This window comes from Allorhizobium borbori (assembly GCF_014196535.1).
Lineage (GTDB): Bacteria > Pseudomonadota > Alphaproteobacteria > Rhizobiales > Rhizobiaceae > Ectorhizobium > Ectorhizobium borbori.
Genome location: NZ_JACIDU010000007.1, coordinates 53871 through 237049 on the forward strand (window position 1 = coordinate 53871; position 183179 = coordinate 237049).

Annotated in this window: 184 protein-coding genes, 6 tRNA genes and 1 riboswitch (1 of these 191 only partly in view); of the genes, 118 read left to right on the forward strand and 72 right to left on the reverse strand. The window is 60.2% G+C overall.

Going from position 1 to position 183179, the window contains the following annotated elements; translation table 11 throughout:
* From GGQ66_RS09950 to gnd, 4 genes are all read left to right on the forward strand, one after another.
* Positions 1–87 carry the end of a FixH family protein gene (locus GGQ66_RS09950; RefSeq protein ID WP_183792012.1) on the forward strand. 414 nt of this gene lie to the left of the window's left edge, so only the last 87 of its 501 coding nucleotides appear in the window; the start codon falls outside the window, past its left edge; it ends in the stop codon at positions 85–87.
* A complete protein-coding gene (locus tag GGQ66_RS09955; protein WP_183792014.1) occupies positions 84–2393 on the forward strand; it encodes a cation-translocating P-type ATPase in 2310 nt (769 codons plus the stop codon). Before GGQ66_RS09950 ends, GGQ66_RS09955 begins: the two co-directional genes overlap by 4 nt.
* Positions 2390–2545 carry a cbb3-type cytochrome oxidase assembly protein CcoS gene (ccoS, locus tag GGQ66_RS09960; protein ID WP_183792016.1) on the forward strand — a complete coding sequence of 52 codons (156 nt, stop codon included), beginning with the start codon at positions 2390–2392 and terminating at the stop codon, positions 2543–2545. Before GGQ66_RS09955 ends, ccoS begins: the two co-directional genes overlap by 4 nt.
* 87 nt (positions 2546–2632) lie before the next feature.
* Positions 2633–4063, forward strand: a complete 1431-nt coding sequence (gene gnd / locus GGQ66_RS09965) for an NADP-dependent phosphogluconate dehydrogenase (protein ID WP_183792018.1) — start codon at positions 2633–2635, stop codon at positions 4061–4063.
* Between the two features lie 13 nt (positions 4064–4076).
* Here the strand turns inward: gnd and GGQ66_RS09970 are convergent, their stop codons facing one another.
* The gene (locus GGQ66_RS09970; protein ID WP_183792347.1) at positions 4077–5111 is read right to left on the reverse strand and encodes a LacI family transcriptional regulator; all 1035 of its coding nucleotides are present in this window, start codon (positions 5109–5111) and stop codon (positions 4077–4079) included.
* A 174-nt stretch (positions 5112–5285) separates the two neighbouring features.
* Here GGQ66_RS09970 and GGQ66_RS09975 point away from each other — a divergent pair, with 174 nt between their 5' ends.
* Complete coding sequence (locus GGQ66_RS09975) at positions 5286–5597, forward strand: RcnB family protein (RefSeq protein ID WP_183792020.1); 312 nt, start codon at positions 5286–5288, stop codon at positions 5595–5597.
* A 69-nt stretch (positions 5598–5666) separates the two neighbouring features.
* Here the strand turns inward: GGQ66_RS09975 and GGQ66_RS09980 are convergent, their stop codons facing one another.
* The gene (locus GGQ66_RS09980; protein WP_183792022.1) at positions 5667–6677 is read right to left on the reverse strand and encodes a zinc ABC transporter substrate-binding protein; all 1011 of its coding nucleotides are present in this window, start codon (positions 6675–6677) and stop codon (positions 5667–5669) included.
* Positions 6678–6774: 97 nt separating this feature from the next.
* Between GGQ66_RS09980 and GGQ66_RS09985 the strand changes: the two genes are divergently transcribed.
* The 3 genes from GGQ66_RS09985 to GGQ66_RS09995 are packed head-to-tail and all read left to right on the forward strand — an operon-like array spanning position 6775 to position 8874.
* Positions 6775–7671, forward strand: a complete 897-nt coding sequence (locus GGQ66_RS09985; protein WP_183792024.1) for an ATP-binding cassette domain-containing protein — start codon at positions 6775–6777, stop codon at positions 7669–7671.
* Entirely contained in the window at positions 7664–8476 is an 813-nt protein-coding gene (gene znuB, locus GGQ66_RS09990) for a zinc ABC transporter permease subunit ZnuB (RefSeq protein ID WP_183792026.1), read from the forward strand. Before GGQ66_RS09985 ends, znuB begins: the two co-directional genes overlap by 8 nt.
* A complete protein-coding gene (locus GGQ66_RS09995; protein ID WP_183792029.1) occupies positions 8473–8874 on the forward strand; it encodes a Fur family transcriptional regulator in 402 nt (133 codons plus the stop codon). The genes znuB and GGQ66_RS09995 overlap by 4 nt, the downstream gene beginning before the upstream one ends.
* Before the next feature lie 31 nt (positions 8875–8905).
* On the opposite strand, the gene GGQ66_RS10000 is transcribed toward GGQ66_RS09995, so the two are convergent.
* From GGQ66_RS10000 to GGQ66_RS10015, 4 genes are all read right to left on the reverse strand, one after another.
* Complete coding sequence (locus GGQ66_RS10000; protein ID WP_183792031.1) at positions 8906–9433, reverse strand: gamma carbonic anhydrase family protein; 528 nt, start codon at positions 9431–9433, stop codon at positions 8906–8908.
* Between the two features lie 27 nt (positions 9434–9460).
* Positions 9461–10153: a fumarylacetoacetate hydrolase family protein gene (locus tag GGQ66_RS10005; RefSeq protein ID WP_183792033.1), complete on the reverse strand. Its 693-nt coding sequence runs from the start codon at positions 10151–10153 to the stop codon at positions 9461–9463.
* A 169-nt stretch (positions 10154–10322) separates the two neighbouring features.
* Complete coding sequence (locus GGQ66_RS10010) at positions 10323–11273, reverse strand: SH3 domain-containing protein (RefSeq protein ID WP_183792035.1); 951 nt, start codon at positions 11271–11273, stop codon at positions 10323–10325.
* A gap of 196 nt (positions 11274–11469) precedes the next feature.
* Positions 11470–12045, reverse strand: coding sequence for a KTSC domain-containing protein (locus tag GGQ66_RS10015; protein WP_183792036.1), 576 nt, complete (start codon positions 12043–12045; stop codon positions 11470–11472).
* A 439-nt stretch (positions 12046–12484) separates the two neighbouring features.
* Between GGQ66_RS10015 and GGQ66_RS10020 the strand changes: the two genes are divergently transcribed.
* Positions 12485–14437, forward strand: coding sequence for a methyl-accepting chemotaxis protein (locus GGQ66_RS10020; RefSeq protein WP_183792038.1), 1953 nt, complete (start codon positions 12485–12487; stop codon positions 14435–14437).
* 214 nt (positions 14438–14651) lie between these two features.
* Positions 14652–15650: a tRNA dihydrouridine(20/20a) synthase DusA gene (gene dusA, locus GGQ66_RS10025; protein WP_370686332.1), complete on the forward strand. Its 999-nt coding sequence runs from the start codon at positions 14652–14654 to the stop codon at positions 15648–15650.
* A gap of 65 nt (positions 15651–15715) precedes the next feature.
* Here dusA and GGQ66_RS10030 read toward each other — a convergent pair whose 3' ends face one another.
* Positions 15716–15928: a cold-shock protein gene (locus tag GGQ66_RS10030; protein ID WP_183792040.1), complete on the reverse strand. Its 213-nt coding sequence runs from the start codon at positions 15926–15928 to the stop codon at positions 15716–15718.
* A gap of 442 nt (positions 15929–16370) precedes the next feature.
* Here GGQ66_RS10030 and GGQ66_RS10035 point away from each other — a divergent pair, with 442 nt between their 5' ends.
* Complete coding sequence (locus tag GGQ66_RS10035) at positions 16371–16988, forward strand: J domain-containing protein (RefSeq protein WP_183792350.1); 618 nt, start codon at positions 16371–16373, stop codon at positions 16986–16988.
* Between the two features lie 81 nt (positions 16989–17069).
* On the opposite strand, the gene GGQ66_RS10040 is transcribed toward GGQ66_RS10035, so the two are convergent.
* From GGQ66_RS10040 to GGQ66_RS10050, 3 genes are all read right to left on the reverse strand, one after another.
* Complete coding sequence (locus tag GGQ66_RS10040; protein ID WP_183792042.1) at positions 17070–17567, reverse strand: histidine kinase; 498 nt, start codon at positions 17565–17567, stop codon at positions 17070–17072.
* A 148-nt stretch (positions 17568–17715) separates the two neighbouring features.
* On the reverse strand, positions 17716–20562 hold the full coding sequence (gene uvrB / locus GGQ66_RS10045; protein WP_183792044.1) for an excinuclease ABC subunit UvrB: 2847 nt from the start codon (positions 20560–20562) through the stop codon (positions 17716–17718).
* Positions 20563–20671: 109 nt separating this feature from the next.
* Positions 20672–21061: an acyl-CoA thioesterase gene (locus GGQ66_RS10050; protein ID WP_183792046.1), complete on the reverse strand. Its 390-nt coding sequence runs from the start codon at positions 21059–21061 to the stop codon at positions 20672–20674.
* 318 nt (positions 21062–21379) lie between these two features.
* Here GGQ66_RS10050 and GGQ66_RS10055 point away from each other — a divergent pair, with 318 nt between their 5' ends.
* A complete protein-coding gene (locus tag GGQ66_RS10055) occupies positions 21380–23206 on the forward strand; it encodes a methyl-accepting chemotaxis protein (protein WP_183792048.1) in 1827 nt (608 codons plus the stop codon).
* 169 nt (positions 23207–23375) lie between these two features.
* A complete protein-coding gene (locus GGQ66_RS10060) occupies positions 23376–24500 on the forward strand; it encodes an extensin-like domain-containing protein (protein WP_183792050.1) in 1125 nt (374 codons plus the stop codon).
* A 9-nt stretch (positions 24501–24509) separates the two neighbouring features.
* Here the strand turns inward: GGQ66_RS10060 and GGQ66_RS10065 are convergent, their stop codons facing one another.
* From GGQ66_RS10065 to GGQ66_RS10075, 3 genes are read right to left on the reverse strand one after another with little or no spacing between them, the layout of a single operon-like run.
* A complete protein-coding gene (locus tag GGQ66_RS10065; protein WP_183792052.1) occupies positions 24510–25214 on the reverse strand; it encodes a TIGR02281 family clan AA aspartic protease in 705 nt (234 codons plus the stop codon).
* Complete coding sequence (locus GGQ66_RS10070) at positions 25211–25408, reverse strand: DUF1289 domain-containing protein (RefSeq protein WP_183792054.1); 198 nt, start codon at positions 25406–25408, stop codon at positions 25211–25213. Before GGQ66_RS10070 ends, GGQ66_RS10065 begins: the two co-directional genes overlap by 4 nt.
* 24 nt (positions 25409–25432) lie before the next feature.
* Positions 25433–26215, reverse strand: a complete 783-nt coding sequence (locus tag GGQ66_RS10075) for an adenosylcobinamide-GDP ribazoletransferase (RefSeq protein WP_183792056.1) — start codon at positions 26213–26215, stop codon at positions 25433–25435.
* Between the two features lie 184 nt (positions 26216–26399).
* On the opposite strand from GGQ66_RS10075, the gene cobT reads away from it, so the two are divergent.
* Entirely contained in the window at positions 26400–27416 is a 1017-nt protein-coding gene (gene cobT / locus GGQ66_RS10080) for a nicotinate-nucleotide--dimethylbenzimidazole phosphoribosyltransferase (RefSeq protein ID WP_183792058.1), read from the forward strand.
* 17 nt (positions 27417–27433) lie between these two features.
* Positions 27434–27805 (forward strand): diacylglycerol kinase, encoded by a 372-nt coding sequence (locus GGQ66_RS10085; RefSeq protein ID WP_183792060.1) that lies wholly within the window; start codon positions 27434–27436, stop codon positions 27803–27805.
* On the opposite strand, the gene GGQ66_RS10090 is transcribed toward GGQ66_RS10085, so the two are convergent.
* Positions 27806–29341: a sensor histidine kinase gene (locus GGQ66_RS10090; RefSeq protein ID WP_183792062.1), complete on the reverse strand. Its 1536-nt coding sequence runs from the start codon at positions 29339–29341 to the stop codon at positions 27806–27808.
* A gap of 197 nt (positions 29342–29538) precedes the next feature.
* On the opposite strand from GGQ66_RS10090, the gene GGQ66_RS10095 reads away from it, so the two are divergent.
* From GGQ66_RS10095 to GGQ66_RS10110, 4 genes are all read left to right on the forward strand, one after another.
* A complete protein-coding gene (locus GGQ66_RS10095; RefSeq protein ID WP_183792064.1) occupies positions 29539–30120 on the forward strand; it encodes a thermonuclease family protein in 582 nt (193 codons plus the stop codon).
* A 3-nt stretch (positions 30121–30123) separates the two neighbouring features.
* Positions 30124–30735, forward strand: a complete 612-nt coding sequence (locus GGQ66_RS10100) for a glutathione S-transferase family protein (protein ID WP_183792066.1) — start codon at positions 30124–30126, stop codon at positions 30733–30735.
* On the forward strand, positions 30735–31394 hold the full coding sequence (locus tag GGQ66_RS10105) for a uracil-DNA glycosylase family protein (RefSeq protein WP_183792352.1): 660 nt from the start codon (positions 30735–30737) through the stop codon (positions 31392–31394). Before GGQ66_RS10100 ends, GGQ66_RS10105 begins: the two co-directional genes overlap by 1 nt.
* A gap of 66 nt (positions 31395–31460) precedes the next feature.
* Positions 31461–31949 (forward strand): Lrp/AsnC family transcriptional regulator, encoded by a 489-nt coding sequence (locus GGQ66_RS10110; RefSeq protein ID WP_183792067.1) that lies wholly within the window; start codon positions 31461–31463, stop codon positions 31947–31949.
* 64 nt (positions 31950–32013) lie between these two features.
* Here the strand turns inward: GGQ66_RS10110 and GGQ66_RS10115 are convergent, their stop codons facing one another.
* The 8 genes from GGQ66_RS10115 to moaA all read right to left on the reverse strand — a co-directional run bounded on the left by GGQ66_RS10115 (position 32014) and on the right by moaA (position 39466).
* Complete coding sequence (locus tag GGQ66_RS10115) at positions 32014–32832, reverse strand: class I SAM-dependent methyltransferase (RefSeq protein WP_183792069.1); 819 nt, start codon at positions 32830–32832, stop codon at positions 32014–32016.
* Between the two features lie 69 nt (positions 32833–32901).
* A complete protein-coding gene (locus GGQ66_RS10120; protein ID WP_183792071.1) occupies positions 32902–33168 on the reverse strand; it encodes an usg protein in 267 nt (88 codons plus the stop codon).
* Between the two features lie 221 nt (positions 33169–33389).
* Positions 33390–34220 carry an ABC transporter permease gene (locus tag GGQ66_RS10125; RefSeq protein ID WP_183792073.1) on the reverse strand — a complete coding sequence of 277 codons (831 nt, stop codon included), beginning with the start codon at positions 34218–34220 and terminating at the stop codon, positions 33390–33392.
* Positions 34217–35017 carry an ABC transporter permease gene (locus tag GGQ66_RS10130; RefSeq protein ID WP_183792075.1) on the reverse strand — a complete coding sequence of 267 codons (801 nt, stop codon included), beginning with the start codon at positions 35015–35017 and terminating at the stop codon, positions 34217–34219. The genes GGQ66_RS10125 and GGQ66_RS10130 overlap by 4 nt, the downstream gene beginning before the upstream one ends.
* Positions 35018–35105: 88 nt before the next feature.
* Positions 35106–35879: an ABC transporter substrate-binding protein gene (locus GGQ66_RS10135; RefSeq protein ID WP_183792077.1), complete on the reverse strand. Its 774-nt coding sequence runs from the start codon at positions 35877–35879 to the stop codon at positions 35106–35108.
* A gap of 302 nt (positions 35880–36181) precedes the next feature.
* A complete protein-coding gene (locus GGQ66_RS10140) occupies positions 36182–37420 on the reverse strand; it encodes a multidrug effflux MFS transporter (RefSeq protein ID WP_370686326.1) in 1239 nt (412 codons plus the stop codon).
* 9 nt (positions 37421–37429) lie between these two features.
* Positions 37430–38320 (reverse strand): DMT family transporter, encoded by an 891-nt coding sequence (locus GGQ66_RS10145; protein ID WP_183792079.1) that lies wholly within the window; start codon positions 38318–38320, stop codon positions 37430–37432.
* Between the two features lie 93 nt (positions 38321–38413).
* Entirely contained in the window at positions 38414–39466 is a 1053-nt protein-coding gene (gene moaA, locus GGQ66_RS10150; RefSeq protein ID WP_237358865.1) for a GTP 3',8-cyclase MoaA, read from the reverse strand.
* A gap of 119 nt (positions 39467–39585) precedes the next feature.
* On the opposite strand from moaA, the gene GGQ66_RS10155 reads away from it, so the two are divergent.
* Positions 39586–39960 (forward strand): gamma-butyrobetaine hydroxylase family protein, encoded by a 375-nt coding sequence (locus tag GGQ66_RS10155; protein WP_183792083.1) that lies wholly within the window; start codon positions 39586–39588, stop codon positions 39958–39960.
* Between the two features lie 10 nt (positions 39961–39970).
* Here GGQ66_RS10155 and GGQ66_RS10160 read toward each other — a convergent pair whose 3' ends face one another.
* Entirely contained in the window at positions 39971–40435 is a 465-nt protein-coding gene (locus GGQ66_RS10160; RefSeq protein WP_183792085.1) for a MarR family winged helix-turn-helix transcriptional regulator, read from the reverse strand.
* A 46-nt stretch (positions 40436–40481) separates the two neighbouring features.
* On the opposite strand from GGQ66_RS10160, the gene GGQ66_RS10165 reads away from it, so the two are divergent.
* Entirely contained in the window at positions 40482–41387 is a 906-nt protein-coding gene (locus GGQ66_RS10165; protein WP_183792096.1) for an alpha/beta fold hydrolase, read from the forward strand.
* 52 nt (positions 41388–41439) lie between these two features.
* Positions 41440–42048 carry a pyridoxamine 5'-phosphate oxidase family protein gene (locus GGQ66_RS10170; RefSeq protein WP_183792098.1) on the forward strand — a complete coding sequence of 203 codons (609 nt, stop codon included), beginning with the start codon at positions 41440–41442 and terminating at the stop codon, positions 42046–42048.
* 15 nt (positions 42049–42063) lie between these two features.
* Here GGQ66_RS10170 and GGQ66_RS10175 read toward each other — a convergent pair whose 3' ends face one another.
* The gene (locus tag GGQ66_RS10175) at positions 42064–43128 is read right to left on the reverse strand and encodes a GGDEF domain-containing protein (protein WP_183792100.1); all 1065 of its coding nucleotides are present in this window, start codon (positions 43126–43128) and stop codon (positions 42064–42066) included.
* A 202-nt stretch (positions 43129–43330) separates the two neighbouring features.
* Positions 43331–44719, reverse strand: coding sequence for a class II fumarate hydratase (gene fumC / locus GGQ66_RS10180; protein WP_183792102.1), 1389 nt, complete (start codon positions 44717–44719; stop codon positions 43331–43333).
* A 377-nt stretch (positions 44720–45096) separates the two neighbouring features.
* Between fumC and GGQ66_RS10185 the strand changes: the two genes are divergently transcribed.
* Positions 45097–46974, forward strand: coding sequence for a L,D-transpeptidase family protein (locus GGQ66_RS10185; protein WP_183792104.1), 1878 nt, complete (start codon positions 45097–45099; stop codon positions 46972–46974).
* A 59-nt stretch (positions 46975–47033) separates the two neighbouring features.
* On the opposite strand, the gene GGQ66_RS10190 is transcribed toward GGQ66_RS10185, so the two are convergent.
* Positions 47034–47738, reverse strand: coding sequence for an HAD family hydrolase (locus tag GGQ66_RS10190; RefSeq protein WP_237358866.1), 705 nt, complete (start codon positions 47736–47738; stop codon positions 47034–47036).
* 142 nt (positions 47739–47880) lie between these two features.
* Here GGQ66_RS10190 and rpiA point away from each other — a divergent pair, with 142 nt between their 5' ends.
* From rpiA to gor, 3 genes are all read left to right on the forward strand, one after another.
* Positions 47881–48579: a ribose-5-phosphate isomerase RpiA gene (gene rpiA, locus GGQ66_RS10195; RefSeq protein ID WP_183792106.1), complete on the forward strand. Its 699-nt coding sequence runs from the start codon at positions 47881–47883 to the stop codon at positions 48577–48579.
* Between the two features lie 176 nt (positions 48580–48755).
* Positions 48756–49313 (forward strand): DUF2059 domain-containing protein, encoded by a 558-nt coding sequence (locus GGQ66_RS10200; RefSeq protein ID WP_183792108.1) that lies wholly within the window; start codon positions 48756–48758, stop codon positions 49311–49313.
* Positions 49314–49466: 153 nt separating this feature from the next.
* Positions 49467–50861 (forward strand): glutathione-disulfide reductase, encoded by a 1395-nt coding sequence (gene gor / locus GGQ66_RS10205; protein WP_183792110.1) that lies wholly within the window; start codon positions 49467–49469, stop codon positions 50859–50861.
* 6 nt (positions 50862–50867) lie between these two features.
* Here the strand turns inward: gor and GGQ66_RS10210 are convergent, their stop codons facing one another.
* Together GGQ66_RS10210 and GGQ66_RS10215 are read right to left on the reverse strand one after the other, a co-directional pair.
* Positions 50868–52157 carry a pilus assembly protein TadG-related protein gene (locus GGQ66_RS10210; protein WP_183792112.1) on the reverse strand — a complete coding sequence of 430 codons (1290 nt, stop codon included), beginning with the start codon at positions 52155–52157 and terminating at the stop codon, positions 50868–50870.
* A 160-nt stretch (positions 52158–52317) separates the two neighbouring features.
* Positions 52318–53244 (reverse strand): LysR family transcriptional regulator, encoded by a 927-nt coding sequence (locus GGQ66_RS10215; RefSeq protein WP_183792114.1) that lies wholly within the window; start codon positions 53242–53244, stop codon positions 52318–52320.
* A 157-nt stretch (positions 53245–53401) separates the two neighbouring features.
* On the opposite strand from GGQ66_RS10215, the gene GGQ66_RS10220 reads away from it, so the two are divergent.
* Positions 53402–53623, forward strand: a complete 222-nt coding sequence (locus tag GGQ66_RS10220) for a hypothetical protein (protein ID WP_183792116.1) — start codon at positions 53402–53404, stop codon at positions 53621–53623.
* 152 nt (positions 53624–53775) lie between these two features.
* Complete coding sequence (locus GGQ66_RS10225) at positions 53776–55149, forward strand: class II 3-deoxy-7-phosphoheptulonate synthase (protein ID WP_183792118.1); 1374 nt, start codon at positions 53776–53778, stop codon at positions 55147–55149.
* Between the two features lie 72 nt (positions 55150–55221).
* Here the strand turns inward: GGQ66_RS10225 and GGQ66_RS10230 are convergent, their stop codons facing one another.
* On the reverse strand, positions 55222–57150 hold the full coding sequence (locus GGQ66_RS10230) for an LTA synthase family protein (protein WP_237358867.1): 1929 nt from the start codon (positions 57148–57150) through the stop codon (positions 55222–55224).
* A gap of 183 nt (positions 57151–57333) precedes the next feature.
* Between GGQ66_RS10230 and GGQ66_RS10235 the strand changes: the two genes are divergently transcribed.
* From GGQ66_RS10235 to bluB, 3 genes are all read left to right on the forward strand, one after another.
* Positions 57334–59013: an NAD+ synthase gene (locus tag GGQ66_RS10235; RefSeq protein WP_183792120.1), complete on the forward strand. Its 1680-nt coding sequence runs from the start codon at positions 57334–57336 to the stop codon at positions 59011–59013.
* Positions 59014–59167: 154 nt separating this feature from the next.
* A complete protein-coding gene (locus tag GGQ66_RS10240; protein WP_183792122.1) occupies positions 59168–59938 on the forward strand; it encodes an NYN domain-containing protein in 771 nt (256 codons plus the stop codon).
* Positions 59939–59974: 36 nt separating this feature from the next.
* A riboswitch (cobalamin riboswitch) is annotated at positions 59975–60175 on the forward strand.
* A gap of 42 nt (positions 60176–60217) precedes the next feature.
* The gene (bluB, locus tag GGQ66_RS10245) at positions 60218–60901 is read left to right on the forward strand and encodes a 5,6-dimethylbenzimidazole synthase (RefSeq protein ID WP_183792124.1); all 684 of its coding nucleotides are present in this window, start codon (positions 60218–60220) and stop codon (positions 60899–60901) included.
* A gap of 8 nt (positions 60902–60909) precedes the next feature.
* Here bluB and GGQ66_RS10250 read toward each other — a convergent pair whose 3' ends face one another.
* Together GGQ66_RS10250 and GGQ66_RS10255 are read right to left on the reverse strand one after the other, a co-directional pair.
* Positions 60910–62019 carry a DUF2865 domain-containing protein gene (locus tag GGQ66_RS10250; protein WP_183792126.1) on the reverse strand — a complete coding sequence of 370 codons (1110 nt, stop codon included), beginning with the start codon at positions 62017–62019 and terminating at the stop codon, positions 60910–60912.
* 47 nt (positions 62020–62066) lie between these two features.
* Entirely contained in the window at positions 62067–64382 is a 2316-nt protein-coding gene (locus GGQ66_RS10255; protein ID WP_183792127.1) for an NADP-dependent malic enzyme, read from the reverse strand.
* A 210-nt stretch (positions 64383–64592) separates the two neighbouring features.
* Here GGQ66_RS10255 and GGQ66_RS10260 point away from each other — a divergent pair, with 210 nt between their 5' ends.
* Positions 64593–65408 carry a UDP-2,3-diacylglucosamine diphosphatase gene (locus tag GGQ66_RS10260; protein ID WP_370686327.1) on the forward strand — a complete coding sequence of 272 codons (816 nt, stop codon included), beginning with the start codon at positions 64593–64595 and terminating at the stop codon, positions 65406–65408.
* 16 nt (positions 65409–65424) lie between these two features.
* On the opposite strand, the gene dgcA is transcribed toward GGQ66_RS10260, so the two are convergent.
* Positions 65425–66408 (reverse strand): N-acetyl-D-Glu racemase DgcA, encoded by a 984-nt coding sequence (dgcA, locus tag GGQ66_RS10265; protein ID WP_183792131.1) that lies wholly within the window; start codon positions 66406–66408, stop codon positions 65425–65427.
* Positions 66409–66504: 96 nt separating this feature from the next.
* On the opposite strand from dgcA, the gene GGQ66_RS10270 reads away from it, so the two are divergent.
* From GGQ66_RS10270 to sugE, 5 genes are all read left to right on the forward strand, one after another.
* Positions 66505–67701, forward strand: a complete 1197-nt coding sequence (locus GGQ66_RS10270) for an ABC transporter permease (protein WP_183792133.1) — start codon at positions 66505–66507, stop codon at positions 67699–67701.
* An 11-nt stretch (positions 67702–67712) separates the two neighbouring features.
* Entirely contained in the window at positions 67713–68522 is an 810-nt protein-coding gene (locus GGQ66_RS10275) for an ABC transporter ATP-binding protein (protein WP_183792135.1), read from the forward strand.
* 16 nt (positions 68523–68538) lie between these two features.
* Positions 68539–69912, forward strand: coding sequence for an MlaD family protein (locus GGQ66_RS10280; protein ID WP_183792136.1), 1374 nt, complete (start codon positions 68539–68541; stop codon positions 69910–69912).
* 18 nt (positions 69913–69930) lie between these two features.
* Positions 69931–70536 carry an ABC-type transport auxiliary lipoprotein family protein gene (locus GGQ66_RS10285; protein WP_183792138.1) on the forward strand — a complete coding sequence of 202 codons (606 nt, stop codon included), beginning with the start codon at positions 69931–69933 and terminating at the stop codon, positions 70534–70536.
* Between the two features lie 147 nt (positions 70537–70683).
* Positions 70684–71004 carry a quaternary ammonium compound efflux SMR transporter SugE gene (gene sugE, locus GGQ66_RS10290; RefSeq protein ID WP_183792140.1) on the forward strand — a complete coding sequence of 107 codons (321 nt, stop codon included), beginning with the start codon at positions 70684–70686 and terminating at the stop codon, positions 71002–71004.
* Between the two features lie 81 nt (positions 71005–71085).
* On the opposite strand, the gene GGQ66_RS10295 is transcribed toward sugE, so the two are convergent.
* The gene (locus GGQ66_RS10295) at positions 71086–77223 is read right to left on the reverse strand and encodes an apolipoprotein A-IV repeat region-like domain-containing protein (protein ID WP_183792142.1); all 6138 of its coding nucleotides are present in this window, start codon (positions 77221–77223) and stop codon (positions 71086–71088) included.
* A gap of 498 nt (positions 77224–77721) precedes the next feature.
* On the opposite strand from GGQ66_RS10295, the gene GGQ66_RS10300 reads away from it, so the two are divergent.
* Both GGQ66_RS10300 and GGQ66_RS10305 read left to right on the forward strand, forming a co-directional pair.
* Positions 77722–78090 (forward strand): Hpt domain-containing protein, encoded by a 369-nt coding sequence (locus GGQ66_RS10300; protein ID WP_183792144.1) that lies wholly within the window; start codon positions 77722–77724, stop codon positions 78088–78090.
* A 176-nt stretch (positions 78091–78266) separates the two neighbouring features.
* Positions 78267–78587 carry a 2Fe-2S iron-sulfur cluster-binding protein gene (locus GGQ66_RS10305; RefSeq protein WP_183792146.1) on the forward strand — a complete coding sequence of 107 codons (321 nt, stop codon included), beginning with the start codon at positions 78267–78269 and terminating at the stop codon, positions 78585–78587.
* A 72-nt stretch (positions 78588–78659) separates the two neighbouring features.
* On the opposite strand, the gene GGQ66_RS10310 is transcribed toward GGQ66_RS10305, so the two are convergent.
* A complete protein-coding gene (locus GGQ66_RS10310) occupies positions 78660–79280 on the reverse strand; it encodes a DUF922 domain-containing Zn-dependent protease (RefSeq protein ID WP_183792148.1) in 621 nt (206 codons plus the stop codon).
* Positions 79281–79369: 89 nt separating this feature from the next.
* Here GGQ66_RS10310 and folP point away from each other — a divergent pair, with 89 nt between their 5' ends.
* Positions 79370–80236 carry a dihydropteroate synthase gene (gene folP, locus GGQ66_RS10315; protein WP_441397121.1) on the forward strand — a complete coding sequence of 289 codons (867 nt, stop codon included), beginning with the start codon at positions 79370–79372 and terminating at the stop codon, positions 80234–80236.
* 63 nt (positions 80237–80299) lie between these two features.
* Here the strand turns inward: folP and GGQ66_RS10320 are convergent, their stop codons facing one another.
* The 4 genes from GGQ66_RS10320 to GGQ66_RS10335 all read right to left on the reverse strand — a co-directional run bounded on the left by GGQ66_RS10320 (position 80300) and on the right by GGQ66_RS10335 (position 84046).
* Positions 80300–80851 (reverse strand): hypothetical protein, encoded by a 552-nt coding sequence (locus GGQ66_RS10320; protein WP_183792149.1) that lies wholly within the window; start codon positions 80849–80851, stop codon positions 80300–80302.
* A 121-nt stretch (positions 80852–80972) separates the two neighbouring features.
* Entirely contained in the window at positions 80973–82016 is a 1044-nt protein-coding gene (locus tag GGQ66_RS10325) for a YcjF family protein (protein ID WP_183792151.1), read from the reverse strand.
* The gene (locus tag GGQ66_RS10330; RefSeq protein ID WP_183792153.1) at positions 82013–83473 is read right to left on the reverse strand and encodes a YcjX family GTP-binding protein; all 1461 of its coding nucleotides are present in this window, start codon (positions 83471–83473) and stop codon (positions 82013–82015) included. Before GGQ66_RS10330 ends, GGQ66_RS10325 begins: the two co-directional genes overlap by 4 nt.
* Positions 83474–83545: 72 nt before the next feature.
* The gene (locus GGQ66_RS10335) at positions 83546–84046 is read right to left on the reverse strand and encodes a SixA phosphatase family protein (RefSeq protein ID WP_183792155.1); all 501 of its coding nucleotides are present in this window, start codon (positions 84044–84046) and stop codon (positions 83546–83548) included.
* 349 nt (positions 84047–84395) lie between these two features.
* On the opposite strand from GGQ66_RS10335, the gene dksA reads away from it, so the two are divergent.
* Positions 84396–84761 carry an RNA polymerase-binding protein DksA gene (dksA, locus tag GGQ66_RS10340; protein WP_370686333.1) on the forward strand — a complete coding sequence of 122 codons (366 nt, stop codon included), beginning with the start codon at positions 84396–84398 and terminating at the stop codon, positions 84759–84761.
* A gap of 103 nt (positions 84762–84864) precedes the next feature.
* Here dksA and GGQ66_RS10345 read toward each other — a convergent pair whose 3' ends face one another.
* Positions 84865–85839 carry a flagellar biosynthetic protein FliO gene (locus GGQ66_RS10345; RefSeq protein ID WP_183792159.1) on the reverse strand — a complete coding sequence of 325 codons (975 nt, stop codon included), beginning with the start codon at positions 85837–85839 and terminating at the stop codon, positions 84865–84867.
* A gap of 317 nt (positions 85840–86156) precedes the next feature.
* Between GGQ66_RS10345 and cckA the strand changes: the two genes are divergently transcribed.
* Positions 86157–88784, forward strand: a complete 2628-nt coding sequence (gene cckA, locus GGQ66_RS10350; protein WP_370686334.1) for a cell cycle histidine kinase CckA — start codon at positions 86157–86159, stop codon at positions 88782–88784.
* 44 nt (positions 88785–88828) lie between these two features.
* Here cckA and GGQ66_RS10355 read toward each other — a convergent pair whose 3' ends face one another.
* From GGQ66_RS10355 to GGQ66_RS10390, 8 genes are all read right to left on the reverse strand, one after another.
* Entirely contained in the window at positions 88829–89173 is a 345-nt protein-coding gene (locus GGQ66_RS10355) for a PilZ domain-containing protein (RefSeq protein WP_237358869.1), read from the reverse strand.
* A gap of 103 nt (positions 89174–89276) precedes the next feature.
* The gene (locus tag GGQ66_RS10360; RefSeq protein WP_183792163.1) at positions 89277–89747 is read right to left on the reverse strand and encodes a DUF1203 domain-containing protein; all 471 of its coding nucleotides are present in this window, start codon (positions 89745–89747) and stop codon (positions 89277–89279) included.
* 75 nt (positions 89748–89822) lie between these two features.
* The gene (locus GGQ66_RS10365) at positions 89823–90377 is read right to left on the reverse strand and encodes an OmpA family protein (RefSeq protein WP_183792365.1); all 555 of its coding nucleotides are present in this window, start codon (positions 90375–90377) and stop codon (positions 89823–89825) included.
* A 124-nt stretch (positions 90378–90501) separates the two neighbouring features.
* Complete coding sequence (sseA, locus tag GGQ66_RS10370; RefSeq protein WP_183792165.1) at positions 90502–91932, reverse strand: 3-mercaptopyruvate sulfurtransferase; 1431 nt, start codon at positions 91930–91932, stop codon at positions 90502–90504.
* A gap of 26 nt (positions 91933–91958) precedes the next feature.
* A complete protein-coding gene (locus tag GGQ66_RS10375) occupies positions 91959–92687 on the reverse strand; it encodes an alanyl-tRNA editing protein (RefSeq protein ID WP_183792167.1) in 729 nt (242 codons plus the stop codon).
* A gap of 7 nt (positions 92688–92694) precedes the next feature.
* Positions 92695–93732, reverse strand: coding sequence for a cysteine synthase A (locus GGQ66_RS10380; protein ID WP_183792169.1), 1038 nt, complete (start codon positions 93730–93732; stop codon positions 92695–92697).
* Between the two features lie 136 nt (positions 93733–93868).
* Positions 93869–95347 (reverse strand): cryptochrome/photolyase family protein, encoded by a 1479-nt coding sequence (locus GGQ66_RS10385; RefSeq protein WP_183792171.1) that lies wholly within the window; start codon positions 95345–95347, stop codon positions 93869–93871.
* Between the two features lie 45 nt (positions 95348–95392).
* A tRNA-Asn gene (locus GGQ66_RS10390) sits at positions 95393–95467 on the reverse strand.
* A 158-nt stretch (positions 95468–95625) separates the two neighbouring features.
* On the opposite strand from GGQ66_RS10390, the gene GGQ66_RS10395 reads away from it, so the two are divergent.
* The 3 genes from GGQ66_RS10395 to GGQ66_RS10405 all read left to right on the forward strand — a co-directional run bounded on the left by GGQ66_RS10395 (position 95626) and on the right by GGQ66_RS10405 (position 96708).
* Positions 95626–95904, forward strand: coding sequence for a hypothetical protein (locus tag GGQ66_RS10395; protein WP_183792367.1), 279 nt, complete (start codon positions 95626–95628; stop codon positions 95902–95904).
* A 200-nt stretch (positions 95905–96104) separates the two neighbouring features.
* Positions 96105–96178, forward strand: a tRNA-Cys gene (locus GGQ66_RS10400).
* 299 nt (positions 96179–96477) lie between these two features.
* Positions 96478–96708, forward strand: coding sequence for a hypothetical protein (locus GGQ66_RS10405; protein ID WP_183792173.1), 231 nt, complete (start codon positions 96478–96480; stop codon positions 96706–96708).
* Between the two features lie 156 nt (positions 96709–96864).
* On the opposite strand, the gene GGQ66_RS10410 is transcribed toward GGQ66_RS10405, so the two are convergent.
* Positions 96865–97053, reverse strand: coding sequence for a hypothetical protein (locus GGQ66_RS10410; RefSeq protein ID WP_183792175.1), 189 nt, complete (start codon positions 97051–97053; stop codon positions 96865–96867).
* Between the two features lie 552 nt (positions 97054–97605).
* Between GGQ66_RS10410 and GGQ66_RS10415 the strand changes: the two genes are divergently transcribed.
* Positions 97606–98529: a BstA C-terminal domain-containing protein gene (locus GGQ66_RS10415; protein ID WP_183792176.1), complete on the forward strand. Its 924-nt coding sequence runs from the start codon at positions 97606–97608 to the stop codon at positions 98527–98529.
* A 213-nt stretch (positions 98530–98742) separates the two neighbouring features.
* Here GGQ66_RS10415 and GGQ66_RS10420 read toward each other — a convergent pair whose 3' ends face one another.
* The 6 genes from GGQ66_RS10420 to GGQ66_RS10445 all read right to left on the reverse strand — a co-directional run bounded on the left by GGQ66_RS10420 (position 98743) and on the right by GGQ66_RS10445 (position 102343).
* Complete coding sequence (locus GGQ66_RS10420) at positions 98743–99312, reverse strand: hypothetical protein (protein ID WP_183792178.1); 570 nt, start codon at positions 99310–99312, stop codon at positions 98743–98745.
* A 44-nt stretch (positions 99313–99356) separates the two neighbouring features.
* Positions 99357–99596 carry a C1orf50 family protein gene (locus GGQ66_RS10425; protein WP_183792180.1) on the reverse strand — a complete coding sequence of 80 codons (240 nt, stop codon included), beginning with the start codon at positions 99594–99596 and terminating at the stop codon, positions 99357–99359.
* Between the two features lie 440 nt (positions 99597–100036).
* Positions 100037–100843 (reverse strand): BRO-N domain-containing protein, encoded by an 807-nt coding sequence (locus tag GGQ66_RS10430; protein ID WP_183792182.1) that lies wholly within the window; start codon positions 100841–100843, stop codon positions 100037–100039.
* Complete coding sequence (locus tag GGQ66_RS10435; RefSeq protein ID WP_183792184.1) at positions 100840–101103, reverse strand: hypothetical protein; 264 nt, start codon at positions 101101–101103, stop codon at positions 100840–100842. Before GGQ66_RS10435 ends, GGQ66_RS10430 begins: the two co-directional genes overlap by 4 nt.
* A complete protein-coding gene (locus GGQ66_RS10440) occupies positions 101100–101456 on the reverse strand; it encodes a hypothetical protein (protein ID WP_183792186.1) in 357 nt (118 codons plus the stop codon). Before GGQ66_RS10440 ends, GGQ66_RS10435 begins: the two co-directional genes overlap by 4 nt.
* Before the next feature lie 77 nt (positions 101457–101533).
* Complete coding sequence (locus GGQ66_RS10445) at positions 101534–102343, reverse strand: helix-turn-helix domain-containing protein (protein WP_183792188.1); 810 nt, start codon at positions 102341–102343, stop codon at positions 101534–101536.
* A 306-nt stretch (positions 102344–102649) separates the two neighbouring features.
* Here GGQ66_RS10445 and GGQ66_RS10450 point away from each other — a divergent pair, with 306 nt between their 5' ends.
* The 9 genes from GGQ66_RS10450 to GGQ66_RS10490 all read left to right on the forward strand — a co-directional run bounded on the left by GGQ66_RS10450 (position 102650) and on the right by GGQ66_RS10490 (position 107929).
* Positions 102650–102859 (forward strand): hypothetical protein, encoded by a 210-nt coding sequence (locus GGQ66_RS10450; protein WP_183792190.1) that lies wholly within the window; start codon positions 102650–102652, stop codon positions 102857–102859.
* Positions 102856–103686, forward strand: coding sequence for a hypothetical protein (locus tag GGQ66_RS10455; RefSeq protein ID WP_183792192.1), 831 nt, complete (start codon positions 102856–102858; stop codon positions 103684–103686). Before GGQ66_RS10450 ends, GGQ66_RS10455 begins: the two co-directional genes overlap by 4 nt.
* A complete protein-coding gene (locus GGQ66_RS10460; RefSeq protein ID WP_183792194.1) occupies positions 103683–103952 on the forward strand; it encodes a DUF6074 family protein in 270 nt (89 codons plus the stop codon). The genes GGQ66_RS10455 and GGQ66_RS10460 overlap by 4 nt, the downstream gene beginning before the upstream one ends.
* Complete coding sequence (locus GGQ66_RS10465) at positions 103949–104386, forward strand: hypothetical protein (protein WP_183792196.1); 438 nt, start codon at positions 103949–103951, stop codon at positions 104384–104386. The genes GGQ66_RS10460 and GGQ66_RS10465 overlap by 4 nt, the downstream gene beginning before the upstream one ends.
* Positions 104383–105288 (forward strand): ribonuclease H family protein, encoded by a 906-nt coding sequence (locus GGQ66_RS10470; protein ID WP_237358871.1) that lies wholly within the window; start codon positions 104383–104385, stop codon positions 105286–105288. Before GGQ66_RS10465 ends, GGQ66_RS10470 begins: the two co-directional genes overlap by 4 nt.
* Positions 105285–106385 (forward strand): winged helix-turn-helix domain-containing protein, encoded by a 1101-nt coding sequence (locus GGQ66_RS10475; protein ID WP_237358872.1) that lies wholly within the window; start codon positions 105285–105287, stop codon positions 106383–106385. The genes GGQ66_RS10470 and GGQ66_RS10475 overlap by 4 nt, the downstream gene beginning before the upstream one ends.
* Positions 106382–106825, forward strand: a complete 444-nt coding sequence (locus tag GGQ66_RS10480) for a hypothetical protein (RefSeq protein ID WP_183792198.1) — start codon at positions 106382–106384, stop codon at positions 106823–106825. The genes GGQ66_RS10475 and GGQ66_RS10480 overlap by 4 nt, the downstream gene beginning before the upstream one ends.
* Positions 106822–107439 (forward strand): hypothetical protein, encoded by a 618-nt coding sequence (locus tag GGQ66_RS10485; RefSeq protein ID WP_183792200.1) that lies wholly within the window; start codon positions 106822–106824, stop codon positions 107437–107439. The genes GGQ66_RS10480 and GGQ66_RS10485 overlap by 4 nt, the downstream gene beginning before the upstream one ends.
* Positions 107440–107855: 416 nt before the next feature.
* A tRNA-Gly gene (locus GGQ66_RS10490) sits at positions 107856–107929 on the forward strand.
* 76 nt (positions 107930–108005) lie between these two features.
* Here GGQ66_RS10490 and GGQ66_RS10495 read toward each other — a convergent pair.
* A complete protein-coding gene (locus GGQ66_RS10495) occupies positions 108006–108341 on the reverse strand; it encodes a helix-turn-helix domain-containing protein (protein ID WP_183792202.1) in 336 nt (111 codons plus the stop codon).
* Positions 108342–108574: 233 nt separating this feature from the next.
* On the opposite strand from GGQ66_RS10495, the gene GGQ66_RS10500 reads away from it, so the two are divergent.
* The 14 genes from GGQ66_RS10500 (at position 108575) to GGQ66_RS10565 (ending at position 122237) form a co-directional block, all read left to right on the forward strand.
* Positions 108575–108724: a hypothetical protein gene (locus tag GGQ66_RS10500; protein WP_183792204.1), complete on the forward strand. Its 150-nt coding sequence runs from the start codon at positions 108575–108577 to the stop codon at positions 108722–108724.
* Between the two features lie 156 nt (positions 108725–108880).
* A complete protein-coding gene (locus GGQ66_RS10505; protein ID WP_183792206.1) occupies positions 108881–109147 on the forward strand; it encodes a spike base protein, RCAP_Rcc01079 family in 267 nt (88 codons plus the stop codon).
* Positions 109148–109186: 39 nt separating this feature from the next.
* Positions 109187–109483 (forward strand): hypothetical protein, encoded by a 297-nt coding sequence (locus GGQ66_RS10510; protein WP_183792208.1) that lies wholly within the window; start codon positions 109187–109189, stop codon positions 109481–109483.
* Positions 109464–110771, forward strand: coding sequence for a PBSX family phage terminase large subunit (locus GGQ66_RS10515; RefSeq protein ID WP_183792210.1), 1308 nt, complete (start codon positions 109464–109466; stop codon positions 110769–110771). Before GGQ66_RS10510 ends, GGQ66_RS10515 begins: the two co-directional genes overlap by 20 nt.
* Positions 110771–112822, forward strand: coding sequence for a portal protein (locus GGQ66_RS10520; RefSeq protein WP_183792212.1), 2052 nt, complete (start codon positions 110771–110773; stop codon positions 112820–112822). Before GGQ66_RS10515 ends, GGQ66_RS10520 begins: the two co-directional genes overlap by 1 nt.
* A gap of 37 nt (positions 112823–112859) precedes the next feature.
* Positions 112860–113783 carry a hypothetical protein gene (locus GGQ66_RS10525; RefSeq protein WP_183792214.1) on the forward strand — a complete coding sequence of 308 codons (924 nt, stop codon included), beginning with the start codon at positions 112860–112862 and terminating at the stop codon, positions 113781–113783.
* 26 nt (positions 113784–113809) lie between these two features.
* Positions 113810–115051: a P22 phage major capsid protein family protein gene (locus GGQ66_RS10530; RefSeq protein WP_183792216.1), complete on the forward strand. Its 1242-nt coding sequence runs from the start codon at positions 113810–113812 to the stop codon at positions 115049–115051.
* Positions 115052–115096: 45 nt separating this feature from the next.
* Complete coding sequence (locus GGQ66_RS10535; RefSeq protein ID WP_183792218.1) at positions 115097–115753, forward strand: phage adaptor protein; 657 nt, start codon at positions 115097–115099, stop codon at positions 115751–115753.
* A gap of 101 nt (positions 115754–115854) precedes the next feature.
* On the forward strand, positions 115855–117189 hold the full coding sequence (locus GGQ66_RS10540) for a hypothetical protein (RefSeq protein WP_237358873.1): 1335 nt from the start codon (positions 115855–115857) through the stop codon (positions 117187–117189).
* Between the two features lie 80 nt (positions 117190–117269).
* Entirely contained in the window at positions 117270–117524 is a 255-nt protein-coding gene (locus tag GGQ66_RS10545) for a hypothetical protein (RefSeq protein ID WP_183792222.1), read from the forward strand.
* A complete protein-coding gene (locus GGQ66_RS10550) occupies positions 117521–117916 on the forward strand; it encodes a hypothetical protein (protein WP_183792223.1) in 396 nt (131 codons plus the stop codon). Before GGQ66_RS10545 ends, GGQ66_RS10550 begins: the two co-directional genes overlap by 4 nt.
* The gene (locus GGQ66_RS10555; protein WP_183792225.1) at positions 117917–118993 is read left to right on the forward strand and encodes a hypothetical protein; all 1077 of its coding nucleotides are present in this window, start codon (positions 117917–117919) and stop codon (positions 118991–118993) included. It begins immediately after the preceding gene.
* Positions 118994–119003: 10 nt separating this feature from the next.
* Positions 119004–120104: a hypothetical protein gene (locus GGQ66_RS10560; RefSeq protein ID WP_183792227.1), complete on the forward strand. Its 1101-nt coding sequence runs from the start codon at positions 119004–119006 to the stop codon at positions 120102–120104.
* Between the two features lie 12 nt (positions 120105–120116).
* A complete protein-coding gene (locus tag GGQ66_RS10565; protein WP_183792229.1) occupies positions 120117–122237 on the forward strand; it encodes a hypothetical protein in 2121 nt (706 codons plus the stop codon).
* Here the strand turns inward: GGQ66_RS10565 and GGQ66_RS10570 are convergent, their stop codons facing one another.
* Both GGQ66_RS10570 and GGQ66_RS10575 read right to left on the reverse strand, forming a co-directional pair.
* On the reverse strand, positions 122238–122474 hold the full coding sequence (locus GGQ66_RS10570) for a hypothetical protein (RefSeq protein WP_183792230.1): 237 nt from the start codon (positions 122472–122474) through the stop codon (positions 122238–122240).
* 148 nt (positions 122475–122622) lie between these two features.
* Positions 122623–122880: a hypothetical protein gene (locus GGQ66_RS10575; RefSeq protein ID WP_183792232.1), complete on the reverse strand. Its 258-nt coding sequence runs from the start codon at positions 122878–122880 to the stop codon at positions 122623–122625.
* Positions 122881–124076: 1196 nt separating this feature from the next.
* Between GGQ66_RS10575 and GGQ66_RS10580 the strand changes: the two genes are divergently transcribed.
* The 16 genes from GGQ66_RS10580 to GGQ66_RS10655 all read left to right on the forward strand — a co-directional run bounded on the left by GGQ66_RS10580 (position 124077) and on the right by GGQ66_RS10655 (position 133334).
* Positions 124077–124571: a Panacea domain-containing protein gene (locus GGQ66_RS10580; protein WP_183792234.1), complete on the forward strand. Its 495-nt coding sequence runs from the start codon at positions 124077–124079 to the stop codon at positions 124569–124571.
* Complete coding sequence (locus GGQ66_RS10585; RefSeq protein WP_183792236.1) at positions 124572–124907, forward strand: hypothetical protein; 336 nt, start codon at positions 124572–124574, stop codon at positions 124905–124907.
* Between the two features lie 163 nt (positions 124908–125070).
* The gene (locus GGQ66_RS10590) at positions 125071–125871 is read left to right on the forward strand and encodes a hypothetical protein (protein WP_183792238.1); all 801 of its coding nucleotides are present in this window, start codon (positions 125071–125073) and stop codon (positions 125869–125871) included.
* Entirely contained in the window at positions 125871–126794 is a 924-nt protein-coding gene (locus tag GGQ66_RS10595) for a hypothetical protein (RefSeq protein WP_183792240.1), read from the forward strand. Before GGQ66_RS10590 ends, GGQ66_RS10595 begins: the two co-directional genes overlap by 1 nt.
* Entirely contained in the window at positions 126794–127270 is a 477-nt protein-coding gene (locus tag GGQ66_RS10600) for a hypothetical protein (protein ID WP_183792242.1), read from the forward strand. The genes GGQ66_RS10595 and GGQ66_RS10600 overlap by 1 nt, the downstream gene beginning before the upstream one ends.
* A 22-nt stretch (positions 127271–127292) precedes the next feature.
* The gene (locus tag GGQ66_RS10605) at positions 127293–127946 is read left to right on the forward strand and encodes a lysozyme (protein WP_183792244.1); all 654 of its coding nucleotides are present in this window, start codon (positions 127293–127295) and stop codon (positions 127944–127946) included.
* Entirely contained in the window at positions 127943–128230 is a 288-nt protein-coding gene (locus tag GGQ66_RS10610; protein ID WP_183792246.1) for a hypothetical protein, read from the forward strand. Before GGQ66_RS10605 ends, GGQ66_RS10610 begins: the two co-directional genes overlap by 4 nt.
* 90 nt (positions 128231–128320) lie before the next feature.
* Complete coding sequence (locus GGQ66_RS10615) at positions 128321–128647, forward strand: hypothetical protein (protein WP_183792248.1); 327 nt, start codon at positions 128321–128323, stop codon at positions 128645–128647.
* A gap of 95 nt (positions 128648–128742) precedes the next feature.
* Positions 128743–129177 (forward strand): hypothetical protein, encoded by a 435-nt coding sequence (locus GGQ66_RS10620; protein WP_183792250.1) that lies wholly within the window; start codon positions 128743–128745, stop codon positions 129175–129177.
* Complete coding sequence (locus tag GGQ66_RS10625; protein ID WP_183792252.1) at positions 129174–129467, forward strand: hypothetical protein; 294 nt, start codon at positions 129174–129176, stop codon at positions 129465–129467. The genes GGQ66_RS10620 and GGQ66_RS10625 overlap by 4 nt, the downstream gene beginning before the upstream one ends.
* A complete protein-coding gene (locus tag GGQ66_RS10630; protein WP_183792254.1) occupies positions 129464–129619 on the forward strand; it encodes a hypothetical protein in 156 nt (51 codons plus the stop codon). The genes GGQ66_RS10625 and GGQ66_RS10630 overlap by 4 nt, the downstream gene beginning before the upstream one ends.
* Entirely contained in the window at positions 129612–130814 is a 1203-nt protein-coding gene (locus GGQ66_RS10635; protein ID WP_183792256.1) for an SGNH/GDSL hydrolase family protein, read from the forward strand. The genes GGQ66_RS10630 and GGQ66_RS10635 overlap by 8 nt, the downstream gene beginning before the upstream one ends.
* A gap of 240 nt (positions 130815–131054) precedes the next feature.
* On the forward strand, positions 131055–131234 hold the full coding sequence (locus tag GGQ66_RS10640) for a hypothetical protein (protein ID WP_183792258.1): 180 nt from the start codon (positions 131055–131057) through the stop codon (positions 131232–131234).
* A gap of 329 nt (positions 131235–131563) precedes the next feature.
* Complete coding sequence (locus tag GGQ66_RS10645; RefSeq protein ID WP_183792373.1) at positions 131564–131845, forward strand: type II toxin-antitoxin system RelE/ParE family toxin; 282 nt, start codon at positions 131564–131566, stop codon at positions 131843–131845.
* 11 nt (positions 131846–131856) lie between these two features.
* Positions 131857–132147, forward strand: a complete 291-nt coding sequence (locus tag GGQ66_RS10650) for a HigA family addiction module antitoxin (protein WP_183792260.1) — start codon at positions 131857–131859, stop codon at positions 132145–132147.
* Positions 132144–133334, forward strand: a complete 1191-nt coding sequence (locus GGQ66_RS10655) for a tyrosine-type recombinase/integrase (RefSeq protein ID WP_183792262.1) — start codon at positions 132144–132146, stop codon at positions 133332–133334. The genes GGQ66_RS10650 and GGQ66_RS10655 overlap by 4 nt, the downstream gene beginning before the upstream one ends.
* A gap of 162 nt (positions 133335–133496) precedes the next feature.
* Here GGQ66_RS10655 and GGQ66_RS10660 read toward each other — a convergent pair whose 3' ends face one another.
* Entirely contained in the window at positions 133497–134468 is a 972-nt protein-coding gene (locus GGQ66_RS10660) for a type VI secretion system-associated protein TagO (RefSeq protein WP_183792264.1), read from the reverse strand.
* 259 nt (positions 134469–134727) lie between these two features.
* On the opposite strand from GGQ66_RS10660, the gene GGQ66_RS10665 reads away from it, so the two are divergent.
* From GGQ66_RS10665 to exoR, 5 genes are all read left to right on the forward strand, one after another.
* The gene (locus GGQ66_RS10665) at positions 134728–135399 is read left to right on the forward strand and encodes a protein-L-isoaspartate O-methyltransferase family protein (protein WP_183792266.1); all 672 of its coding nucleotides are present in this window, start codon (positions 134728–134730) and stop codon (positions 135397–135399) included.
* Between the two features lie 241 nt (positions 135400–135640).
* Complete coding sequence (locus GGQ66_RS10670; RefSeq protein ID WP_183792268.1) at positions 135641–136651, forward strand: PopZ family protein; 1011 nt, start codon at positions 135641–135643, stop codon at positions 136649–136651.
* A gap of 144 nt (positions 136652–136795) precedes the next feature.
* Positions 136796–139639, forward strand: a complete 2844-nt coding sequence (locus GGQ66_RS10675) for a valine--tRNA ligase (RefSeq protein WP_183792269.1) — start codon at positions 136796–136798, stop codon at positions 139637–139639.
* Positions 139640–140051: 412 nt separating this feature from the next.
* Positions 140052–141320, forward strand: a complete 1269-nt coding sequence (locus tag GGQ66_RS10680; RefSeq protein ID WP_183792271.1) for an outer membrane protein transport protein — start codon at positions 140052–140054, stop codon at positions 141318–141320.
* A gap of 497 nt (positions 141321–141817) precedes the next feature.
* Positions 141818–142624, forward strand: coding sequence for an exopolysaccharide production regulator ExoR (gene exoR / locus GGQ66_RS10685; protein ID WP_370686329.1), 807 nt, complete (start codon positions 141818–141820; stop codon positions 142622–142624).
* Positions 142625–142638: 14 nt separating this feature from the next.
* Here exoR and xth read toward each other — a convergent pair whose 3' ends face one another.
* Complete coding sequence (gene xth, locus GGQ66_RS10690; protein WP_183792276.1) at positions 142639–143430, reverse strand: exodeoxyribonuclease III; 792 nt, start codon at positions 143428–143430, stop codon at positions 142639–142641.
* Between the two features lie 24 nt (positions 143431–143454).
* Positions 143455–143784 carry an iron-sulfur cluster insertion protein ErpA gene (gene erpA, locus GGQ66_RS10695; protein ID WP_183792278.1) on the reverse strand — a complete coding sequence of 110 codons (330 nt, stop codon included), beginning with the start codon at positions 143782–143784 and terminating at the stop codon, positions 143455–143457.
* A gap of 199 nt (positions 143785–143983) precedes the next feature.
* Between erpA and GGQ66_RS10700 the strand changes: the two genes are divergently transcribed.
* The 14 genes from GGQ66_RS10700 (at position 143984) to GGQ66_RS10765 (ending at position 158996) form a co-directional block, all read left to right on the forward strand.
* On the forward strand, positions 143984–145201 hold the full coding sequence (locus GGQ66_RS10700; protein WP_183792280.1) for a deoxyguanosinetriphosphate triphosphohydrolase: 1218 nt from the start codon (positions 143984–143986) through the stop codon (positions 145199–145201).
* A gap of 117 nt (positions 145202–145318) precedes the next feature.
* Positions 145319–147076 carry an arginine--tRNA ligase gene (gene argS / locus GGQ66_RS10705; RefSeq protein ID WP_183792282.1) on the forward strand — a complete coding sequence of 586 codons (1758 nt, stop codon included), beginning with the start codon at positions 145319–145321 and terminating at the stop codon, positions 147074–147076.
* 62 nt (positions 147077–147138) lie between these two features.
* Positions 147139–149604, forward strand: coding sequence for an SPOR domain-containing protein (locus GGQ66_RS10710; protein WP_183792284.1), 2466 nt, complete (start codon positions 147139–147141; stop codon positions 149602–149604).
* Positions 149605–149615: 11 nt separating this feature from the next.
* A complete protein-coding gene (locus GGQ66_RS10715; RefSeq protein WP_183792286.1) occupies positions 149616–149825 on the forward strand; it encodes a SlyX family protein in 210 nt (69 codons plus the stop codon).
* A 50-nt stretch (positions 149826–149875) separates the two neighbouring features.
* A complete protein-coding gene (nagZ, locus tag GGQ66_RS10720) occupies positions 149876–150892 on the forward strand; it encodes a beta-N-acetylhexosaminidase (RefSeq protein ID WP_183792287.1) in 1017 nt (338 codons plus the stop codon).
* A gap of 34 nt (positions 150893–150926) precedes the next feature.
* Positions 150927–151772 (forward strand): segregation and condensation protein A, encoded by an 846-nt coding sequence (locus GGQ66_RS10725; RefSeq protein ID WP_237358874.1) that lies wholly within the window; start codon positions 150927–150929, stop codon positions 151770–151772.
* 1 nt (position 151773) lies between these two features.
* Positions 151774–152460 carry an SMC-Scp complex subunit ScpB gene (gene scpB, locus GGQ66_RS10730; RefSeq protein WP_237358875.1) on the forward strand — a complete coding sequence of 229 codons (687 nt, stop codon included), beginning with the start codon at positions 151774–151776 and terminating at the stop codon, positions 152458–152460.
* A 203-nt stretch (positions 152461–152663) separates the two neighbouring features.
* Positions 152664–152858 carry a twin-arginine translocase TatA/TatE family subunit gene (locus GGQ66_RS10735; protein ID WP_183792291.1) on the forward strand — a complete coding sequence of 65 codons (195 nt, stop codon included), beginning with the start codon at positions 152664–152666 and terminating at the stop codon, positions 152856–152858.
* A gap of 79 nt (positions 152859–152937) precedes the next feature.
* Positions 152938–153582, forward strand: coding sequence for a Sec-independent protein translocase protein TatB (tatB, locus tag GGQ66_RS10740; RefSeq protein ID WP_183792293.1), 645 nt, complete (start codon positions 152938–152940; stop codon positions 153580–153582).
* A complete protein-coding gene (gene tatC, locus GGQ66_RS10745; RefSeq protein ID WP_183792295.1) occupies positions 153579–154409 on the forward strand; it encodes a twin-arginine translocase subunit TatC in 831 nt (276 codons plus the stop codon). Before tatB ends, tatC begins: the two co-directional genes overlap by 4 nt.
* Before the next feature lie 88 nt (positions 154410–154497).
* Positions 154498–155781: a serine--tRNA ligase gene (gene serS, locus GGQ66_RS10750; RefSeq protein ID WP_183792297.1), complete on the forward strand. Its 1284-nt coding sequence runs from the start codon at positions 154498–154500 to the stop codon at positions 155779–155781.
* Between the two features lie 3 nt (positions 155782–155784).
* Positions 155785–156558 carry a 5'/3'-nucleotidase SurE gene (gene surE / locus GGQ66_RS10755; protein ID WP_183792299.1) on the forward strand — a complete coding sequence of 258 codons (774 nt, stop codon included), beginning with the start codon at positions 155785–155787 and terminating at the stop codon, positions 156556–156558.
* An 8-nt stretch (positions 156559–156566) separates the two neighbouring features.
* Positions 156567–157208: a protein-L-isoaspartate(D-aspartate) O-methyltransferase gene (locus GGQ66_RS10760; RefSeq protein ID WP_370686330.1), complete on the forward strand. Its 642-nt coding sequence runs from the start codon at positions 156567–156569 to the stop codon at positions 157206–157208.
* A gap of 147 nt (positions 157209–157355) precedes the next feature.
* Complete coding sequence (locus tag GGQ66_RS10765; RefSeq protein WP_183792303.1) at positions 157356–158996, forward strand: peptidoglycan DD-metalloendopeptidase family protein; 1641 nt, start codon at positions 157356–157358, stop codon at positions 158994–158996.
* A gap of 72 nt (positions 158997–159068) precedes the next feature.
* Here the strand turns inward: GGQ66_RS10765 and GGQ66_RS10770 are convergent, their stop codons facing one another.
* The gene (locus tag GGQ66_RS10770; RefSeq protein WP_183792305.1) at positions 159069–159941 is read right to left on the reverse strand and encodes an ATP-binding protein; all 873 of its coding nucleotides are present in this window, start codon (positions 159939–159941) and stop codon (positions 159069–159071) included.
* Between the two features lie 267 nt (positions 159942–160208).
* Here GGQ66_RS10770 and yajC point away from each other — a divergent pair, with 267 nt between their 5' ends.
* The 5 genes from yajC to GGQ66_RS10795 all read left to right on the forward strand — a co-directional run bounded on the left by yajC (position 160209) and on the right by GGQ66_RS10795 (position 165088).
* Positions 160209–160559: a preprotein translocase subunit YajC gene (gene yajC / locus GGQ66_RS10775; protein ID WP_183792307.1), complete on the forward strand. Its 351-nt coding sequence runs from the start codon at positions 160209–160211 to the stop codon at positions 160557–160559.
* A gap of 133 nt (positions 160560–160692) precedes the next feature.
* Positions 160693–163254 (forward strand): protein translocase subunit SecDF, encoded by a 2562-nt coding sequence (gene secDF, locus GGQ66_RS10780; protein WP_183792309.1) that lies wholly within the window; start codon positions 160693–160695, stop codon positions 163252–163254.
* 16 nt (positions 163255–163270) lie between these two features.
* Entirely contained in the window at positions 163271–163648 is a 378-nt protein-coding gene (locus GGQ66_RS10785) for an Mth938-like domain-containing protein (protein WP_183792311.1), read from the forward strand.
* A 24-nt stretch (positions 163649–163672) separates the two neighbouring features.
* Positions 163673–164536 carry a phytoene/squalene synthase family protein gene (locus GGQ66_RS10790; protein WP_183792313.1) on the forward strand — a complete coding sequence of 288 codons (864 nt, stop codon included), beginning with the start codon at positions 163673–163675 and terminating at the stop codon, positions 164534–164536.
* A gap of 96 nt (positions 164537–164632) precedes the next feature.
* Positions 164633–165088 (forward strand): hypothetical protein, encoded by a 456-nt coding sequence (locus GGQ66_RS10795; protein WP_183792315.1) that lies wholly within the window; start codon positions 164633–164635, stop codon positions 165086–165088.
* Between the two features lie 11 nt (positions 165089–165099).
* Here GGQ66_RS10795 and trmFO read toward each other — a convergent pair whose 3' ends face one another.
* The 3 genes from trmFO to GGQ66_RS10810 all read right to left on the reverse strand — a co-directional run bounded on the left by trmFO (position 165100) and on the right by GGQ66_RS10810 (position 167222).
* Positions 165100–166512 (reverse strand): methylenetetrahydrofolate--tRNA-(uracil(54)-C(5))-methyltransferase (FADH(2)-oxidizing) TrmFO, encoded by a 1413-nt coding sequence (gene trmFO, locus GGQ66_RS10800; RefSeq protein WP_183792317.1) that lies wholly within the window; start codon positions 166510–166512, stop codon positions 165100–165102.
* Positions 166513–166647: 135 nt separating this feature from the next.
* The gene (locus GGQ66_RS10805; RefSeq protein WP_183792319.1) at positions 166648–166791 is read right to left on the reverse strand and encodes a DUF1127 domain-containing protein; all 144 of its coding nucleotides are present in this window, start codon (positions 166789–166791) and stop codon (positions 166648–166650) included.
* Between the two features lie 284 nt (positions 166792–167075).
* Complete coding sequence (locus GGQ66_RS10810; RefSeq protein WP_183792321.1) at positions 167076–167222, reverse strand: DUF1127 domain-containing protein; 147 nt, start codon at positions 167220–167222, stop codon at positions 167076–167078.
* Positions 167223–168140: 918 nt separating this feature from the next.
* Here GGQ66_RS10810 and GGQ66_RS10815 point away from each other — a divergent pair.
* The 4 genes from GGQ66_RS10815 (at position 168141) to tig (ending at position 171694) form a co-directional block, all read left to right on the forward strand.
* Entirely contained in the window at positions 168141–169235 is a 1095-nt protein-coding gene (locus GGQ66_RS10815) for a DUF2157 domain-containing protein (RefSeq protein ID WP_183792323.1), read from the forward strand.
* Positions 169235–169816 carry a GDYXXLXY domain-containing protein gene (locus GGQ66_RS10820; RefSeq protein ID WP_237358876.1) on the forward strand — a complete coding sequence of 194 codons (582 nt, stop codon included), beginning with the start codon at positions 169235–169237 and terminating at the stop codon, positions 169814–169816. The genes GGQ66_RS10815 and GGQ66_RS10820 overlap by 1 nt, the downstream gene beginning before the upstream one ends.
* A 126-nt stretch (positions 169817–169942) precedes the next feature.
* Positions 169943–170027: transfer RNA gene (locus tag GGQ66_RS10825), tRNA-Leu, on the forward strand.
* 179 nt (positions 170028–170206) lie between these two features.
* Complete coding sequence (gene tig / locus GGQ66_RS10830) at positions 170207–171694, forward strand: trigger factor (protein ID WP_183792325.1); 1488 nt, start codon at positions 170207–170209, stop codon at positions 171692–171694.
* Between the two features lie 86 nt (positions 171695–171780).
* Here tig and sthA read toward each other — a convergent pair whose 3' ends face one another.
* The 4 genes from sthA to sfsA all read right to left on the reverse strand — a co-directional run bounded on the left by sthA (position 171781) and on the right by sfsA (position 175733).
* Positions 171781–173193: a Si-specific NAD(P)(+) transhydrogenase gene (gene sthA / locus GGQ66_RS10835; RefSeq protein WP_183792327.1), complete on the reverse strand. Its 1413-nt coding sequence runs from the start codon at positions 173191–173193 to the stop codon at positions 171781–171783.
* 114 nt (positions 173194–173307) lie between these two features.
* Positions 173308–174135 (reverse strand): RadC family protein, encoded by an 828-nt coding sequence (gene radC, locus GGQ66_RS10840; RefSeq protein WP_183792329.1) that lies wholly within the window; start codon positions 174133–174135, stop codon positions 173308–173310.
* Between the two features lie 4 nt (positions 174136–174139).
* Positions 174140–174979, reverse strand: a complete 840-nt coding sequence (map, locus tag GGQ66_RS10845) for a type I methionyl aminopeptidase (RefSeq protein ID WP_183792331.1) — start codon at positions 174977–174979, stop codon at positions 174140–174142.
* A gap of 34 nt (positions 174980–175013) precedes the next feature.
* The gene (gene sfsA, locus GGQ66_RS10850; protein ID WP_183792379.1) at positions 175014–175733 is read right to left on the reverse strand and encodes a DNA/RNA nuclease SfsA; all 720 of its coding nucleotides are present in this window, start codon (positions 175731–175733) and stop codon (positions 175014–175016) included.
* Positions 175734–175885: 152 nt separating this feature from the next.
* Here sfsA and GGQ66_RS10855 point away from each other — a divergent pair, with 152 nt between their 5' ends.
* The 5 genes from GGQ66_RS10855 to recJ all read left to right on the forward strand — a co-directional run bounded on the left by GGQ66_RS10855 (position 175886) and on the right by recJ (position 181422).
* Complete coding sequence (locus GGQ66_RS10855) at positions 175886–176284, forward strand: hypothetical protein (RefSeq protein ID WP_183792333.1); 399 nt, start codon at positions 175886–175888, stop codon at positions 176282–176284.
* 303 nt (positions 176285–176587) lie between these two features.
* Positions 176588–177805 (forward strand): LL-diaminopimelate aminotransferase, encoded by a 1218-nt coding sequence (locus GGQ66_RS10860; protein ID WP_183792381.1) that lies wholly within the window; start codon positions 176588–176590, stop codon positions 177803–177805.
* A 75-nt stretch (positions 177806–177880) separates the two neighbouring features.
* Complete coding sequence (locus tag GGQ66_RS10865; RefSeq protein WP_183792335.1) at positions 177881–179200, forward strand: homoserine dehydrogenase; 1320 nt, start codon at positions 177881–177883, stop codon at positions 179198–179200.
* A gap of 141 nt (positions 179201–179341) precedes the next feature.
* On the forward strand, positions 179342–179533 hold the full coding sequence (locus tag GGQ66_RS10870) for a hypothetical protein (protein ID WP_183792337.1): 192 nt from the start codon (positions 179342–179344) through the stop codon (positions 179531–179533).
* 86 nt (positions 179534–179619) lie between these two features.
* Positions 179620–181422: a single-stranded-DNA-specific exonuclease RecJ gene (gene recJ, locus GGQ66_RS10875; protein WP_183792339.1), complete on the forward strand. Its 1803-nt coding sequence runs from the start codon at positions 179620–179622 to the stop codon at positions 181420–181422.
* Between the two features lie 81 nt (positions 181423–181503).
* Here recJ and GGQ66_RS10880 read toward each other — a convergent pair.
* The 4 genes from GGQ66_RS10880 to GGQ66_RS22920 form a co-directional block, all read right to left on the reverse strand.
* A tRNA-Glu gene (locus GGQ66_RS10880) sits at positions 181504–181578 on the reverse strand.
* Between the two features lie 127 nt (positions 181579–181705).
* On the reverse strand, positions 181706–182272 hold the full coding sequence (locus GGQ66_RS10885) for a tyrosine-protein phosphatase (protein WP_183792341.1): 567 nt from the start codon (positions 182270–182272) through the stop codon (positions 181706–181708).
* A gap of 123 nt (positions 182273–182395) precedes the next feature.
* Positions 182396–182470 (reverse strand) — tRNA-Glu (locus tag GGQ66_RS10890).
* A 521-nt stretch (positions 182471–182991) separates the two neighbouring features.
* Positions 182992–183179: hypothetical protein (locus tag GGQ66_RS22920; RefSeq protein ID WP_210287233.1), on the reverse strand; the 188-nt coding region annotated here is incomplete at its 5' end.

The window sequence follows — 183179 nt, forward strand, 5'->3', positions numbered from 1 at the left end:
TGGATTGCCGAGGTCAAGGCGACCGATGGTGACACGCTGGTCATCCATGAAGCCAACCGCTTCGTCGTCATTGGAGAACAGAAATGAGTTGCTGCGCACCGGGTGTCGAGGGAAGCCTCGATCTGGAGCGGTCGGGGCAGGGCATGCCCTCCGCCGAAGAACTGAAACTGTCTGCCCGTCCGCTGGGCGAGGGACTGTTCCAGACCGACCTCTCCGTTCCCGGTGTCTATTGCGGCGCGTGCATCACCACCGTCGAAGGTGCGCTGAAAAAGCTGCCGATGGTGGCGCGCGCGCGCGTCAACCTCTCCTCCAAGCGTGTTTCCGTGGTCTGGAAGGACGCTGTGGAGGGGCAGCAGAGCGATCCGACGGACATCGTTCGCCAGATCGCCTCGACCGGTTATGAAAGCCATCTCTTCTCCATGGCCGGCGAAAACGGCGACGAGGTTCGCAACCAGCTTCTGCGTGCCGTGGCAGTGGCGGGTTTTGCCTCCGCGAACATCATGCTGCTGTCCGTTTCGGTCTGGTCCGGGGCCGAGGCGGCAACACGCGATATGTTCCACTGGATTTCAGCGGGTATCGCCGCGCCGGCGCTGATCTATGCCGGCCGGTTCTTTTTCCTTTCGGCCTGGAAGGCACTGCGCCATGGCCAGACCAACATGGATGTACCGATTTCCATCGGCGTCTTCCTCTCCTATTTCGTTTCCCTTTGGGAGACGCTGCACCATGCCGAACATGCCTGGTTCGACGCTACGGTTATGCTGCTGTTCTTCCTGCTCATCGGCCGCACGCTGGATCACATGATGCGCGACCGCGCCCGTTCGGCGATCACCGGGCTTGCGCGCCTTTCGCCGCGCGGCGCCACGGTCATCGCCAGTGACGGTTCGCGCGATTATCGTCCCATCGAGGAAATCCGGCCGGGCGACCGGCTTTCGGTTGCTGCCGGCGACCGTATTGCCGTGGACGGCAAGGTGCTGTTCGGCGTGAGCGACATGGATGCCTCGGTCGTCAACGGTGAAAGCACGCCGGTTTCGATCAAGCCCGGTGATCTCGTGCAGGCCGGCATGCTCAATCTCACCGGTTCGCTGACCGTCGAGGCCACCGCTGCCGCGCGCGATTCCTTCCTCGCCGAGATGATCGGCCTGATGGAGGCCGCCGAAGGCGGGCGGGCCCGCTACCGCCGTATCGCGGACCGCGCCTCGCAGTATTATGCACCGGCCGTGCACCTGCTTGCCTTCCTGTCCTTCATCGGCTGGGGCTTTATCGGTGGCGACTGGAAGCACGCGATGCTGATTGCGGTTGCCGTGCTCATCATCACCTGTCCCTGCGCTCTTGGCCTCGCCGTGCCTGTGGTTCAGGTCGTGGCCGCCGGCCGCCTGTTCCAGAACGGCATCATGGTGAAGGATGGTTCGGCCATGGAACGGCTGGCGGAAATCGATTCCGTCTATTTCGACAAGACCGGTACGCTGACGCTCGGGCGTCCCAGGCTCATCAATCGGGGTGAAGCGGGCGAAGCGGCGCTAACCCTTGCCGCCGGGCTTGCCGGCCATTCGCGTCATCCGTTGTCGCAGGCGCTTTACCGGACGGTGGAGGGGCCCGTGGCGGCCTTTGACAGCGTCAGCGAAGTGCCCGGCGCCGGTGTTGAGGCGCGCACCGAGACTGGTCTCTATCGTCTCGGCAGCCGCCTCTTTGCCTGCGGCGAAGCCCATGACAATGCGTCGTCCCGCGATCAGGCTTCCTCTGAGGTCGTTCTCTCGCTCGATGGCAAGGAGCTTGCGACCTTCCGCTTCGAAGACTCGCTTCGTCCGGGTGCGGAACAGGTCGTGGCCGGTCTTCAGGAGCACGGAATTGCCACCGGTATTCTTTCCGGAGATCGTGCGCCTGTCGTGCAGGCGCTTGCGGGCAAGCTCGGCATTGCCGACTGGAATGCCTCTCTTTCGCCGCGCGACAAGGCCGCGAGGTTGAGTGAAGCGCGTGAACGGGGCCGCAAGACCCTGATGGTGGGCGATGGCATCAACGATGCTCCGGCGCTCTCTTCGGCCCATGTTTCCATGGCACCGGCAACAGCGGCGGATGTGGGGCGTCAGGCCGCCGATTTCGTCTTCCTGCGGGAAGGGCTTGATGCCGTGCCGCTGGCGCTGGATGTGTCGCGCAAGGCCGGGCAGTTGATCCGCCAGAATTTCGCGCTCGCCATCGGCTACAACATCATTGCCGTGCCGATTGCCATTCTCGGCTATGCGACCCCGCTGATTGCGGCGCTTGCCATGTCGTCTTCGTCGATCATCGTCGTGGTCAATGCGCTCAGGCTCAACCGCATCGCGCGCGTTGCGCAACCGGAACCGCAGGCGCTCAAGCCTTCAGCACCGATCGGGCAGGGAGCCCGGCTTGCATCATGAGCATTCTCGTCTACCTCATTCCCATCGCCCTCTTTCTGGGAGGGCTGGGGCTGGCGGCGTTCCTCTGGTCGCTGAAAAGCGGCCAGTACGACGATCTTGAAGGCGCGTCCTGGCGGATGCTGGACGATGGTGACGACAAGCCGGCCGATTGACTGCGACGAAAGTTTTATAGCGGCTTGCCGTAGGGCCGATTGAGTGCCACAAATCCCCGACACTGGAAGGTATCGAGGGAGTCGTTCATGGCGCAGGCTGAAATCGGGCTGATCGGACTTGGGGTGATGGGGGCCAATCTGGCGCTCAACATCGCGGAGAAGGGGCATCGCATTGCCGTCTTCAACCGCACACCGGAAAAGACACGGCATTTCTTCGAAACGGCGGGCGCATTGGCCGACCGGATCATTCCCTGCGAAACCATCGAGGAGTTCGTCGCCGCCATCCGGCCGCCGCGCCCGGTCATCATCATGATCAAGGCCGGTGAGGCCGTGGACGAGCAGATGGCGGCTTTGGTGCCGCATCTGTCGGGTGGCGACATCATGATCGATGCCGGCAACGCCAATTTCCGGGATACGCGAGCGCGTTTCCAGCGGCTGGAAGGTTCCGGCCTGACCTTCATCGGCATGGGTGTTTCCGGTGGCGAGGAGGGCGCGCGCCACGGTCCTTCGATCATGGTGGGTGGTACGCCTGAGTCCTACGCGCGCGTCGAGAAGGTTCTGACCTCGATTGCCGCAACCTATCATGATGAACCCTGCTGCGCCTGGCTGGGCTCGGATGGCGCAGGCCATTTCGTCAAGACCATCCACAACGGCATCGAATATGCCGACATGCAGATGATTGCCGAGGTCTATGGTATTCTGCGCGACGGATCGGGCAAGTCGGCCTCTGAAATCAGTAATATTTTCATTGAGTGGAACAAGGGGCGGCTGAACTCCTATCTGATCGAGATCACCGGCACGGTCCTGGCAGCCGCGGACCCGCTGACCGGCAAGCCGATGGCCGACATCATTCTCGACAAGGCCGGCCAGAAGGGCACCGGCAAGTGGTCTGTCATCGAGGCGCAGGAAATGGGCGTGCCGGCCACGGCCATCGAGGCGGCTGTCGCTGCGCGCAGCCTTTCTGCATTGAAGGCCGAACGCGAGAAGGCGGAAGCGCTGTTCGGCGCTGAAAATGCGGCATTCGCCATCGCTTTCGGTCCTGATCTGCTCAAGGACCTGGAGTTGGCGCTGTTTGCGGCAAAGATCGGCGCCTATGCGCAGGGCTTTGCGGTGATGGCGGAAGCTTCCCGCGAATTCGGTTGGTCGCTGCCCATGCCGGTCATCGCGAAGATCTGGCGCGCTGGCTGCATCATCCGTTCGCAGTTCCTGGATGAGATCACGACCGCATTTACCGCGGCGCCCGATGCAGCCAACCTCATCCTGACCCCGGCCTTTACCGCCATGGTCAAGGAAACACTGCCTTCGCTGCGCAGGATCGTTTCGGCGGCGACGGCGGGCGGTCTGCCGGTTCCGGCGCTTGCTTCCGCGCTCAACTGGTTCGAGGCGTACAAGCGCGCGCGCGGCACGGCCAACCTCATTCAGGCGCAGCGCGATTTCTTCGGTGCGCATGGGTTCGAACGCGTCGATGGTGTCGATCGGCCGCATGGCCCGTGGGGCAGCGGCGCGGCTCAACAGTAAGGCGTTCCGTTGATCAGCCCGCCGCATCCCATTGCGGCGGGTGCAGGCTGTGGAGTGTCTCGAGCGGCGCACCGTCAATCGCGGCCAGAAGAAGTGCTGCGAGTTCGCGGCCGCTTTCCCTGATATCCTCGTTGACGGCCGTCACTTCCGGTTCCAGCCATTGCAGCACATTGAGCGGCTGCTTGCAGATGAGGTCGATATCGCGGCCGATCTTCAATCCCGTTTCCCGCACGGCGGAAAGAACGGCGATTGCGCCATTGCCGAACACGGTGACGATACCGTCCGGCGGGTCATCCGATTTCAGCAGCGCCAGCACCGTCTCGCGGATGGCCGCAATGTCCGAATCAGTCGTCACCGTCAGCGGCACTTCCCGGCATCCATCACCCAGCGCTATCGCCATGCCGCTGCGCACATGGGCGTAACAAGTCAGGTGATCCGGCGGCTGGAGAACCGAAATCCGGCGGCGGCCCTGTTGCTTCAGCCGTTCAACAGCCTCGACGACGAAGCGTTCATTGTCGAAATCGTGCCAGGCATGGGCAACATTCATGTCCGTGCGGCCATGGGTTACGAAGGGAATGCCGTGCTGAAGCAGCATGCGCACACGCGGGTCGTCCGGTTCCGTTCGGGAAATGATGACACCATCGGCCGAACCCGTTTCGATGATGTAACGGATTGGCGCCAGCGGATCGCCGCTGACGAAATGGGGTGTCATGATGAGATGGTAGGGCGTGCCGGAAAGAACCTCCGAAAGGCCATAGACGAGGTGTGAGGCAAAGCCCATCACCTCTTCCTCGACGCTCAGAACAAGAGCGACCACATTGGTCTTGCCGGTGCGCAGGCGCACGCCAGCGCGGTTTGGCTGGTAGCCCAACCGTTCCGCGACCTCGCGGACCCGCTGCTTGGTATCGGCACCGATATCCGGCGCGTCCTTCAGGGCGCGCGACACGGTTGTGATACCAAGGCCCATTTCCTCGGCTATCGTTTTCAAAGTGGGACGCCGGCGCTCGGAGCCGGTGACGGTATTTTCGTTATTATTCTTGAAATTTATCAAGATCTGATGGCCCTCAACACCAGCCATCATATTGTCATTCGCCAATCTGGCAAGAGAAGCGCGCATTCTTTCCGGCCAGCCTCACCTTACGGATTTGTAATACGAAGGTTCATTTTCGGTTAATCCACGGGGGCTTAGGGTCGGGGCATCCAATCACCAAGGAGAAACACAATGAGGAAACTGTTTGCCGCCCTTCTCGCCGCCACCGTTCTGGCTGCGCCGCTTGCCCAGGCACAGGCGCAGTCTTACCGGCACGAACCGCCGCGCAAGGAATGGCGCGGTCCTCAGGCGCACAAGCCAATGGTCAAGCGTTGGCACTCCGGCGAGCGGCTTCGTCCGGGCATGTGGCAGCAGCGGCTTGGCCCGCGTGAGGTCCGCGCCAACCGCCTGCCGGAACCGCGCAGGGGGCAGCAATGGGTGCGCGTTGGCAACCAGGTCCTGCTCGTCAACATGAACGGTCTCATCCTGTCCGTCGCCCGCTAAGGCCGACGCTTCCATGAAAACGAAAAGGGGCGATCCTGTCGCCCCTTTTTGCATATCATTGAGGGCTGCTTAGCCATCGAGGCAGTTCTTCAGCGACGCAGCGTTGGCGCGCAAAAGATCGAAATAGAGACCCGGCCCGGCCTTCAGGGCACCGCCTTCGGGATTGAGTTCGCCGGCCTTGGCCTTCGTGCCCTCGATCAGAGTCCCGACGATCTTCGGTTCGAAGTTCGGTTCGGAGAAAACGCAGGTCGCGCCGAGAGCGACGACCTTTTCGCGGATTTCTCTGACGCGCGCCGCACCCGGCATAACTTCGGGGTTGACCGTGATGGAGCCCGCGACCTTCAGCCCGTAATGATGCTCCATGTATTGATAGGCGTCGTGGAAGACGATGAAGGACCGATCCTTGACCGGAGCCAGTGTTGAGGCGATTTCGGTGTCCAGCGCAGCGAGGCGCTCATCGAGGGCGGCGCCATTCTTCGCATAGGTCGCGGCATTGGCCGAATCGACCTCGGACAGAACCTTTACGATTTCCCGGGTCATCGCGCGTGCATTGTCGGGATCGAGCCACAAGTGCATGTCCTTGGCTTCATCATCGTGATGCTCATGCTCTCCGGCGGCCTCTTCCCCGGCGTGATCATGATCATGATCGCCAGCCTTGGTCTCCGCGTCGTGATCGTGGTCTTCTTCTTCCGCTTCACCCGCATGGCTGTGCTTTTCGAAGGAACCGCCCGCACGGCTGTCGAGCAGTTCGACGCCGGGCGCTTCGGACAGTTCAACGGATTTGGCGCCGGAGGCCAGGGCTTCCAGAGGCTTTTCGAGGAAATGTTCGAAGCCGGGGCCGATCCAGAACACGACCTTGGCCTTTTCAAGCTGTGCGGCGTTCGAGGGCTTCATCGTGTAGGTGTGCGGCGAGGCGTTGGTGCCGATCAGCAAGTCCGGTTCGCCGACGCCCTGCATGACATTGGCGACCAGCGAGTGGAGCGGCTTGAACGACGTGACAACCGTCGGCGCATCGGCGGCGAAGGTGGCGGATGCCGAAAGCAGGGCGGTGCCGGCGACGAGGGAGGCGAGGATTTTCATGGCATGCTCCATTGTACAATTATGTAATGTTATTACATATGTTGTGTTACGCTATAACGTGTGCGATAGCGGGATGCAACAGTTTCGGAAGATGGCGATGCGGGAAAATTCAGGCGGTGCGAACGGTGCCCCGAGGGAGACGCTGGTCACGCTCAAGGGGGCGGGTGTCAATCGCGGCGGGCGCTGGCTGGTGCGCGGGGTGGACTTTACCGTCGGGCGCGGAGAGATCGTGACGCTGATCGGGCCGAACGGTTCGGGTAAATCCACCAGCGCCAAGATGGCCATCGGCGTGTTGAAGCCCGATGAGGGACAGGTGGAGCGCCTTGCCGGCCTGAAGGTCGGCTATGTCCCGCAGAAACTCACGATCGACTGGACCCTGCCGTTGACCGTGCGTCGCCTGATGACGTTGACGGGGCCGCTGCCCGAGCGTGAAATTATCGAGGCGCTGGAAGCGACCGGCATTCGCCACATGGAAAAGGCGGAGGTACAGACCCTGTCCGGAGGCGAGTTCCAGCGCGCGCTCATGGCCCGCGCCATCGCTCGCAAGCCGGACCTGCTGGTGCTGGACGAACCGGTGCAAGGGGTCGATTTTTCCGGCGAAATTGCTCTTTACGATCTTATTCGCCAGATTCGCGATGGAAGCGGTTGCGGCATTCTGCTGATTTCGCACGACCTGCATGTGGTGATGGCCGAAACCGATACGGTGATCTGCCTGAATGGTCATGTCTGCTGCCGGGGCACGCCGCATGCGGTGAGCGCCAGCGCGGAATATCTCCGGCTCTTCGGGCCGAGTGCGGCGCGGGCGCTGGCCGTTTACAGCCACGACCACGACCATGTGCATCTGCCGGACGGGCGCGTGCAGCATTCCGACGGCTCGATCACCGCCCATTGCCATCCCGAGGATGGTCATCATCATCCGCACGATCACGATCACGATCACGATCACGATCACGATCATGGGCATACCTCCGCCGGGGAGGGCCGCCATGCTTGACGATTTCTTCGTGCGTGCCCTGATCGCCGGCATTGGTGTTGCACTGATTGCCGGGCCGCTCGGTTCTTTCATCGTGTGGCGACGCATGGCCTATTTTGGCGATACGATGGCCCATTCGGCGCTGCTCGGCGTTGCCATTTCTCTGCTCATGGATCTCGATCTCACGCTCAGCGTTTTTGCCGTGGCGGCCATCGTTTCGCTGTTTCTCATCCTGCTGCAAAGGTGGCGGGCACTGTCTGCCGATGCCTTACTCGGCATTCTCTCGCATTCCACGCTGGCGCTCGGTCTGGTGCTGGTCGCCTTCATGTACTGGGTGCGGGTCGATCTGACGGCCTATCTGTTCGGCGATATTCTCGCGGTGACACGCGGCGATATCGCGCTGATCTGGGGGGGCGGTGTGCTGGCCATGGCCGTGCTCGCCTGGGTATGGCGACCTCTCCTGGCATCGACCGTCAATCACGAACTGGCCGAGGCCGAAGGACTTAATCCCGACCGTGCGCGACTGGTGCTGATGCTGCTGATGGCGCTCGTCATCGCCATCGCCATGAAAGTGATTGGCATTCTGCTGATTACCTCGCTGCTTATCATTCCCGCGGCAACCGCGCGGCGCTACGCAACGACACCAGAGGCGATGGCGGTCTATGCGGCGCTCATCGGCGCGGTCGCCGTCACCGGCGGGCTGTTCGGCTCGATGCGTTATGATACGCCGTCCGGGCCGTCCATTGTCGTTGCCGCGCTTATCCTGTTTCTTGCCAGCCTGCTGCCCCTGCCGTTTGCGCGGGGCCGAAAAGGAGAGAGGTCATGACTTCGACGCCGACACTCACCAAGAATCAGGATCTCGTTCTCGGCGTTCTCAAGCGATCGGATGCGCCGCTCAGCGCTTATGTGATTCTCGACAAGCTGCGCGACAATGGTTTCCGTGCCCCGCTCCAGGTCTATCGTGCGTTGGACAAGCTTCTGGAGAAGGGGTTGATCCACCGGCTGGAAAGCCTCAATGCTTTCGTGGCCTGTGCCCATTCCGGCGAAAGCTGCTGCAGTCACGGTACGGTGGCTTTTGCGATCTGCAATGCCTGCGGTCATGTTATGGAATTTCACGACCACACCGTCGACCATCGGCTGGCGGACTGGACGAAGGCGCGAGGCTTCAAGCCGGAAAAGACCACGATCGAAATCCGTGGTCTGTGCGCAAGCTGCGCGGCTTGAAAAAAGGGCCGCTTTTGGCGGCCCCTGATACTCAGATTTCCTTGAGGTCGCGGGCGAAGCGTTGCCAGTTGACGATATAGCGCAAGGCCGATTGGCGAAGGCCCTCGATGGCGTCGTCGTCCAGCGTGCGGATGGCCTTGGCGGGCGCGCCGACAATCAGCGAGTTATCCGGGAATTCCTTGCCCTCGGTGACCAGGGCATTGGCGCCCACGAGGCAGTTCCTGCCGATTTTCGCGCCGTTCAGAACCGTGGCCCCCATACCGATCAGCGAATTGTCGCCTATGGTGCAGCCGTGGATGATGGCCTTGTGGCCTATGGTGCAGCCCTTGCCGATCTTGACCGGCTTGCCGGGATCGGTGTGGATGACGGTACCTTCCTGAATATTGGTGCCGTCACCCAGTTCAATTGGCTCGTTATCGCCGCGCAGCACCGCGCCGAACCAGATGCCGACATCCTCGCCAATGATGACCTTGCCCATGACATGTGCGCCCGGCGCGACCCAGTAGCGGTCCGGCCCCGGCGTTTGCGGCGCGATGCCGCCCAGCGAATAGAGTGTCATTTCTTCCTCCCGTTGCACGTCACGCGGTCAGACGATGGTGACCGACAGCGTGCCGATGCCTTCGATACCGCATTCAACCCTGTCGCCCTTTTCCACGGCGCTGACGCCGGCCGGCGTTCCCGTAAAGATGACATCTCCCGGTGCGAGCGTGAAGAGCTTCGAAAGTTCGGCGATGATCTCCGGTGCCTTCCAGATCATCTGATCGAGATTGCCGGACTGCCGGGTTTCGCCGTTCACCTTGAGCCAGATGGCTCCGGATGACGGGTGGCCGAGCTTTTCGGCGGAAACGAGCGGTGAGACGGGTGCGGAGAATTCGAAGGCTTTGGCGGCCTCCCAGGGGCGGCCCGCCTTCTTGGCGACAGCCTGCAGATCGCGGCGGGTGAAATCGATGCCGATGCCGTAGCCCCAGACGTGATCGAGTGCTGTTTCGACGGGGATGTTCGCGCCACCTTCCTTCAGCACCATCACGCATTCGACCTCGTGGTGAACGTCGCTGCTGAGCGGCGGATAGGGCACTTCGCCGCTGGAAAGCAGGTTGTCCGGGTTTTTCTGAAAGAAGAAGGGCGGGTTGCGCGTGGGGTCGCCACCCATTTCGATGGCGTGGTCGGCGTAGTTCTGGCCAACGCAATAAACGCGGCGAACGGGGAAGGTTCCGGTTTCGCCGGCAATCGGCAGAACGACAGGCTGCGGGGCGGGAATAACGGTTTCTGCGATGCTCATCGAATCCTCTCCAGAATGGTTGCGTGGACAATAAAGCGTTTCGGCCCGCGGAGGATAGAGGGAAGTCGCGACATCAGGGCATTGCGTTTTGTCCGTATCGGCGTGTCGGATGTCGAATAAAAAGGCCGCCCGCTTGGAGAAGCGGGCGGCTGTTCATCAATGATGTGCCTTAGCGTGCCGGCGGGCAGGGTTCGCCCGGTGCGCATGCGGGACGACGATCTGGCCGCTGCTGGTCCGGACGGGGGCGATCCGGACGAACCTGATCTGGCCGGGGACGGTCGGGGCGCGGGCGCGCGTCGTTATTATCCCAACCGGAGCCCGGCCGTTCCGGGCGACCCTGATCGGGACGCGGGCGGTCAGGGCGGGGGCGATCATTGTCGACCCAACCGGGTTGCGGGCGAACCGGACGTCCACCATTATCCCAGCCGGGCTGCGGACGGTCGGGACGCGGACGATCCGGGCGACCACCGTTGTCCCAGCCGGGTTGTTGCGGACGATCCGGGCGACCACCGTTGTCCCAGCCGGGTTGTTGCGGACGATCCGGGCGACCACCGTTGTCCCAGCCGGGTTGCGGACGGTCCGGACGGCCACCGTTGTCCCAACCGGGCTGCGGACGAACCGGACGGGGGCGGTCGTTGTCGATCCAGCCCGGTTGCGGGCGGTAACCGCCGCCGGGTACAGGACGCGGATCATTCCAGGAGGGCGGCGGCGGCCGGCGCGGCGGTTCACGGCGCCAGACGTCGCGCTCGCGATAGAACTCGCGCTGGCGATAGTTCCGGCCCCAGTAATCGTCGATATCGAAGGTAATGATCGGGATACCGAGGCCCTGATAATAGTTGCGCTCGACGTAAACACGGTTGTTATTGTAGATCGCCTGGATATAGCGGCCCGACACCCATCCGCGGCCGCCCGCGAAGGAAACGTCGCACCAACTATCGTAGGACAGGCAGCCATAAATCTGCAGTCGCGCGCCGACCGGAATGACGACGACCGCCGGGTAGGCGGTGCTCGGACCGGAGCGCATGTTGACGTTGGCCGTGGCAAAGCCCGACGCGGCTTGCGCCAGTGCTGGCAGGGCCAGGAATGCGGTCAATGCCGCCGCCAGAAATCTGAATCTCATCAAGCTACTCCCGAAGAGTGTGTGACCCGCCGCATCCGCAGCGTTCACCGGTTCCATCAGCAAAGCGAAGGTCAGGTCGATCTGGGGAAACAGGTATGTTCCCGCCTGCGATATGGCGCTCCGTCTCGACGCACATATACGCCCCGGAGGCTGAGCGGCACATGAACAAAAAGCCGCAGGAACAAGAAAATAACGCTCAGGCGGCGAGGCGTTGCTCGTAGCGGCTTTCGATATGCGTGCGGTAATACCGCATCGGTTCCGGGGTCTGAAGCAGTCCGGTCACGGCGCCCTGATCGACGCCGGCGAACAGACGCTCCTTCCCATCGGTAAAGCGCAGTCGAAGCAGGCCATCGGCTGGATCGAAGAAGACGGCACTGATGCCGGGTGACGTGTGGGCGATGATCCTGCGGGCATCGCGGTGACGGCGCGCGTTGAGAATGAACCAGATCTGACGGCAGAGAAGCGCAAGCGCGATACCCGCCAGCGCGCCGGATGCTTTCACGACTGCATCCTCGATCTCGGCATGGCGGGAGGCGGAAAGAAGCTGCATGATCTCAAGGCCGCAGGCGATGCCGGTCGTGCCGAGCGCGACGAGGCGCCAGCGTCGCGGGTAGGCGGCGGTAAAAAGGCCGCTCAGGATCGCAAAAGCCAGTGCACGATCCTCATTGACGCCGAAGATGTCGTCCGGCCGCCACTCAATCGGACTGACGGTAACGAAAGCGATGGCCGAAAGCACGACACAGGCGCCGATGAAGGAGATGACTTTTCTCATGCATCATTGTCTATGCCGAACCCGTTAATGGTTGATGTGTGTCGCAGCGGTTCTACCGAAGGAAACGCGCGAAAAGAGCAAGCGCAAGCAGCGAGATTGCAACTTTTGCGAAGCGCAGTCTCCGCGTGCGGGCCCCGGACCAGTCGTAAGCCATAGGAAATTTCCTCCGTGTTTTCCTGCACTGTAATCGCTGGTGCTTTCCCGAAACATGTCAAATGCTGCGCATGAAGGGTTGTTGGAAGTGTTTGCGCGCCTGATGGTTGTGTGACGCATTTTTGGCCCACGCTGGCTGGATGGTGAGGTCGGTCACGGCAATTAACCTCATAGGTTGAATGTATACGTTTAACATTTGTAAATTGCTTTAGGCTAGCATTAATAAAACATGAAGTGAATTGATGATCCATGAGCGGGTTAAAGAGTCTAGTTTCCTGAGGCAGCTATGAAAAATCTTCCTATCGTCGGAAAATTTCTGACGGTTTTCGCTCTGTTTGGTGTCTTTGCACTGGGGATTGCTGCGTATTCGTCGAATAGTATCATGTCGATCGACAGCGCCTATTCCGATCTCATTACGCACGAAAGCGCTGCGGCACTATCTTTGGCCCGTGCCAATCGCACGCTTCAAAACGGGCGGGCGGGCATCGCCGATCTGATGATTTCCTTCACCGATGAGGCCAATAAGGCCGCGGTCGCCGAGGTTGCCGCAAGCCGGACGGAATTTGTCGAGCAGATGGATGAAGCCATCCGTACCCTGCCATCCAATGCCAGTCTGACGGCCCTGAAAGCAAGCGGACTGGCGATTTACGATGTGACCTGCACGAATGCCATCGCGCTCGGGAAGAGCTCCGTTACCCAGGATGACAACAAGGCTGCACAACGCGCCTTCCTGGATGAGTGCAAGCCGGGCTTTGCGGCGATCGGGCCGCAGTTCGTTACGGTTACGAACGACGTCGCGCATGGCGCTATCGTCCGCAGCGATGAACTGACGGGCGATAGCACTACGACTGCGCGCACGACCGTTGCGGCAGTCATTATCGGCTTCCTCATCATTGCCGGCATCGGCTTTGTCGCTGTCCGCAAGTGGGTGGTGACGCCCGTGCGTGCGTTGGCAACGACCATGACCACTCTGGCCGAAGGCAACCTGACGGCTTCTGTCGATGGCACGGATCGTCGCGACGAGGTGGGTGGCATGGCGCGCGCCGTGCAGGTGTTCAAGGACAATGGTCTCAAGGCCCGTACGCTTGAGGCCGAGGCGGATCGGACCCGCAATGCCAGCGAGGCAGAGCGCGAACGTGTCGCTGCGTCCGATCGCCAGCGTGCCGCCGAAATGACCCAGGCAACACAGAGCCTGGCGGATGGTCTGCGCAGGCTTTCCGCCGGTGATCTGACGGTTCATCTCGATCAAGCCTTCGCCGTGGATTTCGAGGGACTTCGCGCCGATTTCAATGCTGCGGTCGCACAATTGCGTGAAACTCTGTCGGCCGTGTCCCATGCGGTGGGCGCCATCGATGGCGGTTCGCGTGAGTTGAGCGAAAGTGCGAGCGATCTTTCCCGCCGCACCGAGCAGCAGGCGGCCTCTCTTGAAGAAACAGCCGCTGCCCTCGATGAGATCACCGCGAACGTCTCGAACTCCGCCAAGCGCACGGAAGAAGCGCGGACAGTGGCGATTGCCGCAAATGAGTCAGCACAGCAATCCGGACGGGTTGTTGCCGATGCCGTCGATGCCATGGAGCGGATCGAGTCATCTTCCAGCCAGATCTCCAACATCATCGGTGTGATCGATGAGATCGCCTTCCAGACCAATCTGCTGGCGCTGAATGCCGGTGTGGAGGCTGCTCGTGCCGGCGAGGCGGGCAAGGGCTTTGCCGTTGTTGCGCAGGAAGTGCGGGAACTTGCCCAGCGTTCCGCCAACGCCGCTAAGGAAATCAAGGGGCTGATCCGCCATTCGGCCGGTGAGGTCGAGGGGGGCGTCAGGCATGTGAAGGCCACCGGTGAGGCGCTCAAGGTCATCGAAAGCCATATTGTGTCGATCAATTCGCAACTCGATGCGATTTCCACGTCTGCGCGCGAACAATCCGTTGGTCTGGCCGAAGTCAATACGGCGGTGAACCAGATGGATCAGGTGACGCAGCAGAATGCGGCCATGGTGGAGGAAGCGACGGCCGCCAGTAGCTCGCTCGCCACCGAAGCGGACCGCCTGCGCCAACTCATTCATCGCTTCCAGCTCGGTCAGGGTGGCGTTGCCACCACCCGGGCCCGCCCGACGGTTGCCCCGGCAGCCGCAACATCCCAGCCGGCAGCATCGCCTGCTCGCCGCATGATGAACAAGGTCGCTTCGGCCTTTGGTGGTGGTGCTACCGCTGCCGCGAGCGTGGAGAGCTGGGAGGAATTCTGATCCCCTCGATGGATCCATCCTCGCAAATCCTTGGGAACGGGAGGCGAAAGCCTCCCGTTTTCTTTTGCCCGGTAAACCGTGAGGCTCTATGAGGGGAGCGTAATTTGCGAGAACCGACTTCAGCGATCGTCGCGCTGTACCGGAATCGCAGGATCGAGCGCAACGAGGCAAGACAGGACCGATACGCGTGACCCCAGACGCCCAGAACGCCCGCGTGCCGGGTGCAAACCGCTACTTCCCCAAGCCGGTCTTCGCTGTCGCGCCGATGATCGATTGGACGGATCGGCATTGTCGTTTTCTGCATCGGCAGATGACGAAGAGGGCGCTGCTGTTCACGGAAATGGTGGTGGCCGATGCGATCATTCACGGCCCGCGGGACCGGCTGTTGGGTCATCATGCGACGGAACAGCCCGTGGCGCTGCAATTGGGTGGTTCTGATCCGGTCAAGCTGAAGCAGGCCGTACTGATCGCCAACGATTATGGTTATGACGAAATCAACCTGAATGTCGGCTGCCCGTCCGACCGGGTGCAATCCGGCACATTCGGTGCCTGCCTGATGAAGACGCCCGATGTGGTGGCCGATTGCGTGGCCGCGATGAAGTCTGTTGCCACCGTGCCGGTCACGGTAAAATGCCGTATCGGGGTCGATGATCAGAATCCGCAGGCGGTGTTACCGGCTTTTCTTGAGAAAATGATTCAAGTGGATGTGGATGCCGTGTGGGTGCATGCCCGCAAGGCCTGGCTGCAAGGGCTTTCGCCCAAGGAAAATCGTGAAATTCCGCCGCTCGACTATGATCTCGTCTATGCCATGAAGCGGCAATTCCCGAATCTCTTCATGGGGATAAACGGTGGAATTGAGGATTTGAATCGGGGGCTTCAGCATTTGATTCACATGGATGGGATCATGCTGGGTAGAGCGGCCTATCACCATGCTGCCATGCTGGCCGGCGTCGATCATCTGATCTATGGCGAGGCGGAAAGGCGCGTGGACTGGAATGGCGTGCGCGATGCCATGATGGATTATACGGCCGCGCATATTGCCCAGGGCGGCAAGCTTTCCAACGTGACGCGACATATGGTGGGGCTGTTTTCCGGTATCAATGGCGCGCGGCGCTTCCGGCAGATCCTCTCCACCGACGCGACGAAGCCGGGGGCGGGGCCCGAGGTGATCGCGGCGGCTTTCGCCGAGGTCGATCCAGGTGTCGAGGGGTGATGCAGGCCCAAAAGAAAACGGCGCCTTGAGGGGCGCCGTTTCCATGAATTTCTGACAACCGCAGCTTATGCAGCGCGGATGTTCACAGCCTTCGGGCCCTTGCCCATGCGATCCGGCTCGGTGTCGAAGGAGACCTTCTGGCCTTCCTTGAGCGACTGGAGACCAGCAGCCTGCAGAGCGGAGATGTGAACGAAGACGTCCTTCGCGCCGCCATCCGGCGTGATGAAGCCGAAGCCCTTGTCCTGGTTGAAAAACTTAACGGTGCCGGTAACGGCCATGGGAGTATCCTTTCCCCGGTAAAACAATGCTTTGCCATCGGGAAGCCCCGATTGGCACGGTTAGACCCTGCGCAGCACGCGCCAGGCCGTCGAGAAGTCACGTAACGGGGAAAGAACAACAGTTGCCGGGGATTGTGGCCCCCCGCTGCGCCAACCGATTTTCGATGAGGCGCGCCATCCGTCCAGTCTCCGGGATGTAAGTACCCGAACGGCGTTGATCCTACAGCAAATGATGAGGAAGGCAAGACGCTGAAATCGAGCCTGGAAGCGAGAATAGGGTGGAAAACCCGACTTCATCACAATTTCGACCGGTCTGCGCCGCAAAGTCGGGTTCTATGCGGATCGTGGATAAGATTTCCGGTGCTTGAAGCTGGCGCAGCGAGCCGATACGAGTGAGACGTGAACGAGAAGGGCAAGCAGCGTGGTGATCGATCCTTACAAGATGCTCGGCGTCGAGCGCGACGCGGATGAGCAGGCCATCAAGATCGCCTATCGCAAGGCGGCAAAGACAGCCCATCCTGACTCAGGTGGCGACGTCGAACAGTTCGCGCGCCTTCAGGCGGCCTTCGAACTGCTGAAGGACCCCGTTCGCCGCCGTGTCTACGACGACACCGGCTACGATCCGCAAATGGCCGATGCCAAGGATCTCAAGGGCCTGATGATGATCGAGACGCTGGTCAACGATTTCATTCTCGATGAACGCGAGCCCGGCAGTTTCGATCCTGTGGCCGCCATGCGCCGCAAGCTTTCGGACGATATTCTGAAGAGCCGCTTTCATATTCTGGAGCTGGAGCGCCACCGGGCGCGGGTGCGCAAGCATCTCGACCGTCTGGGCCGCAAGCCGGAAACCGACGTTCTCGGTTCCATGCTGCGCGCGCGCAGCCAGTCCATTGCCGATGCGATCAAGCAGGCTGAAACCCAGATCGAGGCTATCGAGCAGGCCTATACGATGCTTGAGGGCTATTCCTATGAAATGGAAGCCGTGCCGGTCATGCAGGATGAGGATGGTGAGGGTGTTGTCGTGCCCGTCGGCATCCGCGTCGTGAAGGCGGCGGAGTAGGGCATTTCGCACGTTCTGACGGGCGGTTGAGAATGAGTGCCGCCCGCCCGGTGCATACCGTCGGCGGGCGGCAGCAATGCCTTACTGTTCCTTGATGGAGTTCAGGATCTGGCCGATGGTGGCGGTGTTCTTCTCTTCTTCGCCCTTGGTGCCCCAGTAGGTGAGAACCAGAATGGTATCGGCGTTGAGAACGAGCGCTGCGAGGCCGATGGAGGCCGGGCCATCCTTGTCCTTGCCGTCCCACTCGACGTAGATGATATCCTTGCCGTTCAGCTTGTCTTCGGTCTTCTTCGAAGTGGACGCGTCAACGGTGACGCCCTGTTCTCCCAACCAGTTCACCGCATCGTCCATGACGTCATCGATCGACTTCGCGTCGGCGACATCGATGGAAAGATAGACGGCTTCATCCGGCGACGTGGCTTCGACGCCGCTTTCGGTCTCGCCGCTTTCCCAGTCGTCCGGAATAGTGACGGCCGCGACCGGTGCGTCGCTGGGGAACTTGAACTTTGCGGCATAGGCGCCCGTGGTCAGAGAGACCATCATGAGCGCGGTGGTTGCTGCGAGAAACAGCTTTTTCATTCAGGGTTTCCTTTCCCGGTGTTGCTTGGAAAGGCGTATCACGAAAATTTTACTCACGGCAGATGCAAGTCGTCGTGGTCTGTATGTTTTTGATACAGAATAGTGTTGTGGTTAAACATGTGTATTGTTGACGGGACGCCGTCCGGGTTTACTTCCCCGGCCGGCCCGTCTTGCCTTTGGTGCGACCTTTCCGCTTCTGGTCCGCAGGGTCTTCGTAGCTGCCGGCGCCGACCTTGCCGCGAATAATCGGGCGCGGGTCATCTGTACCGCCGCGCTTGGCTGTGCTCAGGGCTTCCGGTGGACGCTCCGGAAGTTGTGTCGGCACCACCGGCTTTTCCGTGCGGCCCACCGTCATTTCGTCCAGCGTATTCTTGCGGAAGAGGGGCTTCGCCGTGTCGGTGCCAGGGCCCATGTCATCCAGCGAGGGTTTGGCGAAATAGCTCTTGTCGGGCGCGGGAGCGCTCGTCTTGCGCTCCATGCCCCTGGCTTCTTCCTTGGCCATCGGATCGTCCATGACCGCGAGTTCGGCGGCCTTGAGGCGCTTGATCTCGTCGCGAAGGCGGGCGGCGGTTTCGAAGTCGAGATCGGCGGCGGCGTCGCGCATCTGCTTTTCAAGCGCTTCCAGATGGGACTGGAGATTATTGCCGACAAGATGGCCGCCACCGGCAAACCCCTTGCCCGAGGCGCCGGAAATATCGGCCCGGACGTGATCGCGCTCGTAGACGGAATCGAGAATGTCCGAGATATGCGCCTTCACCGATTCCGGCGTGATGCCGTGGGCGGTGTTGTAGGCCATCTGCTTGTCACGGCGGCGGCTGGTTTCCTCCATGGCGCGCTTCATCGAACCGGTGATGGTGTCCGCATAGAGAATGACATAGCCGTCGACGTTACGCGCGGCGCGGCCGATGGTCTGTACCAGCGAGGTTTCCGAACGCAGGAAACCCTCCTTGTCGGCATCAAGAATGGCGACGAAGCCGCATTCGGGAATATCGAGCCCTTCGCGCAGAAGGTTGATGCCCACCAGCACGTCGAAAGCGCCAAGGCGCAGGTCACGGATGATCTCGATGCGTTCCAGCGTGTCGATATCGGAGTGCATGTAGCGCACGCGCACGCCCTGCTCGTGCAGATATTCGGTCAGGTCTTCGGCCATGCGCTTGGTCAGAACGGTGACGAGCGAGCGATAGCCCTTGGCCGCCGTATCGCGGATTTCGCCGAGAACATCATCGACCTGGGTGCGGGCGGAGCGTACTTCCACCGGCGGGTCGATGAGGCCGGTCGGGCGAATGACCTGTTCGGCAAACACACCGCCCGCCTGTTCCATTTCCCAGTTGCCGGGCGTCGCCGAGACAGCGATGGTCTGCGGACGCATCGCATCCCACTCTTCAAAGCGCAGCGGGCGGTTATCCATGCAGGATGGCAGGCGGAAACCGTATTCGGCCAGCGTCGCCTTGCGGCGGAAGTCACCGCGATACATGCCGCCGATCTGCGGGATCGTCACATGGCTTTCATCGATGAAGATCAGGGCGTTATCGGGAATATACTCGAACAGCGTCGGTGGCGGTTCACCGGGGTTACGTCCGGTGAGGTAGCGCGAGTAGTTCTCGATCCCGGCGCAGGACCCGGTCGCCTCCAGCATTTCCACATCGTAGCGGGTGCGCTGTTCGAGGCGCTGGGCTTCCAGAAGGCGACCCGCCTTTTCCAGCTCGGCCAGACGATGCTTCAACTCCTCCTTGATCGACTTGACCGCCTGGTTCAGCGTCGGGCGCGGCGTCACATAATGCGAGTTGGCGTAGATCTTCACCGACTTCAGGTCGCCGGTCTTCTTGCCGGTCAGCGGATCGAACTCGGCGATGCTGTCGATCTCGTCACCGAACATGGAGATGCGCCACGCGGCATCCTCAAGGTGGGCGGGAAAGATTTCGATCGTATCGCCCCGTACGCGGAAGGAGCCGCGCACGAAGTTGATGTCCTGTCGCTTGTATTGCTGGGCCACAAGGTCGGCCAGAAGCTGGCGCTGGTCCAGCCGGTCGCCGACATTCATCTGGAAGGTCATGGCCGTGTAGGTTTCGACCGAGCCGATACCGTAGATGCAGGACACCGAGGCGACGATGATGCAGTCGTCGCGTTCCAGAATGGCGCGGGTGGCGGCATGGCGCATGCGGTCGATCTGTTCGTTGATCGACGATTCCTTTTCGATATAGGTGTCAGAGCGCGCTACATAGGCCTCCGGCTGGTAGTAATCGTAGTAGGATACGAAGTACTCGACCGCGTTGTTCGGGAAGAAATTCTTGAATTCGGAATAGAGCTGGGCGGCCAGCGTCTTGTTGGGCGCCAGAATGACGGCCGGACGCTGCGTCTGCTCGATGACCTTGGCCATGGTGAAGGTCTTGCCCGAGCCGGTGACGCCAAGCAGAACCTGGCTGCGTTCACCGCTTTCGAGGCCTTCCACGAGATCGCTGATGGCGGTCGGCTGGTCGCCGGAGGGCGTGTAGGCCGTTTCCATGCGGATTTCGATGCCGCCCTCGGATTTTTCCGGGCGGGCCGGGCGATGCGGTGTCCACAGCTTGCCGTCCTTGAACAGCGGATTGCCGCTTTCGATGAGGGCCGAGAGCGCCTCGACGGTCGCCGTGACACTGCCCTGCGCCAGCGTTGCGGCATCTTCCAGAGAAATGTCGATGCCCGAAACAGGGTTGAGGCCGGCGGCTGCGCGGGTCTTTGGATCGGAGGAGCCGCCCATGGAGGTGCCGCGCGAACTCTTCATCTGCACCGCCGTTTTCTCGGCGTGCTGGCGCGCGGCGTTTTCCACCTTCTTGCGGTGCTTGCCGGCCTTCGAGGCGACTTCGCTGCGGCTTTCGACGGTTGAGGCTTCCGCTTCCTGCTCGATCTGCTTCAGCCAGTCGGAGACATTACCCTCAAAGGGTGTGCCTTCGAGTTCAGCCTGCGGAGCTTCCCCGAAGCCTTCGGGTGCGGACGGTTTTTTCGGTGATCTGGCCATGCCCGGAATATGGCGGGAGTCCGTGTCAAAGAAAAGGGTGTTCCGGTACAAAAGGGAAACATTTATGGGGAAGGTCGCTCCCGATGGAGCGACCTCTGCATCGTTGCGCTCAAACTTCGGGCGGCAGCGCCTTGGGCTGGAGAGCATCGTCCATTGCCACCATGATGAAGGTGGCGCCGGTGACCCGCTCGAGGCCACCAAAACGCTGGCGGTGTACCCAGACATCCACATTAAGGGTCAGCGAAGTGCGGCCGGTGCGGGTAATGTCCGTATAGACGCTCAGCGTATCGCCCACTTTAACCGGCTTTTCGAACGTCATTTCCTTCACGGCGGCAGTGACGACGCGACAACGGGCGCGCTCGCCGGCGCGGATGCCGGCTGCAAGGTCCATCTGGGACATGACCCAGCCGCCGAAAATATCACCGGCGGGGTTGGCATCAGCAGGCATGGCGAGTGTGCGGAGCGTGAGTTCGCCCGTGGGGTGTACCGTCTCTGTCATACGGTTTTCCTTGTCTTGGCAGGGGGAGGGAGGAGGCGCGACAGGGACGTTCCCTAACCTGAACTTTCGTCTAAGGCAAGAATGCTGTGACAAACTGACCAGTTGACGGGTCGTCTGACATATAGCGATTTCTTTATGAGTGGATTTGAATATATGGCAATTTTATACGGATGATTTTTTGTGTTTCTTGTCGTTGCTTGGCAATATTTAAAATTGGTTTGCACCAATACAACGTTAATACATATAATAATCACGTTTTTATAAGCTGATTAACATTTTTAGGACAGTCTGTGCTCCACCTTTGATGGAGGGGAGATTATGTTCAAAAAGTTGAAAATCGCGACGCGCCTTTATGTTCTGGTCGCCATTTCGGTCGTGATTCTCGCGTCGGCCCTCATATTCAGCCTCTTTCACGCCTACGATACGACGTCGGCTGAACGCAAGAAGGCGCTTGCGATGATGGATGACACGGTGCTGACGATCCTTGATCGTTACTATCAGCTCGAAAAGTCGGGTCAGATGACCCGCGAGCAGGCACAGCAGTCGGCCATCGCCATCGTCGGCACCCTTCGCTACGACAATGGCAAGGGCTATTTCTGGATCAACGATATGCAGCCCAAGATGATCATGCATCCGATCAATCCGAAGCTGAATGGCCAGGAACTGCGTGATCTCAAGGACACGAACGGCAATGTACTGTTCGAGGAGTTCGTGAAGATCGTGCGCGCCCATGGTTCGGGCTATCACGAATATATGTGGCCGAAGCCCGGCTCCACCGATCCGGTCATGAAGTTCTCGCATGTGGCGGGCTTTGCGCCCTGGCAGTGGGTTGTCGGCACCGGTGTTTATGTCGACGACCTCGCAGCCATGTTCCGCAGCAACGCCATCATGTACGCCATGATCAGCTTTGCGGGCTTCACTGTGATTGCGGCCTTTGCGTACTGGGTCGTCCGCAGCGTGACCAAGCCGATCCATCGCCTCAAGTCGGCCATGGGCGACATTTCCGCCGAGCGCACCGATACCGTCGTTTCCGATGCTGACCGTGGTGACGAGATCGGCGAAATGGCGCGGGCGCTCATGCAATTGAAGGACTCGGTGACGGAACGCGTTCAGCTTCGCGAGCGTGAAGCCGAACAGCAAAGGCGTCTTGACTCGGAACGTGCTGCAAACGAGTCGGTTCTGCGCTCGGCTACCGAACGCCAAACCCATGCCATCGCCTCCCTCGGCGATGCGCTCGAACGCCTCGCCGGGGGCGATCTAACGACGCAGGTCGCCGCACTGGATGACGAGTATCGCAAGCTGGGCGATGACTTCAACCGCTCGGTCAGCGCTCTGCGGGAGGTCGTATCCAGCATCTCCGACACGGGTGCCGTCGTTCGCGACAGCGCCGGCAACATCAGTGAAGCGACAGGCAATCTTTCCCGCCGCACCGAACAGCAGGCCGCCGCTCTCGAGGAAACGGCCGCTGCTCTGGATGAGATTACAGCCGCCGTCCGTATGGCATCCGATCGTGCCACCGAAGCGCGCGAACTCGTCCGCGAAACGACCGACAGCGCCGACCGGTCGGGCGAGATCGTTCGCAACGCCGTGGAGGCCATGAACCGCATCGAGGCATCGTCCGCACGCATCGGCCAGATCATCGGCGTGATCGATGAAATCGCTTTCCAGACTAATCTGCTGGCGCTGAATGCCGGGGTCGAGGCGGCGCGTGCCGGGGAAGCCGGCAAGGGCTTTGCGGTCGTGGCGCAGGAAGTGCGTGATCTTGCCCAGCGTTCGGCAGGTGCCGCCAAGGAAATCAAGGCGCTCATCTCGCAATCCGCCCATGAAGTGGCCAGCGGCGTGAAGCTCGTGCGTTCCACCGGCGATGCACTGGTCGAGATCGAGTCGCTTGTCGAGCGCGTCAGTGGCCATGTGGAGACCATCGCCACCGCCGCTCGCGAGCAGGCGACCGGCCTCGGAGAGATCAACTCGTCCATCAACCACATGGACCAGATGACCCAACAGAACGCCGCCATGGTGGAGGAGACGACAGCGGCGAGCCAGACGCTGGCCAGCGAAAGCGAGCATCTGGGGTCGCTTCTGTCGCGCTTCCGTTTGAGCAATGGCGGCTACGGTCAGGGCCATTCGACGGCCCGCGCGGCCTGATCCGGCGCATACCTATCGAACGCAAGAGGGCGGGGACCGGTTTCCCCGCCCTTTTCCGTTGACGTCGCCAGCGGCGGCCCGACGCGGGGTAAAGGGAACATTTACCGTTTGTTTCCTATAATTACGCCGGGGCGTGCGGAAGCCGGGTTGTCGGCGGAAACGGTTTGGTATGGCGTATTGTTTCACACGGGCGCGCGTGGCCGCCGCCCTGATCCTCTCGACGGCGCTTGCCGCCTGTTCGACCGACGCGCTGGTGCCGCCCGGCCAGATCGACGGCGCGACGCGTGTCGGAGCCATTTCGCCCACCCAGCAGACGCGCCGCGCGGCAGCCCGACCGGTGGAAATGTCTCCCTCCGCGCAATCCTATGCGCTTGCCCCATCAAGCACCCCGGCCTTGACGGTTCCGGAGGGCGGGGTCGACATGGATGCAGGGCTGGGTGTCGGTGGAGAGAGCTCCGGTCCCCGTGTGGTGGGGCTGGCCGAAGAGCAGGCCGGTGATATCGCGGAAGCCCACACCAGCCAGCCGGTCGTCGATGGTATAGGCACGGATGCACCGGTTCTTGTGCCGCCGCGGGGCGCCAGTGCCGCTGCCGGCCCGTCCCAATGGCAGTCGCAGGCGCCGGCCATGCCATCCGCACCCTATTCCGTTCCCGCCAATACGGCGATGAGGCAGGTGGCGATGGCACGGCCCGACAATCCCGTCATGCGCGACGCGCCGCCCATGTCCACCATGCCGGACGCCATGCCCGCTTCCGAGCTTTCCTGCCGCGCCGAATTGCGCAGGCTGGGTGTCAGCTTCCGCGATATTCCGCGCATTGATGGCGGCGGCAATTGCGGTGTGGCCTATCCCATGAAGGTGTCCGGTCTGCCCGGCGGCGTCGCCGTCAACGAGACAACGCTGAACTGTCAGGTGACGCTGGCCTTTGCACGATGGGTGAAGGACGAGGTGACGCCGTCGGCGCGCGCGCGCTATCTCTCGGGCGTTGCCAAGATCGAGACGATGGGTGGTTATTCCTGCCGGCGCATGAATTCCCGCGCCAACAATCCATGGTCGGAACATGCGCACGGGAATGCCGTCGATATCGGCACCATCGTTCTGAAGAACGGTAAGGAAATCGATGTGCGCAAGAAGGGTTTCTTCGCCTTTCGCGAAAAAGGTCTGCTGAAATCCGTGCGCTCGGATAGCTGCAAGTATTTCAGCACCGTCCTTGGGCCAGGCAGTGACGCGGATCACTGGAACCACTTCCATCTGGACCTTCGGGCGCACAAGGGTGGCTATCGCCACTGCGATTGAGCGGCGCAGTCAATCCCGCAGACGCAACTCGTCATCCTGCATGCGCATGGAGCCGAGCGTGGCAAGGAAGCTCATTCCAAGCAGGCTTTGTTCCAGCCTGCCTTCTGTTGCCACCAGCGCCGGTACGTTGCGTCGACTTATGGGGCCGAGCGAGACCTGGGCGAGCTTGACGGGGGCGGCATTTGCCACGCCATTCGCCGTCCGGACGGTGGCTGAATAATCGAGGTTTTCGGGGTTCAATCCCACTTGGCGGGCGTCCTCCCAGGACAGTGAAATCGAACTTGCACCAGTATCGACCAGCATGGAAACCGTCTGGCCGTTGATTTCAACCTCTGCTTCGAAGTGACCGTTCATCGACTTGTGAAGGATGACTTCCGTATCGCCGCCTGTTTGGGTGGAAACGACGGGCTGGCCGGGGACGAGCGCAGCAAGAACCCGTTCACCGAGCGATTTAAAATCACCGCGATAGAGCCAGACGACAACGAGACCGAGAATGATGACGAGCCAGGTGGCGAGGTCGCGGGCAACCTTGCCCAGCGTGTGGCGACGGCCAATCAGGATGCCGCTGCCCAAAAGCGCGATGAAGGGCAGGAGACTGACGAGGCGCGCAAACTCGTTATTGTCCATGCCAAAGGTTTCACCGCTGCCGTGATTGAAGATCAGGAGTGCAAGGCCGACAGCGATGATGAGGAAGGCGACTGTGTAGCGGTTCATGAATGCGCCGGCTCCGGACTTTTGCCAGCCGGCTTCATCTGCGCGAGGCGATCGGGCAAGCTGGCCATGATCTGCCGTCGTTCCCCGTTGCTGAACCGGCTCCAGCCGGCGATTTCCTGAAGTGTGCGGCCACAGCCGATGCACCAGCCGGTGCCGGGTTCGATCTGGCAGATACGGGTGCAGGGCGTTTCCATGGCGGCGGTCGGGTTCGGTTCCTGTCAGGCGACCAGTGAGAAGGCAAGGAGAACGGCGATTTCGCCGACCTGCTCGACAGCCCCGATCGTGTCTCCGGTATGGCCGTTTATGCGCCGGGCGGCAAGGCGTGTGATGAGAAAAGCGCCAATCGCTGCCAGCAGCAACGCGAGAAACAGGGCGGGCAGGCCGAGCACAGCCAGAACCGGAATGCCGGCGAGGATCGTCGCAGCAGCCAGCGCCATTGCCGCGGTGAAGACATCGGGTTGACCGGCCGCAGCCGCGAGCCCCTGTTCGCGAGCCGACGGCAGGGATTGCCAGTGCGTTACCATGAAGGCCCGCGCCAGCGCGGCGGCGGCGGGCAGGAGAATGGCGGCGGCCAGTGGCGAAAGGCGCTCGGCCAGCGCGGCAAGCATTGCGGCACGTAGCGTGAAGGACAGGACAAGCGCTATGGCGCCATAGGAGCCGACGCGGCTGTCCTTCATGATCTCCAGTACGCGTTCCCGGCTGGCACCGCCGCCGAAGCCATCGGCGCAATCGGCAAGGCCATCCTCATGCAGTGCGCCGGTCACAAGGGTCTGAAGCCCGAGCGCCAGAAGGGCGGCCACGAGCGGTGACGCACCGAGCATCAGGAGTAGCCAGAACAGCAGTGCGCCCGGCAGGGCGATCAGGAAGCCTGCGACGGGAAAGGTGTGGGCGATGGGGGCAAAGCGGCCGTCGAAGCCCTCGAAGAGGCGCGCGGGGATCTGTATCCGGCTCAGGAAGCCACAGGCGATCAGGATATTCCGCAGAAACGGGGGCATTGTCATGCGTTCGAGGCCTCTTTAATGGTTGTTCGCGCCGCGTTCCCTGAGTATGAGAGCGGTCTGACGGATCCCGAGTCGGATCGGGAACCGCGATTGCGCCATATTCAGCCGCCAGAGGCCGTTCGACCTTTCCGGCTGCGGCGTTAGAAATTGCCGATCCGCGAGCGGAATACAAGGAACTTGATGAATGAGCGTCACCGGCCTGCCATTTGACGATTTTCGCACCCTGATCCGGGGTCTGCCCGGTCATGACGTTGCAGCGCTCGCGGCGGCACGCTCGCGCAACAAGCAACTGACGAAGCCGGAAGGCTCGCTTGGAAGGCTTGAGGAAATCGCCATGTGGCTGGCTGCCTGGAGCGGACGCACTCCCGCTGTCACGCGCCCGCTGGTGGCGATCTTCGCCGGTAATCACGGCGTTGCACGCAATGGCATTACGCCCTATCCGCCGGAAGTGACGCAGCAGATGGTCGAGAACTTTGCTGCTGGTGGAGCAGCGATCAACCAGATCTGTGCGACCTACGATCTCGGTCTGAAGATTTTCGATCTGGCGCTTGACTACCCGACAGGTGACATCACCACCGAAGCCGCCCTTTCCGAGCGCGACTGCGCCGCGACGATGGCTTTCGGCATGGAAGCCATCGCCGGTGGTACGGATCTGCTTTGCATTGGCGAAATGGGTATTGGCAACACGACCATTGCCGCCGCCATCAACCTTGCGCTTTATGGCGGAGAGGCGGAGGATTGGGTGGGTCCGGGCACCGGCTCCCATGGCGAACTGCTGGAACGCAAGATCGCCGCCGTGAAGCAGGCCGTTGCCTTCCATGCCGATCATCTTTCCGATCCGCTGGAAGTTTTGCGTCGCCTCGGCGGTCGCGAGATTGCCGCAATGGCCGGCGCTATTCTGGCTGCGCGCATGGAAAAGATCCCGGTGCTGATCGACGGTTATGTCGCAACGGCAGCCGCTTCCATTCTCAAGGCCGCCAATCCCACCGCACTCGATCATTGCCTGATCGGCCATGTATCCGGTGAACCGGGCCACATGCTGGCCATCGAGAAGCTGGGCAAAACGCCGCTTCTGGCGCTTGGCATGCGTCTTGGGGAAGGCACGGGCGCGGCCCTTGCCGCGGGTATCGTCAAGGCAGCTGCGGCCTGCCACAGCGGCATGGCGACTTTCGCCCAGGCCGGCGTGACCAACAAGAGCTGAGAACGCAAGGGGCAGCCATGGCGGAAGGGCCGGTGACGAAAGAAACGGGCGTGCGGCATGTGTTTGCCGCATTGCGCTATTCAATCCAGGGTATTTCCCGCCTGATGCGAGAGCAGGCCTTTCGCCATGAACTGATGGCCTTTGCCGGCGGTCTTGTCATTCTGGCTGTTGCGGGCGCTGATGTTTCGAAATTCGTCGGCTTCGTCGTGCTGATGCTGGCGCTGTTTGCGGCGGAAGCGCTGAACACCGCCATCGAGGAACTGGTTGACCGGGTCTCGCCCGAGATTTCGCAGGTGGGCAAGCATGCCAAGGACCTTGGTTCCTTCGCCTGCTTCTGCCTCATTCTGGCAAATGCACTCTATCTCGTCTGGGCTGTACTGATCGGCTGATTACGCGAAGCTCTTCTTGCGGCGATCAACGGCATGCGCGTCGCGCACCGCCGGCATGCTCTGCAGAATGCGCTTGGCCGGCAGTACGGCGATAGCTTCCGTGCCCTCGCGCAGCTTGGATTTCAACAGGAACTGGCCGTCATGCTTGGCAAGGATCGCCTGAACGATAGGCAGGCCAAGGCCTGTCCCCTGTTCCGCACTCTTGATGGCGACGGAGCCCTGGCCGAAGGCTGACAGCACGATCGGGATTTCTTCCTCGGCGATACCCGGACCGTTGTCCTTGATCGACACATATTGGCCGCCGCTACCGGTCCAACCCACCTTGATGGTGATTTCACCGCCCTGGGGTGTGAATTTCACGGCGTTGGACAGCAGGTTCAGAACCACCTGTCGCATGGATTTCTCGTCAGCCCAGATCTGTGGCAGCGAGGGTTCGAACTGCTCGGAAATGGTGATGTTCTTGCCGCGGGCGCGCAGTTGCACCATGCCGATGCAATCCTCGGCGATTTCCAGCAGGGAAACGGCGTCTTCCTGGAGGTCGTATTTGCCGGCCTCAATGCGGGAGAGGTCTAGAATCTCGTTGATGAGGTTCAGCAGGTGCTGGCCGGAATTGTGGATGTCGCGCGAATATTCCTTGTACATCGGGTTATTCAGCGGTCCGAGCACTTCCGTTGCCATGACTTCGGAGAAGCCGAGAATGGCGTTCAGCGGCGTGCGCAACTCATGCGACATCGAGGCGAGGAAGCGCGACTTCGCAAGATTTGCCTCTTCGGCGCGGCGGCGTGCCTCGTCGGATAGCGATTTCGCCACTTCCAGTTCCGCAATCAAGTCGTCCTTTTCCGACTGGAAGGACAGGAGCTTGAGGTTGGCGTTATAGAAGCGGTTGCCGATGTAGATAAAGAAGGCCAGCGCCGTGGTCGTCAGGGCTGTCAGCGCGATATCGGCGAGGTCGCGGTGAAAGGCGAGATTGCCGAGAAGGGCGATGATAACGGGCAGGAAAGTGGCGATCAGGCCCATGCGCAACATGCTGTTCGTCATCGCGGTCAGCGATATGGCAATCAGCATCACGGCGCCCTGGAAGAACAGGAAGCCATTATCGCCGCATTGCTGGCACCGCATCAGGACGAGCATCGCCCAGGTGATGCCGACCAGGATCTGGCCGCCCAGCAAAATCCGCTGCCATCTGGTGACATTGGACGGCGTCATTTCCTGACGTTCGGCCTTACGGGCAAGGAGCGTGACGACCGTGTGGACGCAGAGCGCCAGAAAAGCCCAACCGAGCATGCGCAGGTCGCGACTGATATAGAAGCCTGCCGCCGTGACCAGCGTGATGAACAGCGGCATGACAGTTGCAGCCTGAAGCAACGCGTTCAGGTGCATGACCATCATTTCGCGGTCAAAGAGGCGCGCGCCGTCCTGTGAGGATTGCAGACGTTCTCGTGTTGCGCGAACGGCCTTGGACACGGCCCGATTGCGATGGCCGCGTGAAAGGTCGACAATGTTCTTGTCGGTGGATGTACTGACGCCCTGTGCCATTGCTCGTTACGTGTGCCCGCGTTTTGCGCCAAGCGTAAAGCGAAATCCTTAAGAAGATGCTGCTGGCAATGTTTTGTTTGCCATCTGCGCAGGCTGGTCCGATCGGTTGGCGACGGTATCTGTAGATTGCGCGAGAGGGCGGAGCCGGATTGCGATTCGTGCCTTCATGAAACTGGACGATCGATGTGCGTAACCTGATGATTATCTTGCGTAATGGCGTGACGGTGGTGGCCTTCGTCATCCTTGGCACCTTGATCGTTGCCAAGCTGGATGATCGCGAAACGCAGCATCTGGCCGGCCATTTTCGTGTCAGCGATGGAGATACGCTGGCGTTGAATGGCACCCGTTACCGACTTCAGGGAATCGATGCGCCGGAGCGCAGGCAGACCTGCGGCGTTAACGAAACGCTCTGGCCCTGTGGCGAGGCGGCGCGTGAGGCGTTGAAATCTCTGGTGGCAACGGAGGCGGTGACGTGTGAAGGGAGCGATATCGATAAATATGGGCGGCTTCTGGTCATCTGCCGGGCGGGCGGACGCAACCTGAATGCCGAGATGGTGCGGCAGGGAATGGCCATTGCCTATGCCGGCACAGATGTGGATTATCGCGATGAGGAAGCCGAGGCGCGCGCCGCGCGTCGCGGTGTTTGGAGCGGTGATTTCATCCGCCCTCAGGATTGGCGGCGGATGAATGGCAGCATGGCGGAGGGAGGTTTCGCCTGGTTGCAAGATTTCATCGAGCGTTTTTTCAGCTTCGACAGGAGCGAGGAATGGGAGGAATAGAACATGCGACTTTATGATGCGTATCGGGCGCCGAACCCGCGACGGGTGAAGATATTCCTGAAGGAAAAGGGGATCGAGGTCGAAACCGTGATGGTTGACATGGGTGCCATGGCGCACCGCTCGCCCGAGATTACCGCCATGAACCCGTTACAGCAGCTTCCGCTTCTGGAGTTCGAGGATGGCTCGGTGTTGACTGAATCCGTGGCGATCTGCCGTTATTTCGAAGAGTTGCATCCCGAGCCGCCGCTGTTTGGCCGCGATGCGCGCGAACGCGCCTTCATTGAAATGTGGAACCGGCGCGTGGAACTGAACTATCTCGCTGCGGTTGCCGCCTCCTTCCGCCATCTGCATCCTGCCATGGCGGCTGCTGAAGTGCCGCAGGTGCCCGAATGGGGCGAGGCGAACAAGCCGAAGGCGCTCGCCTTCCTTTCACTGCTGGATCGGGAGCTGGAAGGGCGGCCCTTTATTGCTGGCGAGCATTATTCCATCGCAGATATCACGGCCATGGTGGCCTTCGATTTCATGAAGCTGTCGCGTCTTGCCTGTCCGCAGGACCATGTAAACGTCTGGCGGTGGTATCGCGCCGTTTCCGCCCGGCCTTCGGCTGCTGCGTGATGGAGGCGGGCGGCGTTTTGGTCGGCGGAGAGGATGCGGATCGGCTTGCCGGTCTGGCCCGCGAGATTACCGCCTGTCGTGTCTGCGTGGAGCGCCCGCTCAAGGGGCCGGATCATCGCCTGCCACATGAGCCTCTGCCGGTTGCGGTTCTCTCCACCACCGCGCGGGTGCTGATTGCCGGGCAGGCGCCGGGGTTTCGGGTGCACAATAGCGGCTTGCCGTTCAACGATGCTTCCGGCGACCGGCTGCGCGCGTGGATGGGCGTCGATCGCGAGACGTTCTACGATCCCGCCCGTTTCGCCATCGTGCCGATGGGCCTCTGCTTTCCCGGCTATGACGCCAAGGGCCACGATCTGCCGCCGCGCCGGGAATGCGCTCCACTGTGGCGCGCTCGCATTCTCGATGCCATGCCGCAGGTGGAGCTGGTTCTGGCCATCGGCCAATATGCGCAAGCCTGGCATCTGGGTGCCGCGCGCAAGGCGACGATGACCGAGACCGTTGGCGCTTGGCGAAGCTATTTTTTCGCCAATGCCGGACTGCGCATTTTGCCCTTGCCGCACCCGAGTTGGCGTAACACAGGATGGCTGAAGCGCAATCCGTGGTTTGAGGAGAATGTCTTGCCTCAGTTGCGGCAAACGATAGAAGGGCTTTGTTTTTAAAACAACATTCTTTAATCTTATAAGATGTAGGCTATAATTCGAAAAATATTCTCACGGAGACATTCCATGGATCGCCTTGATCGCAAAATCCTTCGCCTGCTTCAGGAGGATTCCACGCTCGCCGTCGCCGATCTGGCCAAGAAGGTTGGACTTTCGACCACGCCTTGCTGGCGGCGTATCCAGAAGATGGAAGAGGACGGTGTGATCCGTCGTCGTGTGGCGTTGCTCGATCCGGTCAAGGTGAACACGCGGGTGACTGTGTTCGTCTCCATTCGCACCAACACCCATTCCATCGAATGGCTGAAGCGATTCTCCGAAGTGGTCGGCGAGTTTCCGGAAGTGGTTGAATTCTACCGGATGAGCGGTGACGTCGATTACCTGCTGCGGGTCGTCGTGCCGGACATCGCCGCCTATGACGCCTTTTACAAGCGCCTGATCGCGCGCATCGAAATCCGCGACGTGTCTTCCGCCTTTGCCATGGAGCAGATCAAGTACACGACGGAACTGCCGCTCGACTACATGATCCTCGACACGCAGAAATCCGGCGAGGACTGAGAAAAGCAATTGCCCGTCCCGATGGCTCGGGGCGGGCAATTGTGTGTGGCGTGTCGGCCTGAAATCAGGCGAGGCGGGCGATGACGAGATGGCCGGGGGTCGGCTCGCCGTTCTGCATGCGCACGTTGATGTCGGTCATTTCCACCAGTTCGAAACCGGTATCGGCAAGGCGCTGGCGGATGTACTCCGGCGCATGGGCAAAGCGCTGGTTCGGGCCCACCATGTAGGGCCGTCCGGCGAGAACCGCGTCCGGCAGGGTTTCCGACGAGAAGATCAGCAGCCCACCCTTGACCATGTTTTCCGCGGCACCGAAGAACAGCGGTTCCAGCGCGCCGAGATAGGGCAGGACGTCGGTGGCGGTGATCAGGTCGAAGGGTTCGTCGTCATTATCGTCCAGGAAGTCCTCGACCTCGGCTACATAAAGCGTTTCGTAAAGCTCCTTCTCATGGGCGATCTCGACCATGTTCTCGGAAATGTCGATGCCGGTGATGTCATCAACGATATCGCGCAACGTGCCGCCGGTCAGCCCCGTGCCGCAACCGAGGTCCAGCATGCGCTTGAACGGGCCGAGCCCGAGCGCCTGCAGGCGCTGGCGCACCAGCACGGGCACGGCGTAGCCAAGCTGTTCGACCAGAATATCCTCGAAGGCTTCGGCGTGCTGGTCGAACAGGGTTTCGACATAGGCGTCGGGTGCCTTGGTCGGCGTTTCGCCCCGACCCATGGCCGCGATGCGGACAGCCGCGCCGCCATGGTCTTCCGGGTCGATTTCCAGCACTTCCAGATAGGCCTTCACAGCGGCGTCCACGTCGCCGGCCTTTTCCAGCTCCAGGGCGCGGTTATAGGCTTCGGCCAAGGCTTCTTCGTCAATTATCTGCTTGCTCATGGGCGCATCGCTCCGCTTGGATTTTGTCCATGCTCTATCCATGCGATGCGATGCGCGCAATGAGGAATGTCAGTGAAGGATGAATTCACCCTTCAAGGCGCGCCATTCATTGGCGGCGATCAGCTTGCGGTGAACATAGCGAACGGAATGCAGCGGCCCGTCGAGCTTTTCCTCCCAGAACTTCAGGAAGCCTTTCATTTGGGGGAAATCCGGGGCGAGATCATAGTTCTGCCAGAGGAAGGTCTGGATCAGCGACGGATGATCCGGCATGCGGTAAAAGATATGGGCTGTGGTGAGGCCATAGCCCTTCAGCATCATTTCCATTTCTTCGTTCATGTCGTCGTTCCCGCTTTTCTCATGGGCGGGGCCATCGGACATTCCGGAGGACCACAAGGCTTCCGGTCCAATTCCCCGCAGCCAGTTTCGGCGTTTTCGCCACTTACAGGGGAACATTTTACGCTTAACCGAGGCTTAACAAAACGCAGAACAAATCGTCATTGTTATTTTAAAACAATATGTTAGCAGCCTTGTTTAGTGAGTGCTGCCAAGGTTTCCCGTCACCGTTTCAGGTGACGGGTCAGCCGTGCTTCAAGCCAGGCCCAGACATGGCGCAGCGTTTCGACAATGGCGAGGTAGAAGATCGCCGCCCAGAGATAGGCCTGATAATCGAATGTGCGGGAGAAGGCGTAACGTGTCTCGCCCATCAGGTCGAAAACGGTGACGATAGAGACGACTGCCGAGCCCTTGACCATGAGAATGATCTCGTTGCCGTAGGGGCGCAGAGCGACGATCAGCGCTTGCGGGAGAACGATCTTCCAGAAAGTAACGCTCTTGGGGAGGCCAAGCGATGCTGCCCCTTCCAGTTGCCCCTTGGGAACGCTCTCGATGGCACCGCGCAGGATTTCGGCCTGATAGGCAGCGGTATTGAGCGTGAAGGAGAGCAGGCCGCAATACCAGGCTTCCCGGAAGAACCACCACAAGCCGACCGATTCAAGCTCCGACTTGAACGAGCCGAGGCCGTAATAGATCAGGAAAAGCTGGGCGAGCAGCGGCGTAGAACGGAAGATGTAGACATAGGCGAACGCAATGCCGTTCAAGACCGCATTCTTCGACATGCGGGCAAAGGCGACGGGCACGGAGAGAATGGCGCCCATGACGATGGAGAGCGTGACAAGTGCCAGCGTCGTACCGAGGCCGGAGATGTAGCGCGGTCCGTAGCGTTCAAATTTGGCGGTGTCCCAGCCGGTAATGACCATGGCAATGAGGCTTGCGGCGAGCAGGACCCACAGCGCCATGACCAGCATGCCGGTCAGCCGGGCCGGGTTCATCCGTTTTTCGATGACGGCGGGTGCCGGGCGCGGCGGAATCAGTTCCTTGACGTAGCTCATCGCGAGGCCTCCGAGCGGCGGCTCCAGCGGTCGATGAACCGCAGGGCGAAGGAGGAAAGGATGGCGAGGGCGAGATAGAGGCCGCAGGCGATCATGTAAAAGAAGAATGCTTCCTTGGAGACCTTGGCGGCAACGCCCGTCTGGCGGAGAATATCGGACAGGCCGATGATCGAGACATAGGATGTATCCTTGAGCAGGATCATCCAGAGATTGACGAGGCCGGGCAGGGCAATGCGTACGAGTTGGGGCAGGATAACAAGGACCATTGTCCTGCCCCGCCCGAGGCCAAGCGCATCGCCGGCCTCATATTGTCCCTTCGGGATGGCCCGGAAAGCCGATAGCATCACCTCGCCGGAATAGGCGGAGTTGACGACAGCAAGTGCGATCATGCCGGCGAGAAAGGCGTTGATCTCCACCCGCCCGTCATAACCGACAAAACCCAGAACGGACTGAATAAGGATCTGCATGCCGTAATAGACGATGAACAGCGTCAGCAGTTCCGGCAGGCCGCGAAAGATGGTGGTGTAGATGCCGGCCGCGAGCCGGAGTGACTTTTCTTCCGACTGCCCGGCCAGCGCCACGAGGAAGCCGATAAGGAGGCCAAGCGGCAATGTGGCCAGTGCCAGCGCGGTGGTGACGGCAACCCCAAAAGCGATCTCGTCGCCCCAACCGGCGTCGCCACAGGAAACCAGCGTTCCCTCGCCAAGCAGCGTGAAAATGCCGACAGGTCCGCAGAGCGGATCGAACATGCCAAAAAATGCCCCTAGAGAGGCGAATGCGGAAGATATTCCGCCCATGCACTTTCCCCTTCGCCGGGCTTGATGCCCGTTCTATTTTTCTCGGCGGGAAAACGCGGCAGCCATGGGCTGCCGCGCCTAGCCTTTCTTACTGGCCGTAAACGTCGAAGTCGAAGTACTTGTCCTGAATGGCCTTGTACTTGCCGTTGGCGCGGATGCCAGCGATGGCCTTGGTGAACTTGTCGGCAAGTGCCGTATCACCCTTGCGCACGGCGATGCCTGCGCCCTTGCCGTTGATCTCTTCGTCAACCGGCAGCGGAGTCAGGATCTTGCAGCAGGCGCCGGCGTCGGACTTCACCCATTCGGAGAGAACGACGATATCGTCCACCACGCCGTCGATACGGCCATTGGCGATATCGAGCTTGTATTCGTCAGCCGTGGGATAGAGCTTCTCGGTGGAGTCGGGGAAGTGCTTCTCAACATAGTTGGCGTGCGTCGTGGAAGCCTGGGCGCCAAGCGTCTTGCCCTTGAGGTCGGCGACATCCTTGATCGGCGAGTCCTTCGGCACGGCAACGGCCGGCGGCGTGTTGTAGTACTTTGCGGAGAAGTCGACCTTCTCCAGGCGTTCCGGCGTGATCGACATGGACGCGATGATGGCATCGAACTTCTTGGCCTGCAGTGCAGGGATGATGCCGTCCCAGTCATTGGTGACGAAGGTGCAGGACGCCTTCATTTCCTCACACAGCGCCTTGGCGATGTCGATGTCGAAGCCCGTCAGCGTGCCGTCCGATTCGAGATTGTTGAAGGGCGGATAGGCGCCTTCGGTGCCGATGATGATCTTGTCCTCGGCCATCGCGCTGCCAGCAACGAGCGACAGGGCTGCGATGGAGGCCGCAGCGAGAAAACGGATGGAGCTACGCATTTTTATCCTCTCTGTTGGCAGTCCGGCGGTGGCCTCTGCGGCTTGAACTTTTACCGCTCGGACAAAAATCGCGTCGGAGGTGCAATCCGGCGTGTGAGGGATAGTCACATCGTTTTCAAACAAAAAGCAACCGGATTCACCGCCTGACGTGACGGATGCCAAAGCGCTTGTGGGCAAGTTTTACCCGCGATTGGCGCTGGAATGTGAAAGATTTCTGATTTTCAACGGGTTGCCGGAAACCGTCACATTGTCGACGAGGTGCCTTCCTTAACGGAAGCCGTCTGGCGGATGACCAGAAAGGGTTAGTTGTCGAGCCGGTCGCCGCCGGCTTTACGTGTGCTGGAGCGGAGCAGGCCGATCGACAGCATGGCAGCGACCGCGCAGGCAAACATCACGACCAGCAGCGGTATCACTCCGGTTTCCTCCGACATGATGGAGGAGGCGATGACCGAAAGGATGGCGCCAAGCCCGAGCGTCAGCGCGCCGCCGAGACCCGAAGCTGAGCCCGCGAGATCGGGCCTGACATTGACCATGCCGGCATTGGCGGAAGGCAGGGCGACACCGTTGCCGAGGCCCATCAGCACCATGGAGCCGAAGAAGGATAGTGCGGTGAAATGGCCGGCCAGCGCAAAGGCCAGCGCCAGCCCGACGCCCAGAAGCGAGATGCCGTTGCCGATCAGCAGCATCCGCATCAACCCGAGCCGCCTGGCATAGCGGCCTGAAAGGAAGTTGCCGGCCATGTAGCCCGCCGCCGTGTAGAGAAATTGAAGGCCGAGCGCGCCGGGCGTCAGCTTCAGCAGCGTCGTGCCGGCGAAGGGCGCGCCGCCGAGGAAGGAGAAGAAGGCGCCGGAGATGAAGACGGAAATCAGCGCGTAGTTCCAGAAGATGCGGGAACCCAGAAGATCCGGCCATACGGCGAACTGTGCGCGGAAACTGGCGCTCGGGTTGCGGTTGGTTTCGCCAAGGTCGGCGATGACGACGATCAGGACAAGGATGGCGAGAATGCCGAGCGCTGTAAACGAGGCCTGCCAGCCGAAGAGTTCGCTCAGCATCCCGCCGATAGCGGGACCGAACATCGGAACCATGGCCATGCCCATGGTGACATAGCCAAGCATGGAGGCCGCCTGTTCCACCGGCACCATGTCACGCACGATGGCGCGCGACAGCACCATGCCGGCCACGACGGTGGTCTGCACCATGCGTGCCGCCAAAAATACCGCCACATGGGTGGATAGGACGCAGACAATCGTTGCCGCGATGAGGACGACGAGCGCGCCGATCATGACCGGGCGGCGGCCATAGCGATCTGAAAGCGGGCCGATCAGCAATTGCAGCGCCGCGGTGCCAGCGAGATAGCCGGAGAGCGTTAGCTGCATCACTGCATAGTCCGTCCGGAAGAAGGCGGCCATTTCCGGAAGGGCGGGCAGAAAGATGTTCTGGTTCAGCGCTGCCAGACCCGCGATGAGAACCAGAGTGATGATATGCGGCGGAGTTTTACGGTCCAGAAAGCGGACGGGCGGCAGGGCGGTCTTGCGGTGCATGTCCTGTTATCACTCCACCTTGGCGGCCTTCTGCCGATTCCGCTGGCGTTCGCGATAAAAGGTATAGAGGCCCGATGCGATGACGATCGCGGCCCCCAGAAGCACCGGCGCATCCGGCACGTCGGAGAATACGAAATAGCCTATGACCAGCGCCCAGAGAAGGCTTACGTAACGGAAGGGGGCGACAAAGGAAATGTCGCCGGTCCGCATGGACAGGATGATCGACTGATAGCCGATGAATACGAAGACGGCTGCACCTAACAGCTTCACCGAATGGTCAAGCGTCAGCGGTTGCCAGCCGCCCAGCAACGGAATGAGGGCCAGGCCGACCAACGCATTGGTGGCTGCGGTAAAGGTCGTGATCGACAGCGACGTGATGGTGGAGGGAATGCGACGCGTGATCAAGTCGCGCCCGGCGGTGGTAAACACCGAGAGGATGGCAAGGATCGACGCGTTGGTGAAGCCTTCGGGGCCGGGACGGACGATGATGAGCACGCCGATGAAGCCCACGACAATGGCGCTCCAGCGTCGCCAGCCGACTTGTTCGCGCAGAAAAAGGGCCGCCCCAAGTGTGACGGCCAGTGGCAGCGATTGCAGGATGGCAGAAATGTTCGGCAGCGGCATGTTCTTCAGCGCCGAGAGAAACAGCAGGGTTGAGGCGATTTCCAGGGCGGTACGGAAGAGGACCATCGGGTGCATCAACTCGCGCAGCGGTGTCAGCGCACCGGCATAGCGGGCGATGGCGTAAACCAGGATCGTCGTCAGCAGGCCGCGAACGAACATGATCTGGCCCGTATTCAGGTGCGTCAAAAGAAGCTTCACGATCGCATCGTTGCAAGTGAACGAAGCCATGGCGAGCGCCATCAGGGCAGCGCCCTTGGAATTGATCGATAAAGACATGAAGCGAATCCCGGTATATCGCAACAATCTCTACTGGATGTAAGGGAGGGGCGCCAGTATGGATCGCCCTTAAAACGGGCAGATTGCGCCGTTTCAGCCGCCGGTTACGCTCATATGACGGGCAATCTTCGTCCTGGGCGCGTTGCGGCCTATCATGAAGTCGTGGCCCTTCGGCTTGAGCGCCACCGCCGCATCGATGGCGGCGGACAAGGTTTCGTCATCGGAACCCGGTGCCCGCAACACCTCACGCAGGTCGGCGGCGTCGTTCTGACCGAGGCAAAGGTAGAGGGTTCCCGTGCAGGTGAGGCGGACGCGGTTGCAGCTTTCGCAGAAATTATGGGTGAGCGGCGTGATGAAGCCGAGCCGCCCACCGGTTTCCTCCACGTGCACATAGCGGGCGGGGCCGCCGGTGCGGTAGGTGAGATCGGTGAGCGTGAATTCACGCTCCAGCCGTTCGCGTACGGTGTTGAGCGGCAGATAGCGGTCGGTGCGGTCCTCGCCGATTTCGCCCATCGGCATGGTTTCGATCAGCGTCAGGTCCATGCCGCGCGCATGGGCGAAGCGGAGGAGCCCGGTCAGTTCATCCTCGTTCTGACCCTTCAGCGCCACCGCGTTGAGTTTTACGGCGATGCCGGCTTCACGCGCGGCGTCGATACCTTCCAGCACTTTGGCAAGGTCGCCCCAGCGGGTGATCGTCTTGAATTTCTCGGGGTCGAGCGTGTCGATGGAGACGTTGATCCGCCTGACGCCGCACTCCGCCAATTCCCGTGCATAACGGGAAAGCTGCGAGCCGTTGGTGGTCAGGGTGAGTTCGTCCAGCGCTCCGGTTTCGAGGTGGCGGGAGAGCGCGCGCACCAGCCACAGGATGTTCTTGCGAACCAGCGGTTCGCCGCCTGTCAGCCGCAGGCGGCGGACGCCACGCGCCACGAAGGCCGAACAGAGCCGGTCCAGTTCCTCCAGCGTCAGCAGGTCCTGCCGGGGCAGGAAGGTCATGTTTTCCGACATGCAGTAGGTGCAGCGGAAATCGCAGCGGTCGGTGACGGATACGCGCAGATAGGTAATCGACCGACCGAAGGGATCGACGATCGGGCCGGAACCTGTAGCGGAAACCGCGGGGGCGAAAGGCCCAGTGACCAAGCTGTTCAATAAACTTACCTCTTTCATCCTATTTGGGCGGAGGAACGATGCTCGTCAAGCCTGAGCCGCTTGCCGAAATGGTTCTTCCGGCCTAAACCTCTGTCAAATTTCGATGAGGAGTGTCCGATATGAGCGGTGTATGGCCAACCGAATTACGCGTCTCAAAGGACCGCCAGACGCTGACCGTGCGCTTTGACGATGGTCCGGCCTTTGCGCTTCCGGCGGAAATGCTGCGGGTTCTGTCACCCTCTGCGGAAGTGCAGGGCCATGGGCCGGGGCAGGGAGTGACCGTGCCCGGCAAGCGCAATGTCCAGATCATTTCCGTGCAACCGACCGGAAACTATGCAGTGCGTATCGGTTTCGACGACATGCACCAGAGCGGCATCTATACCTGGCCCTATCTGCGTGAATTGGGCGAAAAGGGCGCGTCGCTGTTTGCCGATTACGAGGCGGCCCTTGCCGCCAAGGGCATGAGCCGCGACGTGGCGGAAAAGCCGCGCTGAGCCGGTCGCGTCAAAGCGACTTTTCGAAGGCCTGAAGGCGAGGCACCATCGCCTCCATGGTTTCAGCCACGATCGTGCAATGCTCCATCGGAGCGGGAGACAGCACGGCTTCGATCAATGCCGTCTGGATGGCCATGGCCTGTTCCGCCGTCCTGCGTCCCGAGGGTGTCAGTTTCAGCCGCAGGACACGCCTGTCCACCGCATCGCCCTGTCGTTCGATCAGGCCGCGCTTTTCAAGCTGGGGCAGGGTCATCGAGACGTTGGAGCGCCCCACCAGAAGCTTGCGGGCCAGTTCCTGCTGGGTCAGCCCCTCAAAGCGATAGAGATTGACCATGACATCGAGATGTTGCGGCTTGAGACCCAGCGGCGCGAGCGCCTTGGTCAGTGCCGCCTGCATGCTCTGGCAGGCGCGGCCCACCGCGATCCAGCTTCGAAAACGCGGGTGGTCGAAGGGCAGGGATTGATTTTCGCTCATGTCCGTCTTAATAAATGTTCAATCTTGAACAATATGGTAACGCATCATGCCGAGTTTTGCAAAGAAGGCTCTCCGGCTGACCTTTTCAGTGGCCGGCACGGTGTCCCCGCGGGGTGCCGGAAAGCTGGCGTTCCGCGTTTTCAGTCTCGCACCGTCGCGCTTTCCCAAAGGAGAACGCGCCCGTGCTGTTTTTGCCGAGGGCGCGCGCAGGCTTGCGAAAGCCGAGCCAAGGGCGCTCGAGACGTCGCATGGCAGGATCATGACCTATCGGCTCGCCGGCGCAGGCGGGCGCTATCTCGTTCTTCATGGGTGGGGCTCGCGCAGCGAATATATGGCGGCGCTGGCCAAGGGCATTCAGGCCGCGACCGGCGGCGAGGTTATCCTGCTTGATTTTCCCGGCCATGGGGCGTCGGGCGGGCGTTTTCTCGATATGCGGCTTGCAGTCGAGGCCATTGCCACCGTTGACAGGACCTTCGGGCCGTTCGACGGCGCGGTCGGTCATTCCTTTGGTGGTGCTAGCCTGATGGCGGCGGTCTGCCACTTCCTGCCGCAGTTTCCGGTCTTTCGGCCCGGCCGCGCGGCGCTGATCGGTGCTCCGTCCGAATTGGACGGCATATTCCGCTATTTTTCCGAGCAGGTCGGCCTTTCCGCCGGTGTCCGCCGTCATCTGGAAAAGGAAGTGCGCCGGGTAACCGGCCGGCGCAACGGCGATTTCGATATTGCCAGCGCCGGGCGTAATCTTGACCTGCCGATACTGGTGATTCACGCTGAAGATGACAAGGAAGTGAGTGCCGATCACGCCCGCCGTTACGCCGAGCAAGGGACGAATGTCACGATCGGTTGGGCGAACGGCTATGGTCACCGCAGGATTGTCGCCGCTCCGCCCGTCATCGAGCGGGTGGCCGGCTTCTTCAGCGGTGAGGATGAGCCGGAAATCTCCAAAACGGGGTGACGTAGCTGCCGCACGCGGCTAAAGTTCCCTTCGGTTAACGGGAGAGTCGGGTATGACCATCATTCGCAGCGTCGAGGAGCTTCAGGCGCTTTACGGGGTTGTGGGTGAGGCATCCCTCGTCAAGGTACGGCCTGTGCTGACGCCGGAATATCGGCAGATGATCGAGGCGTCGCCGTTTCTGGCGCTGGCGACCGTCGGGCCGGACGGGCTCGATTGCTCGCCGCGTGGTGATGAAGGCCCGGTTGTGCGGGTGGAAGATGACAAGACGCTCCTCCTGCCCGATTGGCGCGGCAACAACCGCATCGATTCGCTCATCAACATCGTGCGCGATCCGCGCATTGCGCTGATGTTTCTCGTTCCGGGCTCCGATCTGGTTCTCAGGGTGAATGGTACGGCCGAGGTCAGCGTCGATCCAGCACTTCTCGACAGCTTCGAGGTGGATGGCAAGCATCCGCGGAGCGTGGTGATCGTGCGCATTGGCGAGGTCTATTTCCAGTGCGCCCGCGCTGTCATGCGCGCTGGCCTGTGGAATCCGGAGCGAAGGGAACTGGGAAAACAGGTTCCGACTCCGGGCGCCATGCTGAAGGCGGCGAAGGCCGATTTCGATGCCGAAACCTATGACCGCGAATGGCGCGGGCGGGCTGAGAAGACGCTCTGGTAAGCGTCCCGCATTCGATCACTTGTAGATCAGCCAGCTCTTGGAGAAGTCTTTCTTCATTTCGTCATTGAACTGCAGGGCGCGGTTGCGTCCGCCGTCCTTGGCGCAATAGAGCGCAATATCGGCCTTGCTGTACAATTCGCCGGGATCATTCGCCTGGTCTGCCATGCAGAAACCGATGGAAATGGTCACGGGACCGTAATTCACATTGGTGCGGGAATTGCGGAACGGGGTCAGCTCCATCGTGCTGCGCAAACGGTCACAGACAAGAGAAACTTCCTCGACGGTGTTGCCTTCGAGGATGATGGCGAACTCTTCGCCACCGGCGCGTGCCACGAAGGCGTCCTTGCGCAACGTCGAGCGGATGACGCCGGCGACGGAGGCCAGGATCTTGTCGCCCACGGGATGGCCGAACATATCATTGATACGCTTGAAATGATCGACATCCACGATGATGAGCGCGGTGATCGGCACGTTCATCGGGTTGTTGTAGAGCGTCGCGAGCTTGTCGTCGAAGGCGCGGCGGTTGTAGAGCCGCGTCAGCGAGTCCGTGTTGGCGATGCGCTTGTACTCGTCCAGTTCCTTGCGAACCTGATCCATTTCCGCCGAACGCTCGTTCACGTTCATGACGGTGCGCTGGCCGTGGGCCATGGTGCGCCCTGTCGCCTCGGACAGAATGGAAATGGCGTTCTGGAGGAGATCGGCGCTGGCCTGGTTTTTCGTGTCGATGCGGCTATAGGTTTCGCCGAGCAGGCGGTTGTAGCTTTCCAGCGAGGTCTGTTCCTGCTTGAGCAGACGCAGCAATGCATCGAGCTCCGTCAGAATGCGCGAATGCGCGCCTTCGATGACGCCGCCAGGATTGTTGGCGAAATATTTGGCACCGATTTCATCAATTTCCTGCTGGGTGGCGCGGCTGCCCAACGCTGCAAGTTCCCGCGTCAGGGTCGGGTTGGACCCGATGTAGGCCTCATAGAATAGCTGGTAGTTGCGGGGAATGGGCGCCACACCCATCGTCCGCATCGCATAGGTTATTTTCCCAGCGATATCAGGTACCTGCGTTCGTGCCACTGTTGCCGTGTTCATATCGGCAAGCTCTCCAAAATCTTGATGACAAGATTTGTAACGCTAAATGTCTTTGAAAAGAATTAATCGTTTCGACACCAATGCATGATTTTTGCACCGCAGCATCCTTACGCTGTGGCGAAAGCCATCCATGCGCGCGGCAAGGGAAAAGCCCGCCCGGTTTCCCGGACGGGCTTTCATATTCAATACGACGTGAAGCGGATTACTTCGGGCCGATCATGTTTTCCGGACGAACGTACTGGTCGAATTCCTCATTGGTGAGGTAACCGCCGCCGACGGCTTCTTCGCGCAGCGTGGTGCCGTTCTTGTGGGCCGTCTTGGCAATCTTCGCGCAGGCGTCGTAGCCGAGCTTCGAGTTCAGAGCCGTGACGAGCATCAGCGAGTTTTCAACGCCCTTGCGGATGTTGTCTTCGCGGGCCTCGATGCCAACCACGCAGTTATCGGTGAAGGACACGGCGGCGTCGCCGAGGAGCTGGACCGACTGCAGGAAGTTGTAGGCCATCATCGGGTTGTAGACGTTCAGTTCGAAGTGACCCTGCGAACCGGCGAACGACAGCGCGGCATTGTTGCCGAAGATGTGGGCGCAAACCTGCGTCAGGGCTTCGGACTGGGTCGGGTTGACCTTGCCCGGCATGATCGAGGAACCCGGCTCGTTTTCCGGCAGGGCGAGTTCGCCGAGACCGGCGCGCGGACCCGAACCCAAGAAGCGAATGTCGTTGGCGATCTTGAAGAGGGCGGCGGCGGCGGCGTTGATGGCGCCGTGCGAGAACACCATCGAGTCGTGCGAAGCAAGCGCTTCGAACTTGTTCGGTGCCGTCACGAAAGCAAGGCCGGTGATCTTGGAGACTTCTTCGGCGACCTTTTCAGCGAAACCGATCGGTGCATTGAGCCCGGTGCCGACGGCAGTGCCCCCCTGGGCGAGCTTGGAAAGAGCCGGGAGCGTCGTTTCGATGTTGGCGATGGCCGAAGCAACCTGAGCGGCGTAACCGGAGAATTCCTGGCCAAGCGTCAGCGGCGTTGCATCCTGTGTGTGGGTGCGGCCGATCTTGATGATGTGCGCGAACTGCTGGACCTTCTTTTCAAGCGCGGCGTGCAGGTGGCGCAGGCCGGGCAGAAGGTGATGCACGATCTGCTCGACGGCGGCGATGTGCATGGCCGTCGGATAGGTGTCGTTCGAGGACTGGCTCATGTTGACGTGGTCGTTCGGATGAACCGGCTTCTTGGTGCCCATTTCGCCGCCGAGCATCTGGATGGCGCGGTTGGAGATCACCTCGTTGGCGTTCATGTTCGACTGCGTGCCGGAACCGGTCTGCCAGACGACGAGCGGAAAGTGGTCGTTCAGCTTGCCGTCGATGACTTCCTGTGCGGCGGCAATGATGGCTTCGCCGATCTTCGGGTCAAGGCCGGCGAGCGCCATGTTGGCGCGGGCGGCGGCCTGCTTGACGATGCCGAGCGCGCGGACGACGGAAGCGGGCTGCTTTTCCCAGCCGATCTTGAAGTTGCCGAGCGAGCGCTGCGCCTGCGCGCCCCAGTAGCGGTCTGCGGCGACTTCAATGGGGCCAAATGTATCGGTTTCGGTGCGGGTCGTCATTGGGTTCCTGCCCTTTCGTTCAAGCACTTCGCCGCCGTGACAAGCGAGGGGGCGGCGATCCTCGGCGACGGTTATAGTGTCATGCGCGCGTCCTGCAAACCCGGCCTTTGTATGAGAGCAAAGAAAAAATCGGGTACGGTTGCCGGCATTGGTTTTCCGGGCCTTTCGGGTGCCGAACGACAGTTGGAAAGCGTTAAGGTAAACATTCGTAAACCAATCGACACTAGGGTCGAGACGAAACGGGAGCCGTCGAGGCGGTCGCGCGGATTTGATGCGTTTCGTGTCTTTCGGTTCCTTTCCAACACATAGCCAATCGGCTAATAGGCTTCAGAAACGGGCGCCCCCAAGCCGGCGTCTGCCAAGGGATCTGTTCACTCATGAAAATCTCCAGAAGCGCCGCCGCTGCTTTGACCCTCTCCTGTCTTGCCTCGGCTGCCGCGCCCTCGTCGGCATCGGCCTACACGCTGCTCGACATGCTTCGCGGCAATGTGAAGAACGGCAAGGTGGTCGAGAAGCAGGCGACGACCGAAAATTATGCGCCGCCGCCGGCGCAGGTGCCCGCCGTGACACGTAATGTCGATCCTGAAGCCGCTACGCCCAGAGTGACCGGCCCGCGCTATTATACCTATAGCCCCGACGCCGTGCGACGGATCGTTTTCAAGGAGAGTGCTGCGGCCTCGATGCCGGATAGCCAGCTCACGACCGGCAGCGTGACGCCGGACACCGATCTTCGTGCGTTCCTCGGTGCGTCCTCGGTCGTGGCGCCGGCTACGGTCGCGAGTGTCGTTGAAGCCTATTATCGCGACAATGGTGAGTTTATCTGGGTCGAGCACGGCGCGGTGAACGAGCGCGCCAAGGCGGCTCTGTCCGTCTTGAAGGGTGCCGGGTCCTATGGCCTCGATCCCGCTGATTACGCCGTTTCCGAGCCGACTCTAACGGGCGAAGCGCAGGCGGATGCCCAGGCGTTGGCCGCCTTCGAGGTCGCGCTCTCGGCGCGTGTTCTGACCTATGTCGAGGATGCCCAGCGTGGCCGTATCGATCCCAACCGCATTTCCGGCTATCACGATTTCCAGCGCAAGCAGGTCAATCTTGCGCCGGTTCTGAAAATGGTGAAGGCATCGCCGGATGTCGCCGCCTATCTCGAGAGCCGTCAGCCGAACAGCGCCCAGTTCAACGCGCTGAAAACCGAACTGGCGCGGCTGGAAGGCAATAACGGTGAAGGCCACCACATCGCGATCAATCTTTCGAAGGCATTGAAGCCGGGTGATACCAGCGAGGAGGTCGCAAACATCGTTGCGGCCATCCGGCATCGCGGTTCCGAGTCTCTGAAGACGAAGCATGCGGAAACGCTGGCCGCCTATGCCGGCGCGCCGGAATACTCCCCCGATATCGCCGGCCTGGTAAAGGATTTCCAGCAGGATGTGGGCCTGAAGCCGGATGGCATCATCGGTTCTGCCACCGTCCGCGCGCTGGTGGGTGAAACCAGTGCCGCGAAGGTGGACAAGGTGATCGTGGCCATGGAACAGGCCCGCTGGTTGCCCAACGATCTTGGCAGCCGCTATGTGTTCATCAACCAGCCAGCCTTTACCGCGACCTATGTGAACGAAAACCGTTCGCAGTTTTCGATGCGTGTCGTCGTCGGCTCGAAGACGAACCAGACCTATTTCTTCCAGGACGAGATCGAAACCGTCGAGGTGAACCCTTACTGGGGCGTGCCGCAGTCGATCATCATCAACGAGATGCTGCCGAAACTGCGCTCGGACCCGTCCTATCTCGACCGCATGGGTTACCAGGTAGCGGTGAACGGCAAGGCCGTGCCTTCGTCCTCCGTCAACTGGTACGGCTCGACCAATAGCGTTTCCGTACGCCAGCCGCCGTCGAGCGACAACGCGCTGGGCGAACTGAAGATCCTGTTCCCCAACAGCCATGCCATCTACATGCATGACACGCCTTCGAAGAGCTTCTTCAAGAAGGACATGCGGGCCTTGAGCCACGGTTGCGTTCGCCTTTCGGAACCGCGCCGTATGGCAGCCGCCGTGCTGGGAACCACGGAAGAAGATGTCGGTCGGCAGATTGCCGCGGGTCAGAACAAGGCCCTGCGGGTTCCGGCGAAAATCCCGGTTTATGTGTCCTATTTCACGGCCTGGCCGGATGATGCGGGCACGGTTCATTTCTATGACGATGTCTATGGCCGTGACGACTACGTGAAGAAGGCTTTCGCTGCGACCTCCAAGGTGCGTGTTGCGGCAAACTGACTGTGTCGCGCACTGAGAGAAATGAAAAGGCGGCCATCAGGCCGCCTTTTTCGTCCCGGTCATCCGCCGATGAGCCGGGTCACCAGCGCCGGGGTCAGTTCATCGTAATGGCTGATGATGATGCTGGGGTCGAGCGTGGCGACCGGTACATCGGAGTAGCCGAACGGTACGGCGATGGAGGGAATGGCGGCGTTCTTCGCGGCGGCAATGTCGTTGACGCTGTCGCCGATCATGATCGAGCGTGATGCACTGGCGCCCGCCTTTTCGATGGTGCCGAGAATGTGGCGTGCATCGGGCTTGCGCCAGGCGAAGGTATCGCCGCCGGTAATCGTGCCGAAGCGATCCTTGAGGCCCAGCTTTTCCAGCAGCGGGAAGGTCAGGCTCTCGATCTTGTTGGTGCAGACCGCAAGCTTCATGCCTGCGCCCTCCAGCCGGTCCAGCGCGTCGAGAACCCCTGCATAGGGCTTGCTCGCGCCCGGCATCGTGCCGAGGTAGAAATCCATGAAACGGTTGAACAGGCGCGCCCGGGTTTCCTCATCGAGCGCGCGTTCACGCATGGCATAGGCACGGGTGATCATCATGTGGACACCCTGTCCGACGAGGTGGGTGAGGTCGTCATAAGTGACGGGTTCCAGCCCTTCCGCGGCAATCGTGTGGTTCAGGCTTGCAACCAGATCCGGTGAGGTGTCGATCAGGGTGCCATCGAGATCGAAGATGACGAGCGGAGCGGTGGTGTCGTGGGACATGGCGGGGCTTTCATGCATTGGAGGGCCTGCTGTTTGCGACTGGAAAATGCCCTGCATCGCATCTTTTTGAAAGGGGGGCGTCTTCGTGAAAGGGGGCTTTCGTTTGCCCCGCGAGGCGTGTAAACAGGCGGCGGTGTGAACAGACTGGAGTTTTCGGCGCATGGACGCCCGGGAGATGAAAATCAAGGCCGCAGCCGCAGCGCTCGAATTTGTCGAGGATGGCATGCGGCTCGGTATCGGCACAGGCTCGACGGCTGAAGAGTTTGTCCGGCTTCTGGCGGAAAAGGTTGCCGGCGGCTTCAAGGTCGAGGGCGTTCCGACGTCCGAGCGCACGGCGCGGCTTTGCCTCGAACTTGGTGTGCCGCTGAAGTCGCTGGACGAATTGCCGGAACTCGATCTCACCATCGATGGCGCGGATGAAGTGGATTCCGCGCTTCGACTGGTCAAGGGCGGCGGCGGCGCGCTTTTGCGCGAAAAGATCGTGGCCTGGGCCTCGACCCGTATGGTCGTCATCGCCGACGAAACCAAGCTGGTGCCGACGCTCGGCAAGTTTCCGCTGCCCATCGAGGTCAATCCGTTCGGTCTCGGCGCGACGCGGCTTGCGGTTGAAAAGGCTGCGGGCAGGCTTGGCCTTGCAGGTGAAATCCGCCTGCGCCAATCGGGCGATGGCGTCTTCGTAACCGATGGCGGACATTACATTCTCGACGCATCTTTTGGCCTTATTCCTGATGCAGAGGCTCTATCCGGTGCGCTTCACGCGATTCCGGGCGTGGTGGAGCACGGGCTTTTCATCGATATTGCCGATGTTGCCGTGATTGCCGGCACTGCGGGCGTTCGGGTGATCGAAGCGAAGGCGTGACCCGACGGGAAGCGTGACTGAAATTCCGGGTCTGTCCGTCTTCTTCAAGGATGGGTAAGGCCGATGCCGGACAGGATGGCCTGTCCGGTCCTTTTCGAGGAGGCCGTTCGTCGTGCGGGACATCGATCCCAGCCATGAGCGGTAGCGAAATAGTTGAGACAGGAGCTAGAAACTTCATGATCAAATTTGCAGGTGTCGGCCGAGCCGCCGTGTTTGCCGTTCTGCTGTCGGGCATTGCCCTGTCCGGTCCGGCCCGGGCGCAGGAGCCTTCGGAAGACCAGATCAAGGCCGCGCGCAGCGCGATCACGGCGCTCGGCGTAACGGATCAGTTCGACCGTATTCTGCCGATGATCGCCGAACGCCTCAAGTCCCAGCAGATCCAGGCATTCCCCGACCTGCAGCAGCAGGTGACGGATATTGTCGATGCCAAGGCTCTTGCCCTGGTGCAGCGCCGCGCCGATCTCGAGCGTGAATCGGCGACGATCTATGCCAAGACCTTTACCGCGCAGGAACTCAAGGACATCGCCGCCTTCTACCACACGGATGCCGGCAAGAAGCTGTTGAAGGATGGCCCGATTGCCATGCGCGAACTGCTCAAGGCCGCAGATATCTGGGGTGCAGGCATCGATCGCGACCTGAACGCTTCCGTGGCTGCCGAGTTGCAGAAAATTGCGCCGAAGCCGATCCCGGCCGAAGGTAATGTTCCGGGCGCTCCCACGGCCAAGAAGCCCTGATTTCTGCTTCTGTGAACAGAAATTTCAAGGAATTGAAAAAGCCCGGCTCTGCCGGGCTTTTTCTTTGGGGGGCGGGCATCCTATATAGGGCTCGACGCGCCGTCTGTTGGCGCACCCGCCAAACTCTGTTCCAAATCACCTCAGGAGCCCGTCATGACTGCCTACGACTATGATCTTTTTGTCATCGGTGGCGGTTCCGGCGGTGTGCGCAGCGCCCGTGTTGCGGCCGCGCTTGGCAAGAAGGTGGCGATTGCGGAAGAGTTTCGCTTCGGGGGTACCTGTGTCATTCGCGGCTGCGTGCCGAAGAAGCTCTACGTCTATGCCTCGCAGTTTTCCGAGCATTTCGAGGATGCGGCCGGCTTCGGCTGGAGCGTGGGGGAAACGCGCTTCGACTGGCCGGCACTGGTTGCCGCCAAGGAGAAGGAAATCACCCGTCTGGAAGGCCTTTATCGCAAGGGTCTCGAGGGCGCCAAGGCTGAGATCATCGAGAGCCGCGCCGTGCTGGTCGGTGCCAATGCGGTGAAGATCGCTTCTACCGGCAAGATCGTGACCGCCGAGCGTATCGTCGTGGCGACGGGCGGGTCTTCGAACGCACAGGAAGCGATGGCCGGACATGAGTTATGCATTTCGTCCAACGAGGCCTTCGACCTGCCGGAACTGCCGCGTTCGATTCTGATTGCAGGCGGTGGCTATATCGCGGTCGAGTTCGCCAATATCTTCCACGGACTGGGTGTTGAAACGACACTGATCTATCGCGGTCCGGAGGTGCTTTCGCGCTTCGACCACGACATGCGGCGCGGTCTGCAGGAGGCGATGGAGGCCAAGGGCATTCGCCTGCTTCTGTCAGATGTCATCGAAGCGGTCGAGCATGCGCGGGAGGGCGGCCTGATTGCACGCACTGCAAAGCATGGTGAGGTCCGCGCTGACCAGGTGATGCTGGCGCTCGGACGCCATCCGAATACCGCAGGGCTGGGGCTCGAAACGGCCGGCGTTGCGCTCGACAAGCGTGGCGCGATTATCGTGGACGAATATTCGCGGACCAATGTTCCTTCGATCTGGGCGCTGGGCGATGTCACGGACAGGGTTCAATTGACGCCTGTCGCCATTCACGAAGCCATCTGCTTCATCGATACCGAATATCGCGGCAAGCCGACGAAGCCGGATCACGACCTTATCCCGACCGCCGTCTTCTCACAGCCGGAGATCGGCACGGTTGGCTTGAGCGAGGAGGTGGCCGCCAGGCGGTTCCCGGAGATCGAGGTGTATCGGGCACAGTTCCGGCCGATGAAGGCCACGCTTTCGGGCCGGGCGGAAAAGGTCATCATGAAGCTCATCGTCAACGCCTCCGACCGCAAGGTGGTCGGTGCCCATATCCTCGGCCACGAGGCCGGCGAAATGGCGCAGCTTCTCGGCGTGATCCTCAAGGCGGGATGCACCAAGGATGATTTCGATCGCACCATGGCGCTGCACCCGTCGGCGGCGGAAGAGTTGGTGACGATGTATAATCCGAGCTACGTGATCCGCAATGGCGAACGCGTGACCGGCTGAGCCCGGTCAGCCGGTGATGCGCGGCTTGCCGGCGATCTTGTAGAACAGGGCATTCATGGCCTCGCTCAGATCGCTGCCGAGACCAACTTCGAAGTAGAGCCCGTCAGAGGCGCACTCCTTCATCTTTGTGGCGATTTCCGTCTGGAAAGGCTTGATCCAGGAATTGTACCAACCGTTCTTCGGCAGCGGCAGATAGGTGGTATAAAGCACGGCGATCTTGACCCCCTGGGCCTTGATCGGCGTGCAGAATTTCGTATCGATCGGCTCCTGACAACGGGTTCCCGTGGTTTTCTTGGTGCAGCCGGAGCTTTTGGCGCTATCGCCGACGCCGTCTGCGACCAGAAACAGAACCTTTTCCCGATCCGTCTTCGATGAACCCTTACCACCGTTGCCGACCATCGGTTTGATGTTGGTCAGTGCCAGGTCGAAGCTCGTCGTCTGGTCGTTGTTGTACCCCTGATAGGGGATCGTCATCAGGTCAACGGCATTGGCGAGCGTCTTGACCGCGCCGAGATCATTCGAAAGCGCGGAAACGGTTGTCAGCCCCATCGTTTCAGCCTTGGTGCCGAATGTATAAACGGCCATACGAAACTGTTCGTCGGACACCCGCGTGGATGCGGCCGTATCTGTCAGCGTCTGCGTTGCCTGGCGCACTACATCGATACGCATTTTCACGCCGAGTGACTTGGCCAGTGTATAGTAATTGTTCGTGGTGTTTGTCGTGTGGCAGGCGAAGGCGCAGGTGTCGCTGGTGTTTTTCTCCATCGTCTCGATGCCGGCCTCGGTCGCGGCGACGCCCATCGATGGCGTGTTGTCGATGAGGATATGGAAGTCGACGAAATGGTTATCCGGAGACACGGCGGAAGAATTGCCGGTGACGTCGATCTTGCTGACATTGATGATGCTGAGGAAGCTTGTCGGCACGTTGAGTGTGAAGTTGACGTTGGAAACAATATCGCTGGACCGACGGGCAACGGAAATGTTGACGCTTTCCACCAGCGCCTGCTCGGCAGGCGTGAGCTGGGCATTGAAGAGCTTCAATGCCTCTTCGGCGCCAAGCGCCACCTCGCCATCGCCCGACATGGCGAGCGCCGCAGACATGGTTGACGACTTTTGCGAGAGAACGCCGACTGCGGCTGCGTCTGCGGCGTTCTGATAGGCCTCGCGACGCTCCAGAGCATAGGTGTAATCGACCGCTATCCCGACACATGCGATCATCGGTACCGCCAGAAGTGCGGTCATGATGCCGAAATGGCCGGTTGTGGAGCGTAGAAACGATTTTGCTAATTCAATCATGGAGCGTATTCCATCTTAAGATAATACTTAAGTTTGCGAGAATAGGCTTCATGCCATGACAGATATAATCGACGTGATGGTTTAATACTTAAATTGTGAATTTTGACCTAACTGAAACGTCATACCCTGCTGTTCGGTGGAAAATTCCGTCGATGGTTGCTTAATCGGCGTGTCCGGCTAAAGAGCGGTGCCGGGCGCGCGCGGATGAGTGATCGCCGCGGCCCGCTATGTGCCGTCCCGCAAACAGGTCTTCGTTTTCCTTGAGAAGTGCAAGAAGGCGGTCCATCACGAGGCGGATTTCCGGACGATTGCGATCATCGTCATTGACGGCAAGCCACAGGGGATGGGTGAGCCCTTCGATCGGCTCGCCTTCGCGAACAAGCTTCGGCAGGGTGTCTCCGATAAAGGTCGGCAGAACGCCACGTCCGGCACCGCTGGCGATCAGGTCCGGTAGAAGCTCGGGCGCATTCGTCCAAGTATGGATCTGCGGCTCGTGATTGTGGAAGACCCATTTTTCCGGGGCAGAGGTAGCGATTTCTGTGCCGATGGAGATCCACGGGAGGTTGCTTCCGGCCGGCGCGGAGGCGGGGCGATATATGGCATAAGCGACGTCGACAGTCTTGCGGATTGCGAAATTGCCCGTTTCCGGCTTGACGGGCAGAAGCGCGGTGACGCCACGCTGGAACGTCAGGTCATCGGCGGCCGACAGGCGTTGGCTGCAGATGCGGAAAGCATCCGCCGGGCCACGCAGTGTTGTTGACTGGGCGGCAAGGAAGCTCGCGAGCCATGCATGCCCTGCGATCTTGACGATGGGCAGGGTGAAAGCCTCGCCATGCCAGCGGGTGATATCGGACACCGTCATGTGCATGGTTCTGACGCGATCCAGCAGGATTTCACCATCTGGTGCCAGCCGATAGCCCTGCTGGCTGCGCGTGAAGAGGGCGCGCCCCATGGTGCGTTCCAGCGCCAGCATGCGCCTGCCGATAGTGGGGGCACTGATACCGGTCAACGCGGCGGCGCCCGCAAGACCGCCTTGCGAAGCGACATGTAAAAAGAGTCTCAGGTCGTCCCAACCGACTTCCTTCATGCTGGAACCTCCAATGTTTGCGCAATCATAGATCATCGCAATGCAATGTGCACCGCACAGGAATGAAAGAAGCGTTTCATCCATGCGTCTTCGGCCACCCGGCTCGTCGGCCTATCTCTGTCTCGATGCAGTGTTCAGTCGGTACAAGGAGCAGCGCATGAGCCCGGAATTCATGATCGCGATGGAAATGACCCGCCGAGGCAATTCAGGCAGCGTCATCGATCCGATGGCCGATCCTCTGGAGCGGACGCCGAACGGCTGGACGCTTCACCTTTTTGAGCTTCTGGTTCGTCTGCGCGCAAGGCGGCGAGCGGGAGATCAGAAGGGGTGTCGCGTGTCCGTGGGTGAAAAAAGAAAACCGCCGCCTTGCGTGGCGTGAACCAGTTCCCATTTCTTGGGGCAGGGCATTGGGCCGAGTGGCGTGTTCACGGCGGTTCCGGCCTAGCCAAGAACGCGGCAAAGGTTTATAAGCCGCGCCCTGATGGTGAGGAAACGTTAAGTTTTCCGCAGAGGAAAACGTGGAGAAAGAACATGGCACAGAACTGGTCCCCGACGAGCTGGCGCGAAAAGCCGATCAGTCAGGTTCCGGACTATCCGGATGCGGATGCACTCAAGGCGACGGAAAAGCGTCTTGCAGGCTTTCCGCCGCTGGTGTTCGCCGGTGAGGCACGTCGCCTGAAGAAGGCGCTTGCAGGTGTTGCCGAGGGTAACGGCTTCCTGCTTCAGGGAGGCGATTGCGCCGAAAGCTTTGCCGAACATGGCGCCGACCAGATCCGTGACTTCTTCCGCGCCTTCCTGCAGATGGCCGTGGTGCTGACCTTCGGCGCCCAGCAGCCGGTGGTGAAGATCGGCCGTATCGCCGGTCAGTTCGCCAAGCCGCGCTCCTCGCCGAACGAGACACAGAACGGTGTTTCCCTGCCGTCCTACCGCGGCGATATCATCAATGGCATCGAGTTCAACGAAGAGTCGCGCGTTCCGAACCCGGAACGTCAGGTCATGGCTTACCGCCAGTCGGCCGCGACGCTGAACCTGCTGCGCGCCTTTGCCATGGGTGGTTACGCCAACCTGGAAAACGTGCATCAGTGGATGCTCGGCTTCGTGAAGGACAGCCCGCAGGCGGAACGCTACCGCAAGCTGGCGGCCCGCATTTCCGAAACCATGGATTTCATGCGCGCCATCGGCATCAGTTCGGAAAGCAATCCGAGCTTGCGCGAGACGGATTTCTTCACCAGCCACGAAGCGCTGCTTCTTGGCTATGAGGAAGCGTTGACCCGCGTCGATTCCACCTCGGGTGACTGGTATGCGACCTCAGGCCATATGATCTGGATCGGCGACCGCACGCGTCAGCCCGACCATGCCCATGTGGAATATTGCCGTGGCATCAAGAATCCGATCGGCTTGAAGTGCGGTCCGTCGATGACGGCAGATGGCCTGCTTGAGCTGATCGACATCCTGAACCCGGCCAATGAACCGGGCCGCCTGACGCTGATCGCCCGTTTCGGCCATGACAAGGTTGCCGAGCACCTGCCGCGTCTCATCCGTGCCGTCGAGCGCGAGGGCCGCAAGGTCGTTTGGTCGTGTGATCCAATGCACGGCAACACGGTGACGCTCAACAACTACAAGACGCGTCCGTTCGAGCGCATTCTGTCGGAAGTCGAAAGCTTCTTCCAGATCCACCGCGCCGAAGGTACGCATCCGGGCGGCATCCATATCGAGATGACCGGCAACGACGTGACGGAATGCACGGGCGGTGCGCGGGCGGTTTCGGCAGACAACCTGTCCGACCGCTACCACACCCATTGCGATCCGCGTCTCAATGCCGATCAGGCGCTGGAACTGGCCTTCCTTCTGGCCGAGCGCATGAAGAGCGGCCGCGATGAGAAGAAGATGGCCGTCAACGCCTGAGGCGCCTGACGTGTAAACCCAATAAAAAGGCCGGCGGAGCGATCCGCCGGCCTTTTTCGTGAGCGTTCCGGTTCAGCTTCCGGCTTCTTCGCCGAGACGAACCTGCTCCGGGAAGAAACGTTCGAGGCCGAAATTCTTGCCGAACATCATGTCGTATTGCAGCAGGCGTATGTTGTTGATGCTGGCATCTTCCTGACCGTTGCGGCTCCAGTCCACGACGGGCGTGCCGTCGCGCTTCAGCAGCATGTGGCGGTCGATGGCGGCGTATTTCTCGTGGGCGTCGCCGAGAACGCCGGTGTAGTAGGGATGCTCGAAACCGGCCATCTTCAGCGTGAAATAGGGCAGGAAGGCAGGGCTGACGGTGCCGGCCTTCTTCACACCCGCGCGGGACGACCATAGGATCAGCGGTGTTTCGCGGCCGGTCTTGAGCACCTCCGGCGAAGCGTTGCGGCCGGGAACCTCACTCGGCATGGTGCCGGATTCCACGAAAGCGGGCCCGAGGGCCGGCAGGTGGTCACCAAAGAACACGATGATGGTTTCGCGCTGGCGGCGCTTGGCCCATTCCATCAGCTTGCGCAGGCTTTCATCCGCCTCGCGGACACCCTGCGCATAGGTCGAGACCGTTGCATGCGCTGCATTCGACAGCGGCCCATCGACCGAAACCGTGTTGCGGACATAGCGGTTCGGCTCATAGGGTCCGTGACCCTGCAGCGTGACGGCGAACATGAAGAACGGCCGGTCGAGACCATCGGCCTGCCGCATCATTTCCTCGGTGAAATCCTGATCGGCGGCGAAGATGCCGCGCTTGGAGAAGTGCGGCAGGTTTTCTTCCGACAGAAATGCCTGGAAGCCGAGGTGATTGTAAACGGCGTCGCGGTTCCAGAACCAGCCCTGGAAGGGGTGGAGCGCCAGCGTCGTATAGCCTTCACCGCGGAAGAATGTGGCGAGCGAAGGCGTGGAACTGCGAATATATTGCTGGTATGGAATGGAGCCTGCCGGCAGGAAGGCATTGGAGAAGCCCGTCAACGCTTCAAATTCCACATTCGCGGTCATGCCGCCGAATTCGGGCGAGAACACGTTGCCGGATTGCTTGGTCCGCATCCAGGCCATCGGATCGGGCGAAAGCGTGACATTGTTCAATCGCGTCGGGTCCCACAGGGATTCACTCATCACCATGATGACATCCGGCTTACCGCTGCTCTTGCCGGCGATGGCGGGCATGCGGGCCGGAATGGCGTCGATGGCTTCTGCACCATAGCCGACGGGTGAGGCGATGGAGGCCATGGGTAGGTTGAGCGCAAAGGCGAGCAGGAAGCCGTTATGGCGATAGTTTTCCGCCTGATCCCAGACGATCGGTATGATGCCAAGCCGGTCTCGCGTCCACGACTGTTCGCGGTAATCCATGATCGAGGCGAAGCCGGCGAGCAGCGGCAGGGCGATGCCTAGGCGAACGAGGCGGGCTTTCGTGGTCAGTTCCGGCAGGCGAGGGCGTAACCACAGCCAGGCGAATACCAGCGCACCCAGGAGTGCAACGACGCCCACGGCCATACCCATGGCCGCGACGGGCCGGGCTTCCACCATGGCCGGCAGCAGTTCGAACACCTGCCGCGCACCGTAGGGCAGATCGGCGGGGTAAAGCGGGTCAGCGAGATAGATGCGCTTCTGGCCGGAGACGAAGGCGAGGAGCAGCAGCGGCGGGAGAACCGTCAGCAGCGACAGGAACAGCCGCCCGAACAGCGCATCGGCGGCGAGAAACAGCAGGAACACCACCATGACGGCGGTCGGGCCCGGTCGGTCGGCGGCGGTGAGAAACAGACCGACATCGGTCACGCCCAGACGATTGGCGCCTTCCATGGCCAGCACGGCGGCAAAGGCGAACATCAGCGGCAGGCCATAGGGGAACGCCAGCCGTCCCGCCAGACCGTAAACAGCCTGTCGAAGGAAGGTCAGTGAGAGGGGGCGTCCGACAGCGACCGAAAAGGCTGGTCTGTTTTCAGACATAGGTTTCTCCCGCACTGCATGAATCGAATTGGGTTGGAAATGTCACATAACTGTCATGAACCCGAAATGAACCCCTTGTCGCTACACATTTTCGCAAGTGCGATAGAAAACTGGTGCAAAGCCCAGCCGGGTTCGCGCGCAAGCCCCGTTGCGGAGAAACCGGCCTCGCGCTAAACGAAGGACATGAGCAACGAACAGACTTCTCCCCAGACGCTGCGGATTGCGATCGCGCAGTACAATCCGACGGTTGGCGACATTGCCGGCAACCTCGCCAAAGCCCGCGAAATTCGGGCGGACGCAGCCCATCAGGGGGCGGACCTCGTCCTGTTCACGGAACTGTTCATTTCCGGCTATCCGCCGGAGGATCTGGTGTGCAAGCCGGCCTTCCTGTCCGCCTGCCTGAAGGCTGTCGAAAGCCTTGCGGCGGATACGGCCGATGGCGGACCGGGGGTCATTATCGGTTTCCCGAGGCAGGGCGAGGCGGGCCGGCATAATTCTGTCGCCGTTCTGGATGGCGGCAAGATCATCGCGCTGCGTGACAAGGTAGACCTGCCGAACTACGGCGAGTTCGATGAGAAGCGCGTGTTCACCGAAGGCACGATTTCCGGGCCTTACAATTTCCGGGGCGTGCGGATCGGCATTCCGATCTGCGAGGAAATCTGGAACGATCTCGGTATCTGCGAGACGCTGGCGGAGGCCGGTGCGAACATCCTGCTCGTGCCGAACGGTTCGCCCTATTATCGCGGCAAGCTGGATGTGCGCCATCAGGTGGCCCTGCGGCAAGTGATCGAAAGCGGCCTGCCGCTGGTCTTCGCCAATCAGGTGGGAGGGCAGGACGAACTGGTGTTCGACGGCGCAAGCTTTGCCTTCAATGCAGACAAGACACTGGCTTTCCAGATGAGCCAGTTTGAAACCGCGCTTTACGTCACGGAATGGAACCGCCGCGCCGATGGTTGGCGCTGCGAACCGGGCGTCATGTCGCGTATCCCCGAAGGCGAGGAGGCCGATTACCGCGCCTGTATGCTGGGCTTCCGCGATTATGTGAACAAGAACGGCTTCCGTAACGTCGTGCTCGGTCTTTCCGGCGGCATCGACTCCGCGATCTGTGCGGCGCTGGCCGTCGATGCGCTGGGCGAAGAGCGGGTGCGCACCGTGATGCTGCCCTATCGCTACACTTCCGAGGAATCGCTGAAGGACGCCGCCGATTGCGCGAAAGCGCTCGGTTGCCATTATGACATCGTGCCGATTGCCGAGCCGGTCGAGGGTTTCTCTTCCGCACTGGCCGATCTCTTCGAAGGTACGGATGAGGGCATCACGGAGGAAAACCTCCAGAGCCGCGCGCGCGGCACCATCCTGATGGCCATCTCCAACAAGTTCGGCTCGATGGTGGTCACGACCGGCAACAAGTCGGAAATGTCGGTGGGTTATGCCACGCTTTACGGCGACATGAATGGCGGCTTCAACCCGATCAAGGACCTCTACAAGATGCAGGTCTATGCGATCTCGGCGTGGCGCAACAGCCATGTTCCGCCGGGTGCGCTCGGCCCTTCCGGCGAGGTCATTCCGAAGAACATCATTGCCAAGGCGCCCTCTGCCGAACTGCGGCCCAACCAGACGGACCAGGATTCGCTGCCGCCCTATCCGGTACTCGATGACATTCTGGAATGCCTGGTGGAGGGCGAGATGGCGGTGGAAGACATCGTCAAGCGCGGCCATGATCTCGCGACCGTGCATCGCATAGAGCACCTGCTCTACCTCGCCGAATACAAGCGCCGTCAATCAGCACCGGGCGTGAAGATCACGAAGAAGAACTTCGGCCGCGACCGCCGCTACCCGATCACCAACCGGTTCAGGGATCGCTGAAATCGTGGATTAACCACTGCTTCAGGTTGTTTTGAGGCGGCGCTTGAATGCGCGCTTTGCGGGTGCATTATGACGAACTCAATATGATTGATGCAGCGTCGGAATAACCGAAAACCGAATTCCACTTTTCGGTCCGATGCCTCGGGAGTTCGACATGATGTCCGAAAATATCGCTGTTTCCGTTCTGCTGATTGACGGGGAGAACGTTCCCGCCCGATATGCGGATGAAATCATGGGCTTGACCGGCGGTGGGCTTGCCGAGGCGCGGGTCTATGGAGATTTCTCCAATCCCGCCATGCAGGGCTGGCGTGATTGCGCCGCGCAATACGGTTTGCGCCTCAACCAGACCGCCGGCAAGCCCGGCAGCAAGAACAGCGCGGATATGTTGCTGACCATCGATGCCATGGACCTGTTGTGGGTGGCTGAGTATCAGGGGTTCTGCATCGTTTCCGGAGACCGTGATTTCGTTCCGCTGGCAATTCGCCTGCGCCGTGCGGGAAAGACGGTCGTGGGGATTGGCACGGACAAGGCGAATGTGGTTCTCCGTGAGGCGTGCGACCGGTTTCACGTGCTGAGCGTGGAGAAGGCAAAACTTGCCGTCATCGCGCCGCCGCCCTTGGCCGAACTCGAACCGGCTGCATTACCAAAGCCGGCCGCACCGCCAGCACCCAAACGCGATCTTCTCATGATATTCGAAGCCGTGCGGGCCGAATTGATCGCCGATGCGCAGGGTTGGTTCCATGGCGGCGGAGTTGGCAGTGCAATCCGCAAGAAATTTCCCGGTTTCGAATGGCAGGATTACGGTGCATCGACCCTGGGCAAGGTCTTCGCGGCGCATCCACGTTTCGAGACCAAAACGGGCGGCTATATTCGGCTCAAGGAAAAATCCGCTAGCGCCAGTGTATTGCGCGTTGTCGATGCTTGAAAACGCCTCACTGCTTGCATCGCGCCGGTTGATGTGACTATATCGGGCGCGTCAGGTGCCCGCTGTTTGGCGGGAGAATCGGGAATCCGGCGTAAATCCGGAACGTGCCCAACGCTGTGAAGGTGGATGCCTGTCGCGCGGAGCGATCCGTTTGAAGCCACTGGCCATTCTGGCCGGGAAGGCAGCGGCAGGCAGATGAAACCCAGTCAGAAGACCGGCCTGGCGAGATGGCCTGACCCGCGTGGACGGCGGCAAAGGTTTGCATTGTGGGGTTTGACGATGCAGCCAGATAATCCGCATGCGCTTTCGCATGCCGGTCCCTTTTCCGATGACGAGCGGGCGGCGGTCTACCGGGCGATAGAGACGCGTCGCGATGTGCGTGACCAGTTCCTGCCCGATTCCCTGCCGAGCCCGCTGGTGAACCGCCTGCTGGCAGCGGCCCATGCGGCGCCGTCTGTTGGGTTCATGCAGCCGTGGAACTTTATCCTGATCCGCGATGCGGAGCGGCGGGAACGGCTGCGAACTGCCTTCGAAGAGGCGAATGGCGAGGCGGAGGCGATGTTTGCGCCGGAACGTCGCGCACTCTATCGCAGCCTGAAGCTCGAGGGCCTGCGCAAGGCGCCGCTGGTGGTCTGTGTGACGTGTGATCCGACACGCGGCGGCGCCGTTGTTCTGGGGCGCACGCACAATCCGCGGATGGACGTCTACTCAACGGTTTGCGCGGTGCAGAACTTCTGGCTGGCCGCGCGCGCCGAGGGTGTCGGCGTCGGTTGGGTCAGTATTTTCCGCGATGAGGATGTGCGGGGTATTCTCGGTATTCCGCCGCATATCGAGATTGTCGCACTGCTTTGCGTTGGTTTCGTCGACAGCCTTTATCAGGAGCCGGAACTGGCTGTTAAAGGCTGGCGCCAGCGTCTCGATCTTGCCGATCTCGTTTTCGAGGAGCGTTGGGAGGCGCGTTGAAAACGCCCTTACCGAACCTGCGAGCCGTTGCCGAGGTTGAGGTTTCCGGTACTGCTCGGCTCGAATTGCGGGCCAACGACGCGGACCTTGTTCTTTTCCGGCTCATAGGGCCGATCGGGAACGGTGGTTGCGGCGGCTTCGGCAACGGGGCTCTGAACCGGCTTAGGCGTGTCCTTGAGGGCGGGGCGCAGGTCCTTGCTGGCGGAAGCCGTGCTGTCTGGATCGGCTTCTTCCGTGAACGCGCTGCCAGCGCCGCAACCGCAGACGGGTTTTTCGCCGGGCAGGCGGTTACGGTAGGCGAACGCGCTTGGCAGAGCCCGATACGGCTCGCCCGTCGTGGCCGAGACCATGTCCGCGCTCTCGCTGTCGGTCAGCGAGTGATAGTAGAGCTTCGTTTCGGCGCCGGGGCACATATTGTTGCAAATGGCGGCGTCCCGCTGGAAGTCGTCGGTCGAGGCATTCGATGAAATCGGGAAGAAAGAGCCGTCGCAGGTGCGGACGCACATGGTGCGAAGCTGGCCGACATTGCCGGGCGAAGGAATACGGGTGAAGAAGGCGCTCTCGTCTTTTTCCAGCGGCGAGGGTGTAACGAAGGAGGCTTCCCGCACGGTGCCATCGCACCCGTTCTCCTGCAGGGCGGCCAGAATGCGCCGGCGTTCGCCCGAGCCGGTGGAAACCGTGTTCTTGACGGCATCGCGCTCGGTTTCCAGGTAACGCCGGTTCGCTTCCATATCGGCGAGTGAGGACTGCAACTGGTCGCAGGCTTCCTGATTGCGCCCGCCGATGACGGTGAAGGAACCGGTGGAGCAGCCATAACGCTGGAGATCGTTGCGGACCTTGCGGATATTGAGGTTCTGATGCGCCAGCGCATTGGCATAGCGGCGAACTTCCGCCGTGTTGCCGCTGATTTCCGGAAGCTGGTTCAATTGCGCACGCAGGCTTTCGCAGATTGCGGCGTGCGCTGTAAGCGGTGCGCTGATGGAGAAAACGGGCAGCAGGGCGGCAATCAGAAGTCTGGCGCGCATGGGCTCGATATCCGGTGGAAAGGGCGAGGCGCGTGCCACGAAGTCACGGCCTTTCTGGACGCGAACCATAAAGAAACGGACGGCCAGTGCCAAGCACAGCCGTCCGCTATCGTTAATATCCCACACGGGACAGGTTCTGTTCAGCGTTCGATCTGCGAGGCTTCCGCGACGGCCAGTGCCGCCATGTTCACCACGCCACGCGAGGTGACGGTGGAGGACAGGATATGAGCCGGCAGGCGTGCGCCGAGCATGATCGGGCCCACATGCAGGGCGTCCATCATGGTGCGCGTCAGACCAAGCGAGATGTTGGCGGCATCGAGGTTCGGGAAGACCAGCAGGTTGGCTTCGCCGCTCAGCGTGCTGTTCGGCATGGCGCGCTTGCGCAATGCTTCATTCAGCGCTGAACCACCCTGCATTTCACCGTCGATTTCCAGATCCGGCATCTGGTCCTGCACGAGTTGAAGGGCGGCGCGCATCTTGCGGGCGCTGGCGCTGTCACGCGAGCCGAAATTGGAATGGCTGACCAGCGCCACCCGCGGTGTGATGCCGAAGCGCTGGATGGCGCGCGCGGCAAGAACCGCCGTTTCCGCCACTTCCTCCGGTGTCGGATCGTGGGTGATGAATGTATCGGCAAAGAAGATGGCCCCGCGCTGCGAGATCAGCAGGCTGAGGCCCGAGAAAGCGTGTACGCCGGGCTTTTTGCCGATGATCTGGCTAACGTCACGCAGGTGGCGGTCATAGCGGCCTTCAACGCCACAGATCAGCGCGTCGGCATGATCAAGACGCACGGCGAGCGCGCCGATGACGGTGTTGTTGGTACGCACCATGGTCTTGGCGCCTTCGGGATTGATGCCCAGGCGGCCTACACAGGCGAAATATTCGTCCACATATTCACGGAAACGCGGATCGTCCTCGGGGTTCACCACGGCGAAATCCTTATCCGGACGAATGCGCAGACCGTAACGCTTGAGGCGCGCCTCGATGATCTGCGGGCGGCCGATGAGGATCGGGATGGCGGTGTTGTCTTCCAGCAGGAACTGGGCGGCACGCAGAACGCGTTCGTCCTCACCTTCCGCGAAGATCACGCGCTTGCGCGGCGAAGCCTTGGCGGCATTGAAGATCGGCTTCATGATGAAGCCCGAGCGATAAACGAAGCGGCTCAACTGTTCGACATAGGCGTCGAAATCGGCAATCGGGCGCAAGGCAACGCCCGTCTCCGCTGCCGCCTTGGCAACGGCGGGTGCAATGCGCAGCATCAGGCGCTGATCGAACGGCGAAGGGATGAGGTAGTTCGGGCCGAAAACGAGGGCTTCACCGCCGCGCGCCTTGGCGGCGGCCTCGTTCACTTCCTCACGGGCGAGGGCGGCAATGGCCTTCACCGTCGCCATCTTCATTTCTTCGTTGATGGTCGTCGCACCGCAGTCCAGTGCCCCGCGGAAGATGTAGGGGAAGCAGAGAACGTTGTTCACCTGGTTCGGGAAGTCCGACCGGCCGGTGCAGATCATCGCGTCCGGGCGCTCGGCACGGGCGAGATCAGGCATGATCTCGGGCGTCGGGTTGGCCAGCGCCATGATGAGCGGCTTTTCGGCCATCTGCTTCAGCAATTCCGGCTTCAGAACGCCGGCGGCGGAAAGGCCGAGGAAGACATCGGCGCCACCGATGGATTCATCCAGCTTGCGCTTGTCGCTTTCCTGCGCATAGACCGATTTCCACGGGTCCATGAGGACTTCACGGCCCTTGTAGACGAGCCCCTCGATGTCGTGGACCCAGATGTTCTCGCGCCGGGCGCCAAGGGCAACAAGCAGATTGAGGCAGGCAAGCGCAGCAGCGCCTGCGCCGGAGGCGACGATCTTTACCGCTTCCAGTTTCTTGCCGGCCAGTTCCAGGCCGTTGATGATGGCGGCGGCGACGATGATGGCTGTGCCGTGCTGGTCGTCGTGGAAGACCGGGATGTTCATTTTCTCGCGCAGTCGGCGCTCAACCTCGAAACATTCCGGGGCCTTGATGTCCTCAAGGTTGATGCCGCCGAAGGTGGGCTCCAGAGCGGAGATGGTCGACACCATGTCATCGACGCCCGGCGCGTCGATCTCGATGTCGAACACATCGATCCCGGCAAACTTCTTGAAGAGAACGGCCTTGCCTTCCATCACCGGCTTCGAGGCCAGCGGGCCGATATTGCCGAGGCCGAGAACGGCGGTACCGTTTGAAACCACGCCGACGAGGTTGCCGCGCGCAGTGTAATCGACGGCGGTATCGGGATTGTCGCGAATCTCAAGGCAGGGGGCGGCAACGCCGGGCGAATAGGCGAGCGCCAGATCGCGCTGGTTGCCGAGTGGCTTGGTGGCCTGGATTTCAAGCTTGCCGGGGCGAGGATAACGGTGGAAAAACAAGGCCTGCTGATCCAGATCCAGTCGGGCCTTGTCTTCCTCGGACATATTTTTCTGCTCGTCGGTCATCGCAACTCACCTCCGGACCTTAGACATTCGTCTCACTTTATCTTCGACCTGCATACATCAACCGATTGAATTGAAAAGGGGGGATGTGCGGAAAGCGTCAAACGACCGTGCGTTTGTCCGCTGTCATCATGCTGCAACAGGACTCTGTTTTTCAGATGACAAGAAGAGAGATGAGAGATCGATAGGATGATGATGTCCGCAAACGCTAGCATGGAACCCCGGAAATTCAGAACACTGTTCATTTCGGATGTGCATCTCGGCTCGAAAGCAGCACAGACCGACCTTCTTCTGGATTTTCTTCGTCATCATGAGGCCGAGACGGTCATTCTGGTCGGCGATATCGTCGATGGCTGGCGGTTGAAGCGCAGTTGGCACTGGCCGCAGGGCTGCAACGACGTGGTGCAGAAGCTTCTGCGCAAGGCGCGCAAGGGTACGCGCATCGTCTACATTCCCGGTAACCACGATGAGTTTCTGCGTGATTTCCCCGGCATGCACTTTGGTGGCATCGAAGTGGCCGACCGTATCGTTCATGAAATGGCCGATGGCCGCAAATATCTTGTGCTGCATGGCGATCAGTTCGACGTCGTCGTCCATAACGCCCGTCTGATCGCCTATCTCGGCGATTGGGCCTATGACACGGCCATCGCCATCAATGTAGTGCTTGCCAGCATTCGCCGTCATCTCGGCCTGCCATACTGGTCGTTCTCCTCCTGGGCGAAACTCAAGGTCAAGAAGGCCGTTAATTTTATCGGTGCTTTCCAGCATGTGGTGGCCGAAGAGGCCCGTCGCGCGGGTGTCGATGGCGTGATCTGCGGTCACATTCACCATGCGGTGATGGAAGACCTCGACGGCATCCACTACGTCAACACCGGTGACTGGGTGGAAAGCTGTACGGCGATTGCCGAACATGCCGATGGTCGCCTCGAACTTATCACCTGGCTCGTGCCGCTGACGACGGACAAGGATAGGCCGGAAAGCGCCAGTGTTCTGGACTTCAAGCGTGAGGCGGATATGCAGGCCGCTTGATCCGCTTTTCGATCGCCTACCCCCAGAGCGCCGGAGCAGGCGGGAAGGCGAGCGAACCCTCATAGGCAAGGCCGGGCTCACGGTCGCGGGCGAGCAGAAGCGGACCGTCGAGATCGACGAAATCCGCATCCTGCGCCAGCAACATGGCCGGCGCCATGGCCAGCGATGAGCCGACCATGCAGCCCACCATGATCCTGAAGCCGAGCGCCTGTGCGTCGCGCTTCATAGTCAGCGCTTCCGTCAGTCCACCGGTCTTGTCGAGCTTGATGTTGATCGCATCGTAACGGTTGCGCAGGGCCGCAAGATCACCGCCGGTATGCACGCTTTCATCCGCACAGATCACAACCTTGTGCTCCACGTCGGCCAATGCCGCGTCCTGCCCGGCAGGGAGGGGCTGTTCCACCAGCGCCACGCCGCATTCCGCCGATATGCCGATGTGGCGGGCAAGCTGATCAACCGGCCAGCCTTCATTGGCGTCGAGGATAATCGTGCTTTTCGGTGCAGCGGCGCAGACGGCCCGGATGCGACTTTCATCATCGCCGGTACCGACCTTGACCTTGAGGAGAGGTCGATGGGCGTTTTCTGCCGCCTTAGCCGCCATCGTCCCGGGTTCGCCCAGCGATATCGTGTAGGCGGTAATGAGCGGCTTCGGCGGGCTTGTGAGAATGTGGCCTGCAACCGTCGTGCCGGACAGTTTGGCTTCCAGGTCCCAGAGGGCGCAATCGACTGCGTTGCGCGCGGCACCCGGCTTCATTGCGCCTTGCAGGGTTTCGCGGGTCATGCCAGCGGCGATCGCCGGGGCGATGGCAACAATGTCGGCCAGAACGCCGTCCAGCGTTTCGCCATAGCGCGCGTAGGGCACGCATTCGCCGAGACCGATGGCTGTGCCATCGGTGATACGGCAGGTCACAACCAGTGCCTCGGTCTTTGTTCCGCGTGAAATGGTGAAGCCGCCGGCGATGGGAAAGCTTTCGATTGTGGCTTCGAGGTGACGCGACATGGAGATACTTTCAGCGAATGTTGGACAATCAGGATATTGCCCTATTTTACTTGCACTTGCGGTGGCAAACTGACCGTCCGCACGAGTCGAGTCGGGATGTTGCCGCAAGCCTTGAAAGATGCAAGCGAATTGAAGTCCGCCGAAAACAATGATCGCCGCGCCGCTGCCCTTGAGCATGTGCATAAGGGCGACGGTTCCGAGCGCCGCCTTGTCCTGACGGGCGACTGGCGCAACGACACTGTGCCTGCGGTTATGGGTGATGTCGGCGATTTCTGCCAGAACCCCGGCAAGTCACCGGTTGAATTCGTTCTCGACGATGTGACGCATATCGACACGACCGGTGCCTGGCTCATTCGCCGGATGATGATCGAGGCCACACGGCAGGGCGTCACCACACGCCTTTCGGGCGGACATCACGGCATGCAGGACCTCATTCAAGCCCTGCCGGATCATATTCCGGGACCACCGCCCAACAAGACGACGCCTGTCTCGCTGTTCGAAAGGGTTTTTGCACCGGTGGGCCGTGCGGTGATGGACCTTGCGGGAGACGGCGTTGCAGCGCTGAACATTCTCGGCTCGGCGGTGCAGGGTGCGCAGCTCAAGCTCGGGCGCAATTCCGGCCTGTCTCCTGCGGCCATCGTCAATCAGATCGACCATATGGGCGTCAGGGCGGTGCCGATCATCCTGCTGATGTCGTTCCTCATCGGCGCAATCATTGCGCAGCAGGGAGCTTTCCAGCTCCGCTATTTCGGCGCCGAGGTTTTCGTGGTCGATCTCGTCGGCATTCTGCAATTGCGTGAAATCGGCGTGCTGTTGACCGCGATCATGATCGCCGGTCGCTCCGGTTCGGCCATTACTGCCGAAATCGGCTCGATGAAGATGCGCGAGGAGGTGGATGCGCTGAAGGTTATCGGCCTCAACCCCATCGGCGTGTTGATCTTCCCGCGTCTCGTCGCGCTCACCGTGGCACTGCCGCTTCTGACGATCCTCGCCAATTTCGCGGCACTTTTCGGGGCGGCCGTGATCGCATCGGTCTATTCCGGCATCACGTTCGAGGTTTTCCTGTCGCGGCTAAATCAGGCTATCGACGTTTCCACCATCGCATCGGGCATGATCAAGGCGCCGTTCATGGCCCTGGTGATCGGCATCGTGGCGGCGGTGGAAGGCATGAAAGTGGGCGGCAGCGCCGAATCGCTCGGACGGCAGGTTACGGCCTCCGTCGTGAAATCGATCTTCGTCGTGATCCTGATGGACGGGCTTTTCGCCATGTTCTACGCAGCCATCGATTTCTGAGGGGGAGGGACATGCAGGAGAACATCTCACCCCGGCCTTCCCCTTCTACGCGCGAAGCGGTGCTGTCCGTGCGTGGTCTCACCGTCGGCTTCGGCGAAAAGCTCGTACTCGATCATCTGGATCTCGATGTCTATCGTGGCGAGATTCTCGGTTTCGTCGGAGCTTCCGGTGCCGGTAAATCCGTGCTGATGCGAACCGTTCTGCGGCTTTTGCCGAAGCGGGAGGGCAAGATCCACATTCTTGGTTCCGATTATGATGCCGTGAACGAGGCCAAGCGCATGGAACTCGATACGCGGCTCGGCGTTCTGTTCCAGCACGGCGCGCTGTTTTCCTCGCTGACCGTGAAGGAGAACATCCAGCTTCCGATGCGTGAATATCTCGACCTGCCGCAGAAGCTGATGGATGAGCTCGCCTATCTCAAGATCGACATGGTGGGTCTCGATGCCGATGCTGGCAATAAATACCCATCCGAACTTTCAGGCGGCATGATCAAGCGTGCGGCCCTGGCGCGCGCATTGGCGCTCGATCCCGATCTCGTGTTTCTTGACGAACCGACCTCCGGCCTCGACCCCATCGGGGCGGCGGAGTTCGACAATCTCATCGCCCGGCTGCGCGATACGCTCGGCCTGACGGTCTATATGGTCACGCACGATCTCGACAGCCTGTTTTCCGTCTGTGACCGTATTGCGGTGCTGGGAAAGAAGCGGGTATTGGTAGAGGGGACTCTTGAAGATATGTTCGCGTTTGACGATCCATGGGTTCAATCCTATTTCCGGGGCAAGCGTGCGCGGTCCGTTTCCGTCGGAAACGCAGTAGAATGACGGAGTAGAGCGGACCATGGAAACAAAAGCCAATTACGCCGTTGTCGGCTTTTTCACGCTGCTGGTTGTCATTGCCGCGTTCGGTTTCGTCTACTGGATGTCGCAGTTCGGTCGCGGCGGGCCGGTGGCGCAACTCCTGATCCGCATTCCAGGTTCGGCCAACGGTCTTTCCGTCGGCTCGCCGGTACGCTTCAACGGCATTCCCGTCGGCACGGTACGCGGTCTTTCCATCGACCGCGGTAATCCCCGCTTTTCCGTGGCGTTGACGGAAGTGCAGGCCGATGCACCAGTCTATGCCAACACCCGCGCCGTTCTTGAAATCCAGGGCCTGACGGGCGCTGCCTATATCGAGCTTTCCGCCAACCGTGACCCGGAAGGCAAGAATATTCTGGGCGAGGCGATGGATCAGGGCAAGCCGGCCGAGCTTTATGCCGATCTTTCGAGTGTAACCAACCTGCTCGATACGGCCGACAAGATTCTGAAGCGCGCTGACGATGCCATTGGCCAGATTCAGTCCTTTGTCGCCGATGCACGCGAGCCGCTGACGCAGACAGTGAAGAATGCCCAGACCTTTTCGCAGGCGCTCAGCGACAACGCGGACGGGATCGACCGGTTTCTGGAGGGTGTGAGCGCTCTTTCCACGACCATTACCGGCATTTCAGGCCGTCTGGATTCGACGTTGAAGGCCATTGAAGATCTAGCGAAATCGGTCGACGGCAAGAAGGTCGACAGCATTCTCGTCAACATCGACAAGGTGAGCCAGGATATTGCCAAGGTTTCCGGTGAGCTTCCCGATACGGTGGCAAGCTTCCGCCGCACGGCGCAGAGCTTCGAAGCTTTCGGTACAGGCGCCGGCAAGACTCTGCAGCGGGTCGATGCAATGGTCGCTGCCGTCGATTCCGGCAAGATCGGCACGACGGTGGACAATATTTCCACTGCCGCTAGCGATGTTCGCGAAGCGATGAAATCCGTGCGCAGCGTGACCGACGATATTGGCGGTCGCCGGCAGGATATCGACAAGGCGATTGCGAATTTCACCGAGATGTCCAACAAGCTGAACGCCGCTTCCAACCGTGTGGATGGCATTCTGGCCAAGGTTGACGGCTTGCTGGGGTCGGACGATTCGCAGTCGGTGATGGTGCAGGCGCGCGATACGTTGCAGTCCTTCAAGGCCATGGCCGACAATCTGAACGCCCAGATCGGTCCGATCGCCGCCAATATCAGCCGCTTCTCGGGTCCGGGATTGCGTGATTTGCAGTCGCTGATCACCGATACGCGCCGCACCATGCAGAATCTGGATGCGACGGTGAGCAATTTCGACAAGAATCCGCAACGGCTTCTGTTCGGCGGTGAAACAGTCAAGCAATATGACGGCCGTGCGCGGCGTTGATCAGGGGATGGCTGGATAATGCGTAAGAGTTCGATGCGTTGGACGTTTGGTCTGTCTCCAGTGCTTGCGTTGGTGCTGGGTCTTGGGCTCGCGTCCTGTTCTTCCACGGCCACCAATGACACCTTCGATCTCGCGGCTTCAGCACGCGCCGATGGGCCGATGGTACGCAATCGCCAGCTTCTTGTCCCGGAACCGACGGCGCTCAAGGCGCTCGATAGCGACTCCATCCTCGTGCGCGTTTCGGGTACGGAAATCCAGTATCTTTCCAAGGCGCAGTGGAGCGACCGACTGCCGCGCATGGTGCAATCGAAGCTGGTCGAGGCCTTCGAGAATTCCGGCAAGCTGGGCGGTGTCGGCAAGCCGGGGCAGGGACTTGCCATCGATTACCAGCTCGTAAGCGACATCCGCGCCTTCGAGATCGTCAGCAGCGGTACCCGTGCGGCGAATGTCGAAATTTCCGTGAAGATCCTCAATGATCGCAACGGCACGGTAAAGACGCAGAAGAGCTTTAGCGCCAGCGAACCGGTTTCCGGTGGCGAGAACCGCGCCTATGTCAAGGCGCTCGACCGCGCCTTCTCGCGCGTCAGTGCCGATATCGTCGACTGGACGCTTCGCTCGCTCTGAGCGTTTCCCAACACTTCATCTATAGACCAGGGCGCGTTCCGGCGTCGTCATTGATGCATGTCCGCCCATCTTGGGGCTTGCGTCGCATCGGGAAACAGGTGACACAGGAAATTGAATTTTGTGAATTTAATTTTCCTGAGGTTATCTATGAACTGGTTGATGTTGATTGGGGCCGGGCTGCTTGAAATCTTCTGGGCGCTGGGCATGAAATATTCGGACGGCTTCACCAAACCGTTGCCGAGCATCATAACAGCGGTGCTTATTGCCATCAGCGTCTATCTTCTGGGGCAGGCGGTGAAGACCTTGCCGGTGGGCATGGCCTACGGCATCTGGACAGGGATCGGCACGGTTGGCACCGTCATCATGGGCATCATCTTCTTCGGTGAATCCTCCAGCCCCGCGCGCCTCGCCTGCATCGGTCTCATCATCATCGGCATCATCGGTCTTCGGCTTCTGCCGGAAGCCTGAACCAGCCGGATTTCACCCACCAATATAAAAGGGCCGCTCCAAAGGAGCGGCCCTTTTTGTTCTGCATTGATTGCGATCCAATCAGCCGAGGCGACCTGCGGCGTGCGCCAGCATCGTGTAGACCTTACCGGTGTCAGAGGTCAGGTAGGACTGGGTTGCCGTGCGGTCACGATCGGTGCGGGCAACGTCTGTCAGCAACTTTTCGAAATCGGCGATGTAGCGATCCACGGCGGAGCGGAACTCCGGCTCACGCTCATACTTGCGCTTGATTTCGTCGAAGGTCTGCTGACCTTTCAGGGTGTAGAGGCGACGGGTGAAGACATCCCGCTCACCGCGCTGATAGCGGCGCCACAGCTCGACCGAAGTATCGTGATCGATGGCGCGGGCGATATCGACCGACAGCGAATTCAGCGACTCGACCATGTGGCGCGGATTGCGCTGGTCGGCCCGGGCAGCCGGAGCAGGCTCGGGCGCACGCTTAACCTGCGGCTGGGCAACGGGTGCATGCTCGGCCTCGTCGCGGGAAGCGCCGCGCAGCAGATCGCTGATCCAGCCGCTATTGGCTGGATAGTCCTCACGTGTGGCCGGACGGGCCGGTGCGGCAACCGTGGGGCGCTCGGCTGACAGCGTGCCGCGCAATGCCGGCATGGTTTCAGCCCGAGCAGGAACGGCAGTCTGCTGCGGCTGCGGCTGCGGACGCTGTGCGACGACGGGACGCTCCACAACGGGGGCGGGCGCTGGCGCCGCTGCGCGGGGTGCCGGTTCCGACACCTCGAACTGGCGGGTAGACTTGCCCACGAGCTGCGACAGGTCCTGCAGGGCGCGGATCTGTTCGCTGACGGCGCGGCGCATGGCGGCAGCGTTTTCCTTGGCTTCTTCAGGCAGGTCGAAGGCACCACGCTTCAGTTCCGCACGGGTGACATCCAGTTCCTTGCGGATGTCGTGGGCCGAGCGGCGGATTTCCTCCGTTGCGCCGCCGAAGCGACCAACGGCATCTTCCACTGCCTGACGCACTGCCTGGCGCATGTGTTCCGCCGTGGCGTCCGACTTGCGACCGGCTTCGGTCAACAGGCGATCAACATCGCTGAGGGATGAGGAGAGGCCGGTGCGCAGGTTGCCGGCCAGTTCGCCGGAACGCTTTTCGGCGAGCGACAGGGTCTGCTCGACGGCGCGGGTTGTTTCCTCACCTGCGCTGAGCAACGTCGAACGCATGGTTTCCGCCGTTGCCTGGGCGCGCTGTTCGGTATGGGAAAGAACCTTGCCGATATCGGCGAACGCGTTCTGGATTCCCTGGCGCAGGTTGCCGGTCATCTGGCCTGCACGGTTGTCGGCGCGCTCCAGAGCGCTCTCGACCATATCGCCGAGGCCGCGCATCGTGTTCTCGATCTCTTCCGAGCGCTTGACGAGGCCGATGGAGAGGGCGCGCAGGGCTTCCTGCCGCTCTTCCAGCGTGCCGACCAGATTGGACTGGGCGGCCGCGAGAAGATCGGAAGCCTGACCCAGCACCTTGGAGTGGTTCTCGAAGCTGCCGACGATGCCGCCGACCTGCGAAAGCGTGTTGCCAGCGACCTGCGAAAGGCGTTCGATGCCGTCGTCCACGAGACGGCTCGAGGTCTGCAAAGCCTCGGTGGCGCGGGTGGCTGTCTCGGCGAAATGCGAACCGGTTTCACCAAGCTGGCGATCGACGTCGGAAAGTTCGCGGGTGGCTTTCTCGACCACCGATGCGAGCGCCGAATTGCTCTCGGCCAGACGGTCGATGAGGCTGTCCACGCTGCCGGCGAGCGAATTTTCGACGGCGCCGATGATGTTGGCGGCCTTCTCCGTTCGGGCGCTGATAGCGGTCAGCGTTTCACTGGTGCGGGCCGAGATCGCTTCGATGAGCGCCGTGTTTTCGTTGCGCAGAAGGTCCGTGCTTTCGGTCGTCGCGGCGTTCAGCTTCTCGACGCTTTCGGCGGCAGCAGAAGTCAGCTTGCCGGCGCTTTCGGCAGCGGCGGCCGCAATCTTTTCTGCGGCGGCGCGCCCGGTCTCGGCATATTCCTCGACCAGCGGTCGGGCCTTCTCATCGATGAGGCGCGACAGCTCGCTGGAGCGGCCTGCAAGCATCGAGTTGAGGTCACGGCTGCGTTCATCCAGCGTGGCGCGGATGGCATTGCCGCGGGCGGCGAGGGCGCGGTCGACCTGATCGAGCGTCGAGGCGATCTCGCTGCTCGTTTCGGCGAGAGCGCCACGCACTGTGCGACCGCGCTCTTCCAGCTTGCGTTCGGCATCGGCCAGCGTGCCCGAGATTTCGGCGATCTGGCTGGCGACGGAAGCCTCCGCGCTGCCGACGCGGGCAACGAGAGCGTCGCCGGCCGAGACGACCTGACTGGTGATCTCGATGGCCTTTTCGCCGAGCAGGCTCTGTGTCTCGACAATCCGGCCCGACAGTTCAGCCTCGCGCGCCTCGAGCGCGCTGATGAAGTCGTTGCTGCGGCTTTCCAGGCGCTCGGAATACTCGGTCGCGCTGCGTCCGAGCGTATCGACCGTGCGCTGGGCTTCCTCGTCCATTTCGCGGGCAGCCTGCGTGATCGTCTCGCGGAGCGTGGAGGCGAGCGTAACGGCCTTGCCCTCGATGGTGCGGTTGACATTGTCCAGACCGGCATTGAGGGCACGGTCCATGGTGCCAAGGCGTTCCTCGATCTTGGCCGTGCCTTCTTCCAGCGTATCGCTGATGCTGGCTGCCAGAATGCCGCCGGTGAGATTAAGGCTGCTGACCTTGTCCTCGATGGCCGATGCAATGCGCTCGGTCACTTCTGACCCGGTACGGTCGAGTTCCTGGACCTTTTCGGTCAGGGCGTCGGCAAGCTTGCGGCTGGTGCTGTCGACCAGCGTGGAAACGTCCTGAAGATCGTCCCGAAGGCGGGTTTCGAGCGAGCCGATGGAGGCTTCGATACGACCCGTGGTATCGTGGAGGCGCTCTGACATGCCGCCAACGGTCTGTTCGACGCGATTGGCGAGGAAATCGGTCGAGCGGTCGATCTCGGTTGCGGCGGCGCCGATCTTGTTGGCGATCTCGCCGACGCTGCGACGCAGACGCTCATCCAGAGCGGTGGCGCTGCTGTCGATGGTGTGGCGGAGGGATTCCTCGCGCTCGTCGAGCGAGATTTCCAGCATGCCGGTGCTGGTGGCCAGCGTGGCGCCGATCGAAGTCGCCTGCTCGGTCAGCAGGGTGTCGAAATGGCTCCACTCATCGCGCAGCGTGGAGGAAATACGCTCGGCGCTGCCGGCAACGGCTTCCTTGAGGCGCTCATGCCCGTCCTCGAAGGCGCGCTCGACCCGCTCGGCGTTGGCGGCAAGGGCGGCTTCGACCTGACCGGCGCGTTCGTCGACGGCGTTGCGGATGATCTCGTGGCCGACGCCCAGCGCCGTGCCAATGCGATCGGCGACGCCGTGGAGGCCGGTCTGGATGAGACCAGCCCGTTCTTCGACGGTGTTGCGAATGCGCTCATGGGCAGAACCGAGGGCAGAGTCGATGCGTTCGGCTGCCGTAGAAAGACTGCTTTCAAGCTGGGACGAGCGGTCATCCAACGCCGATGCAATGCGGTCCTGACCATTGCTCAGCGTCAGGTCGATGCGCTCCGCGGTGGACAGAAGATTGCTTTCCAGGCGTGCAGAACGCTCGTCCAGCGTGGAAGCGATGCGGTCCTGACCATTGACGAACGCGGTGTCGATGCGCTCCGCAGTGGACAGCAGGTTGCTTTCCAACCGGGCGGAACGTTCGTCCAGCGTCGAGGCAAGGCGATCCTGACCGGCAGCAAGAGCATCGTCTACGCGTGCGGCGGTCGAAAGAAGGCTGCTTTCGATCTGGCCGGTGCGCTGCTCGAAGCTGGACTGCATCTGCTGATGGGCGGCAGCAAGGCTCTGTTCAATGCGTGCGGCGTTTCCGGACAGCGTTTCCGAGATCATGTCCTGCCCCATGGACAGCGATGTCTCAAGCTGAAGGGCAGTGTCGTTCAGGCGAGTGCCGATCTGGTCGGTGCTGGCCAGAAGGGCGGCCTCGATGCGTTCAGCACCGCCGCCCACGAGAATTTCGATATGGGCACCGCCGCCGGCGAGAACGCCGGACAGGTTTTCGGCGCTGCGGTCGAGAGCTTCTTCCAGCTTCGCCTGGTTATCGGCATAGGCGGCTTCGATGGCAGCCGTCTTGCTGGAGAGGGCGGTGTCGAGACGACGCTCGGCTTCGGCGGAAGCTTCCAGCAGGGCGCTACTGCGCTGGTCGAGGCTGGATTCGAAGCGCTCCTGACCGTCGATCATCGTGCGGGCAATGATGGCCGCCTTTTCATCGAGCGTTTCGGCAAGGCGCTGCTGGCCGGCCATGACCGACGAGGTGATCTCGTTCGAGCGGCCATACAGGCTTTCCTCGAAGCGCACATGGTTTTCCGCCAGCGCGCCAAGCAGCGAATTGCCACGTTCGTCCATCACGGCGCCAACCTTTTCGTGGGCGGTGGCGAAGGCTTCCGTCAGGGCTTCGGTGCGGGCATTGATGGCGTCGGAGAATTCGCGCGAGCGGGCGTCGATGGCCGATTCAAGCAGCTCCTGGCCCGTGCCGAGCGCGGTCGAGAAGGCGAAGGACTGGTCTGTCAGCGTCGAACCGAGGCGCTCGATGGACGAGTTCAGGATGCCGTCGATGGCGTTGGAGCCGCCCGACAGCGTGTCGTCGATGCGGGCGAGGCTTTCGGCCAGCTTGACGTCCAGAGAGCCGGCGCGCTTGTCGAAGGCGTCAGTGAATTCGGCGACGCGCTCATCGAAGGTGGTCGAGATCTGGCCGACGGTTGCCTGAAGGCGCTCATCGAAGAAGCCCGAACGTAGGTCGAGATCCATGATGGCGTCATCGGCGGCCGATTGCAGCGTCTGGCGGAAACCGGTCGCCTTGGCATCAAGCGTTTCGTTGAGGCGCGAAAGCGTCGTTTCCAGCGCGGAGGAAACGGTCTGCTCGCCGCCTGAAAGGACCTCGCTGATTTCGCGGGTGCGGGTCAGCAGGGTTTCGTTGAGCTGGCGGGCGCGCTCGTTCAGCGCGGCGTTGAGCTTTTCCGTGTTGGTATCGAGCGAGGATGCGCGCGTTTCGAACTGCGAGAGTAGCTCTTCGCCGCGCGTCGAAAGCACGTCGTTCAGCACGTTCAGACGCTCGTCGAACTCGGTGGTCAGGGCGACGCCGGAAGCGGTCAGCGTCTGCAGCAGTGAATCGGTCTTGGCGGCCAGAAGCGAACCGAACGTGTCGACGGCGGTGTTCGACTGTTCCATGAGTGCGGCGGCGCGGGTATCGATGAGCGAAGCGAAAGCCTCACCCGAGGTCGCCAGACGAATGGCGATTTCCTCGGTTGCGAGGGACAGGTCTTCCTTGAGCTGGTCATTCGCGCCGACGATGGTCGAGCGGATGCGCTCGGCGTGGTTGACGATGGCTTCGCGTTCGGAACCGAGTTCATGGACGAGGCCGCGCACCCGCAGTTCATTGTCGGCGTAGCTGCGCTCCAGCGCATTCACTTCGGAATGCACGAGCGTTTCGAGTTCCGTGGCGCGGGCGATGGTGCGCTCGATGCCTTCGTTGAGGGCGGAAACCTCGCGGCGCACAGCCTGACCGACGGTCATGATCCGTTCGGAGGCAACCGTTTCCGGCTCGACGAGACGAAGCGCCACTTCCGCCATGGAGCGGGCCGCGTTGCGCAGGTCGTGGGCACGGGCCATCATGATGAAGAAGGCGAAGAAGAGCAGGATCGGGACGAGAATGCCGACGAGGACGGCGATCAGACCGGGCTGCGCGAGAGCCGAGCCTCCGGCCGGCGCCTGCCACATATCCGAGCCGAGCAGGATCTGGGCGAGGCCAAGGCCGCCGATGCACCAGAAGAAGGACACGAGGGCGGCGTTGCGCAACGCCGAGCGCATCGATCCGGTTTCAAGTGACCGAAGTATCGCCGCCGGCGCACGCTTGCTGGCATCGTTGGCAGCTTCCAGCGAAGGATTGCGCGCTGCCGATTCTGCCGAAGCGGCGCGGGCGCCTTCCTGTTCCCTGGCACGACTGCGGGATGGCTGCTTTGATGTGTCTGACACGTTTGCCTCCGGGGCAGTGGATGCATTTCTGGCGTTCGAACGGTCCGACGGTTCGGAAACTTCCATCTTCAGGGCCTCTTCGAGGGCCTGGTAGGCGGCGTGATCAATCGAATCGCCGTATTTCCTGTCTGCCATATGAGTACGCCTCGTCACTAACTCACTTCATTCGATCCGGATTTTCCGTCGGGCTTATGCCGCATTTGCCTGCCCGGCGGCGTCCGTTTCGGCCTATTGGCCCGCCCCAGCCGTATACATGATACATGAGCGGGGAAAGGCCGTCATTCACTGGAAGGCGGCGCATCGCCCGGTGCGATGTAACAGCGCTTCATAATGCGCCATTTCAGCCGAACGCTCTGTTGCCATCATAAAATTCCCAGTCGTATCGTAGTGACACAGAAGGGGTTCTGACACAATCGACGCGGCCTTTTCCGCCTCGGGGCCAATCCGTTGTTAACAGATTTTTAGGGACGCTTTCGTCCAAAAGTCGAGTACTCTTCAATGTTTAGCGAATATTAACCATCTTTTAGGGTTTTTGCCGTCTTTGCGCCTGAATTTAACGGAATAGCGAGCGCCGTTTGGCAGCATTTGCTCATCGCAAGATCGCGCAATAACAATAACCGCAGGAACAGGAACATGGCAGCGCTTAATATCGCCTTCGATGCCCCGGATAACTCGCGCAGCGCGCGGCCCTCTCATTCTCGCCCGATCGATCTCGTTCATCTGGCGGCGCAGACTGCCGGTGACAAGAACCTCGAAGCCGATGTGCTTCAGCTTTTCGCCAAGCAGGCCCGCACGTCCCTTCAGGAGCTTGCCAGCGCTGACCCCAAGGGCGTCAAGGCTGCTGCACACCGCCTGCGTGGTGCCGCCAGCGCCGTTGGCGCCTTCACGGTCGCCAAGCTTGCCGGTGAACTGGAAGAAAACGCCGGTGACGCCGCAACGACCGCGGCACTCGCTGCCGCCGTGCTCGAAGCCGAGAACTTCATCCTGAAGCTCAGCCGCTAAGGTCCGTTTTACGGATTGATATGATGCAGGGCGGCGTTCTTCGGACGCCGCCTTTTGCGTTTGCGGAGCCGGGCGCGCGTTTCTGGCGAAAAAGGCTTCACAGCCCGTCCAAACCTGCTTTATGAAACGGAAGGACTGCGCTCCTTTCGTAACTTCTATCTCTTGGGAATCGACTGATGACAAAATTGACGATCGTCGCCTTCGACGGCCAGCGCTTCGAAATCGACGCTGCCGATGGCTCCACCGTGATGGAGAATGCGGTTCGCAATTCGGTGCCGGGCATCGAGGCTGAATGCGGCGGCGCCTGCGCCTGTGCGACCTGTCATGTCTATGTGGATGACGCCTGGACCGCGAAGGTCGGGGAGCCTGAGCCGATGGAAGAAGATATGCTCGACTTTGCCGTCGATGTGCGCCCGACCTCGCGCCTTTCCTGTCAGATCAAGATCGCGCCGGACCTTGACGGTCTGGTCGTACACGTTCCCGAACGTCAGGCCTGATCGACGGGCTTTCCAATGTGCATGCGGCCCGGACCTGGTTTCCGGGCCTTTTCGTGCGTGGGTGCAACACGCCTATTTGCGGGCGCGTTCGATGCGGACCTGGAGCAGTCGGCCAAGCCGTTTCTGAAAATTGGCGGCCTCGACGCGGTCGAAGCGGGCCTGATCGGCATCGTGTTCGGCGCTGGTCTTTTCCGTGATTTCGGAAGCCTTCGCCTGAAGGGCGGCGCAGGTGCGAGCCGAGGTCAGACCGCTCAGGCGCGCTTCCAGCGTGCGGGCATGGTTGCGCGCGATCTCTGCGTGCCGTTCCTCGTGGCGCTTGATGTCTGCGGCCAATGTATCCCACAAAAGCCCCATGTCTCGACTGGCCTGATTGCGGTTTGTCCAGCGGGGCAGGGTGATCTTCGTTGAGACGATGACCTTGACGGCGCGCACCCGGCATCTGCCGCCTTCGTCGGCAAAGGAGATTTCGCCGCCGAATCGAATTTCGGTCGTCCCCGGATGGCGGGAGCCGGTGCTTTTCGTCATCGGCCCGTGGCGCGACAGTTCGCGGTCGATCTCGGCGGTGGTCTTTCCGCCGACCGCGTAGTAGCGAACGGACTTGTTAACGACTGTTTCGGCCTGCGCGATCTCGGCGCCCGTCAAAAGGGAAAGGCCGAGACCCAGAAGCAATGGCAGGGAGCGGGTAAGGGGCATTCTGCTGTCCGCATGTTGAACTCGGGGCGACCTTGGGGCATAGCCCAAGCGAGCGCAATATCCGCCGCGCAACAAATCGGGGCATGACGATGAATACCGGCAGCAAGGTTAAACCCGCACCGTCGCATTGGCAGATGGCGCATGGTCGTTCGCTCGAACTTGGCGCGCGGGGCCTCATCATGGGCATCGTCAACACGACGCCTGATTCGTTTTCCGATGGCGGGCGTTATGCCGAGGGCGAAGCGGCGCTGGCTCATGCGCTGGCTCTGGTGGCCGAGGGAGCGGACATCATCGATATCGGTGGTGAGTCGACCCGGCCGGGTGCGGCTGCCGTCAGTGCGGCGGAAGAACAGGACCGGGTCCTGCCGGTCATCGAGCGTCTGACGGCGGAAAGCCCAGTGCTGGTTTCCATTGACACCTATCGCGCGGAAACGGCCCGGCTTGCGATTGCCGCCGGAGCGCACATCGTCAACGACGTGTTCGGGTTGCAGAAGGATGCGGGTATGGCCGGCGTCGTTGCCGCATCCGGTGCCGGCGTCTGTATCATGCACACCGGACGCGATCGGGAGAAGCTTGCGGATGTGATTGATGACCAGCGGCTTTTTCTCGACCGGTCACTGGTGATTGCCGATGAGGCCGGCATTGCGCGTGACAAGATCATTCTCGACCCCGGTTTCGGCTTTGCCAAGGATACGGACGAAAACACCGAACTGATGGTACGGTTTTCGGAACTTTCCGCGTTCGGCCTTCCACTGCTGGCCGGCACATCGCGCAAGCGCTTCATCGGGGCGCTGACGGGGCGCGAGGCACCGGATGCGCGCGATGTGGGTACGGCGGCGACAACGGTGATCCTGCGCCTTGCAGGAGCGGCGATCTTCCGGGTTCACAATGTGGCGATGACGCGGGATTCGCTGGCTGTTGCCGACGCCTGCCTTGCGATGGCTGACAGGGCCTGAGACAGGCCCATTAACGCAAAAAGCCCGCCATGGGGCGGGCCTTGCATGCCGTTATCGCCGGAATTACCGGATCGAGCCGACGGCCATCGTATCGAGCTGGCGGCCAAGCGTCATGCCGATCACCGGAACCATTTTTTCGCCGACCTTCACCGAAATCGTGACGTTCATGGAGTTCGGATCATCGACACGGGCAATGAGCGCACCGTTGAGCTGGGCGCGGCTGATGCCCATCACGGCGCGGTTATCCGCAACGGTGCCGGAGACGATATCGAGGCCCTTGCCGGCGGCGCCATCAAGGAACTTGCCGGTATAGGTCGAACCCTTTTGGGAGATGAAAGCGGACATGGGCTGCGTGAAGACGCCGACGCGGCAGGAGCCATCCAGCTTGATACCGGCTTCGCCGCCATCGGCGGGCTCGCCCTTCAGCGTGCAGTTGAACTTCGTGCCCTTGTACTTACCGGCGACGATCTCACCCGGCCCCTTCCATTCACCCGCGATGGAATCGAAGAAGGCCTTGTCGCGCGGACCGGCGGCAGCGGGCGAACCGGCAAGAGCAGCAACGGAAACAGCAACAGCGGCAAGACCGCTGGCAAGCGAAAAGATGCGCGAATACATGATACTTTCCCTGGCAAGCAGCGATCTCAATTGGGTTTACCTTAGCCTTTGAATGGTTAACGGGGCGTTGACCGGGTGGCTTTTTGATTCACCATATTCGCTAAACTTTTCTTCAGGTACGTTATGTCTTCGGCTCACCGGACAGTTTCGGTGTCAGGTCACCGATGAAATCGCCAATGCCGGGGCGCTTGAGAGCCGAAAAGGGCAGCGGGCGGCAAAGGTCCATGGCGGCGATGCCGATGCGCGCCGTCATCAGGCCGTTGATAACGCCCTCGCCAAGACGGGCCGAAAGCTTGGAGGCGAGGCCGTGGCCGAGTACCTGCTGCGCAAGGCCGTCACCTACTGCAATCGAGCCGGTTACTGCCAGATGGGCAATCACATCCCGGGTCAATCGAAGCAGGCCGAGCGAGCCGGGGCGGCCGCCATAAAGATCGGCCATGGCGCGGACCAGCCGCATGACCTCGAACAGTACATAGGCAAGATCGACGATGGCACGCGGTGAAACGGCGGTGACAACGGAAACACGTTTCGATGCGTTGAGGATCAGCGCGCGGGCCTGCCGGTCGAGCGGGGTCATCAATTCGCGTTCCGCGAGGTGGATGAGGTGCGGGCCGTCGATGATGTCCTCTTCGGTTTCCTTCAGTCTCGCGCGACCACGAGCGGTATCGGCGCGAGCGGATAGAAGGCCGGAGAGCTTCGTCACGACGGCGCGGGCGGGTTCCGGGCGGCGCTCGGTCATGGCTTTTTCCGCCTCGTCCTTGAGGGACTGCACGGCCGAGAGCCGCATCATGCCAACCACCTCGCGGGCCACCACAACGGCGAGGCCGAGGAGGCCGAGCGCCAGCGCGGCCGTTGCGACATAGCCAAGCGTCTCGTAGCGTACAAAGAGATCGCGGATCAGGTTATCCGCCCACAGACCAAACGCCAGCGACAGCAAGAGGCTGAAGGCGCCCAGGGCAAGCTTGCCAAAGGAGAAGCGACGTCTGCGCGGTTCGGCCAGCGGCATCGGTGGCAGGCTTTCGGAGAGGAAAGGATCGTCCTCGTCCGGCGTCAGAACAACATCATCGGCGAAACTCTGCGGTACGCGCGGATCAGCCTTCACGGGCGCGGCGATGGTGGTCGGTTCCTCTACGGAAAAGGCGCGGGGTTTGCGATCATCGGTCATTTCAGCCGGTCTCCCAGCAGGAATTGAAGGGCGCGGTCCAGACGGATATGGGGCAGGGCGACGCGTGTACCATTCACTTCCGCCACCTCGGGGGGGCGAAAACGCACCGCATTGACGCGGGCTTGCTCGCCTGGCTTCTCCGCTTCAAAGATTGATTCCGGATTCGCGGGCAAGTCACCGGGAAATATTGCTGTTTTCCGGTTTCCGTCGAAGCGTTCATCGTTGATCGTCTCACCCGCAATCGGTGTTCCGACGATGACCGGCAGTGTCTGGCCGTTCTGCCTGACGGTTGCCTCACGCGTGGCGCGGATGGAGGCGATCGCCATGACATCGATGCCGGCACCGGCCACACCCGCGCGCGTGACGGCGCGTTCCACGAGACGCCGCGTGACGGCTTCGAGCCGGTCGTGACCTTCATGGTGGAGATGATCGGCCTTGGTGGCGGCGACGAGAACCCGGTCGATGCGACGGCCCGTGAGGGCTGAGAGAAGGCTGCCCGAACCCGGCCTGAAACATTCCAGCACATCCTGCATGGCGCGCTCGAGATCGGCGACGGCCTCGGGGCCGCGGGTGATCGCCTGAAGCGCATCGACCAGCACGATCTGCCGGTCGAGCCGTGCGAAATGTTCGCGGAAGAATGGCTTTACCACCACGGTCTTGTAGGCTTCGTAGCGCCGCTCCATCATGGCCCGCAAAGAGCCGGGTTTTGCCGGGGTATCCGGAATGTCCGGCAGGGGCGCGAAGGTCAGCGCTGGCGATCCCTCAAGATCGCCCGGCATCAGGAACCGGCCCGGCGGCAAGGTGGAGAGCGAGCGCTCATCGGACTTGCAGGCACGCAGATAGGCCGCAAAGATTTCGAACAGGCGCCGCGCCGTCATTTCGTCTGCGGGGGCATCCATATCCGTCTGGGCAGCGAAGGCCAGCCAGTCGCCTGAAAGCTCGGCGCGAATGCCGGTGCGTGCCAGCGTTGCCGTTCTTTCACTGAAGGTGCGGTAATCCTGTTGCAGGAGCGGCAGGTCGAGCAACCATTCGCCGGGATAATCGACGATATCGATGGAGAGCCTGCCCGGCGACAGAAAGCGGCTCCAGCCGCTGGCGCTCTGATAGTCGAAGGTGAGGCGCAGTTCCGAGATGGCGCGGGTCGAGTCAGGCCAGGTGCGTTCGCGGATCAGCGTTTCAATGTGATCTTCGTACTGGAAGCGGGGGATTGCATCGTCGGGCTGCGGTTCCAGCCGCACATTCGAGATGCGACCGGATTGCAGCGGTTCGAACAGGGGCAGGCGGCCGCCCTTCAGGAGATTGTGAACCAGAGAGGAGATGAACACCGTCTTGCCGGCGCGCGAAAGGCCGGTCACGCCGAGGCGGATCGACGGATTGACCAGACTTGCGGCCCGGTCTGCAATGCTGTCGAAGGCAATCAGCGCGCTATCGGCAATCGATGATAAGGGGGAAGACACTCTTCAAGGCAATCCTGCTGTTCGTTTCGCCGAATATAGGAACGGTGCAGGTACTTGGAAAGTGACGGGCGTTCAGGGGGCGAGGAATTCGGTCAGCGTCCAGCCCGTTTCGCTGCCGGTGGCGCGGTCGATAACGGCGAAGCCAGCGGTCGGATAGCCGCCGGAAATGGCCGACCAAGTGGCGTCCGGGCCGACCAGCGTTTCCATCAGTTCCTCGATCGTCGGATTATGTCCGACGATCATCAACGACTGCGCATTCTTTTCAGCACCGATGACGGCCAGATAGCTGTCAGTCATCCCGTGATAGAGCTCGGGGGCGATCTTGATGGGGAAATCGCGGCCGAACGCACGGGTAACTGTTTCCGCTGTTTCACGGCAGCGGCGCGCGCCCGAGCACAGGACGCGATCGGCCATATAGCCGTGTCCTGCCACGAGGCCGGCAATGACGGACGCCTCGATGCGCCCTTTGTCATCGAGCGCCCTGTCGAAGTCGCTCTCGCCCGGCGCGGGCCATGCCGCCTGGGCATGCCGGAGCAGAAAAATTCTTTGGAGCGGCAGGCTGGCGGCAGTCATCCGTCTCGTTCCTGTTGAGGCTAAGAATGCCTCTATCTTCTTCGGGCCGATGCCGTCAACGGGTCCGCGCGCGCGGTCAGGCGATATGCACGGCAGCTTCCGCCGCTCAAGGTTGTGGGCAGCCGGAAAGGCCCGCTTATTCGGCTTGAGGCAAATTAAGCAGCAAAAAGAGTTCTTTAGCCTAAAATTACGACAGATTTAAAAATGCCTGCAAATGCATCACGAGGCTTGAACCTCCTATCCCTGATGAGATATACAGCGCGCCAGTGAGGCCTAGTACTTCAGGAGAATCGCGTTGAGTGAGAATACCAGTCTTGACGGCTTTGTGCTCTCGGAAGACGACGAGTTCATGAATCCGAACCAGCGTGCCTATTTCCGCGCAAAGCTGATCGCGTGGAAGAACGACATTCTTCGCGAGGCACGCGAAACGCTCGGCCATCTGGCCGAGGAAAGCGCAAACCATCCCGATCTGGCCGACCGGGCCTCTTCCGAGACCGACCGTGCCATCGAACTGCGCGCCCGTGACCGCCAGCGCAAGCTGATCTCCAAGATCGATGCGGCGCTTGCGCGGATTGATGACGGCACCTACGGCTATTGCGAGGAAACGGGTGAGCCTATCGGTCTCCGCCGCCTCGACGCCCGTCCGATCGCCACGTTGTCGATCGAGGCGCAGGAGCGTCACGAACGCCGCGAAAAGGTTTACCGCGACGAATAAATCGCCGTTGCCGGGGCGTTTACGCCAAGGTCGGTGGTGTCGAAACGCAAAGGGGCTGCACCTCAGGTCGGGTGCAGCCCCTTTGTGTTTGAAGCCCTGTCATTCATCGCTTTTCGCCAAAGATGCGGGCGATTTCGTCCTGCAAATTGGGATCCTTGTCCGATGCGGCGGTGGGTGGTGCCGCGTCCGGCCGCCGGACCTGCTGGATGGCGGCGGGAACGGGGCGGGTCGTATCACGCAACGGCGCCTTCATTTCGTTGTCGAGGACCTGAGCAAAGCCAGAGGGCTTTTCCGGCTCGGGGCGCGGGCGTGCAGGGGCTTCCTGTCCGGCCATCCGTCGCTTCATTGCTTCCAGATGCGCCTCGGCTTGCTTGAGGGCGATTTCCTCGGCGGTGGGGGCCGGTGGCGGTGCCGGCTCGGCGGGTGGAGCGGCAAGGGCGGGCTGGCGTGCCGGAGGCGCCGAAGGACGCTGCGCCGGTGCAGTGGAGGGCGTGAAATCGTCGCTGGCCTCGAAATAGGCCGCCTGTGGCGTGATCGGCAGCGGCGCATCCAGATTGCGCTCCCTGATTTCCGGAAGTTGACGCGTAGCGGGACGGGGAACAGGCGGGCGTTCCGGGGAAGGGCGTTCGACGGGCGTTCTTTCAATGAAAGGTCTCGGCGCCGGCGCCTCGGCCTCCGGCTCCGGCTGAAGGGCGCGAGGCGGCTCGGGAATGCGGACGGGGCGGGGAGCCGGAGGCTCTGCCGGCGCGTATGCGGTCTCAGTGGGCGTATAGCTCGCGGCAGCCGGTTTCGAACCGATGTTGCTTTCAATGACCAGATCGGTCGGACCGCCGATCATGATCAGATGTTCAACATCGTCGCGGCGCACGAGAACGACCCGGCGACGCGTGTCGACGGCTGCGGCATCAACCACCTGCAGGCGGGGCGTGCGTGTCTTTCCCCCACGTACGAAAGGCGAAGGGCCATTGCGCTGGCGCAGGTACTTCAGAACTGCCACGAGGCAGATCAGGCCAAGTCCGACGCCGCCGATGGCAACCAGAAGGCGGCCGCCATATTCGGCCATGATGTCTGCGATCATCGCAACGCTCCTCTAATCCGGTCGGGGGGCAGGAAACGCCTTTTTGCCCCTCATGGCAAGGCGCTTCACCCTGATATGGCCGAGGTGCCCGCGAATCGCCTCCGTGACAAGCCATCGATGGCGCGCGACAAGAATTGCCTGTGCATAGGTGGGCGCTTTGTGCAGTGCCCGTGCTTTTGGCAAGTGCGGCAAATTGCTAGATATAAAGGCATAGGGTGATTCCGTTTCGGTCGGACGCGACCTTTGCGTTAGGAATCATCCCAGCGTCAGGCGCCGATTCGCACGGCTGCCGGCAAGCAGGGGGTTTGATGACGGGTATGCGGCAAGCCGGTAACGATGATGTGCCGCTCCTTGATCGGGGCGGGCGGACGGCCGGTACGATCATCCGGATATTGGCGCTTGCGCTCGTTCTCGCGGGTGCTGCCGCCGCTTTCATCATTTTCCGCAATCATCTGAACAACGAGGTCGTGCTTGGCGTCCTCGGCGTTCTCGCGATGGTTGGAATCTTCTTTCTGGTATCGTCGGTTATCGGCTTCGTTCAGGTCATGCCCGGTTCAGAGCCGGACGAGCTGGCGCGGCGCTTCATCTCCTCTCACCCGGACGGGATCATCATTACCGACGAGGCGGGCCGGATCGTGTTCGCCAATGCGGCCTATGGCAAGCTGACCGGTGCGCGCAAAGCGACCGAGGTCCGTACGCTGGAGGCCATGCTGTCGCGCAACCGCGAAGCAACGGAGGTTCTCTATCGCCTGACCAACGGGTTGAGAGAGGGGCGCGAGGGGCATGAGGAATTCCGCCTTCTGAAATCGCTCAGCCCGAATGAACAGGCGGGGGCAGGTGCGCACTGGTATCGCCTCAAGGCGCGCGCGCTGGCCAATGCCAACGGCAAGGACCGCCCGCTTCACGTCTGGCAGATCACAGACATCACACCGGAGCGGGAGGAGCAGGAGCGCTTCTTCAAGGAACTGCAGAACGCCATCGATTACCTCGACCATGCGCCCGCCGGCTTCTTCTCGGCCGGGCGAAAGGGAGAGGTCTTCTACCTCAATGCCACGCTGGCCGAATGGCTGGCCATCGACCTGACCAAGTTCACACCGGGATCGCTGTCGATTGCCGATTTCGTGGCGGGCGAGGGTATGGCCCTCATCCAGTCGGTTCAGGCCGAACCGGGCGCCAAGCGCACAGAAGTGCTCGATCTCGATTTCCGCCGTTCCAATGGCCAGAGCGTGCCGGTGCGCCTCGTCCATCGGGTCAGTGCCACCCGCGATGGAGCGCCGGGCGAAAGCCGCACGATCGTTCTGTCCCGGCGTTCGGATGGCGAAGGGCAGGAACTGGATTCAGCGGCGGCCATGCGCTTCACGCGCTTCTTCAACAACACGCCGATGGCCATCGCCTCGGTCAATGGTGTCGGCCGCATTCTCAAGACTAACGCACCGTTCCTGAAGCTCTTCTCCGGTGTCGTGTCGCGTGATGACATCGAGAATGGCGCGCGGCTTGAAGCGCTTATTCCGGAAGCCGAGCGCAACCAGATGCAGACGGCGCTGGCGGCGGCGCTTGATCGCCAGAGCGATATCCCGCCCTTCGATTGCCGTCATCCGGCCGATGAGACGCGCCATTTCCGCTATTACGTCAATGCCGTGGTGGACCAGAGCGAAGAGGCGCCGGAAGAGGCGGCCATCGTCTATGCCGTCGAGGTGACCGAGCAGAAGGCGCTCGAAACGCGCATGGCGCAAACGCAGAAGATGAATGCCGTCGGCACGCTGGCTGGCGGCATAGCACACGACTTCAACAATGTGCTGACCGCCATTCTTCTGTCGTCCGACCACCTGCTTTTGCAGGCTCGGCCATCGGATGCCAGCTTTGCTGACCTCATGGAAATCAAGCGCAACGCCAACCGTGCGGCGGTTTTGGTGCGCCAGCTTCTGGCCTTCTCGCGCAAGCAGACGATGCGCCCGGCCGTGCTGAACCTGACAGATGTCGTCGGCGATCTGCGCATGCTGGTCGAGCGGTTGATTTCCGGCACCAATGTCAAGCTGGACGTCGATTACGGGCGTGACCTGTGGTCGGTGAAGACGGACCTGTCGCAGTTCGAACAGGTGCTGATCAATCTTTGCGTCAACGCCCGTGACGCCATGCCGCAGGGTGGCAAGATCACGCTGCGCACCCGCAATGTCCCGGCGCGCGAGGCGGCGGCTTTCAACTATGCGGAACTGCCATCCGAGGATTTCGTGATGGTCGAGGTGGCCGATACCGGCACTGGTATTCCGCCCGAGATCATGGACAAGATTTTCGAGCCCTTCTTCACCACCAAGGAAGTTGGTAAGGGAACCGGTCTCGGTCTGGCGATGGTCTATGGTATCGTCAAGCAGTCCGGTGGCTACATTCACCCGGAGTCGGAGGTTGGCCAGGGCACGACCTTCCGCATCTTCCTGCCTCGTCATATTGCAGAACCGGTGCCGGATCATGCGCCGCCGAGCGCGGTGAACACGCAGCAATCTTCCGGTAGCGACGCCAAGCCCGCTGTTTCGCATATTGTTGGCCAGTCGGAGGAACCGCAGGACCTGACCGGCAATTCGGCCGTGGTTCTTCTCGTGGAAGACGAGGAGGCGGTGCGGCGCGGCGGCAAGCGCATGCTCGAAACACGCGGCTATACCGTTCATGAAGCCGGATCGGGCGTCGAGGCGCTGGAGATCATGGGCGAACTGGACGGCAAGGTCGATGTCGTGGTGTCCGATGTGGTCATGCCGGAAATGGATGGCCCGACACTTTTGACGGAACTGCGCAAGCGCTATCCGGATATGAAGTTCATCTTCGTTTCGGGCTATGCCGAGGATGCCTTTGCCCGCAATCTGCCGGCGGATGCCAAGTTCGGCTTCCTGCCGAAGCCGTTCTCGTTGAAGCAGCTTGCGGTGGCGGTGCGTGAAATGCTTGACGGCAACGGTTGAAGCCGCTGCCGTCGTTCATTCCGGTCTCGCATTGTCGAGGTGGCTCAGCCGGGCTGGTAGGTCGACTTGTGGTCCTGATGGAAGAAGCGGAAGTAGGACGAGACCTGCGCCAGCGAGTTGGTGGAAAGCTGCAGCTTTATGCCGAGGCGTGCGCCACGCGTCCACATGACCGTGCCTTCGAGGAAGCCGAGATCGTCGCTCTCGATCCTGACGCGGCTTCCCTTTGCGGCGTGAAACGCATCGCGCAGTTCCAGTGCCATGCCTGTGGCGGATAGATCGACCACGCGGCCCTGGGCAGACTGGTTGTAATAGCTGACCGTGCCATAGATGCGGGTTTGACTGCGGTTCGCCTTGCGCGTGGCCATTCCCAGATTGTTCTGCTGCTGCATTTTTCTACCCCCTGCACATTCAATGCAACCATTCGTATGGATGCAATCCGTATACGCCCGGCTTCTTTCGGCCGGATTAGGTGATTTCCTAAAATTGGAGCTTTCAATCCGATATGCGATCGATGCGGCACTGGAAGCAATTGTTGCGGGCCGAGCGCACATGCACATAGGTGATCCCGTCGCGAGCGAGCAGTTCTTCAGCATAGGCGGGAATCCTTGCCGTTTCGGTGACGGCGCCAGTGCCGTAGACGATGCGGTCGTCGTCGCCATAGCCGCGCACGATGTAGTCCGGGCTCGTCAGCATCGGCGGCAGGATTTCGCTTGCCTCGTAGCGACGGCAGGGCGTGGCATGCAGAAAGATCGGGCCGGTTTCCGCATAGGGTTGGAGCGTGGGGAAGGGGCGGTAGGCCAGAACCAGCATGGGTTCGCCCGTCGTGATCACGTCGAGGCAATGGCGGCAGGGCATACCGCCCGGAGAAGTCAGGTATTCCGGCGCATTGCCGTAGGCATCAGGGGCACCGGCCCGCAGGGCTTCGGCGTCGGCGGAGGGAATGGCAGTAAAGCGGTTGGTCATGATTATCTCCTTTCGATGGTCCAGTGATGGGCCACCGAAAGGCTTGCAGCCACCCGATTTCCGTTGCTGCGAAAATTACCGGACAAAATCGTCGATGCGACGCAGGGTCACGCGGCGGTTGCGCCATTCTTCGCGCTGGGTGTTTACCAACAGGTAGCGCTCGCCATAGCCGACGGTTTCGAGAGAGCGTGGCGCAATGCGGAACTGGCGGACCAGAAGACGCTTCAGCGATGCCGCGCGCTGTTCCGACAGAGCGAGGTTGGACGCGTCGGACCCTACGGCATCCGTATGCCCTTCAATCAGGAAGATCGAGCCCGGGCGGCGGCGCAGGATGCGCTCCAGCGCGATGCCGATCTCACGGACCTTGTCATATTCGGAGCGCGGAATTTCGGCGGAACCGAAGGCGAAATTGATCGACTGGATATCGATCGATGGCGCCATGCGGCGCATTTCCGGACGGCGCTTGAACTCGCGCATATCGATCCGCTCGCGCGGCATGGCGCTCCGGTTGGCGGGGGCTTCCAGACGGCGCATGATTGTATCCGCATTCGGCATCTGCTGGGCGTTGGCAAGCGCGGGGGCGGCAAAGGCTGCGGCAAGCGACAGCATGAAAGCGCGACGGTTCATTATTTCCTCCTTGGTTTTCGTCTGTTTGAGGGAGATATGGCCGGGCGCGCATGAAAGAAAGCTGAACCACCGGTTGTTGATGGTTCAGCTTTTCGTGAGATGTATGTGATGGGACTGCGGGCTGAATTCAGCCGCGCACGTCGCGTTTGAAGACAGCCAGAAGTTCGGCGTCGCTCACCGGATCGATCAGCGTCTCATAGGTCTGGTAGGGCGCAAAGCCGTAGCGCTGGTAAAGCTGGAGGGCGCGCGGGTGGTCCTGTGTGTTTGTGGAGACGATCACTTTTTGCGGGTTAAGCGCCCAGGCGGCGTAAAGCGCCTGCAGCAGGAACCACTTGCCAACGCCAAGGCCAATGGCGCGTTCGAACAGGCCGAAATAGGCCAGTTCCACCACATCGTCGCTCTGCTTGAAGAGTTCGAAGTAGCCGGCCGGTGCGCCGTTGACGTAGAGAACCGTCACCGAGGTGCGGGGATCGTCTAGGACGGATTTCAGTTCGACATCGCTCATTCGCAGGCGCTCATGCCAGTGATAGCGCATGCCCACCTGCGTGTAGAGGAACCGGTAGAAGGGCAGTGGAATATCGGTTGCCCGCATTAGCGCGGTCTGGATATTCACCGGCATCGGCAGGCTGGCCTTGGGCGGCGCCGTCATTTCCAGAAGTGTGACATGGGCCTTCAGTGGACCGTGCTCACCCTTCTCGACGGCATCGGCGTCACCGGTGATGACGGGCGTTTCCGGCAGGCCGCCCCATTCGGACCAGGAGCCGTCATAAAGCGTGTAGTCGTTGACGCCGAGCGATTCGAGCGCCAGCGCGATCACCGAGGCGGTAACACCGGAGCCGCAGCTGGTTACCACCGGCTTTTCGAGGTCGATGCCGGCATCCTCGACCAGCTTGCGCAAGGTCGCAAGATCCTTGAAGTGACCATTTTCCGACAGCGAAACCGCGGGCAGGTTGCGCGCACCGGGCATGTGGCCGGAGCGCATGCCGGCGCGCGGTTCGGCATCGGCCCCGGTGAAGCGGCCGGCAGGGCGTGCGTCGGCGATCTGGCGCGTGCCGGTTTCGACGATTTCCAGCATCTGCTGCAGCGAGGTGACGCGCTCCCGGCGGAAATTTGGCGTGAATGTTACGGGGGCGGGTTCCGGCAGATCGGTTTCGACGGGGCGGCCTTCCGCCTTCCAGCCATCGAAGCCACCATCCAGCACGTAGACGCGCTCGGCCCCCATGGTGCGCAGCATCCACCACACGCGCGGCGCGGAGAAGAAGCCGATACCGTCATAGACGACAATCGTATCCGTTTCGCGGATGCCGAAACGACCCATGGCCTCGGCGAATTGCGATGGCGAGGGCAGGGTGTGCGGCAGGCCGCTCGTTTTGTCGGCGATCACGTCCTGATCGAAATAGACCGCACCGGGAATGTGACCGGCGGCATATTCCACCGCGCCGTTCCGGTTATGGGAGGGGAGATACCAGGAGGCGTCGATAACCCTGAATTCGGGGGCGCCAAGCTGCTTTTCCACCCAGGCGGCGGATACGACGAATCGGCTCTGGCCGGTGCTCATGCTGTCTCTCCCTAATGGCTGCGTGCTTATTCCGGCGTGCCGAAACGAATCCGGAAGCGACGGTTTTCGCGGCCCTTCTTTTCGATTTTGGCGATGTGGATGGGGCCGACCTCGCCGGTCGTGGCCACATGCGTGCCGCCGCAGGGCTGGCTGTCCACCGACGCATCCCGACCGATGCAGACGAGGCTGACCTGGCCGAAGCCGACGGGCGGGCGAACATTCTTGGACTTGACGATGCCAGGATTGGCGATCAGCTCCTCATCGGTGATCCACGTCACGTAAACCGGATGGTTCTCTTCCACGAGCTTCATCAATTCGGCGGTCACGGCATCCTTGTCGATGGTTTCGCTCATGTCGAAATCCACCCGCGATTCATCCTCGCCGACGGCGGCACCGGTAATGGGGAAGGAGCAGACCACCGAAAGCAGGTGGCAGGCGGTGTGCATGCGTGAGAGTTTAGCGCGGCGCTCTTCATTCACCGCAAGAACGAGCCGTTCTCCAATCTCCGGACTTGGCTGACCTTCCAGCGGAACGTGCAGGATGATGTCCTTGGTTGCGCCGTGGCGGGCGGCGTCGAGGGAAATCCGGCTGCCATCGGCGCGCAGCACATGGCCGGTATCGCCGGGCTGGCCGCCGGACGCTGCATAGAAGCAGGTCTGGTCAAGCTCGAAGGTGCCGTCGTCATGCACCGCCGTTACCGTCGCTTCGCTCGAGAGCAGGGTGAAGTCGTGACGGTAAAGGGCAGTGACGGACATGGCATTCTCAGACTGTTTCGAAGGGAACCTCTATATCCCTTTTGTGCGTCAACCAGCCCGGCAGAGGCAAGCCCTTGGCGTGAAGAAATTCCGGATTGAACAGTTTCGACTGGTAACGGTTACCATAATCGCAAAGGATGGTGACGATGGTTTTGCCCGGACCGAGATCCTTTGCCAGGCGAATGGCGCCGGCAATGTTGATGCCCGACGAGCCGCCCAGCACAAGACCCTCCTTCTCCACCAGATCGAAAATGATCGGCAGCGCCTCCGAGTCGGGAATCTGATAAGAGAAATCGGGCGTGAAGCCTTCGAGGTTGGCGGTTATGCGTCCCTGGCCGATACCTTCGGTGATGGAAGAACCGGAGGATGCGAGCTCGCCCTTTGTGTAGTACTCGAAGAGGGCAGCGCCTTCCGGATCGGCGAGCGCCACCTTCACATCCTTGCTGAAGCCCTTGAGGCCGATGCCGGTGCCGGTCAGCGTGCCGCCCGAGCCAACGGCGGCAACGAAGCCATCAACCTTGCCATCGAGATCACGCCAGATTTCCGGTGCGGTCGTCTCGATATGGGCCTGCCGGTTAGCAACGTTATCGAACTGGTTGGCCCATATCGCGCCATTCGGTTCCGTCTTGGCGAGTTCGGCGGCAAGGCGTCCGGACAGACGTACATAATTGTTCGGGTTCTTGTAGGGAGCGGCGGGAACCTCGACGAGTTCGGCACCAAGCAGCTTCAGCGCATCCTTCTTTTCCTGCGCCTGCGTTTCCGGAATCACGATGACGGTGCGATAGCCGAGCGCCGCCCCCACCAGCGCAAGGCCGATGCCGGTATTGCCCGCGGTACCCTCGACGATGACGCCGCCCGGCTTCAGCAGGCCACGCTTTTCCGCATCGCGGATGATGTAGAGCGCGGCACGGTCCTTGACCGACTGGCCAGGGTTCAGAAACTCCGCCTTGCCATAGATGTTGCAGCCGGTGAGCGCCGAGGCGCCGTTGAGGCGGATCAGCGGCGTGTTGCCGATGGCGCTCAGTACCGATTGATGCACCGTCATGGGGAAAGCCTTTCCTGCTGAAGACGAGGGATTGTAGGCCATTTATTCCGCCCGCAAGTTCAATCGAACAAGGAATCATATTCTTTGCATGTTGAATTTGATGCAAAAATATTCTGAAGCGGCGTTGCGACGGTCCCTAGCCCGTGGCTTCATAGGCGCTTAGCGCCTGCTGGCGCGCTGCACCGTGATCGACCAACGGCTTGGGATAGGTTTCGCCAAGCCGGATGCCGGCCCGCAGCAACGCGGGCAGCGGTGCCTCGAAGGGGCGGTGGATATATTTCGCATCCAGTTCCGCGAGTTCCGGCACGAAGCGACGGACATAGTCGCCCTGCGGATCGAATTTCTCGCCCTGCAGTACCGGATTAAAGATGCGAAACCACGGCGAGGCGTCGGCGCCGGATCCGGCCACCCATTGCCAGCTTGCGGCATTGGAGGCGGGGTCGGCATCCACCAGCGTATCGCGGAACCAGCGTTCGCCCTGCCGCCAGTCGATCAACAGATCCTTCACGAGGAAGGAGGCGACGATCATGCGCACGCGGTTGTGCATGATGCCGTGGCGCCAGAGCTGGCGCATTCCGGCATCGACGATGGGGTAGCCGGTCAGTCCCTTTGTCCAGGCCTTGAAGAGGCCGGCGTCGAAGCGCCATTCGAACGCATCGAAGCGTGGATTCCAGTTGCGGGTGGCGAGATCGGGAAAATGGAAGAGCAGGTAATAGGAGAACTCCCGCCATACCAATTCCTTGCGGAAGCGGATGAGGTTGTCGTGGCCCGTGGTTTCACCAAGGCCCTTGGTGGCGTGCCAGATACGGGCTGGCGAGATTTCTCCCATGGCCAGATGCGGTGACAGAAGGGACGTCGCGTCGTCCGCAGGGAAATCGCGGCGGGTATCATAGCGGCCAAGCTTATCTTCCAGGAAGCTGCGCAGCCGGCGCTGCGCCTCCGTTTCGCCGGGAGTGAAAATCTCCGGGAAGGTGGCTGCCCAGTTCGGCTCTTGTGGCAGGAGTTTCCATTCCGCCAGATATTCTGACGCTGGCCATGCAGCGGGTGCAGCGAGGCGGGAAGGGGCATCCACGGGCGAGGGCGGGTCGCCAGCACCATCGAAGGCCCGCCAGAACGGTGTGTAGACGCGAAACGGTGTTCCGCCGCCCGTCATGAGCTTTGATGGTTCATGCAGGAGTTGGCCGGCGAAGCTTTGCACAACAATGCCCCGGGCGCGCAGTTCCTGCTTCAAGGGTGAATCGATGGCGATGCCTTGGGGATCGTAGCGCCGGTTCCAGTAAACGGTTTGCGCACCGGTTTCGGTCATCAGGCGCTCCAGCGTGGACAGCGCCTCGCCGCTGGCGAGAACGAGCCGGCTGCCAAGCTGCTCCAGGCTTTTGCTGAACGATTCGAGCGAATGATGCAGCCACCAGGCTTGCGCTTCGCCCAGTGGGCCCGTGCCGGCGCTTTCGGGTTCACGGATGTAGACGGGAATGACCGCTGCGCCGGAGGCGGCAGCGGCGGCAAGGGCCGCATTGTCATCAAGGCGCAAATCCTTGCGCAGCCAGACAATGACAGGATGGGAAGGGGACGTCACGCGGGAAACTCCGAGGGCTTCTGGTTTGCTGACGTTCATAACGAAAACAGCCGCCTTGTGGATCACAAGGCGGCTGTTTTAAAATGGCTCCCCGGGTCGGATTCGAACCGACGACCTATCGATTAACAGTCGAGTGCTCTACCGCTGAGCTACCAGGGAATGCCGGCTGGCCTTGTGGGCCGCGGCGTTGGGTGGCCTTCTACAAATGCTTCTGCGATTTGCCAAGCACTTTCTTCAAAAAAAGTGCGGTTCTTGTTTTATTTTTCTCACGTTCCCATCTCCTGTGGACAAAGAAGCCAGGGCAACAGGAAGCAAACGTGCCGGAAAACAAGGCGAAGCGCCGATATCGCGTCAATCATCAGACGGGTCGTCTGGAGTTGGGGAAAATTCATGTGCCGGTGCCGCGCAACCGTATGGCGCGCATGGTTCTGGGTGGCGGACTGGTCGCGGGCGGTGTTCTCGGTTTTCTTCCCGTTGTCGGATTCTGGATGCTGCCGCTTGGCATCATCGTGCTCTCCCATGATTTGCCCGCAGTGCGGCGGGCCAGACGGCGCATGGTTGTGTGGTGGAGCCGCAAACGCGGTGGCAAGGGCTGATTGCGTTTCGATTCGCTGCGAATGTCGCACCACGCCGACGGGACGGCTGTTTCAAAGCGGCACAAGCCTATTCCTGGGGATCGTCATCCGCTGCTGGAAATCCGAACGGGAAAAAAGGACGATAATCGAAACAAGCCCTCTTGCATCCTTGGTGGTTTCGGTCTAATTCCCCGCCACCACAGCGAAATTCGCAAACGAGGGGCCTCGTGGCGGAGTGGTGACGCAGAGGACTGCAAATCCTTGCACCCGAGTTCGATTCTCGGCGAGGCCTCCAATCTCTTTCTAGAGTAAAATCAATCAGTTAAGTGCCTTTTGGATTTCGTCCCGATTGATTTCATGTCGCATCTTGTTGCGCCTGATTTCCCTTGATTTTCAATGATTCCGCTACACACTCGGCCACTCCACGCAACATGGATTGCAACATGCTTCTGCGTCTGTCAGGTTGCGCGGGGTTAGAATTTCTCAGGGGCGCCACGGTTTGATTCACCTGCGAAGAGATTGCCACCCGGTGTTTTAGGCTGGACCGGCGTTTCACAAGTATCTGGTCAGTATGTGGCAGAGCATGGAGATGAAATGAGCGCCCCGGCGTTGATCAAGCAAGCTGACCTGAAACGAATCGCAGCTGTGGCGAGAAGTGAGAACGTCACCATCACTATCGAAATCGGCGGCGGGAAATTCACGGTTTCCCCCATCATCCAAGATATCCACACATCAAAAGCGGTTGACGCGGATATCACTTACGGCGGCAATTCTCTAGCGTCATGGAGAAATCGCCGTGCAGATAAATCTCGTGGGAATCCATAAGGTCAGAGAGCCCCCCTCGGGGGGTAACAGCAATTTGTGGGCGAGTGTGTAATCGCCTAGGTGCGGTTCGGCGCGATTACGCATGGTGCAAAACTGCACCATGAGGGTTTCAGTCGGTTATCGATGGATGCCTAGTGGACTTTCGTAGTTTGGTTCCTACAAATGGCCTTCGCCCTTCCAAGCAATATACGCCTTCTCTTTAGCCAATTTGTCCGAGGCTAGGTGTTCCGGCAACAAGCGAATCTTTACGCCACCGATCTCAAGCTCAGCGACGAATCCGGCCTTAGCAGCGCCCTTGCAGATGGCGGTGATTTGAGCCGCCGTGATCGGCAGTGAGCGCGACATGACATCTCCTTGCGAGTGAACTCTTCCCATTGACGAAGATTAATATAGCGCTCTTTTAGGCCCCTCAAGAACTTGTGTATCGTGTTGATCGTACCTCGCTCTGCGGGCGCGACACGCTTTTGCTCAAGAATGACCTAAACCAAGCGTACGGATTTCGTCCGGTTGGTTAAAGTGCTGTCAGCAGTGACGACGTTGAAGCGCCGTCGTTGCTGGCAGCATTGTTGCGCACGCTTAGGCGGGTGCATGCCGAGCTTGAGGTGCCCATTGCGTATAGGCGGAAGAAGTGGAGGCCGAAGGTTTGAAGATCTTGCTGTATGCGAAGGCAGAAGCGAAGGGCAGTAATGGGTAACTTTATCACCTACCCAAACCGCTGGTACTGACGTACAATAGATGACCACACATGAAAGCCGTCACCTTTGCAGAGGTGACGGCTTTAAATGAGTGATCAGCGGCTTGGCTGAGTTCCTCGTAGCAACATGAGAATACCCGTTCTCAAAGAAGAACTCTAGTCGAGCTAGTCACCACCTCAACCAATTGAGAAGGCTAGCAATAATGTCATTTGACGACATTCCAAACACCACCCATAATCAACTGTCATTTGATTTAGAGATCGTTGTCGAAGCTGAAATTGACGGCGTTGGTATGGGGGTTCTCGGAGATGGAACCCCATTCTTAACGATTCGTGGTTTGGCGAGGATGTGCGGCGTTGACCACACGACACTCGTCAAGCTTACAAACGACTGGGGTCAATCCCCCACAAAAGGGCGCGAGCAAAAGATACGCGATTTGATCAAGGCTCAAGGCTTTGATGACACCGTTTTCTTTCATGCCGTTAAGAAAAGCGGCACTATCCATCATGCTATTCCTGCGCATGTTTGCATGGCAACGCTTGAATACTACGCGTTTGAGGCGGTATCCGAAAACTCCCACGCGATCAAAAGCTATCGCACTCTTGCTAAGAAGGGCTTCACCGATTTCGTATATGCGCAAGTCGGCTACAACCCTGATGGGAAAGTCAGCCTTGCTTGGCAGCAGTTTCATGACCGCGTGAGCCTTGTTGCGAATGCGGTTCCGACTGGCTTTTTCAGCGTATACCAAGAAATTGCCGGGATGATTGTGCCGATGATCAATGCTGGGGTTGATGTTGGCCCCCACATCGTACCTGACATCAGCGTGGGGCAGAGATGGGCAAAGCATTGGAAAACAGAAAACCTTGAGGTTCTATACGGCGAGCGCAAGCAGTACATGCACGAGTACCCGGTTTATTTTCCGCAGGCTTTGTCAAACCCGCAGACTCCTTACTGCTACCCAGATGAGGCGCTTGGAGAGTTCCGCAAATGGTTCCGCAAGACGTATCTTGAAGTGCACCTGCCTGACTATATGAATAGCCAGGCCAAGCTTGGCAAGGTCAAGCCGGCCATTGCTACGAAGGCTATTGAGGCTTTCAAACCTAAAAAAATTGCCAGCAAGAAGTGAATTGATTTAGCCCGCTCAGGCGGGCATTTTCATGCGCTGGTGTAGGGGATGTTGGCAATGCGGTATGGTCACCCACACCCAATTTCCCGTCCCTGGCGCCCTCACCTGGCTCTATCGGGGCATCGGCTTCTCCGTTCCGTTTAACGAAAAAGGCCCCCGGTGAAGGGAGCCTTGGAAGGTTTTGAATTTTGTTTCCGTGTTCAGTGCTGGCGGTCAGACCAGCGACTTGATGACAGCCAGCAGAAGCCCATCGTCAAAATCGGCAGCTTCGGTTTGGAACACGTCATGCAGATGCGTTGCTTTGGCCGCTGCTTCCGCCAGCGTTGCAGGCTTGGCCTTGATCAGTTCGCGCATGAGGCGGTTCTGCTCGTCGTTCAGCTTCTTGCACGTGGCGAAAGCTGCCGTGATGCCGCAAGCATCCTCAGCGTCCTTCTGTCGGGCCTTGGCGGCGCGAAGCTCTGCCAGCATGGCATCACGATGTTTTTCCTTCTGCCGGCGAACCTCATCATTCAGAGCGTGTTCAATATGGTACGCGGCGTGTCGAAGAATGTCTTCCTCGCTGTAGCCGTAGATCGGCTTCCGAATGTCATTGCCTTCGCTGTCGCGCCCCAGCAGGAGATTGCCCATGTGGATCTTCGGAGTACCGATCTTTTCTTCAAGCTCCATTTGCAGGTCGGAAAGGTCATTCCACGCAGCGTTTGTCGCATCGAATGCGCGCTGGTGCTGGGCGATCAGGTCGGGAACGGATGATGCAGTGGGGGAAGCCACCACGGCCGCCGGCATCGATGCAATAGCGGAGGCGCAGAGGAAGGCGCGACGTGTCGTGTTCATTGGGCATTCTCCCGGATCTCATCAACGACACAGCGAGCCTGTTCGAGGCGGGCGTTAATCTGCTCTGCCAGAACCTGCAAAGCGCAGGTGTTCGAGGAACTTCCCAAGCCAGCCGCGGCGAGAAATACCGCCTGGGTAAAGCTCCTGGCCTCGCCGAGGATGTCTTCGAGGTTGACCAGCTTCGTGCTCAGGGCTGGCAACTGCACCGATGCGGTGCTATCTATCTGCCTGTTCATTTTCATATCCTTTGCGGGGTTGATGGAACCACGGTCCGGAGAGGTTGCCGCCTCTGCCGGGCCATTTTGGTTTCTGGGTGTCATGATGCCGACCCTGTGAAAAAGGCTATCAGCTTGCTACGCTCGATTACCCAACGGCCCCCGACCTTGCGGGCCGGAAGTGCTCCTGTGGTCAACAGGTGAAACGTTACGCGGGCAGAGCGCCCGATCACCTTTGCAATTTCCTCTGCCCCCCATATCAGGTCAATTTGGGTATCTGGCGTTTCTGTGTTGTTCGGCATGCCGATGTCTCCGATGGGGGTGTGCACGGTTTTGAGTGAAAGTGGTCCACTGCCCATGGAGATCTATTCCGGGGCGGCGGTGGTCATGCTGTCAAAGTTGGACGCTTGTGCCCGACGGGCGAAATTGCCATGGGAAGCCGGGGAAGCTCGACCCGGCGATTACTCGCGCTGCACGAGGCGCATTCGGAACTGACCCTTGCGCTCCGCCAGGTACTGTTCGGTAAGCAGTGCCAGCCCGTTTTTCATGGCCGTTCTGGCTTTGCCGATGTCGAACACTCGATGCATCTTCCCGCCGATGTTGACCCGACTGCCGTACTCCGGGGAGCAGCCCAGCGCGGCAAGGCGGTTGCCAAGCCACACGGTGCCGCCGCGAATGCCGGGATACTTGAACTCCGTCCACAGATCGTGGGCGGTGCAAGTGTTCGGGGACTGCACGCGGTTTTCCAGATCGGCAATCCGCTGGTTGGCGGTATCGAGGCTTTTCCGGGTCTCGACAAGCTCGTCACGCAGCGGGGCAATCTCCTCGCGGAAGGCGACGGCGCTGTTGCGCTTGATCATGCCGCCAATAACCCGGCGCGTGGCTTCGTCCAAGTTGGACACGCCGGCTTCTGGCATCGAGTAGGAGCCGGTCTTGCGGATCGAGGGGATAACCTCGCCAGTTACCCACCGGCGGAACCGGTGCTGGACCGTACCGGGCGTGATCGCCTTTCGGGAGCGCAAGACGACTGTCCAAAGGCCACCCTCTGACACGACAAGCTGCTCCTGAGCGCCGCCAAGGGTGTATGAATTACATATACCCTTTTCATCCGCATCCAGCGGCTTGAGCGCCTGAGAGACGTTTTTGATTTCAAGGCAGTCGCACGCGTCGGCGGCAAAGAACCAAATCTTTCCGTCGCGCTGCTGGACGCGCAGACCGTGTCCCTCAAAGCGGAACGTCTGGATTTCGGAGTTTTGCTTCTCGCTCATTCTCCACCCCCAAGCCCGGCCATGGTGCAAAGCTCTGCGACCTTAAAGCCGGCTTCGGTCAAGCGCACGTTTTTGTATATCCGCTTTTCCTGCCCTTCAGTAATCTCCATGAGGCCGCGCTTGATAAGCGATTCCGTGCCATAGTTGCCCGTATTGAGTTTGCCCCCGTTGGCTGCCGCCATCAGAGAGGAAACCATGCGGCGTGACAGGTCGATACGGAAAGCGGAGCCGGTGACGTAGCTGGCGAATACGCTGCTCATGACCGCGCCTCCAGCAACAGCGAGCGAACGCATTCCTCGAGAAGGCGGCCTTCGCCTTTGCCTTGATCAAGCTCGTCGGCATAGCGATCTTGCGTCAGCGCTGAAAAGATTGGCTCCTGAAAAGCGGCGGTGCCGGCGAACAGATAGGCCAGCTTTACCTGAACATCGTCAGTGGTCTTGCACGGCAACTTCGCGAATGCGCGCAAGGTTTCGATCTCTGCCTCGTTGTTGGCCTTGATCAAGGTCTTATCGTCGGTAACGGAGGAACCGTCCTCTCCATACAGAGCATCGTCTGCAGCGTAGGCGGATTGGTGGGCGGCAACCGCCTCCTGAATTGAAAGATGCGCGTTCATGTTCGCTCCATCGGGTTTGTGGAGCTTTAATGCATCATTAAAATGTGCAGGTCAACTAAAATATGTGCATAAATGCATTAGATACGGCCTGACCAACGGCGACGATCTAGTAGTTGGGCCCGGAGCTTGAAATCGGTCGGGTTTCTCAGCGTCCATTCCACAACGCCGATAACCTTTGTGTCTTTGGCGTCAGGTTCATACGGAATGACCTCAGGGTACTTTTCCATGTTGTCAAAGCGAAGATATGGAGAGGCTCCTTCGGGCTCGATCAATCGACGGAGGGTAATCTCCATCAGGCCGCCGCCATCTCTCCACCGCTCAACGACGAGTAGGTCGCTGTGTGCTGGCGGTGTACGAGCGGCTTTAGTTCGTAGGCACAACGCATACTCCCCTCGCTCCACGCTTGGTGACGATGAATCGTCGTCGATCAGCAAGCCGAATGCGTCCGTCGCATTCACTTTCGGAAGAGTGACCCATAAGGGCGGGTGCTTTTCGAGCTTAAGCAGCTCAGGCACCTTCCACACTCCTGCCGCCGCATGCCCAATAACAATTGTCACGTGGCCTTCTGATCGAGCGGGATCGAAAGGTTTCGCCGGCCCCCAGCTTTCGTCGGTGATATCGTCGCGCTCGAATGGCGCCATCGACATTTCCGCGAAGTCCTTTGCTTCAAAAAAGGGGTTAAAGTTGATCCCGGAGAATTTCATTATCTTCCCAAGGGTGGACGTGGACAGGGTGAACTTATGCCCTGGGTCATTCAATGCTCGGGTCAATGTAGTCGACGATAAGCCTGCTCCTCGTGCAAGGGCCGATGGGGAAAGCTTCAGCTCATCCAGCACGTAGCGGACGTACGTCTTCGCGGCTGCGTCGTAGAAATCGTTTTCGCTCATAATACCCCAATATCACAGATGTGCAGAAAAGCACGGTGCATAAAAGCTTGATTGATGTGCATTAATGCACTATGAATGACTGGCTATGACAATTCACACTCAGATCTCCGACATCGAGAGGCGCTTACGGCTTGCCCGTATTCCCCTCCAATCCCTTTTTCGGGCCGCAGGCATTAACGGTTCGACTTGGACCCGCTGGCGCGCTGCCAAAACCAGCCCTCGCTTGACGACTTGGACAGATGTCCAGCGGGCGGCAGAAGACCTAATTCTCGAAAAGGCCGGCCAGGTCGGCAAGAAGGGGGACGCATGATGCCACTTCGCACCATCGCCCCCCGAAACATCCAAGCAACCGAAGACGTGATCCGCGCAGCTCAATGGCTGGCGGAGCGCAGGGGCGAAGCGTTCGGCGCCGCAGTCTCTACCGTGAAGGCCCGCTTCGGCATTTCCGCCGTCGAAGCTGCAGATGCCATTGAGCTCGCCCTTCAAATGCGGACCGTTCGGAGGGCTTTCGGATGAAAATCAGCCAAAAATCTAAGCGTGACGGTTCTGCGCAGATCACAATGGGCCGGCTCATCCTCAAGGAGCGTCCGGCGCGCTTTTCCGGCCAACCAACGAACTGGCGGTTTTCTATTGAATTCCTGCGTCTTCGGGAGCTTGAGCAGCTTATCCGCCATCGCCATCAGCGCGGCATTCCAGACCCCGCAGGAACCGACGATTTCGATAGCTGCTTCGCCTATCTCTTCGTGGCAGCCGCCACCCCGCGTTCTCAACCCGTCGCTAGCTGGTGCCAAACATGGGCGCCATGGGTCAGTGGTGCTGACCTGGCCGACCTCGCTCATCGCAACAAGCGCCGGAGGCATATGTTGTCGGCTGATGCGGCGGCGAAAATCCTGCACGTCACTATGAAGGAGCGCGATGATCTGGGCCTCAAGACAATTGGCGCGTGCGATGTTTCCGCCGAGGATCGAAAGTCCCTTGCGAAGGAGACGAAGCGCGAGCGAGACAAGCGTCGGCAGGCTGCCAAGCGCCGAGCCGAAGGGGCTGAAAATCGCAACTCCTATACGGCGGAATCCATCAACCGTCTCAAGCCATGGGAAGCTGAAGGTATCTCCCGCCGGACGTGGTATCGACGCCGTGGCACAGGTCCGTCGCCAATAGAAGTATATACTACTCGCGACGGACTTGTGCCAAACCTCAAAAAGGGCACTCCCGCTCCCCAGCAGAAACAGGATCAAGGGCGCGAAGCGTCGTTGATCGAGGGTCTGGGGGATCATCCCCCAGTGGGGCTCCAAGGGGCGTTGCCCCATGGGAAGTGCGACGTTCAGAACGGGAGGGCCGCATGACGAGCCTCGTCATCCCGTTCCCCATCGAACGACAGGCCGCCCTCATCGACGAAACCGTGCGTGTTCTCCGCCGCAAGGAAGGCATCGCTGCTGATCGCTTCTGGCGGCTCACCTGCCGGCGCCTGCTGGCTCGCCTTCAGGTCCAGGGTTTCAGCGAGCAAGTCGCAGAAGCGGAAATCCGGGCCTTTGTGTGCGCGGTCACGGATGGCCTTGAGCAGTGCGAACGTCGCTCCATCGCCAACGACAATCCCAACGGTGCCGCATGACCTCTTTCGTCGACATAGCGCCCGGCCAGTGGGTGCTGGCATTTCACCAGCCGTATGGCCCTTATGACCGAACTCTTGCCGAGATCATTGCCGGCTACGCTTCCCACCACTGGATGGATAATCGCGACAAGGCGGAAATCTTCTTCGTGATGCAGATCCAGAAGGTCATGCCGAGCACGTACCAGGTCTTCGGTTCGTCGCGCTTCATCAGGGAAGACGAGCGGCTTCCTCGGTCACACGTCATCGCTGGATGCAAATCGGAAGCGGCGGCAATCGCCCTTCGCGACATGATATTCGACACCGGCTTCGAGGCTGGCGAGCGCATCGAGGCGGAAATGCACCGTCGGATCAAGAAGTTCGCAGACCGGGAGCGGGCGAGGGCGCTCAAGAAAATTCACCGCACTTTGCCGCATATATTCGGAGGGAAGGCATGACCTATTCGTTCCCTCCCTCACTTCACCCGCTACGTGACTGCCTGCGTACCTTCGGCGCCGACGTGAGCGCGTTCAAGACTGATCGACAGGCCGCGTTCATGGCTCAGCAGTTGCTCGGCACCCGCGTGAAATTCCCCGCCAAAGGAAAGGACATGACGGAAACCATGCTCCGCATTCAGGAGTCCGCAAGGGTGTCGATCCAGCTTTCGACGCCCCAAAAGGAAGTGGTGTTCAAACAGGGTGTAAATCACCCTGAAGCACCTATGCAGAAAGGGTTTTTGGGTGGTGCCCAAAAACACGGAAAGAAGGGACGCCAGACGAAACATCATGCGTTCGACCATCAGGCGGTAACATCTGGCGTGCACATTTTCTGCGACGGTGCCGCAGTTCCCAATCCTGGCGTCGGTGGTTGGGGGTATGCCGTCTACCAGGATGGGCGCGAAACCTTTGCAGGTTGGGGCGGCGACCCGCAGGCGACCAACAACCAGATGGAATTAACTGCGCTTCTCAACGCCATCGATCGCGCGCGGGCACTATCGGAAAATCCGACTGTGATCATCTGGTGTGACAGCCAATATTGCGTCCGTGGCGTAAATGAGTGGATGGCCGGATGGAAGGCCAACGGCTGGCAGCGCGGCGGGCCGAATGCCGATCCCAAGAACCGAATCCTGCTGAATGCCGAGCTTTGGCAGGCCATTGATGCCGCTCTCAATGTCGCGAGCGGCCCGAAGATTGTCATTCGTTGGGTGAAGGGACACCACGGCATTGCTGGCAATGAGCGGGCCGACGAGTTGGCTGAGCGAGGCCGGCAGGGGGTAACAGACCTTGATGGTCGTAACGACCTCGCAGATCCCAATGACCTCGACGTCAGATACCGCCAGATCATGGAGGCGTCGAATTGAGCGCGTCCAACTTTGACATCGAAAAATTCCGCAAGGTGCATGCCCTGATGAAGGACGGTGCGACCGAGGGCGAGCGTGCGGCGGCGAAAAACAGATGCGAAGCGATAGCTGCAAAGGCAGGCCTGACGCTCAAGCAGGCAGTGTCCAAGTTGGGTAGGGCGAAGCCGAAGAATGAAGGCGGATGGAGCGGGCATTCAGCCAGAGAATGGGCGGATCGTTACGAGCGCGAGCAGCGGGAAAAAGAAGCATCTGAGCGTCGTCGTCAGGAAGAACTGCACCGTCAGGCACGCGAACGGGAAGAGGAGAGGGAGCGAGAGCGTCAAGCCAAGTTCGCCGCCAGGAGGGCCGAGATCATGGCCGAGTTTGGGAGCGTGAAAGCGTTTTTAGACCGGAATCCTCGTGAGGAGGCTATCCTGAAAGCCGCTGACCAGTTCATTACCGAATGGAGTGAACCGTATGAAGATGCCTGCGGGACATGGCGCCGCAGCGTGGCTGAGTTCGCTGGCGTGTCCGACCATTTTTCCATCCTGCAAAAGGTTGATCCTGCCGCAATCGAAGCCATCAAAACGGCTTATCTGTTCCCGATCACCATGCGTGACATGTTCGAAGAGCTTCGAAGCTGGGACAAGCTGGAGAGGGAACGAGCGCATTTCTACTGTCATAACGAATATTACTTCGACCTGCCCGTAGAGCTTCGGATCGATCTTTTGCGGGAAGAAATAAGGACCAGGCCTGTGACGTGCTGGGAGGACATGGAAATCCGCCTCCACTACAAGTCCTATGCTTGGCAACAGCAATGGATCGAGCCGCAGGATTTCGATGATCCAGAATGGGCGCGGATGTGCGCCGACGTCCAGATTTTGCGGCAAATGTACAAGGAAGCCTGCACCCACCAAAATGGGGGTGAAGATACTGCAAGCGCCACGCCGGGCGGTGCCCAAGTTGGACGCCGCAGGAATGCCGACATCCGCAAATCCGTTCTGTCCATGTTGGACGCCCATCCTGAATTGTCGGATCGGGAGATTGGCCGGCGTGTCGGTGTCAGTCCGCAGACGGTTTCGAACTGGCGCGCTCGCATGAAGCGGGAGGCCGCGTGACCGAACCCCGCAAACGACCGCGCGCCCCGAACGGCGTGAACCTGCACCGCTTCCTCGACGAGTTCGGCGTGAAGGTCAGGCCCCCGCGCGAGAGCCGCACGCCCCGGCCGGCGAACGTCGTTTATGGCGGCAGAACCATCGTGCGCCTGATGAAGCAGGACGTGGAACGGTGCCGGACCGTCATTATGTCGATCAAGGCGAGCAACCCGGCGGCCTTCGATAATCGGATCATCTGGTCCGTCTTCCGCTTCATTGGCGCGCATTGGAGCGAGGAACCCCGCCAGCGCGTCGTTGCGAGGTTCGCCCGCATAGATCTGGCGGAAATCAACGAACGCGCTCAGCGGCTCGCTACGGGCCGAAACGGACAAATGGGGAAGGTGGCAGAAAAGATTGCCACGCTCCTGGCTGATAGACTTCTGGACGAGGACGACGCTGCATGAAGCTTACCGAACGCCAAGGCGTGATCATGGAGCGCCTCATTGAGGCGATGGAGACCGATATTGCCTTGCCTGTCAGGCTTGGCCCGAAGGCGTTCGGCTCATCGATGCCGGAATACATTCACACGGCCGAAGAAGTCAGAGAGCTACGGCAGGAGGACCAGAGGAAGACAGGCGGCTTCCGCAACCGCGAGAACGAGGCGGCCGAGCGTCGGCGCACCGAGCGAAAGGCACGATGCAGCCGGGAGCGCGTCTCTCAGATGGAGCAGGCGTTTTCGTGGGTGCTGACCCATGTCCAGAACGAGGATCATCGCAAAGCACTGCTGGCCTATGCCGAGGTCAAAGCCCGTCGCTGGCAGTGGGAACGGTATGTGAGCAACCGAAACAAGCGAAATCCGCAAAAAAGAGCGTGGGTTAGGCAAAATACCTACCGGTGGATTTTGAAGGCGCTTCAAGCGATTGACGCGCAGATGCCCAACTTTGACGCGCTGTTGCTCGATCAGGCCACTTTACCGATGAGACAAATCGAGCCAGAAAACACGGGCAAATCAATAAGATCGGATTTGCGTTCGTGGATGTCACCCGATGGAAAGCCGTCCTATCGCAGAACGATGTAGAGCCGGGCTCCACAGTAGATTTTAGGGAAAGCTGCGAAGCCGTCGACCACTGCCCAGTGTAGTGCGCTTCGGATGAGAGCCCCGCCGGCATGTAGGCTGGCGAAACAGCGGCAACGAACCTTCAGGGAGTGCGCGTCTCCGATAGCGCCCTGTCGTAGATTCTCGGGACGTGCTGGCAGAGTGGAAGTGCCGTTTACGGTGAAGATGCCTAGATGCCAGAGGCACGCGAAACCGATCAGTACCCAGCCCGCATAGGGCAGAGGAATCTCGGGCCGGACAAATTCGAGGCGAAGGCCTCAACGAGGCGGCTACGGGCATGCTGATGATAAGGCGTGCTGAGACTGGGCCTCGGGCGAACCTCAAAAGGCTTTATCACCCCGGCGAGGTTCGCCTGATATTTGGAAGACAACGAAATCGCGGATGTAGCTCAGTGGGAGAGCAGCGGGTTTCCACCCCGTGTGCGCGGGTTCAATCCCCGCTATCCGCTCCATGATCAGGGAGAGGTGACATTGATCCGCCCATATTACGATATGGCTCCCCGAGCAATGTTTCACGGCAAGGTAGCGTCAGGTCTCTGATGATGGCCGCAAGCCAAAGGGGACGGTGGTCTGAATACCGCTGGCAGGTTGGACGGCTTCGGCGGTGGGCTTCGTCAGCTTCTCGATGACTGCACTCACCTCAAGCGGCAGGAAGCCCATTTTCAGCGGACTATCGGCGGCGAGTATGATCAATCCCCATTGAGCCGCGGCCAGATGGACCGGGCGAATGGTAGCTTTACCGGCCTCAAGGTCTTCGTAGGTGCGCAATGGTACACCCATGGCGGTCGCGAATTGTGACTGCGTGAGGTTCGCGCCAGTGCGCCAGTACCGTAGAATGTTTTCGCCTGTGATTGTCGTTGTCATTGTCGGCCCCTTTGGTATTTGCTACATTGGGAACCGGAAGGAAGTGCAAGTTCCTCCCGGCCCCCAGTTTAGCGGCTAATGGAGAGTGTCAGTCTCCACTTGCCGAACCGGACTTGGAAGCTGAGCTTGATGCTCATGGTTGGCTCCTTCGTCCACCCGAAACTTGATTGCTTCGGTGATTTCTTTATGCCACGGTTTCCGTGGTGTTGCAAGATAAAACCACGGAAACCGTGGTGAAAATTCAAAGCCGTCTGGTTCGTCCGGGCGGCTTTTGTCGTTTCTGGGGTTTCGCCATGTCTGTTCGCAAGTTTCGCCAGTGGCTGAAGGAAGTCGGCAAGCGCCTTCTCAACGGGAAGGGCGGTGCTGTTCCCCAGCCGGCATAAGTCTCACGTCATGCGCAACCTTTGACTGCCGCCCCCGGCCGGTGGGCTAGATCGTGATCGAGGTGGAAGACACCCTGCGGGCGCGTGACGTTTGCCATAGGCACTCGGAACCGCAGCAATCACAGCAAGCCGGGATAAATCACAAAGGAGCCCACAATGGTGGACCGTAGCAGTTTCGACCTCATCGCCCCGGCTGGGTATGCGTGGAGCGTCACCCCGTCCGATACCGACGACTTTTCGGAAAGCCGCGCCATCTACGTTGGAACCGGCGGCGATGTAGTGCTTCATGCCTACAGCCCCGTGACCAACAACAAGGCCAGCGTGACCATCGCCAATGTGCCGGATGGAACGCTTCTGCCGATCCGCACCACCCGTGTTCTTGCGACGGGAACGACTGCAACCAACATCGTGGCGCTGGCTTAACTCGCCGGCTGTCCACCAACCCGAAAGGGAGTGGGCGAAATGACAGACAGTCCTATTGTAGGCAGAAATATGGGAAACATGGGCAAGGGCCGCCCAAAAGGTTCCCGCAACAGAACCACAGCAATTCTCAAGGATGCAATCCTCAAGGCCGCTGAGAATGCTGGCAAAGGGGATATGGTCGCATACCTGACGCAACAGGCAATCAATAACCCTGGCCCGTTCATGTCGCTTCTCGGCAAGGTTCTTCCGATGCAGATAGCAGGCGACCCGAATGCACCGCTGAACGTCATCACCCGCATCGAGCTAGTCGCGCCAAGTGGCAACAGCGAAACTTGAGCTGCCGCCCAAGCTGATCCCTGTGTTTTCGGGTGAGGCTGACGTAAGGGGTGCATATGGCGGGCGAGGATCTGCTAAGACGCGGTCCTTCGCCAAGATGACAGCCGTCAGGGCGTACATGTGGGACATGGCAGGGCGCGAAGGGCAAATCCTTTGCTGCCGCCAGTTCATGAACTCCTTGGCCGATTCCTCGCTTGAGGAAATCAAGGCTGCGATCCGATCGGAGCCATGGCTTCTTGAGCGGTTCGAGATAGGCGAAAAGTTCATCCGCACAAAGAGCGGTCGCGTTTACTACGCGTTTGCTGGCCTCGATCGGAACATCGACAGTATCAAGTCCAAGGCGCGCATCCTGCTTTGCTGGGTGGATGAGGCAGAGCCGGTCACGGATGAAGCGTGGTCGAAGCTCATCCCGACGCTGCGCGAGGAAGACAGCGAGCTTTGGGCGACGTGGAACCCGGAGCGAAAGACAAGCGCCACGCACAAGCGTTTCCGCGAAAGCACAGGCGACCGCATGAAGATCGTGGAACTGAACTGGCGCGATAACCCGTGGTTCCCTGACATTCTGAACCGCACCCGGCTACGCGACAAAGAACAGCGGCCAGACAGCTATGACCACATATGGGAAGGTGGCTTCGTGACCGTTGTCGAAGGCGCCTATTTCGCAAGCGCGTTGACCCAGGCAAAGTCGGAAGGGCGCATCGGTCGCGTTGCTGCTGATCCGCTCATGACCATCCGCCTGTTCGTTGACATTGGCGGTACCGGGGCGAAGGCTGACAACTTCGTCATTTGGGCAGCGCAGTTCATTGGCCGTGAGATACGCGTCCTTGACCACTACGAGGCTCAAGGACAGCCAGCAGCCGCCCATCTGAACTGGTGCCGGTCGCGTGGCTATACGCCGGAGAAGGCGCAATTCTGGCTGCCGCATGACGGAAGCACGCAGGACAAGGTTTTTGACGTCTCCTATGAGAGCGCACTTCGATCCGCTGGATATTCGGTCACGGTGATCCCCAACCAAGGGAAAGGCGCTGCTGCTGCCCGCATCGAGGAGGCACGGCGGCTGTTCCCGGCGATGTGGTTCAACGAGGCAACGACGGAAGCAGGGCGCGATGCGCTCGGCTGGTACCACGAGAGGCGCGATCCTGATCGGGGAATCGGTCTTGGCCCGGAACACGATTGGGCGTCGCACAGCGCCGATGCGTTCGGCCTGATGTGCGTTGCCTATCAAGAGCCGACGACGGCCAAGAGGCCTGACCCGCGCAATTTCGCACAGCATGGATGGATGAGTTAATGGCGCAACGAACATCGTCTGACCTGCTGGCGAAAGGCCGCAAGGCTTTCCAGCGCTGCAACGACTACGAGAAGGAAAACCGACAGACTGCGCTTGACGACGTGAAGTTCTCGCGCCTGTCGCAGCAGTGGCCGTCCGATATCGTCAAGCAGCGTGAGCTTGAAAAGCGCCCGGTCCTGACGATCAACAAGCTCAAGGCGTTCATCCGTCAGGTGGTCAACGACAGCCGGCAGAACAAGCCTCAGATCAAGGTGCACCCGGTCGACAGCCAAGCCGACCCGAAGACGGCAGACGTGATCAATGGCCTGATCCGCAACATCGAGTACTCTTCGAACGCGGACGTTGCCTATGACACAGGCATCGAGCAGTCGGTATCCGGCGGCTTCGGTTATTGGCGGATCGGCATGGACTACGCCTACGAAGACACGTTCGACATGGATATCTGCATCCAGCGGGTTTCCAACCAGTTTTCGGTTTATGGCGACCCGGACAGCACGTCGGCTGACTCCTCCGATTGGGATGTGGCCTTTGTTGTCGATCGCATGTCGAAGACGGAGTTCAAGGCGAAGTACAAGGGCAAGAAGAACCACGACGGAAAGCCGATCACCACGGAGTTCAACGAAGCAGCGCCGGTCGATTTCGACAGCGACAGTTGGGCGGCTCTGAACAATACCTGGGTGAACGACGACGGCGTGATGATTGCCGAATGGTGGTCGCGCGAGGAAGAGGAAGAGGAGATCGTCAAGCTCTCTAATGGTCACGTCTATTGCGCCGAAGAGCTTTTCGAGGACGAAGCCGCCGAAGCCGAAGACGAAGCAGCCGAGAAGTACGAGGACGCCGGCACGGATGACGCCATGCAGGCGATCCGCATCGGGTTGCGGTCCGGTATGCTCCAGATCGTTGACCGCCGCATGCGCACCGTAAAGAAGGTGAAGCAGGTCATCATGACGGGCGTCGATGTGCTTGAGGTCAACGAATGGCCGGGTCGCTACATCCCGATTGTGCCGGTCTACGGCGACGAGATCATTCTCGAGGGCAAGCGCTATTTCCGCAGCCTGATCCACGACGCCAAAGACGCGCAGCGCATGTACAATTATTGGCAGTCCACGGCGACCGAACTCGTTGCGCTTGCGCCGCGCGTGCCATGGATTGGCCGAAAGGGCACGTTTGACAGTGATGCAAGCCGCTGGGCGACCGCCAACAGCCAGAGCCATGCATACCTTGAGTATGACACAGAGGTGCCAATCCGGCAGGCGCTGGACAGCGGGCCGGCGGCGGGCGCTTTGCAGCAGGCACTAACGACCTCGGACGCTATGAAGGAAATCATGGGCATCTATGATGCTTCCCTTGGTGCACGGTCGAATGAGACAAGCGGCAAGGCCATCATGGCGCGCCAGCGGGAAGGGGATGTGTCCACCTTCCATTTCATCGACAACCTTGCCCGCGCCATCCGCCACACGGGACGCATCCTGATTGACCTCATCCCTAAGGTCTACACGGGTGAGCGCATTGTTCGCGTGATCGGTGAGGACAAGACTGAGAAGAACGTACCGGTCAATCAGGAGTACCCGGCACAGGATGAGGACGGTAACCCGCAGGTTGATGAAATGGGCAACGCTGTCATGGCGCTGCACGATCTAACCGTCGGCAAGTACGACCTGACCGTGACCACCGGTCCGAGCTTCACGACACGGCGCGAGGAAGCCGCTTCGCAGATGACGGAACTTGTCCGTGCATTCCCGCAGGCGGCGCCGGTCGTTGCTGATATCATGGCCCGTAATTTTGATTGGCCCGGTGCTGACGAGATCGCCAAGCGGTTCGAGGCCATGAACCCGGCCAAGCAGAACCAGATCCCGCCGCAGGTCCAGCAGCAGTTGGAAGAACTGACGCAGGCCGTTCAGAAGCTGACCGGCGAGAATGAAAACCTGAAACAAGGCCATGAGGTGAAGATGATGGACGCGGAAACGCGCCGCTTCACCGCCGAGAACAACGCGAAAATCAAGCAGGCAGACACGGGCATCAAGCTCATGGACCTGTCTTCGCGTCCGTAACCCAAAAATCACCAACCCTTAGAGGAGTGAACCTTCCATGGATGAAGGAACGCAGACGCTTGCCCCCGAACAGGAATCCCCTGCAATCGAGGCGCCAGCCGTTGATGAGCCTGTCGAACTCGGAAATGAGCCAGAAGCCACAGAGGCAACCGACCAGACCGAAGAGACTGCACCGGAAGGAAGTGAAGCCGCCGAAGAGGCGGAAGAGGAACCGCAAACCGATCCTGAGCCTGAACTGGCCGAGATCGAGTTGAACGGCAAGAAGTACCAGATCCACCCCGACCTGCGGGATGGGTTCCTCATGCAGTCCGACTACACCCGCAAGACGCAGGAAGTCGCCGCCATGCGCAAGGAGGCTGAGAACTTCAAGGCTGAGGCAGAGAAGATTTACAGCACCTCCAATGAGGAGATCGAGGCACGCGCGGCGCTTCACGGCGTCGATGCGCAGCTTAACCAGTTCCAGAACTTCGACTGGAACCGGTTCGAGCAGGAAGACCCGCTTGGCGCTCAGTCTGCCTGGCGGAACTACCAGATGCTCAAGGAACAGCGTGGTCAGATCGCTCAATATCTCGACACAGCGCAGACCCAGCGATTTGCGAAAGCGGAGCAAGACATTGCCAACCGCCTGCAAGAAACGCGGAGATTTGCGGAACAGAACATTCCCGGATGGAACCCGGAAATAGACGCGAAAGTCGTCAAGTTCGCTGAGGGAATCGGGTTCGCCCGCGATCAACTCGCAGCCGCCATGACGCCGCAGGTCTACCAGATGCTCCACCTAGCATGGGTGGGCAGTCAGGTTTCCAACCTCCAAAAAGCGCCGCCGAAGCCGGCCCCCACTCAAGTCAAGCCGACGAAGACCGTTTCCGCCAAGGCATCGCCAGCGGTCACACGGAACCCGGAAGACATGAGCATGTCGGAATACGTGGCTTACCGCAAATCACAGGGCCAGAAGCTCAAGTAGCTGCCCTTTCCAGAAGGTAAGACAACATGTCGAACGCTGTGAAAACAGTAAGCATGATCGCCAAAGAGGCGATTATGATCCTCGAAAACGAACTCGTCGCCGCCAAGCTCGTGCACCGTGGTTACGACGAGGAATATGGCCGCAACCCGAACGGCTACAAGATCGGCTCCACGATCACCATCCGCAAGCCGACAGATTTTACGGTTCGCGATGGCGCGACGGCATCGAACCAGGACGTGACCGAAGGCTCGACCAGTATCGTGGTCAACAAGCAGAAGGGCATCGACTTCCAGTTCACGTCGCAGGAACTGGCGCTCGAAATGAACCAGCTTTCCGAGCGCGTCATCAAGCCTGCCATGATCCAGCTTGCGAACCAGATCGACCGCGACATTCTCGGCCTCTATTCGTCCGTTCCGTCGTGGGTCGGTACGCCGGGGCAGGTCGTCAACTCGTTTGCCGACTTCGGCGTCGGCCCGCAGCGCCTTGACGAGTTCGCCGTTCCGCAGGAAAGCCGTGCTGGCCTCCTGTCACCGGCTGACCAGTGGGGCATGCTGGGCTCGCAGACCGCCCTTTATATCCAGGAAGCGGCCAAGGGTGCCTATCGTGACGGTTCGCTGGGCATGATCGGCGGCGTCGACACCTACATGAGCCAGAACGTGCCGCTGCACACCGTTGGTGTCGCAACAGGTACTCCGAAGGTCAACGGCGCCAGCCAGAACGTGACCTATGCCTCCGTCAAGGACAGCAACACGCAGACGCTGAATACCGATGGCTGGACGAACTCCACCACCGGCATTCTCAAGGCTGGCGACGTGTTCACCATTGCCGGTGTCTATGCCGTCAACCCGGTCACGAAGCAGACGCTTCCGTTCCTGCGCCAGTTCACTGTCACGGCAGACGCTGATTCCGGCGCATCGACCGGCCCGGCTGCCCTGACGATCACGCCGGCCATCATCACGTCCGGTGCGTTCCAGACGTGTTCTGCTGCTCCGGCAGACAACGCCGACATCACGGTCGTTGGTACCGGTGGCACGTCCTACCGGCAGAACATGATCTTCCACAAGAACGCGTTCGCTCTCGTGACCGTTCCGATGGAAGCGCCGCAGGGTGCCGTCAACGTCTCGCGCCAGTCCTACAAGGGCATCAATGTCCGCCTCGTCCCGTACTACGACGGCACGAACGACATTTCGAAGTGGCGTCTCGACGTCCTCTATGGCGTCAAGGCCATTGATCCGCGTCTTGCGACCCGCATCAGCGGCACGGCCTAACTGGTTGGGGGCTTCGGCCCCCTTCCTCACCAGAGAGGATTGGCGATGGCGATCAGCAATTACAGCGAGCTTAAGACGCGCGTAACCGACTTCATGGACCGCAACGACATTGACGGTTCTGTCGAGGATTTCATCACGCTTGCAGAGGCCAAGCTGAACCGCGAGATCGAATCCATCGCGACGACTGTCATCCTGAACGGGACGGCAGACGTGAACTACATCAGCATTGCCGATCTGAACATCATCGAGCCGGTATCCCTCTACGTGGATGGCATCATTCATGAGTTCTCGGTGACGCCGAAGCCGCAAGGCTCTTTCCCGTACTACGACATTTCCGGCACTCCGCAGCAGTGGTGCATCGAGCATACGTCTGGAGGCGATGAGATCATTCGCTTCGACCGCGCTCTCGACCTGCCTTACACGTTCCGTTTCACGTACCAGAGCCGCTTTGCGCTGACGGATGCGGCCCCGACGAATGAGTTCCTGACCCACTACCCGGACGTTTATCTCGCCGCTGCGATTGTCTGGGGGTGCCTGTATACCAAAGACCTGACCGCCGGCTCCATGTGGAAAGCCGTGCTGGAGGAGGGGCTGGCATCGGCAAAATCCACCTATGCGCAGAACAAGCGCGGGAACCTGACTGTTGACCCGATGCTGACGCGCCGCACGCGCTACAGCTACAATCTGGATACAGCCGTATGAGAGTGCCGTTTGGTCCGTTTGAACCGGACAAGTCCCAATTCAACGGAAGCTCGAGCGCGAACATCGTCAACGCCCGCCCCGTCGCAAACGGATGGGGACCGATGCCCGATCTTGCCGCCATTTCCGATAGCTTGGGGGCTGAATGTCTCGGTGCGGTCTTTGTCCGAACATCGACAGGCACGTTCAGAACGGTTGCCGCAACGGCTACGGCGATTTTCGAGCTTAACAACACCGATTATTCGTGGACCGATATCAGCGGGCCGAGCGCGCCTTACTCTGCATCAGAAAGATGGAGTTTCACGCGCTTCGGCGATATGCTGCTGATCCACAATATCAGCGATCCGATCCAGAAATACGATATCAACGCTGGCGGCGCGGTTTCCGATCTTGGCGGATCGCCGCCGCAGGCGAAATACTCGTGCGTAGTTGGTGACTTCGTGGTTCTCGGCAACCTTTCCGGCGCAGAAACAACAGTCCACTGGTCTGGCTACAATGATTGCGAACACTGGACAGTTGGCGACAAGGGGTCTGACACCCAGGAAATACCGGAAGGCGGAGAAATCTTCTCTATCTTCGGTGACCGTGGCGGATTCTACGTGATCCAGCGGGCCGGGATGCAATACTTCTCATTTGCTCTCGACAGCCCGTACATTTTCACGCGCACCGTCATCAACCCCAATCAGGGCGCGGTTTCTCCTCGATCCGTGGTCAATATCGGCAATGGCCGGTTCTATTACCTGTCGGAAGACGGTTTTTTCGCCGGCGCTGACCGCACGCCCATTGGCGCCGAGCGCGTCGATAAGTGGATTTTGAGCGTCATAGACCCCGCTTACCTCGATGATGTTTCAGGGGCTGCCGACCCATACGAGAAAATCGTATGGTGGGTCTACCAGACCGCTACCGGCCTCCGGAACATGATCGGTTACGACTGGCAACTGGACCGTTGGTGCATGTCAGACAAGGCCGTATCAGACGTTTTCCCGCTGGTGACGATTGGGATGACATGGGATGCCCTTGATGATCTCTATGCATCGATTGATGGGGTCGATCTGCCGTTCGATTCTCGTCTGTTCATGGGCGGCAGGCCGACTCTTGCGGCGTTCGACACTGACAACAAGCTTGCGTTCTTCACGGGCGCAAACCTTGAGGCAACGTTCGACACATCGTTCTTCCAGCCTGACGATGCGGTCAGGGCGTCCGTGACAAGCGCACGGCTCACAACGGACGCGTCGGCGGCAACCGTGACGGTTATCTCCAAGAGCTACCACGGCGATGCCGATCGGTATTCACGGGAGGGGGCCATGACCTCCAGCGGGATAATACCGCTCCGGGCTGACGGGCGACTTCACAAAATCAGGGCGACGATACCGGCGCAGTCGGCGTGGACGATCATGTCTGACGTTGACGTGTCTGTTGTCGCCAGCGGTGGCCGATGACAAGCGTTGCGAACCTATCTGGTGTCTACCAGCCACTCGTCGGCGTAACGCTGTCTGGAACCACACAGACGGTCGTGTATATGGCCCCCAACAAGACCATCGTCGTCAAGTCTGTGACGATCTGCAACCCGACCGGCGGCGCTGTAACGGCAAAGCTGTTTTGGAAAAAGGGGTCTACGTCGCGGATGATCTTTGTGGGGTCAATCGCGGCCAACAGCACGCAAATCGTAACTGAGCCGGCATTCCCGCTCGCGCAAGGCGAGACGATTGAAGCCATCGGCGTGGCATCCGTTGAAGTCACTGTTTCGACAGTGATGAACGTTCCAAATCGATGAAGATCGCGAACAGTGCAGAGGTTGATGCCGTTTGGCCTCTGATCGGTGAAAGGTTCAATGAAGCCTTTCGGCGCTGCGGCGATGACCTGACCGGTGGCGAGCTTTGGCAACTATGCCGGTCAGGAAACGCCTTCCTTGTCCTGAATATGGCGGAAGAAATCAACCTTGCCTGTGTCGTGCGCTTCGAGCGGTGGGCGGATGGGACCGTTCTTCGTGTCCTCTCTCTCATCGGGGATGACGTCAATTCATGGGCTGAACCCATCGCCGATTTCCTGACCGAAATGGCGCGTCTCGGCGGCGCCTCTCGCATCGTCGCGGATGGGCGCGGCGGATGGGAGCGCATCTTTTCGAAGCCCAAAGTCCTGCGGCGCACATACATGATGGAGATTTAAATGTCAGGTGGCGGCAAAACACAGACCACAACATCATCAAACACGCCGTGGACTGCCGCACAGCCGGCGCTCAAGACGGCAATCGGTGGCGCCGAGGATCTTTACAAGAAAGGCGTGGGCGGCGACATATACACGGACTCGACCGTCGTACCGTGGTCGCAGCAGACCAAAACGGCGATGGGCGGCATCACGTCGAACGTGAACGCCAATACAGGCGGGCAGGGGCTTTCTGGCTTCTACGACAAAGTGCTTGGGAACAACGGCCTTTCCCCGGCCCAGCAGAGCGCCATGTCGGCATACAAAACGATCACCGGAGGGCAGGGGTATAACGACGCCAGCCGGAACGCCATGAGCGGATACCAGGCGCTGACGCAGAACGGCGGTCTAAGCTCCAGCCAGTCTGGCGCGCTGAAAAACATGCAGGCGCTGGCGAACAGCCAATATGCGATTTCTCCGGAACTGCAAAAAGTCCTCAATGCGCAGGCGTCTAAGGTCAGTGATAGCGTAAACATGAATGCGGCGGCGGCTGGCCGTTATGGTTCCGGCGCCAACCAGACGCTTCTCGCGAAGAACGTAGGCGATCTCGCAAACCAGACGATTTACAACGACTACACCAACTTCCTCGGCAGGCGTGATGCTGCGAACCAGAACGTGTTCAACATGGGCCAGACCGGGCAGGGCAACTTGTCGTCAGCCTATGGCAACATTGGCAATCTCGGCAATACGGCGCTTTCCAACTACGCGAATACCGCAAACTCAATGGCAGGCCTCGGCCAGCAGGGGTTCACGAATATGGGCGCTGCCTATCAGGGAACGCAGGCGCCTTATCAGGATCTCATGAAGGTCGGGCAGATGAACGAAGACCTGAGCAATCGGCAGATCCAGGACAAGCTCCGCGTCTTCGATGCAAAGAACTCGGTGCCATGGGAGCAACTTGGTCGTCTCAATGCGATCGCATCCGGCGCCGGCCAGATGGGCAGCACGCAGACGCAGACGCAGGCCAACAACCAGAACCCGTTCCTCACGGCTCTTGGTTATGGAGCATCCGGCCTCGGCGTTCTCGGCTCATTCCTCTAAGGGGTAAACCATGGCTTGGCAGGACTTCCTACAGAACAACTCGCTTGCCCTTCTGAACACGGGCGCCGGCCTCCTGAGCGGTAATAACGCGCAGGAGCAGGCCGCAAACGGCTTCAAGGGCTTCGCGCAGGGCATGAATGCGAACAAGACCATGCAGTTTCTGCAGGCGCAGCACCCCGAACTCGCTCAGGCGGTGGGGCAGGGCATCCTCAGCCCCGCCGACGCTTACAAGCTGTCGTTCGAATACAAGACCAAGACGGCGCAGGACGCAGCCGACGAGAAGCGCTGGCGCGACCGGCAGCAGTTCAGCTGGGATAACGACCCGGATCGTGCGCTCAACGAGGAATACAAGCGCGCCCAGATCGATGCGCTTGGCCGCCGCTCGGAAAGCGCGGGGTCCTTCCAGACCTTGCCGAATGGAGACTACGGCTTTGCAAATCCCAACGACGGGACGTTTTCAAAGCTTGGGTCTGCGCCAAAATCGCCGGCGAACGACGTCGAGGCGCGAAAAGTCCAGGCCGAAGCAGCAGGCCTTGCGCCAGAAAGCCCGGCTTATCAAAGCTACTTGCTCACCGGGAAAATGCCTCGCGAAGATCAGGCGCCGCTCACCGCCACCGACAAGAAAGCAATCCTTGAGGCGGATGAGATGATTCTCTCCAATCAGACGGCCATCGACAACCTCAAGAGCGTTCTGGACGAGGGGCAGGGCAAGTCGCTGAATGAACGGGCGGGTTCCGGGTGGACGACGAGTGTGCAGCCGTGGCTTGCGCGTAACGACCCGACCGGCTTCTTTGACGACGCTAAGGGGGAAGCCACGACGGAATTGAACAACGTCGTTATCGGTAACTCGCTGGGGCAGCTCAAGGCCGTTTTCGGCGGCAACCCGACCGAAGGCGAGCGGGCGGCTCTGCGGGAACTAGAGGCCAGCGCGAACAAGACGCCTGCGGAGCGCAAGATCCTTTTGAACCGCGCCATCGGTCTGGCTGAGAAGCGGATGGAGTTCAACAAGCAGCGCGCTTCCGAATTGCGCGGCGGTGGGTATTACAAACCGACCGGCATGCAGTCATCGCCTGTCGTCTCGCCATATAAGAACAAATACGGGCTCGAATAAGGAGCGGACGGAATGGCTGATCTCGCTCGCATCAAGCGCAATGTCGCCAAGATGGCTTCGATGAACGCGCCAGAAGAGGACATCGACGGCTATATCGCGTCCGAAGGCGTGACGATTGATGACGTGCGGAATTTCAAGGTTGGCTGGACCGCTGAAAAGGCCACGGAAGCGCCTGAGAGCGCGGCATCAAAGTCTCTGCGTGATGAACTATCCGGCAAGACAGAGAACACGGCAAAGGCGCTCTATGACGAAAAGCCGGAATGGCAGAAGCCGATCATTGCCGCGCAGGACATATTCAACACCGGCATCAACGGCCTGAGCATGGGGTTTGCCGACAAAGGCGCTGCGCTCGCTCGCTCGGCCGTCACGGGCAAACCCTACGAACAGGAACTGCAGGGCATGCGCGACAGGACGCAGGCCAGCAGGGATAGGGCGCTGTCAGCCGGCACAGCGGCCGAGTTGGGCGGCTCCATTGCTCTTCCGATGGGCCTCGCATCCCGCGGCGTCACGCTGGCCGGACGGATGGGCGCTGCAGGGCGGGAAGGCATCACCGGAATAATGGCGCGCGCCGGATTGCTTGGCGCCGAAGGCGGCATTTACGGTGGGATCAGCGCAGCCGGCAACGACACGGACATTGGTGAGGGGATTGCGACCGGCGCCGCTTTTGGCGCAGCAATCCCGGGGGTGGCGGAGACGGTCGGCAGGGTCGCGCGCCCGTTCGTCGATGCCATCCGCGCCCGCACTAACCCATCGGGCTACGCTACTGAGAAGGTCTCGGAGCGTCTTTCCGACAGCATGTCGCCCCAGCAGGCGGCCAATCGAATGGCGAGCAACCCCGGATCAAATCTGGCGGATGTGGGCGGCGAGAACCTGCGCAACCTGCTGCGCACCACGGTCAACATTCCGGGTCCGGCACGTCAGGCAACCAATGCCCGGTTGACGATGCGCCAATTCGGCCAGGGTGACCGGCTCAAGGATGCTATTTCCAAGACGTTCGCTGACCCGGAAGCCTATGCCGCGTCAAAGGATATGATCGAGGAAACTGCCAAGCGAGAAGCCGCACCGGCCTATCGCCGGGCCTATGAAAAGCCTGTCCATTTCTCCGAGACGCTGGAAGGTATCCTTGCGACACCGGCAGGGAAGGCGGCTTTGCGCCATGCGGAAACGCTCGCCGGAAATGAGCAGGTTCCGTTCAAGCAGTTGTTCGTGAACATTACCGACGACGGCGGCAAGGTGGTGCGCCGCGTCCCGGACACGCGGGGATGGGATTACATCAAGCGCAGCCTGGATGACATGATTGACCGGGAACAGGACAGCATCACCAAGAAATACAGCAATGAGGGTCGCATCCTCATTGGGCTGAAAAACAAGATGCTGGAGGAGGTTGACCGACTAAACCCGGAATACGCGCGGGCGCGCTCCATCTGGTCCGGAAGCGCTGAACTGGACAAGGCGCTTGAAGCCGGCCGGGAGGTGTTTACGGCCACTCCAGCGGCCTTCCGCAAACGGGTGGCCGACATGGGGCCGACACAGCGACAGGCGGCGCGCGTCGGCGCTGCTGAAACGCTGCGAAAGGAGATCGACGGCGCTGGCGTTACGAACAACGCAGTCCTCCGGATATTCTCCAAGCGCCAGCAAATGCGCAATCTCGAAACGCTGTTCGAGACGCCGGAACAGTTTGCCGAGTTTCGCAAGTCCATCTTCGCGGAGGCGCGCAAGCGTGCTACCTACGAGAAAGTCAAAGGGAACAGCACCAGCGTCCAGCAGGCCGCCGATCTGGCTGAGGCTGGCGGGATGCGCGACACCATGCAGTTCGGGAAGGACGCAGCCACCGGCGGCGTTGCCAATGCGACGTTGAATTTCCTCGGGTCGCGTCTTCGGATGTTGGGGGGAATGACCCCGGAGGTGGCGCAGGAGATTTCGAGGAAGGTTCTTCAGACCGGGCCGAACGCGGCGATGAAGCTCGCGGAGGAACTGACGGCCATTCAGAAGGCAAAGGCATCGTCCACCGCGAGGAGCCAGGCTGTTCAGGCGGCAATAGCGCGAAGCTTGGCGGTGACAGCGCCGCCACGCATTTTGGGGCAGGAGCGGCGTGGGCCTACCGAAATCACGGTGCCGGTGCCGATGCGGTGATTATGGGGCGTCGTCGCTCTTGGAAGAAGGCCAGAAGAGCCATGCCAACAGGGCGATGAACGCCACGAGCAGCGTGCTATCGATTAGCCCACCACTGTTCGCAAACAGGCCGCCATTACGCGCTGAGAATGTTCCGATTGCTACAGCCAGAATTGACAGCGGAAGCCACTTATCACGGGCTTGCGCTTTCTCGATCCACGTTTTCTTGCGTGCTGTTTTTTTGTTTTCATCAGACATGCCAGCACCATGACAGACACAAGCACGAAAATCAAAGGCTCCTTCGGGGGCCTTTTTCTATCGCTTCAACCCCCAGACAGGAGAACTGGAATGATTGACCAGAACACCGGATTGAATGCAGGCGTCGGCCTTTACGGGAGTGGGTGCCTTACTGATGACCCGGACGCCAAGCGGCGCTGGATGAAATCCATTCGAGACCGCGCTGAAGCATATAGTCGCGACCTTCCTTTTCGGTTCCAGCATCAACGCCACCTAGGCGAAAGTTCTGAACAGATGCCTCAAACAACTCCCTAATCAGCCTTTCGCCTTCCGGGTTGTTGTGAATGGCCGTCGCTAAAATACAACGCACCAGCGTTTCTAGGGCAAAGAAATCGAGGCGTTCCGTCTTCGCGCTTATGTCACTCATGATTCCCTCCTTGGTTGCGGGCAATCATTGAATCTTTTTTCGCAGGAGTCGATTCATGGCTAAATTGACCGAGATCGTCTCTTACGGTGCTAGCCGACGCTCGGACCAGAGGGCAAATGCGAGAGCGGCGGAACTCCTCAGAGTTTCAGAGAGATCTGTTAAGACTGCGCAACATGTCGCCGCAAGCTTTTGCATGAAGATAGTATATTCGCGCAGGCGAATACCCGGCCCTAAACCGGGGGGAGAGAGTGGCGGGCTGTCTTGCTATTAGAAAGAAAAGCTCCACGTGGGAGACAACCAGATCTCAATCAATATCGCAGCAAAAAATTCTGTTGGTTGATTGGCCCTTAGTTTACTGGACTAGACTCTCGTTCTGATTGATTCCATGCTCCCGTCATTACTGTTGGGGGCATTAATGAAATACAATCGAGTGGGCATTCTGGTGATGATGTCGCTGGCGTTACAATCTTGCGGTTCCATCACTGTTCCGGCTGCCGTGAAGATGGATAGCGGAGAGGCGTACGTTGGAACGACAACAGCAGCGATAAGCGGCGGGACGTTTCAGGTGACGGCAACATCTGGCGTCGTTACGTGTTCCGGAACCTATGACGCTTTCGATACAAATCCGGTGATTTCTGCACCGGTTAGATGCTCTGATGGTCGTTATGGAACGATAACCGTACTGCGAAATCCTGACATGCGCGGGGGAAGTGGAACGGTTACACTTGCGAATGGGTCGCATGGACGAGTGGCTTTTGGGCGCAACGCGTCATCAGTCTTGAGTGCGCCGATTGCTATGTCTGGGTTGCCAACTCCCTCATCAACGACGATAGGCGAAAGCTACTCTTCGGGGGGAGGTGTTTACACCGGCAACTGCCCTACGCCAGAGAGCATAGCAGCTGACGGTAAGCGCTGTGGGAAGCGAAGTGCGGCTTACAAGGCAGGCGGCTACTCAGGATATGGATTAATGTCCAGCGCTCGAAGCTACGGAGGATCCACGTACGTGCGGGGTCACTATCGGAATGGGTCTTACGTCAGAGGCCACTACAGACGCCGCTAGACAGATAGGACAGTGTTCATGGCCGCTTCTTGCACTTTTGTCGGGCGGATATGGAGTCGGATCGAATCGAATCGTGATAATGATGTCGCGACTGGTGTTGCAACAATGTTCTGGCAGCACCCTTGGGAGAGCGATGGTGGCACCATACAAGGCAAAGTCTGTGGCGAATGCCTTCCTTACTCTCGCGAACCGTGACGGGTATGACATTACGCCGATGCAGCTTCAAAAGCTGCTATATTACGCGAACGGTTACTTCATGGCCGAGAATGACGGCCAGCCCCTCATAAATGAGTATTTTGAAGCGTGGGATTACGGCCCAGTTGTTCCCACTGTTTACTATGAGTTTCGGGAGTACGTGAATCGTCCGATCAAGAGATTCGCATACACGTTTGATCGCGAAGTATCCCGCGAAATCGTGGCCCCACAACCGGTGAATGATGATCAGTCTGAATCGGTTATCAGTTGGGTGTGGGACAATTATCGGGATCTGTCAGGCCCACAACTGTCGAATATGACCCACAAAACGGACGGTCCTTGGGACCGGGCTCGCCGACGAGCCAGCAACTCCCAGATGCGCAACGAGCGGCTTGAGACTGCTGATCTCCTAGAGTATTTCAGGAATCTGATCTGAGTGGTTAGGAAGGTCGATACAGAAGGCGCCCATACCGTACCGGCCAGAACGCCAGAAGACGACGGCGATGTGGCAGGGCCGCTACTGATTGAGATTCCGCTCTGGAAGTTTGGGCGGATTAAGCTCGAAAGCTTTAACTCCAAATCATCACTCGCCGTTTTTGCGCTCGTCGTGATCTTGGCGATGATGATTTTCCTCTCAGTGCTCGAAGCCGGGGCTGGGATCATGAAGTCAACAGTTCCAGGTATTGTAGGCCTACAGGGCAAAGTTGGAGAGGCGCTGTTGCTGATACTAGGCGTCCTGTTGGGTGCGTATAACGGCAAGAGTAAGAAGTAGGTTGGCCGAAACGCCTTTCCTATTTCAGCATCACAGCGGCGCCGGTGGCATCGGCGAAGACGGTCATTTGCTAAGCACTGCGCCTGAATCGCACTGAACGCAGCAACAATTTACGGAAACCTTCCAAGGCTCCCTCACGGGGGCCTTTTTCTATGGAGGCCATATGCCAACGTTCGACACTGGCCGTTTTGGTGGCGGCTACTCCCCCAACAACGCGCCCCTGAGTGGTCAGGTCCAGTCCTACGACCCCATGCTATCGCCAGCGGCGGACTTCGGCGGCAGGTTTGCGCCGTCTGGCCCGGTACCGCAGGGACTTGAGGGGCTGCAATCCGGCCTCTACGCCGGTCAGCGCGACGTCGGCCTCCTGCCAGAACTCCGGGACGCGGTGGACTACAGCCGATACAGCGGGCAGATCGCCAGCCAACCGACATACGGTCCGACCTACACGCAGCCGCAGCAGCCGCAGCAGACGGCCACTGCCTATGCGCAGCCGGAAGAGACTGTAGCTCCAGCGCCAGGCATTGACGCAATCCAGACGGCTTCCCCGTCAGCCGGCGGTCTTCTTGGCTCCATACCCGGCGTCACGTCTCCCGATGAATATGCGCAGATCGCCCAGACCCGCGCTGAACTTGGTGTTCCAAACGACCTGACAGGATTGCGCTCTCTTTCGCCCGCAGCGGCCCGCCAGATGGATCGATCATTCAGCGCAAGGCAGACATTCGGGACACTTGGAGGCGCGCTTCTCGGCGGCGCTCTGCTCGGCCCCGTCGGTGGGCTTCTGGGCGGCTATCTCGGCAGGAACGTCGCATCGAAATCATACTATCCCGACGCTCCGCAACCTGTCGCCGGTCAGACAGCCAAGGGCTACGACAAAGGTGATTTGAGCGACTACGGGCAGCGTGCATACGAGAGTTCTGGCCAATTCCGCGATGCGGTTGACAGCGGCAAGGGAGGGCTTTGGTAATGGCAAAGAACAATGTCGGGCAGTGGGATACAACGCCTGCAAACAATACCGATGTAGGCGGGATCAGCATTGAGGGAACCGCACCAGTAAGCAACTTCGACGGTGCTTTGCGCACGATAATGGCCCAGATCAAGGATGGGACAGGCGTCCCCGCAGATCTGTTGGACGGCCAGCACGGCACTTACTACCGGAATGCCGGCAACCTCAATGCAGGGACGGTGCCGGCGGATCGTTTGGCGGGCGGATCATACAGCTTTTCAGCCTTGAAAATCGAGGGTGCCATACCTCGTATTGATTTGCTCGATTCTGATGCGGCAGATTTTTACATCCGCGTCGATAGCGGCGTATTCTCGGTCCTGACTGACCGGGATAGCTCAGGCACATGGGAAACGCCTCACCCGCTCCAATTGGATAACTCAAGCGGCGAGGGAACGCTCTACGGCGACAAGATATGGACTGCCGGGAACGATGGCGCAGGGTCAGGTCTTGCCGCCGATACCGTTGATGGCGTCCATTTGTCCGGTCTTGTGCAAACCAGCCGTACTATCACGGCGGGAAACGGCTTGACTGGACTTGGCGATATGTCTGCCGACCGAAGCGTTGCCGTTGGTGCGGGAACCGGGATTACGGTCGGGACAAGTACTGTGTCTGTGGATACGACGGTCTGGCGCGATGGCAACTTGCCGACCGCCGCCCAAATCGGTGGGATCATCGCCGGTCTGACGCAGGGGGCAATCGGATCGTATGCAACGGTCATCAAGAAAACAGCAGGAACGATCAACCCAGGCTCAACAGTGGCCGGAACCGACCTCTACTGGTCAAATTCCGACGATAGCGCCGCGATCGGTATTGACGTCGGCACATGGCGCGCGGTGGGCGTGATCACGAACACTGCGTCGGCCACAGCACTGAGGATTTCGTGATGGATCTGCATATCGAGACAGTGACCGATCTCCGGTGGGTTGATGCCGCCCAGACAAAGCTTGTCGGTATCGTGAAATTTGCTGAGTTTCAGGACGCCGCGCCGTTCAGTTTTTGCTCTACGGCTCCGGTCGAGTACCCGCATGAAGCTGATTTCTGGGACCGATCAACATCGGGTGAGTTCGGGACGATTGCGGACTATGTCCCGCCATCCGTCGATGAAATGCGTGCTTCCATGCCGCCATTGACCGCCCGTCAACTGCGCTTGGGCCTTATCGCCAACGGCATCATGCCATCGCAGGTGCAGTCTGCCATTGAAGCTATGCCGTCCGGTCCGTCCAGAGAGAATGCGCTGGTCGAATGGGAATATGCGTCATCGTTCGAGCGCATGCATCCGCTTATCGCATCCGTAGCCGCTGGCCTGTCGCTGACGGCTGAGCAGGTAGACGCCATGTGGATGGCTGCGGTCATCCTGTAACCAATCGCATCGGAGAACACCAATGACACGACGCATTGACGCGGCGGGCCTTTCGCACATCATGCAGTGGGAGGGAAAGCGCCTGACGTCCTATCGGGACGTGGCCGGAATCTGGACGGTTGGCTTTGGCCATACCGACGCGGCAGGGCCTCCTAAGGTCTTCGCCGGAATGAAGATCACCGAAGAGCAAGCGGCTGAAATCCTGCGATCCGACCTTGCCAAGTTTGAGGAGCGCGTCTCGCGGCTGGTCAAAGTGCCACTAACGGACAACCAGTTTTCCGTTCTCGTGTCCTTCGATTTCAACACCGGGTCGCTGCACAAATCAACGCTGCTGAAACGGCTCAACGCTGGCCAGTACGACGCTGTTCCTGGCGAGTTGATGAAGTGGGTCAACGCCGGCGGGAAGCGTGTTCAGGGCCTTGTGAACCGGCGTGCTGCTGAAGCGGGCCTTTGGGCCAAGGGTGAGTTCGTTTCGTCCAACACGGTTCCCGCCGCGCCGATTGCCTCTCCACTGCTGACGAAGGAGAACGTCTCGTGGGGTGCGGGCATCCTGTCCACCCTTGGGTTTTCCAGCGTCGGTCCCGGCCCGCTGCAATGGGCGCTGGCCGCCGTCCTTGTGGGCGCCTTTGCCATTGGAGCATTCTTCTTCATCAAGAGCCGGGTGAATCCATCATGAACCCGCTGGCATGGCTCCAGATCGGTGCCGGTGCTGTTTCGGGCGCTATCCTATCAGCGCTGGTTATTGCACCTGTCTCCTATCTCAAGGGCGAAAGCGCCGCCACGGCGGAGGCAAAGACTGCCGCGCTGGAAACCACCATCGAACTCCTCAAAAGCCGGGAAATCACCAATGCGGAAATCTCTCATTCCGATGCTGCTGATCTGTGCCGCCATATCGGGCTGCTCGACAACGACATCAACGAATGCATGCGCCGGATGGCAGAAGCTAACACCAAGCCTTGAGACGGCGGTGTTCGTCACGATGAACGATCTTCAATTTGCCAACGGCGTTGCCTCCCACAATCTCCACGGAAGAAAAGAAGGATGCTGGAAATGACCGCAACTGACGAACAGCGCGCACTGATCGATGCAATCACGAAGCACTTTGCTGTGGCTGAGGCAGGCCTGAACGATGCGGTCAAGGCGCTGCATCGGCTGGAGGTGGACAGCGAAGATGCGGCACGGCTGAAACTGGAAGGCGCGACCGGTTCGTTCGTCGTCAAGTTCCGCGCGGAAGTGCGCCAGCTTATCGGCCAGATCGGCGCCATCGAGGCACCGCTTTATGGCCTCCATGTCAAAGCGACCGCCATCGCTCGCAATACGGATGAAGCCTACAAGGCTCCCGATAACTACGTGACCCTTCTCGGCGGTGGCCGCTGATGGAGTGGTATCACCTGGCTCTCCCAACATTGGCGCTTATTTCGGCCATAACGGCCCGGAGAACGCCACGCGCATGGCTGTGGGTGTCCGCCATCATGGCGGCATGGATTACGCCCGTGGTCTATCTCTACGTCGGCCAGCCTGACTTCCTGCCGTGGTATCCGCCGCAGCCGGGAATCTCCTTCCTCTGCGACGGGGCAGTCTACTGCCTGATCATCCACAATCACGAGGAACGGTGGGAGCGCTGGGGCCTTGGCTCCATCTTCATGGCGTCCGCCACGGTCGATCTCATCCAGTGTTTCGGGGTTATGACCGGATACCCGCCACCGCTGGCCGGTCACTCATATGGCCTTGTTCTCGATGCGCTCAATGTCGCGGCTCTTCTCATCATCGGCGGCATAGGCATCGCAGACAGGTTGAAAGATGGCGGATTTGATCTTTCTCACGCTTATAACCGCTATCTGGATCGGGCTGTCCGCTATGCCCACCAAAAGACGCACGCGCCGAAACCGTTCAGGAAGGTCTGGTGATGGAAGGACCGGGAAATCCTGAAAACTACAGGTACGTCGGCGCAGCACTCGGGGCCGCTTCCGGCCTGATGTTCATCCGGCCAAAGTCCATCATGGATGCGGTCATTCGGCTTGTCTTCTCATTTGTCGCCGGCTCCATCCTTTATCTCGTGCTGCACGAATACATGGGTTGGCCACGCGATCCCGATCACATCGTGGCAGCGGCATGGATCGTCGGCTTTGCAAGCTGGCCTCTCGCTGGTGCCGCGCTCTCTGCCGTCAAATCTAGAATGGGGAAGGGGGACGCATGACGATGTCTCTTTCGCTCGGGTTAAGCCTGACCGGCGTCCAAGCAAGCGGCAGCGCGCCGCCAGGATTCTCGTATATGATCGACAAAAACGGCGTCGTCATGCTCGACGCACGCGGCAACAAAATTCCGATGAGGGTTCGCAGCAATGGTTAATATGGCAATGCAATTTGGCGTGTTTGATACGCAGCTCAAGCCATTTCTTTACAATTTCCGCCCCGGCCTCGGCGGCAACATGCCACGTTGGTATCTGGCAAAAGCAAAGATGCGGGCAGAAGGCTATCGGCCACGTATTTTCTATGGCGGGACATCAAAGGTTATGGGGCTGGGCGCTGGAACAGCTCTGAGCGGCCAGCAGTTCGCCGCCGGCGCTGAACCATTCACGCGATCCCGCTATTTCGCTAAGATGCTCGAAGATGCCGGCTTTCTGACAAACAGCCAATGCTTTTTTGGTGATAAGGGGCTATCGACCCTCCCGAACTTGATGGCATATGACGCGCGAATGGCTCGGTCCAGCACGGCATGGGCCACGGAACCTTCCATCACGTCGGTTGGTGGCCGCCCAATTCGAGGCACCGGCGCGGCGACCGAGACATTCACATTCACTCCTCTATCGACCACGACCAACGACAAAATATTCTTGGTCTACATCGGCGGGTCCGGCGCCGGCACACTGCGCACGTCTGACGGTGGCGGCGTCATCGACACAACGTCGACCTTTGATGCGGGCAATATCCTCAAGAGCAAGACAATCAACCTTTCCAGCCGTGGCACCGGAAAGGTTCTGACGTGGAACAGGCAGGAAGATACCCCGAACCCTGTCTTCATTCAGGGTGCTATCGTTTACGACAGCCAGACGCCAGCGATCGACATCGTGAATATCGGCATTTCGGGCAGCACGACAGCGACGTGGAAAGGCGCCGGCCTTGGATACGCGATATTCCCGTCATTGCGATCTGTTGGCGGCGATCTCGGCATTTTCGGGATCATGACCAACGATATGGCGCTGGCGAACAATGTGCCAGTGGCAACGTGGAAAACGAATATCAAGTCTATCATCACGCAATGGATGACGGATGCGACCAACACGCGCGTTCGTGACGCTGTGATCGAGATCGAAAGCCTTTGCTCTACGGCGAGCTATGGCGATGCGGCCACGCAGGCCGCTTACGTGGCTGCGGCTTATGCCGTTGCCGACGAACTTGACATTCCTCTGGTCGATCTTTCCGCGCAGTTCGGGGGCTCGTATTCCGCCGCCAATGCATGGGGCGTCTTTGCCGATACGGCGCACGAGAATGCTCGCGGTAACGCCATGCAGGCACGGCTTTATGCTGACCTTCTGGCGGCATGATTTGCTGCTTCACTGAAACAGTGTGTACAACGCTCGGCCTGCCTCAAGGGCTGCTGTGGCTACGGCCAAGAAAATGAATATGTAGGTCGGAAGATTGTGTCGGTGCATAGCCCAACATAGCGAGTCCATTGCCGGCATCACTACTACGTGAAAAGCGAGCCGCATTGATTAAACAACCATAAGATGGTAATTTCTGGCACATTAGCACTCATCGAAAAATCTTATCTTTGGGGGGCTGCAATGGCGGATAGTATCAAGCACATCATGGACCAATTGGCGCTGGCGCGTGATCTGATCAAGCATGATGGAGCAGGCAAAGACCTGGCAATGCTCGCATATCTTATCGATATGGCAATCCTTGAAGCTCACGATGTGAAGGCCGGCGTACGAAGGTCAGTGCCTGCACGGGCACAAAAGTAGCGCCTGCTTCATCGCATAATCGGATGTAAAAAGCCCGCTGGATCGATCCAGCGGGCTTCTTTTTTGCGTTTCATGTCTTGGTTGGGTGGATCAGGTCTGCCGGTCGATGTTCCCAGCAAAACCACCTCGGCGGTGCTTTCGGTGGGGGCGAAAACCCAAAGCCGCCCCAAGCCTTGCAACCAGCGTGCTCGCAGTAATGGTTCTCGTGGATCTGGTCGTCGCTCATCATGTGCCCCCGTTGTCGCGCCAGTAGTGCTCTACCCGGAGCGCGGCAATAGCAAAAACAATGCGTCCTTGAAATCCGTATCTCGTGATGATACATATTGCGCATGATCCGCTCATTCAGAGACAAGGTGACCGAGCAGGTCGCGCATGGGCAGAACCCAAAGGGCTTTCCCGCTGATTTGTTGAATGTGGCACGGCGCAAGCTGGTCATGCTCGATAATGCCGCCGTTCTTGACGACTTGCGTGTGCCGCCTGCCAATCGGCTTGAGGCCCTGAAGGGTGACCGGGCTGGTCAGTATTCGATCCGCGTGAATGACCAGTTCCGGCTCTGCTTCCGCTGGGTTGATGGGAATGCGGAAGACGTTGAATTCGTCGATTACCACTGAAGGAGATAGCCATGACCCTGCTTGCTTTCGCTATCCATCCCGGCGAAATACTCGATGAAGAGTTCTTGAAGCCGCTGAACATGAGCGCTGGCGCTCTGGCAAAGCGGCTTGATGTGCCGCGTACCCGTATTGAGCGGATCGTGAAGGGTGACACCGCCCTGACGGCTGATACGGCTCTGCGGCTCTCCGCCTTCTTCGGCAACACGCCTGAGTTCTGGCTGAACCTTCAGCGGACCTACGATCTTGCCCAAGCGAGAAAGGTGCTCGATGTTTCGCACATTCGCCCGCTGGTGGCCGCTTGAGCGTCCGCAAGCGTGAATGGACCACGCCGAAAGGCGAGAAGAAAACCGCCTGGGTCGTCGATTACGTCGACACGCTCGGCAAGCGCCGGCTGAAAACATTCAAGCTAAAGAAGCTGGCGGATCAATTCGCCGCTACGGCCTCTGTGGAGGTCAGGGAAGGCGTTCACGTCGCGGATAGCGCATCGGTCACGGTAGAGAAGGCTGGCGCTCTGTGGATCGCGTCGGGCGAAAGCGCGGGCCTTGAGCGCTCGACCATCAATCAGCGCAAGAGCCACCTTGAAAACCATATCGTTCCGTTGATCGGCCAAACGCTGCTTTCCAAGCTGACGGTACCTGTCGTGCGCGAGTTCGAGGACAAGATGCGCGGCGAGGGGCGGTCACCGATGATGGTGAAGAAGATCCTCACGTCGCTGGGCTCGATCCTTTCTGATGCTAGCGAACGTGGCCTTGCGGTTCGCAATCCGGTTCGGGACATTCGCAGCAGCCGCAAGGGGCGCGAGAGACGGCAGGAGAGGCGCCAGAAGAGCCGCGTTGAGGTTGGGATAGATATTCCCACCAAAGACGAGGTGAGGGCGCTCGTGGCCGCTCTGGAGCCCAATTGGCGGCCTTTGCTGATCACGGCGATCTTCACCGGCATGCGCTCATCAGAGCTTCGCGGTTTGCGGTGGAAGGACGTGGACTTTGACCGATTCGAAATCACGGTGAGCCAGCGCGCAGATGAGTTCCGTGAAATAGGGGCACCGAAGTCCGAAGCCGGCAAGCGAACGATCCCCGTGCCGCCGGTGGTAATCAACACCCTGAAAGAACACAAGCTGAAGCACGGCAAGGCAAAGCTGGTTTTCGGCAATCCCGACGGTGAGCCCAGGTCGCACACGAACATCATCAACAAGGGACTGATTCCCGCCATGCTACGGGCCGGCGTGACGGTGGACACTGGCGACAAGGACAAGAACGGCAACCCCATCCTGAAGGCCAAGTACACAGGTCTGCACTCCCTGCGGCATTTCTATGCAAGCTGGTTGATTAACCGGAAGGAAGATGGCGGGCTCGGTCTGCCGTTGAAAATGGTTCAGGAACGGCTCGGCCATGCCTCGGTTGTGATGACGATGGACGTCTATGGACACCTGTTCCCAAGGCAGGATGACGGGACAGAACTGGCACAAGCGGCGAACATCCTGCTCAACTGAACGCGACATGGTCGCGACAAGATGCCGAAAAGCGATTTAAAAACAATAGTGGCTGGAAGCCTGCAAATCCTTGCACCCGAGTTCGATTCTCGGCGAGGCCTCCAATTTCCCTTATTATTTTGACGTGACGCCAAGGTTCCCGGAACTATCGTCTTGGTGCGCCTATTCGCAGGCTTTTTCGATGCGTTGCAGGGACTGGCTGATATTGGCGAGGTCGAACTCGGCGTAGATCAGGTTGCGGTCGCGCAATCTGAGGAAGAGGCCGGCATTGTCGGGAAGCTTCTTTAGGAAGGCAACTGCTTCGGCGGTGGACCATAAGCCAACTCCCGTGCCATCGTCGGCCGTGCGCCAGCGATAGGTGGCGACCTTGCCGTTGTCGATGCGCAGGGTGACTTCCGTGCGTTCGTCCCAGATGGCTGTGTCCGCACTGACAAAGAAGCTGATGGCGTCGTTTTCACAGCGCATCTTGAGGCGAGGGATGACCGGATTTTCACCGTTGGCGGCAGCAGGGCGGGGATCGAGCGTGGCCACGAGCGCAACATGCACGCCCCCCTTCGCGACTTCTTCCGAAAAGTGCCAGCCATGGGGTGGTTCCGGAGGTGGAGTGTTCGGTGCGGCAGCGGTATGCGGTGCCGGGTCCTGCAGATCGGCTGCGGCCGTGTCTCCCATGCGTGCAAGAAGTTCGCTGGTGCTCGAGGCTCCGTCCAGCGTCGCTATCCGCAGGAGCCGGTTATCGGGCAGGGATAGTCGGGCGCAGTCCGATTCGCTGGCGGACAGGGCAAGGCTCAGCGCCATCTTCAAGCGCGGGAACAAGGCCTCGTCGGTCGTTACGGTTTCCACAGCCAGCGTATTTTCCGAAAGGCGCCGGATACGGTAGTTTTCGCCGGTCTGCGGAAAGTTCGAACTGAGCGGCGTATCCGCAATGAAAAGCGCACGGTCCCTGATGCAAGCCGGCAGGGCACCGGCAACGAGGATGCTGTCGCCTTCCGACAGATCGGCCAACGCCACGCGGTGCAGGGCCTGCCGCAGGGCGGGCGTTTCGGAATCAACGGCAAACTGCGCCAGCGCCGTGACCGGATGGCCAAGAACAAGCGCGGTCAACAGGGACAGGCATCTGGCGTACGGTTTCGTCATGCGGTCCTCGCGGGGTGGGCAGCCATGTGTAGCGGGTAGAATCACCGGGGTGCAACTGCAAACCGATGCCCATCCCCGATGAAGCCCAGGCGGGGTATGCAAGGGTGATGACGTTCCGCCCATCGATTTTCGGGGATGCGGCTGAGGTCTGCCATGCTTTTTTGCGCGTCGCCGCGCGCCAGCCTTGAAAGCCTGCGCGTGCGCGATTAAGACACGAGGTGAAAAGGCAACCCGGCTTTTGAGATTGGGGCGACAGGATATGACAGATTACGAAGCCGCACGTGTACACATGGTGGACTGCCAGCTCAGGACGACGGACGTGACGTCGCATCCCGTGCTCTCCGCCTTCCTCACCGTTCCGCGCGAGGCTTTTCTTCCTGAAGCGCTGAAGGCGACGGCTTATATCGATGAGGATATGCCCGTTACCAAGGCCACAGCCGGTGGCGAGCCCCGCTACATCATGGAACCGTCGCCGCTTGCCAAGCTGGTGCAGCTTGCCGATGTGAAGAAGACCGACGTGGTTCTCGAAATCGGTGCGGGCGAAGGCTATGCCGCCGCCATTCTTTCGCTGCTCGCCGGTTCGGTCGTGGCGCTCGAAAGCGATGAGGCGCTGGCTGCAACCGCGACGCAGACGCTGTCCAAGCTCGGCTATGACAATGTCGCCGTCGTCACCGGCCCGCTCGAAAAGGGCTATGCATCCGAGGCACCCTACGATCTCATTTTTCTGAACGGTGCGGTTGAAGAAGTGCCTGCTGCTCTTCTCGGGCAGCTTCGTGATGGTGGTCGTCTGGTTGCTGTCACCGGCAACGGCCATGCTGCCCGCGCCACGGTCATCAGCCGGGAAGGTGCCAACTACTCGACGGTTCGTTATTTCAACGCTGCGATCAAGGTTCTTCCGGGTTTCCACAAGGCAGCCGAGTTCGTTTTCTGAGCCAGGTTGTCGTTGCTCCGGGGGTGCCCGGGCACAGTATTTTCCAAGGCCGGGTCCGCAACGTCCCGGCCTTTTGCATTGCCGGCGGGCTTAATGGCCCGAAGCGGCAACAAAACTGTGCATGCGATACGATTTTATGGAGTGTTGAGATTCCGTTACCGCCGATCATGGCCTACCATTGAAGTCGAATCGGGTTCCTGTCGGGGGTCGTTTCGTTGTTTCAAGACAAACGGGGATTGAAATGGCTCAGCCAAATGTAGCGCGTGAACCGTCAATGGAAGAAATTCTGGCGTCCATTCGCCGGATTATTGAAAGCAACGAGCCCGGCGCCGTTCCCGGCGCATCAGTTGTCCAGTCGCAGCCTGAAATGGACTACGCAGCCGATGACGAAGTGACGAACCAGTATGTGGACGCTGCCCGTCCGGTGGTGGCGGACAGTATGGGGACGCCGTTGCGCGCCGCCAATACCGCCGTGCCGCCGCGCGTGGAACGCGAAGCTTCGCCGGTCTATCAGGGTGAGAGCAAGCCGCAATCGCTTGCTGATATTGCCGCGCGCGTTCGCAATGCTTCCGAACGGATGACGCCGCCGGTTCCCGTCATGCGCGAAGAAGTGCCAATGCCTCCGGAGCCGGTACAGCATCCGTCCGATATTTTCGGCGAGCGTGCCGCACCCGTTCAGGCGCAACCTCTTTCCGCGTATATGCCCGAACCGGATCGCCCGATTTTTTCGGAAGCGCAGCAGCATCGTCCGTCGGCATCGGCTTCTGCGTCGTTGCGCGCATCACTTCAACCGCATCCGCAACCTCAGCAGGCGTCGGCAGTTCCGTCCTTTGAACCTGCCGCCGTTTCAGCCGCCAGCGAAATCATTTCACGCTACCAGGCGGAGGCGGTCTCCACAGCTCCTGTTTCCGAGCCCGTTGCTGTTGAAATTCCGGAAAACGCACCTGTTTACGCCACCTATTCGGAACCCGAGCCGGAACAGGGTGTGAGCCCGGCGCAATCTGCCTTCGCGCCGGCTGTCGAAGCTTCCGCGCTTTCGCTGCTTTCCAGCGAAGCTGGCGTTATGGTTGCCCGCTCCTTTGGCGAGCTAGCCGAAGCCGTGGATGGCGCGCAGCGCCGCTCGCTTGATGAAATGGCCGAGGAAATGCTGCGACCGATGTTGCGCGAGTGGCTGGATGACAATCTTCCGACGCTGGTGGAACGCCTTGTGCGTGAGGAAATCGAACGGGTCGCACGCGGTCCGCGCCGCTGATCTGGCATAGTTGGGCGTCTTTCGCCCGACCTTGCGTCGATATGCGCTTCAGCCGCTCCGGCCACGGGGCGGCTTTTTTATTGACTTGGCCCCTGCCATCCGGTTTACAAACCGGCATCTTCAAATGGAAATTCAGGTCCGAAAATGCTCGAAAAGACCTACGACTGCACCACCGTCGAACCGAAAATCGCCAAGGCCTGGGATGAGGCTGATGCCTTCCGCGCCGGAGCCAATGCCGAACCGGGTGCGGAAAGCTTCTGCATCGTGATCCCGCCGCCGAACGTGACGGGGTCGCTGCATATGGGCCACGCGCTCAACAATACGCTGCAGGACATCATGGTCCGCTTCGAGCGCATGCGCGGCAAGGATGTGCTGTGGCAGCCGGGTATGGACCATGCCGGCATCGCCACGCAGATGGTCGTTGAGCGCCAACTGGCTCAGAAGGGCCTGCCGGCCCGTCGCGACATGGGCCGCGAAGCCTTTGTCGAAAAGGTCTGGGAGTGGAAGGCCGAATCCGGTGGCCTGATCTTCAACCAGTTGAAGCGCCTCGGCGCGTCCTGCGACTGGTCGCGCGAGCGCTTCACCATGGACGAGGGGCTTTCTGCGGCCGTTCTTGAGGTCTTCGTCTCCCTTTACAAGGAAGGCCTGATCTACAAGGACAAGCGCCTTGTGAACTGGGACCCGAAGCTTCTGACCGCGATTTCCGATCTGGAAGTCGAGCAGGTCGAGATGAATGGCAACCTCTGGCATCTGCGTTATCCGCTGGAAGAGGGTGTCACCTACAAGCATCCCGTTGCCTTTGATGAGGAAGGCAAGCCGACCGAATGGGAAGAACGCGACTATCTCGTCGTCGCCACCACACGTCCGGAAACCATGCTGGGTGATACTGGCGTTGCCGTTCACCCCGATGACGAGCGCTACAAGGCGATTGTCGGCAAGCATGTCGTCCTGCCGATCGTCGGCCGCAAGATTCCAATCGTTGCGGACCTCTATCCGGACCCGACCGCGGGCACCGGTGCGGTGAAGATGACGCCTGCCCATGATTTCAACGACTTCGATGTCGGCAAGCGCGCTGGCCTCAGGATGATCAACATTCTGACCGTCGAAGGTGCAATCACCATCACCGATAATGAGGACTTCTCCGAGGGCCTGACACCGACGCGTGAGCAGGAAGCCGTGTGGGAGAGCCTGCAAGGGCTGGATCGCTTTGTCGCCCGCAAGAAGATCGTCGAGATCTTCGAGGCCGAAGGCCTGCTCGACAAGATCGAGCCGCACAAGAACATGGTTCCGCATGGCGACCGTGGCGGCGTGCCGATCGAGCCACGCCTGACGGAGCAGTGGTATGTGGACGCGAAGACGCTGGCTGAGCCGGCGATTGCCTCGGTTCGCGAAGGCCGCACCAAGTTCGTTCCGAAGAATTGGGAAAAGACCTATTTTGAATGGATGGAGAACATCCAGCCCTGGTGCATTTCCCGCCAGCTCTGGTGGGGCCATCAGATCCCGGCCTGGTACGGCCCGGATGGCCAGGTCTTCGTGGAGAAGACCGAGGAAGAGGCGCTCGACGCTGCCGTTCAGCATTACCTTGCCCATGAAGGCCCGTGGAAGGCCTGGGTTCAGGAAAAGCTCGAAAACTTCGCGCCGGGTGAAATCCTGACGCGCGATGAGGATGTGCTCGACACATGGTTCTCATCGGCGCTGTGGCCCTTCTCGACGCTCGGCTGGCCGGAGCAGACGCCGGAACTGGCGCGTTATTATCCGACCAGCGTGCTCGTCACCGGTTTCGACATCATCTTCTTCTGGGTCGCCCGCATGATGATGATGGGTCTGCACTTCATGAAGGACGAGGACGGTAACCCGATCGAGCCCTTCGACACGGTTTATGTTCACGCGCTGGTTCGCGACAAGAACGGCCAGAAGATGTCGAAGTCCAAGGGCAACGTCATCGATCCGCTGGAACTGATCGACGAGTACGGCGCGGACGCGTTGCGGTTCACGCTCGCGATCATGGCCGCGCAGGGTCGTGACGTGAAGCTCGATCCGGCCCGCATCGCCGGCTACCGCAATTTCGGCACCAAGCTGTGGAATGCCACGCGCTTTGCCGAGATGAACGGCGCTACGCACAATCCGCGTTTCGTGCCTGAGAACACGAAGCTGACGATCAACCGCTGGATCCTGACGGAGCTTTCGCGGGCAGTCGCCGCTGTAACGGAAGCCATTGAGAGCCACCGTTTCAACGATGCCGCCAGCGCGCTTTATCGCTTCGTCTGGAATCAGGTGTGCGACTGGTATCTCGAACTGCTGAAGCCTGTCTTCAACGGTGAGGATGAAGCGGCGAAGAAGGAAGCGCAGGATTGCGCGGCCTACGTTCTCGAAGAAACCTACAAGCTTCTGCACCCCTTCATGCCGTTCATGACGGAAGAGCTTTGGACGCACACGGCTGCAGAAGGCACGGCGCGTGCAAACCTGTTATGCCACACGGCCTGGCCGGATGCCGATTTTGCGGATGCTTCGGCTGCCGATGAAATCAACTGGCTGGTCGATCTCGTGTCAGGCATCCGTTCGGCGCGGGCGGAAATGAATGTGCCGCCGTCCGCAACAGCGCCGCTCGTGGTGGTAGGCGCCAACGCACTGACGCTCGAGCGTGTCGAGCGTCATGGTGCGGCCATCGGTCGTCTGGCGCGTGTCGAGGGTATTTCGTCCGCTGCGGTCGCGCCGAAGGGTGCTGCTCAGATCGTTATCGGTGAAGCGACAGCTTGCCTGCCGCTTGGCAACCTGATCGATGTCGCGGCTGAAAAGGCGCGGCTCGAGAAGGCGATCGTCAAGGTTGAGCAGGAGAAGGACCGTCTGGCGAAGAAGCTCGGCAACGAGAAATTCATCGCCAATGCCGATCCTGAGGTGGTTGCCGCCGACCGCGAGCGCTTCGATGAGTTGGAGATTCAGCGCGCCAACCTCAAGACGGCGCTGGAGCGCGTTGCCGAAGCCGGTTGATAGGCAAGGCAGGAACCGAATCTTTCGAAAGGGCGGGGTATTTTATCCCGCCCTTTCGGCTTTGTGTTTCGTCGCTTTGGGCTGTTGCGGCAATGCCCTGGCGATTTCGCGGGTATTTCCGTTATTTTCTGGCATTCAAACGGTTGAAACTCATTTTTCCGAGAATTTCATACAAATTGTCATTTGTGTTCGTTTTGCAACGGACCCCACCGTCTTGGGTTTCAGATTCCAATTAGATGCGAAAATTCAGGCGATGTTGGAATTTTGTTTCTAACGAGCGTTTGGTCCTCTGTTTGCAGCAAAACTTACGTAAATCCGGCAAGGAAATGGCGGTTTCGCATGCGAAATCTTGCTGTTGCCTTTGCGCGCCATCACGACGACACTTTGAACGATTGATTGCATGGGAGGAGACATGGCAACCATATCGTTCAAGACACTCGCTCTGAGTGCGTGCGCCCTTGCCGTTGCGGCACCGGCTTTCGCAGGGGGACTGGAGCGCGGTGGATATAATATCGACCTTTTGTTCGACCCTTCCGATTACGTTCTGGAAGGTACGGCGACGTTTGTCATGCCCCAGCGTGATGTTTACGGTACGGTCGACAACCCCGTAAAAAGTGGCGGCAGCTTGCCTGCAGCGTGGAGGACGACTGCGGACGACTCCGAAAATTACTGGTCGCCGCGCATTGGCGCGAAGGCCGCAATCGGCGACATGGCCGACTGCATGTTCGACTATTCCGAACCATGGGGCGCGCATCTCAAACCCGGCCAGTGGCAGGGGGCGAGCTACAACATGGAAACCGACGTGAAGTCGCAGAATTATGCGACGACCTGCCGGGTGAAGTTCGATTTCGGTAAGGGTGACCTGTCGATTATCGGTGGCGGCTTTTATCAGGAAATCAGTGGCATCAAGCATCGTCAGGTTCTTTCGCCCACATTGCTTGGCCCAGCCTATCCGTCGCTCCTGAGCGGCGTCGGTATTCTGGACATGGAAGGCAATGGCTGGGGCTGGCGTGCCGGTCTTGCCTACGAAATCCCGGAAATCGCCTTCCGGGCTAGCCTCGTCTATAACAGTGCTGTCGATCACGACCTGAGCGGCACTGTGGATCTCACGGGCGTTCCGGCCATTCCAGGCACACCGCTCGCCACCATCGGTGGCCGGGTTATTCCGGTCTACGGTCAGGTGTCCATGCCGGATACGGTCGAACTCAAGATGCAGACCGGCATCGCACCCGGCTGGCTCGCCTTCGGTTCTGTCAAGTGGACGGACTGGAGCCAGATTCAGGTGGTTCCGTTCTGCGCTGTGGGTACGCCGGTTTGCCGGCCGAACTTCGCGATCAACACGCTCGATCTGTTCTATCAGGATGGCTGGACGGTTTCGGGCGGTGTCGGTCACAAGTTCAATGACCAGTGGAGCGGTGCAGTCAGCCTGACGTGGGATCGCGGCACATCGACCGTGATCGGCACGCAAACCGATAGCTGGGTGCTCGGCTCGCAGGTCGTCTATTCGCCCAACAAGAATGTCGAGTTGAAGCTTGCGGGCGCGCTTGGCATTCTCACCTCCGGGTCTTCCGGCTGGGGCGCGACCTGTGACACGGGCAAGACCTGTGGCGACGAAGCCACCTACAAGTTCGGCAACGATCTCGTGGCGGCCATTTCGACCGGTATCAAGGTTAAGTTCTGAGGCGTATCCCGTCAGGTTCGCCACTTTCGAAATTGGGTCCGGCGTTCGCGCCGGGCCCGTTTTAGTTTCAGGTAAGCATGTCGCGACAAAAAGTCGGGGGGGAGTTTGGCTTGTGACGATTCAGCAACAGTTTTGCAGAAGAGTCACAGCGCTGCCCAGGCGGGCGAATTTGGTCCATTTCCCGCCACAAACGGAGCGCAGCGATGGGACCGTGAGATGCGGGGAATGAACATGCCGTTCACAACCGGACTTGAAAGGGGTTTGAAAGTCGTTTGATTGCGGCTCGTTAGAGAAAACGGGCGGCGAGTATGGGGAAATGGGGTCGAATGTCCTCAATTTACCCGAAATGACTTTTAGGGTGAGGTCGTTTTCGCATTTAGCCGGTTGCGGAGCCGGCCTTGTGGAAATGGCTTTGCGGGGCACGGTTTTTGTCTGACGCGGATAGCGCCTGAGGGGCGGCCATCGCGTGGTAAGGCTTAGGGAAAGTAGTCGTAACCATGTGGAATGTTGAGTTCAAATGCGTGAGCCGAATGACCGCGGGATTTGCCCTCGCCGCGGCCGCTTTCGCGACGGCGCCCCTGCCGGCACGGGCCTTTGACATCAACAGCGGCGTCTCCAAGGAATCGGGGCCGTTCGATCTCTTCAAGTTCGGCTTCAAGGCCTACAAGAACGGCCAGAAGCAAGAAGCCGTCGAGGCCTATCGCTATGCGGCGGAGAAGGGCCATACGGGTTCCCGCTGGGCTTTGGCCAATATGTATGCCTTCGGCGACGGCGTGGCGCAGAACGATTTCGAAGCCTTCAAGATCTACAGTGAAATTGCCAACGAGGGCATCGAGCCCGGCTCCCGCGACACCGGTTTCTTCGTGAATGCGCTTATGGCTCTGGCCAATTACTATCGCAACGGCATTCCCGGCAGCCCGATCAAGATCGACCTTTCCCAGTCGCGCCAGCTTTATTTCCAGGCAGCCTCCACCTTCGGCGTTGCTGAAGCGCAGTATCAGCTTGCCCGCATGATTCTGGACGGTCAGGGCGGCAAGGCCAATGTGCTGCAGGCCAAGAAGTGGCTGAACCAGGCCAGCAAGGGCGGTCACCCCGCCGCCATGGCGATTTTCGGCAATATCCTGTTCGAAGAAGGTCAGACGGCGCGCGGCCTGGCCTTTATGACCGCGGCGCTCGACCGGTGTGCCCCCAAGGATTGCCCGTGGATGCAGGATCTTCAGGAGCAGGCCTTTGCCGTTGCCTCCGAAGACGATCGGCGTTCAGCTGTGACGCTGGCCAGCAACATCACGCGCAGTGGTGATTGAACCGGACCTCCGGTTCAGAACTCGAACGAAAACTCACCAACCATCGGAACGTGGTCGGACGGCTTTTCCCAGCCGCGAACATGCTTTTCAACATCTGCCGAAACGAGATGGCGGGCGGCTTCCGGCGACAGCATCAGGTGATCGATGCGGATGCCGTTGTTCTTCTGCCAGGCGCCGGCCTGGTAATCCCAGAATGTGTAGAGCTTGGGCGCGTCGGTGACGGCGCGAAGCGCATCCGTGAAGCCCAGATTTTCGAGGCGGCGGAACGCTGCCCGCGTTTGCGGGAGAAAGAGCGCGTCGCCAGCCCAGACCTTCGGATCATGGCAATCGAACGGTTCGGGGATGACGTTGTAGTCGCCGGCGAGAATGAGCGGCTCCTCAAGCTTCAGTCGGTCTTCGGCAAAGCGGGCGAGGCGATCCATCCAGGACAGCTTGTAAGGATACTTCACCGGATCGTCCGGCGGATTACCATTCGGCAGATAAAGCGAGGCGACGCGAAGTGCGCCGCCCTTGACGGAAAACACGCCTTCGATGAAGCGGGCCTGCTCGTCGCTGTCATCGCCCGGCAAACCGCGATTGACCTCATCCGGCCGTACCTTTGACAGGAGGGCAACGCCGTTGAAGCCCTTCTGGCCATGGGTTTCGACGTGATAGCCGAGCGCCTCGATCTCCAGACGGGGAAAGGCGTCATCGACCGATTTGATTTCCTGAAGGCAGGCGATATCGGGGGAGGAGTCCTTCAGCCACTGGCAAAGGTTCTCGATGCGCGCCTTGACGCCGTTGATGTTCCATGTGGCGATCTTCAAGACGCTTTTCCCGTTCAAATGCAATCAGATGGAGAAGCTGGTGCCGCAGCCGCAGCTTGCCACCGCGTTCGGATTCTTGATCTGGAAGGACTGACCGAGCAGGTTGTCGACGAAGTCGATTTCCGAACCTTCCATGTAGACGAGCGACATGCTGTCGATCAGCACTTTCGCGCCATCGCGCTCGATCACGACGTCGTCGTTGTCGGCACCTGCGGCGAGGTCAAACTTGTAGGAGAAGCCCGAGCAGCCGCCGCCTTCGACGGAGATGCGAAGGGCTTCCTTGCCGGCTTCCGAGCCGACGATCTGGCTGATGCGGCGGGCCGCCGATTCCGAGAGGGTAATCGTGTTCGTCATGGTCAAATCTCCAGGCGGTTCAAGGCCGCACGGGTCATCATTCTTTCTTCCGGGTCGCCAAAGCGCTGGAAAATCGGATTATAGTTCCGATTCGAGCAGATGCGTTTCGCTGAGGCGAAGCCGCTGAATGGCTTTCCGGTATCCGGCGTTATAGGTATGGAGGCGGAGGCATTGCGTCAATGGGTTGGATGAAGAGCGGATGACGATAGACAGGAATGCATTGGGGTTCGGCAATGGTGCACCCGCAATCTATGCAGCTGACCCGTGGACATCACGCGGGCGCCTGTTTCCCGAAGCGACCAGTCCAACGCGCTCGGAATTCCAGCGCGACCGCGACCGCATCGTGCACACCACCGCATTTCGCCGCCTGAAGCACAAGACGCAGGTCTTCATCGGTCCGGATGGCGATCACTATCGCACGCGGCTGACCCATACGATCGAAGTGGCGCAGGTGGCGCGCGCTCTGGCCCGTGCGCTTCGTCTGGATGAGGATCTGGCCGAGGGCATCGCGCTCGTTCACGATTTCGGCCACACGCCCTTCGGCCATACGGGCGAGGACGCGCTGGACGAGATGCTGAAGCCCTATGGTGGCTTCGACCACAACGCCCAGTCCCTGCGTATCGTGACCAAGCTCGAACGCCGCTATGCCGATTTCGACGGAATCAATCTGAGCTGGGAAGCGTTGGAGGGGCTGGTCAAGCATAACGGCCCGCTGCTGACGCCACAGGGAGAAGGGACGCGAGGCCCCGTGCCGCAGCCGATCCTCGATTATTGCGCCGTCCACGACCTTGAACTGGCAAGCTTCGCCAGCCTTGAGGCGCAGGTTGCCGCTATCGCCGACGATATCGCCTACAACACGCACGATATCGATGACGGCCTGCGGTCCGGCTATCTCACTTTCGAGATGCTGGAAGAGATACCCTTTCTGGCCGGCCTTATGGCCGAAGTCAGCGCTCGTTATCCGGGACTTGAGACGACGCGCTTTGCCAATGAGATCCAGCGCCGCCAGATCACCCGAATGGTGGAGGATGTCATTGGTGTGGCGCAGACGCGCCTCAAGGAGATAGCGCCACAAAGCGCCGATGACGTGCGTGGGGCGGGGCAGGTGATCGCGACCTTTTCCGAGGCGATGGCGACGACCGACCGGCAGATCAAGAAAATGCTGTTCTCGCGCATTTATCGTCATCCGGATATCATGCGTATCCGCGAAGGTGCGGCGACGATCGTGAAGGATCTTTTCACCGCCTACATGAACGACCCGAAGGAAATGCAGAGCCATTATTGGGTGGATCATATCACCGGCCTGAGCGAAGCCGCAAAAGCCCGGCATGTGGGCGATTATCTCGCTGGTATGACCGATTCCTATGCGGTGAATGCGCATCGGCGTTTGTTTGACCAGACTCCCGATTTGCGATAGGCAGCGGCAAGACAATCAAACAGCGCGCTGGCCACGCTTCAGGGAAGCGGCATGGCGCGCGCCTGCCGGAAAAAGCCCGCGCAGCGGGCCAAGCGGCTGAAAGACGTGGACGGACCAATGAATCTTTTTACCGATTTTGGATTGCGGATTACCAAGGCGCTTGAGGAGATCGATGTCGTTCGCGAAAAGCGCGACAGTCTGGATTTTGCGCGTGTCGCAGTCGAGCCGCCGCGTGACCCCGCCCATGGCGACGTTGCCACCAATGCGGCCATGGTATTGTCCAAGCCGCTCGGTCTCAATCCGCGAGCCCTTGGTGAAATCATTGCCGAAAAACTCAAGCAGGATCCGGAAGTGGCCGACGTCAACGTTGCCGGCCCGGGCTTCATCAACATCCGTCTTTCGGTCGGCTACTGGCAGCGGCTGCTGAAGAGCATCGTGACCGAGGGCGTCAATTACGGCCGCTCGACGGTGGGTGCCGGCCGCAAGGTCAATGTGGAATACGTTTCGGCGAACCCGACCGGTCCGATGCATGTCGGTCATTGCCGCGGTGCGGTAGTGGGCGATGCGCTGGCGAACCTGCTCGCCTTTGCCGGCTACGATGTGACCAAGGAGTATTACATCAACGATGCCGGTGCGCAGGTCGGCGTTCTCGCCAGTTCCGCTTATCTACGTTATCGCGAGGCGCTGGGTGAGGAGATCGGCGAGATCCCGGCCGGCCTTTATCCGGGTGACTATCTGAAGCCGGTGGGCGAGGCGCTGAAGGAGGAATTCGGCACGAAGCTTCTCGCCATGCCCGAAGAGGAATGGATGCCGCTGGTGCGCGACCGCGCCATTGCCGCGATGATGGACATGATCCGCTCCGATCTCGAAGCGCTCAACGTTCACCACGACATATTCTTCTCCGAGCGCACGCTGCATGCGGGCAATGCCGGCCCGATCCTCAGCGCGATCAACGATCTGACCTTCAAGGGCCACGTTTACCGTGGCACGCTGCCGCCGCCGAAGGGGCAGCTTCCGGAAGACTGGGAAGATCGCGAGCAGACGCTGTTCCGCTCGACGGAAGTGGGCGACGATATCGACCGCCCGCTGATCAAGTCGGATGGCTCCTACACCTATTTCGCCGCTGACGTGGCCTACTTCAAGAACAAGTTCGACCGGGGCTTTTCCGAGATGATCTATGTTCTTGGTGCCGACCATGGCGGCTATGTGAAGCGTCTGGAGGCTGTGTGCCGCGCCGTCTCCGAGGGGACAGCGAAACTGACGGTGCTTCTGTGCCAGCTCGTGAAGCTTTATCGCGATGGCGAGCCGGTGAAGATGTCCAAGCGTTCCGGCGACTTCGTGACGTTGCGTGATGTGGTGGATGAGGTCGGGCGCGATTCCGTTCGCTTCATGATGCTCTACCGCAAGAGTTCCGAGCCTCTCGATTTCGACTTTGCCAAGGTGACGGAACAGTCGAAGGACAACCCGGTCTTCTACGTGCAATATGCCCATGCGCGCTGTGCTTCGATCTTCCGGCAGGCTGAGGAGGCATTCCCCGGCATCACTGCCGATGTTCCGGCGATGGCTGCGGCCGTCGAGGGAATCAGTGACTCGAACGAGATCCAGATCATTGCCAAACTGGCCGAATATCCGCGCCTGATCGAGCAGGCATCGCTTTCCCAGGAGCCGCATCGCCTGGCATTTTACCTCTATGATCTGGCCAGCACCTTCCATGCGCATTGGAATAAAGGTAAAGATCAAACGGAATTACGGTTTGTTAACGATAAAAATAGAGAATCCACGCTTGCCAGACTTGGGCTGGTGCATGCTGTCGCAAGCGTCCTGAAGTCCGGACTGACCGTTACCGGTACCGAGGCCCCCTCGGAAATGCGATAGTCTGTCACCATTTACCCACAATGCGCTGGCAATGGTTGCACGCGTAGAGAGTGGGTGTGGTGATGGCGCAAGAAAAATACGCATACGGGAGCAAGGCCGGTGACCTGTTTGCCGACGACGATCCCTTGGCGGAACTGGCTCGTATCGTTGGATACGATCATCCGTCCACGCGCACCCGACCCGCTGAGCCGCGGGTCGAGGTTGTTTCTGCTGCTGCGCCGGCCCGTGTCGAGCCGGCCTTCAATCTCGAAGACGAGTTGCTGAAGGAATTCGAGCGTTACGACGCGCCGAAGCTTGATCCCGTTGCGGCGATTCCGGTGGATATTCCCGCCGCCGAGCCATGGACGGCTCGTGCCGAGGTTGCCGTGCCGCGCCTGTCGCCGCGCGCCGAGCCGCCGTTTGTCGAGCGCGTCGAGGAAAGTCGCGATTTTGCGCAGCCATCCACTCGGGCCGTGTCCGAGCCTGTTGCGCGCTCGCCGCTTGAGGATATTTTTGCCATCGAACCCAAGGCCCCGGAGGATGAGCTGTCCTTCGAGGCAGATCTTGCCGATGAGCTGGAGCTTGCCGTCGCGGCCGTCAATGTCGATGATTTCGATGTGGTGCCGGATGGCGAGGGGCGTAGTAGCGCGTTTGCGCATGCCGAAGCTGAGCCGGTCGACGCGCGTCGCGAGCCCTCTTTCGATGCGTCTTCCGTTGCCGAGGTTTCCGTTCCGGTGGCGCAGGTGGAGCCTGCCTATGACGTTCGTCACTACGAAAGCCCGAAGATCGAGCTTCCCACCTTCGAAATAGCCCCCGAACTCATCGTTCCTGCGCCGGTCGTCGCCGAGCCCGTGCGCAAGGAGCCTGCGCTTGATGCATTCGACGCGGTTGCCGATGACGAGTTCGATCTGGCGCTGGACGGTCTTGAGATCGATCTTGCTGATATCGTGTTGAATGAGGTCGAGACGGTTGCGCCTGTTGCGGCCCCTGTCGCTGCTGTATCGCCCAAGGTCGAGGAACCGGCATGGTCCGAGCCGCCACGCGCCTTCCCGGATGCCGACTTCGATGGCGAAATGCCGTTCGATGCCTCGCAGATTGCCGAGCCCGATTATGGGCCGGAAACACTTGCCGAAATGGATGTGCCGGCCATGCCGGTGCATGAGGCAGATGAGCCGAAGGCTCACCAGCCGGCCTTCGATACCGATTTCGATGCGGAGCTGGCCGATTTGATCCATGATGATCGCGCTATTGCCGCTGCTGTTGCAAAGCCGGCGGTCACCGCTCCCCAGCCGACGTCGGCTGCTGTCGATCTCGATGATTTTTCCCTGATGATGAATCAGGATTTCCGCGATGATGTTGACAATCCTCTGGGGGTAGAGCGCTCTGCCAACCGTGTGGTGATCGATCCCGACACGATGGAAGTGATCGAGCCCGAAGGGGCGAGCCGTACGCGTCGATGGATTTTGGGGGCGGCTGCCTCGATCGGCGTGGTGGCTCTGGTCGGCGGCGGCTATGCCTGGATGAAATCCGGCGGTGTCGCCGGTATTGCCGGCAATGGTGGTCCGCCCATCGTTCTGGCCGATTCCGATCCGGTCAAGGTCGTGCCGGAAAATCCCGGCGGCAAGACTGTGCCGAACCAGGATAAGGCCGTTTATGACCGCGTGGCCGGCGGCGCGCCGCAATCACCGACGCAGAAGTCCCTGATCTCCTCGAGCGAGGAACCGCTTGATGTTGTTCAGCGCACGCTGACGCCTGAGAACTTCCCGCTGGAGCGGGCCGAAGACGAGGAAGTCGCCGATGGCGCCGACCAGCGTCTCCAGCCCGAAGCAGGCGCTGAGGCCCCTGCCGACAAGGCGGCCGATGCGAATGTTTCGCTTCGCAAGGTGCGTACGATGATCGTTCGCCCGGATGGAACGCTTGTGGCTCGTGAAGTGCCCGAGACGACGGCTCCGGCCCAGCAGACCGCGGCCAAGCTTCCGGCTTCGTCTACCAATACGGCAGCCGATGCCCCCGGTCTGCGCCCGGAAATGCAGGCAACCACCGCGGCGGCCAGCAATGACGCCCTGTCTCAGGCTGCGGCGGCTACTGCCACAACAGATGCGCGGACCACGGCTCGCGCGCCCCAGACGAACGGCGATCGCGCCCCGGTTCCGGTTCAGCGTCCGGTCGAGCAGCCCGTCAACGTCGTGGGCACCGTAACCGGTGCGGGCAATGTTCGCCCGGCTGGTGCAACAACGCCGACTCAGGCTCCGGCCCAACAGGTTGCAGCGGCGACGCCGGCTGCGACGGCGACCGCTGTCCCGAGTGGTGCCTATGTGGTTCAGATCGCTTCCTTGCCGTCCCAGGCCGAAGCCGAAAAGAGCGCGAAGAGCATGAGCGGAAAGTATGGCAGCGTCATCGGCGGACGAGGCCTCGACATCAAGGCAGCGGATATTCCCGGCAAGGGCACATTCTACCGCGTTCGCGTCGTGGCAAGTTCCAAGGATGAGGCCAACGCCCTGTGCGCCAAGCTCAAGGCCGCAGGCGGCTCCTGCCTCGTGACCCGTTGAACGTGGGCGATATGACCTCCGAAGACAGCCGTATCACCGCGCTTGAAGAACTCGCGGCCCATCAGGGCCGCGTCATCGAGGAGTTGTCCGGTGAGCTTTCCGAGCAGTGGAAGGTGATCGAGCAGATGCGCAAGAAGCTCGACCGGTTGACCGAGCGGTTGCTCGACCTCGAGGAAGCCGCGCTCGAAGCGCCGGCCATTACGCGCCCACCCCATTATTGACCCCTCCCGCGACGGCAATGCACCGTCGCTTTTTGTCTGCGGTGTTTCCAATGAGCGATTGCAAGGCGATGATCCTCGGCCTGAAAGGCCATGCTTTGAACAAGGAGGAAGCTGCTTTCTTTCGCGGCGAAGCGCCCTGGGGCTTCATTCTCTTTGCGCGCAATCTCAGCGAACCCGCGCAGATTTCCGATCTGGTCGATTCGCTGCGCGATACGGTCGGCGGGCGCGATGCGCCGGTTCTGATCGATCAGGAAGGAGGCCGCGTCCAGCGGCTTCGCCCGCCGCTTGCACCGAATTATCCGGCGGCAGCGGTTCTTGGCGCGCTTTATGGCGCGGACAAGGAAATCGGCAAGCGGGCGGCGTGGCTCATGTCGCGCCTGCACGCCTTCGACCTCATGCGCTACGGGATCAACGTGGATTGCCTGCCGGTGCTCGACGTGCCGGTAGCCGGCAGCCACAACGTCATCGGCGACCGTGCCTATGGCACCGAACCGGAGATCGTTTCAGTCATGGGGCTGGAGGCGGCCGCGGGATTGAAGGCCGGCGGCGTTCTGCCGGTGATCAAGCATATGCCGGGCCACGGGCGGGGCATGGCTGATTCGCATCACGATCTGCCGGTGGTGACGGCAAGCCGGGCCGAGCTTGAGGCCCATGATTTCGTGCCCTTCCAGGCCGCACGCCATGAGTTGATGGCGATGAGCGCCCATATCGTTTTCACCGCGCTCGATGCGGACAATCCTGCGACAACCTCACGCTACGTTATCGAGGAAATCATCCGCGGGCATATCGGTTTCGACGGACTTCTGATGTCTGACGATATTTCGATGAATGCGCTGAAGGGCACGATTGCCGAGCGTGCGCACGCCATTGTCGCCGGCGGTTGCGATATGGTCTTGCATTGTCATGGTCACATGGATGAAATGCAGGCTGTGGCGGCGGCGGCGCCGGTTCTGGCTGGCAAGTCGCTTGAGCGGGTGCGCGCCGTTGAAGCGGCGCTTGGCAAGCGGGACGGCGCCGAGGAAGCGGCGATCCGTGCGGAGTTTGAAGCGCTCATCGCCACGACTTGAACCGCGCGCCGCGCGGACGGGAAGTGTGAGGGGCATGGCGGACACGCAATCCATTCCGATGGACAAGCTTTGGGCTGACGAGCCGCGCGCCGAACGCGGTGTGACGGAGCCTGCGCTCGTCATCGACGTCGCCGGTTTCGAAGGCCCGCTCGATCTTCTGCTGCATCTCGCGCGCGGCCAGAAGGTGGATCTTTCGCGGATTTCCGTTCTGGCCCTGGTCGAACAATATCTTGAATTCATCGAAAGCGCACGCCGCGTGCGGCTGGAACTGGCCGCCGATTATCTGGTGATGGCGGCGTGGCTTGCCTATCTGAAATCACGCCTGCTCATTCCCCAGCAGAAAAACAGCGAGGAACCGAGCGGCGAGGAAATGGCCGAGACGCTGGCCTTCAGGCTGAAGCGGCTGGAGGCGATGCGCGAGGCGTCGGCGCGGTTGACGGGTCGCAACCGGCTTGGTGTCGATGTGTTCGCACGCGGCATGCCGGAACACATTCCCGAAAAAGCCGGGCATGTGTTCGACGCCAATCTCTATGATCTTCTGTCTGCCTATTCCATGCTGCGCCAGCGGCAGGCGGTGACACAGGTGACGATTGCCCGCCGCGAGGTCTGGTCCTTGTCGGATGCGCGGGAAATCCTGCTGCTTCTGCTGGGCGAGGATTTCGGCTGGACATCGCTCGACCGTTATCTGGCGCGCTATCTGACGGCACCCGGCGACCGGGCGACGGCGATCGCCAGTTCCTTTGCTGCGTCGCTGGAACTGGTGCGCGAGGGGAAGCTCGAGATTCGTCAGGACGGCGTTTTCGGTGAAATCTACATGCGAGCCGGCCCGAACCGGGCAGGTGGCGCGACAACGGGTGAGGGCGGCGATGGAGCCCGTTGAGATGGACGAATCCACGGACGAAGCAACCTTGGCGTTGCCGGTGGAGGTGCTGCGCACCGCGGAAGCGTTGGTGTTCGCGTCCGCGGCTCCGGTCTCGGAAGCCTATCTGACGGATCGGTTGCCGCGCGGCACCGATGTGAGAATGGTGATGGAGGCTTTGCAGCGGGATTATGCGCCCAGAGGCGTCAATCTTCTGCGCATCGACGATAGCTGGGCCTTCCGCACGGCTGCGGATCTTTCCTTCCACATCCGTACCGACGAGACCGAACCGAAGAAGTTGTCGCGTCCGGCGCTGGAGGTGCTGGCCATCATCGCCTATCACCAGCCGGTGACCCGTGCCGAAATCGAGGATATTCGCGGCGTCCAGACCTCACGCGGCACACTCGATGTGCTGATGGAGGCGGGCTGGGTGCGGTTTCGCGGTCGCCGTCGTTCACCCGGCCGACCAGTGACGCTTGGAACTACCCGCGATTTTCTCGATCATTTCGGCCTTGAAGAATTGCGCGACCTCCCGGGACTTGAGGAACTGAAAGGCGCGGGGCTTCTTTCTGGACGCATCCCGCCCGGTCTTTCCATTCCCCGTCCGCCGAGCGACGATGGGCTCGCCGAGGACGAGGATCCGATCACCCAGCTTGATCTCGAAGAGCTTGGCTTGCTGGCGCCAGGCGGTGGTGATGCGACGGATTGACCGCTGAATGGGCAAATCCTTGGAAAGCCGAAAATACGTGCGGAAATCTGTTTGAAAAAAAGCCGCAATGGTCTTACATCCTTCCGGATCATGCGGCACAGGCGCCGCATACGGGATGCAGTGAAAGCTGCAGATAGTCATTTTGGTCGCAATGCTTTCATCCATCCGCGAGGAAGGGAACGAGCAGAGCCGAGGAGCAGGGTATGGGTTCTTTTAGCGTATGGCATTGGCTGATCGTTCTGGTCATCGTGCTGGTTCTTTTCGGTCGCGGCAAAATTCCGGAACTCATGGGTGATGTTGCCAAGGGCATCAAGAGCTTCAAGAAGGGCATGTCCGACGATGACTCCACGCCGGAATCGTCCAAGACCGTCGATCACAAGAACGACGAAACCAAGTAATCGCCTCGCCTGAGGCATTGGCGCCTGCCGGCATCCGGTTCGCGCTTTCTGCTTTGGCCGCAAGCGGCGGGAGTCTTTTATGCTGGATATCGGCTGGACCGAGCTTCTGGTCATCGCCATCGTTTTGATTGTCGTTGTCGGTCCCAAGGATCTGCCGCCCATGATCAGGGCCTTCGGCAAGACGATGGCCAGTCTCCGACGCATGGCGGGTGAATTTCGCACTCAGTTCGATGACGCGTTGCGCGAGGCTGATCTGGATGATGTGCGCAAGACGATTGCCGACGCCCAGAACCTGAATCCGGCCAACGGCCTCAGGGACGCCCTGAACCCGTTGCGGCAGATGGGTGAGGAGATCAAGGCTGATCTCCGCAAGGTCACGACGCCACCGGTGTCGCCCGCCGAAATGTCGGCGCCCTCGGCCTTGGAAACACCTGCCGCACCTGAAGCGCCCGTAACAGCAAGCGAGCCGCCGCCTGCACCGCTCGTTTCGACCCCACCGGCGGTGAATGAGCCGGCTCCGGTTTCCATGCCAAGCGCCGCTCCGGCGAAGCCGAAAGCCGTCCGCAAACCGCGCGCGAAGGCGGTCGCCGAACCGGTTGCAGAGGCCCCCGCTGCAAAGCCCCGCAAGACGGCGGCGAAGCCCAAGGCTGCCGCGAGCGAACCTGTGAAGAAGGCTGCACCGCGCAAGAAAAAGACAACCGAAGCCGGGAAGGATGAGGCATGAGCGGCGAACTGGAAGACAAGCCCCAGCCGCTGGTCGAGCATCTTATGGAGCTGCGCAAGCGGCTCATCTGGTCGCTGGTGGCGTTTTTCGGCGCATTTCTCGTCTGCTTCGCCTTTGCAAAGCAGCTCTTCAACCTGCTGGTCATTCCCTACAAGTGGGCGGTGATCTGGGCTGGTCTCGACGTGGCCAAGGCAGAACTCATCTACACTGCGCCGCAGGAATTCTTCTTCACGCAGATCAAGGTTGCCGCCTTCGGTGCGACGGTTATCGCGTTCCCGGTCATTGCGACGCAAATTTACAAGTTCGTGGCGCCCGGCCTCTATAAGAACGAGCGCGCGGCTTTCCTTCCGTTTCTCATCGCATCGCCTGTGCTGTTCCTGCTTGGCGGCATGCTGGTCTACTTCTTCTTCACGCCGATGGTCATGTGGTTCTTTCTGGCCATGCAGCAGCAGCCCGGCGAAGGCGAAGTGGCGATTTCGCTGATGCCGAAGGTATCGGAATATCTGAGCCTCATCATGACGCTCGTTCTTTCCTTCGGTCTGGTGTTCCAGCTTCCGGTCGTGACCACGCTTCTGGCCCGTGTCGGGCTCGTCAGCGCCGAATGGCTGGCGGCCAAGCGCAAGTTCGCCATCGTCTCGGCTTTCATCGCCGCTGCAGTCCTGACGCCGCCCGATCCGATGTCCCAGATCGGTCTTGCGCTGCCAACGATCCTTCTCTACGAGATTTCCATCTATGCCGCGCGAGTCATAGAAAGAAAGCGCGCCAGCGAGGCTTCTTCTTCTACTGAAGTTGCCACTGCGGGTGACGGAGATTCCGGCGAGGCCTGAGCCACGCCGGAACTTGATCCGCGCGTCGTACCGGCCTGCGGATTGTCATGAACGGGCCGGTCAATAACGAACCTGATTTGGAACGACCATGCTCGACATTAAATGGATTCGCGAAAACCCCGAAGCTCTGGATGCAGCGCTTGCCAAGCGCAGCGCCGCGCCGATTGCGGCCGAAGTCATTGCGCTCGATGAGAAGCGCCGTTCCGTCGTCCAGTCTCTTCAGGACATGCAGTCGCGTCGCAATGCCGCGTCCAAGGAGATCGGTGCGGCCATGGCGCAGAAAAACGCCGAACTGGCTGACAAGCTGAAGGCGGAAGTCGCGACCATCAAGGAAACCATGCCGCAGGCGGAAGAGGAAGAGCGCAACCTGACGGCGGCGCTCAACGATGCCCTGTCGCGCATTCCGAACATTCCCCACGACGACGTGCCCGTTGGCAAGGACGAGGCCGATAATGTGCTGAAGCACACGATTGGCCAGAAGCCCGGCTGGAATCATGCCGCACGCGAGCATTACGAGCTTGGTGAGGCGCTGGGCTACATGGATTTCGAACGCGCGGCCAAGCTTTCGGGGGCGCGCTTTACTGTGCTGACCGGGCCGCTTGCCCGGCTGGAGCGGGCCATCGGCCAGTTCATGATCGATCTGCACACCGGCGAGCATGGTTACACCGAAGTTTCCTCGCCGCTCATGGTGCGCGACGAGGCGATGTACGGCACGGGCCAGCTTCCAAAGTTTGCCGAAGACCTGTTCAAGACGACCGATGGCCGCTGGCTCATTCCGACGGCTGAGGTTACGCTGACCAATCTCGTCTCGGGTGAAATCCTCGCGGAAGAAAAGCTGCCGTTGCGCTTCACGGCTTTGACGCCGTCCTTCCGCTCGGAAGCCGGTTCGGCCGGGCGCGATACCCGCGGCATGCTGCGCCAGCACCAGTTCTGGAAGTGCGAACTCGTGTCGATTACCACCGCCGAGACCTCGCTGGAGGAGCATGAGCGGATGACGGCCTGCGCGGAGGAAGTACTCAAGCGTCTCGGCCTGCATTTCCGCACCATTACGCTGTGCACGGGCGATATGGGCTTTGGCGCCCGCAAGACCTACGACCTCGAGGTCTGGCTGCCGGGGCAAGACACCTATCGCGAAATCTCGTCCTGCTCGGTTTGCGGCGATTTCCAGGGCCGTCGCATGAATGCGCGTTACCGTGGCAAGGATGACAAGGCGACGAAGTTCGTGCATACGCTGAACGGTTCGGGCACGGCTGTCGGCCGCTGCCTGATCGCGGTGATGGAGAACTACCAAAACGAAGACGGCTCGATCACCATTCCCGACGTGCTGGTGCCCTATATGGGCGGCCTGACGCGCATCGAGAAGGCCGTTTGACCCATGCGTATCCTGCTGACCAACGATGACGGCATTCACGCGGAAGGGCTGGCGGTTCTGGAGCGGATCGCCCGCACGCTTTCCGATGATGTCTGGGTTGTGGCGCCGGAAACCGATCAGAGCGGCCTTGCGCATTCGCTGACGATTTCCGAGCCGCTCAGGTTGCGCAAGATCAGCGAGAAGCGCTTCGCCCTGCGCGGCACACCGACGGATTGCGTCATCATGGCGGTGCGCGAAATCCTGCCGGAAAAGCCGGATCTCGTGCTCTCCGGCGTCAATTCAGGCGGCAATCTGGCCGACGATGTGACCTATTCGGGTACGGTCGCCGGTGCCATCGAAGGTACGTTGCAGGGTGTCCGCTCCATCGCGCTGAGCCAGATCTACGAATATTCCAATGGCGGTCGTTACGTGCCGTGGGAAGTGGCCGAGACGCTGGCTCCGAAACTGCTGCGGCAGTTGATCGAGGTGGAGCTTGCACCCGGTACGTTCCTCAATGTGAATTTCCCGCGTTGCGCCCCCGCAGAGGTGCAGGGCGTTGCCGTCACGTCGCAGGGTAAGCTGGATTTCGGTCTCGATGTCGAGCAGCGTCAGGACGGGCGCGGCTTCCCCTATTACTGGCTTCGTTTCGGTGACCGGGGCAGCAGGTTCCGGGATGGCACCGATCTCAAGGCCATTCAGGACAACAAGATTTCCGTGACGCCGCTGAAGCTGGATATGACGGATCACGCCGCCCAGGACAGCGTGGCGCGGGCGCTTGGATTTGGAGCAGGCGATTGAAGTCGGGCATGGCGGAAAAGGAAGGCTTTGCCGCGCTGGTGCTTCGGCTCCGGTCGAATGGCGTGTCGAACCTCGACGTGCTGACCGCGGTTGAGCAGACACCGCGTTCGCAATTCGTACCGCCGCAGTTTTCCGCCGATGCCTATTCCTCCCGTACCATTCCGATTGATTGCGGGTCCTTCATGGAAGGCGCCGACCTTGCCGTCCGGCTTCTCGATGGGCTGCACATCAAGCCGGGGCACCGGGTTCTCGAAGTGGGAACGGGCAGCGGCTTCACGGCCGCGGTCATGGGCAGGCTTGCCGAACGGGTTATCACCATCGACCGTTACAAGACGCTCGTGGCGCAGGCTCAGGCCCGTATGGAGGCGCTTTCGTTGCGCAACGTCATCGTGCGTCAGGCGGACGGTGCTTCCGGATTGAGCGGCGAGGGGACCTTTGACCGCATTCTGGTGACTGCGGCGTTTTCGGCCGTACCGCGCTTTTATGCTGACCAGCTCGTGGCCGGTGGTTCCATCATCGCGCCGCTAATCATCGAGGGTGACCAATGCATGATGGTGCGGCTGACGAAGACCGGCAGCCGTTTCGAGCGCGAAGACCTGTTTGCCGCCCCCTATCTGCCGCTCGTGCCGCACATCGCCGCCTATCTCTAGGAAATCCCTACCTTTTCAGTGGCTTCTCCCGTTAATGGGTGATTCATAGTTAAAAAGATTTGGCCTTCCTCAAGCGCTTTAACGGCATGGTAATACTAACGCGCTTTAATCATACCCACATGAGTTTGCGTTAGTGCGGGTTGAGTCATGCGTAAGAGATCAGTGCCGAAATTTGCCAAGACTACCGTTCGCTTTGCGGGCGTGACGCTTCTGGCTGGCGCGGCTGCCGGCTGCAGTTCCGACGTATCCCGCTTTACGGGCGGCGGGCTTTTTGCCTCCAATCCCGATACCATCACGACGGCATCGATCCCCGCCCGTCATCAGGAGATCACCGGTCTGAACGGTGGTGTACCTATGCCGCGCGAAAATGTGGGCGGCGGCTACGTGGACAATACCGGTTATCCCGGCAACGGCTATCCGGTATCGAGTGCGGCTCCCGCCGGCAGCGTGGTGCGCTCGCCGTCGGCTTATCCGACTCAGTCTTCTGCCCGCGCCGTGTCGCGTCCCGTCGCAGTTGAACGCGCCTCCTTGACCCCGCCCTCCATTGGCCGTCCGGCTGATCCGGTCACGCGCAGTCAGGCCATGGCGCAGCCGTTCCCGGCGCAGTTGCCGGCGACCACGAAGGCTGATCCGATGTCGACCGGTACGGTGCGTTCGCGCCTTTCCGCAGGCTGGACGACCAACAATGCGCCATCGGTTACGTTGCGTCCGGGCGAAAGCGTCGCAACGCTTTCCAATCGTTACGGTGTGCCGGAAAAGGAAATCCTGGCAGCGAATGGTCTGTCTTCCGGTTCTGCCGCCCGGTCTGGCCAGACGATCCTGATCCCGACCTTCAGCGCCTCCGGCAACGCGGCACGCGCGGCCTCTACGGCTGGCAATCTTCCGTCTCAGGGCAACGCGCCGCAGCTTCCCGACGCACCGGGTCAGAAGGTTGCCGTCATTCCGACGGCTCCGCAGCTTCGTGATCGCTCGCAAGCCACGGCGACCTCCGCTACCGCCAAGGCGACGCCCGGTGAGGGCAAGCCGGTCAATGGTGGCTATGTCGTGAAGTCCGGCGATTCGCTTGCCAAGATCGCTCGTGAGACCAACACGTCTGTTGCCGATCTGAAGGCAGCAAACGGGATTACCAACGGGCAGATCCGCATCGGCCAGACTCTGAAGGTTCCGGGAGGCGCAGCGCAGTCTGCCGATGCCGTCAAGACCGCATCCATTCCGGCCAAACAGCCGGCTGTTCAGGCAACCGAAGCGTCGGTTCCGGCCGCGGCTGCGGCCAAGCCCCAGTCCACCGCCGCAAAGTCGCAGCAGCAGGCGAACGCTTCGCCATCGCCCTATCGTCCGCCGGTGGCAAACGACAGTGTCGAGGATGTCGAGAAGAAGTCCGACGTGACGGCGGCAGCACCTGCGCGCACGGGTATCGACAAGTATCGCTGGCCGGTCAACGGCGCGGTCGTGACCCGCTTTGGCGACAACGTTGCCGGCAAACGCTCGGATGGTATCGCTATTTCGGTTCCGGAAGGCACGCCGGTCAAGGCCGCGGAAAACGGCGTGGTGATCTATGCGGGCAATGGCCTCAAGGAGCTCGGCAACACGGTGCTGATCCGTCACGATGACGGCCGCGTCACGGTCTACGGCAATGCCTCGACCATCAATGTGCAGCGCGGCCAGAAGGTGCAGCGCGGCCAGACGATTGCCGCCTCCGGCATGACCGGCAGCGCGTCGCGGCCTCAGCTCCACTTCGAAGTGCGCAAGGATGCGACACCGGTCAACCCGGCGACCTTCCTCGAATAGTTTTCCCGAATTTGTATTGCGTTATCGGGAAAGGAAAGCCCGGCTGCGAAGCCGGGCTTTCTTGCGTCCGCATTATCTGCTTTCGAGCGATTTCCGCTCCTCACCCGCGGCATTCTGGATGAACTGCCAGGCGACGCGGCCTGAACGGCTGCCGCGTGTGGTGGCCCATTCCAGTGCCTGTGCATGCAGGGCCTCGCGTCCGGTCGTGAGGTCGAAATAAGCGGCGTAGGAATCGATCATCTGCAGATAGTCCTCCTGGCTGCACTTGTGGAAGCCGAGCCACAGGCCGAAACGATCCGACAGCGACACCTTTTCCTCGACCGCTTCCGACGGATTGATGGCGGTGGATTGCTCGTTTTCCATCATGTGGCGGGGCAGAAGGTGACGGCGGTTGGAGGTGGCGTAAAAGACGACGTTCTCCGGGCGCCCCTCGATGCCGCCGTCGAGTGCTGCCTTCAGCGACTTGTAGGAGGTATCGTCATGGTCGAAGGAGAGGTCGTCGCAGAACAGGATGATGCGGCACGGCGCGTCACGCAGCATGGGCAGGAGATCGGGCAGGGTATCGATATCCTCCCGGTGAACCTCGACCAGCTTCAGGGCAGCGCCGGTGGCGGACTGCACATCGGCATGGACGGACTTGACCAGCGATGACTTGCCCATGCCACGCGCGCCCCAGAGCAGCACATTGTTTGCGGCAAATCCCTCGGCAAAGCGCTGTGTGTTTTCTTTCAGGATATCGCGAACATGATCGACGCCGCGAATAAGCGACAGCGCGATGCGGTTGGGGCGGGTAACCGGTGTCAGTTCCAGTCGTGCCGGTGTCCATATGAAGCAGTCGGCTGTATCCCAATCCGTTTCGACAGGCTTCGGTCCGGAAAGCCGTTCGACCGCGTCCGCCAGACGGCGCACTTCTTCTATCAGAGCGTTGAGTTTCTTGCCGGCCATGGCATTTCCTCCGTTGTCGGTCTCCTTAGCGAGTGTTGTGATGGCGGGCCGAGGGGCAGGGGTCAAGGTCGCCTATGGCCCCAGGCGTTCGCTTCCTGCCGAACTCCAGCGCAAGTCCGTGGCTTTTGGCCACACAATGACGTAATAAGCCGCTGAAATGCGGGGGTGTGGTATGGGTTGCTGTTGCAATCATACCCTTCGCCATTATATTCCGGCGACTTGAAGCCGGGCGGTCTTTCGTTTGCGCGGCAATCCTAGGAGTTTTTGATGTTCATTACTGAAGCATTCGCACAGGACGCGGCTGGCGGTACGTCCGCGATGGGTTCCAGCCTTGAAATGCTGCTCCTGTTCGCGCCGCTGATGGTGGTGTGGTACTTCCTGCTTATCCGTCCGCAGCGGAACCAGATGAAGAAGCGCAACGAGACGCTCGCCAACATCCGTCGCGGCGATCAGGTGGTTCTCGGCAGTGGCGTCGTCGGCAAGGTGACCAAGGTCGTGGACGAGAAGGAGCTTGAAGTGGAAATCGCCGAGGGTGTTCGCGTTCGCGTCGTTCGCACCTTCGTCGCCGAAGTCCGCGTCAAGGGCGAACCGGTCAACACCGAAGCACCGACGAAGTAATGAAAGATGTGAAAACCCGCCGGCGTGCCGGGCGGGGGTGAAATTCGGCCCGGCGGCTGCATGAAGATGCGGTCGCCGGGCGCTTCCAATATGGCTTCGCATCGCGAAGCGAAAACCTGAATACGAGAGCTTCATGCTGTATTTCTCCCGCTGGAAGACCTTTATGATCTGGGCCGTGGTCGCGATTTCCGCGCTGATCGCCGTGCCCAACCTGTTCAGTGACAAGCAGCTTGAAGCATGGCCCTCCTGGCTTCCGCATCAGAAGGTCACGCTTGGCCTCGACCTTCAGGGCGGCTCCCATATCATGCTCAAGATCGAGCGGGCCGATATCGTCAAGGAGCGCCTTGAAACGGTGGTTGGTGACGTTCGTACCACGCTGCGCGACGCGAATGTGCGCTACAGCGGCCTTTCCGGCGCCGGTCAGACCGTTCAGGTCCGCATTACCGATACGGCGCAGCTTCAGGCGGCACGCGATGCCCTGAAGCCCCTGACCAATCCGGTGAACGGCGGTACGTTGATGGGCGGCTCCGTGACCGAAGTGAACATGAGCGATGACGGCTCCGGCCTCATCAAGCTGGAACTGACCGATCAGGGCATCCAGTACCGCATGTCGTCTGCCGTCGGTCAGTCCATCGAGGTCGTGCGTCGTCGCGTCGATGAATTGGGTACGACCGAACCGCTTATCCAGCGTCAGGGTTCTGATCGCATCATCGTACAGGTGCCGGGCCTTCAGGACCCGCAGCGCCTCAAGGCGCTCTTGAACCAGACGGCGAAGCTGACCTTCCGCATGGTTGACAGCACCATGTCGGCAACGGACGCCCTTAACACCCGTCCGCCTGCGACCTCGGAAATCCTTTATTCCACGGATGATCCGGCGGTTCCCTATCTCATCGAAAAGCGCGTGGTCGTATCCGGTGAGAATCTGGTCGATGCGCAGGCGAGCTTCAACCAGCAATCCAACGAACCGGTTGTTTCCTTCCGATTCGATTCACGCGGTGCGCAGAAGTTCGCCCAGGCCACGCAGCAGAATGTTGGCCGTCCGTTTGCCATCATTCTTGACAACCAGGTGATTTCCGCCCCGGTGATCCGGGAACCCATCGTTGGCGGCTCCGGTCAGATTTCAGGTAACTTTACTGTCGAAGGTGCCAACGATCTCGCTGTCCTGTTGCGTGCCGGTGCACTTCCCGCGACGCTGACGGTGGTCGAAGAGCGCACCGTCGGTCCCGGCGTTGGCGCCGATTCGATCCGCGATGGTTTGACGGCGAGCGTTATCGGCGCACTCGGCGTCGTGGTGTTCATGATCGGCTTCTATGGCCTGTTCGGCGTGCTGGCGAATATCGCACTTGCCGCCAACGTCATCATGATTCTCTCCGTCCTTACCCTGATTGGTTCAACACTAACGCTACCCGGTATCGCCGGTATCGTGCTCACCATGGGCATGGCGGTGGACTCCAACGTTCTTGTCTACGAACGTATCCGCGACGAGGTGAAATCCGGCAGACCGCTTGTGCAGGCCATCGACTCCGGCTTCCAGCGCGCATTCGCCACGATTATCGACGCCAATGTGACGACCCTGATCGCGGCCATGGTGCTGTTCTTCCTCGGCTCCGGCCCGGTACGTGGCTTTGCCGTCACGCTGTCCGTCGGCGTCATCACCACGGTTTTCACGGCCTTCACCATGACACGCTGGTTGATGGCCGTGTGGCTGCGCCGCACCCGTCAGAAGCACCTGCCGAAGGGCGTGCGAACCGGTATTTTCGATGCGCAGAACATCCGTTTCATGGCTATCCGCCGCTATGTGTTTGCCGCTGCTGCCATTGCCTGCATCATTGCGGTTGGTGGTTTTGTCACCAAGGGCCTCAATCTCGGCATCGACTTCAAGGGCGGCTCCATCGTTGAGGTGCAGGCCAAGCAGGGCAATGCCGATCTCAGCGAGATCCGCGAGAAGCTGGCCGAACTGAACATCGGCGAAATCCAGGCGCAGAGCTTTGGTGACAATACAACGGCGCTCATCCGCATCCAGGCCCAAGAGGGTGGGGAAAATGCGGAACAGTCGGCGATGACAATGGTGCGCGGCGAACTGGAACAGAATTATGATTTCCGCCGCATCGAAGTGGTCGGCCCCGCCGTTTCCGGTGAGTTGACAATGAATGCCACACTTGGCGTTCTGGCTTCTTTGGCAGCGATCCTCGTCTACATTTGGATTCGCTTCGAGTGGCAGTTCGCCGTGGGCGCCATTATCGCCACCATGCATGACGTGATCCTGACGCTTGGCCTCTTCGTGCTGACGGGGATCGAGTTCAATCTGACGAGTATCGCGGCGATCCTCACCGTCGTCGGTTATTCGCTCAACGATACCGTTGTCGTGTATGACCGAATGCGTGAAAATCTGCGGCGCTACAAGAAGATGCCGCTTCCGGTGCTGATCGATATTTCCATCAACCAGACCCTGTCACGAACGGTTCTGACCGGCATGACGACGCTTCTGGCGCTGCTTGCGCTCTATCTCTTCGGCGGTGAAGTGATTGCGTCCTTTACGGCGGCCATGCTGTTCGGCGTTCTCGTTGGCACGTTCTCGTCGATCTACATCGCCGGTCCGCTGCTCATCGCATTCCGCCTGCGTCCGGATATCTTCGACAAGGAGGGTGAGCAGACCGAGAAGGAAGGCGTGCCCTCCAAGGCGGCCAAGGCCTGATCGGGAGGCGTGGGTGATGGAACTCCGCAAAGCTCATTTTCCCGGAAGCGCGCCGATCGATGCCTATGGCAACGGCGGCTTCCGCTTTGCGGATATGTCACATCGTGGCTCGCTGCTCTTTTTGCCCTCCGGCATTCATGGGTGGGATGCGCGGGAAGATAGTCCGTTGACGGTCGATCTGTTCGCGCCGCTCCTCGATGAGGAACCGGGCAAGATCGAGGTTCTGCTGATTGGCACGGGTCGCGAAATGCGGTTTATCCCGCAGGACGTGCGTAGCGCCCTTCGTGAGAAGGGCATTGTCTGCGATCCGATGAATACCGGTGCGGCGGTGCGCACCTACAACATTCTGCTGGCGGAATCCCGTGCGGTTGCGGCCGCGCTGATTGCCATTTAAGTACCGCGCGGAGAGCCTGCGATCATGACTGAAGCCAGTGGCGGGATGCCGTCTATCGGCCAGATTTGCCTCGATACGCTGCGCGATACGGATCGTGACCGCTATCTTGCCTGTCTGCTGTCGCCCGAGGACAAGCGTGCCGATCTTGCCGCGCTCTATGCCTTCAATGCCGAACTTGCCCGTATCCGCGACCTCGTGCACGAACCTCTGCCGGGTGAGGTGCGGATGCAATGGTGGCACGACCTTTTGGAGGGCCGGTCTCACGGCTCCAGCGAAGCCAACCCGCTGGCTTCGGGACTTCTGGCGGCGGTCGCCCGCCATCGGTTGCCAGTGCCGACGCTGACGGCGCTGATCGAGACGCGCATCTTCGATCTTTATGACGACCCCATTGAAAACCGTGCCACGCTGGAAGCCTATGCAGGGCATACCGCTTCGACGCTCATCCAGCTTGCCAGCCTGATTCTCGACCCACAGGCCGCGCCATCAAGCGCCGACGTGGCAGGTCATGCTGGCGTTGCGCAGACCATTGCCGGTTTGCTTCTGCTGATGCCGCAGCATTGCCGGCGCGGTCAGCTTTACCTGCCGCTCGATATTCTCGCGGCAACCGGGCTTGATCGGGAGCAGTTTCTCGAGGGCAAGGACAAGGTGCGCATTTCAGCCGCCATTGAGGCTTTTGCCGGGCTCGGGCGTGAGCATCTGGCCAAGGCGCGGGCTGCCGGCCCTGTGGCGTCGAGCGTGTTTCCGGCTTTCCTCACCGTATCGCTGGCCGAACCTGTTCTTGAGCGCGCCATAAAAGTTGGCGCCGGGCTGTTCGATACTTCCTTGCAGCGTCCGCAATGGCGGCGGCAGATGCGTATGTCCTTTGCCGCCTTCAGGCAAAAGTTCTGATCTGCCGCGATATTCGCGCAAGCCTCGGCTGCTAAGGGAACGAATGACACCCTCAGGGGGTTATTCCAATCCTAAGACGTGGCTGGAGGAACAAACGTGGCAATCTTGAGCTGGGCGGTGGTCGCAGGTCTGATCATCCTTCTTGCGTTCATTTCCGCGCGTATGGCCAGGACGGATAGCAGCGAAAGACACGATATCGGCCTGGCAATTCTCGATTTCGGCCGGGCTTTTCCGAACGAAGCCATTCGCAGCCTGCATTTTACCGAGGACGGCGCTGCTGTCTTTGTGCGGCTGTTCGACAACAAGACCGGGTTCATGCGCAAGGTGAAGGGGCATTATGCCTGCCGGGTCGTCGAACCGGGCAAGGTGCGGGTACAGGCGCTCGATCATGGGCGAGGGCTCGCCGTCGATTTCACGGATGATCCGCCATATGGTGGCCAGTTCGAATTTGCTTCGAGCCGCGAGGCGGCTGAGGTTTCGCTCTGGCTTCTGGGTAATTATGTCCATCCGGTGGACCTTGCCGATCACGCCTTGCCCTTGCGGCAGGCGTGACCACGGATGGCTCACTGTCCGGTGAGCCAGTCCTTGCAGGCGGCCAGCGCGCGGCTGGCGATAAGCTGACGCTTGACGATGGCCTTGTCCTTGCCTCGAAAGCGTTTTACGCCCTCGGGCTTGACGATGGAGCCGGGTTCCAGTTCCGGAAAAAGACCGAAATTGATGTTCATGGGCTGGAATGAGCGCTTGCCGGGCTCTTCATCCGTGACCAGGTGGCCGCCGGTGATGTGGCCGAGCAGCGAACCGAGCGCCGTCGTTGCGGGCGGGAGCACGACCGGCTCGCCCTTACGCTCTGCAGCAGCAAAGCGGCCGGCAAGCAGACCGATGGATGCGCTTTCCACATAGCCTTCGCAACCGGTGATCTGGCCGGCGAACCTCAGGCCGGGCCGCGACTTCAGAGTGAGTGACGGATCGAGCAGCACCGGCGAATGGATGTAGGTGTTGCGGTGCAGGCCGCCGAGCCGGGCAAATTCCGCGTTCTGGAGGCCCGGAATCATCCGAAAGATTTCGGCCTGCGAGCCGTATTTCAACTTCGTCTGGAAGCCGACCATATTGTAGAGCGTGCCGAGAGCATTATCCTGCCGAAGCTGGACTACGGCATGGGCCTTGACCGAAGGGTTGTGGGCGTTGGTAAGCCCCATGGGCTTCATTGGGCCATGACGCAACGTTTCACGGCCGCGCGCGGCCATGATTTCGATCGGCAGGCAACCGTCGAAATAGGGTGTGCCTTCCCATTCATGGAAGCCGACCGTATCGCCGGCGATGAGCGCATCGATAAAGGCATTGTACTGAGCTTCGTCCAGCGGGCAGTTGATGTAATCCTTGCCCGTGCCGCCGGGGCCGACCTTGTCGTAACGCGACTGATACCAGCAGATGTCCATGTCGATGGAATCGCGGTGGACGATGGGTGCGATGGCGTCGAAAAAGGCGAGCGAGTCCTCACCCGTTTCCGCTTGAATGGCTGCGGCAAGATCCGGAGATGTGAGCGGACCCGTTGCGATGATTGCAAGATCCCAGTCGCGCGGCGGCAGGCCGGACACTTCCTCGCGCACTACGGTAATCAAAGGATGCTGGTGGAGCGCTTGCGTCACCGCATTGGAGAAGCCGTCACGGTCCACGGCCAGCGCACCGCCCGCAGGCACCTGGTTCTTGTCAGCGCAGGCCATGATGAGGGAGCCCGCAAGGCGCATTTCTGCGTGGATCACACCGACGGCGTTTGCCGTTGCATCATCGGAGCGGAACGAATTCGAGCACACCAGTTCGGCAAGTCCATCGGTGCGATGGGCCTCGGTAGGGCGCACGCCGCGCATTTCATGAAGAATGACGGGAACACCGGCGCTGGCGATCTGCCAGGCGGCCTCGCTGCCGGCCAGGCCGCCGCCGATGACGTGAATGGGTGAAAAAGAGCTAACGTTCGTCATAGCGGTTCCTTAGCGCAAAGCTGGGATGAAGGGAACCGGCGCTTGATCGAATGGCGACCCATAAACGCGAAAGGCGGCGCCTCCCGAAAGAGGCGCCGCCCTGAAAATCATCGCCGCTTTGAAAAGCGCGACTGATTAGCGGTAGCTGCGAGCTGCGACGTTGCGGATGTCGTAGCGGGTCAGGCCGATGTCGTTCAGCGACTGGTTCGAAAGGCCGCCAAGTTCGTTCATCGTGCGACGGTAAGCGAGCCACTTCTTGGCGATACGGATCGGGTTCATGGGTGTTTCCTCGTACTTCTTTTGAATTCGTGCCCGGTCGTTGTTGACCGGTGGATTGACCGCTTTATAGGCTCGTCCAACGAGGATGTGGAGTGCAAATAATATGCTACTGCCATGCATTTGTGCAGCATATCGCATAACGTGTGGGCAATGGTTGAAATTTAGGCTAAAAATCCAAGGCGCCCGAAACAGATGGCGCGAAAATTATCAATCTTTCATGACATGAAAAAGCGCGACTGAGAAGCCGCGCTTTTGTATTTTTTAACGATGATGTCGCTGGCCGTTCAGGCGGCTGCGGCCTGACGGGCGATGCGGTTGATTTCCGAGCGACCGATGCCGAGGTCCGAGAGCTGACGGTCAGTCATGCCCTGCAGTTCAGTAACGGTGCGGCGGTAAGTGCGCCAGTAACGAAGCTTGGTCGTGATGCTCATTGTCTCTGTCCTTCTCTTGCGTGCTGCCGCGCTCATCGCGGCTATGGAGGCATCCTGCGCTGCACCAGAGCCGCAGTCTTGGGAGGGGTCTGCGGCAAGGAGACTGGTTGGGGACGCCTCAATCTCTATGAGGACTAATATACACCTTTCGTCGAACTCAGTTAGATGGATCGCAGTATGGCACCTATGCGAACAGCGCATGTGTGGATCTGATCTGGTGATAAACTGGTTATGAAATGGGCAGAAAGGAGGCGGACTTTTCCAGCCTGGGATGTGTGCCCGTGTTCAACGCACCGATAGGCGTGGAATGTTATTGAATATGTAGCATTGGCGCGGCGCCGTGTTAAGCCGTTGGAAATGCGTCAATTCGCCCCGAGGGGGCGAACGTCCACGGATAGTGCTGTCGTGTAGCCGGTCTGGCCTGATCTGCACGGTAACGAGGTCAGGCGTCGCGCAAGGGCGGCGGCGGGTTGATATGCCGTCGAAAGAAAGGCTCGTTAAGGATTGATAAATAAAAAATAACGCCCACCGGGGGAGGAGATCCGGTGGGCGTCATTTTTAAGGGCTGGAGGCTTGGGAGGAGGAGAAGCCAATCCAGCTAGATCGAGGCTGCGCAGGGAGGAGGAGAGCGCTTCCTCGAAATTCTTTTTGCCGCAATGCAGCAGTCAATTCATAACAGAACCAGCAACTTGCCGATAATCCGATGCTGCGTTTTTGCTTCGACTTTTCGGTCCGCTTCAACACCTTTGCATGGTGTCAAAATAAGTGATGTCTTGGTGAAAAAACAGTGCAATCTCCGCATGGAAGGCATGCGTTAAGCGCATGGTTCCGGGGTGTCGAACGCCAGAGGGCACGCGTCCGTTGAGTTCACACAAGTCGCGTGCAATAAAGCGCCCAGGTGTTGCCGGAGTGACGGGCATGTATGTTCGTAAGGTGAAGCGGGATATTGCCCGCTGGGTTGAACTGGGTCTTTTGCCGGCGATGACGGCGGAAGCGCTGGTTCGAGATATCGACAGCCGCGGCAGCCGGCTCGGCATCGCGCAAATTCTTCTTATCCTTGCGGCCATTTTTCTGTCTGCCGCACTTCTGTTGCTGGTTTCCGCCAATTGGGAAGCGGTGCCACGCATCGTGCGGCTCTGTGTGGTTCTGGCGTTGATCTGGCTTTGCCACCTTGGTGGCGCATTGCTGTTCAGGGCGGGCAGGGATACGTTGGGCGCTGCGGCCCTTTTGCTCGGCACGGCCGCATTCGGCGGCGGGTTGGCGCTGGTCGGGCAAATGTATCACATTTCCGGTGATGCGGTTTCGATGTTCGCCGTCTGGTTTCTGGCTGCGGCATTGACCAGCGTTCTGTTCCGCTCTGGTGCCGTTGCTGTCGCAGCGGGCCTGCTCACCTTCGTGTTGTGCTGGTCCATTGTCGATACGACCGATGGCGCGATTTCCGGGCTGACCTTGTTCACGCCTGTGGTTCTGGCCGTGGTGATGGCTGGACTTTCTGCCTGGAGCGGGCAGGAAAAGGCGGCGCACTTCTCTTTCCTGCTTCTCCTCGGTTGGGCTGTCTGGCTCTACAGCCAATATGAAACACCGCACACGGCGACCGGCTTTGTGGTGATCGGATTTGTTCTGTTTGTAGCGCTTGCGTTCAGCCGTTCCCCCTTTGCCCGCTACGGTGAGATGATGGCCGGCGCTGCCCCGTTCTATGCGCTGCTTCTGTGCGCGATTGGCCTGTTGATCCTGCACATCGAGGTGCACGATGGCGGGCTGGTTCTCGTCGCAGTGATCGGGCTTGCCCTGTCTGTGGCAGCCCTTGCCCTTGGTGGGCGCGATCATGGCGGCGTCCGCTGGCTCTGCTACGGAATGATTGCCGCCATCATCTTCTACCTGTGGGCGGAGACGATCGGCAGCATTCTTGGCACATCCGGCTTCTTTCTGGTTGCCGCTCTCGTCGCCGGCGGCCTGGCGCTTGCCGTGGTGCGGGTCGAGAAGTTTCTGGCCAAAAAAGGGAGGGATGCGTGATGACCGGGCGAATGCTTTCGACGCGCTTCCTCATTCCCGCGGCCCTGATCGTTGCCGTACTGCAAAGCGCGATCCTTCTTTATGTCGTCGTGAGCCGTGCAGCGGTCCTCCGCGACGGTGCGGAGGTGCGGCTCGAAACGGCGCCCGTCGATCCACGCGATTTCCTGCGTGGCGATTATGTCATTCTCAACTACAAGATCGGCGAGGTGTTGCCGGAGGCTGTGACCGGCGCGTGGCCGACGGACAGCGCGCGTCACACGATCCATGTGCGGCTGGAGCCCGGGGCCGATGGCTTCTGGACCGTGCGTGAGGCGTCCTTCATGCCGCTTGCCGAAAAGCCCGGTTCCGTCATCGTCGAGGGAATCACCGATCGCTTTTCGACGCAGGGATCAGGGCGCGCCATTTCGGTGACCTACGGGATCGAGCGTTATTATGTGCCGGAGGGCGAGGGCAAGGCTATCGAGGCTGCCCGCAACGATGGCCGCATCAGCATAGCGGCGCGGGTGTCGAAAAGCGGAATTATCCATATCCGGGCGCTGCTTGAGAATGGCCAACCACTTTATGAGGAGCCGCTTTACTGATGCGGCCGGGCCTCACCCGTGCGTTGTCGTAAAAGCCTCATTTTTCCTTTGCGCCAGTGGAAACGGATGATATAGAGACGCGCGCTCCGGAAGGGCCTTGCGTTCCATGGATGCTGCTTTGCGGGCGCGGGTATGGTGAAATTGGTAGACACGCCAGATTTAGGTTCTGGTGCCGCAAGGCGTGGGAGTTCAAGTCTCTCTACCCGCACCAGAAGCGAAACGTGTGATGGAGGAGGGCTCTCGCCCTCTCCGGAACTCAGGTCCGAGCGCCATTCTGCAACGCAGGATGTCTTGAATTCTGAAAGCCGCGTGCGGAGGCAAATCCGGCGTCGTGCTCTGTGAAACGAACGGGTGTCCGGGCACGGCCGCCACGAGATGAAGGTTAGAAACATGCAGGTTATCGAAACGCTCGCTGAAGGGCTGAAGCGCGAAATCAAGGTTGTCGTTCCGGTTGCGGAACTCGAAGCCCGCCTGAGCGAGCGCCTTGTCGAAGTCAAGGACAAGGTTCGTATCAACGGCTTCCGTCCGGGCAAGGTACCGCCGGCTCACCTCAAGAAGGTCTATGGCAAGTCCATCGTTGCCGATCTGGTCAATGAACTGATCCGCAACAAGCCGACCGAAATCCTGGCCGAGCGTGGCGAAAAGTCCGCTACCCAGCCGGAAATCGTCATGACCGAGGACAAGGACGAAGCCGAGCGTATTCTCGCTGCCGAAGCCGATCTCGAATTCTCCTTCACCTACGAAGTCATCCCGACGTTCGAAGTCGTTCCGGTCGATGGCATCAAGGTCGTTCGCGAAGTCGTCGAAATTCCGGAATCGGAAGTTGAAGCGCAGGTTCTGCAGATCGCTGAAAGCGCCCGTTCCTTCGAAACCAAGGACGGTGCTGCTGAAAACGGTGACCGCGTGACCATGAACTACCTCGGCAAGGTCGATGGCGTTGCCTTCGATGGCGGCGCTGCCGAAGATGCCGAACTCGTTCTCGGCTCGGGCCGCTTCATTCCGGGCTTCGAAGATCAGCTCGTCGGCCTCAAGGCTGGCGATGAAAAGGTCATCACCGTGACTTTCCCGGCCGAGTACCCGGCTGCCGAACTGGCCGGCAAGGAAGCCACCTTCGACATCACCGTCAAGGAAGTCGCTGCTGCCGCTGAACTCGAAATCAACGACGATCTCGCCAAGAAGCTCGGCCTCGAATCCGCCGAACGCCTGCGCCAGATCGTTCGCGAACAGATCGAAAGCCAGTTCGGCCAGGTCACCCGCCAGAAGGTCAAGCGTCAGATCCTCGACCAGCTCGACGAACTCTACACGTTCGAAGTGCCGCAGGGCCTCGTTGCCGCTGAGTTCGACAACATCTGGCGTCAGGTGAACACCGATCTCGCACAGTCCGGCAAGACCTTTGCTGACGAAGACACGACCGAAGAAGAAGCTCGCGCCGAGTATACGAAGCTTGCCGAGCGTCGCGTTCGCCTTGGCCTCGTTCTCTCGGAAATCGGCACCCAGGGTGGCGTCGACGTGACCGAAGAAGAAATGCAGCGCGCTCTTTACGAGCAGCTTCGCCAGTTCCCGGGCCAGCAGAAGGAAATCCTCGACTACTTCCGCAACACCCCCGGCGCTTCCGCTTCGCTGCGCGCTCCGATCTTCGAAGAGAAGGTCATCGACAAGCTGCTCGCCGAAATCGCCGTCACCGACAAGGTCGTGACGAAGGAAGAGCTGCTCGCTGAAGACGGCGAGGAAGAAGGCGAAAAGACCGAAGAGAAGAAGAAGGCCGCTCCGAAGAAGAAGGCTGCCAAGGCAGAAGCTGCTGCCGAAGGCGAAGAAGCCGCTGCTCCGAAGAAGAAGGCTGCTCCGAAGAAGAAGGCTGCCGAAGACGCCGCTGAATAAGCCATCTCCGGATTGCGCATAAAAGAACCCGCCGCGAGTCGATCGCGGCGGGTTTTTCATTTCCGCTTTTTGAAAGTGAAGAACGATCAGTCCTTTTTCACTTTCTGCAATTCGCCCATGCGGTTCCAGGCGTCGAGGCCGGCGATCTTGTAGGCTTCTGCGAGCGTTGGATAGTTGAAGGTGTTCTCGACGAAATATTCGACGGTGCCCTTCAGGTTCAGGACGGCCTGACCGATGTGGATGAGTTCGGTCGCGCCTTCGCCAACAATGTGGATGCCGAGCAGGCGACGCGTCTTCAGTGAGAAGATCATCTTCAGCATGCCGCTTTCCAGCCCCATGATGTGGCCGCGCGAGGTCTCGCGGAAATGGGCAATGCCGCATTCATACGGAATGCCGCGCTGGATGACCTCTTCTTCCGTCAACCCGCAGGTGGAGATTTCCGGCACGGCATAGATGCCGTAAGGGAAGAACTGCGGTGGGTCGTTGGCGGGCGCGCCCACGGCGTGACGGGCGGCGATACGGCCCTGTTCCATCGACGTGGAGGCAAGGCTCGGAAAGCCGACGACATCGCCGGCGGCGTAGATGTTTGGAACATCCGACTGGAAGGTTTCCGGGTTCACCTTGATGCGGCCGCGATTGTCGGCTTCGAGGCCGGCGGCGGGCAGGTTGAGCGTGTCCGTTGCACCGACGCGGCCGGCCGCAAACAGCACCATTTCCGAAAGGACGATACGACCGTTCTTCAGCACGATGCGACACTTGCCGCTTTCATCACGCGAAACGCTGTCGATGCCCTGACCGAAGATCAGCTTCATGTTGCGGTCGCGGAGCTGATAGGTGAAGTCCTCGACGATTTCCTTGTCGATGAATTCGAGCATCGTTTCGCGTGTCTCTATGACGGTGACCTGCGTGTCGAGCGTCGAGAAGATCGTCGCATATTCGATGCCGATGACGCCGGCGCCGATCACGGTGAGCGAACGCGGCAGGGACTTGATCTCAAGAACCTCGTCACTGTCGATGATGGCTTCGCCATCGAAGGGAATATGGCTCGGTCGATAGGGGCGGGTGCCGACGGCCAGGAGGATGGATGTGCCATGCACGCGCAATACCTCACCGTCGGTCTTGGCGACTTCCAGTGTGTTCGCATCGATGAAAACGGCATTGCCATGCATTTCGCTGACGCGGTTTCGTGCGAACTGATGTTCCAGAACTTCGACCTCGTGGTCGAGTGTTATGAGCATGCGCCGCTGAAGGTCTGCGGCGCTGATATTCTGCTTCACGCGGTAGGAGCGGCCATAAAAGCCGCGCTCGCGCCAGCCCGTGAGGTTCAGCGCGGTTTCGCGCAGGGTCTTGGAGGGAATGGTTCCGGTGTGCACCGAAACGCCGCCGACCCGGCGGCCTCTTTCGATAACCAGAACCGATTTTCCGAGTTTGGCAGCCTGCACGGCTGCACGTCGTCCGGCCGGCCCGCTGCCAATTACGATGAGATCATAGGAATTCATATATGCGCCCCGAATGATATGAATTTGCCTGCGGTCTTCATGCCGCGTGATTGCAGACTAGCAGGCGATTCTCACTGATTTCGTAACGCGTCAGTATTTCGCTAATGCGAAAGCTCAAATGAGACGCAATCCCTTGAAGCTGACATGGCCATCCTTGCCGATGATGATGTGGTCATGCACCGTAATGCCAAGCGGCTTGGCCGTCGAAATGATCGTGTGGGTCATGTCGATATCGGCGCGGGAAGGGGTCGGATCGCCCGAGGGATGGTTGTGGACAAGGATGATGGCGGTGGCCGAAAGCTCCAGCGCCCGGCGCACGACTTCGCGCGGATAGACCGGCGTGTGATCGACGGTGCCCAGGCCCTGTACTTCATCGGCAATCAGCGTGTTGCGCTTGTCGAGAAAGAGAATGCGGAACTGCTCGCGCGGTTCGTGCGCCATGGCGCTGTGGCAATAGTCGATAACCGAAGACCAGGAGCCCAGCACCTGCTTTCCGGTAATTTCGCTTTTCAGCATGCGGCGGGACAGCGCCGCCACCAGCTTGAGATCGAGGGCCACGGCCTCGCCGATGCCATCCACTTCCTGAAGCAGCGGCGCCGGCGCGCCAAGCACGCCGCCCAGCGTCTTGAACCGGTCGAGCAACGCCTTAGCCACCGGCTTGGTGTCTCGGCGGGGAATGAGACGGAAGAGCAGGAGTTCCAGCAATTCGTAATCGGCCAGCGCCGCATCGCCGCCTTCGCGGAAGCGGTTACGCAGCCGTTCCCGATGACCATGATAATGGGCCTGCTTATCTTTCTCCGCGGATTTGACGGTGACGGGACCAGCCTCGTTCAGCGCGAAAAAGCTTCGCTCGTCAGCTTCCCCCGAAGGCAGGGGAAACAGGTCTTTATCTCCGAAAGCGCCTTGCTGTTCATTGTCAGGCTTGCCGGAGCGCTTCTTCATGCCGTCAGGCCTTTCTGTCCGGCGAAATGCCCGGGCAGAAGAGGCCCTTGGGCGACAGGGTGAAGATTTCGCAGCCTGTGGCTGTCACGCCAACGCAATGTTCGTATTGGGCGGTCAGCGAGCGGTCGCGGGTCACGGCGGTCCAGCCATCGGCCAGAACCTTCACATGCGGCTTGCCGATGTTGATCATGGGCTCGATGGTGAAGATCATGCCCTCGCGGATTTCCGGACCTTCGTCGGCCCGGCCGTAATGCAGGATGTTCGGGGTGTCATGGAACAGTGTGCCGACGCCGTGGCCGCAGAAGTCGCGAACCACGGAACAACGCTCGGCTTCGGCATAGGTCTGGATAGCCTGACCGATGGCGCCGGTCCGGGCGCCGGGGCGGACGGCGGCGATCCCGCGCATCAGGCATTCGTGGGTCACTTCCAGCAGGCGCTCGGCGGCGCGCTTGATCTGACCGACTGGATACATGCGGCTCGAATCACCGTGATAGCCGTTCAGCCAGTAGGTGACGTCGATGTTGACGATATCGCCCTCGCGCAGCGGCTTGTCGTCAGGAATGCCGTGGCAGACGACGTGGTTGATCGAGGTGCAGACCGATTTGGTGTAGCCGCGATAGTTCAGCGTGGCGGGAAGCGCGCCGTGATCCATGCCGAACTGCAGCACGAAGCGATCGATAGCATCCGTTGTCACGCCCGGCTTGACGATGTCGACCAGCGCATCGAGGCACTCCGCCGTCAGACGGCAGGCCTTGCGCATGCCTTCGAAATCGTCTGCGCCGTAGAGGCGAATGGCGCCGGTATTCTTCATCGGCGCGCTTGCCGCTTCAATGTAATTCACCATGGTCGTCTGCTTTCATGTCGGTTCGTCTCAAGTCTTAAACAGCGCGGGCACGGTCGTCTATCGGGACTGCGTTTTCTGCGCGAATTTCCCGGTGGGTTATCGCACAGCGGACCGCTCGCACTTCAACGCCGCGGGCAACGGCCCGGTCATAGGCGCGCGCATAGACCGGGTCGAGATCACCGGCGATGGCCAGTCTGTGGCAATCGGGGCGCTGGATGAGGTAGAGCATCACGGCTCGATGACCGGCTTCCACCATGTCGCCCATCTCTTCCAGATGGCGGGCGCCGCGCGCCGTGGCCGTATCCGGAAATTCGGCGAGGCCGGGCTGGCGGGTGAAGTGCACGTTCTTCACCTCGATATAGGCATCGGGGAGGCCATTTTCCGCAAGAAGAAAGTCGATCCGTGATTTCTTTCCGTATTTCTGCTCGCGCTTCAAAACCGTGTAGTGTTCAAGCCCCGGCACGAGGCGGGCTGTGAGGGCTTCCTCGGCGAATCGGTTGGCCATGGCGGCATTGATACCCGCCGTGACGCCGTCGACCTCGATCAGTTCGAAGCGGTAGCGATATTTTCGCGTCGGTCCGATTTCGTGTTCGGAAAGCCAGATCCGCGAGCCCGGCGCGTTGAGTCCGAGCATCGAGCCGGTATTCGGGCAGAAACCGGTGATGGCCTCGCCATTTTCCAGCACGGCATCGAACAGGAACCGCTTGTAACGTCGGACAAGTATTGCGGAGATGAGTGGCGGATCGAAAATCATGGTTGCGGTTTTGCCGCCTTTGGCGCGGTGGTGCAAGCGGAACCGTTGTTCTTTCGGGCGGCTCATGCTTTAAGAAGTCCGATGGCGATTTGCGAGGCGAGGGCGGAGGCTCCGCTCCGAAAAGGCCCGTATCGAAAAGGAATGAGGCAAGCATGATCCCGCTCGAACCCATGGCGCTTCTCAAGCGTGCCGCTTTCGTTGCTGCATTCGGTGCGGCGCTGGCCGGCTGTGCGAGCAACAATGTGGGCACAGAGAAGGGACCTATGGCGACGCCGCAGGTGGTAACGGTGGTGCCGGGTGTGCCGCAGGGCGCGCCGGCAACAGGTCCGCAGAAGACGGGCTATTATCCCGGCTTCTCGCAACCGCTGACCTCTGCCTCCCTTCAAATGACGGATGAAGAGGCCGCCGCCCAGCAGTCGCAGTTGACGGCGCTTGGTGCCGCCAAGCGCCGGGGCACGATTTCCGAGGCGGAGTACAAGCGCCGTGAGGCCGAACTGCGTAAGCTTGCCACGCAGCATGGCCAGCAAACGCTGGACGAAATCGCCCACTGACAACATTTTCAGCGGGAATAGGCGAAGTCGTCCGGACCACTTGCCGAAGCCATGCCAAAAGCCGCACCCTTGGGCGCAATCCGGCCGATTTGGGCTTGCGTTTCGGGTGGTTTGGTCGCAAAGCACTCGATTAACGACCGTAGCGGCATGAGAATGCCCGCTTGAGCCGTGTCGTCATCCGGGGACATATCCGGCTGACGACAAGACGCCCCGCGATTTTAGGAGGTTCGTGTCGCGGAGGCCATGATAGGAGACGAATCCCGGCGAGGCCCCTCAGGGGCCGATGATTCCATGAGGAAAGAGATGGAAGAGTTTCACAAAGTCCGCAGACTGCCGCCCTATGTTTTCGAACAGGTCAACCGACTTAAGGCGGCAGCGCGAGCCGGTGGCGCCGATATCATCGATCTTGGTATGGGCAATCCCGACCTGCCGACGCCGCAGGCGATTGTCGACAAGCTGTGCGAGGTTGTTCAGGATCCTCGCTCGCATCGTTATTCCGCCTCAAAGGGCATTCCCGGCCTTCGCCGCGCCCAGGCCTCCTATTATGCCCGCCGCTTTGGCGTGAAGCTCGATCCGGATACGCAGGTCGTTGCGACGCTCGGCTCCAAGGAAGGCTTCGCCAACATGGCGCAGGCCATTACCGCGCCGGGCGATGTGGTTCTTTGCCCGAACCCGACCTATCCGATCCATGCCTTCGGCTTCCTGATGGCGGGCGGTGTGATCCGCTCGATCTCGGTGGAGCCGGATGACACCTTCTTCCCGCCGCTGGAGCGCGCCATCCGCCACTCCATCCCGAAGCCGATTGCGCTCGTCATCAACTATCCGTCCAACCCGACGGCGCATGTGGCAAGCCTTGACTTCTACAAGGAAGTCGTTGCCTTCGCGAAGAAGCACGATCTCTTCATCCTGTCCGATCTGGCCTATTCGGAAATCTACTTCGACGGCAACCCGCCGCCGTCCGTTCTGGAAGTGCCGGGCGCCATGGATTGCACCGTGGAGTTCACCTCCATGTCGAAGACCTTCTCCATGCCCGGCTGGCGCATCGGCTTTGCCGTCGGCAACGAGCGTCTCGTTTCGGCGCTGACGCGTGTGAAATCCTACCTCGATTACGGTGCCTTCACGCCGATCCAGGTGGCGGCGACGCATGCGCTGAATGGCGATGGTTCCGATATTGCGGAAGTGCGCAACGTTTATCACCGCCGCCGCGATGTGATGGTCGATGCCTTCGGCAAGGCCGGTTTCGAGGTGCCGCCGCCGGCCGCGACGATGTTTGCCTGGGCGAAGATCCCGGAACCGTTCCGCCATCTCGGTTCGCTGGAGTTCTCCAAGCTTCTGGTCGAGAAGGCCGATGTTGCCGTGGCGCCGGGCATCGGCTTTGGTGAGCAGGGCGACGAATATGTTCGCCTCGCACTGGTAGAGAACGAACACCGCATTCGTCAGGCCGCGCGCAACATCAAGAAGTTCTTCTCGACGGCGGATGACACGCTGCATAATGTGATCTCGCTCAACGCCCACCGTTGAGTGATCCCACCTGTCACGGGCGGCCGCATTCGTCGGCCGCCATTTCCGGAAATACAAGACGTCAGGACTTTTTCTATGGCAGATGCCCTCAGGATCGGCATTGCGGGCCTCGGCACCGTGGGTGCTTCGCTCGTCGCTCTGTTGCAGCAGCGTAAAAACGAACTGGCCGTAACGTGCGGCCGCGCGATCGAGATCGTCGCCGTTTCCGCCCGCAACCGCAATCGCGACCGTGGCATCGATCTGACAGGTATCGATTGGTACGATTCTCCCGTTGAGATGGCTTCCAGAGCCAATATCGATCTGTTCGTCGAACTGATGGGTGGCGCAAATGGTGCCGCGGACGAATCCGTGCGTGCCGCTCTGTCGCGTGGTCTGCATGTGGTGACCGCCAACAAGGCGCTTCTCGCCCGTTGCGGCGTCGAACTTGCAGCACTCGCCGAAGAGAAAGGCGCGCTCCTGAACTTCGAGGCGGCGGTTGCTGGCGGCATTCCGGTCATCAAGGCCCTGCGCGAGTCGCTGACGGGCAACCATGTCAGCCGCATCTACGGCATCATGAACGGCACCTGCAATTACATCCTGACCCGCATGGAAAAGGAAGGCCTGTCCTTTGCCGACTGCCTCAAGGAAGCGCAGCGTCTTGGTTATGCCGAAGCCGATCCTGCCTTTGACATCGAGGGGAACGACACCGCTCACAAGCTTGCCATCCTGACGACGCTGGCCTTCGGGTCGCAGATCGCCGCCGATGACATCTATCTCGAAGGCATCACCAACATTTCCATCGAGGATATTCGCGCCGCTGCCGATCTCGGCTACCGGATCAAGCTGCTCGGTGTCGCGCAACTGACCGATTCCGGCATCGAACAGCGGGTGCATCCGACCATGGTGCCGCTCGATTCCGTGATTGCACAGGTGGATGGCGTGACGAATGCCGTTGCCATCGAATCCGACATCCTCGGTGAATTGCTGATGGTCGGGCCCGGTGCAGGCGGAAACGCGACAGCCTCCGCCGTTCTGGGTGATATAGCCGACGTGGCCAAGAGTCGCCCCGGCGCACAGCAGGTTCCGGCTCTCGGTCGTCCTGCAGCCGCGCTCGAACCCTACCGGCGTGCGCGCATCCAGAGCCATGAGGGCGGTTACTTCATTCGACTGACCGTAGAGGACCGGGCCGGTGTGTTCGCAGGCATCGCAACGCATATGGCTGCAAACGCCATTTCACTCGAATCCATCGTGCAGCGCCCTAAGCCGCGCGGTGAAAATGGACCGCAAACGATTATTCTCGTCACGCATGCCACGCGGGAGGATTCCGTGCGCGGGGCCGTAGAGGCGATCTCAGCGGACGGTTATCTGCTTGGCGCTGCACAAGTTATCCGCATAGAGCGTCCCAAGAACGCGTGATTGGACAAGGCGCCGCGGGCTTGCTCTGCGGCGAAGGTCTAACCCCTTAGAAGTCATCGATACAAACCTAACCTTGCATACGAATCGATTTAGTGTTCTGATCTGGGACATTCGATGTTTTCAAGCGAGGGAGGCGCTCTGATGATTTCGACCACTCTGGACACGCATGCTTCCACCTTGTCACTTGCTGGCAATGGTCAGCGCAAAAAAGTTGTAGCGTCCGCGAAGCAGGCGACGGCGCCTCGTAACTGGACATTGCTTCTCGTTTTTCTGGTTTCGCCACTGATCATGATGGCGTCAGCAGCCTGCATTCTCGCAACCATGCTGGGTTGAGCCTGCGGGGCGGCGGTTTCCATCCGTGTCTTTCTGTGCCAAGAGGAGGAGACTTGGCATTTGAAGATTACGGTTGAACGCTATCCATGGTCGCCCCTGCAGATCCTGTTTCCCGCGCATTCCTGAACGTCGAGAAATCCGTTTCAGGTCAGAGATGGGTTGCGCGGCTCGATCAAGCGGGCGTTAACCGTGCGCTGGCAATGGCGCAGACGCACGGGTTGCCCGAGATTGTTGCCCGTGTCCTGGCCGGGCGCGGTGTCGGTGTTGATGACGCGGTCGATTTTCTTGACCCAACCATTCGCGGGCTGATGCCCGATCCTTCCAGCCTGACAGATTGTGACAAGGCGGCAGCCCGTATTGCAGCGGCTATCGCCGCGCGGGAGAAGATCGCGATTTTCGGCGATTACGACGTCGATGGTGCCGCGTCTTCGGCACTCATGTTCCGGTTTCTGCGCCATTTCGGGCTTGAGGCGGAAATATATATTCCCGACCGTATTTTCGAAGGGTATGGCCCCAATCCAGTCGCCATTCGCCAGCTTGTGGAAAATGGCGCCCGCCTGATCGTTACGGTCGATTGCGGTTCGACGAGCCATGAGTCTCTGGCTGTTGCTGCCGATATGGGGGTGGACGTGGTGGTGATCGACCATCACCAGCTCGGCGCCGATTTGCCACCCTGTCATGCGTTGGTCAATCCTAACCGTCAGGACGATCTTTCGGGGCAGGGGCACCTGTGTGCTGCAGGCGTTGTCTTTCTGGTTCTGGTGGCTACGGCGCGGGTGCTACGCAAGGCTGGTGACGGGCGCGAAAGGATGCTCGATCTCCTGTCGTGGCTCGATATCGTGGCGCTGGCCACAGTCTGTGATGTCGTGCCCTTGAAAGGGTTGAACCGTGCTTACGTGGTGAAGGGGCTGATCGCGGCACGGCACATGCTCAATCCCGGCCTGGCGGCGCTGTTTCGGACAGCCGGGTTGAGTGGCCCGGTAACGCCCTATCATTTCGGCTTTCTGATCGGGCCTCGAATCAATGCCGGGGGCCGTATTGGCGATGCCGCGCTCGGCAGCCGGTTGCTGACGATGGACGACGCGGCGCGGGCAGGCGAAATTGCCGTGCGTCTGGACGAGTTGAACAAGGAACGGCAGGCCATGGAGGCCGTGATGCTGGCCGAAGCCGAGGCCGAAGCGCTGGCAGAGTACGGAACAGGCGAAGGTGCTTCCGTGATCGTAACGGCCAACGATCACTGGCATGCGGGTATCGTTGGCCTGTTGGCCTCGCGTCTCAAGGACAAGTTCCGCCGGCCCGCCTTTGCGATCGCCTTTGATGCGAATGGCAGGGGCACCGGTTCGGGACGATCCATCAACGGATTCGATATGGGGCGCATGGTGCGGGCGGCCGTGGAGAACGGGTTGCTGGTCAAGGGCGGCGGTCACGCCATGGCGGCGGGTCTCACCGTCGAGCGCGCCAATCTCGGACGTCTTCGCCATTTCTTCGAAGACAGTGCCCGCACTTCCGTTGCTGCGCTGGTCGCCGATCCAGCGCTCAAGATTGATGCTGCCGTTTCGGCTTCGGGGGCGACGCCGGCCTTGCTGGAAAAGATAGAAGCGGCCGGACCCTATGGCGCAGGGCATCCGCAACCCGTCTTTGCCGTGCCCGCGCACAGGCTGCGCGATTCGCGCCCGGTTGGCACGACGCATGTGAAGGTCACGCTGGAGGCAATGGACGGATCCCGGCTGGAGGGAATTGCCTTTCGTGCCGCAGAAACGCCTCTGGGGGACTTCCTGATGAGGGAGCGTGGCAGCATGGTGCATGTCGCCGGATCGCTATCCCTCGACCATTGGCAGGGTTCACAGCGTGTGCAACTGCGCGTGAGCGACGCGGCGCGTGCTGTCTGAAACAGCTTTCCTCAATGACTGTCGCGCATCGGGAGGGAGGCTCCGCAATATCGGGCTGTTTTCTGAAAAAAATGGAAGAAGTGGCACGCCCTAGGGGAGTCGAACCCCTCTTTTCAGAATGAAAATCTGACGTCCTAACCGATAGACGAAGGGCGCGTGTGAGCGCTCTTATAGTCAGGCCAACGGGGGAGCGCAAGCGGCTTTTTGCATTTTCTCGTACTTTTTCAAAAACGGTCTAAGTCACGGATTCTGCGCTGGAATTACTTGTCCTCGCTTAGTGTTCTCAGCTTTTCAGGCCGATGGATTTCTCAAGCGCTTCCCAGCTTCGCTCCATGGCGTAAGCCTTCAGGAATGGCAGGCCAATGTGGCCGAATGCAAAGGAAAGCTGGCTTTCCGCAGCGGTCTCCGTCGCGCCTTCCACCTGCTGCAGGAAGACCACGGAAGCGAGCCCCGTGCGATCGGCGCCCGCGCGGCAATGAACGAGCACAGGCTTTGGTGCGGCCCGTAGCAAGGCCGCGAGTTCGAGGCTGCGTTCAACACTCAACTCGCTTGCCGCCGACATCGCGAAGTCTATGTGACCGGCGCCATTGGCGTGCGTGGCCGCAACTTCTTCCTCATACCAACCGGCACCGGGGGAGGCGCCCCGCAGATTGACGACCGTGCGGATGCCATAGCGCTGGATGTAGGTTTTGAGCGCAGGCCCGCTCAGTTGCGCCGAACGGTAATAGGTGCCGGGAATCACTTCGTGAAAGTTTCCGGAGATCTGGAGCAGGGCGAGATAAAGCCCGCTAGCAATGAGCGTGACGGTGCAGAGACCAAGCAGGGTTTTTATAGCGGTTCGCAATTTCATGGTTTGCCCCTGGCAGCGCTTCCATCGATGGGGAAGCTGCAGTCGCATAAAGCATGAAGCTGACAAGCATATGAACGCGCGGGATAAAGGCGCTTTCAGCAGATTTAAAAGAAAGGGAGGGAGTGGCACGCCCTAGGGGAGTCGAACCCCTCTTTTCAGAATGAAAATCTGACGTCCTAACCGATAGACGAAGGGCGCGTGTGAGCGGCCTTATAGTCAGCCCCATGGGGGAGCGCAAGCGGTGATTTCGCTTTTTTTGACAGTTTTTCGACAATAGTCCTTTTTTCGTCAACGGCGTTTCCATGACGATCGCAAGTCCCGCAGCAAAGCGCGTGTGTGTTATGCGGAGCAAAAGCAAAAAGGGGAAAGTGGCACGCCCTAGATAACGAAGATGAGAACTGGTGTGTATGTGTTATCCGCTAAAGGGCCTCAGTGTCTGGATTTTTCACCTGCTCCGGTATCTACTCATGATCCATGCTTGAGAAATTAATCGTATCATTTTGAATATATTAAAATAATATGGTTTTATCGCTCGCAGCGACGATCGGCCTCTGCGTCTGCCTTGCACTGTCATGCCCTAGATCGCGAGATCTGTATGCTAAGCGACTGCGAGAAACAACAATGGCAACTATACGCCTCCATCCCAGATCATTGATCTAAGAGTGCGGGCACGCCAAAAGCGGACTTCCAATCTGTTGTCTATCCACTCTGGGTAGGCATCAATGCTTGCCTAAGATTTCGTCCAAGATTGGCGCTACCTTCTTCAGATCGTAGCCTTCGGAATAACGAAAGTCGCCACGGGATGGGCGGCTTGTTGATTGCCACTGAGAACTGACCCGGCGTTGCCTGATATTTCCATTGAGAATTGACCCATGTTCCAACTTTCCCTCGCATGTTTTCAGCGGGG

Coding starts and splice junctions, on each gene's coding strand:
- GGQ66_RS09955 (WP_183792014.1), top strand. CDS start 84: ATGAGTTGCTGCGCACCGGGTGTCGAGGGAAGCCTCGATCTGGAGCGG.
- ccoS (WP_183792016.1), top strand. CDS start 2,390: ATGAGCATTCTCGTCTACCTCATTCCCATCGCCCTCTTTCTGGGAGGG.
- gnd (WP_183792018.1), top strand. CDS start 2,633: ATGGCGCAGGCTGAAATCGGGCTGATCGGACTTGGGGTGATGGGGGCC.
- GGQ66_RS09975 (WP_183792020.1), top strand. CDS start 5,286: ATGAGGAAACTGTTTGCCGCCCTTCTCGCCGCCACCGTTCTGGCTGCG.
- GGQ66_RS09980 (WP_183792022.1), bottom strand. CDS start 6,677: ATGAAAATCCTCGCCTCCCTCGTCGCCGGCACCGCCCTGCTTTCGGCA.
- GGQ66_RS09985 (WP_183792024.1), top strand. CDS start 6,775: ATGCGGGAAAATTCAGGCGGTGCGAACGGTGCCCCGAGGGAGACGCTG.
- znuB (WP_183792026.1), top strand. CDS start 7,664: ATGCTTGACGATTTCTTCGTGCGTGCCCTGATCGCCGGCATTGGTGTT.
- GGQ66_RS09995 (WP_183792029.1), top strand. CDS start 8,473: ATGACTTCGACGCCGACACTCACCAAGAATCAGGATCTCGTTCTCGGC.
- GGQ66_RS10000 (WP_183792031.1), bottom strand. CDS start 9,433: ATGACACTCTATTCGCTGGGCGGCATCGCGCCGCAAACGCCGGGGCCG.
- GGQ66_RS10005 (WP_183792033.1), bottom strand. CDS start 10,153: ATGAGCATCGCAGAAACCGTTATTCCCGCCCCGCAGCCTGTCGTTCTG.
- GGQ66_RS10010 (WP_183792035.1), bottom strand. CDS start 11,273: ATGAGATTCAGATTTCTGGCGGCGGCATTGACCGCATTCCTGGCCCTG.
- GGQ66_RS10015 (WP_183792036.1), bottom strand. CDS start 12,045: ATGAGAAAAGTCATCTCCTTCATCGGCGCCTGTGTCGTGCTTTCGGCC.
- GGQ66_RS10020 (WP_183792038.1), top strand. CDS start 12,485: ATGAAAAATCTTCCTATCGTCGGAAAATTTCTGACGGTTTTCGCTCTG.
- GGQ66_RS10030 (WP_183792040.1), bottom strand. CDS start 15,928: ATGGCCGTTACCGGCACCGTTAAGTTTTTCAACCAGGACAAGGGCTTC.
- GGQ66_RS10035 (WP_183792350.1), top strand. CDS start 16,371: ATGCTCGGCGTCGAGCGCGACGCGGATGAGCAGGCCATCAAGATCGCC.
- GGQ66_RS10040 (WP_183792042.1), bottom strand. CDS start 17,567: ATGAAAAAGCTGTTTCTCGCAGCAACCACCGCGCTCATGATGGTCTCT.
- uvrB (WP_183792044.1), bottom strand. CDS start 20,562: ATGGCCAGATCACCGAAAAAACCGTCCGCACCCGAAGGCTTCGGGGAA.
- GGQ66_RS10050 (WP_183792046.1), bottom strand. CDS start 21,061: ATGACAGAGACGGTACACCCCACGGGCGAACTCACGCTCCGCACACTC.
- GGQ66_RS10055 (WP_183792048.1), top strand. CDS start 21,380: ATGTTCAAAAAGTTGAAAATCGCGACGCGCCTTTATGTTCTGGTCGCC.
- GGQ66_RS10060 (WP_183792050.1), top strand. CDS start 23,376: ATGGCGTATTGTTTCACACGGGCGCGCGTGGCCGCCGCCCTGATCCTC.
- GGQ66_RS10065 (WP_183792052.1), bottom strand. CDS start 25,214: ATGAACCGCTACACAGTCGCCTTCCTCATCATCGCTGTCGGCCTTGCA.
- GGQ66_RS10070 (WP_183792054.1), bottom strand. CDS start 25,408: ATGGAAACGCCCTGCACCCGTATCTGCCAGATCGAACCCGGCACCGGC.
- GGQ66_RS10075 (WP_183792056.1), bottom strand. CDS start 26,215: ATGACAATGCCCCCGTTTCTGCGGAATATCCTGATCGCCTGTGGCTTC.
- cobT (WP_183792058.1), top strand. CDS start 26,400: ATGAGCGTCACCGGCCTGCCATTTGACGATTTTCGCACCCTGATCCGG.
- GGQ66_RS10085 (WP_183792060.1), top strand. CDS start 27,434: ATGGCGGAAGGGCCGGTGACGAAAGAAACGGGCGTGCGGCATGTGTTT.
- GGQ66_RS10090 (WP_183792062.1), bottom strand. CDS start 29,341: ATGGCACAGGGCGTCAGTACATCCACCGACAAGAACATTGTCGACCTT.
- GGQ66_RS10095 (WP_183792064.1), top strand. CDS start 29,539: ATGATTATCTTGCGTAATGGCGTGACGGTGGTGGCCTTCGTCATCCTT.
- GGQ66_RS10100 (WP_183792066.1), top strand. CDS start 30,124: ATGCGACTTTATGATGCGTATCGGGCGCCGAACCCGCGACGGGTGAAG.
- GGQ66_RS10105 (WP_183792352.1), top strand. CDS start 30,735: ATGGAGGCGGGCGGCGTTTTGGTCGGCGGAGAGGATGCGGATCGGCTT.
- GGQ66_RS10110 (WP_183792067.1), top strand. CDS start 31,461: ATGGATCGCCTTGATCGCAAAATCCTTCGCCTGCTTCAGGAGGATTCC.
- GGQ66_RS10115 (WP_183792069.1), bottom strand. CDS start 32,832: ATGAGCAAGCAGATAATTGACGAAGAAGCCTTGGCCGAAGCCTATAAC.
- GGQ66_RS10120 (WP_183792071.1), bottom strand. CDS start 33,168: ATGAACGAAGAAATGGAAATGATGCTGAAGGGCTATGGCCTCACCACA.
- GGQ66_RS10125 (WP_183792073.1), bottom strand. CDS start 34,220: ATGAGCTACGTCAAGGAACTGATTCCGCCGCGCCCGGCACCCGCCGTC.
- GGQ66_RS10130 (WP_183792075.1), bottom strand. CDS start 35,017: ATGGGCGGAATATCTTCCGCATTCGCCTCTCTAGGGGCATTTTTTGGC.
- GGQ66_RS10135 (WP_183792077.1), bottom strand. CDS start 35,879: ATGCGTAGCTCCATCCGTTTTCTCGCTGCGGCCTCCATCGCAGCCCTG.
- GGQ66_RS10140 (WP_370686326.1), bottom strand. CDS start 37,420: ATGCACCGCAAGACCGCCCTGCCGCCCGTCCGCTTTCTGGACCGTAAA.
- GGQ66_RS10145 (WP_183792079.1), bottom strand. CDS start 38,320: ATGTCTTTATCGATCAATTCCAAGGGCGCTGCCCTGATGGCGCTCGCC.
- GGQ66_RS10155 (WP_183792083.1), top strand. CDS start 39,586: ATGAGCGGTGTATGGCCAACCGAATTACGCGTCTCAAAGGACCGCCAG.
- GGQ66_RS10160 (WP_183792085.1), bottom strand. CDS start 40,435: ATGAGCGAAAATCAATCCCTGCCCTTCGACCACCCGCGTTTTCGAAGC.
- GGQ66_RS10165 (WP_183792096.1), top strand. CDS start 40,482: ATGCCGAGTTTTGCAAAGAAGGCTCTCCGGCTGACCTTTTCAGTGGCC.
- GGQ66_RS10170 (WP_183792098.1), top strand. CDS start 41,440: ATGACCATCATTCGCAGCGTCGAGGAGCTTCAGGCGCTTTACGGGGTT.
- GGQ66_RS10175 (WP_183792100.1), bottom strand. CDS start 43,128: ATGAACACGGCAACAGTGGCACGAACGCAGGTACCTGATATCGCTGGG.
- fumC (WP_183792102.1), bottom strand. CDS start 44,719: ATGACGACCCGCACCGAAACCGATACATTTGGCCCCATTGAAGTCGCC.
- GGQ66_RS10185 (WP_183792104.1), top strand. CDS start 45,097: ATGAAAATCTCCAGAAGCGCCGCCGCTGCTTTGACCCTCTCCTGTCTT.
- GGQ66_RS10190 (WP_237358866.1), bottom strand. CDS start 47,738: ATGCATGAAAGCCCCGCCATGTCCCACGACACCACCGCTCCGCTCGTC.
- rpiA (WP_183792106.1), top strand. CDS start 47,881: ATGGACGCCCGGGAGATGAAAATCAAGGCCGCAGCCGCAGCGCTCGAA.
- GGQ66_RS10200 (WP_183792108.1), top strand. CDS start 48,756: ATGATCAAATTTGCAGGTGTCGGCCGAGCCGCCGTGTTTGCCGTTCTG.
- gor (WP_183792110.1), top strand. CDS start 49,467: ATGACTGCCTACGACTATGATCTTTTTGTCATCGGTGGCGGTTCCGGC.
- GGQ66_RS10210 (WP_183792112.1), bottom strand. CDS start 52,157: ATGATTGAATTAGCAAAATCGTTTCTACGCTCCACAACCGGCCATTTC.
- GGQ66_RS10215 (WP_183792114.1), bottom strand. CDS start 53,244: ATGAAGGAAGTCGGTTGGGACGACCTGAGACTCTTTTTACATGTCGCT.
- GGQ66_RS10220 (WP_183792116.1), top strand. CDS start 53,402: ATGAGCCCGGAATTCATGATCGCGATGGAAATGACCCGCCGAGGCAAT.
- GGQ66_RS10225 (WP_183792118.1), top strand. CDS start 53,776: ATGGCACAGAACTGGTCCCCGACGAGCTGGCGCGAAAAGCCGATCAGT.
- GGQ66_RS10230 (WP_237358867.1), bottom strand. CDS start 57,150: ATGTCTGAAAACAGACCAGCCTTTTCGGTCGCTGTCGGACGCCCCCTC.
- GGQ66_RS10235 (WP_183792120.1), top strand. CDS start 57,334: ATGAGCAACGAACAGACTTCTCCCCAGACGCTGCGGATTGCGATCGCG.
- GGQ66_RS10240 (WP_183792122.1), top strand. CDS start 59,168: ATGATGTCCGAAAATATCGCTGTTTCCGTTCTGCTGATTGACGGGGAG.
- bluB (WP_183792124.1), top strand. CDS start 60,218: ATGCAGCCAGATAATCCGCATGCGCTTTCGCATGCCGGTCCCTTTTCC.
- GGQ66_RS10255 (WP_183792127.1), bottom strand. CDS start 64,382: ATGACCGACGAGCAGAAAAATATGTCCGAGGAAGACAAGGCCCGACTG.
- GGQ66_RS10260 (WP_370686327.1), top strand. CDS start 64,593: ATGGAACCCCGGAAATTCAGAACACTGTTCATTTCGGATGTGCATCTC.
- dgcA (WP_183792131.1), bottom strand. CDS start 66,408: ATGTCGCGTCACCTCGAAGCCACAATCGAAAGCTTTCCCATCGCCGGC.
- GGQ66_RS10270 (WP_183792133.1), top strand. CDS start 66,505: ATGTTGCCGCAAGCCTTGAAAGATGCAAGCGAATTGAAGTCCGCCGAA.
- GGQ66_RS10275 (WP_183792135.1), top strand. CDS start 67,713: ATGCAGGAGAACATCTCACCCCGGCCTTCCCCTTCTACGCGCGAAGCG.
- GGQ66_RS10280 (WP_183792136.1), top strand. CDS start 68,539: ATGGAAACAAAAGCCAATTACGCCGTTGTCGGCTTTTTCACGCTGCTG.
- GGQ66_RS10285 (WP_183792138.1), top strand. CDS start 69,931: ATGCGTAAGAGTTCGATGCGTTGGACGTTTGGTCTGTCTCCAGTGCTT.
- sugE (WP_183792140.1), top strand. CDS start 70,684: ATGAACTGGTTGATGTTGATTGGGGCCGGGCTGCTTGAAATCTTCTGG.
- GGQ66_RS10295 (WP_183792142.1), bottom strand. CDS start 77,223: ATGGCAGACAGGAAATACGGCGATTCGATTGATCACGCCGCCTACCAG.
- GGQ66_RS10300 (WP_183792144.1), top strand. CDS start 77,722: ATGGCAGCGCTTAATATCGCCTTCGATGCCCCGGATAACTCGCGCAGC.
- GGQ66_RS10305 (WP_183792146.1), top strand. CDS start 78,267: ATGACAAAATTGACGATCGTCGCCTTCGACGGCCAGCGCTTCGAAATC.
- GGQ66_RS10310 (WP_183792148.1), bottom strand. CDS start 79,280: ATGCCCCTTACCCGCTCCCTGCCATTGCTTCTGGGTCTCGGCCTTTCC.
- folP (WP_441397121.1), top strand. CDS start 79,370: ATGAATACCGGCAGCAAGGTTAAACCCGCACCGTCGCATTGGCAGATG.
- GGQ66_RS10320 (WP_183792149.1), bottom strand. CDS start 80,851: ATGTATTCGCGCATCTTTTCGCTTGCCAGCGGTCTTGCCGCTGTTGCT.
- GGQ66_RS10325 (WP_183792151.1), bottom strand. CDS start 82,016: ATGACCGATGATCGCAAACCCCGCGCCTTTTCCGTAGAGGAACCGACC.
- GGQ66_RS10335 (WP_183792155.1), bottom strand. CDS start 84,046: ATGACTGCCGCCAGCCTGCCGCTCCAAAGAATTTTTCTGCTCCGGCAT.
- dksA (WP_370686333.1), top strand. CDS start 84,396: ATGAATCCGAACCAGCGTGCCTATTTCCGCGCAAAGCTGATCGCGTGG.
- GGQ66_RS10345 (WP_183792159.1), bottom strand. CDS start 85,839: ATGATCGCAGACATCATGGCCGAATATGGCGGCCGCCTTCTGGTTGCC.
- cckA (WP_370686334.1), top strand. CDS start 86,157: ATGCGGCAAGCCGGTAACGATGATGTGCCGCTCCTTGATCGGGGCGGG.
- GGQ66_RS10355 (WP_237358869.1), bottom strand. CDS start 89,173: ATGCAGCAGCAGAACAATCTGGGAATGGCCACGCGCAAGGCGAACCGC.
- GGQ66_RS10360 (WP_183792163.1), bottom strand. CDS start 89,747: ATGACCAACCGCTTTACTGCCATTCCCTCCGCCGACGCCGAAGCCCTG.
- sseA (WP_183792165.1), bottom strand. CDS start 91,932: ATGAGCACCGGCCAGAGCCGATTCGTCGTATCCGCCGCCTGGGTGGAA.
- GGQ66_RS10375 (WP_183792167.1), bottom strand. CDS start 92,687: ATGTCCGTCACTGCCCTTTACCGTCACGACTTCACCCTGCTCTCGAGC.
- GGQ66_RS10380 (WP_183792169.1), bottom strand. CDS start 93,732: ATGACGGTGCATCAATCGGTACTGAGCGCCATCGGCAACACGCCGCTG.
- GGQ66_RS10385 (WP_183792171.1), bottom strand. CDS start 95,347: ATGAACGTCAGCAAACCAGAAGCCCTCGGAGTTTCCCGCGTGACGTCC.
- GGQ66_RS10405 (WP_183792173.1), top strand. CDS start 96,478: ATGAGCGCCCCGGCGTTGATCAAGCAAGCTGACCTGAAACGAATCGCA.
- GGQ66_RS10410 (WP_183792175.1), bottom strand. CDS start 97,053: ATGTCGCGCTCACTGCCGATCACGGCGGCTCAAATCACCGCCATCTGC.
- GGQ66_RS10415 (WP_183792176.1), top strand. CDS start 97,606: ATGTCATTTGACGACATTCCAAACACCACCCATAATCAACTGTCATTT.
- GGQ66_RS10420 (WP_183792178.1), bottom strand. CDS start 99,312: ATGCCGGCGGCCGTGGTGGCTTCCCCCACTGCATCATCCGTTCCCGAC.
- GGQ66_RS10425 (WP_183792180.1), bottom strand. CDS start 99,596: ATGAACAGGCAGATAGATAGCACCGCATCGGTGCAGTTGCCAGCCCTG.
- GGQ66_RS10430 (WP_183792182.1), bottom strand. CDS start 100,843: ATGAGCGAGAAGCAAAACTCCGAAATCCAGACGTTCCGCTTTGAGGGA.
- GGQ66_RS10435 (WP_183792184.1), bottom strand. CDS start 101,103: ATGAGCAGCGTATTCGCCAGCTACGTCACCGGCTCCGCTTTCCGTATC.
- GGQ66_RS10440 (WP_183792186.1), bottom strand. CDS start 101,456: ATGAACGCGCATCTTTCAATTCAGGAGGCGGTTGCCGCCCACCAATCC.
- GGQ66_RS10445 (WP_183792188.1), bottom strand. CDS start 102,343: ATGAGCGAAAACGATTTCTACGACGCAGCCGCGAAGACGTACGTCCGC.
- GGQ66_RS10450 (WP_183792190.1), top strand. CDS start 102,650: ATGATGCCACTTCGCACCATCGCCCCCCGAAACATCCAAGCAACCGAA.
- GGQ66_RS10455 (WP_183792192.1), top strand. CDS start 102,856: ATGAAAATCAGCCAAAAATCTAAGCGTGACGGTTCTGCGCAGATCACA.
- GGQ66_RS10460 (WP_183792194.1), top strand. CDS start 103,683: ATGACGAGCCTCGTCATCCCGTTCCCCATCGAACGACAGGCCGCCCTC.
- GGQ66_RS10465 (WP_183792196.1), top strand. CDS start 103,949: ATGACCTCTTTCGTCGACATAGCGCCCGGCCAGTGGGTGCTGGCATTT.
- GGQ66_RS10470 (WP_237358871.1), top strand. CDS start 104,383: ATGACCTATTCGTTCCCTCCCTCACTTCACCCGCTACGTGACTGCCTG.
- GGQ66_RS10485 (WP_183792200.1), top strand. CDS start 106,822: ATGAAGCTTACCGAACGCCAAGGCGTGATCATGGAGCGCCTCATTGAG.
- GGQ66_RS10495 (WP_183792202.1), bottom strand. CDS start 108,341: ATGACAACGACAATCACAGGCGAAAACATTCTACGGTACTGGCGCACT.
- GGQ66_RS10505 (WP_183792206.1), top strand. CDS start 108,881: ATGGTGGACCGTAGCAGTTTCGACCTCATCGCCCCGGCTGGGTATGCG.
- GGQ66_RS10510 (WP_183792208.1), top strand. CDS start 109,187: ATGACAGACAGTCCTATTGTAGGCAGAAATATGGGAAACATGGGCAAG.
- GGQ66_RS10520 (WP_183792212.1), top strand. CDS start 110,771: ATGGCGCAACGAACATCGTCTGACCTGCTGGCGAAAGGCCGCAAGGCT.
- GGQ66_RS10525 (WP_183792214.1), top strand. CDS start 112,860: ATGGATGAAGGAACGCAGACGCTTGCCCCCGAACAGGAATCCCCTGCA.
- GGQ66_RS10530 (WP_183792216.1), top strand. CDS start 113,810: ATGTCGAACGCTGTGAAAACAGTAAGCATGATCGCCAAAGAGGCGATT.
- GGQ66_RS10535 (WP_183792218.1), top strand. CDS start 115,097: ATGGCGATCAGCAATTACAGCGAGCTTAAGACGCGCGTAACCGACTTC.
- GGQ66_RS10540 (WP_237358873.1), top strand. CDS start 115,855: ATGCCCGATCTTGCCGCCATTTCCGATAGCTTGGGGGCTGAATGTCTC.
- GGQ66_RS10545 (WP_183792222.1), top strand. CDS start 117,270: ATGGCCCCCAACAAGACCATCGTCGTCAAGTCTGTGACGATCTGCAAC.
- GGQ66_RS10550 (WP_183792223.1), top strand. CDS start 117,521: ATGAAGATCGCGAACAGTGCAGAGGTTGATGCCGTTTGGCCTCTGATC.
- GGQ66_RS10555 (WP_183792225.1), top strand. CDS start 117,917: ATGTCAGGTGGCGGCAAAACACAGACCACAACATCATCAAACACGCCG.
- GGQ66_RS10560 (WP_183792227.1), top strand. CDS start 119,004: ATGGCTTGGCAGGACTTCCTACAGAACAACTCGCTTGCCCTTCTGAAC.
- GGQ66_RS10565 (WP_183792229.1), top strand. CDS start 120,117: ATGGCTGATCTCGCTCGCATCAAGCGCAATGTCGCCAAGATGGCTTCG.
- GGQ66_RS10570 (WP_183792230.1), bottom strand. CDS start 122,474: ATGTCTGATGAAAACAAAAAAACAGCACGCAAGAAAACGTGGATCGAG.
- GGQ66_RS10575 (WP_183792232.1), bottom strand. CDS start 122,880: ATGAGTGACATAAGCGCGAAGACGGAACGCCTCGATTTCTTTGCCCTA.
- GGQ66_RS10590 (WP_183792238.1), top strand. CDS start 125,071: ATGCCAACGTTCGACACTGGCCGTTTTGGTGGCGGCTACTCCCCCAAC.
- GGQ66_RS10595 (WP_183792240.1), top strand. CDS start 125,871: ATGGCAAAGAACAATGTCGGGCAGTGGGATACAACGCCTGCAAACAAT.
- GGQ66_RS10600 (WP_183792242.1), top strand. CDS start 126,794: ATGGATCTGCATATCGAGACAGTGACCGATCTCCGGTGGGTTGATGCC.
- GGQ66_RS10605 (WP_183792244.1), top strand. CDS start 127,293: ATGACACGACGCATTGACGCGGCGGGCCTTTCGCACATCATGCAGTGG.
- GGQ66_RS10610 (WP_183792246.1), top strand. CDS start 127,943: ATGAACCCGCTGGCATGGCTCCAGATCGGTGCCGGTGCTGTTTCGGGC.
- GGQ66_RS10615 (WP_183792248.1), top strand. CDS start 128,321: ATGACCGCAACTGACGAACAGCGCGCACTGATCGATGCAATCACGAAG.
- GGQ66_RS10620 (WP_183792250.1), top strand. CDS start 128,743: ATGGCGGCATGGATTACGCCCGTGGTCTATCTCTACGTCGGCCAGCCT.
- GGQ66_RS10630 (WP_183792254.1), top strand. CDS start 129,464: ATGACGATGTCTCTTTCGCTCGGGTTAAGCCTGACCGGCGTCCAAGCA.
- GGQ66_RS10635 (WP_183792256.1), top strand. CDS start 129,612: ATGGTTAATATGGCAATGCAATTTGGCGTGTTTGATACGCAGCTCAAG.
- GGQ66_RS10640 (WP_183792258.1), top strand. CDS start 131,055: ATGGCGGATAGTATCAAGCACATCATGGACCAATTGGCGCTGGCGCGT.
- GGQ66_RS10645 (WP_183792373.1), top strand. CDS start 131,564: ATGATCCGCTCATTCAGAGACAAGGTGACCGAGCAGGTCGCGCATGGG.
- GGQ66_RS10650 (WP_183792260.1), top strand. CDS start 131,857: ATGACCCTGCTTGCTTTCGCTATCCATCCCGGCGAAATACTCGATGAA.
- GGQ66_RS10660 (WP_183792264.1), bottom strand. CDS start 134,468: ATGACGAAACCGTACGCCAGATGCCTGTCCCTGTTGACCGCGCTTGTT.
- GGQ66_RS10665 (WP_183792266.1), top strand. CDS start 134,728: ATGACAGATTACGAAGCCGCACGTGTACACATGGTGGACTGCCAGCTC.
- GGQ66_RS10670 (WP_183792268.1), top strand. CDS start 135,641: ATGGCTCAGCCAAATGTAGCGCGTGAACCGTCAATGGAAGAAATTCTG.
- GGQ66_RS10675 (WP_183792269.1), top strand. CDS start 136,796: ATGCTCGAAAAGACCTACGACTGCACCACCGTCGAACCGAAAATCGCC.
- GGQ66_RS10680 (WP_183792271.1), top strand. CDS start 140,052: ATGGCAACCATATCGTTCAAGACACTCGCTCTGAGTGCGTGCGCCCTT.
- exoR (WP_370686329.1), top strand. CDS start 141,818: ATGTGGAATGTTGAGTTCAAATGCGTGAGCCGAATGACCGCGGGATTT.
- erpA (WP_183792278.1), bottom strand. CDS start 143,784: ATGACGAACACGATTACCCTCTCGGAATCGGCGGCCCGCCGCATCAGC.
- GGQ66_RS10700 (WP_183792280.1), top strand. CDS start 143,984: ATGACGATAGACAGGAATGCATTGGGGTTCGGCAATGGTGCACCCGCA.
- argS (WP_183792282.1), top strand. CDS start 145,319: ATGAATCTTTTTACCGATTTTGGATTGCGGATTACCAAGGCGCTTGAG.
- GGQ66_RS10710 (WP_183792284.1), top strand. CDS start 147,139: ATGGCGCAAGAAAAATACGCATACGGGAGCAAGGCCGGTGACCTGTTT.
- GGQ66_RS10715 (WP_183792286.1), top strand. CDS start 149,616: ATGACCTCCGAAGACAGCCGTATCACCGCGCTTGAAGAACTCGCGGCC.
- nagZ (WP_183792287.1), top strand. CDS start 149,876: ATGAGCGATTGCAAGGCGATGATCCTCGGCCTGAAAGGCCATGCTTTG.
- GGQ66_RS10725 (WP_237358874.1), top strand. CDS start 150,927: ATGGCGGACACGCAATCCATTCCGATGGACAAGCTTTGGGCTGACGAG.
- scpB (WP_237358875.1), top strand. CDS start 151,774: ATGGACGAATCCACGGACGAAGCAACCTTGGCGTTGCCGGTGGAGGTG.
- GGQ66_RS10735 (WP_183792291.1), top strand. CDS start 152,664: ATGGGTTCTTTTAGCGTATGGCATTGGCTGATCGTTCTGGTCATCGTG.
- tatB (WP_183792293.1), top strand. CDS start 152,938: ATGCTGGATATCGGCTGGACCGAGCTTCTGGTCATCGCCATCGTTTTG.
- tatC (WP_183792295.1), top strand. CDS start 153,579: ATGAGCGGCGAACTGGAAGACAAGCCCCAGCCGCTGGTCGAGCATCTT.
- serS (WP_183792297.1), top strand. CDS start 154,498: ATGCTCGACATTAAATGGATTCGCGAAAACCCCGAAGCTCTGGATGCA.
- surE (WP_183792299.1), top strand. CDS start 155,785: ATGCGTATCCTGCTGACCAACGATGACGGCATTCACGCGGAAGGGCTG.
- GGQ66_RS10760 (WP_370686330.1), top strand. CDS start 156,567: ATGGCGGAAAAGGAAGGCTTTGCCGCGCTGGTGCTTCGGCTCCGGTCG.
- GGQ66_RS10765 (WP_183792303.1), top strand. CDS start 157,356: ATGCGTAAGAGATCAGTGCCGAAATTTGCCAAGACTACCGTTCGCTTT.
- GGQ66_RS10770 (WP_183792305.1), bottom strand. CDS start 159,941: ATGGCCGGCAAGAAACTCAACGCTCTGATAGAAGAAGTGCGCCGTCTG.
- yajC (WP_183792307.1), top strand. CDS start 160,209: ATGTTCATTACTGAAGCATTCGCACAGGACGCGGCTGGCGGTACGTCC.
- secDF (WP_183792309.1), top strand. CDS start 160,693: ATGCTGTATTTCTCCCGCTGGAAGACCTTTATGATCTGGGCCGTGGTC.
- GGQ66_RS10785 (WP_183792311.1), top strand. CDS start 163,271: ATGGAACTCCGCAAAGCTCATTTTCCCGGAAGCGCGCCGATCGATGCC.
- GGQ66_RS10790 (WP_183792313.1), top strand. CDS start 163,673: ATGACTGAAGCCAGTGGCGGGATGCCGTCTATCGGCCAGATTTGCCTC.
- trmFO (WP_183792317.1), bottom strand. CDS start 166,512: ATGACGAACGTTAGCTCTTTTTCACCCATTCACGTCATCGGCGGCGGC.
- GGQ66_RS10805 (WP_183792319.1), bottom strand. CDS start 166,791: ATGAACCCGATCCGTATCGCCAAGAAGTGGCTCGCTTACCGTCGCACG.
- GGQ66_RS10810 (WP_183792321.1), bottom strand. CDS start 167,222: ATGAGCATCACGACCAAGCTTCGTTACTGGCGCACTTACCGCCGCACC.
- GGQ66_RS10815 (WP_183792323.1), top strand. CDS start 168,141: ATGTATGTTCGTAAGGTGAAGCGGGATATTGCCCGCTGGGTTGAACTG.
- GGQ66_RS10820 (WP_237358876.1), top strand. CDS start 169,235: ATGACCGGGCGAATGCTTTCGACGCGCTTCCTCATTCCCGCGGCCCTG.
- tig (WP_183792325.1), top strand. CDS start 170,207: ATGCAGGTTATCGAAACGCTCGCTGAAGGGCTGAAGCGCGAAATCAAG.
- sthA (WP_183792327.1), bottom strand. CDS start 173,193: ATGAATTCCTATGATCTCATCGTAATTGGCAGCGGGCCGGCCGGACGA.
- radC (WP_183792329.1), bottom strand. CDS start 174,135: ATGAAGAAGCGCTCCGGCAAGCCTGACAATGAACAGCAAGGCGCTTTC.
- map (WP_183792331.1), bottom strand. CDS start 174,979: ATGGTGAATTACATTGAAGCGGCAAGCGCGCCGATGAAGAATACCGGC.
- sfsA (WP_183792379.1), bottom strand. CDS start 175,733: ATGATTTTCGATCCGCCACTCATCTCCGCAATACTTGTCCGACGTTAC.
- GGQ66_RS10855 (WP_183792333.1), top strand. CDS start 175,886: ATGATCCCGCTCGAACCCATGGCGCTTCTCAAGCGTGCCGCTTTCGTT.
- GGQ66_RS10860 (WP_183792381.1), top strand. CDS start 176,588: ATGGAAGAGTTTCACAAAGTCCGCAGACTGCCGCCCTATGTTTTCGAA.
- GGQ66_RS10865 (WP_183792335.1), top strand. CDS start 177,881: ATGGCAGATGCCCTCAGGATCGGCATTGCGGGCCTCGGCACCGTGGGT.
- GGQ66_RS10870 (WP_183792337.1), top strand. CDS start 179,342: ATGATTTCGACCACTCTGGACACGCATGCTTCCACCTTGTCACTTGCT.
- recJ (WP_183792339.1), top strand. CDS start 179,620: ATGGTCGCCCCTGCAGATCCTGTTTCCCGCGCATTCCTGAACGTCGAG.
- GGQ66_RS10885 (WP_183792341.1), bottom strand. CDS start 182,272: ATGAAATTGCGAACCGCTATAAAAACCCTGCTTGGTCTCTGCACCGTC.